Source organism: Marinovum sedimenti, assembly GCF_054052205.1.
Window position 1 is genome coordinate 3,309,736 of sequence record NZ_CM133223.1, and the last position, 227,673, is coordinate 3,537,408.

205 protein-coding genes and 1 riboswitch (2 of these 206 cut by a window edge) are annotated in these 227,673 nt (G+C 62.1%); of the genes, 129 read left to right on the plus strand and 76 right to left on the minus strand.

Annotated elements, in window-relative coordinates; translation table 11 throughout:
- The 6 genes from recJ to ACW9UO_RS15895 all read right to left on the minus strand — a co-directional run.
- Nucleotides 1–639, minus strand: the 5' end (the start) of a protein-coding gene (gene recJ / locus ACW9UO_RS15870; protein ID WP_457086739.1) for a single-stranded-DNA-specific exonuclease RecJ. 1,110 nt of this gene lie to the left of the window's left edge; 639 of the gene's 1,749 nt are visible here — the first part of the coding sequence; its start codon is at nt 637–639; its stop codon lies beyond the left edge, outside the window.
- A complete protein-coding gene (locus tag ACW9UO_RS15875) occupies nt 636–1,202 on the minus strand; it encodes an isochorismatase family protein (RefSeq protein ID WP_457086740.1) in 567 nt (188 codons plus the stop codon). The genes recJ and ACW9UO_RS15875 overlap by 4 nt, the downstream gene beginning before the upstream one ends.
- Nucleotides 1,199–2,164 carry a class II fructose-bisphosphatase gene (gene glpX, locus ACW9UO_RS15880; RefSeq protein ID WP_457086741.1) on the minus strand — a complete coding sequence of 322 codons (966 nt, stop codon included), beginning with the start codon at nt 2,162–2,164 and terminating at the stop codon, nt 1,199–1,201. Before glpX ends, ACW9UO_RS15875 begins: the two co-directional genes overlap by 4 nt.
- 150 nt (nt 2,165–2,314) lie before the next feature.
- Nucleotides 2,315–2,797: a GNAT family N-acetyltransferase gene (locus ACW9UO_RS15885; RefSeq protein WP_457086742.1), complete on the minus strand. Its 483-nt coding sequence runs from the start codon at nt 2,795–2,797 to the stop codon at nt 2,315–2,317.
- A gap of 73 nt (nt 2,798–2,870) precedes the next feature.
- Nucleotides 2,871–4,157 (minus strand): homoserine dehydrogenase, encoded by a 1,287-nt coding sequence (locus ACW9UO_RS15890; protein ID WP_457086743.1) that lies wholly within the window; start codon nt 4,155–4,157, stop codon nt 2,871–2,873.
- A gap of 98 nt (nt 4,158–4,255) precedes the next feature.
- Nucleotides 4,256–4,555: a hypothetical protein gene (locus ACW9UO_RS15895; protein ID WP_457086744.1), complete on the minus strand. Its 300-nt coding sequence runs from the start codon at nt 4,553–4,555 to the stop codon at nt 4,256–4,258.
- 101 nt (nt 4,556–4,656) lie between these two features.
- On the opposite strand from ACW9UO_RS15895, the gene ACW9UO_RS15900 reads away from it, so the two are divergent.
- Nucleotides 4,657–5,298, plus strand: a complete 642-nt coding sequence (locus tag ACW9UO_RS15900) for a TetR/AcrR family transcriptional regulator (protein ID WP_457086745.1) — start codon at nt 4,657–4,659, stop codon at nt 5,296–5,298.
- A gap of 91 nt (nt 5,299–5,389) precedes the next feature.
- Here the strand turns inward: ACW9UO_RS15900 and ACW9UO_RS15905 are convergent, their stop codons facing one another.
- Complete coding sequence (locus tag ACW9UO_RS15905) at nt 5,390–5,971, minus strand: GFA family protein (RefSeq protein ID WP_457086746.1); 582 nt, start codon at nt 5,969–5,971, stop codon at nt 5,390–5,392.
- 568 nt (nt 5,972–6,539) lie between these two features.
- Here ACW9UO_RS15905 and ACW9UO_RS15910 point away from each other — a divergent pair.
- Entirely contained in the window at nt 6,540–10,790 is a 4,251-nt protein-coding gene (locus ACW9UO_RS15910) for a GEVED domain-containing protein (RefSeq protein ID WP_457086747.1), read from the plus strand.
- 93 nt (nt 10,791–10,883) lie between these two features.
- Here the strand turns inward: ACW9UO_RS15910 and hrpB are convergent, their stop codons facing one another.
- A complete protein-coding gene (gene hrpB, locus ACW9UO_RS15915; RefSeq protein WP_457086748.1) occupies nt 10,884–13,394 on the minus strand; it encodes an ATP-dependent helicase HrpB in 2,511 nt (836 codons plus the stop codon).
- Entirely contained in the window at nt 13,351–14,082 is a 732-nt protein-coding gene (locus ACW9UO_RS15920) for a DUF3108 domain-containing protein (RefSeq protein ID WP_457086749.1), read from the minus strand. Before ACW9UO_RS15920 ends, hrpB begins: the two co-directional genes overlap by 44 nt.
- A gap of 229 nt (nt 14,083–14,311) precedes the next feature.
- Here ACW9UO_RS15920 and meaB point away from each other — a divergent pair, with 229 nt between their 5' ends.
- The 3 genes from meaB to rpmB all read left to right on the plus strand — a co-directional run bounded on the left by meaB (nt 14,312) and on the right by rpmB (nt 16,521).
- Nucleotides 14,312–15,289: a methylmalonyl Co-A mutase-associated GTPase MeaB gene (gene meaB, locus ACW9UO_RS15925; protein WP_457086750.1), complete on the plus strand. Its 978-nt coding sequence runs from the start codon at nt 14,312–14,314 to the stop codon at nt 15,287–15,289.
- On the plus strand, nt 15,286–16,077 hold the full coding sequence (locus tag ACW9UO_RS15930; protein ID WP_457086751.1) for an alpha/beta fold hydrolase: 792 nt from the start codon (nt 15,286–15,288) through the stop codon (nt 16,075–16,077). The genes meaB and ACW9UO_RS15930 overlap by 4 nt, the downstream gene beginning before the upstream one ends.
- A gap of 153 nt (nt 16,078–16,230) precedes the next feature.
- The gene (rpmB, locus tag ACW9UO_RS15935) at nt 16,231–16,521 is read left to right on the plus strand and encodes a 50S ribosomal protein L28 (protein WP_457086752.1); all 291 of its coding nucleotides are present in this window, start codon (nt 16,231–16,233) and stop codon (nt 16,519–16,521) included.
- Nucleotides 16,522–16,612: 91 nt separating this feature from the next.
- Here rpmB and ACW9UO_RS15940 read toward each other — a convergent pair whose 3' ends face one another.
- The 11 genes from ACW9UO_RS15940 to ACW9UO_RS15990 form a co-directional block, all read right to left on the minus strand.
- Entirely contained in the window at nt 16,613–17,320 is a 708-nt protein-coding gene (locus ACW9UO_RS15940; RefSeq protein WP_457086753.1) for a DUF1194 domain-containing protein, read from the minus strand.
- A 336-nt stretch (nt 17,321–17,656) separates the two neighbouring features.
- A complete protein-coding gene (locus tag ACW9UO_RS15945) occupies nt 17,657–17,785 on the minus strand; it encodes a hypothetical protein (protein WP_457086754.1) in 129 nt (42 codons plus the stop codon).
- Between the two features lie 599 nt (nt 17,786–18,384).
- A complete protein-coding gene (locus ACW9UO_RS15950) occupies nt 18,385–18,681 on the minus strand; it encodes a hypothetical protein (protein ID WP_457085819.1) in 297 nt (98 codons plus the stop codon).
- Nucleotides 18,681–20,294, minus strand: coding sequence for an IS66 family transposase (gene tnpC, locus ACW9UO_RS15955; RefSeq protein ID WP_457085818.1), 1,614 nt, complete (start codon nt 20,292–20,294; stop codon nt 18,681–18,683). The genes ACW9UO_RS15950 and tnpC overlap by 1 nt, the downstream gene beginning before the upstream one ends.
- 62 nt (nt 20,295–20,356) lie before the next feature.
- Nucleotides 20,357–20,704: an IS66 family insertion sequence element accessory protein TnpB gene (gene tnpB / locus ACW9UO_RS15960; protein WP_457085817.1), complete on the minus strand. Its 348-nt coding sequence runs from the start codon at nt 20,702–20,704 to the stop codon at nt 20,357–20,359.
- The gene (gene tnpA / locus ACW9UO_RS15965) at nt 20,701–21,078 is read right to left on the minus strand and encodes an IS66-like element accessory protein TnpA (protein ID WP_457085816.1); all 378 of its coding nucleotides are present in this window, start codon (nt 21,076–21,078) and stop codon (nt 20,701–20,703) included. Before tnpA ends, tnpB begins: the two co-directional genes overlap by 4 nt.
- A gap of 413 nt (nt 21,079–21,491) precedes the next feature.
- A protein-coding gene (locus ACW9UO_RS15970) for an IS5 family transposase (protein WP_457088577.1) occupies nt 21,492–22,261 on the minus strand; the annotation gives its coding sequence in 2 pieces (ribosomal slippage) (nt 21,492–21,925 and nt 21,925–22,261; 771 coding nt in all).
- Nucleotides 22,262–22,318: 57 nt separating this feature from the next.
- Nucleotides 22,319–23,065, minus strand: coding sequence for a hypothetical protein (locus ACW9UO_RS15975; protein ID WP_457086755.1), 747 nt, complete (start codon nt 23,063–23,065; stop codon nt 22,319–22,321).
- The gene (parE, locus tag ACW9UO_RS15980) at nt 23,058–25,016 is read right to left on the minus strand and encodes a DNA topoisomerase IV subunit B (protein ID WP_457086756.1); all 1,959 of its coding nucleotides are present in this window, start codon (nt 25,014–25,016) and stop codon (nt 23,058–23,060) included. The genes ACW9UO_RS15975 and parE overlap by 8 nt, the downstream gene beginning before the upstream one ends.
- Before the next feature lie 556 nt (nt 25,017–25,572).
- Nucleotides 25,573–27,807 carry a caspase family protein gene (locus ACW9UO_RS15985; RefSeq protein ID WP_457086757.1) on the minus strand — a complete coding sequence of 745 codons (2,235 nt, stop codon included), beginning with the start codon at nt 27,805–27,807 and terminating at the stop codon, nt 25,573–25,575.
- Nucleotides 27,808–27,817: 10 nt separating this feature from the next.
- Nucleotides 27,818–28,456, minus strand: a complete 639-nt coding sequence (locus ACW9UO_RS15990; RefSeq protein WP_457086758.1) for a hypothetical protein — start codon at nt 28,454–28,456, stop codon at nt 27,818–27,820.
- A 248-nt stretch (nt 28,457–28,704) separates the two neighbouring features.
- Here ACW9UO_RS15990 and ACW9UO_RS15995 point away from each other — a divergent pair, with 248 nt between their 5' ends.
- The 7 genes from ACW9UO_RS15995 (at nt 28,705) to ACW9UO_RS16025 (ending at nt 39,695) form a co-directional block, all read left to right on the plus strand.
- Complete coding sequence (locus ACW9UO_RS15995) at nt 28,705–30,027, plus strand: S1C family serine protease (protein ID WP_457086759.1); 1,323 nt, start codon at nt 28,705–28,707, stop codon at nt 30,025–30,027.
- A 13-nt stretch (nt 30,028–30,040) separates the two neighbouring features.
- Complete coding sequence (locus ACW9UO_RS16000; protein WP_457086760.1) at nt 30,041–30,787, plus strand: response regulator transcription factor; 747 nt, start codon at nt 30,041–30,043, stop codon at nt 30,785–30,787.
- Nucleotides 30,784–32,142 (plus strand): sensor histidine kinase, encoded by a 1,359-nt coding sequence (locus tag ACW9UO_RS16005; protein WP_457086761.1) that lies wholly within the window; start codon nt 30,784–30,786, stop codon nt 32,140–32,142. The genes ACW9UO_RS16000 and ACW9UO_RS16005 overlap by 4 nt, the downstream gene beginning before the upstream one ends.
- A gap of 87 nt (nt 32,143–32,229) precedes the next feature.
- Complete coding sequence (locus ACW9UO_RS16010) at nt 32,230–33,633, plus strand: patatin-like phospholipase family protein (protein ID WP_457086762.1); 1,404 nt, start codon at nt 32,230–32,232, stop codon at nt 33,631–33,633.
- Nucleotides 33,634–33,696: 63 nt separating this feature from the next.
- Nucleotides 33,697–35,715: a caspase family protein gene (locus ACW9UO_RS16015; protein ID WP_457086763.1), complete on the plus strand. Its 2,019-nt coding sequence runs from the start codon at nt 33,697–33,699 to the stop codon at nt 35,713–35,715.
- A 69-nt stretch (nt 35,716–35,784) separates the two neighbouring features.
- Nucleotides 35,785–36,858 carry a serine protease gene (locus ACW9UO_RS16020; protein ID WP_457086764.1) on the plus strand — a complete coding sequence of 358 codons (1,074 nt, stop codon included), beginning with the start codon at nt 35,785–35,787 and terminating at the stop codon, nt 36,856–36,858.
- Between the two features lie 41 nt (nt 36,859–36,899).
- A complete protein-coding gene (locus tag ACW9UO_RS16025) occupies nt 36,900–39,695 on the plus strand; it encodes a hypothetical protein (protein ID WP_457086765.1) in 2,796 nt (931 codons plus the stop codon).
- A gap of 18 nt (nt 39,696–39,713) precedes the next feature.
- Here the strand turns inward: ACW9UO_RS16025 and ACW9UO_RS16030 are convergent, their stop codons facing one another.
- Nucleotides 39,714–41,342, minus strand: coding sequence for a CHAT domain-containing protein (locus ACW9UO_RS16030; protein WP_457086766.1), 1,629 nt, complete (start codon nt 41,340–41,342; stop codon nt 39,714–39,716).
- A 436-nt stretch (nt 41,343–41,778) separates the two neighbouring features.
- Between ACW9UO_RS16030 and aceE the strand changes: the two genes are divergently transcribed.
- Genes aceE through lpdA form a run of 3 tightly spaced genes read left to right on the plus strand, consistent with a single transcriptional unit; the run spans nt 41,779 to nt 47,475 of the window.
- Nucleotides 41,779–44,433 (plus strand): pyruvate dehydrogenase (acetyl-transferring), homodimeric type, encoded by a 2,655-nt coding sequence (gene aceE / locus ACW9UO_RS16035; protein ID WP_457086767.1) that lies wholly within the window; start codon nt 41,779–41,781, stop codon nt 44,431–44,433.
- Nucleotides 44,434–44,454: 21 nt separating this feature from the next.
- On the plus strand, nt 44,455–45,717 hold the full coding sequence (aceF, locus tag ACW9UO_RS16040) for a dihydrolipoyllysine-residue acetyltransferase (protein WP_457086768.1): 1,263 nt from the start codon (nt 44,455–44,457) through the stop codon (nt 45,715–45,717).
- A 12-nt stretch (nt 45,718–45,729) separates the two neighbouring features.
- Nucleotides 45,730–47,475, plus strand: a complete 1,746-nt coding sequence (gene lpdA / locus ACW9UO_RS16045; protein ID WP_457086769.1) for a dihydrolipoyl dehydrogenase — start codon at nt 45,730–45,732, stop codon at nt 47,473–47,475.
- A 104-nt stretch (nt 47,476–47,579) separates the two neighbouring features.
- Here the strand turns inward: lpdA and ACW9UO_RS16050 are convergent, their stop codons facing one another.
- Both ACW9UO_RS16050 and metF read right to left on the minus strand, forming a co-directional pair.
- Entirely contained in the window at nt 47,580–48,332 is a 753-nt protein-coding gene (locus tag ACW9UO_RS16050; RefSeq protein ID WP_457086770.1) for an SDR family NAD(P)-dependent oxidoreductase, read from the minus strand.
- 57 nt (nt 48,333–48,389) lie between these two features.
- Nucleotides 48,390–49,256, minus strand: a complete 867-nt coding sequence (metF, locus tag ACW9UO_RS16055; protein ID WP_457086771.1) for a methylenetetrahydrofolate reductase [NAD(P)H] — start codon at nt 49,254–49,256, stop codon at nt 48,390–48,392.
- A gap of 91 nt (nt 49,257–49,347) precedes the next feature.
- Here metF and ACW9UO_RS16060 point away from each other — a divergent pair, with 91 nt between their 5' ends.
- Entirely contained in the window at nt 49,348–50,253 is a 906-nt protein-coding gene (locus tag ACW9UO_RS16060) for a LysR family transcriptional regulator (RefSeq protein WP_457086772.1), read from the plus strand.
- A 45-nt stretch (nt 50,254–50,298) separates the two neighbouring features.
- On the opposite strand, the gene ACW9UO_RS16065 is transcribed toward ACW9UO_RS16060, so the two are convergent.
- The gene (locus ACW9UO_RS16065) at nt 50,299–50,505 is read right to left on the minus strand and encodes a cold-shock protein (RefSeq protein ID WP_457086773.1); all 207 of its coding nucleotides are present in this window, start codon (nt 50,503–50,505) and stop codon (nt 50,299–50,301) included.
- Between the two features lie 223 nt (nt 50,506–50,728).
- Here ACW9UO_RS16065 and ACW9UO_RS16070 point away from each other — a divergent pair, with 223 nt between their 5' ends.
- From ACW9UO_RS16070 to ACW9UO_RS16100, 7 genes are all read left to right on the plus strand, one after another.
- A complete protein-coding gene (locus ACW9UO_RS16070; RefSeq protein ID WP_457086774.1) occupies nt 50,729–51,046 on the plus strand; it encodes an arsenate reductase family protein in 318 nt (105 codons plus the stop codon).
- A 98-nt stretch (nt 51,047–51,144) separates the two neighbouring features.
- A complete protein-coding gene (locus tag ACW9UO_RS16075; RefSeq protein WP_457086775.1) occupies nt 51,145–51,513 on the plus strand; it encodes a hypothetical protein in 369 nt (122 codons plus the stop codon).
- A 4-nt stretch (nt 51,514–51,517) separates the two neighbouring features.
- Nucleotides 51,518–51,958, plus strand: coding sequence for an NUDIX hydrolase (locus ACW9UO_RS16080; RefSeq protein WP_457086776.1), 441 nt, complete (start codon nt 51,518–51,520; stop codon nt 51,956–51,958).
- Nucleotides 51,959–52,029: 71 nt separating this feature from the next.
- Nucleotides 52,030–52,317, plus strand: a complete 288-nt coding sequence (locus tag ACW9UO_RS16085) for a hypothetical protein (protein WP_457086777.1) — start codon at nt 52,030–52,032, stop codon at nt 52,315–52,317.
- A 51-nt stretch (nt 52,318–52,368) separates the two neighbouring features.
- Nucleotides 52,369–54,345 carry a DNA primase gene (dnaG, locus tag ACW9UO_RS16090; protein ID WP_457086778.1) on the plus strand — a complete coding sequence of 659 codons (1,977 nt, stop codon included), beginning with the start codon at nt 52,369–52,371 and terminating at the stop codon, nt 54,343–54,345.
- A 113-nt stretch (nt 54,346–54,458) separates the two neighbouring features.
- Complete coding sequence (gene rpoD / locus ACW9UO_RS16095) at nt 54,459–56,438, plus strand: RNA polymerase sigma factor RpoD (RefSeq protein ID WP_457086779.1); 1,980 nt, start codon at nt 54,459–54,461, stop codon at nt 56,436–56,438.
- A 223-nt stretch (nt 56,439–56,661) separates the two neighbouring features.
- Nucleotides 56,662–56,910 (plus strand): hypothetical protein, encoded by a 249-nt coding sequence (locus ACW9UO_RS16100; protein WP_457086780.1) that lies wholly within the window; start codon nt 56,662–56,664, stop codon nt 56,908–56,910.
- Nucleotides 56,911–56,945: 35 nt separating this feature from the next.
- On the opposite strand, the gene ACW9UO_RS16105 is transcribed toward ACW9UO_RS16100, so the two are convergent.
- Nucleotides 56,946–57,715, minus strand: a protein-coding gene (locus tag ACW9UO_RS16105) for an IS5 family transposase (protein WP_457088577.1) whose coding sequence is annotated in 2 segments (ribosomal slippage) — nt 56,946–57,379 and nt 57,379–57,715 — 771 coding nt in all. Because the reading frame shifts where the segments join, the coding sequence is not laid out codon by codon here.
- Nucleotides 57,716–58,000: 285 nt separating this feature from the next.
- Between ACW9UO_RS16105 and ACW9UO_RS16110 the strand changes: the two genes are divergently transcribed.
- Nucleotides 58,001–58,285, plus strand: a complete 285-nt coding sequence (locus ACW9UO_RS16110) for an HlyU family transcriptional regulator (RefSeq protein ID WP_457086781.1) — start codon at nt 58,001–58,003, stop codon at nt 58,283–58,285.
- A 12-nt stretch (nt 58,286–58,297) separates the two neighbouring features.
- Here the strand turns inward: ACW9UO_RS16110 and ACW9UO_RS16115 are convergent, their stop codons facing one another.
- The 5 genes from ACW9UO_RS16115 to thrS all read right to left on the minus strand — a co-directional run bounded on the left by ACW9UO_RS16115 (nt 58,298) and on the right by thrS (nt 63,097).
- Nucleotides 58,298–58,858, minus strand: a complete 561-nt coding sequence (locus ACW9UO_RS16115; RefSeq protein ID WP_457088676.1) for a DoxX family protein — start codon at nt 58,856–58,858, stop codon at nt 58,298–58,300.
- 3 nt (nt 58,859–58,861) lie between these two features.
- Nucleotides 58,862–59,608, minus strand: a complete 747-nt coding sequence (locus tag ACW9UO_RS16120; protein ID WP_457086782.1) for an HvfC/BufC family peptide modification chaperone — start codon at nt 59,606–59,608, stop codon at nt 58,862–58,864.
- Entirely contained in the window at nt 59,605–60,474 is an 870-nt protein-coding gene (bufB, locus tag ACW9UO_RS16125) for an MNIO family bufferin maturase (RefSeq protein WP_457086783.1), read from the minus strand. The genes ACW9UO_RS16120 and bufB overlap by 4 nt, the downstream gene beginning before the upstream one ends.
- A gap of 87 nt (nt 60,475–60,561) precedes the next feature.
- On the minus strand, nt 60,562–60,873 hold the full coding sequence (locus ACW9UO_RS16130) for a BufA1 family periplasmic bufferin-type metallophore (protein WP_457086784.1): 312 nt from the start codon (nt 60,871–60,873) through the stop codon (nt 60,562–60,564).
- A gap of 244 nt (nt 60,874–61,117) precedes the next feature.
- Complete coding sequence (thrS, locus tag ACW9UO_RS16135) at nt 61,118–63,097, minus strand: threonine--tRNA ligase (protein ID WP_457086785.1); 1,980 nt, start codon at nt 63,095–63,097, stop codon at nt 61,118–61,120.
- A gap of 268 nt (nt 63,098–63,365) precedes the next feature.
- On the opposite strand from thrS, the gene ACW9UO_RS16140 reads away from it, so the two are divergent.
- Both ACW9UO_RS16140 and ACW9UO_RS16145 read left to right on the plus strand, forming a co-directional pair.
- Entirely contained in the window at nt 63,366–64,604 is a 1,239-nt protein-coding gene (locus ACW9UO_RS16140) for an MFS transporter (protein WP_457086786.1), read from the plus strand.
- Between the two features lie 98 nt (nt 64,605–64,702).
- The gene (locus tag ACW9UO_RS16145; protein ID WP_457086787.1) at nt 64,703–65,440 is read left to right on the plus strand and encodes an alpha/beta hydrolase; all 738 of its coding nucleotides are present in this window, start codon (nt 64,703–64,705) and stop codon (nt 65,438–65,440) included.
- Between the two features lie 156 nt (nt 65,441–65,596).
- Here ACW9UO_RS16145 and ACW9UO_RS16150 read toward each other — a convergent pair whose 3' ends face one another.
- Both ACW9UO_RS16150 and ACW9UO_RS16155 read right to left on the minus strand, forming a co-directional pair.
- Nucleotides 65,597–66,001: a hypothetical protein gene (locus ACW9UO_RS16150; protein ID WP_457086788.1), complete on the minus strand. Its 405-nt coding sequence runs from the start codon at nt 65,999–66,001 to the stop codon at nt 65,597–65,599.
- A 37-nt stretch (nt 66,002–66,038) separates the two neighbouring features.
- The gene (locus ACW9UO_RS16155) at nt 66,039–67,079 is read right to left on the minus strand and encodes an alkane 1-monooxygenase (protein ID WP_457086789.1); all 1,041 of its coding nucleotides are present in this window, start codon (nt 67,077–67,079) and stop codon (nt 66,039–66,041) included.
- A 173-nt stretch (nt 67,080–67,252) separates the two neighbouring features.
- Between ACW9UO_RS16155 and ACW9UO_RS16160 the strand changes: the two genes are divergently transcribed.
- Complete coding sequence (locus ACW9UO_RS16160) at nt 67,253–68,938, plus strand: NAD(P)H-dependent oxidoreductase subunit E (RefSeq protein ID WP_457086790.1); 1,686 nt, start codon at nt 67,253–67,255, stop codon at nt 68,936–68,938.
- A gap of 103 nt (nt 68,939–69,041) precedes the next feature.
- Here the strand turns inward: ACW9UO_RS16160 and ACW9UO_RS16165 are convergent, their stop codons facing one another.
- Nucleotides 69,042–69,857, minus strand: coding sequence for a hypothetical protein (locus ACW9UO_RS16165; protein WP_457086791.1), 816 nt, complete (start codon nt 69,855–69,857; stop codon nt 69,042–69,044).
- A 92-nt stretch (nt 69,858–69,949) separates the two neighbouring features.
- Between ACW9UO_RS16165 and ftsY the strand changes: the two genes are divergently transcribed.
- The gene (gene ftsY / locus ACW9UO_RS16170; protein ID WP_457086792.1) at nt 69,950–71,293 is read left to right on the plus strand and encodes a signal recognition particle-docking protein FtsY; all 1,344 of its coding nucleotides are present in this window, start codon (nt 69,950–69,952) and stop codon (nt 71,291–71,293) included.
- Between the two features lie 23 nt (nt 71,294–71,316).
- Here the strand turns inward: ftsY and ACW9UO_RS16175 are convergent, their stop codons facing one another.
- Nucleotides 71,317–71,799, minus strand: a complete 483-nt coding sequence (locus ACW9UO_RS16175) for an MgtC/SapB family protein (RefSeq protein WP_457086793.1) — start codon at nt 71,797–71,799, stop codon at nt 71,317–71,319.
- An 89-nt stretch (nt 71,800–71,888) separates the two neighbouring features.
- On the opposite strand from ACW9UO_RS16175, the gene ACW9UO_RS16180 reads away from it, so the two are divergent.
- Nucleotides 71,889–72,791, plus strand: coding sequence for an EamA family transporter (locus tag ACW9UO_RS16180; protein WP_457086794.1), 903 nt, complete (start codon nt 71,889–71,891; stop codon nt 72,789–72,791).
- Nucleotides 72,792–72,802: 11 nt separating this feature from the next.
- Nucleotides 72,803–73,411, plus strand: coding sequence for an inner membrane-spanning protein YciB (locus ACW9UO_RS16185; RefSeq protein WP_457086795.1), 609 nt, complete (start codon nt 72,803–72,805; stop codon nt 73,409–73,411).
- A 2-nt stretch (nt 73,412–73,413) separates the two neighbouring features.
- On the opposite strand, the gene ACW9UO_RS16190 is transcribed toward ACW9UO_RS16185, so the two are convergent.
- The gene (locus tag ACW9UO_RS16190) at nt 73,414–74,355 is read right to left on the minus strand and encodes an alpha/beta fold hydrolase (protein WP_457086796.1); all 942 of its coding nucleotides are present in this window, start codon (nt 74,353–74,355) and stop codon (nt 73,414–73,416) included.
- A 111-nt stretch (nt 74,356–74,466) separates the two neighbouring features.
- Nucleotides 74,467–74,544: riboswitch (SAM riboswitch) on the plus strand.
- Nucleotides 74,545–74,594: 50 nt separating this feature from the next.
- On the opposite strand from ACW9UO_RS16190, the gene metZ reads away from it, so the two are divergent.
- The 6 genes from metZ to ACW9UO_RS16220 all read left to right on the plus strand — a co-directional run bounded on the left by metZ (nt 74,595) and on the right by ACW9UO_RS16220 (nt 81,715).
- Nucleotides 74,595–75,806, plus strand: coding sequence for an O-succinylhomoserine sulfhydrylase (gene metZ, locus ACW9UO_RS16195; protein WP_457086797.1), 1,212 nt, complete (start codon nt 74,595–74,597; stop codon nt 75,804–75,806).
- 39 nt (nt 75,807–75,845) lie between these two features.
- On the plus strand, nt 75,846–76,112 hold the full coding sequence (locus tag ACW9UO_RS16200) for a hypothetical protein (protein WP_457086798.1): 267 nt from the start codon (nt 75,846–75,848) through the stop codon (nt 76,110–76,112).
- Nucleotides 76,113–76,252: 140 nt separating this feature from the next.
- Entirely contained in the window at nt 76,253–77,305 is a 1,053-nt protein-coding gene (folE2, locus tag ACW9UO_RS16205; protein WP_457086799.1) for a GTP cyclohydrolase FolE2, read from the plus strand.
- Between the two features lie 237 nt (nt 77,306–77,542).
- On the plus strand, nt 77,543–77,773 hold the full coding sequence (locus ACW9UO_RS16210; protein ID WP_457086800.1) for a hypothetical protein: 231 nt from the start codon (nt 77,543–77,545) through the stop codon (nt 77,771–77,773).
- Between the two features lie 44 nt (nt 77,774–77,817).
- Nucleotides 77,818–79,266, plus strand: coding sequence for a TrkH family potassium uptake protein (locus ACW9UO_RS16215; protein ID WP_457088677.1), 1,449 nt, complete (start codon nt 77,818–77,820; stop codon nt 79,264–79,266).
- A gap of 97 nt (nt 79,267–79,363) precedes the next feature.
- Nucleotides 79,364–81,715, plus strand: a complete 2,352-nt coding sequence (locus ACW9UO_RS16220; protein ID WP_457086801.1) for an ATP-dependent helicase — start codon at nt 79,364–79,366, stop codon at nt 81,713–81,715.
- 921 nt (nt 81,716–82,636) lie between these two features.
- On the opposite strand, the gene ACW9UO_RS16225 is transcribed toward ACW9UO_RS16220, so the two are convergent.
- Nucleotides 82,637–82,849, minus strand: a complete 213-nt coding sequence (locus ACW9UO_RS16225) for a DUF1127 domain-containing protein (RefSeq protein ID WP_457086802.1) — start codon at nt 82,847–82,849, stop codon at nt 82,637–82,639.
- Between the two features lie 239 nt (nt 82,850–83,088).
- On the opposite strand from ACW9UO_RS16225, the gene ACW9UO_RS16230 reads away from it, so the two are divergent.
- The 11 genes from ACW9UO_RS16230 (at nt 83,089) to murD (ending at nt 96,514) form a co-directional block, all read left to right on the plus strand.
- A complete protein-coding gene (locus ACW9UO_RS16230) occupies nt 83,089–84,156 on the plus strand; it encodes an Mrp/NBP35 family ATP-binding protein (protein ID WP_457086803.1) in 1,068 nt (355 codons plus the stop codon).
- A 1,085-nt stretch (nt 84,157–85,241) separates the two neighbouring features.
- Nucleotides 85,242–85,772, plus strand: a complete 531-nt coding sequence (gene mraZ / locus ACW9UO_RS16235; RefSeq protein WP_457086804.1) for a division/cell wall cluster transcriptional repressor MraZ — start codon at nt 85,242–85,244, stop codon at nt 85,770–85,772.
- A 3-nt stretch (nt 85,773–85,775) separates the two neighbouring features.
- Nucleotides 85,776–86,762 carry a 16S rRNA (cytosine(1402)-N(4))-methyltransferase RsmH gene (rsmH, locus tag ACW9UO_RS16240; protein WP_457086805.1) on the plus strand — a complete coding sequence of 329 codons (987 nt, stop codon included), beginning with the start codon at nt 85,776–85,778 and terminating at the stop codon, nt 86,760–86,762.
- Nucleotides 86,762–87,127, plus strand: a complete 366-nt coding sequence (gene ftsL, locus ACW9UO_RS16245) for a cell division protein FtsL (RefSeq protein WP_457086806.1) — start codon at nt 86,762–86,764, stop codon at nt 87,125–87,127. The genes rsmH and ftsL overlap by 1 nt, the downstream gene beginning before the upstream one ends.
- Nucleotides 87,124–88,911, plus strand: a complete 1,788-nt coding sequence (locus ACW9UO_RS16250) for a peptidoglycan D,D-transpeptidase FtsI family protein (protein ID WP_457086807.1) — start codon at nt 87,124–87,126, stop codon at nt 88,909–88,911. Before ftsL ends, ACW9UO_RS16250 begins: the two co-directional genes overlap by 4 nt.
- A gap of 10 nt (nt 88,912–88,921) precedes the next feature.
- Complete coding sequence (locus ACW9UO_RS16255; protein ID WP_457086808.1) at nt 88,922–90,406, plus strand: UDP-N-acetylmuramoyl-L-alanyl-D-glutamate--2,6-diaminopimelate ligase; 1,485 nt, start codon at nt 88,922–88,924, stop codon at nt 90,404–90,406.
- Nucleotides 90,403–91,827 (plus strand): UDP-N-acetylmuramoyl-tripeptide--D-alanyl-D-alanine ligase, encoded by a 1,425-nt coding sequence (locus ACW9UO_RS16260; RefSeq protein WP_457086809.1) that lies wholly within the window; start codon nt 90,403–90,405, stop codon nt 91,825–91,827. Before ACW9UO_RS16255 ends, ACW9UO_RS16260 begins: the two co-directional genes overlap by 4 nt.
- A 21-nt stretch (nt 91,828–91,848) precedes the next feature.
- On the plus strand, nt 91,849–92,931 hold the full coding sequence (mraY, locus tag ACW9UO_RS16265; RefSeq protein ID WP_457086810.1) for a phospho-N-acetylmuramoyl-pentapeptide-transferase: 1,083 nt from the start codon (nt 91,849–91,851) through the stop codon (nt 92,929–92,931).
- A gap of 418 nt (nt 92,932–93,349) precedes the next feature.
- Nucleotides 93,350–94,162 carry a hypothetical protein gene (locus ACW9UO_RS16270; RefSeq protein WP_457086811.1) on the plus strand — a complete coding sequence of 271 codons (813 nt, stop codon included), beginning with the start codon at nt 93,350–93,352 and terminating at the stop codon, nt 94,160–94,162.
- Nucleotides 94,163–94,227: 65 nt separating this feature from the next.
- Complete coding sequence (locus tag ACW9UO_RS16275) at nt 94,228–94,980, plus strand: tetratricopeptide repeat protein (RefSeq protein WP_457086812.1); 753 nt, start codon at nt 94,228–94,230, stop codon at nt 94,978–94,980.
- A gap of 127 nt (nt 94,981–95,107) precedes the next feature.
- On the plus strand, nt 95,108–96,514 hold the full coding sequence (gene murD / locus ACW9UO_RS16280) for a UDP-N-acetylmuramoyl-L-alanine--D-glutamate ligase (RefSeq protein WP_457086813.1): 1,407 nt from the start codon (nt 95,108–95,110) through the stop codon (nt 96,512–96,514).
- A gap of 181 nt (nt 96,515–96,695) precedes the next feature.
- Here murD and ACW9UO_RS16285 read toward each other — a convergent pair whose 3' ends face one another.
- Both ACW9UO_RS16285 and ACW9UO_RS16290 read right to left on the minus strand, forming a co-directional pair.
- Complete coding sequence (locus tag ACW9UO_RS16285; protein ID WP_457086814.1) at nt 96,696–97,772, minus strand: helix-turn-helix domain-containing protein; 1,077 nt, start codon at nt 97,770–97,772, stop codon at nt 96,696–96,698.
- A 67-nt stretch (nt 97,773–97,839) separates the two neighbouring features.
- Entirely contained in the window at nt 97,840–98,034 is a 195-nt protein-coding gene (locus ACW9UO_RS16290; protein ID WP_457086815.1) for a hypothetical protein, read from the minus strand.
- A 25-nt stretch (nt 98,035–98,059) separates the two neighbouring features.
- On the opposite strand from ACW9UO_RS16290, the gene ACW9UO_RS16295 reads away from it, so the two are divergent.
- On the plus strand, nt 98,060–102,070 hold the full coding sequence (locus tag ACW9UO_RS16295) for a hypothetical protein (protein WP_457086816.1): 4,011 nt from the start codon (nt 98,060–98,062) through the stop codon (nt 102,068–102,070).
- A 14-nt stretch (nt 102,071–102,084) separates the two neighbouring features.
- Nucleotides 102,085–103,263 carry a TIGR03032 family protein gene (locus tag ACW9UO_RS16300; RefSeq protein WP_457086817.1) on the plus strand — a complete coding sequence of 393 codons (1,179 nt, stop codon included), beginning with the start codon at nt 102,085–102,087 and terminating at the stop codon, nt 103,261–103,263.
- Nucleotides 103,264–103,379: 116 nt separating this feature from the next.
- Here the strand turns inward: ACW9UO_RS16300 and ACW9UO_RS16305 are convergent, their stop codons facing one another.
- Nucleotides 103,380–104,075: a hypothetical protein gene (locus ACW9UO_RS16305; RefSeq protein WP_457086818.1), complete on the minus strand. Its 696-nt coding sequence runs from the start codon at nt 104,073–104,075 to the stop codon at nt 103,380–103,382.
- Nucleotides 104,076–104,145: 70 nt separating this feature from the next.
- Nucleotides 104,146–105,330: a BaiN/RdsA family NAD(P)/FAD-dependent oxidoreductase gene (locus tag ACW9UO_RS16310; RefSeq protein WP_457086819.1), complete on the minus strand. Its 1,185-nt coding sequence runs from the start codon at nt 105,328–105,330 to the stop codon at nt 104,146–104,148.
- 302 nt (nt 105,331–105,632) lie between these two features.
- Between ACW9UO_RS16310 and ACW9UO_RS16315 the strand changes: the two genes are divergently transcribed.
- From ACW9UO_RS16315 to recN, 12 genes are all read left to right on the plus strand, one after another.
- Nucleotides 105,633–106,799 (plus strand): peptidoglycan glycosyltransferase FtsW, encoded by a 1,167-nt coding sequence (locus ACW9UO_RS16315; protein ID WP_457086820.1) that lies wholly within the window; start codon nt 105,633–105,635, stop codon nt 106,797–106,799.
- 40 nt (nt 106,800–106,839) lie between these two features.
- Complete coding sequence (locus tag ACW9UO_RS16320; RefSeq protein WP_457086821.1) at nt 106,840–107,964, plus strand: UDP-N-acetylglucosamine--N-acetylmuramyl-(pentapeptide) pyrophosphoryl-undecaprenol N-acetylglucosamine transferase; 1,125 nt, start codon at nt 106,840–106,842, stop codon at nt 107,962–107,964.
- Nucleotides 107,961–109,367, plus strand: a complete 1,407-nt coding sequence (gene murC, locus ACW9UO_RS16325) for a UDP-N-acetylmuramate--L-alanine ligase (RefSeq protein ID WP_457086822.1) — start codon at nt 107,961–107,963, stop codon at nt 109,365–109,367. The genes ACW9UO_RS16320 and murC overlap by 4 nt, the downstream gene beginning before the upstream one ends.
- Nucleotides 109,364–109,621 carry a DUF2484 family protein gene (locus ACW9UO_RS16330; protein WP_457086823.1) on the plus strand — a complete coding sequence of 86 codons (258 nt, stop codon included), beginning with the start codon at nt 109,364–109,366 and terminating at the stop codon, nt 109,619–109,621. The genes murC and ACW9UO_RS16330 overlap by 4 nt, the downstream gene beginning before the upstream one ends.
- Nucleotides 109,622–109,729: 108 nt before the next feature.
- A complete protein-coding gene (gene murB / locus ACW9UO_RS16335) occupies nt 109,730–110,659 on the plus strand; it encodes a UDP-N-acetylmuramate dehydrogenase (RefSeq protein WP_457086824.1) in 930 nt (309 codons plus the stop codon).
- Nucleotides 110,660–110,789: 130 nt separating this feature from the next.
- Nucleotides 110,790–111,704, plus strand: a complete 915-nt coding sequence (locus ACW9UO_RS16340) for a D-alanine--D-alanine ligase (protein ID WP_457086825.1) — start codon at nt 110,790–110,792, stop codon at nt 111,702–111,704.
- Complete coding sequence (locus tag ACW9UO_RS16345; protein ID WP_457086826.1) at nt 111,692–112,663, plus strand: cell division protein FtsQ/DivIB; 972 nt, start codon at nt 111,692–111,694, stop codon at nt 112,661–112,663. Before ACW9UO_RS16340 ends, ACW9UO_RS16345 begins: the two co-directional genes overlap by 13 nt.
- Entirely contained in the window at nt 112,660–113,991 is a 1,332-nt protein-coding gene (ftsA, locus tag ACW9UO_RS16350) for a cell division protein FtsA (RefSeq protein ID WP_457086827.1), read from the plus strand. Before ACW9UO_RS16345 ends, ftsA begins: the two co-directional genes overlap by 4 nt.
- Before the next feature lie 262 nt (nt 113,992–114,253).
- Nucleotides 114,254–115,840, plus strand: a complete 1,587-nt coding sequence (gene ftsZ / locus ACW9UO_RS16355; protein WP_457086828.1) for a cell division protein FtsZ — start codon at nt 114,254–114,256, stop codon at nt 115,838–115,840.
- A 452-nt stretch (nt 115,841–116,292) separates the two neighbouring features.
- A complete protein-coding gene (gene lpxC, locus ACW9UO_RS16360; protein WP_457086829.1) occupies nt 116,293–117,213 on the plus strand; it encodes a UDP-3-O-acyl-N-acetylglucosamine deacetylase in 921 nt (306 codons plus the stop codon).
- Nucleotides 117,214–117,426: 213 nt separating this feature from the next.
- Entirely contained in the window at nt 117,427–118,266 is an 840-nt protein-coding gene (locus ACW9UO_RS16365; protein ID WP_457086830.1) for an outer membrane protein assembly factor BamD, read from the plus strand.
- 39 nt (nt 118,267–118,305) lie between these two features.
- Nucleotides 118,306–119,955 (plus strand): DNA repair protein RecN, encoded by a 1,650-nt coding sequence (gene recN / locus ACW9UO_RS16370; protein WP_457086831.1) that lies wholly within the window; start codon nt 118,306–118,308, stop codon nt 119,953–119,955.
- Between the two features lie 154 nt (nt 119,956–120,109).
- Here recN and ACW9UO_RS16375 read toward each other — a convergent pair whose 3' ends face one another.
- Complete coding sequence (locus tag ACW9UO_RS16375) at nt 120,110–121,501, minus strand: FAD-binding oxidoreductase (RefSeq protein WP_457086832.1); 1,392 nt, start codon at nt 121,499–121,501, stop codon at nt 120,110–120,112.
- A gap of 122 nt (nt 121,502–121,623) precedes the next feature.
- Between ACW9UO_RS16375 and ACW9UO_RS16380 the strand changes: the two genes are divergently transcribed.
- Entirely contained in the window at nt 121,624–123,267 is a 1,644-nt protein-coding gene (locus tag ACW9UO_RS16380; protein ID WP_457086833.1) for a chloride channel protein, read from the plus strand.
- Nucleotides 123,268–123,285: 18 nt separating this feature from the next.
- Nucleotides 123,286–124,620 (plus strand): MBL fold metallo-hydrolase, encoded by a 1,335-nt coding sequence (locus tag ACW9UO_RS16385; RefSeq protein ID WP_457086834.1) that lies wholly within the window; start codon nt 123,286–123,288, stop codon nt 124,618–124,620.
- Nucleotides 124,621–124,638: 18 nt separating this feature from the next.
- Here the strand turns inward: ACW9UO_RS16385 and ACW9UO_RS16390 are convergent, their stop codons facing one another.
- The 6 genes from ACW9UO_RS16390 to cobS form a co-directional block, all read right to left on the minus strand.
- A complete protein-coding gene (locus tag ACW9UO_RS16390) occupies nt 124,639–124,977 on the minus strand; it encodes a DUF427 domain-containing protein (RefSeq protein ID WP_457086835.1) in 339 nt (112 codons plus the stop codon).
- A gap of 57 nt (nt 124,978–125,034) precedes the next feature.
- Nucleotides 125,035–126,813, minus strand: coding sequence for an aminopeptidase P family protein (locus tag ACW9UO_RS16395; protein WP_457086836.1), 1,779 nt, complete (start codon nt 126,811–126,813; stop codon nt 125,035–125,037).
- A gap of 122 nt (nt 126,814–126,935) precedes the next feature.
- Nucleotides 126,936–128,810, minus strand: a complete 1,875-nt coding sequence (gene cobT / locus ACW9UO_RS16400) for a cobaltochelatase subunit CobT (protein WP_457086837.1) — start codon at nt 128,808–128,810, stop codon at nt 126,936–126,938.
- Between the two features lie 105 nt (nt 128,811–128,915).
- Complete coding sequence (locus tag ACW9UO_RS16405) at nt 128,916–129,317, minus strand: hypothetical protein (RefSeq protein WP_457086838.1); 402 nt, start codon at nt 129,315–129,317, stop codon at nt 128,916–128,918.
- Between the two features lie 87 nt (nt 129,318–129,404).
- Nucleotides 129,405–129,791 (minus strand): hypothetical protein, encoded by a 387-nt coding sequence (locus tag ACW9UO_RS16410; protein ID WP_457086839.1) that lies wholly within the window; start codon nt 129,789–129,791, stop codon nt 129,405–129,407.
- Nucleotides 129,792–129,953: 162 nt separating this feature from the next.
- Complete coding sequence (gene cobS, locus ACW9UO_RS16415; RefSeq protein ID WP_457086840.1) at nt 129,954–130,940, minus strand: cobaltochelatase subunit CobS; 987 nt, start codon at nt 130,938–130,940, stop codon at nt 129,954–129,956.
- Nucleotides 130,941–131,143: 203 nt separating this feature from the next.
- Here cobS and ACW9UO_RS16420 point away from each other — a divergent pair, with 203 nt between their 5' ends.
- The 3 genes from ACW9UO_RS16420 to msrB all read left to right on the plus strand — a co-directional run bounded on the left by ACW9UO_RS16420 (nt 131,144) and on the right by msrB (nt 133,160).
- Nucleotides 131,144–131,653: a sigma-70 family RNA polymerase sigma factor gene (locus tag ACW9UO_RS16420; protein WP_457086841.1), complete on the plus strand. Its 510-nt coding sequence runs from the start codon at nt 131,144–131,146 to the stop codon at nt 131,651–131,653.
- Nucleotides 131,653–132,333: an anti-sigma factor gene (locus ACW9UO_RS16425; RefSeq protein ID WP_457086842.1), complete on the plus strand. Its 681-nt coding sequence runs from the start codon at nt 131,653–131,655 to the stop codon at nt 132,331–132,333. Before ACW9UO_RS16420 ends, ACW9UO_RS16425 begins: the two co-directional genes overlap by 1 nt.
- A 356-nt stretch (nt 132,334–132,689) precedes the next feature.
- Complete coding sequence (msrB, locus tag ACW9UO_RS16430; RefSeq protein ID WP_457088678.1) at nt 132,690–133,160, plus strand: peptide-methionine (R)-S-oxide reductase MsrB; 471 nt, start codon at nt 132,690–132,692, stop codon at nt 133,158–133,160.
- Nucleotides 133,161–133,355: 195 nt separating this feature from the next.
- Here msrB and ACW9UO_RS16435 read toward each other — a convergent pair whose 3' ends face one another.
- Complete coding sequence (locus ACW9UO_RS16435; RefSeq protein ID WP_457086843.1) at nt 133,356–133,988, minus strand: DnaJ domain-containing protein; 633 nt, start codon at nt 133,986–133,988, stop codon at nt 133,356–133,358.
- 75 nt (nt 133,989–134,063) lie between these two features.
- Between ACW9UO_RS16435 and ACW9UO_RS16440 the strand changes: the two genes are divergently transcribed.
- The gene (locus ACW9UO_RS16440) at nt 134,064–134,324 is read left to right on the plus strand and encodes a BolA family protein (protein ID WP_457086844.1); all 261 of its coding nucleotides are present in this window, start codon (nt 134,064–134,066) and stop codon (nt 134,322–134,324) included.
- 64 nt (nt 134,325–134,388) lie between these two features.
- Here ACW9UO_RS16440 and ACW9UO_RS16445 read toward each other — a convergent pair whose 3' ends face one another.
- From ACW9UO_RS16445 to ACW9UO_RS16460, 4 genes are all read right to left on the minus strand, one after another.
- On the minus strand, nt 134,389–134,820 hold the full coding sequence (locus ACW9UO_RS16445; RefSeq protein ID WP_457086845.1) for a DUF4177 domain-containing protein: 432 nt from the start codon (nt 134,818–134,820) through the stop codon (nt 134,389–134,391).
- A gap of 42 nt (nt 134,821–134,862) precedes the next feature.
- On the minus strand, nt 134,863–135,129 hold the full coding sequence (locus tag ACW9UO_RS16450) for a CBU_0592 family membrane protein (RefSeq protein ID WP_457086846.1): 267 nt from the start codon (nt 135,127–135,129) through the stop codon (nt 134,863–134,865).
- Nucleotides 135,130–135,540: 411 nt separating this feature from the next.
- On the minus strand, nt 135,541–137,052 hold the full coding sequence (gene gatB, locus ACW9UO_RS16455; protein ID WP_457086847.1) for an Asp-tRNA(Asn)/Glu-tRNA(Gln) amidotransferase subunit GatB: 1,512 nt from the start codon (nt 137,050–137,052) through the stop codon (nt 135,541–135,543).
- 104 nt (nt 137,053–137,156) lie between these two features.
- Entirely contained in the window at nt 137,157–138,386 is a 1,230-nt protein-coding gene (locus tag ACW9UO_RS16460; RefSeq protein WP_457086848.1) for a hypothetical protein, read from the minus strand.
- Nucleotides 138,387–138,823: 437 nt separating this feature from the next.
- On the opposite strand from ACW9UO_RS16460, the gene ACW9UO_RS16465 reads away from it, so the two are divergent.
- On the plus strand, nt 138,824–139,465 hold the full coding sequence (locus ACW9UO_RS16465; RefSeq protein ID WP_457086849.1) for a transglycosylase SLT domain-containing protein: 642 nt from the start codon (nt 138,824–138,826) through the stop codon (nt 139,463–139,465).
- A 113-nt stretch (nt 139,466–139,578) separates the two neighbouring features.
- Here ACW9UO_RS16465 and ACW9UO_RS16470 read toward each other — a convergent pair whose 3' ends face one another.
- Together ACW9UO_RS16470 and ACW9UO_RS16475 are read right to left on the minus strand one after the other, a co-directional pair.
- Complete coding sequence (locus tag ACW9UO_RS16470; protein ID WP_457086850.1) at nt 139,579–140,340, minus strand: aldolase/citrate lyase family protein; 762 nt, start codon at nt 140,338–140,340, stop codon at nt 139,579–139,581.
- A gap of 85 nt (nt 140,341–140,425) precedes the next feature.
- Nucleotides 140,426–141,199, minus strand: a complete 774-nt coding sequence (locus ACW9UO_RS16475) for a gamma-glutamyl-gamma-aminobutyrate hydrolase family protein (protein WP_457086851.1) — start codon at nt 141,197–141,199, stop codon at nt 140,426–140,428.
- Nucleotides 141,200–141,408: 209 nt separating this feature from the next.
- Between ACW9UO_RS16475 and ACW9UO_RS16480 the strand changes: the two genes are divergently transcribed.
- Nucleotides 141,409–141,882, plus strand: a complete 474-nt coding sequence (locus ACW9UO_RS16480) for a YciE/YciF ferroxidase family protein (RefSeq protein WP_457086852.1) — start codon at nt 141,409–141,411, stop codon at nt 141,880–141,882.
- 165 nt (nt 141,883–142,047) lie between these two features.
- Here ACW9UO_RS16480 and ACW9UO_RS16485 read toward each other — a convergent pair whose 3' ends face one another.
- Nucleotides 142,048–144,192, minus strand: a complete 2,145-nt coding sequence (locus tag ACW9UO_RS16485) for a malate synthase G (RefSeq protein WP_457086853.1) — start codon at nt 144,190–144,192, stop codon at nt 142,048–142,050.
- 150 nt (nt 144,193–144,342) lie between these two features.
- On the minus strand, nt 144,343–144,540 hold the full coding sequence (locus ACW9UO_RS16490; RefSeq protein ID WP_457086854.1) for a hypothetical protein: 198 nt from the start codon (nt 144,538–144,540) through the stop codon (nt 144,343–144,345).
- A gap of 184 nt (nt 144,541–144,724) precedes the next feature.
- Between ACW9UO_RS16490 and ACW9UO_RS16495 the strand changes: the two genes are divergently transcribed.
- The 6 genes from ACW9UO_RS16495 (at nt 144,725) to ACW9UO_RS16520 (ending at nt 153,496) form a co-directional block, all read left to right on the plus strand.
- A complete protein-coding gene (locus tag ACW9UO_RS16495) occupies nt 144,725–145,072 on the plus strand; it encodes an ArsR/SmtB family transcription factor (RefSeq protein WP_457086855.1) in 348 nt (115 codons plus the stop codon).
- Entirely contained in the window at nt 145,062–145,535 is a 474-nt protein-coding gene (locus tag ACW9UO_RS16500; RefSeq protein WP_457086856.1) for an SRPBCC family protein, read from the plus strand. Before ACW9UO_RS16495 ends, ACW9UO_RS16500 begins: the two co-directional genes overlap by 11 nt.
- Nucleotides 145,536–145,883: 348 nt before the next feature.
- The gene (pepN, locus tag ACW9UO_RS16505; RefSeq protein WP_457086857.1) at nt 145,884–148,451 is read left to right on the plus strand and encodes an aminopeptidase N; all 2,568 of its coding nucleotides are present in this window, start codon (nt 145,884–145,886) and stop codon (nt 148,449–148,451) included.
- Between the two features lie 464 nt (nt 148,452–148,915).
- A complete protein-coding gene (locus ACW9UO_RS16510) occupies nt 148,916–150,487 on the plus strand; it encodes a Re/Si-specific NAD(P)(+) transhydrogenase subunit alpha (RefSeq protein ID WP_457086858.1) in 1,572 nt (523 codons plus the stop codon).
- A 15-nt stretch (nt 150,488–150,502) separates the two neighbouring features.
- Nucleotides 150,503–151,936: an NAD(P)(+) transhydrogenase (Re/Si-specific) subunit beta gene (locus ACW9UO_RS16515; RefSeq protein ID WP_457086859.1), complete on the plus strand. Its 1,434-nt coding sequence runs from the start codon at nt 150,503–150,505 to the stop codon at nt 151,934–151,936.
- A 270-nt stretch (nt 151,937–152,206) separates the two neighbouring features.
- Nucleotides 152,207–153,496 (plus strand): DUF3422 family protein, encoded by a 1,290-nt coding sequence (locus ACW9UO_RS16520; protein WP_457086860.1) that lies wholly within the window; start codon nt 152,207–152,209, stop codon nt 153,494–153,496.
- Here the strand turns inward: ACW9UO_RS16520 and ACW9UO_RS16525 are convergent.
- The 4 genes from ACW9UO_RS16525 to ACW9UO_RS16540 all read right to left on the minus strand — a co-directional run bounded on the left by ACW9UO_RS16525 (nt 153,423) and on the right by ACW9UO_RS16540 (nt 158,503).
- Complete coding sequence (locus tag ACW9UO_RS16525) at nt 153,423–154,505, minus strand: YeeE/YedE family protein (protein ID WP_457086861.1); 1,083 nt, start codon at nt 154,503–154,505, stop codon at nt 153,423–153,425. The two genes, ACW9UO_RS16520 and ACW9UO_RS16525, sit on opposite strands and share 74 nt — an antisense overlap.
- A 215-nt stretch (nt 154,506–154,720) precedes the next feature.
- Nucleotides 154,721–155,671, minus strand: a complete 951-nt coding sequence (locus ACW9UO_RS16530) for an ABC transporter permease (RefSeq protein ID WP_457086862.1) — start codon at nt 155,669–155,671, stop codon at nt 154,721–154,723.
- Nucleotides 155,664–156,701 carry an ABC transporter permease gene (locus ACW9UO_RS16535; RefSeq protein WP_457086863.1) on the minus strand — a complete coding sequence of 346 codons (1,038 nt, stop codon included), beginning with the start codon at nt 156,699–156,701 and terminating at the stop codon, nt 155,664–155,666. The genes ACW9UO_RS16530 and ACW9UO_RS16535 overlap by 8 nt, the downstream gene beginning before the upstream one ends.
- Before the next feature lie 104 nt (nt 156,702–156,805).
- The gene (locus ACW9UO_RS16540; RefSeq protein ID WP_457086864.1) at nt 156,806–158,503 is read right to left on the minus strand and encodes a peptide ABC transporter substrate-binding protein; all 1,698 of its coding nucleotides are present in this window, start codon (nt 158,501–158,503) and stop codon (nt 156,806–156,808) included.
- A gap of 352 nt (nt 158,504–158,855) precedes the next feature.
- Here ACW9UO_RS16540 and ACW9UO_RS16545 point away from each other — a divergent pair, with 352 nt between their 5' ends.
- Nucleotides 158,856–160,676: an ABC transporter ATP-binding protein gene (locus ACW9UO_RS16545; protein WP_457086865.1), complete on the plus strand. Its 1,821-nt coding sequence runs from the start codon at nt 158,856–158,858 to the stop codon at nt 160,674–160,676.
- Nucleotides 160,677–160,759: 83 nt separating this feature from the next.
- Nucleotides 160,760–161,923: a M20 aminoacylase family protein gene (locus tag ACW9UO_RS16550; RefSeq protein ID WP_457086866.1), complete on the plus strand. Its 1,164-nt coding sequence runs from the start codon at nt 160,760–160,762 to the stop codon at nt 161,921–161,923.
- A 184-nt stretch (nt 161,924–162,107) separates the two neighbouring features.
- Here the strand turns inward: ACW9UO_RS16550 and rsgA are convergent, their stop codons facing one another.
- Both rsgA and ACW9UO_RS16560 read right to left on the minus strand, forming a co-directional pair.
- Nucleotides 162,108–163,136 carry a ribosome small subunit-dependent GTPase A gene (rsgA, locus tag ACW9UO_RS16555; RefSeq protein WP_457086867.1) on the minus strand — a complete coding sequence of 343 codons (1,029 nt, stop codon included), beginning with the start codon at nt 163,134–163,136 and terminating at the stop codon, nt 162,108–162,110.
- 215 nt (nt 163,137–163,351) lie between these two features.
- Complete coding sequence (locus ACW9UO_RS16560; protein ID WP_457086868.1) at nt 163,352–163,846, minus strand: DUF2934 domain-containing protein; 495 nt, start codon at nt 163,844–163,846, stop codon at nt 163,352–163,354.
- Between the two features lie 93 nt (nt 163,847–163,939).
- Between ACW9UO_RS16560 and ACW9UO_RS16565 the strand changes: the two genes are divergently transcribed.
- Complete coding sequence (locus ACW9UO_RS16565) at nt 163,940–164,719, plus strand: glycosyl transferase (protein WP_457088679.1); 780 nt, start codon at nt 163,940–163,942, stop codon at nt 164,717–164,719.
- 163 nt (nt 164,720–164,882) lie between these two features.
- Here ACW9UO_RS16565 and moaA read toward each other — a convergent pair whose 3' ends face one another.
- A complete protein-coding gene (gene moaA / locus ACW9UO_RS16570; protein ID WP_457086869.1) occupies nt 164,883–165,890 on the minus strand; it encodes a GTP 3',8-cyclase MoaA in 1,008 nt (335 codons plus the stop codon).
- Between the two features lie 83 nt (nt 165,891–165,973).
- Between moaA and ACW9UO_RS16575 the strand changes: the two genes are divergently transcribed.
- On the plus strand, nt 165,974–166,489 hold the full coding sequence (locus ACW9UO_RS16575; RefSeq protein WP_457086870.1) for a hypothetical protein: 516 nt from the start codon (nt 165,974–165,976) through the stop codon (nt 166,487–166,489).
- On the opposite strand, the gene ACW9UO_RS16580 is transcribed toward ACW9UO_RS16575, so the two are convergent.
- The 4 genes from ACW9UO_RS16580 to glmU are packed head-to-tail and all read right to left on the minus strand — an operon-like array spanning nt 166,473 to nt 170,892.
- On the minus strand, nt 166,473–167,162 hold the full coding sequence (locus tag ACW9UO_RS16580) for a DNA alkylation repair protein (RefSeq protein ID WP_457086871.1): 690 nt from the start codon (nt 167,160–167,162) through the stop codon (nt 166,473–166,475). The two genes, ACW9UO_RS16575 and ACW9UO_RS16580, sit on opposite strands and share 17 nt — an antisense overlap.
- Nucleotides 167,159–167,710 carry a pyridoxamine 5'-phosphate oxidase family protein gene (locus ACW9UO_RS16585; RefSeq protein ID WP_457086872.1) on the minus strand — a complete coding sequence of 184 codons (552 nt, stop codon included), beginning with the start codon at nt 167,708–167,710 and terminating at the stop codon, nt 167,159–167,161. Before ACW9UO_RS16585 ends, ACW9UO_RS16580 begins: the two co-directional genes overlap by 4 nt.
- Before the next feature lie 3 nt (nt 167,711–167,713).
- Nucleotides 167,714–169,537, minus strand: a complete 1,824-nt coding sequence (glmS, locus tag ACW9UO_RS16590; protein WP_457086873.1) for a glutamine--fructose-6-phosphate transaminase (isomerizing) — start codon at nt 169,535–169,537, stop codon at nt 167,714–167,716.
- Entirely contained in the window at nt 169,537–170,892 is a 1,356-nt protein-coding gene (gene glmU, locus ACW9UO_RS16595) for a bifunctional UDP-N-acetylglucosamine diphosphorylase/glucosamine-1-phosphate N-acetyltransferase GlmU (protein ID WP_457086874.1), read from the minus strand. The genes glmS and glmU overlap by 1 nt, the downstream gene beginning before the upstream one ends.
- Before the next feature lie 108 nt (nt 170,893–171,000).
- On the opposite strand from glmU, the gene ACW9UO_RS16600 reads away from it, so the two are divergent.
- The gene (locus tag ACW9UO_RS16600; RefSeq protein WP_457086875.1) at nt 171,001–171,669 is read left to right on the plus strand and encodes an HAD-IA family hydrolase; all 669 of its coding nucleotides are present in this window, start codon (nt 171,001–171,003) and stop codon (nt 171,667–171,669) included.
- Between the two features lie 31 nt (nt 171,670–171,700).
- Nucleotides 171,701–172,891 (plus strand): DegT/DnrJ/EryC1/StrS family aminotransferase, encoded by a 1,191-nt coding sequence (locus ACW9UO_RS16605; RefSeq protein WP_457086876.1) that lies wholly within the window; start codon nt 171,701–171,703, stop codon nt 172,889–172,891.
- Here the strand turns inward: ACW9UO_RS16605 and ACW9UO_RS16610 are convergent.
- A complete protein-coding gene (locus ACW9UO_RS16610; RefSeq protein WP_457086877.1) occupies nt 172,882–173,355 on the minus strand; it encodes a CreA family protein in 474 nt (157 codons plus the stop codon). The two genes, ACW9UO_RS16605 and ACW9UO_RS16610, sit on opposite strands and share 10 nt — an antisense overlap.
- 333 nt (nt 173,356–173,688) lie before the next feature.
- On the opposite strand from ACW9UO_RS16610, the gene ACW9UO_RS16615 reads away from it, so the two are divergent.
- The 38 genes from ACW9UO_RS16615 (at nt 173,689) to ACW9UO_RS16800 (ending at nt 208,123) form a co-directional block, all read left to right on the plus strand.
- The gene (locus ACW9UO_RS16615; protein WP_457086878.1) at nt 173,689–174,342 is read left to right on the plus strand and encodes a DUF1236 domain-containing protein; all 654 of its coding nucleotides are present in this window, start codon (nt 173,689–173,691) and stop codon (nt 174,340–174,342) included.
- A 223-nt stretch (nt 174,343–174,565) separates the two neighbouring features.
- On the plus strand, nt 174,566–175,729 hold the full coding sequence (locus tag ACW9UO_RS16620) for an isovaleryl-CoA dehydrogenase (RefSeq protein WP_457086879.1): 1,164 nt from the start codon (nt 174,566–174,568) through the stop codon (nt 175,727–175,729).
- A gap of 23 nt (nt 175,730–175,752) precedes the next feature.
- Entirely contained in the window at nt 175,753–176,151 is a 399-nt protein-coding gene (locus ACW9UO_RS16625; protein WP_457086880.1) for a DUF1622 domain-containing protein, read from the plus strand.
- A 42-nt stretch (nt 176,152–176,193) separates the two neighbouring features.
- Nucleotides 176,194–176,928: a flavodoxin family protein gene (locus tag ACW9UO_RS16630; RefSeq protein WP_457086881.1), complete on the plus strand. Its 735-nt coding sequence runs from the start codon at nt 176,194–176,196 to the stop codon at nt 176,926–176,928.
- Between the two features lies 1 nt (nt 176,929).
- The gene (locus ACW9UO_RS16635; RefSeq protein WP_457086882.1) at nt 176,930–178,384 is read left to right on the plus strand and encodes an AMP-binding protein; all 1,455 of its coding nucleotides are present in this window, start codon (nt 176,930–176,932) and stop codon (nt 178,382–178,384) included.
- Complete coding sequence (locus ACW9UO_RS16640) at nt 178,381–178,971, plus strand: hypothetical protein (RefSeq protein WP_457086883.1); 591 nt, start codon at nt 178,381–178,383, stop codon at nt 178,969–178,971. The genes ACW9UO_RS16635 and ACW9UO_RS16640 overlap by 4 nt, the downstream gene beginning before the upstream one ends.
- A 54-nt stretch (nt 178,972–179,025) precedes the next feature.
- The gene (locus ACW9UO_RS16645; protein ID WP_457086884.1) at nt 179,026–180,633 is read left to right on the plus strand and encodes a carboxyl transferase domain-containing protein; all 1,608 of its coding nucleotides are present in this window, start codon (nt 179,026–179,028) and stop codon (nt 180,631–180,633) included.
- Nucleotides 180,634–180,755: 122 nt separating this feature from the next.
- On the plus strand, nt 180,756–182,699 hold the full coding sequence (locus ACW9UO_RS16650; RefSeq protein WP_457086885.1) for an acetyl/propionyl/methylcrotonyl-CoA carboxylase subunit alpha: 1,944 nt from the start codon (nt 180,756–180,758) through the stop codon (nt 182,697–182,699).
- Nucleotides 182,696–183,352: a glutathione S-transferase family protein gene (locus ACW9UO_RS16655; protein WP_457086886.1), complete on the plus strand. Its 657-nt coding sequence runs from the start codon at nt 182,696–182,698 to the stop codon at nt 183,350–183,352. Before ACW9UO_RS16650 ends, ACW9UO_RS16655 begins: the two co-directional genes overlap by 4 nt.
- 2 nt (nt 183,353–183,354) lie before the next feature.
- Nucleotides 183,355–184,221: a hydroxymethylglutaryl-CoA lyase gene (locus ACW9UO_RS16660; RefSeq protein ID WP_457086887.1), complete on the plus strand. Its 867-nt coding sequence runs from the start codon at nt 183,355–183,357 to the stop codon at nt 184,219–184,221.
- A 55-nt stretch (nt 184,222–184,276) separates the two neighbouring features.
- Nucleotides 184,277–185,056, plus strand: coding sequence for a crotonase/enoyl-CoA hydratase family protein (locus tag ACW9UO_RS16665; protein ID WP_457086888.1), 780 nt, complete (start codon nt 184,277–184,279; stop codon nt 185,054–185,056).
- 371 nt (nt 185,057–185,427) lie between these two features.
- Nucleotides 185,428–185,793, plus strand: a complete 366-nt coding sequence (locus ACW9UO_RS16670; RefSeq protein ID WP_457086889.1) for an NADH-quinone oxidoreductase subunit A — start codon at nt 185,428–185,430, stop codon at nt 185,791–185,793.
- Nucleotides 185,784–186,317, plus strand: coding sequence for a NuoB/complex I 20 kDa subunit family protein (locus ACW9UO_RS16675; protein WP_457086890.1), 534 nt, complete (start codon nt 185,784–185,786; stop codon nt 186,315–186,317). The genes ACW9UO_RS16670 and ACW9UO_RS16675 overlap by 10 nt, the downstream gene beginning before the upstream one ends.
- Before the next feature lie 11 nt (nt 186,318–186,328).
- A complete protein-coding gene (locus ACW9UO_RS16680) occupies nt 186,329–186,958 on the plus strand; it encodes an NADH-quinone oxidoreductase subunit C (RefSeq protein WP_457086891.1) in 630 nt (209 codons plus the stop codon).
- Nucleotides 186,958–187,131 (plus strand): hypothetical protein, encoded by a 174-nt coding sequence (locus ACW9UO_RS16685; RefSeq protein ID WP_457086892.1) that lies wholly within the window; start codon nt 186,958–186,960, stop codon nt 187,129–187,131. Before ACW9UO_RS16680 ends, ACW9UO_RS16685 begins: the two co-directional genes overlap by 1 nt.
- A gap of 4 nt (nt 187,132–187,135) precedes the next feature.
- Nucleotides 187,136–188,365, plus strand: a complete 1,230-nt coding sequence (locus ACW9UO_RS16690) for an NADH-quinone oxidoreductase subunit D (protein WP_457088680.1) — start codon at nt 187,136–187,138, stop codon at nt 188,363–188,365.
- On the plus strand, nt 188,362–188,667 hold the full coding sequence (locus ACW9UO_RS16695) for a hypothetical protein (RefSeq protein WP_457086893.1): 306 nt from the start codon (nt 188,362–188,364) through the stop codon (nt 188,665–188,667). The genes ACW9UO_RS16690 and ACW9UO_RS16695 overlap by 4 nt, the downstream gene beginning before the upstream one ends.
- 90 nt (nt 188,668–188,757) lie before the next feature.
- Entirely contained in the window at nt 188,758–190,014 is a 1,257-nt protein-coding gene (locus ACW9UO_RS16700; protein ID WP_457086894.1) for an NADH-quinone oxidoreductase subunit E, read from the plus strand.
- Between the two features lie 29 nt (nt 190,015–190,043).
- Entirely contained in the window at nt 190,044–190,925 is an 882-nt protein-coding gene (locus tag ACW9UO_RS16705; protein ID WP_457086895.1) for an endonuclease, read from the plus strand.
- Nucleotides 190,926–190,942: 17 nt separating this feature from the next.
- Entirely contained in the window at nt 190,943–191,161 is a 219-nt protein-coding gene (locus ACW9UO_RS16710; RefSeq protein ID WP_457086896.1) for a DUF5337 domain-containing protein, read from the plus strand.
- Nucleotides 191,162–191,176: 15 nt separating this feature from the next.
- On the plus strand, nt 191,177–192,475 hold the full coding sequence (nuoF, locus tag ACW9UO_RS16715; RefSeq protein WP_457086897.1) for an NADH-quinone oxidoreductase subunit NuoF: 1,299 nt from the start codon (nt 191,177–191,179) through the stop codon (nt 192,473–192,475).
- 6 nt (nt 192,476–192,481) lie between these two features.
- Nucleotides 192,482–192,811 (plus strand): hypothetical protein, encoded by a 330-nt coding sequence (locus ACW9UO_RS16720; RefSeq protein ID WP_457086898.1) that lies wholly within the window; start codon nt 192,482–192,484, stop codon nt 192,809–192,811.
- Entirely contained in the window at nt 192,808–193,203 is a 396-nt protein-coding gene (locus tag ACW9UO_RS16725) for a DUF5333 domain-containing protein (RefSeq protein WP_457086899.1), read from the plus strand. The genes ACW9UO_RS16720 and ACW9UO_RS16725 overlap by 4 nt, the downstream gene beginning before the upstream one ends.
- Nucleotides 193,204–193,208: 5 nt before the next feature.
- Nucleotides 193,209–195,230, plus strand: a complete 2,022-nt coding sequence (nuoG, locus tag ACW9UO_RS16730; protein WP_457086900.1) for an NADH-quinone oxidoreductase subunit NuoG — start codon at nt 193,209–193,211, stop codon at nt 195,228–195,230.
- A 44-nt stretch (nt 195,231–195,274) separates the two neighbouring features.
- Nucleotides 195,275–195,634 carry a hypothetical protein gene (locus ACW9UO_RS16735; RefSeq protein WP_457088681.1) on the plus strand — a complete coding sequence of 120 codons (360 nt, stop codon included), beginning with the start codon at nt 195,275–195,277 and terminating at the stop codon, nt 195,632–195,634.
- Nucleotides 195,635–195,640: 6 nt separating this feature from the next.
- Entirely contained in the window at nt 195,641–196,678 is a 1,038-nt protein-coding gene (nuoH, locus tag ACW9UO_RS16740; protein ID WP_457086901.1) for an NADH-quinone oxidoreductase subunit NuoH, read from the plus strand.
- A gap of 1 nt (nt 196,679) precedes the next feature.
- The gene (locus ACW9UO_RS16745) at nt 196,680–196,967 is read left to right on the plus strand and encodes a hypothetical protein (RefSeq protein ID WP_457086902.1); all 288 of its coding nucleotides are present in this window, start codon (nt 196,680–196,682) and stop codon (nt 196,965–196,967) included.
- Nucleotides 196,967–197,461: an NADH-quinone oxidoreductase subunit NuoI gene (nuoI, locus tag ACW9UO_RS16750; protein ID WP_457086903.1), complete on the plus strand. Its 495-nt coding sequence runs from the start codon at nt 196,967–196,969 to the stop codon at nt 197,459–197,461. Before ACW9UO_RS16745 ends, nuoI begins: the two co-directional genes overlap by 1 nt.
- Nucleotides 197,458–197,865, plus strand: a complete 408-nt coding sequence (locus ACW9UO_RS16755; RefSeq protein ID WP_457086904.1) for a carboxymuconolactone decarboxylase family protein — start codon at nt 197,458–197,460, stop codon at nt 197,863–197,865. The genes nuoI and ACW9UO_RS16755 overlap by 4 nt, the downstream gene beginning before the upstream one ends.
- Nucleotides 197,862–198,464: an NADH-quinone oxidoreductase subunit J gene (locus ACW9UO_RS16760; RefSeq protein WP_457086905.1), complete on the plus strand. Its 603-nt coding sequence runs from the start codon at nt 197,862–197,864 to the stop codon at nt 198,462–198,464. Before ACW9UO_RS16755 ends, ACW9UO_RS16760 begins: the two co-directional genes overlap by 4 nt.
- Before the next feature lie 207 nt (nt 198,465–198,671).
- Complete coding sequence (gene nuoK, locus ACW9UO_RS16765) at nt 198,672–198,977, plus strand: NADH-quinone oxidoreductase subunit NuoK (RefSeq protein ID WP_007814905.1); 306 nt, start codon at nt 198,672–198,674, stop codon at nt 198,975–198,977.
- A gap of 4 nt (nt 198,978–198,981) precedes the next feature.
- Nucleotides 198,982–201,156: an NADH-quinone oxidoreductase subunit L gene (gene nuoL / locus ACW9UO_RS16770; RefSeq protein ID WP_457086906.1), complete on the plus strand. Its 2,175-nt coding sequence runs from the start codon at nt 198,982–198,984 to the stop codon at nt 201,154–201,156.
- Complete coding sequence (locus ACW9UO_RS16775; RefSeq protein ID WP_457086907.1) at nt 201,156–202,697, plus strand: NADH-quinone oxidoreductase subunit M; 1,542 nt, start codon at nt 201,156–201,158, stop codon at nt 202,695–202,697. Before nuoL ends, ACW9UO_RS16775 begins: the two co-directional genes overlap by 1 nt.
- Nucleotides 202,698–202,709: 12 nt before the next feature.
- Complete coding sequence (gene nuoN, locus ACW9UO_RS16780; protein WP_457086908.1) at nt 202,710–204,149, plus strand: NADH-quinone oxidoreductase subunit NuoN; 1,440 nt, start codon at nt 202,710–202,712, stop codon at nt 204,147–204,149.
- 131 nt (nt 204,150–204,280) lie between these two features.
- Nucleotides 204,281–205,015: a biotin--[acetyl-CoA-carboxylase] ligase gene (locus ACW9UO_RS16785; protein WP_457086909.1), complete on the plus strand. Its 735-nt coding sequence runs from the start codon at nt 204,281–204,283 to the stop codon at nt 205,013–205,015.
- Nucleotides 205,016–205,027: 12 nt separating this feature from the next.
- Entirely contained in the window at nt 205,028–205,816 is a 789-nt protein-coding gene (locus ACW9UO_RS16790) for a type III pantothenate kinase (protein ID WP_457086910.1), read from the plus strand.
- A complete protein-coding gene (locus ACW9UO_RS16795) occupies nt 205,806–207,473 on the plus strand; it encodes a ribonuclease J (protein ID WP_457086911.1) in 1,668 nt (555 codons plus the stop codon). Before ACW9UO_RS16790 ends, ACW9UO_RS16795 begins: the two co-directional genes overlap by 11 nt.
- A 224-nt stretch (nt 207,474–207,697) precedes the next feature.
- A complete protein-coding gene (locus ACW9UO_RS16800; RefSeq protein ID WP_457086912.1) occupies nt 207,698–208,123 on the plus strand; it encodes an OsmC family protein in 426 nt (141 codons plus the stop codon).
- A gap of 45 nt (nt 208,124–208,168) precedes the next feature.
- On the opposite strand, the gene ACW9UO_RS16805 is transcribed toward ACW9UO_RS16800, so the two are convergent.
- The 4 genes from ACW9UO_RS16805 to ACW9UO_RS16820 form a co-directional block, all read right to left on the minus strand.
- Nucleotides 208,169–209,695 carry a DEAD/DEAH box helicase gene (locus ACW9UO_RS16805; RefSeq protein WP_457086913.1) on the minus strand — a complete coding sequence of 509 codons (1,527 nt, stop codon included), beginning with the start codon at nt 209,693–209,695 and terminating at the stop codon, nt 208,169–208,171.
- 214 nt (nt 209,696–209,909) lie between these two features.
- Nucleotides 209,910–210,854 (minus strand): glycosyltransferase family 2 protein, encoded by a 945-nt coding sequence (locus ACW9UO_RS16810; RefSeq protein WP_457086914.1) that lies wholly within the window; start codon nt 210,852–210,854, stop codon nt 209,910–209,912.
- Nucleotides 210,851–212,623 (minus strand): glycosyltransferase family 2 protein, encoded by a 1,773-nt coding sequence (locus ACW9UO_RS16815; protein WP_457086915.1) that lies wholly within the window; start codon nt 212,621–212,623, stop codon nt 210,851–210,853. Before ACW9UO_RS16815 ends, ACW9UO_RS16810 begins: the two co-directional genes overlap by 4 nt.
- A gap of 113 nt (nt 212,624–212,736) precedes the next feature.
- On the minus strand, nt 212,737–214,344 hold the full coding sequence (locus tag ACW9UO_RS16820) for a peptide chain release factor 3 (RefSeq protein ID WP_457088682.1): 1,608 nt from the start codon (nt 214,342–214,344) through the stop codon (nt 212,737–212,739).
- Nucleotides 214,345–214,425: 81 nt separating this feature from the next.
- On the opposite strand from ACW9UO_RS16820, the gene ACW9UO_RS16825 reads away from it, so the two are divergent.
- The gene (locus ACW9UO_RS16825) at nt 214,426–214,677 is read left to right on the plus strand and encodes a DUF7218 family protein (protein WP_457086916.1); all 252 of its coding nucleotides are present in this window, start codon (nt 214,426–214,428) and stop codon (nt 214,675–214,677) included.
- A 102-nt stretch (nt 214,678–214,779) separates the two neighbouring features.
- Here the strand turns inward: ACW9UO_RS16825 and ACW9UO_RS16830 are convergent, their stop codons facing one another.
- A complete protein-coding gene (locus ACW9UO_RS16830; RefSeq protein WP_457086917.1) occupies nt 214,780–215,772 on the minus strand; it encodes a Hint domain-containing protein in 993 nt (330 codons plus the stop codon).
- A 183-nt stretch (nt 215,773–215,955) separates the two neighbouring features.
- Between ACW9UO_RS16830 and ACW9UO_RS16835 the strand changes: the two genes are divergently transcribed.
- The 5 genes from ACW9UO_RS16835 (at nt 215,956) to ACW9UO_RS16855 (ending at nt 222,855) form a co-directional block, all read left to right on the plus strand.
- Entirely contained in the window at nt 215,956–216,735 is a 780-nt protein-coding gene (locus ACW9UO_RS16835; RefSeq protein ID WP_457086918.1) for an SDR family oxidoreductase, read from the plus strand.
- Nucleotides 216,732–217,853: a hypothetical protein gene (locus ACW9UO_RS16840; protein WP_457086919.1), complete on the plus strand. Its 1,122-nt coding sequence runs from the start codon at nt 216,732–216,734 to the stop codon at nt 217,851–217,853. The genes ACW9UO_RS16835 and ACW9UO_RS16840 overlap by 4 nt, the downstream gene beginning before the upstream one ends.
- Before the next feature lie 104 nt (nt 217,854–217,957).
- Nucleotides 217,958–219,331: a sodium:proline symporter gene (locus ACW9UO_RS16845; RefSeq protein ID WP_457086920.1), complete on the plus strand. Its 1,374-nt coding sequence runs from the start codon at nt 217,958–217,960 to the stop codon at nt 219,329–219,331.
- 78 nt (nt 219,332–219,409) lie between these two features.
- The gene (locus tag ACW9UO_RS16850; RefSeq protein ID WP_457086921.1) at nt 219,410–220,501 is read left to right on the plus strand and encodes an ABC transporter ATP-binding protein; all 1,092 of its coding nucleotides are present in this window, start codon (nt 219,410–219,412) and stop codon (nt 220,499–220,501) included.
- A 179-nt stretch (nt 220,502–220,680) separates the two neighbouring features.
- Complete coding sequence (locus tag ACW9UO_RS16855) at nt 220,681–222,855, plus strand: DEAD/DEAH box helicase (RefSeq protein ID WP_457086922.1); 2,175 nt, start codon at nt 220,681–220,683, stop codon at nt 222,853–222,855.
- 21 nt (nt 222,856–222,876) lie between these two features.
- Here ACW9UO_RS16855 and ACW9UO_RS16860 read toward each other — a convergent pair whose 3' ends face one another.
- Nucleotides 222,877–223,527 carry a helix-turn-helix transcriptional regulator gene (locus tag ACW9UO_RS16860; protein ID WP_457086923.1) on the minus strand — a complete coding sequence of 217 codons (651 nt, stop codon included), beginning with the start codon at nt 223,525–223,527 and terminating at the stop codon, nt 222,877–222,879.
- Nucleotides 223,528–223,726: 199 nt separating this feature from the next.
- Between ACW9UO_RS16860 and ACW9UO_RS16865 the strand changes: the two genes are divergently transcribed.
- From ACW9UO_RS16865 to ACW9UO_RS16880, 4 genes are read left to right on the plus strand one after another with little or no spacing between them, the layout of a single operon-like run.
- Nucleotides 223,727–223,969, plus strand: coding sequence for a twin-arginine translocase TatA/TatE family subunit (locus tag ACW9UO_RS16865; RefSeq protein ID WP_457086924.1), 243 nt, complete (start codon nt 223,727–223,729; stop codon nt 223,967–223,969).
- A gap of 6 nt (nt 223,970–223,975) precedes the next feature.
- Nucleotides 223,976–224,455: a Sec-independent protein translocase protein TatB gene (gene tatB, locus ACW9UO_RS16870; RefSeq protein WP_457086925.1), complete on the plus strand. Its 480-nt coding sequence runs from the start codon at nt 223,976–223,978 to the stop codon at nt 224,453–224,455.
- Nucleotides 224,455–225,393, plus strand: coding sequence for a twin-arginine translocase subunit TatC (tatC, locus tag ACW9UO_RS16875; protein ID WP_457086926.1), 939 nt, complete (start codon nt 224,455–224,457; stop codon nt 225,391–225,393). Before tatB ends, tatC begins: the two co-directional genes overlap by 1 nt.
- Nucleotides 225,393–226,232: an ATP-binding protein gene (locus tag ACW9UO_RS16880; RefSeq protein WP_457086927.1), complete on the plus strand. Its 840-nt coding sequence runs from the start codon at nt 225,393–225,395 to the stop codon at nt 226,230–226,232. The genes tatC and ACW9UO_RS16880 overlap by 1 nt, the downstream gene beginning before the upstream one ends.
- A gap of 20 nt (nt 226,233–226,252) precedes the next feature.
- On the opposite strand, the gene ACW9UO_RS16885 is transcribed toward ACW9UO_RS16880, so the two are convergent.
- Complete coding sequence (locus tag ACW9UO_RS16885) at nt 226,253–226,753, minus strand: redoxin domain-containing protein (RefSeq protein WP_457086928.1); 501 nt, start codon at nt 226,751–226,753, stop codon at nt 226,253–226,255.
- Nucleotides 226,754–226,798: 45 nt separating this feature from the next.
- Nucleotides 226,799–227,673: the 3' portion of a LysM peptidoglycan-binding domain-containing protein gene (locus ACW9UO_RS16890; protein ID WP_457086929.1), read on the minus strand. The gene runs 295 nt beyond the window's last position; the window shows 875 of its 1,170 coding nt (coding positions 296–1,170); its start codon lies beyond the right edge, outside the window — the gene reads right to left on this strand; its stop codon occupies nt 226,799–226,801.

Sequence of the window (227,673 nt, forward strand, 5' to 3'; positions counted from 1 at the left end):
CAGCGCCAGAAACACCACCCCGGCGGCGCAGAGATGGCCAAGCGCGCCGTCTTCGTCCTGTCGGTTGGGGTTCACCACCGCCACTGCCTCGGGCAGGGTTTCGCCGCCAAGGTGGTGATCAAGCACCACCACATCCGCGCCTTTGGCGGCGGCAATCGGGCCGTGGGACAGCGTGCCGCAATCGACACAGATGATCAGGTCATGATCGCGTGCCAGCGCTTCCATCGCCGGCTCGTTGGGGCCATAGCCTTCGTCGATCCGGTCGGGCACATACAGCGTTGCCTTGCGATTGAAATGCCGCAGCCAGTCGATCAGCAGCGCCGCCGAGGTGCCGCCGTCCACATCGTAATCCGCAAAGATCGCGATCTTTTCGTTGCGCTGCAACCCTTGCAGCAGGCGCGCGGCGGCGGTTTCCATATCGCGCAAGGATCGGGGATCGGGCAACAAATCGCGCAGCTTGGGGTCAAGAAAACCGGTGGCTTCTTCGGGGGCCACACCGCGCCGCGCCAAAATCTGGGCCAAGGCGCGGGGCAGGCCGGTGGCCTGCTCCATCAGGTCCGCCTGGCGTTCAACCTCAAGCCCGGGGCCAACCCAGCGCCGGCCGGTGAGCGAGTGTTCAACCCCGAGAAAGGCGGTCATGCGGCGTCTCCGATAATGTCCGCCACCCGGCGCGCGCGGGCAAATTCACCGTGCAGATGCGCCACGGCATGGCGGTGGATGGTGTCGGGATCGGGCTGTACCGCACCGGCATCCCAGCTCATATCGGCATTGGCGCCAAAGGCCGCGCAAGCGTCCTGCGCCAGCGTCACGCCAAAGCCAAGGTTGGCCGCCATCCGCACCGTGGTCGAGACGCAATGCGGCGTGGTCAGCCCGCAGATCACCACATGGCGTATGCCCTGCTGGCGAAGATCGGCCTCAAGCGTGGTGCCGATAAAGGCGGAATTTACCGACTTTTCGTGCAGCGTATCGCCCGCGCCCGGTGCTAGCCCCGGCAGGAACGCGGTGCCGCTGCGAGAGGGATGCAGCGGGCTGCCCGCCTCGGTGCTCAGATGGCGCACGCAATGCACAGGCCAGCCCTGCGCCGCCGCAAAAGCGGCCAGAGCGCGGGCGTTGTCTTCGGCTTGCGGGTTGTTGCGCGCGCCCCAGACCGGATCGTTAAATCCGGTCTGAAAGTCGATCATCACCAAGGCGGTTTTGGTCATGCCTCGTCCGGGTGACGATAGATCATCCGCCGCACCGATCCGGTCTTGGACCGCATCAGCAGCGTTTCGGCCGTGGTCCAGCCCGGTGTGCGCTTCAGCCCCGGCAAAAGCGAGCCGCTGGTGACGCCCGTGGCGGCAAAGATCACGTTGTCGGTCACCATGTCATCGCGGGTGTACACCCGGTCGAAATTGGTGATCCCGGCCTTGCGCGCGCGGGCCTTTTCATCGTCATTGCGGAACATCAGCTTGCCGAAAATCTGCCCGCCCATGCATTTCAACGCCGCAGCCGCCAACACGCCCTCGGGCGCGCCGCCAGAGCCCATATACATGTCGATGCCGGTCAGTTCCGGCTCGGCGCAATGCATCACACCGGCCACATCGCCGTCGGTGATCAGCCGGATGGCACAGCCCGTGGCGCGCAATTCGGCAATCATTTCTTCGTGGCGCGGACGTTCCAGCACGCAAACGGTGATTTCGTTGGTCGAACAGCCCTTGGCCGCCGCCAGCGCCGACACACGTTCCGAGGGCGACATGCTCAGCGTGACAGCCCCGGTCTTGAACCCCGGCCCAATCGCCAGCTTGTCCATATACACATCCGGCGCGTGCAGCATCGAGCCGCGCGGCCCCATCGCAATCACCGTCAGCGCGTTGGGCATGTCTTTGGCGGTCAGCGTCGTGCCTTCAAGCGGGTCAAGCGCGATGTCCACGCCGGGGCCTTTGCCGGTGCCGACCTCTTCGCCGATAAACAGCATTGGGGCCTCATCACGCTCGCCCTCACCGATCACCACCACACCAGCAATATCAAGCTGGTTAAGCTGTTCACGCATGGCGTTCACCGCGGCCTGATCCGCCGCTTTTTCGTCACCGCGACCAATCAGTTTGGCGCTGGCAATCGCCGCTTGTTCGGCCACCCGGGCAAGGCCCAGTGAAAGCATGCGGTCATTGAAATCCTTGGGAGCCATCGGCGAAATCCTTTGTAAAAGCAGCGTCGCCTTCGTGACTACCTTGTGCAAGGACGGGGCCGCAAGTGGCTTGGTCGCTGGTAGCGATAGCATACGAGAGCTTAGGGGCAAGCCGGGCGCAGGATGCTGTTTCCTTGGCCAAAGCGGCGGCTAACCGTGGGTTGAGAAGTGATAAAGTTCGGCGTCATCGACCTCGGTCCGCTCAAGACTGGCAAGGGTGAGCTTGCTCAGCGTCTGCCGCCAGAACGCCCTTGCCGGGGCGTTGCGCCGCATGATGCCCAGCTCCCAAACGCCGGGATGGGTGGCAAGCAGCGCGCGCACGGCACGTTGGCCAACCCCTGCACCGCGAAACGCCGGGCAGACATAGAATTCGGCGAGGGCGAAATCGAGCGGTCTGTCGGACAGCGCATGGGTGTTGACCAAGGCAAACCCCGCCGGCCCGTCGTTTGTGTCCAACATGTCGTCTGTGTCCAACATATAGGGCCAGCGGTCCGGCGCGACCCAATAGGCGTCGAGATAAGGGTAATCGAGGTCAACGTTGCCGTATTGGCCGAGTTCCAAGAGATAGGGGCGCAGCATGTCGCGCAGTTGCGCTTTGTGTGCCGCGTCGACCTTCCACAATGTGACGTGCATATGCGTTCTCCACGGCTGTCGACGGGCGAGAGCGGCCCAGCACCTGTACCGCTATCGCCTAATCACACCCGCCTCAGACCGCCTCGATCCGCAGCGCCACAGGCTCGCCGAGCACGACGCCGGTTTGGCCAATCGCCTCCAACGCTTCGTTCAACAAAGAGCGCTGAGTCTTGTGCGTCACGATCAACACTGGTGCTGCTTCGTCGGCATGGTCGTACTGCCGCATCCGGTCGATGGAAATGCCCGACGCGCCCAAAACAGTGGCCACTTTCGCCAGCGCGCCGGGTTTGTCCTGCAAGGTCATGCGCAGGTAAAACGGCGCCGGAGCACCGCTTTGGGCCGGTTGCGCTTTGGTCAGCGTCGCGGCGGGTTGGCCAAAGGTCGACACCCGCAAGCCGCGCGCAATATCCATCACATCGCCCATCACCGCGCTGGCGGTCGGGCCTTCACCCGCACCGGGGCCGCGCAGCACAACCTGTTCCACCGCATCGCCTTCGATCACCACCATATTGGTGCCGCCCTCAAGCTGACCCAAAGGCGAGGACGCGGGCACAAGGCACGGCGACATCCGCTGTTCCAGCCCACGGCCGGTCATCTGCGCCACGCCCAAAAGCTTGATCCGATAGCCCATGTCGGCGGCGGCGCGAATGTCTTCGATCACCACGCGGCCAATGCCTTCAAGCTCGACACCGCCAAAATTGACCTGCGTGCCAAAGGCAATCGCCGACAAAAGCGACAGCTTGTGCCCGGCGTCAATGCCACCCACATCCAGCTCGGGATCGGCCTCAAGATAACCCAGCTGATTGGCCTCTTCGAACACCGCGTCATACGGCAGGCCCGAGCTCTCCATCCGGGTCAGGATGTAGTTGCAGGTGCCGTTCATCACGCCCAAAACGCGGGTAATCTCATTGCCCGCCAAGCCTTCGGTCAGCGATTTGACCACCGGAATGCCACCGGCAACCGCCGCCTCAAACCGCAGCACCGCGCCGTTGTCTTCGGCCAGTTTGGCCAGCTCTTGCCCATGGATCGCCAGCATCGCCTTATTGGCGGTCACCACGTCTTTACCGGCCCGCAGCGCGGCCTCGGTCGCGGCCTTGGCGGGGCCATCGGCACCCCCCATCAGCTCGACAAAAACATCAACATCGTCGCGGGTCGCCAGCGACACCGGGTTGTCCTCCCAGTCGTATGACGACAAAGGCACACCACGATCCTTGTCGCGGGTGCGGGCGGAGACAGCGCTGATCTGGATCGGGCGACCAGCGCGCACCGCCAAAAGATGCGCTTTCTGGCGGATGATCTTGACCGTACCGGCCCCGACCGTGCCAAGCCCGGCAATTCCGAGGCGCAAAGGTGTGGTCATGGGGGTATCCTCCAGCAGGGTCACGGGTTTGAGCCGCGATGTATCCCCAAGCGGGGCGGGGTGCAACGGCAAGCCGATCGCTGGCGTGAAATATGAGGCTACTGGACGCCGCGCGCCATCCGGGCGCGGGTGGCACGGTCAATCACCGGCCCCTCCAACCGCGCTGCGCGCGCCCGCAGCGACTGTACCCGCGCCAAAAGCGAGGTCTGCAGGGCAACGGTGGTGGTGCTGGTTGGGGTCACGCGCAATTCGTCAACACTCAGAAGCCGGGGGTAAGCGGCGGCCTCAACCTCGGGCCCTTCGCTGCTCGCCAGATCGGGGAACTGGGTGCAGGCCACAAGGCCCGCGCCAAGCAGGGGGCCAAGACAGAGGCAAAGGCTAATCCGGGTCAGGCGCATGACGGCTCCGTTAACGTCGTGGCACGTTCATGCCGCATGCCGGCGCGAAGGGCAAGGATTGGTGATTGATCTGAACGTGCGTTCAGTTTTATGGTGCTCGCATGGCACGCACCCAAGGTTCACACTCCGACATCACCGGCCCCCGGGTCCGCACCGCAGCGCTCAAGCTCTTTGCACGGCACGGTTTTGCCGCTGTATCGATGCGTCAGATCGCGGGCGAGGTGGGCGTTCAGGCGGGCGCGCTCTACAATTACACCCCCGACAAACAGAGCCTGCTGTTCTCGCTGCTCAAGGGGCACATGGACGATCTCCTCGCGGCTTGGGCCCAGGAACAGCCGTCCCAAGAACACCAAACCCTAGAACACACGGCTCATGAACATCCGGTCCAAGACCCACTCGACCGGCTGGCACAATTCGCCCGCTTCCACATAAGGTTCAACGTCGAACGCCCCGAGGCGATCTTCATCTCCTACATGGAGCTGCGCAACCTCGACCCCGACAATTTCGCAATCATCGAAACCCTGCGCGGCACCTATGAGGACGAGCTCGAAGCCATCCTGCGCGCCGGCGTGGCCAGCGGCGCCTTCGACCTGCCCGACACCAAGATCGCCACGCTTGCGGTCATCGCCATGCTGACCGGCGTCAACACCTGGTACCGCGCCGGCGGCCGCCTCTCACTTGAAGAGGTGCAACAAATCTACTGGGACATGGTGCGCGGCGCGGTTGGGGCAAAAACCCCTTAACCCTTCTTCTGTTTAAAAATACCTCGGGGGTGAGGCCATAGGCCGAGGGGGCAGCGCCCCCTATCCAGCCGTGGAGTGCACATTTCCGGCTTTACGCGCCGACCGTGAAGGGATGCGCATATACGATGGGGTCAACGGGTGTGCCATCGTTCTCGGTGGCGTGCCTTGCGTAGGTCTTGAAGCCGGGCGGGAGGAGTGTTCCCGGGCGGGCTTCGGAGACGAAGATGTGCTTGCAGTTTTCGGGGCAGGGCATCACCGCGACGGGCGCGTCGAGCGTGCCGATATAAATCCCGATCCTGTCGGGCCAACGCTCAAAAGTCAGCGCGAGCTTCGTGCCGCAGGCAGCGCAGAAATGGACGTGGATCTCCTTGCCGCTTCCGTCCGAGGACAGGGTATAGACCGCTGGAGACGTGTCACCAAAGGTAAAACCGGCCCGGTCAAAGATCGGTTCGATCATCCTGTCCGACCCGGTGGCCCGCTGGCAAAACCGGCAATAGCAGACCGTGATCCAAAGCGGTGGCGCGCCGGTTTCGTAGTGTACTGCGCCGCAAAGGCAGCGCCCCGCGTGTCCCCCGGACATGGCCATCAGGTCAAATTTAGGAACGCGCGTCGGTGCTGCAAAGCAAGACCCAGAAGACCGTGCGCTTTGAAATCTCTTAAGGCATCCGTGCATCGCTGGCAGGATGGATGCAGGAACCGCTTGTGATCGGAACTCAGCACCTTTGGCCTAGGCGGTTTCACGAACGGCCCAAAAACCTCAAGAATATGGGAGCGAGGGTCGGCTATGAGCCCAAGGAAGGCGGCCGCCAGCGCCGTTATCCCGGCTCCACGGGCAATAGCCTCTAGGTGACAAACGCACAGCAGTTTCGGGTTTTCACTTGCTCAAGCACGGTGAGGAAGGGCTGCTGGCTCTTTGGGTCTCAATCTCTCCCCTGCCAAGATCCGGTCAGACAACGGCGGGTCGGATGAAGCAGCTGTGTTGGGAGATAGCTAGGCCTGTTTGACGCCCACAGACCGCAGGACAGAAACGCTCTTCACCTCGCCCGGACCACCGTACCGGCGTATGGGCCTCTGACGCCAGACGTCCGCTGCGGAATGTGCGGATGACGCGCCGGGAGCCTATCAAACGATACAAAATATCACCAATCTATACGGACGCACACTGCGTTAACCGATTGGGAATAGGCCATAGGTTGTGAGTGTTTTGTGTGAGTGGCGTAGGTATGATCAGGACGATACAGTTGGCTGTCATTTGGGTGATGGCGGTCTTCATGTTGGCGATGTCGGCCATAGGGGCAGCTGCGCTGACGCCGGGCGATATTTCGTTTCAGTTCACCACTGGGAATGTGGCCACTGCGAACCAGAAAATGATCGTCGACAGCAATGGCTGCGACACCGGTGAGGGCCCGCGTGCCGCTTATATCGGCGGGATCGTGACCAATACCTCGCTCAACACGATTTCAGGATTGCAGGCGACTGTGACTGGGCTGGACACGCTGGCGGGGTTTGATTTCACGGGCGGGCAGGCTCCGGTTCAGACCATCGGCAGCCTTCAGCCCGGCGCGTCACAGGCGGTCTATTGGTATGTGACCTATCCCTGTACGGTCGATCTGACAGACGCGATCAGCTTTGATTTCAACGACGCCGATGTCGGAACGGTCAGCAGCGCCGCCAGCCTGACTACGCTGTCCTCGATTGCGGCCAGCGCCGGCGGGCTGGTCAATATCACGACGATTTCGGCAGGCAACGTCATCGGCAGCTCGGTGTTCTTTGACGTGCAGTACCAGTTCGGCAATGCCGCGCCGGATGACGAATACTTCCTGCAACTGGCGGGCAATATCAGTTTTGACGCCGAGTGCTTTCGTCTCAAGTCAGTCGAAATCTTATCCTCCGATGTGAATGCCATCCCCGTCGGAACGATAGATCAGTTCTATTTCCAGGCATCGGCGCGTCAGGGCGGCAGTGGTCACATTCTGGATGTCAGGTACGAGCTGGTTTATATGTGCGCCGGCGCATCGACCACGGCTTTGCCTTATTCGGCCCAGACCAGTGGCAACAACCTCAAATACACCGGCAATTTCGACAGCCAGCCGCCGGTGACCTTCCTGCCGGGGATCAACCCGCTCTCTGTCGAGAAGACCTCGTCTGTACCGGTCCTGCCATCCGAGGGTGGGGCGACCACATTTACCGTGACGTTTAGCAACTCCTCGACCACCGATACCCTGCTGTCGCGGATCGAGGATACGCTGCCCGCCGGCATGGTGTTTGCCACGACCGATTTGACCAGCGAAGTCACTGAAAGCAATTCGTCTGCGGTGCCTGCCACGGGCGCGACCGGCACGGTGGTCTGGGAATCCCAGCCCGATATCACTTGGGTTGTTCCGGCGAACGGCGCGCTTGTGCTGCGCTACAACGTGACGCTTGATGCAGGCGACAAGGTTTACAGCAACAGCGTTGTCGGGATCATCGGCAATGAAACCGTTGGCCCGGCCACTGCCTCGGTTGTTGTCGGCGCGCCGATCTTTGCACAGATTGCCGCCGAAAACGATGATTTCGCAGCGAGCCCGCTGGACGGTGTCACTGGCGGATTGTCTGGCGATGCATTCGCCAATGACTCAATCGCGCTGGTCCCTGTGGATGCGGCCAATGTGACCGCAACCGTTTTGACAGAGGCAACGCCGAACAATCCCGGCGACGCTGTTCCATTCCTTGAGACCGGCGGCCCAGATGAGGGGCGTGTCACCGTGCCTGCGTCCACACCCGCTGGCATTTACCGCATAACCTATGAACTTTGCGAAGACGCCAACCCCGGCAATTGCGATCAGGCGCAGATTATCATCGGTGTCCTGAACGGGATTGGGGTGGATTATGGCGATGCGCCCATCAGCTATGGCGCGCCTATTCACAACGTCCCGACTGTGCCTTTGGTTTACATGGGCGCGGTTGCACCAGATACCGAGCCCACACCGGCCTTTGGTACAGGTGCGCTCGGCGATGACACTACCAATCAGGACGATGAGGATGGTGTTGCTCTGCCGCTCCTGACCCAAGGTGTGGACACGACGCTTTCCGTCGAAGTCGTTGGTGATGGTTTTCTGCAGGCGTGGCTAGACTACAACGGCAATGGGCTCTTCGACGATGCCCTCGGTGAACGCATTGCAACCGATTTGCGCGATGACGGCACCGGCGATGACACTCTTGCGGGCGATGGTGTTATTCAATTCACGGTTCTGGTTCCGGTGGATGCGACCACCGCATTGACCTATGCGCGTTTCCGGTACGCCAGCCAGTCGGGTTTGCTGTTTTCAGACTTCGCAGCCGATGGTGAGGTCGAAGATTATTCCTTGCTGATCGCTGCGGCAGATCTTGTTGACCGCGGCGATGCGCCAGCCAGCTACGGCGACCCGCGGCACGCAGTCGTGCCCTCGATTTATCTTGGTGCCGGGCTGCCAGACTCGGATATTATCACAATCCACAGCGCCAATGCGGATGGCGATGACCTTAGCGCATCAGACGACGAAGATGCTGTCGCGTCGTTCCCAACGTTCACCGCAGGCAGCACATCGTCGCTGACCGTGGTGACGCACGAGACCTTGAGTATCTCGAACGCCCTGGTGATACCGGCCTTGCGGCTACCCGGCATTACCAATCTACAGGTCTGGATCGATTTCGACGGTGACGGTGTTTTCTCGACCGAGGATCACGTCGCCATCAACTATCGTGACGGTGGCACCGGCGATACCGATGGCGTTTTCAACGACTCGATCACACTTGATATTCCCGTGCCCCCGACTGCCATCAATGGCGACACATTCGCCCGACTGCGTTGGTCGACAAGCAGCGCGCTCGTCTCTGATCCTTTCGATGGGTTCAACGCCGATGGCGAAGTCGAGGATTACAAGGTGACAATCATCAACCCCAACCCGCCTGTCGCGCCTGTCGCCGATCTGTCCATCACCAAGGCCGCGCTAAGCGCCGCAACCGGCCTGCCACTCGCAACGGCGCAGCCCGGGGATGCCATCGACTTTGTGATCAGCGTGTCCAATGCGGGCCCCAGTGCACCCACGGGTGTTAAGGTCAGCGAATTGATCCCTGACGGATACGCGTTTGTGTCTCATGATGCCGCGGCCAATGGCGATACCTTTGATGTTGGAACCGGCATATGGGATTTGGGTCAGGTGCTGGCTGGCGAGACTGAAACGTTGACCCTTCGTGTCACGATGCGCGACACCGGAAACACCACGAACATTGCTGAAATCATCGCAAGCTCGTTGCCTGATCCAGACAGTGACCCCGACGTCGGGCCGCTGACCGATGACTTGTCCGACGGCATTGCCGACGATGACGAGGCCAGCGCGACTGTGACCCGCGATACCAGCGGCACGATCACTCTGCAGGGCCAGGTGATCAACGACAACGGCGCGGGCGGTGGCACGGCCCACGACGGGATTTATAACGGCACCGAGCAGCGCCTCGGCGGGCGGACGGTTGAATTGCGCGCCGCCGACACGACGCTGATCGCCACCACCAGCACAGCTTTGGACGGGGCGTTTTCCGTTGCCGTGGACAACAGCTTTGCCGGAACCGCCTTGACCCTTTCGCTGGCCGAGATCACTCCGACGGAGCGCCACATCTCCTCCAACCCCGGCCCGTTCCCAGACGCGGATCGGCTGGACGGCAGCCTCACGTTCACCCCGGCGGCCAACACCAGTTATGCCCTGCTGAATTTCGGGGTTGTCGACGACCCAAACCTGAGTGCCGACCGGCAAGTCGCGGTTCAAAGCGGCGGCCGCATCGACATCTCTCACCGCTTTATCGCAACGTCTGACATGAGCATTGATTTTGCCGTGACGAACATCGCCGAAAGCACGCCAGCGATCACCAGCATCTCTCTGTGGCGCGACGTCGGATGTGATGCAGACATTTCACCGGGCGACACCGCCATCGACGCGCCCATTGCCGCCATCGCGGGTGAAGAGATCTGCATCATTGCCACGGTCCAGACGTCCAGCGCCAGCCCGGCGGGGTCTGCCGTCAGTTTCGACGTGACGGCCAATGCGACCTTCACCGGCACTTCGGAGCGTGCCGTGGTCTCAAATATCGATCGCGTGACAATCGACGGTGGCAATGCAGTCGAGCTTGGGAAACAAGTGTGTAATGCCACGCAGGGGGTTTGCGATCTCACCACAGGCGCCGGTTTTTCAACCCGGAACTCTGGCAGAGCGGGGGATGTTCTGATTTACCGGATCATCTTTCGCAACTCAGGCAATGCGCCGATATCTGCGGTCTCGATTGGTGATGCGACGCCCATCTACACAAGCCTCACCGCGACCGCGCCGGGTGTCGTGGACGCCCCGGCCAATTTCCCCTGTAGCCTCACGACCGCCCCGACGCCAAGTGGCTATCGCGGCGGTTTACAATGGCAGTGCAGTGGATCCTTGCTACCTCAGGAGCGCGTTGCGGTTTATTTCGAGGTCAGAATACAGAGTTAACTCGATCAGTTTGCGCCCGGGCGAGCGGCTTCTGTAAGGGAGCTTGCGATCTTCCATTACGGCGATACCGCCTGCATCCTCACAACGCACCGCTCACGTCCCGCGCCGCTTCACCCGCAATGTCGGGTCGGCCTCGCGCGGGTCTTCGGGCCAGGGGTGGCGCGGATAGCGGCCCCGCATGTCGCGGCGCACATCGGCGTAAGAGCTATCCCAGAACCCCGGAATGTCCATCGTGGTCTGCACCGGGCGCTGGGCCGGTGACAGGAGCGTCACCCGCAGCGGCTGACCGGCCACCGTGGGATGCGCGGTCTGGCCAAACATCTCTTGGATGCGCAGGGTGATTTCGGGATGCTCTCCGGAATAATCAATCGGAATGCGGCGGCCCAGCGGCGTGGTAAAGGCGGCAGGCACCGCCCGGTCAAGCGCCTGTGTCTGATCCCAACTCAGCCGCGCCACCAGTGCATCATGCGGGTCAAACGCCTTCCATTGCTCGGCGCTGCGAATGCCGGTGAGGTACGGCAGCAGCCAGTCTTCAAGCGTATCCATCAGCGCCGCCTCCGATACTTCGGGCAGATCAACACCGCCTGCGCGTGCCACCTCGATCCGCGCCAAAAGCCGCGCGGCGCCCTTGGTCATCTTCAGCCCAAGGTCGCGCACCCCGTCGAGCATCGCCCGTGCCATCGCCTCGGCTGGGGCGTCTTTCCACAGCCTGTCCTGTAGCACCACCTCGCCAAATCGCTCTTGCTGCCGCGCAATCACCCGGCGTTCGCGGCGCGACCATTCACAGCGGTCGACCCAAGCGATCCGGTCGCCAAACAGCGCCCGGATTTCGCCCTCCGACATCGCCGTTGCCTGCCGGATACGCGCCTCGCGCGGGTTGCCATCGGTGTCTGTCACCACGACCAGCCGTTGCCCGGCCAGCGGGTCGGCCTCGTCCATCACCGCGCCTTTGCCGCCCGACAGCACATAGCGCGGCGCATCGCCCTTGCGGCGCAGCCCGATGCGGTCGGGATAGGCCAGCGCGGCCATCTGCGCGGCGCTCAGCCCGGCCGTGCGGGCCGTCCTGGTCGCACGTCCCAGCCGCTTGGCCTCTTGCCCGATCCGGTCGAGCGCGGCGCGGTTGACCTCATAAGGCCGCCGGTCGCGAAACCCGCGCAGATTGCGCAGCGCTTCAAGCCGCAGCGATAGGTCCACCGGCGCGCCGCGCAACGGGTCTCGGTCGGCCAGAAGCGCCGCCAAAGGCGCGGCCTCAGGCCCGGCCACCGCCAGCATATGCGCCAGACGCGGATGCAGCGGCAGCGCGGCAAGTGCGCGGCCATGCGCGGTGATCAGGTTGTCGCCGTCCAGCGCGCCAAGCATCCGCAACAGCCCTTGCGCCTCGGCCCAACTGCCCGGATTGGGCGCGCTCAGCAGCGGCATCTCTTCCACCGTGCCACCCCAAAGCGCCAGCTCCAGCGCCAGACCGGCCAGATCAGCGACCTCAATCTCAGCCGGGGCAAAGGCGGGCAGGGCGCCCTCTTCGCCACGGGTCCACATCCGATAGCAAAACCCCTCGGCCACCCGCCCGGCGCGGCCCGCGCGCTGGGTGGCCTCGGCGCGGCTGACCCGCTCGGTCACCAGCCGCGACATGCCCGATCCGGGGTCAAACCGCGCCCGCCGCGCGCGACCGGCATCCACCACCACGCGGATGTCTTCGATGGTCAGCGAGGTCTCGGCAATCGAGGTGGCCAGCACCACCTTGCGCCCCTCACTCTCGGGGCGGATCGCCGCGCGTTGGGCGGCAAAGGGCAGGGCGCCGTACAAAGGCCGCAGATGGCACCCGGCGGGCAGGCGGCTTTTCAACAACCCCTCGCAGCGTCGGATTTCCCCCTCGCCGGGCAGGAACACCAGCACCCCGCCTGTGGTCTCGGCCACCGCCTTGACCACCAGATCGGCGCAGGCCTCGGCCAGCCGCACCCGTGGCCCCAGCGGCTTGTCGATCCAGCGGGTCTCAACCGGAAAGGCGCGGCCCTCTGAGGTCACCACCGGCGCATCGTCCATCAGCGCCGCCACTGGCCCAGCCTCAAGCGTGGCGGACATCACGATCAGGCGCAGGTCATCACGCAGCGCGCCGGCAATCTCAAGACAGAGCGCCAACCCGAGATCCGCGTTCAAAGAGCGTTCGTGGAATTCGTCAAAGATCACCGCGCCAACGCCCGAAAGCTCGGGGTCAGACTGGATCATCCGGGTCAGGATGCCCTCGGTGACCACCTCAATCCGGGTCGCCTTGCCCACCTTGCTTTCGCCCCGGATGCGATAGCCAACCGTTTCGCCCGCGACTTCGCCCAGCGTCTCGGCCATCCGCTCGGCCGCGGCCCGTGCCGCCAGCCTGCGCGGCTCAAGCACCACGATCCGACCTTGGATCAACCCGGCCTCAAGCAGCGCCAAAGGCACCCGCGTCGTCTTGCCCGCGCCCGGCGGGGCCTGAAGCACCGCGCGCCCACGCGCCGCAACCGCCGCCAGAAGATCGGGCAGCGCATCATCAATGGGAAGGGGTTGGCGGGTCCGTGTCACCCCGGCCTTATCGCCGAATGAGAAGCGCCCGTCCACGCCGCGTTTTGGCATCGACGCGATTGACCTGCCACATCCCGTCGCCGCCCTCTTTGTAGGTCAGCGAAAACGGATATTTGTCACCCTCGCGCATCGCCTTTTTGGAGAAGCCACCCTCGCGGATGTACTGGCCTTGGCAGGTGACAGTATCGCCCTCGACGCGCGCATCGCTGAGGGTAAAACGCACCCGGCGGCCGCCATCAAAATAGCGGATGCTCTGGCTGCACAGCGCTGCACGCGGACGGTCGCGCAGCACCTGCCAAAAGGCGGTGAGCGGATCAATCAGCCCGCGCTGGCTCGCCGGATCAAGCCAGTGATCGCGCAGCTTGTCGACCTTTTCGATCTTGGGCACGCCGTCGCGATAAACCAGCACCGTATCGGTCTTGCGCTCGCCATTGTCCGAGTTTTCTTCATACCGGGTGGGGGAAAAGTCCTCGCCGCGCACGGTGCCTTGGGTCTTGGCCCGAAAGCGAAAGCCGGAAATCGCGGCGATCAGCCCGCCTGAGTCCGCCTTGCCCGACACCGCATACTGTGCGCCGTCACTCTTCATCCCGAGCTGCATCTCGCCTGCTTTCAGGCCAAGGAAATACACGTCAAACCGCGCGGTTTCGCTGGCCGGTTGCGCCGCCGAGGTGCTGGAGGTGCCCAGAATGACGCCCATCGCGATGGCACCCAACCGGTGCCGCACTGTCTGCCTGAACATGTCTGCCTGATCCCGTCCTCCCCGTGGGGGAGCCTATGTCTCCCTGAAGGAGAGTTTGTGCATCTGGGATGTTTCCACCCTTGGCGACTATCGGTAAGAAAGCGGCAGAGAATTTGCCAGCACGGCACCGCCGGGCCTGCGCCACGCGCGAAACTCCGCGCAATCGCGGGCGCGGCCTGTGCGGAAATGTGCCAGTCTGGCGACCACTGTCGAAAACGTGAGGATACAAATGGATATTGCGAGCCTTGCGGAGCGGGTTTTGTCGGGCGAACGCCGGGCCTTGGCGCGCGCCATCACGCTGATCGAAAGCGGGCGGGCGGATCACCGGGGGCAGGCGACCGAGCTGATCGAAGCGCTGCGCCCCGCCGGGCGCCAAGCGCTGCGCATCGGGCTGTCGGGCACGCCGGGGGTTGGCAAATCCACCTTCATCGAGAGTTTCGGCCTGATGCTGACAGGGCAGGGCTTGCGCGTCGCGGTTTTGGCGGTTGATCCGTCCTCCGCGCGCTCGGGTGGCTCGATCCTGGGCGACAAGACCCGGATGGAGCATCTGTCGCGCGATCCTAACGCCTTTATCCGGCCATCCCCCAGCCAGACCCACCTCGGCGGCGTCGCCCGCCGCACCCGCGAGGCGGTGCGCCTGTGCGAAGCGGCGGGCTTTGACGTGGTGCTGATCGAAACCGTGGGGGTGGGGCAATCGGAAACCGTGGTGGCCGAAATGTCCGACCTGTTTATCCTGTTACTGGCCCCGGCGGGGGGCGACGAATTGCAGGGCGTCAAACGCGGCATCATGGAGATGGCCGACCTCATACTGGTCAACAAAGCCGACGGCGACCTGAAACCCAGTGCCATGCGCACCTGCGCCGATTATGCCGGCGCGTTGCGGCTGTTGCGCAAGCGCCCGCATGACCCCGAAGGCTATCCCAAGGCGCTGACGGTCTCGGCGCTTGAGGAACACGGGCTTGAAAAGGCCTGGGACGAGATGCAGGCCCTGAGCGATTGGCGGCGTGAGCATGGCCATTTCGAGGGGCGGCGCGCGGAACAGGCGCGCTATTGGTTTGGCGAAGAGGTCCGGCAGGCGCTGTTGGCGCGGCTTGAGACCGCCGAGGCCCGCGCGGCCATGGCGCAACTCTCTGAAGCGGTCGCTTCGGGCGCAACCACCCCGGCGCGTGCGGCACAAACCATGCTGACCCGGCATCTTGCGGGATGAAGGCGCACAGGCTGTTTGACGGCAATCTGATCCGCGCCACGCTGTTCAACCCCGGCCAATCGGCGCTGTTCGTCAGCTTTCGCCAGCGCATCCCCGATCCCGGTGCTTTCATGGCTCCAACCCCGGTGCGCAGCTTCACCGCCAACGGCATGAGCCATCTGCACCTGCAATCGCGCTGGAACGATTGGTACATCAACTCCGAAACCGAGGCGCTGGAGGCGGCGCTGGCCGATCTCGCGCAGGGGTTTGACGATGCCTGTGCGATGGGCTTTTCGATGGGCGGCTACGCGGCGTTTCGCTTTGCGGCTGTGCTGCGGCTGCGCCGGGTCATTGCGGTGTCGCCGCAATATTCAATCTCGCCAGACCATGTGCCGTTTGACCGCCGCTACCGCGACTGTGCGACAGGCTTTGACGCCGCGCTGGGCGATCTGGCGACGCGCGGCACCGGGGTGCAGGGCGTGATCCTTGCCGACCCGTTCCGCCCGATGGACATCCGCAACGCCGCCCTGATCACCGCGGCCTTTCCCGCGATCACGCTGGCGCGGCTGGCGGGCGGGGGGCACCCGGCGACCGGGGCCCTGCGCGATGCCGGGCGGTTTGGCAAATTGCAGGCGCAGCTGACCAAGCCAAAGGTGCCACACCGTCGCATCGTGATGTTGCACCGCAACGCCCGCCGCCAAAGCCCGAAATACTGGACTCATCTGGCGGCACAGGCGCAAAAATCCGGCCGAAATGCCCTTGCAAATGCGGCAACAGCACGGGCCAAGGCACTATCTTCTGACGGCTGAGGAAGAATCGCCCCGCCGCGCCATCAGACACTTGACGATCCCCACCACCCCGCGTAATAGCGACGAAACCAAATTCCGGGCGCGGCCTAAGCGGCGCCCTTTGATATTTGCGGGGCGCGGAAAGTCCTGCACCAGAACGATGAGGATAACGACATGGCGCGCCGTTGCGAACTTACCGGAAAAGGCCCGATGACTGGCAACAATGTCAGCCACGCGAAAAACAGAACACGTCGTCGGTTTCTGCCGAACCTGAACGACGTGACGCTGCAATCCGAGACCCTGAGCCGTGGCATCAAGCTGCGTATCTCGGCGTCGGCGCTGCGCTCTGTTGACCACCGTGGTGGGCTCGACAAATTCCTTGCCAAAGCCAAGGACATTGAACTTTCCGGCAATGCGCTGAAAGTCAAAAAAGAGATCATGAAAGCCCAAGCCGTCGAGGCGTAAGCGTTCAATCTGATGACGCGGTCTGCGGACCGTTGAACCCTCGCCGGCCCACCCGGCGGGGGTTTTCTTTTGTTTTGCAGGGGGTTGCGGGCTATTTCGCCGCGATCTGCGCTGCGCCCGGCATCTGCCCCGAAATCTCAAGCACCAGCTTGCGCTTGACCGCCTGGGCAAACGACGCCCGGTCCGAAGCCGTCACCACAAACGCTCCGGTGCCGCCAATGATCCGCTCTTGATACAGCGCCTCAAGCCCGCCATGCGCGCGCCCCGGATCGTCGGGCCGCAGGATCGGCAGGGCATTGATCGTGACGCCCGCAGCCAGCACCTGCGCCCGCGCGGCGGCGATACTTGGGCCGGAATAGGTGTTCACACTGTCGCCGGAAAAATCGATCACCCGCCGCCAGCCGTGGATGTCATTGTCCTCGATCTGCCGCAGCCCCTCGAGCAGCGCGCTGCCAATCGCATTGCGGCCATAGGCCAGCCGTGGCTTGGCCAAAAGCGTGGCGGCAAAGGTTTCCGCCGCCTCCAACCCGTCGATTCGCGTCCAATCGGCGACGACAGCGGTGTTGGCGGCCCACTCGATGTAGGTGACTGCAATCGTGCCATAGGCGGTGCCCTTGATCGCCGCCAGCACCTCGGGATCGGTCAGCGCCGCCGCATAGCCCTGACGCTGAAACGCAATCTCGCGCGCGTCGATCGAGCCAGAGGCATCCGCGAGCAGCACAAGCTCCAGATCGGTGTCCTGCGCCAAGGTGGCACAGGGCAGGGCGAGGGCCAGCAATGTCAGGATCAAACCACGCATGCGGTAACCATAATCCAGCGATAATCCGGCAGGAAACACGTTTCTGTCAGGCCGCGCCAAACAGTTCTATGCGGAAGGATAGTTTGCATCTCCCAATGCGCTTTTGCTCCGATGCAACGCACGGGTTACATGATGCAAGCGATGAGTGACCCGCCGCGCAGCGCATACCCCTGAAGTGGTTTGGGTCCGCACGATCCCGACCGCTACACTGTAAAGCGGGTCATTCATGGCATTTCCCCAAAGACTTATGCACGCATGGAAGGTGAGCCGTTTCGCTCACCTTCCGGCGCGTGTTCGTCTGGGGATGGTGTTGAGAACGGGCGCGGTAAACGCGGGTTATTTGGCCTTCTGGCCGCCGATGGATAGGGCCTTTCCGGCACCCGAGTTCGCGGTGGCGAGAACCTTGGGTTTTTCCTGCTTCGGCTTCTTGATCTCGCGATTGCCTTTGTTTTTGCTCTTGGACATGGGGGTGATCTCCGATGACTATCCAGTGGCGGACATCGCCACGGGCCGTCGCATCGTCAGGCGATCAGGGTTGCCCGGTCTAGCGGGGCGATGATCCTTGGGAGGCGGCAGGGGCGGGAGATTCGCTCTCCCGGAGCCTGCGATCTGGAATCTACGCCTGCGCTGAAGTGCTTGCAAGGGGGATGAATGCACCGTTCGCCATCGCCCCCAGCCCGGACTCAAGGCCCCAGGCCGCCGGGCCAGCGCCTGCCCGCCCCGTCGCCCCAAAGGGGCGCCGACTATAAGTGACACGCCTCTGGCGTGGCGGGCTGGCGCTTTGGCTAATCTTGGTGATTTACTGAAACAGAGCGCGGACTTGGCAGCTATAACGCGTTACGAGAACACCGTCGCATTTCCCCCAGCCCGGAATCAAGGCCGCAGGCCGCCGGGCCAGCGCCTGCCCGCCCCGTCGCACCAAAGGTGCGCCGACTATAACTGACACGCCTTTGGCGTGGCGGGCTGGCGCTTTGGCTAATCTTGGTGGTTCACTGAAACAGAGTGCGGACTTGGCAACCATCAAAGCGTTGCGGAAACACCGTCGTATTGTAACCGCTCCGTTGCTACCGCGGTGATTTTGCCTTGATCCGGGCGACAAGGTCGGTGTCATCGACAAAGTCGTCGAGGAAGTCGTGCCAGGTCTGGGTTGTCAGGCGTGCTTCTCTGATCATGTCAGCCAGCTCTTCGATGCCGTAATCGGTGAGGCCAGTCATGCCCTCCTCTTGCCCTGTATAGATGCGGATGATGCTGCCGTAGGTCAGATTATCATCGTTGCGGATGATTGCCTCGAGGAGGTCTTGGTCTTCGCCAAGCATTTTCGCGACGTGGGCGATTGTGCAAACATGCGTCACTGCTGCCATCAGGCTGCCTTCGATTGCGCGGTTCCAACGGGCACCCAATTCCAAGGTAGCAATTCGTCGAGACGGTTGATCTTGTGATCATGGATGCGGTCGAGAATGTTGGCCAGATAGGCCTGCGGATTGAGGCCGTTGAGCTTGGCGGTCTCAACGATCGTCATGGCCCGGACAAGGGTTTCCGCACCGGTATCGGCCCCGGCAAAAAGCCAATTTTTGCGGCCTATGCCAATCGGTCTCAGGGCGCGTTCGGCCGGGTTGTTGTCGATTGCCACGCGGCCATCCTCAAGGAACAAGCAGAACGGCGTCTGACGGCTCAGACCATAGCGGAATGCCTTGGCGAGATCGCCTTTGCCGGGGATGCGCAGGAGCTGTTGTTCCGACCAAGCGAGGAAGGCTTCGACCTTCGGTTTGCTCAGCTTTTGGCGCGCGGCAAGGCGCAGATCGGCAGGCTGGCCTGCGATGTCGCGCTCGATATCGTAGAACGCCCCAATCCGGTCGAGCGCTTCACGGGCGATCTCGGATTTGGTGGATGCCCAGACGTCATGGAAGTCGCGTCGCAGGTGCGCCCAACAGGCGGCCTCGCGGAAGCGCGTGGTTCCGTCCGGTTCTGGGTCATAAAGCTTGGCATACCCCTTATAACCGTCAGCCTGCAGGATGCCGCAGCCTTCCGAGAGGTGCCGCAAAACATGCTCTTCTTTCCAGTCCGGGGCGAAGTAATAGATCGCCCCCGGTGGCGCTGAACCCGCCCATGGGCGCTGATCACGAACATAGGCCCATATCCGGCCCCTTTTTACGCCCTTGCCGAGGCCCTTGTCGCGCAAGGACCGGTCCAGCACACGGATTGGCGTGTCGTCCGCATGCAGCAGATCACTGCCCATAATATCAGCCTCGATCCGCTCGATAAGCGGCTGGAGGGTTTTCATGGCACGTCCACACCAGCTGACAAGCGTGCTTTCGGGAATATCTGCGCCCATGCGGGCAAAGATCTCGTGCTGGCGATACAAAGGAAGATGATCGTCAAACTTTGAGACCAGAATATGGGCCAGCAGGTTCGGACCCGCCATGCTGCCGGGGATCGGGCGGCTTGGAGCGGGCTCCTGCACCATCTTCTCGCAGCGACGACAGGACTTTTTGATGCGGGCAATCTGGATCACCTTCATCTGGGCTGCGATCATATCAAGCAGTTCGCTGACATCCTCGCCCACTACACGTAAATCACCACCGCAATCAGGGCAGCAAGTGCCAGGATCGAGTTCACGACGCTCGCGCGGCGTTGCGTCAGAGACGCGCGGACGACGGCGGAGCTTCGGAACTGCCGTCTCATCGGGTGCTGGCTCATTCTGACCTTCATCGATGAGGTCATCATCCCCTTCGGCGACAGCGACCAACAGGTCTTCCAGCGCCAGTTCCAATTGTTCGATCTCGCGCTCGATCTTTTCCGACGTTTTGCCAAAGGCCAGTTTCTGCAGCTTGGCGATCCGCAAACGCAGTGCCTGAACAAGTTGGTCATGGACACGCAACGTGGCCGATATCTTGGCATTCTCTGCCTGCAAAGCAGCGATCATTGCCTTCAGAACAGCGGGATCATCAGGAAGATTTACAACATGGTTTGACATGCGTCCAACTACCATGGCGCAAGTGGAAGCGCCATAAAAACAAGGCTAATCAGGCGGATAATTCACCCAACTCGAGCCGGTGGTGCGCCCCAGTTCGGGCGACGCCAATCTATCCCTTCCCACAACATTGCCAACTGCGCCGAGGTCAGCCGCGCCGCGCCCTCTGTCGCTGCGGGCCAGGGAAATCGACCGCGTTCGAGCACTTTGTAATAGAGGCAGAACCCCTGACCGTCCCAATAGAGAAGCTTCAGCCGGTCGCCCCTGCGCCCCCGGAAGGCAAAAACCGCACCGCCTGTCGGCTTCTGGCGCAAGACATCTTGGACCAGAGCTGCCAGACCGGCGATGCCCTTCCTCATGTCCGTGACGCCGCAGGCCAGATACACCCGAACGCCGGTCCCCGGGCCGATCATGCCGCCTCCACCGCTCGGATCAGCAGCGTCAGCAACGCCGCGTCCATGTTGCTGTCAAAGCGCAGGCAGCGCCCGCTGCGTAGACGCAATTCGACCGGCTTGGGCTCTGCTCCGGGGGACGCTTCGGAGATGGCGGGAACGCGGTGCGCGGGTGGAATATCGACAGCAAGGAACAGCACGCCGCTCTCCGGCGGCAAAAGCCCTTTCTTCTTCAGATCATGGCGCCAGGCATAAATTTGTTGCCGTGTCACATCATGGCGCTGCGCAACTTGCGTCACTGTCGCATTATCGATCCCGACCGACATGACGATCCCGAGCTTCTCTTCATCGCTCCACCGCCGCCGCCGCTCAAGTCCAAGAATTTCACCCCGCATCAACACCCCCGCATAAGACACGTCGCAAACGACGTCGTTATGCACGTGTCTTAGCCCATCACGCCAAAATCAGGCAGGCGGTAGCAACGGAGCGGTTACGTCGTATTCCCCCCAGCCCGGAATCAAGGCCGCAGGCCGCCGGGCCAGCGCCTGCCCGCCCCACCGGGCTGGCGCTTTGGCTGGTCTTGCTGGTTCATCGAAACAGAGTGCGGGTTTGGCCACCATAAAGCGTTACGGAAAAACCGTAGCAGCGCCACCCCGCGGGCAGGCGCTGGCCCGCTCTGTCGAGGCAGGGGCGAGTATAGAGCAGTCGGGTTGAGCTTAGGACGTAGCAGAAGTCTTATCGATCTCAGGTTTCTTTGGTTGAATTTGCCGCAGTTTGCATGAATTTAGGGTCAGGACTCGTTCTCGTTTCATAGCCAGAACATGACGGTTGCGGCGAGGGCGATGGCGGAGAGGAAGACTTTCGGGCATCGGTCGTAGCGTGTGGCAATCCTGCGCCAGTCCTTCAGGCGCCCGAACATGATCTCGATCCTGTTGCGGCGTTTGTAGCGGCGCTTGTCGTATTTGACGGGCTTGGCGCGGGACTTCCGGCCAGGGATGCAGGGCTTTATCTCCTTGTCTTTCAACGCTTCCCTGAACCAGTCGGCGTCATAGCCCCGGTCGGCCAGAAGCCATTGTGCCGATGGCAGGCTGCCAAGAAGGGCCGCAGCGCCGGTGTAGTCGCTGACCTGGCCCGCGGTCATGAAAAACCGGATCGGTCGTCCCTCGGCATCGGTGACGGCATGCAGCTTGGTGTTCATGCCGCCTTTGGTTCGGCCGATCGCGCGCCCCCGCTGGTCGTCGGGCCCCCCTTTTTCGACCGCAGACTGCTCGCCGTGCGGTGCGCCTTCAGATAGGTCGCGTCGATCATCACCGTCTTTGGAACCGCTGCCTCCGACGCAAGGCCGTGCATCATCCTCGCGAAAATGCCCTTGTCGCTCCATCGTTTCCAGCGGTTATAGAGCGTTTTGGCCGGGCCGTATTCCGCGGGCGCGTCGCACCAGCGCAAGCCATTGCGATTGATGAATATTATCCCACTCAGAACACGCCGGTCATCCACCCGCGGCTTGCCATGGCTCTTGGGAAAAAACGGCCGAAGCCGGTCCATCTGCGCGTCCGTTAGCCAGAAAAGGTTGCTCATCATCACCCCCGTCAGTTTGGGAGCTTGAATCACGCTGCCGACGTAGCCTCAAGCAGATCAATGGGTCCTGAGCCTAGCAATGGTTGAGACAGGTATAAAGTTGAAAACTCGTGTAGATGCATTCGCGAGTAAGCCAGCGAGAAAAATTTTTGGCTGACCCGATGCCAGAGAAATACCAAAAACGCCGCCTCCGCTCATTCCAGAAGGTTCGAAGTCTATTTCCGGATTTGGAACCATGCTTAAGCGATCTTTCATAGAAGGTTCACTCGGATCGGCCCATACTGCCATGGGCTGCGCGCGATATCTGCTTTGGAGATAGTCTATTGAATTTCTATCACCAGGAAACCCGATCGCTAGTGCCTTCTCGGCCCGAATGGTCGCGCCGAGATCTTGAGATACATTGTACCAACCCGTGGCCGATAGCGAACCACTGCGCACACCGTCAGTAAACTCATAAATTGTACAATCCCATGCCTCAGATTTCCCATAGAAAACGAAATGAGACGTCGTTAAGGTCTGCGTTGTCAAATTTAAAAGGCCGAGTTGTTCGTAAGAATATTGCCTCTGCAAATCGCCTCGTTGGTGCTCAGTTGCCAGTCCGAAGAAGCGATTGTTCATTTTAACTTTGGTGAATGAGCCGGAGATTGACAAATCGTATGGAGAAAATTCCGGAGAAATAAACGTTGCGGGTTCGACAAAGCGACCAAGTACGGAAGCGATGCTGTTTGCCGGAATCCAAAGCCCATTTATCTCGATGGATGTGGCAACTTTGGTGCCGATTATTGTAGATAAATCCTCAAACATCCAACTCCTCAACAAACTTCGCATTCTCCTGAATGTACTCGAACCGTTTCTCCGGCTTTTTCCCCATCAGCCGTTCCACCAGATCACTGGTTTCGCCCGGTTCGTCTTCGTCAATCGACACCCGGATCAATTTCCGGGTCGCGGGGTTCATCGTGGTGTCCTTCAGGTCTTTCGCGTCCATTTCGCCCAGACCCTTGAACCGCGACACCGAGATATTGCCCTTGCCGCCCAGACCCTTGGCCATCCACGCCTCGCGCTCGGCCTCGTCCAGGCAATAGACCCGCTTGGCCCCCTGTGTCAGCCGGAACAGCGGCGGGCAGGCCAGATAAAGGTGCCCGGCGTCGATCATCGGCCGCATCTGGGTAAAGAAGAACGTCATCAACAGCGCCGCGATATGGGCACCGTCAACGTCGGCGTCGGTCATGATGATGATCTTTTCATAGCGCAGATCATCGATGTTGAATTTCGTGCCCATCCCAACGCCAAGCGCTTGGGACAGATCGGAAATCTCGGCGTTCGAGCCCAGTTTCGACGAGGCTGCACCCAGTACGTTGAGGATTTTACCACGCAGCGGCAACAGCGCTTGGGTCTTGCGATCCCGCGCCATCTTGGCCGATCCGCCCGCCGAGTCACCCTCGACGATGAACAATTCGGTGCCTTCGCGGTTGGAATTCGAGCAATCCACCAGCTTGCCGGGCAGGCGCAGCTTTTTCGTCGCGGTTTTCCGCGCCGTTTCCTTTTCCTGCCGCCGTTTCAGTCGCTCTTCGGCGCGCAACACCAGGAAATCGAGGATCGCACCGGCGGATTTCGTGTCCGAGGTCAGCCAATGGTCAAAGTGGTCGCGCACCGCCCCTTCGACCAGTTTCGCGGCCTCGGTGGTGGCCAGCCGGTCCTTGGTCTGCCCCACAAATTCCGGCTCGCGGATGAAGCAGGACACCAAGGCGCAGCCGCCGGTGATCAGGTCATCGCGGGTGATTTGCGCCGCTTTGCGGTTGTTGGACAGCTCGCCATAAGCGCGGATGCCCTTGAGAATCGCCGCCCAGAACCCGGCCTCATGGGTGCCGCCTTCGGGCGTGGGCACGGTGTTACAGTAAGACTGGATGAAACCATCGCGCGACGGCGTCCAGTTGATCGCCCATTCCACCTTGCCCGGCGCATTGAATTTCTCGCGGAAATCCACGGTGCCGGCAAAGGGTTTCTCGGCATAGGTTGAGGCGGTGCCCAGCGTTTCGGTCAGATAGTCGGACAGCCCGCCGGGGAAGTGAAAGGTGGCCTCGGTCGGGGTTTCGCCGTCATCAATCGCGGATTTCCAGCGGATTTCAACGCCCGAAAACAGATAGGCCTTGGAGCGCACCATCTTGAGCAGGCGGGCGGGCTTGAAGCGGTGTTTGCCAAAGATCTCTTCGTCGGCGTGGAAGGTGACGGTGGTGCCGCGCCGATTGGGGGCTGCGCCGATCTTGGCGACCGGACCGAGCGGGATGCCACGCGAAAAGCGCTGTTCGAACAGCTCCTTGTTGCGCGCGACCTGCACCACCATGGAATCGCTGAGCGCGTTGACCACCGAGGCGCCCACGCCGTGCAGACCGCCCGAGGTTTCATAGGCGTCGCCAGAGAATTTGCCGCCCGCGTGCAGGGTACATAGGATCACCTCAAGCGCGCTTTTTCCGGGGAACTTGGGGTGGGGGTCGATCGGGATGCCACGGCCGTTGTCGCGCACAGTGAGGGCGTAATCTTCGTGCAATTCCACCTCGATACGGTTGGCGTGGCCGGCGACGGCCTCGTCCATCGAGTTGTCGAGCACTTCGGCCACCAAGTGATGCAGCGCGCGTTCGTCGGTGCCGCCGATGTACATGCCGGGGCGTTTTCGAACCGGTTCCAGCCCTTCGAGCACTTCGATGTGCGAGGCGTCATAATCGGAAGTGTTCACCGGGCTGAGAAGGTCGTCGGCCATGTACGCTGCTCTTTGTTGCTTTTGTTTGACCGGCATTATGGCAGAGCGCGCGATGCGGGGGAAGGGCGAGCTTCCTCATGGGCGGGGTCCGATCCATTGATGGATCGGTGCCGATCTGTTGACAGATCGGGCGCACCGTATACAGCAGAGCGCGCGAAGCGAGGGAAGGGCGGGCTTCCTCATGGGCGGGGTCCGATCCATTGATGGATCGGTGCCGATCTGTTGACAGATCGGGGGCACCGCATACGGCAGAGCGCGCGATGCGAGGGGAAGGGCGGGCTTCCTCGTGGGCGGAGCCCGATCCATTGATGGATCGGTGCCGATCTGTTGACAGATCGGGGCACCGCATACGGCAGAGCGCGCGATGCGGGGGAAGGGCGAGCTTCCTCTTGGACGGGGTCCGATCCATTGATGGATCGGTGCCGATCTGTTGACAGATCGGGGGCACCGCATACGGCAGAGCGCGCGATGCGAGGAGAGGGTGGGCTTCCTCGTGGGCGGGGCCCGATCCATTGATGGATCGGAACCGATCTGTTGACAGATCGGGTGGCGCAATTCAGGGCCGGATCGTCTCGACCTCGAATTGCACGAACAGCGGCACCGGATCAGGCCGCGTCTTTTTGCGCGAAAGCGAGATTGCCGCCCGCGTCGTTTCGCCAAACCCCGCAGTGTCTAGCAGAGCGGCCAAGCCGGGCTGGCCCCCGCCCGCCGGGGTGCCGCGCGTCCGGTCCACAGCCGATTGCTCCAGAAACGATAGGTCTTCGACGGCCGATTGCTCCACAGCAGGCGAAAACACCACGATCACCCGTTCCCGGCCAAAACTTTCGCCGGTGATCAGGATGTAATCCTCGTCAAGCGTGTCGCCGGGCTGCATCCGCCCATTGTCCATAAAGCTGATCGCGTAATCCGACCCGACGTAGAGGATGTTGAAATCCACCGCCGCATCCGTGATGTTGGTCAGCCGCAATCCGATGGTGTCATCGGGCAGGAACTTTGGCACCGACGCGCCCGTCAGAGCCACCCGCGTTTCGGGTGCCACCCGTTCCTCGGTCGTATCAAAGCGCCCGCGCACCATTTCAGCCTCGACCGCGACGGCCGTGGCCCCTGCCGTCGCTGCCCCAACCTTCATCAGGTTCAGCGCGCGCGACATCTTGATCAAGGTCTCGGCCATCACATCGGCCAGTTCCGCCGCGCTTTTGTCGGCGGTCGAGACGGACGGCACATCGGCCAGCGCGCTGACATCCACTATCCCCGCCGCCGTCATCAGCCACAGCGCATCGGGGCGCGGGCTGTCCTCAAACACCGCCAGCCGCAGGTCCGCTTCGGGATCGCCCGCCGCAACAAAACGGATGCGCGGCCCGGTCAGCCCGTCGCGGCGCATCACCGCAAGGGCCGCGTCGAGGGCCGCCGCCGGGGCCGAGCCGGGCGCAGGCAGCGCCAGCGTCAGCGACAGATCGAGCGCCGTACCCACCTTGCGCAGCACCGCGCCGGGCGGCAGGTCGTCAAGGTTGAATGCACCCACGGCATTGGTGGCATTTGTGCCCTCGGCACTGGCGGCATTTGCACGCTCAGCACTGGCTGAAATTGTGCCCTCAGCAAGGGCCGAAAACGTACCCACCTCGCGGACCGTAAAGCTGGCCAGCGCTGCATCATCATTGTCTGCCGGCGACGCGAGCAGCATCAGTTCGGCCCCCACCGACAGCCCATGCAATTGCCCGGCATTCAGCGTCAACGCCGCGCCTTTCCGCGTCACCGGCCATTGCAGAATGCGGTCGGCTTGGGTGCGTCCAAACACCGGCAGATCAAGATCGCCCTCAAACAGCGGCGTGGTGCGGGCCAGGTTCTGTGTGCCATATTTGCGCAGCACCTCCTGCGCCAATTGCCGATAGGTGATGCCCGGACGCTCGGCCAACGTTTCGAACACCGTATAGGTGAACACCCCCTGAAGCCTGCGCCCCTCCACCCCCTTGGGCATATTCTTTTCCGGCGTCGTCTCATTGGTCTGCGCGGCAAAAAACGCCACCAACTGGCCGACTTCGCCGCCCTCGGGTGCAGCCAAATCCACCGAGGACACCACTGACGACACCACCGACGAAACCACTGGCGCTTCCGCCTGCGCTCGCGGATCAGGCAGGGCGCGGCTCTGGCGCGCGGCATCGGCCATCGCCGCCGCCGGAATGCCCAACGCCCCGGCCGAAAGCTGGCGCATCCGCACATCGTCAGCGCCCGGCGCGGCGCGGGTGGCGGTGCCGGAATGGCAACTGTCAAACACCACCCAGACATCCGCGCCCTTCGCGCGGATCCGGTCAATCATCACCCCGATCTCATCATCGACAAGCGCGTTTTCGACCGTGCCGACAGTGTCATTCCACGGCCCCACATCCACCGGCAGGAAAATCTCGTCCAGACCGTCCAACTCGCTGGCGGGATCGGCGGCAGGGGTCTGTGAACCGTGCCCGGAGAAATGCAAATAGACGAAATCCCCGGCCACAACCTCCTGTGCCAGCGCAGCAAAGGCGGCCCGGATCGCCGCCAAAGTCGGGTCCGTCGCCCCCTCCAACCCATCGGCCAACAGCGTGATATTGTCGGGCGCAAACGGCAACGCCGGGTTGGTCATGAGGTATTTCGCCACCAGATCAACGTCATTTGCCGGGCCTTTCAACCAGTAGCGTTCGTCGAGCGACGGATAGGTCGACGCGCCGATCAACAGCGCGTGCGCCTCGCGGGACAATGCCGCGCCGGGGCTGAGAAACGCCAGCACGGCCAGCGCGCGAACGGTGCGTCGGATCATCGCGCCGCCCTCAATTGGTGATCAGGGAATAGCCGGAATGGCCGCGCCCCTTGTTGCGCACCACCACCGTGAAAGCGGCGTCTTGCGCCGGGGTCCAGCCGCAATGGGCAATCGCGGAAATATCGGTATCGGAACATACCAGCCGCGCCTGCGCGTCATAGACAAAAAGGTTAAGATCGGCCCCGCCGTTGCCCTCGATATAGACATCTGCGTATTCGCCGCCCCGGTAGACCATCGCGGGATACGTGTCGGTGCCGCCATTGCGGATCGCGGTGATGGAATACAGCTGGCCGCTTTGCACCCCGCGCGCGCCCTCGGCCCGAAGGTCCTGCGCCAAGGCCGCAATCACCGCATCCTCGGGGGCCATGTCCAGCGCGGCATCAAGCATACCATCCCACCCCAGCGGCGCCTCTGCCATCACGTCATCGGGCAGGGGCATGTCCTTGTCCGGGGTGCGCGTGATCGCCTCAAAAGCCACCGATTTGCGCAGCTTCGCCGCCGCCAGCATCAACAGCGGGTCTTGCGCCTCGGCCCCGGCCAGAAAGACCTCGGCAGAGAGCGCGGCGGTCTGCGCACCACTGCGGTCGGCAAAGGCGGGCGGTGCGGCGAGGGCCAGCACCAAGGCGGCGGATGCACGAAAACGGATCATCTGAAACACTCCTGAGGCAATATCTTGCAGGTCAAATCGAACGGGCCAAATCTAGTCGCCAAATTGTGCGGGCCAGAGCCCTGCTGGCGAAACATGACTGCGAAACCTTAGAGGTGATATTGAGCGGTCTGGCCGTTATTTCAAAGGGTTTGTTGTGGCTTTCGCGCACTTAACAGCTCTTTTCATGTGTATTGGGGCAGGGGGGCACATAGCTTTGGGGGCAACAGGATTTGCCGCAGGAGCCCGCGATGCGACCCCAAACCATGACCCGCCGGATGAGCCTTGCCTTGCCTGCGATGGCGCTTTTGGCCGCGGCTCTGCCGGGGGCGGGCGATGCCCATGACGCGCCCGTTCAAGACGGGTTAAACCGCGCGATGGCGGCCACGCTTGTGGTGGCGGCGGCGGATCGCGACGGCCGGTTCCTTGGCTCTGCCGTGCTTTGGGGCGACGGGCGTTTTGCGGTGACGGCGGCGCATGTGGTGGGCAACCGAGAGCGCGTGCTTTTGCGCAATGTCGCGGGCATTTCGGTGCTGGCCCATGTGGTCCGGCGCGACGCCGCCCGCGACGTGGCCTTTCTTGAACTGGCCGATAAATCGATGGGCACAGGTCTGGCACCGCGCCCCGGCCCGGTGCAACTGGCCGAGACGGTCTATGCCATCGGCGCGCCATTCGCGGTGGACCAGACCTTGACCCGTGGCATTGTCTCGTCGGGCGGGCGCCAGGTTGATCCGGCAATCCCCGTGGTCCTCATCCAGCACGACGCCGCAATCAACGCCGGGTCTTCTGGTGGGCCATTGGTCGACAGCGCGGGCCAGCTTCTTGGGATCAACGCCGAACTGGCCAGCAGCAGCCGGTTCTATGTCGGCCTGTCTTATGCCCTGCCGGCACAGCTATTGGCCGATGTCTTCAGCCAAAGCCTGAAGCCCGTGCCAGAGTTGGGCCTGCGCCTGCGTCCGGTGGACGGGATGATCGCCGAGGCGCTGGCACTAGACGCGCAAACCGGCCTGCTGGTCGACTACGTTTCGCCCGGGGGCACCGCCGAGACGGCGGGGATGGCACCGGGTGACATTGTCGTCGCACTCGACGGCCAGGCCATTGTCCGCCCCGGCGACCTTGCCCTTTCGATTGAGGCCCGCACCGCGCCGCACGCGCGCCTTGGCCTGACGCGCGGCGGCACACCCCACGACGTAACGCTTAGATTTGCCACCCCCAACAGCGGGCTGATTTCCTCCGGCAGTCAGGCGATTGCCTTTGTCCCCCCCGCCCAATCGCGCACCACGATCAAGGCGCTGGGGATCACCCTCGCATCCCGCCGTGTCACCGCCATCGCCGCCACCAGCCCCGCCTATTTCGCCGGTCTGTCGGTGGGCGATGACATCCTTGCCTTCAACGGCATCCCGGTGCGCGAACGTGGTTTCCTCTGGCCTGACATCACCGGCCCGGTGCTGTTTTTGCTGCGTGGGGTTGGCCGCCAAACCCGCCATGTGGCGTTTGACCCGTTTACAAATGAACAGGCGATGCGCCCGATTAACGGTGCGGTTGTGCTTGACCCCGCTGTGATTTCCCTTTGATCTGGAGAAAGATATGTCCCTGCAAGAGATGACCTTGGAAAACCCCGAGACCGCTGCCCTCGAAAAACCCCGCCGCATCCTGATTGTCGAGGATGACGCCGCCGCCGCCCGCGCGGTGGCGCAGGCCGTTGGCGATCTGGGCTGTGACCCGGTGGTGATGCGCAACTTTGACGATGGTGTCAAAGCGGCGGGACTGGCCGATTTCGCGGTGATCGTCTTTGACCGGATGCTGCCCGGCGGCGACGGTGTGGATGCCATTGCCAAGATCCGCGCGGGCGGCTCAACCGCGCTTATCCTCGTGGTCTCGGCCTTGGGCCGGGCCGCGAACAAGATTGAAGGGTTGGAGAAAGGGGCCGACGATTACCTTGCCAAACCGTTCGATCCCGAAGAGTTGCGCGCCCGGTTGCGCGCGCTTTTGCGCCGGCAAGAAATGACGGTTCTGGACAACGATCTGATCGCCTTTGGCGCGCTGGAAATCCGTATGAAAGCGCGCACCGTGCATGTGAAGAATGAACATGTCGCCGTCAGCCCCAAGGAGTTCGAACTCATCACCTATTTCGCCCGCAACGCCGGGCAGGTGGTGACGCGGATGCAGCTGCTGGAACACGTCTGGAACCTGCATTTCGATCCACAAACCAATGTGGTCGATGTGCATGTCGGCCGGTTGCGTCGCAAGCTTGATACCGCCGCGGGCCGCCCGGTGATCCACACGGCGCGCGGCGAAGGCTATATCTTTGATCCCAGCCGGACCTCTGCATGAGGCCGGTGCGTCTGGCGCGCTCTGCGAGCCTGCGCCTGACGCTGGCGATTGCCGGTCTGATCCTGTTCATGGCGCTCTTGGCGATGGCGGTGCAATACCGCACCGCTGCCGGGGCGCTGGAACGCCAGCAACGTGATCTTTTGCACGCCGACATCGACAGTTTCGCCGAGCTTTACGACCAGCGCCGCATTCCCGCCCTGCGCCAAGCCATCGAAGACCGCGCCGCGCAGACCCCGCAAGGGCAGGCGCTTTATCTGCTGCAGGACCGCAATGGCCAGACCTTGGCGGGCAATCTCAATGACTGGCCCGAAGACCTGCCCGCGATGGCGGGCGGGGTGACAGAGGCGGCGCCGCGGCTGTTTTCCCTGCCGGGCGGACCCGCAGAATATAACGGTGTCGCCCGCGTTCTGCCCGGCGGTTTTCCCCTGCTGGTGGCCCGCGCCACCACCGTTACCGCCGACACATTGCAAGACATGCGCGGCACGATCTTGTGGATGGCGCTGGCGCTTGTGGCGATGGCGGCGGTGACGGGTGGCTTTGTCAGCCGGTTGGTGCTGCGCCGGATCGACCGGGTCAATGCGCTGGCCGACAGGGTGGCAGAGGGCGATCTGGCGGCGCGTCTTCCGGGCCAGCGCACGCCCGATGAATTCGGCGCGCTCGAGGCGCATGTGCACGCCATGCTCGACCGGATCGAAAACCTTAACGCTGCCACCAACCGGCTGTCCGACGCCATCGCGCACGAGTTGCGCACCCCGCTCAACCGCATCCAGCAAAAGCTGGACCAGCTCGACGGCCAGCCCGAACTGGTGGGGGGCATCCGCGCCGAACTGCGCGGCACGATCCGCATTTTCGACGCGCTGCTCGACATCTCTGGCGCCTTGGCCGAGCAGGGCCAGCGCCCCGGCCTCGTGCCGCTCAACCTGTCGGACATCGCGCAGGATGTCTTTGACCTCTACGATCCCGTGGCCGAGGATACCGGCCTGACCTGCCGCCTTAACGCCGCCCCCGATCTCAGTATTCTGGGCGACCGGTCCTTGCTGGCGCAGCTGATCTCCAACCTGCTCGACAACGCGATCAAGTTCTGCGCCCCCGGCGACACCATCACCCTAAGCGTGCGGCCCGACGGCGCGCGCCACATCCTCGAAGTCTCCGACACCGGCCCCGGCGTGCCCGACGACCTTAAGGCGGACCTGTTCGAGAGGTTCACCCGCGCCGAGCGCGACCGCGACAAGGCGGGCCACGGCCTTGGCCTTGCGCTGGTGCAGGCGATTGCCGCCCGCCACGGCGCTAAAATGGACATGCCACCGCGCGCGAAAGGTTTTGCGATTGCCATAGCTTTCCCTAAGCTCGACTGACAATTAATTGATTCGTGAGCTTTATTTATGCACCTTCGGGGGGTGGCGGTACTCGCTCTGGTTGCTACGCTTGCCAGCTGCGCCGCTTTGAACAAACCATTGAACCTGGCGCTGGCCGAACACCGGAATGCGCCGTTTTCCGGCGTCGATCCGGCCACGGCGGGCGAAGCTTATGTCGGGCTGGCGTTTTCGGGCGGCGGCATGCGGGCCTCGGCGTTTGCGCATGGCGTGCTTGAGGAATTGCAGGCGCTCAGCCGGTCGGACAACGCGCCGTTTGGCCTGTTGTCGGATGTGCGGCTTGTCACCGGGGTGTCGGGCGGGTCTGTCACCGCGGCGCATTTCGGCCTTTACGGCCCGCGTTCTCTGGCGGGCTACCGCGAGAAATACCTGATCACCAACGCCGAGAAATACATGGCCAATTCGCCGCTGAACCCGCTGGCCATCGTGCGCGGGATTTCGGGCGGGGCCAACGGGCGGCGCACCTTCGGCCGCTATATCGATGAGGTGCTGTTCAAGGGCGCGACCTTTGGCGATCTCGCGGCGCGCTCTACCATCAAGACCTGGATCAACGCCACCGATGTTGCCAACAAGGTGACGTTCCTGTTCAGCCCCGAAACCTTTGATGCGCTCTGCTCTGACCTGTCGGATTTCCCGATTTCCGATGCGGTCGCCGCCTCCGCCGCTTTTCCGCTGGTGTTCTCGCCCATCGTGCTCGAGGCGCATTCCGGCAAGTGTGATTATACCGAGCCTGACTGGCTCACCGCCGCGCGCCACAATCCAGAGGCGACAGCTGCGATGGTGGCCCATGCCGAGGCGCTAGAGAGCTATGCCGAAGGCGCGGACGTGAAATACGTCAAGCTGCTCGACGGCGGCATCACCGACAATTTCGGCACCACCGGTCTCGCGGTTGAACGCGCGCGGGCGGAAAATGCCTTTGCGCCGCTCACGCCGGCTGAGGCGGTGCGGCTCAAGCGGGCGCTGTTTCTGGTGGCCGATGCCGGGGTGCGCCGCGATCTGGGCTGGACCGAGCGGTTGCGCGGCCCCGGCGGCGCGCAGCTTGCGCTGTCGATTGCGAATTCCTCAATGGGGGCGGCGTCGCGCACCGGCTATGATGCGATGCGCCTGCAACTCTCGGGATGGGAGAGGGATCTGGTGGAGTATCGCTGCGGCTTGAGCACCACCGAGGTGCGCCGTTTGCGCGGCACGACGTCGGGCTGGAATTGCGAAGACATCAAGTTTTTCGTCGGCCAAGTGTCGTTTCGCGGGTTGCCGGACGCCATGCGCCAGACCCTTGATGACATTCCCACCCGGCTCCGGCTCAAGACCGAACAGGTCGACCTTGCCATCGCGGCGGGGCGGCAATCGACCCGCGCCAATGCGCAGGTGCAGGGCTTTCTGCGCGCCGCCGGATATGTCGAGACCGATCCGCTTTTGGCCCGGCGTGGCACCGGCCCCGCCCCGCGCCGCATCGCGCCCCTGCGCAAAGAATGACAAATGCGGTCAGAGGAGGGGGCAAGAGTTGAAGCAGACGCGCGCAACGGCAAGATTGGCACCATGACACGCACATTCGCCCCTCTTTCCCTGCTGGCCCTTGCCAGCGTTCTGGCCACTCCGGCAAGCGCCGAAATCCGCGCTTTGCTGGTGGGGGTGTCGGATTACCAATACCTTGACGCCGACCTGCGCGGCCCGGCCAATGATGTTGGCCTGATGGCGCGGGCGTTGATTGCGCGCGGGGCCAAACCGCAAGACATCACCGTTCTGGCCGACCCCTCCGCGCAGTTGCCCGCAGGCGTCGCCAATGCAGGCGTGCCGACCCGCGCCGCCATTCTTGGCGGGCTAGACAGGCTGGCAGCGACCTCGGGCAAGGCCAGCCATACGGTGTTCTATTTCTCGGGCCATGGCACCCAGATGCCAGACCTCAACGGCGATGAGCAGGGCGGCCAGGACGAGATTTTCCTGCCCGCCGATGCCAAAGGATGGTCTGGCGCGGCGGGAACCGTGGAAAACGCCATCATCGACGATGAACTGGCGCCCAAGATGCAGGCCATCCTCGACACCGGTGCAAGCCTCGTGGCGATGATCGATGCCTGCCATTCCGAAACCGGCTTTCGCGCTGTGCCCCAAGGTGCCAACGCCCCCGTAGCGCGCTATATCGCGCCGCATCTGCTGAACATGCCCGACGACCTGCCCGAGGCCGTGGGCGATGCCCCGGCCACACCGCCGCTGACCGGCGATTTCGTCTTTCTCTACGCCGCGCAACAGAACCAGCGGGCGTTTGAATACCCCATCGGAGAGGCCTCGGATCCGGCCAATTGGTACGGCGATTTCACCCGCACCATCAGTGCCGCACTCGAAAGCGGCGCGGCGCTGACATGGGGCGACCTGTTGCAAACGGCGATGGCGGATATGAACGCCAATTCCCCCGCCACCCAAACGCCCGACGCCGAAGGCACGCTGCTCTCGGCTCCTGTCCTCGGCCAAACCGAACCGGTGGCCCCCATGATCCGCGTCGAGGGGGGCAAGCTGCAATCGGGCGCGCTGCACGGCGTGCAACCCGGTGCGGTATATGAGATTTCTGCCACCCCCGGCGGCGAAGCCTTGGCCGAGGCCAGCGTCACGTCGGTCAAACCGACCTCTGCCAGCCTGCAATCGAGCACCGGCCTGCCGGGCACAGGCTTTGCCCGTCTGAAAACCCCCGGTCGCCCCGATCCGGTGCGCCTTGCCGGGCCGATCGTGGCGGATGAGGGCGACTATACCGATTTCCTGACCGAGATCACCCGACTGCACGCGGCCCAAGCCCCCGATGGCGTGATCTGGGAGGATGGCGCTGCCGATTTCACCCTGATCCTGACCGGCGGCGCATTGGCGCTGGCAGGGCGCGACGGCGTGATCGATGGCGCGGGCCCAGGCAGCGCGCCGCGCGCCAAAGACCCCGCCGACGTGCTGGAATTCCTCGACCGGGCCGCCCGGACCCAACGGCTGCGCGGCGCGGTGGCGCAGGTCTCCTCGGGGCGCACCGGCTTTTCCCTGCCGGGGATCGGCCCGAAATACAGCCTTGGCCATGTGCCAGTGACCGGCGGCGATGCCAGTTGTGACACCGGCACGGCGCAAGCCGAACAGCCGGTCAGCAAATCGGTCAGCGTTACCCACTGCGATCAACTCTGGCTCACGGTCCACAATGCCACCGGCACGCCGCGCGATGTGACCGTGCTGTATATCGATGCCGACAACACCATTGCCGCGATCTGGCCACCCGCCGGGCAGTCCAATCGCGTCGGCTTTGACGAAAGCATCGAGGCGGGCCTGTTGATCCACAACCCCACACCCCAGCGCCACGGGCTCGAAGAGATCCTCGTGCTGGCCGTTCCCGCCAAGGACAACACGCCGCGCACCGTACTAAGCGCGCTGGCCGATCCCGCGCCAACGCGGGCCATTCCCGACGGGGCCTCCGGCGCCGTGTCATGGCTGTTGCAAGCCTCGCTGCCAGATGCCGCAACCCGAAACCTCACGCTGCCCGGGGCGATGTCCGCCTTGGAAGTCACACGGTTTTCCATCAAACTGGAGCCTGATTGACGCGCAACCAAACGCGAAACCCGATTTTTTATACCCACCCAATAACGATCAGCCTTAGGAAATATTGATATGAAAATAACGTTCCCCCTTCTGTCTGCCACCTTTGCCGGGCTGCTTGCCCTTGGTGGCGCGGCCACGGCCCAGACCATGCCGTCGGGCGAAATGATGGCCAATCCTGACAAGGCCAGCCCTTTTGCCTTTGCCAATTCAACCGCCAAGGCCGAGATGCTCAAAGAGCAAATGGCCGCTTCGGCGGAGGCCGGCGACCGGGTGGTTGGCGGCGAAGTGGCCGACACGGGGGCCTGGCCCTGGCAAGTCGCGCTGATGATCTCGGGCCAGCCCACCACCCCGGACGCGCAGTTCTGTGGCGGCTCGATGGTGCTTGATACCTGGGTGCTGACCGCCGCGCATTGCATCTATATGGACGATGGCAACGGCGGCCACTTCCAACTTGCGCCCAACCAATTTGACATCCTCGTGGGCACCAACACCATCGGCGATGGCCAAGGCGAGCGGGTGCAGGTGGAAGGCGTCTTCCGCCATCCCGAATATGACACCCGGCTGTTCAACAACGACATCGCGCTGATCAAACTCGCCAAGGCGCCCAGCGTGGCCTACGAAACCATCACCGTGCCCGACGCCGATTTCGGCGAAATCATCGACCAGCAAGGCGTGCCCACCATCGTCACCGGCTGGGGCCTTGTGAACGGCGCGCAGCGCACCGACGTAATGATGCAGGCCGAAATCCAGATCATCAGCCGCGACGCCTGTAACAACGCGATGATGGAGGCCCGCGCCGGCTATGCCGCGCCGCGTGTTCTCGAAGCGGCGGGCGCGCTCCAGCTTGATCAAGGCCAGACCGAGGAAGTCTGGACCGAACTGCTGTCGCGTGCGCCGATGCCGCTGTCGGACAACATGATCTGTTCGGGCACGTTCGAGGGGGGCAAGACCTCGTGCCAGGGTGACAGCGGTGGCCCGCTTGTCGTGCCGCTCGACGACGGCAGCTATATTCAGGCCGGTGTCGTGAGCTGGGGCCTTGTTGGCAATGGCGCGACCACCTGCGCCGAGGATGCCATGTTCTCGGTCTATACCAAGGCGTCGAAATTCGTGCCTTGGCTGAACCAGACCGTCGGCGCGAACTAAGCACCGTGGGGCGCCACACGCATACTCCGGGCCGGGCCAGCATGTTTCTGGCCCGGCTTTTTTGCGCCACGCTCGCCGCGATCTGGCTGGCAACCGGTGCCATAGCCCAGAGCGCGGAAGATACCCCGCCCGCGCCCGGCCTGCCAACCCCGAGCGCGGAGGACACCCCGCCCGCGCCGGACCTGCCAACCCCGAGCGCGGAGTACACCCCGCCCGCACCGGGCCTGCCTACCCCGAGCGCGGAGGACAGTCCGCCCGCGCCGGGCCTGCCAACCCCGAGCGAGATCATCGAAGCCGTCGACACCGCGCTGCGCCTGTTGCGCGCGGGCGACACGGCGGGCGCCAATGACGCGCTGACCCAAGCCAACGACACCACGTTTGACGCCGAATACCCCCCCTTGGCCAAACATTACCCCAACCTTGGCCAAGCGATTTATGCCTATGAGACCGGAGATTGGCGCGAGGTCTTGCGTTATGCCGCCTCGGTCGCCACCGCCCTGTCGGCGGATGGCTTTGCCGATCATCCCTACCGCGTTCATGCCAGCGTGTTGCACGGCGCGGCACTGGCCAATCTTGAGCGTGACTCCGAGGCCGAAGTCCTGCTGCGCCGCGCCGTCAACGAAGCCCGCGCCATTCCGGCGATGAAACACGCCTATGGCCTCGGGCTCTATCACCTCACCTTGCTGGCCTCCAATCTCAACCGTGCCGATTACCCCGCCTTGTCGGATGAGTTCCTGACGCAGTGGAGCAGCGATTGGCCGGTCGGGCGCGCCGCCGCGCTTATCCTTTTGTACCGCGATATTGATAGCGATCATAAGACCGACAAGAACCTTGGCCGTGCCATCCGCCGCGCCCGCAATCTTGTGCTGGCGGTCGAAAGCGACGCCAGCCTGCCACCGCGCCGGTTGGCCGGATTTCGCGGCTATCTCGGGCTGTTGTTGGCCCAGAACGGCGATTACGACACCGCCCGCGATTACCTGGAACAGGAGTACGCCTTCTATCGCGCCAATGGCGTTGTCGATGCTGATCTGCACACCAACATTATCTACCTCGCGCAGGTCATCCGCTACGGCGATACCGTGGCCGAGGCCTACCAGTTTCTGGACGATGAGGTGCAACTGGCCCGCCAAAACGGCACCCCCCCGTATTACATCGCGCGCTTCCTGTCGGATCAGGCCGATATGGCCGAGGTCATCGCGGACACCGACGAAGCGCAGCGCTTGCTGCGCGACGCCTATGCCACGGTGCGGTCGGTCGAGCGGGCCAACCACTGGCTGGCCGAACGGCTTCGCGCGCGCATTGCGCTGGATCATCCCGGCATGGCTGGCTTTGCCTTCGCGCCCGAACTGGGGGCCTTTGATGCCGTCGATTTCGCGCTGACACCGGGGGGCGAGGACACGCTGCGCCTGTTCCTTGAGGGCAATTATCAAGCGCTCGATGCGGTGCTGACCAATCTTGAGCAGGCAGGGGGCAGTGACGCCGTGACCCTGATGATCAATCGCGCGCTCTATCATGCGCTGGTCGGCGCACATGACGAAAGCATTGCCACGCTGCATCAGGCGCGGCGCACGGCCCGGACAACGCTGGGCGGGGCGATTGCGCCCAATGCGGCGATCTTTGATCTGATCGAGGCCACCGCCAAGATCTGGGGCACCGGCCACAACCCCGACAGCGCGCAAGGCGCGTTTGACAGGCTGCGGCCCCGTAGCGCGAGCCTTGGCCGCGAAGAGCGCAGCCTCTACCACGCCCTGCTGGCGTTTTATCATTTCCGCAAAGACAGTTACCCGCCGATGCGCCGTGAGCTTAACACCTGGTACGCCGACTATGACCCGCGCGACGCCACCGGCATCTGGGATATCTTCGCCGCGACCGTGGTGATGGAGATGTTCTTTGGCCAGATGGACGAAGCGGTGAACCTCGCGCTGTTCAACGACACGTTTCAGGCGATGGCGCGGTTTGAAAACCTGTCACTGGCGCGCGATTATCTGCGGCTGGTCAAGGTGATCAACGCGCGCAACGGGCTGATGAACGACGAAGCGCTGGTGGAGCTTGGCACTCTGACGGCCAGCATCGGGGCGGCGGTGCCACGCGGCCACTCCTTGGCCTTTTCCACCCAATTTGGCCTCGCATCGGCGTATCAAACCCGCGAAAACTATGAGGAATCTCTCAAATGGCTGCGTCTGTGTGTGGTCTCGATGCGGGCTACGCCGTATCACCGGCTTGATGAAATCGCCTTTATGCTCTCGCGCCAGGCCGCGATGCAAAGCTGGCTGGGGCGCAACGAAGAGGCGCTGTCGCTGGCGCAAGAGGCGTATGGTCTGATCGACCCGGCAAAAGACCGCCCCGACATGATCGGTGAGGTGCATCAAACCTTGGCCAACGCGCTGTGGCGGCGCACCGGACGACCCGAACTGGCGGTCGACTTCATCGACGGGGTGCTGGCCAATCCACAGGTGTTTTCGCGGTTCAAACCCGATGATCGGATGTCGCTGTTGAACCTCAAGGCGCAGGCGCAGGCGAATTTCGCCGCGCTGCCCGATGTGCTTGCCACGCTCGACAGGGCCGAGGCCGAATTGCAGACCGTGACCGAGGACCGCCGCAACGAGGTGTCGAGCATCTGGTGGAACCGCGCCAACGCCTATTACTGGAATGACGCCCCCGCCGAGGGCTATGCGGCGATGATCAAAAGCAACGATCTGTACCTCGAATGGATCGGCGCGATCCGGGCCGAGGGCGGCGGGCAGGGCGTGCTGCAAACCGCCTACCGCGCGCGGGCGGAGTGGGAGGCGGCGATTGGCTGGGACTATGCCCAACGCTTGCCCGCCGATCTGCCGTGACCCTCTATAACCCCGTGATCAGCCGTCTAACCCGCCTTCGCCCACCACCACAAACGGCGCCCAGATCCGGGGATGGGCAAAGCGGTCTTCGCTGGTGTCATCAAGAATATCGAGCGTCGATTGCCGCAGCGCCTCGGCGCGGCTCTGTGCATCCTCGCCGTACATCCGGTCCAACATGCCCGTGGTCAGCACCGACGCGGCATAGTCATCCACCGGCCAATGCGACACAAGGATCGCCCGCGCGCCGGCATAGATAAAGGCGCGCGCCAACCCCGACAGACCCTCGGCCCCCGGCGTGCCGTCACTGCCCGCCGTGTCACAGGCCGACAGGATCACCAGATCAGCCGAAAGCTTAAGCTGCGCCGCCTCGGTCGCGGTCAACAGCGCGTCATCTTCGGCCGAGGGCGCATCGGGCGGGGTGAACACCAGCGCCGGTTCGCTCAGCCCCGGCAAACCGTCGGCCAACAGCCCGTGGGTGGCAAACGCCACCACATCGGCGCGGCTCATGTCGAGCGCTTTCACCGCAGTTTCAGTGGCGGCACTGGCCAGATGCACGCTGTCCTCGGACACGCCCATCGTCGCGGCCAACCGGCGCAATTCGCGCGCGGTGTTGGGCAGGGGGGCCAGATCGGCCACCCGGCTCACATCTTCATACACCCCGCGCGTGACAACATCGCCCGCCTCGGCCACACCCTGCGCCGAGGCCAGCCGATAGCCCAACAGCGGATCGCCAAAACCCACAAAGCTTGGCGGGCGCGCCTCTCGGGTGTGACGCGGGGCCACCTGCCGCAACGCCCGCAACGCCGAGACGCTCGGCAGGGTGGTCAGCGCGTGACGGCGCAACAGCCACTCGGTGTCGCGCAGCGCTTGCGGCGCGGTGTCGGCCCCTTGCGGCGGGCGCGCCACCAGAATCGCAGGCGGCAGCGAGGTCAGCGGCCCGTCAAACACCACCATCAGATGGCTGGCCTCTGCAATCACCGCCTCAAGCGGGCCAAGCGTATGGCGGTACAAATCATGTGCCACCGTCCGGTCAAATCCCGCGATCTGCGGCTTGCGCTGGTTCAGCGACAGGCCCGCGCGGTTGTCGGCCTCGACCCGAAGCTGCGCCCGCAGCGTCTGGACCATCCCGGCAATCTCGGCGCGCGGTACCTCGGCGCGGGTCCAGTCGCTGGCGGTCGGCGACACCGCCCAAGTATAAATGTAAGCGTCATCGGTGAGGGTCATCACCAGCGCCTCATCCGCACGCAAAATCGCCTGCAATTCCGGGATCGACAGCGGCGCGGGGTTGGTAAGCTCGCGAAACTCGGGAAAGTCTGCGGTCAGCCGGGTATCAAGGGTCATCAGCCGGGCGCGGCCCTGTGCGATCTGGCCCTGCAGCCGGGTGATTGCGGCCTCGGCCGTGGCACCGGGCTGGGCGGCATGGTCCGCCAGACTTTCGCGCTGGGCGACGATGGCCTCGGAAATGTCCTGCTGTTCGCGCAACAACCCTTCAAGCCCCGCGGTCCCCGCCGCGATCCGGCCCGCGGCCTGCGCAAGCGCCTGACCCGCCGATGAGGCCTGTGCCCGCTGCGCCGAGACAAACACCCGTTCGCGGATTTCGGCGCGAGTCGCGGCCTCTGCCGGGGGTGCCAGAAGGGTGAAAACCACAAGAGTTGCCGCCAATATTCGCAAGTTATCCCCCATCGGACGCCGAGCAGATCGAAATCTGTGCTGGATCAGTTTCTCACGAAACACCTTAATTACAAAGGCCATCGCGATGACAAATCCAGTCGCCTCCGCAGGTCGTGCCGGTTTGGACCAAATGATTAGCAATCCCTGTCTGCTATGTTAGTCTACCTTCAGCGAGAGGGAGGTGCGGACGCGAATCGGATGTAGTTTAGTGTTAAACTATTCTGGTATGCGTTTAGCGCATGAAGGATATGCGCGTGGTTGCCTACGCGACGTAACCCTCTTGTGTTAGATCCTCCCCAAGAAAAGAACGGCCCATGACGGCCCACGACACAGCACTGTTTCCTTTGTCGTGGAAATGTAGTTTAGGGCTAAACAATCGCGCGGTGGTTCGCGCAACAAGGGAAGAGGATATATGACAGACCAAACATCCGATATCGATCCGATTGAATCTCAGGAATGGCAGGACGCTGTTCAGGATGTAATCGAACGCGACGGAGCCAACCGAGCGCATTTTCTGCTCGACAAGGCCGTTCAACAGGCGCGCGCCGCTGGCGCAACGCTGCCGTTTTCCGCAACAACACCTTATCAGAATACCATTCCGGTCGATGACCAGTACGAAATTCCTGGCGACATGGAGATGGAATGGCGCATCCGCACCATCAACCGCTGGAACGCCATGGCCACCGTCGTGCGCCGCAACAAAGTCAGCAGTGAATACGGCGGCCACATCGCCTCTTTCGCTTCGTCGGCGGCGATGTATGACATCGGCCTCAACCACTTCTGGCGCGCGAAATCCGCAATCCACGGCGGCGACCTGGTGTTCTTCCAGGGCCACGTGATCCCCGGCATCTACGCCCGCTCCTTCATGGAAGGCCGCCTCACCGAAGAGCAGCTGGAAAACTTCCGCTCCGAAGTTGGCGGCAAAGGCCTGTCGTCGTATCCGCACCCTTGGCTGATGCCCGACTATTGGCAGTTCCCGACCGTTTCGATGGGTCTCGGGCCGCTGATGGCGATCTATCAGGCGCGGTTCATGAAATACATGCACAACCGTGGCCACATCGACATGGCCGACCGCAAGGTCTGGTGCTTCCTCGGCGATGGCGAGATGGACGAGCCCGAAAGCCGTGGCGCAATCGACCTCGCGGCGCGCGAAAAGCTCGACAACCTGATCTTTGTCGTCAACTGCAACCTGCAGCGCCTTGATGGCCCTGTGCGGGGCAACGGCAAGATCGTGCAAGAGCTTGAAGGCGGCTTCCGTGGCGCGGGCTGGAATGTGATCAAATTGCTCTGGGGCAAGGGCTGGGATCAGCTGCTCGAGAACGACACCTCCGGCAAGCTGCGTCAGTTGATGGAAGAGACCGTCGACGGCGATTACCAGACGTTCAAATCCAAGGACGGCGCCTATATCCGCGAGCATTTCTTCGGCAAATATCCCGAAACGGCGGCCCTGGTCGAAGACTGGACCGACGATCAGATCTGGGCACTGCGCCGGGGCGGTCATGACCCGCAAAAGGTCTATACCGCGTTCAAGAAAGCCAGCGACACCAAGGACCAGCCGACCTGTCTTTTGATCAAAACCGTCAAAGGCCACGGCATGGGCACGGCTGGCGAAGGCCAGAACACCACCCACCAGCAAAAGAAGATGAACGAGGAACAGCTGCGTGCCTTCCGCGATCGCTTCAAGATTCCGGTGTCGGACGAAGACGTGGCCAAGGCGCCGTTTGTCTCGCTCAACAACTCGCAAAAGGCGTATCTGGCGGACAAGCGCAAGGCGCTTGGCGGCGAGTTCCCCAAGCGGTTCACCGGCGCACCTTCGCTGGAAATCCCCGGTCTCGAGGCCTTCAAAGGCCAACTCGAAAGCACGGGCGAGCGCGAAATTTCCACCACGATGGCCTTTGTCCGGATTCTGACCACGCTGTTGCGTGACAAGAAAATCGGCAAGAACGTTGTGCCGATTGTGCCGGACGAAAGCCGCACATTCGGGATGGAGGGTCTGTTCCGTTCGGTGGGCATCTACAACCCGCTGGGTCAGAAATACACGCCGCAAGACCGCGATCAGATGTCCTATTACAAGGAATCCGAAAGCGGCCAGGTGCTTCAGGAAGGCATCAACGAGGCGGGCGCGATGGCGGATTGGATTGCGGCGGCAACGTCTTACTCCAACCACGGCGTGCCGATGATCCCGTTCTTCATCTACTACTCGATGTTCGGTTTCCAACGGATCGGCGATCTGGCCTGGGCCGCAGGCGACAGCCGTGCACGCGGCTTTATGCTGGGCGGCACCGCAGGGCGCACCACGCTCAACGGCGAAGGTCTGCAACACGAGGACGGCCACAGCCACATCCTCGCGAGCACGATCCCGAACTGTATTTCCTATGATCCGACGTTCCAGCACGAGGTGGCGGTGATCGTCCATCACGGGTTGAAACGGATGTATCAAGATCAGGAAGACGTCTATTTCTACATCACCTTGATGAACGAAAACTACAGCCACCCCGACATGCCGATGGGCGTCGAGGAGGACATCATCAAGGGCCTCTACCGCTTCTCCAAGACCGAGAAACCCGGCAAGAAGCACGTCAACCTGATGGGCTCTGGCACGATCCTCGTGCAGGCAATGAAGGCGGCGGAACTGCTGAAGGAAGACTTCGGCGTGACCTCCGATATCTGGTCCGCCCCCAGCTTTAACGAGCTGGCCCGCGACATGCAGGACTGCATGCGCTGGAACCGGCTCAACCCGCTAAGCGAGGAACGCGTGCCGTTCGTCACAACGCAGCTTGAGCAGGCGCAAGGCCCGATCATTGTCGCCACCGACTACATGAAGAACATCGCAGAACAGGTGCGTGGCGCTGTCAAAAACCGCTACACCGTGCTTGGCACCGACGGTTTTGGTCGCTCTGACAGCCGTGTAAACCTGCGTCGTTTCTTTGAGGTGGATGCCAATCACATCGCCGCCGCGGCCATGGTCGACCTGCACCGCGAAGGCGTGGTGAGCAAGGACGAGCTGGAGAAGGCATTGAAAAAATACGAAATCGACGGCGAAAAGCCGAACCCGCGTCTGGTGTAAGCGGGAAGGAGGAACAGTAATATGGCAATTGAAGTAACCGTCCCCGACATCGGTGATTTTAACGATGTCCCCGTGGTTTCGATCCTGGTCGCCGTTGGCGATACCGTGGCCGAAGAAGACCCGCTGCTGGAACTTGAATCCGACAAGGCAACGATGGAAGTGCCGTCGCCCGCCGCTGGCGTGGTGAAAGAGATCAAAGTGGCCGAAGGCGACAATGTCTCGGAAGGCACGCTGATCATGGTGCTCGAAGGTGAAAGCGCGGGCGATGCCCCCGCCGAAGCCCCGAAATCCGAAGCACCGGCCGCGGCCCCTGCGGCGGCGGCACCTGCGGCGGCTCCGGCCCCGGCGGCAGTCACCGATGCGGGCTTTGGCAAGGCGCATGCCTCGCCATCCGTCCGTGCCTTTGCTCGTCAGCTCGAGATTGATCTCGCCAAGGTCAACGGCTCTGGCCGCAAGGGTCGTATCCTGCGCGAAGACGTGGCGAAGTTCCTGAAATCCACCACTGCGGCGGCCCCTGCGGCTGCGGGTGGCGGCACCTCGGGCGGCATGGGCATCCCGCCGATCCCGGTTGTCGACTTCTCGAAGTTCGGCCCCGTCGAAGACGTCGAAATGCCCCGGATCAAAAAGATCTCGGGCCCGGCGCTGCACCGGTCGTGGCTCAACATTCCGCATGTCACCCACAACGACGAAGCGGACATCACCGACCTCGACAAGTACCGCAAGGAGATGGACAACCACGCCAAGGAAAACGGCTACCGTGTCACGCTTCTGTCCTTTGTGATCAAGGCCTCGGTCTCTGCGCTCAAGCAGCACTGGGAGTTCAACTCGTCGATCCATCCCGATGGCGACAAGCTGATCAAGAAGGATTTCTACAACATCGGCTTTGCGGCGGACACGCCCAACGGTCTGATGGTGCCGGTGATCAAAGACGCGGATCGCAAAGGTCTGGTCGACATCTCGAAAGAGCTGATGGACCTGTCCAAGGCCGCCCGCGAAGGCAACCTAAAGTCGAAAGACATGCAGGGCGCAACCTTCACGATCTCGTCGCTCGGCGGCATCGGTGGCACCTCTTTCACCCCCATCGTCAACGCGCCGGAAGTGGCCATTCTGGGCCTGACACGGTCGAAAATGGCACCGGTCTGGAACGGCGAAGAGTTCAAGCCGCGCCTGATGCAGCCGCTTTCGCTGTCGTATGACCACCGTGCCGTCGATGGCGCGCTTGCCGCACGGTTCACCGTGACGCTCAAGACGCTGCTCGGCGATATGCGCAAGTTGATGTGGTAAGGAGAGAAAACGATGGAAGTCAAAGTACCCGATATCGGTGATTTCTCCGAAGTGCCGGTGGTGTCCATTCTGGTGGCCGTGGGAGACACGGTCGCCGAAGAAGACCCGCTGCTGGAACTTGAAAGCGACAAGGCCACGATGGAAGTGCCATCGCCGGCCGCTGGCGTGATCAAAGAGATCAAAGTTGCCGAAGGCGACAAGGTCTCTGAAGGCTCGGTCATCATGGTGATCGAAGGGGCCGACGCTGGTGCCTCTGACGATGCGCCGAAAAAGGCCGAAGCCCCTGCGGCCGAAGCGCCGAAATCCGTCGCGGCCACCGGCAGCGCCACGGGCAAGGGCGACATCCACGCCGAAGTCGTCGTTCTCGGCTCCGGCCCCGGCGGCTATACGGCGGCGTTCCGCGCGGCGGACCTTGGCAAAAAGACCGTGCTGATCGAGAAATACCCCTCGCTCGGCGGTGTCTGTCTCAACGTCGGCTGTATCCCCTCGAAGGCGTTGTTGCACGTCGCCAAGGTGATCACCGAGGCCGAGGAAATGTCGGCCCACGGAGTCAGCTTCTCCAAGCCCAAGATCGACTTGGACGAGTTGCGCGGCTTTAAAAACCAAGTGGTCAACCAGTTGACCGGCGGTCTTAAAGGCCTGTCCAAAGGCCGCAAGGTCGAGGTGGTGCAGGGCTATGGTAAGTTCACCGGGCCCAACATGATCGAAGTGCAGGGCGACGACGGCGTCAAAACCGTGTCCTTCGACCAATGCATCATCGCTGCGGGTTCCGAGCCGGTGAGCCTGCCGTTCATTCCTGAGGACGACCGGATCATCGACTCGACCGGCGCGCTGGAACTGGCCGACATCCCGAAACGGATGCTGGTTCTGGGCGGTGGCATCATCGGTCTCGAAATGGCCTGTGTGTACGATGCTTTGGGATCGAAAATCACCGTGGTCGAGTTCATGGATCAGATCATCCCCGGCGCTGACAAGGATATCGTCAAGCCGCTGATGACCCGGATCAAGGGTCGCTATGAGAACATCCTGCTCAAGACCAAAGTGACGGCGGTCGAGGCCGAGAAGAAGGGGCTGAAAGTCACCTTCGAGGACGACAAGGGCGAGATTTCGACCGACACGTTCGACAAGATCCTCGTCGCTGTGGGCCGCAAACCCAACGGCAAGATCATCGATGCCGACAAGGCCGGTGTGGCGGTGGATGACCGTGGCTTTATCGCCGTGGACAGCCAGCAAAAGACCGGCGTGCCGCATATCTTTGCCATTGGCGATGTGGTCGGCCAGCCGATGCTGGCGCACAAAGCGGTGCACGAGGGCAAGGTGGCGGCCGAAGTTTGCGCGGGCCACAACCGTCACTTCGACGCGCGCCTGATCCCCTCGGTGGCTTATACCGACCCCGAAGTGGCATGGGCCGGCGTGACCGAGACCGAGGCGAAAGCCAAAGGCATCAACTACGAAAAGGGCGTGTTCCCCTGGGCGGCATCCGGCAAAGCATTGTCGAACGGGCGGTCCGAGGGCATGACCAAACTGCTGTTTGATCCCGAAGACGACCGGATCATTGGCGGGCTGATCGTGGGCACCAACGCGGGCGATCTGATCGCCGAAGTGGCGCTGGCGATTGAGATGGGCGCGGATGCGGTTGACCTGGGTCACACCATCCACCCGCACCCGACGCTGTCAGAAACCGTGAACTTTGCCGCCGAAATGTTCGAAGGCACGATCACCGACCTGATGCCGCCGAAGAAAAAGAAAAAGCACTAGTCCAGTGCGCGGGGGCCTGTCACCGGGCCCCCGCAGCAAAATCCATTGATGGATTTTGTCCCGATCCTTTGAAGGATCGGCACCGATTTATCGATAAATCGGGCTCACCCCCGCAGCGCCGGCAAACCAATCCCGATACCTTCGAACCCGCCATCGACAGCGATGCACTGCGCATTGACGTAAGACGCCTTGTCGGAACACAAAAAGCAGATCACTTCGGCCAATTCCCGCTCGCTGCCATAGCGATTGAGCGGGATCGCATCATGATACGCCGCGATGATTTCCTCGGAATGCACCGCCATCGACAGCTTGGTTTTGACCGGCCCCGGCGCCACCACATTGGCCCGAATGCCGTATTCCCCAAGCTCCGCCGCCTGTTGCAAGGTCAGCTGGATCACCGCCGCTTTTGACGTGCCATAGGCCACCCGCAAGGTGGACGCACGCAAACCGCTGATCGAGGCGATGTTGACGATGGCCCCGCGGGTTTTTTTCAACGCGGGAACAGCGGCTTGCGTCATCAGGAACGGCCCATCAAGGTTCACCGCCATGACGTGTTTCCACCGGTCATAGGTGGTCTCTTCAATCGGTCCGAAATCCGCCACACCGGCGTTGTTCACCAGCGCATCAAGCTGGCCGAAATGCGCCGTGGTCTCGGCAATGGCGCGCTTGGTGTCGCCCGGCTGTGACACATCGGCATGCACCGCCAGCGCACCGTCCAAATCGGCGCATGCCGCTGTCAGCGCATCCTCGTCCCAATCCAGCAGCGCCACGCGCCAGCCGTTTTCCACAAACAGCTTGGCCGTGGCCAGCCCGATGCCGCGCGCCGCGCCGGTGATTAATGCAACTTTGGTCGTCATGAAATTCCTCCGATTATGCAGCAAACTTGCCGCAAGATCGGAGGAGAGGGAAGGGGATCAGGCGACGTTTTCGAGCGTCACTTTCGGCGTCACACCCAGCGCAAAACACACATCCCGCGTCAGCTCGGGCTTGTTCAGCGTATAAAAATGCAGGTTGTCGACGCCCTCACACACCAGCGCATCGCACATCTCGGTGCACAGCGCCGTGGCCAGCAGGTCTTCGCGTCCGTCGCGGATCGCCTTGTCAAAGGCATCGTCAAGCCAGGCCGGGATCGGCGTGCCGCAGCGTTTGGCGAAATTGCGGATGCCTTTCCAGTTCTCAATCGGCAGGATGCCCGGCACGATCGGCGCCTCGATCCCGGCGGCAACACAGCGATCGCGGAACCGCAGAAAGGTGTCGGCCTCAAAGAAAAACTGCGTCAGCGCCTCGGTGGCACCGGCATCGATCTTGCGTTTCAGCCAGGCCACATCGGCCTGATCGTCCGCCGCTTCGGGGTGTTTGTCAGGATAAGCCCCGACGCGAATGTTGAATTCACCGCTCTCGGCGAGCGCTGTGATCAGCTCGCAGCTGTCGCCAAACCCTTGCGGATGCGCAACAAAACCGTTCGCACCCTTGGGCGGATCGCCGCGCAGCGCCACGATGTCGGTCACACCGGCCTTGGCAAATTCCGCCGCGATCCCAAGCGTTTCCTCGCGGCTGGCATCCACGCACGTCAAATGCGCCGCCGTGCGCAACCCGCTGGATTTGTGCAGGGTCGCCACCGCATCGCGGGTCAATTCGCGCGTGGTGCCACCGGCACCATAAGTCACCGACACAAAGCGCGGATCAAGCGGCGCGAGAACCTGAACCGTGTCCCAAAGCCGGAACGAGGCTTCCAGATCACGGGGCGGGAAGAATTCGAAGGATACGGCGGGGGCGGTCATGAGTGTGATTCCTGTCTCAGGGTTTCGCCCTTGTCGCAAATGTTTCGATGTGAGACAAACTCATAAATCTCATCAACATTATGAGCTCAGCATGCATATCGAGTTTCGCCATCTGCGCACCATCCGCGCCATTCACGAAGCCGGCGGCCTTGCCCGCGCCGCCGATCAGCTCAACATCACCCAATCCGCGCTCAGCCATCAGATCAAGGGACTTGAGGATCAGGCCGGGGTCGAGCTGTTTGTGCGCCGCTCAAAGCCGATGAAGCTGTCGGCGGCGGGCATGCGGTTGCTGCGCACGGCGGAAAAGATCCTGCCCGAGATCGAGAAACTGCAAGATGAGTTCTCCGGCCTGCGCGACGGCAAATCCGGGCGGCTTCACATCGCCATCGAATGCCACGCCTGTTTTGAGTGGTTGTTCCCGGTGCTCGAAGCCTTTCGCAAAACCTGGCCTGACGTCGATGTCGACATCCGCCCAGGCCTCGCCTTTGATGCGCTGCCCGCGTTGCAAAAGGAAGAGGTCGATCTGGTGGTCTCCTCCGATCCCGAAAGCCTCGCCCATGTGGAATTCACCGAACTGTTTGATTACGCACCGGTTTTCGTGGCCTCCAAAGATCACCCCCTTGCGGCGAAACCCTATATCGACGCCGAGGACTTCCGCGGCCAGACGCTGATTTCCTATCCGGTCGAGCGCACGCGGCTGGACGTGTTCAGCCAATTGCTAATCCCTGCCAAGATCGAACCGGCCGTGGTGCGACAGGCCGAGCTGACGGCGGTGATCCTGCTTCTGGTCGCGTCCAATCGCGGCATTTCGGTACTGCCGGACTGGGTGGTGCGCGAGGTCAAATACAACTCCGACTACATCACCCGGCCGCTGACAAAGCAGGGGCTCAAACGCACCTTATACGCCGCCACCCGCACCGAAGATGTCGAGAAGCCCTATATGCGCGACCTGATCGCACTTGCCAAAAACGAGGCCGCCCGCCTGCAAGCCGCCTGATATCAGGCGGCCCCCAAGGGCCGTCCTCACACTACCCTCGCGTGCTCAGATCAGTTTCAGATCAGAGGCCAACTGCCGCCCATCGCGCCCCTCCTGTAGTTCAAACTCCACTTGCTGATTGTCACTCAGCCCGGTCAGCCCCGACCGCTGTACTGCCGAAATATGCACGAACACGTCTTTGCCGCCCTCGCTGGGTTCAATAAATCCATAGCCTTTGGTGGTGTTAAACCACTTCACGGTGCCCCTAGACATATCCGCGTCTCCTTAATCTTGTCTTACCGGAGAGCTTCCCACCCCGGTTAAAATGCCGAAACCTGTTCCAGTCGTGCCCCAAACACCGGGCGGGCCAAGATGCGGCGTGATCGTAAAACGTTACGTAGGGGCAGAATTGCACGGCATTGTAAAAAATCAAGGACAAGGCACTGGCTCTCGTGAAAATGGGTGGTAATTTGCCGGGACACTTTCAGGGGGCAGCATGCACATTTACGGACTGAAAACCTGTGACACCTGTCGCAAAGCCTTGAAATCATTAAGCGGGGCAAGCTTTGTCGATGTCCGCACCGAGGGCGTTCCCGACGAGGTGATGCGGCGCGCGATTGAGCAGTTTGGCGAAAAAGTGATCAATACGCGCTCGACCACATGGCGCACGCTCGACGCCGACGCACGCGCGGGCGCCCCCCTCGATTTGCTCAAACAGCACCCTACACTGATGAAACGCCCGCTGATCCAAGACGGCGACACGCTGTACCTTGGCTGGGGCAAGGACGTGCAGACCGCCCTTGGCGTTGGATAAGGCGAAAGGGTTAAAGGGGGAATAACGCGCGCCATTTCCCGCCTTGGAACCGCGGCCATCCTCGCATACCTCCTAACCGACAGAGCAAAGGAACGAAGATGCGCAATGCAGCACTGACCCTGGGCGTGATTGGTGGCGTGATCGCGATGATCGTTGGTTTTTTCAGCTATGGCTACACCGAGGCCGTCACCCGCTTTGGCGAAATCGAGGGGCTGGCCCGTCAGGTGAGCAACGTCGAATTGATCCGCGCCGCCGCCGTGATTGCGCCGCTTCTGGCGATTGCCGGGGGCGCGATGGCCAAGTCGCGCGCGCTGTGGGGCGGGATCGCGATGCTGCTGGGCTGCGCGCTGATGTATGTCGCCTGGGGCTTTAACGTTGGCACCATGTTCCCCATCGCCTTTACCGGATTGGGCGGGATTCTGGCGTTGGCGGCAGGCAAACCCGACGAACCCAAAGCGCATTTCTAGCCCGGTGGAGCGCCCATTCCCCCGCCTCGGCGCGCTGGCGGTTGTGGTGCAGGACAGCCGCGTTCTGCTGGTGCGCCGCGTCGCGGGCAAGCCCGACGCCGGCCTCTGGGGCTTTCCCGGCGGCCATGTCGAGCCGGGCGAGACGGTGTTTCAGGCCGCCGCGCGCGAACTGCTTGAAGAAACCTGCCTGACCGCCGCGCCGCTCGAAACCCTCACCCACCTCGATCTGATCCGCCACGATGCCGACGGCACGCTCCTTATGCACTACCTGCTTGTCGCCGTGCGCTTTTCCCCGCCGAGCGGCACGCTGATGGCCTGTGATGACGCCGCCGAAGCCGCCTGGCACCCGATCACCGATGTGCTTGGCGCAATTTTGCCACTCAGCCGCGATGTCGATACCGTGTTGCAAATGGCGGTTGGCGGCACCGTGCAAAAGGCTACATAACGGATGTCCGCGACCTGCGTTGCCGGGGCAGTGCCCGGCCTGTTTGCGGACTGAAACTGAGGAGAATTTACATGCGTTTCGTTGTTGTGACCTGTCTGGCGCTTGTGCCGAACCTGTCGTTTGCGGCCAATCCCGACTGCTTTGAGATGGGCGAAATCGTCAACAAGATCGTCGGCCAGCGCACCGAAGGCACCGAAATGATGGCGGCGATGGAGCTGGTGGCGGCGGATTATTCCGGCGAATCCGCGCGTTTCGTGCCGACAATTCCGCCGCTGACCGACTGGGTGTATTCGCTGCCTGATGACCAGCTGACCGCCGAGGCCGGGGCCGCATTCGAGACCCAGTGCAACGCGCAATAGCGCCGCGGGTGTGACTCGACTCTTGTCGCCGCAAGCCCGATATAATGTCACATGAGCTTGCCCCCCGGATTCCTCGAAGAACTGCGCACCCGCCTGTCGCTGACCGATGTGGTGGGCCGCAAAGTCATGTGGGACGCCCGCAAAAGCAATCAGGGCAAGGGCGATATGTGGGCCCCGTGCCCCTTTCACCAAGAAAAAAGCGCGTCTTTCCATGTAGATGACCGCAAGGGCTTCTATTACTGCTTCGGCTGTCAAGCCAAAGGCGACGCGATTTCCTTTGTGCGCGAAACCGAAAACGTCGGCTTTATGGAGGCCGTCGAGATCCTTGCGGGCGAGGCCGGAATGCCGATGCCCGCGCGCGATCCCAAAGCGCAGGAAAAGGCCGACCACCGCACGCTTCTGGTCGAGGTGATGGAGCAGGCGGTGCAATACTTCCGCCTGCAATTGCGCACCGGCGGCGCGGCGGCGGCGCGTGAGTACCTTGAGCGGCGCGGGCTGGCCCCGGCCACGTTGGAGCGGTTTGAAATCGGCTTTGCCCCCGATGCCTGGCAGGGCCTCTGGGATCACCTGCGCGCCAAGAACGTGCCTGAGGATCTGATTTTTGGCGCCGGTCTGTCCCGACCAAGCCAAAAGGGCGGACGCCCCTATGATACCTTTCGCGGCCGCATCATGTACCCGATCCGCGATGCCCGTGGCCGCTGTATTGCCTTTGGCGGCCGCGCGATGGACCCCAACGACAACGCCAAATACCTCAATTCCCCCGAGACCGATCTCTTCGACAAAAGCCGCAACCTCTACAATCTTGGCCCCGCCCGCGAGGCCTGTGGCAAGGGCCAACCGCTGATCGTTGCCGAAGGCTATATGGACGTGATTGCGCTGGTCGAAGGCGGCTTTGGCGGCGCCGTCGCCCCGCTGGGAACCGCCGTCACCGAGGAACAACTGCGCCTGATGTGGCGCGTCTCGGACGAGCCGGTGATCGCGCTCGATGGCGACAGCGCTGGCCTGCGCGCGGCGCACCGGGTCATCGACCTTGCGCTGCCGCTGCTTGAGGCGGGCAAATCCCTGCGCTTTGCGCTGATGCCCGAGGGCCAAGACCCCGACGACCTGCTGCGCGCCAAGGGTGCCAAGGCGGTGCAGGCGCTGATCGAACAGGCGCTGCCGATGGTGCAACTGCTGTGGCGGCGCGAAACCGAGGGCCGCGTGCTCGACAGCCCCGAACGCAAAGCCGCGCTCGACAAGGCCCTGCGCGCCAAGATCACCCTGATCAAAGACCCCTCGATCCGCAGCCATTATGGCCAGGAAATCAAAGACCTGCGCTGGCAGCTGTTCAACGCCAACCGCCGCAAACCGGCGCAACGCAACTCCACATGGGGCAAAACCCCGTGGAAACCCGGCCAAAAACGCGTGGCCCCGCCCGAACCGCCGCGCGCCGAGACCAAAGCCTCGCTGCTCGCACTTGGCGATGACACCACGTTCATCTTTATCCGCGAGGCGGTGATCCTGGCCGCCGCGATCAGCACCCCCGCCGTGGCCGAGGAATTCGAGGACGCGCTTGAGCACCTTGCCTGCGTCGATCCTGATCACGCCCGCCTGCGCGACCTGATCCTGCGCCACGCCGGGGCAGGGGCCGATGCGCTTTACGACGCTGTTGCGTATTCAATGGGCCCCGATGCCCTTGAAAACCTGTTGGCGATGCGCCATGTGGCAATAATCCCATGTGTCCGCAAACCGGGCGATATCGAACTGGCCCGTATGACGTTGGCCGAAGAATTCGCAAAACTCACCGCGCACTTGGGATTGCAGGCCGAGATCGAAGAGGCCGCCGAAGACATGACCCATGTGGCCGATGAAGCGGTGACATGGCGGCTTGGACAGGCGGCCGAAGCGCGCAATCGCGCCGCATCAGGCTCGCAGGAGGACAACACGGAATATGACACAGGACCCAACGGCGCGCGAATCAATCGGGATGAACGAAACAAGCTGGATGCGCTACTAGATCAAATCGGTCACACTAAAACGCGAAAATAACGCGGTTTGGTGAGGAAATAGTAGTTAATTCCGCGTAGAACGCTGCACGAATCGCTAAGATTCGGTAATGATTCGTATAACCGAATCACCCGCGCCTCAGACAGGAGCCCCGCATGGCTGCAAAAGATAACGACGATCAGAAGACTGACGCCTCTGAAGACGGGTCACTCGACATGAGCCAGGCGGCGGTCAAAAAGATGATCGCTGAAGCGCGCGAGCGTGGATACATTACCTACGACCAGCTGAACAACGTCCTCCCGCCCGATCAGGTCAGCTCCGACCAGATCGAGGATGTGATGTCGATGCTCTCCGAGATGGGCATCCAGGTCACCGAAGACGATGAAGACGCGGACGAGGACGAAAACAAGGGCGCGACCGATCTGGTCGAGACCAAGAAACCGGGCGAGTTGGCTTTGGCCTCTGGCACCGGCGAAAAGCTGGACCGGACCGATGACCCGGTGCGGATGTACCTGCGCGAAATGGGCTCGGTCGAGCTTTTGTCGCGTGAGGGCGAGATCGCGATTGCCAAGCGTATCGAGGCTGGCCGCAACACGATGATCGCCGGGCTGTGCGAAAGCCCGCTGACCTTTCAGGCGATCACCATCTGGCGCGACGAACTTCTGAGCGAAGACATTCTGCTGCGCGACGTGATCGACCTTGAAACCACCTTCTCGGGGCAACTCGATGAAGAGGGCGAGGTCGCCCCCGTGGTCGAGGCCGCCAACGTTGGCACCGCACCCAAGAAAGAGGCCGGCCCCGAGCTTGACGCCGACGGCAACCCGATTGCCAAGGAAGACGACGAGGACGAAGACGAGCAGGCCAACATGTCGCTGGCCGCGATGGAAACCGCGCTCAAGCCGCAGGTTCTGGAAACGCTCGACCGGATCGCTGATGATTACGTCAAATTGTCTGAAATGCAGGACAGCCGGATTTCGGCAACCCTGAACGAAGACGGCACCTTTTCCGCAGCGGAAGAAGCGACGTATCAGCAGTTGCGCTCTGAAATCGTTCTGTTGGTCAACGAGTTGCACCTGCACAACAACCGGATCGAAGCCCTGATCGACCAGCTCTACGGCATCAACCGCCGCATCATGGTCATCGACAGCTCGATCGTGAAACTGGCCGACCAGGCGCGCATCAACCGTCGTGAATTTGTCGATGCCTATCGCGGTTACGAGCTTGACCCATCCTGGCTTGATCGCATGGGCGAAAAGGCCGGTCGCGGCTGGCAGATGTTCATCGAACGCTCGGCGGACAAGGTCGAAGAGCTGCGCACCGAAATGGCGCAGGTTGGTCAATACGTTGGCCTCGACATCCCCGAATTCCGCCGCATCGTCGGTCAGGTTCAAAAGGGTGAAAAAGAGGCGCGTCAGGCGAAAAAGGAAATGGTCGAGGCCAACCTGCGCCTTGTGATCTCCATCGCCAAAAAGTACACCAACCGCGGCTTGCAGTTCCTTGATCTCATTCAGGAAGGCAACATTGGCCTGATGAAGGCCGTCGACAAATTCGAATACCGTCGCGGTTACAAGTTCTCGACCTATGCGACCTGGTGGATCCGTCAGGCGATCACCCGCTCGATTGCCGATCAGGCGCGTACCATCCGTATCCCGGTTCACATGATCGAAACGATCAACAAACTGGTCCGGACCGGTCGCCAGATGCTGCACGAAATCGGCCGCGAGCCGACGCCCGAGGAACTGGCCGAGAAGCTGCAAATGCCGCTCGAAAAGGTCCGCAAGGTGATGAAAATCGCCAAAGAGCCGATCTCACTCGAAACGCCGATCGGCGACGAAGAAGACAGCCAGCTTGGCGACTTCATCGAAGACAAGAACGCGGTTCTGCCGCTGGATTCCGCCATTCAGGAGAACCTGAAGGAAACCACAACCCGCGTGCTCTCGTCGCTCACCCCGCGTGAGGAACGTGTGCTGCGGATGCGGTTTGGCATCGGCATGAACACCGACCACACGCTCGAAGAGGTTGGCCAACAGTTCAGCGTGACGCGCGAACGGATCCGCCAGATCGAAGCCAAGGCGCTGCGAAAGCTCAAGCACCCGAGCCGCAGCCGCAAGCTGCGCTCGTTTCTAGATCAGTAAAGAACGGGGCGGTCCACGGGCCGCCCTTTTCGTTTACCGCCGGGCGCCGGACGCCCTTGTCGGCGGTCCACCCCCCTTGAACCCATCCCCCACACACCAGATACAGTGGCTCACAGCCACGCGATGGGCAGATAGGTGATAACCTTCAAATAAATTCGACCCTCGCCGGGAACCAATATGCCCCCACGGTGTTAACCCTTCGAACACAGAAGGAGACACTGCCATGATCCGCCTGATCCCGACCGCCATTCTCGCCAGCGTCGCCGCTGCCGGAGTATTCGCCGCAACAGACGGCGAATGGGACCAGTCCGCCCCGACCGTTATGGAAATCGAAGTCGCAGCCGCGGACCTGGCAGATTGCCAGCGGACCCTGCGCGAGGTCGGTGCCCAACCGGTTGTGACTGACGGCGGCTTCTCGTCGTTCTTCGCCAATACCTCTGACCTGCCGACCGTTGTGTGCGTCACATCCTAACCGGCACTGTCCTAGGGTCAGGACTCGTTCTCGTTTCATAGCCAGAACATGACGGTTGCGGCGAGGGCGATGGCGGAGAGGAAGACTTTCGGGCATCGGTCGTAGCGTGTGGCAATCCTGCGCCAGTCCTTCAGGCGCCCGAACATGATCTCGATCCTGTTGCGGCGTTTGTAGCGGCGCTTGTCGTATTTGACGGGCTTGGCGCGGGACTTCCGGCCAGGGATGCAGGGCTTTATCTCCTTGTCTTTCAACGCTTCCCTGAACCAGTCGGCGTCATAGCCCCGGTCGGCCAGAAGCCATTGTGCCGATGGCAGGCTGCCAAGAAGGGCCGCAGCGCCGGTGTAGTCGCTGACCTGGCCCGCGGTCATGAAAAACCGGATCGGTCGTCCCTCGGCATCGGTGACGGCATGCAGCTTGGTGTTCATGCCGCCTTTGGTTCGGCCGATCGCGCGCCCCCGCTGGTCGTCGGGCCCCCCTTTTTCGACCGCAGACTGCTCGCCGTGCGGTGCGCCTTCAGATAGGTCGCGTCGATCATCACCGTCTTTGGAACCGCTGCCTCCGACGCAAGGCCGTGCATCATCCTCGCGAAAATGCCCTTGTCGCTCCATCGTTTCCAGCGGTTATAGAGCGTTTTGGCCGGGCCGTATTCCGCGGGCGCGTCGCACCAGCGCAAGCCATTGCGATTGATGAATATTATCCCACTCAGAACACGCCGGTCATCCACCCGCGGCTTGCCATGGCTCTTGGGAAAAAACGGCCGAAGCCGGTCCATCTGCGCGTCCGTTAGCCAGAAAAGGTTGCTCATCATCACCCCCGTCAGTTTGGGAGCTTGAATCACGCTGCCGACGTAGCCTCAAGCAGATCAATGGGTCCTGAGCCTAACACTGTCCTAATTTTTGATTACTGAGTGAGTAAGATTTTACCAGTTAAAAGGCCGCTCTCACCGGGGCGGCCTTTCGTCGTTGCACATCAACGATTTACCAGCCGCGCAACCCGCTACGGCACGACCGGTCAACGCAATTTGCGCTGGTGATTAAGGCCGATTAATCTCAATATCATCGCAACGGCACGGCACAGAAAGGCGAACCAGATGTCACTTCTCAAACGACTCTTCGGCGGCGGCGACAAAGGCGGTTCTACGCCCACCGGTCCCGAACCTGTCGAGCACAATGGTTTTCTGATCTATGCCGATCCTGCCAAGGCGTCTGGCGGCTATCGCATCGGCGCGCGGATTGAAAAAGACATCGACGGCACGCTAAAATCCCACACCATGATCCGCGCTGACGTGATCAGCTCGGCCGACGAAGCCCTGGACGCGTCGATCAACAAGGCCAAACAGATGATCAACGAGCAGGGCGACCGTATCTTCGGCTGATCCGCCCGCTGGTCACGCCCCCATAACGGCCCGCCGCAAAACCCGGTCAAGCGACAGCGCGCCCGCGCCTTTGATCACCAAGACCACCAGCACAAATACCCAAAACAGCCGCTGGTCCAATATCACCGCATCGGGCACCCGGTCGAACCACGCGCCAAGCGTTTCGGGATGCGCGATACCGCCGTGCCCGTATAGATCGGTCAGGCTCTGCACCGCGATGAACCCGATCATGCCCAAAGCGGCCAGCCGCGTCGCCAGCCCGATCACGATCAGCAGCGGCAGGATGAACTCCGCCCAAGTGCCCGCCACCACCACCAGCCAATGAAACACGCTCAATTGGCTCACGTTGTAGGTCACCGCTTCGAATTGCTTTGGGAAAATCTGCGCATAGGCCCCCGTCGACGGGTTCAGAAAACCAAACAGCCCGTCGCCCAGCTTGGTCAGCCCGGAATTCCAGAAATACACCAAAAGCACCGCCGCAAAGATGAACCGCGCAAGCAGCGGCAACAGCCCGCTCAATCCGCGTTCCACGGCATCGAAAATCATGTCGTGCAGGTTTACCAGAGCAGTCATCATTCAGTCTTTCATTAGGTTTATCAAAGCGTTGCCCGACAACAGCAGGGCCAGAACGGCAGACAGGTCAAAGCCGGGGGCCCGCGCAAGAGCCGCCTCATAAGCCTCCCCCAGCGACATACCCTGCATCACACCCGCCACGAAAACGGCCCCGCCGGGGGGCAGGGCATGGGGCACAGGGTCAAACTCCGCCCGCAGCACAATGGCATCCTCAGCGACACCCAAAGGTTTCGGGCTGCCGCTCACCATATTGTAGGCCCAAATCGACACCATAGGATAGCGCGAGCGCAGCAGCCGCACCGACGGGGCCAGCCGCAACCGCGCGGCCAACAGCGCCTCGGGGTCAATCGCCAGCGCCTGCGGGTCCAGCGCCACCGCATCCGCCGCGTGATAGCTTTCGCGCAGGCCATATTCCAACCGCGCCACATCCCCAAGATAGGGGTATTTCGCAAGCGGCGCGAACCCGTCAAGAAACGCAGCAAAGCGCGCGCCGTAAAGCGTCATCCGCGCCGTCTCGGGCGGCTCTGCGCGCAGGAATACCCCAGCAACGCCGCGAAAATTTTCCTCTCCAAGCAGTTTCGCCACAGCCGGAAATCCGGTTGCCAAAGCGTCGCCCAAAGAGGTTGCGATATTGTTACGATAAACGTCAAAACGCCGCCCCGCAGGCCGCCCCATCCCATCGACAAGCCCCCCGGGCCGCGCGGCAGAGCCATCCAACAGCGCACTGCGAAACTCGGCCTGACCGGTCATGCCACCGCTCCGACAGTCGCCCGCGCCAAAGCTTCGGCGGCGCGCAGGCTCTCGGCACGCAACTCTGGCCAGTCGGGCACGTCATTGTCCCATTCAATCAGCAGCGGCCGCGCCCCGGACCGTTCCAGCGTGTACCCAAGCAGCGCCCAGACCGGGTCGGCCACCTCGCGCCCGTGACTGTCGATCAACAGCGGTGCGCCATGGTCGTCTTCATCCTCATCATGGCCGCCAAGATGGATCTCGCCGACACGTGCCAAGGCAAAGGCATCGATATAAGCCTGTGGCGAAAATCCCAGATTGGTGGCGGACACAAAAACGTTGTTCACATCAAGCAGCAGCCCACAGCCGGTCCGCCGCGCCACCTCTTCGAGGAATGCCGGCTCGTCCCAAGTGCTTGCTTCAAAAGCCAAATAGGACGACGGGTTTTCCAACAGCATCTGGCGGCCAAGCGCGTCTTGCACCTGCCCGACATGCTCGCACACCCGTTCTAGCGTGGCGTCGGTATAGGGCAGGGGCAGCAAGTCGTTAAGAAAATGACTGTCGTGCGTCGACCACGCCAGGTGTTCCGAAAAGCTCGCCGGTTGCAGCCAGTCGCACAGGTGCCTCAGCCGGTCGAGGTGCTCTGGATCAAGCGGTGTTTCCCCGCCGATCGACAGGCCCACACCGTGCACCGAAATCGCAAATCTCTCTGACAGGGCGCGCAGTTGCGCCAGCGGGCGACCACCGTCACCCATGTAATTTTCGGCGTGAATTTCCAGCCATTCCACCGGCGCGGCATTGGCGAGGATCTCGGCATAATGCTGCGGTTTGTAGCCCACACCGGGGGCCGCGGGCAGAGCATTGAAACGTCGGCTGGCATCCGGCATCGGCGGTTCCCCTTGCGGCATAGGGTGGGCAAAGCTGCCCACCCCGAACATAGATTAGCGGGCGATTTGCCCATCCGATGGCTGCGTTCAGCCCATGGGAACGTCGCGCTCAAGCGCTTCCAGCGAGCCCATGCGCGCGGTGCCATCCGCCATCTCCGGCAGCTCGATTTCGGCGCAGGTGCCGGCATCAACCAGCGACCAGGCGTTGCCCTGGTAGTCTACTTTCGAGGTGCCCGCGCAGGTGGTGCCGGGGCCGGCGGCGCAATCATTCGCGCCTGCCATCGAGACACCAAAGCATTTTTCCTTTTCCGCGTCTTGTGCGGTGGCGGTCGATGTGTGGGCTGCGAGAGCGGCTGCAACGGCGCCTGCGACGGCGACTGTTTTCATGATTTTCGACATTGGTTCATCCCTTTTGGTCATTGGTTCCAAGCATTTGGTTCCAGTGCCACCCCTGCGGCGGCTGTCCCAAGGTTAAACCTCTGACAGGGTTCGGATCACTTCACAGGGCCGTGGGTCACGGATGCGTAATCACGGGTCAGACGCGCGTGATGCTGCACCTGCAAAAAAAAAGAGAAAATCGTTTGGAATCAAAAGGGGGTGCCACAGCGAATGTGACACCCCCCAAGGTTCCTACGCTGGAATGTTACAATTGATCGGGCGGCGTGGCCGAATTGGCCAACTCGCTCACGATCTCTTCCAGCGATGTTACAGAGGTCTGCTTCTGGCCCAGCCGCCGCACGGTGACGGTCCGTTCCTCAACCTCGCGAGCGCCGACAGCCAAGATCACCGGCACCTTGCCCAAGGAATGTTCGCGCACTTTGTAGTTGATTTTTTCGTTGCGAATATCGGCCTCGGCGCGCACACCTTTGGCCTGCAACGCAGCCACAACTTCGGTCACATAGTCATCCGCATCCGAAATGATCGACGCCACAACAACCTGACGCGGCGCGATCCAGAACGGCAGCTTGCCTTCCCAGTTCTCGATCAAAATCCCGATGAACCGCTCGAACGATCCAAGGCAGGCGCGGTGCAGCATATACGGCTTATGCTTGTCGCCATCCGCCGCAATATAGCTCGCCCCCAGCCGTTCGGGCAGGTTGGGATCAACCTGGAACGTGCCGCATTGCCAGACGCGGCCAATCGCGTCGGTCAGATAGAAATCAAGCTTGGGTCCATAAAACGCGCCATCGCCGGGCTCGAGCGTATAGTCGCGGCCCACCGCCTTGATCGCGCTTTCCAGCGCGCCCTCGACGTAATCCCAGCTTTCATCGGTGCCAACCCGCTTTTCGGGACGGGTGGCAAAGCGGATTTCAAACTCGGGAAAGCCCAGCTCGGAATAGACATTGGCGAGGAAGTCGATGAATTTTGCACATTCCTGCTGGATCTGATCCTCGGTGCAGAAAATATGCGCATCGTCTTGGGTAAACCCACGCACCCGCATGATGCCGTGCAGCGCGCCCGAGGGTTCAAACCGCGCACAAGATCCGAACTCAGCCAGCCGCAGCGGCAGATCGCGGTAGGATTTGAGACCCTGATTGAACACCTGCACATGGCAGGGGCAGTTCATCGGTTTAAGCGCATTGATCCGGGTCTGCGCCTTGTTTTTCACCGCCGCATCGTCGTTCTCGCCGTCGCGGCTTTCGTCGACTTCGACCACAAACATGTGATGCTGGTATTTGTCCCAGTGGCCAGAAGCTTCCCACAATTTGCGGTCGACAACTTGCGGCGTGTTGATCTCTTTATACCCGCCCGCGCGCTGTTTGCGGCGCATATAATCCTGAAGCTGGGTGTAGATGGTCCAGCCGTCCGGGTGCCAAAAAACCTGACCCGGCGCTTCTTCCTGCATGTGAAACAGGTTCATTTCGCGGCCCAGTTTGCGATGATCGCGCTTCTCGGCCTCTTCGAGGAAGTTGAGATATTTGCGCAGACCTTCCTTGTTCTGGAAGCCAACGCCATAGATTCGCTGCAACATCTGCCGCTTGCTGTCGCCGCGCCAATAGGCCCCGGCCACGCTCATCAGTTTAAAGCCGTCGGCGGGCACTTGCCCGGTGTGCTGCAAATGCGGGCCGCGGCACAGATCTTGCCACTCGCCGTGCCAATACATCCGCAGCGGCTCATCGCCCGGAATGGAATCGATCAGCTCGACCTTATAAGGCTCGCCGTTGTCCTCATAATGCTTGATCGCGCGCGGACGGTCCCACACTTCGGTGCGGACCGGATCACGCTTGTTGATGATCTCGCGCATCTTCTTTTCGATCTCGCCAAGGTCTTCCGGCGTGAAAGGCTCGGCGCGGTCGAAATCATAGTACCATCCGTTATCGATCACCGGGCCGATGGTCACTTTCACGTCCGGCCAAAGCGCCTGAACCGCGCGTGCCATGATATGCGCCAGGTCATGCCGGATCAGTTCCAGCGCCGGGGCGTCGTCCTTCATCGTGTTGATCGCGATCTGCGCGTCGCTTGGAATGGGCCACTGCATATCCCAGTGCTGGCCATCAATGGTGGCCGAGATCGCCTTTTTGGCGAGGGATTTAGAAATGTCAGCAGCCACATCCGCAGGGGTCACGCCAGCCTCAAAGCTGCGTGCATTGCCGTCGGGAAAAGTAAGGGAGATTTGAGCCATTTTGGCCTCCTCGTCGGTTTGGCGCCTACAAAACGCCCGGTTGCGGGTATGTGGTGCGCCCGATTTGGCCTGCCCCTCCCGTCATGTCAAGCCCGCAGCCTGATCCATCAATGGATCAGTCCCGATCTGTCGACAGATCGGCCTGCGCCCCCGATCCGCAAATGGAGTAATCCCGATCCGCCAACAGTCCAGCCTCTGCCGCGATTTGATCCACTCCATCTTCGCCCTAAAACCTTACTATAAAGTAAAGCCGCCAAGGAAACCGACCGTGACAGAGCATATATTTCATCGGATTGCAGGCGGTCGAACGGACGTAACCGAGGCGCGCAATGGTCTCCGCCACATCCTCGCGCTTACAGCCAGCAAGCTCGCCGACGGGTTGATCGATCCCAAGCTCATCCTGTCATGGCTGGCCACTTCGCTTGGCGCGCCCGCGGTGTTGGTGGGGCTGTTGGTTCCGATCCGCGAGGCCGGTGCACTCCTGCCGCAACTGCTGCTCTCCGGGTGGCTGCGCCGCCTCCGCCACCGGAAGCATTTTTGGGTTGCCGGGGCGCTGGGCCAGGGCGCTTTCGCCACGTTGATCGTGCTTGCCGCTCTTACACTTACCGGATGGGCGGCCGGTCTGGCCATCTGCGGCGCGCTGGCTGGTTTGGCGGTCTCGCGCGCGGCCTGTTCGGTCAGCTTCAAGGACATCCTCGGCAAAACGGTCGCCAAATCCCGGCGCGGCAGCGTCACGGGGGCCGCCGGCAGCCTGTCTTCCGCCGGTGTTATCCTGCTTGGCCTCCTGCTTCTTGCCGGCATCCTGCGCGACCAAACGGCCGTGGTTGCCGCCATAGCACTCGCGGCCATGCTCTGGGTCAGCGCCGGCGCGATGATGATGCAGCTCAACGAAAGCCCAAGCGAAACGGCAGAGCAAATCCGCCCCGATTTTTCGCCGCTTTGGCATGACAGCCAGCTCAGGCGCTTTATCCTCGTGCGTGGCTTGTTGGTGCCCACTGCGCTGGCCCCGCCTTACCTCGTTCTCCTGGCTGGTCAATCTGGCGGTCTCGCGCTCGACCGTCTCGGTATCTTGGTTCTTGTCTCTGCTGCCGCGTCCTTTCTCAGTTCGTATATCTGGGGCCGTATGGCGGATCGATCCAGCCGGCGGGTTCTGATCCTGACCGGTGCAATCGGGGCTGCTGCCATTCTGGCCGCCGTGGCTGCTGCGCTGTTTGGGCTGGCGCAAACCACATGGGCCATCCCGCTGTGTTTGTTCGTCCTGATGCTGGCATATCACGGCGTGCGCCAAGGCCGGTCCACCTATCTCGTCGACATGTCACCCGCAGACAAACGCGCCACCTATGCTGCCTTGGCCAATACCGCGATCGGCACATTGCTCTTGCTGACCGGCGTTCTCGGCGGATTGGCGGCAATGATCGCGCCCACCGCCGCACTCGCCGGTTTTGCTGTTCTGTGCATCGCGGCCAGTATCGCGGCGTGCGGCTTGAACGAGGTTGAAGCCGACTGATCCCGCCCCTTCGCGTCATTCACCCCGCAAATATCCGCGCATGCCATTGCGCGGCGCGCCCTCGCTTTGCATAGTCCCGCAAAACGTTAGGGAACGTCATGACCGGGCACAGCTTTCACGACACCGCATCAGGCCGCCGCATCGCCTATCACAAAGCCGAAGGCCGCGGATCCACCGTGATTTTCCTCGGCGGGTTCAAGTCCGATATGGCTGGCACCAAAGCTGTATGGCTCGAAAATTGGTGCGCCAGCCAAGGTCGCGCCTTTCTGCGGTTTGATTACTCCGGCCACGGCAAAAGCTCTGGTGAATTCGAAGACGGCGCAATCGGAGACTGGGCCGAAGACGCCGAGGCCGTGATCCGCGCCACCTGTGAAGGTCCGCTGGTGCTGGTCGGTTCGTCCATGGGCGGTTGGATTTCGCTCCTTCTCTCTAAACGGCTCGACACGATTGCCGGCCTCGTTACCATTGCTGCAGCCCCGGATTTCACCGAAGATGGCTATTGGGCCGCGTTCTCCGAGGCGCAGCGCGCACAAGTGATGGAGCAGGGCTACTTCGATGCCCCGTCCGAGTATGGCGCGCCTTATCGCATCACCCGCCGACTGATCGAAGACGGCCGCAACCAACTTGTCCTGCGCAGTCCTCTGACGCTGCCGTTTCCCGTGCGCTGCCTGCAAGGCACCAACGACACCGCCGTCAGTCGCGAAACCGCGCTGCGTTTGCTCGACCATGCCGAGAGCCCCGATATCACGCTGACCCTGCGCAAAGGGGCTGATCACAGTTTTTCCTCCCCCGATTGCCTGCCACTAATCGCGCGCGCCATCGATGAGGTGTCTTGATTCTCAAATCCTCCAAGAAAAGATGTGTACCTTATCGAAGTATGGCAAGCTGCGGTTAATACAGCGTTAATTCCGCCAAAGCCGCATGCCCAAAGGCAATGCTCTCTCGGTCAGCCCTAACTCACGGTTATCGTTGGAATTTTCGACGCGCCGACGTCAAACGCCGACTTCCGGCCCCAAGCACATCATCGGCTGCTCATCCTGATTGGCTTCGTAAAGCTCCGTGCCCTCGGGATCATTTTCAAACCGAGCCACCAGCCCGCCGCGCGAACTGCGCTGAAAGGTCCAGCATTGCGGATCAGGGGTGTCTTCGTACACAAAGCAGATCATCCCGCGCGTGTCTTCGTACCACTCCCCATCGCGGCAGCGGCCATCCAGAAAAGACCAACGCACCCGCCGGTTTTCCATATATTCCTCAACCCCATACTCCCGCCCGTTCGAGCCGAAATAGAGTGTCTTGCCCGTGGTATAGGCCTCGAATTCCGAGGCGGACATCTGCGCAAATGCAGCCGGAGCCGTCAGGGTCAGGGTGACCATTGCAAACAGGGATTTTTTCAACATGGCCCGACTTTGACAGAAGCGCCGGCACCGGGGCAAGTCACAATTCCGCAACTTCGCGGCTTTGCCAGCGGTCGGCCAACGGGTCCATGATCCGCCGCCACTGCGCTGGCCACAAAGCGATCAACGCCATAACAGGAAGCGAATGGGGCAGGGTGGGCATGGCATCGTCCAGCACCAGCCCGGGATAGGTCACGCCTGGCCGAACGTGATGGTCGGAATGGCGCGGCGCATTCAGCATCAGAGCCGAGGAATACCAATGCGGCGCATTCCAGCTGTGCTGCGGGCCGCAGGGTTCGGGTCTGTCGTTGGCGTCAAGCCGGCGCGGCAGGCCATAATGCTGAACGTAATCCGACACCATCAGCTGCGATTGGGTATAAACCGCGATGGCCACAAGCGCACCAGCCCCGGCAAGCCCGCCGATCCATAATGCCGCAAGCAGCACGACAAAACTGATCAACGCATAAAGCGTATAGGGATGCAGCCCGCGTTTGCCGGATCGGGCACCAACGCGGGCACGACGATCGGTTTCCGCCGCCTTTCCAGCCCGATATTCGCCGCGAAACACCCGCCAGAGATAACGGTACAGACTCTCGCGCCCGCGCGGCGAATTGGGGTCTTTCACCGTGCCGACATGCACATGATGCACCAACGGATGCGCCGAGGCGTGGTGGCCATACAGCACCGAGGCATAGACCGTGACGCCCAACCGCCGCAGCCGCCTGTCGCCCCGATGGATCAGCTCGTGGGCGTTGGAATTGCTGACCTGGCCAAAGAACAGCGAAAACCCGAAAAAACCCGCCAACCGTTCAGGCCATGTCGCATCCCCCGCGCCCGAAACCAGCCAGACCGCCAGCGCCAGCAGCGGGAAATGCATCAGCGCCAGCGCAACCGAAAGCCCTGTCCCCGCAGGAAACTCCGCCCCCGGATCACCCGGCGCGGCCAGCGCACGCAGATGGTCGAGCGCAAAGACCAACAGCGTGACATAGCCCAGCGCCAGCCAGACCCAAACGCCGCCCAAAAGCCCCGCTAAAATCAGCAGGCCAACCGGGGTCAGGGTGGCGATAGCAAAGCGGGTCACGCGCGGCTCCTTGATGTGGCTAATGCCATTACATGAAGATTTGGTTTCCGATAGGACAAATAATGGAAAGTTTGAGGCGATGGCGAACGCGAACAGCGCGCCACACGTCGCATTTGGCCTCGCACGAAGGCCCCGGCCTTTCTAATGTCGCGCCAGATGGGAAGGAAACTGACATGGCACTCGACGAACGCAAAGGTGTTTGGAAATCCGGCAAAGGCAAGGGCCGACGCACTCCGAAAGGCCGGCAATATGACGACGCCGCGCTGGTCGATGTGCAGGCACTGTTGGGCGACAGGCCGCGCCGCCGCGATCTTCTGATCGAATTCCTTCACCTGGTTCAGGACAGATACGGCCACCTGTCGTCGGCGCATTTGCGCGCATTGGCCGAAGAAATGCGCCTGCCGATGGCGGAAATCTGGGAGGTGGCGACATTTTACGCCCACTTCGATCCGATCCGAGAAGACGAGACCCCGCCGCCGGCACTGACCATCCGGGTCTGCGATTCCTTGTCCTGCGAATTGGCCGGAGCCGAGCAATTGCTGGCCGCCTTGCAGGACGGGATGAACCCCGATGAGGTCCGCGTTTTGCGCGCGCCCTGCATGGGCCGCTGCGACACCGCGCCGGTGCTGGAACTGGGCCACAAACATATCGATCACGCGGATATCGCCAAGGTCGACGCCGCGATCACCGCGGGTGATACACACGCCGAAATCCCCAAATATCAAGGCTTTGACGCCTATAGAGCAGGTGGTGGATACAGATTCCTTAACGAGGTACGCACCTCCGGAAACTGGGAGACGGTGCACGAGAAAGTCTTGTCCGCCGGTTTGCGCGGGCTTGGCGGGGCTGGCTTTCCTTCGGGCAAAAAATGGGGCTTTGTGCGGGCCAATCCGGGGCCCCGATACCTTGCCGTGAACGGCGATGAGGGCGAGCCGGGTACATTCAAAGACCGGTTTTACCTCGAACGCGAACCGCATGTTTTCCTTGAAGGAATGCTGATCGCGGCCTGGGCCGTGGAGGCCGAGACCTGTTTTATCTACATGCGCGACGAATATCCGGCGGTGATTTCAATTTTACGTCGGGAAATCAAGGCGCTGGAAGACGCAGGCATTGTGGATAAAGGCTATATCGATCTGCGGCGCGGGGCCGGGGCCTATATCTGCGGCGAAGAAAGCGCGATGATCGAAAGCATTGAAGGCAAGCGCGGCATTCCGCGCCACCGCCCGCCGTTTGTGGCGCAGGTTGGCGTGTTTGGCCGGCCAACGCTGGTGCACAATGTCGAGACGCTGCACTGGATCACGCGGATTTGCCGCGAAGGGCCCGAGATCCTGTCGTCAGTGGAAAAGAACGGCCGCAGGGGGCTGCGCTCTTTCTCCGTGTCCGGACGGGTGACTGCCCCGGGCGTGCATGTGCTCCCGGCCGGGTCAACGATCCGCGATGTGATCGACGCGGCGGGTGGCATGATCGACGGCCACACCTTCAAAGCCTATCAGCCCGGCGGCCCATCTTCGGGGCTTCTTCCTGCCACGATGGACGATATCCCGCTCGATTTTGACACGCTGCAACCGCATGGCAGCTTTATTGGATCGGCGGCGGTTGTCGTGTTGTCGGATCAGGATAGCGCGCGCGGGGCTGCGTTGAATATGCTGCGGTTTTTCGAGGATGAAAGCTGTGGCCAATGCACGCCCTGCCGGGTGGGTTGCGAGAAGGCGGTCAAGCTGATGCAGGCGGACCGTTGGGATCAGGGGCTGTTGGAGGAGGTCTGTCAAGCGATGGGCGATGCCTCGATTTGCGGTCTGGGGCAGGCGGCACCAAACCCAATTCGCATGGTGATCAAGCATTTTCCGGAGGAAGTGTAAGGGCTTATCGGGTCAAAGGGAGGGGCGCTGCCCCTCTTGGCCTGCGGCCAATTCACCCTGAGGTATTTTTAAACAGAAGAACTTGGACCGGCGCTTCGCAGCGTCAGTAGTTCTTGTAAACCGCGCAGGAGCAGCCCCTTGCGCGAGCCTTGGTGCAAATGTCATCGGCGTCGTCACGGTCCATTCGGCTGACGCGGGCCATCCAGTAGCCGTCGCGCCCGCGCACGCGGTTTTCGACAAATATGATGTCGGGCGTGTCCCCGACAGAGGCACGGCAGGCGCTGGTGGCGCGGGTGAAATTGGCGCGAGCCCGGTCTTGGCTGTCGCCAAACGCCAATTGCGCGCCCCATTTCGCCAGTGTCGGCTTGGGCCTGATCTTGGGTCTCAGGCTGCGGTTTGCGGGGTCAAATAGGGCCAGGTCAATGATTTCGGGTTCGGGCAAGGGGGCCAGCTCGGGCAAGGGTTCGCCCCAGCGGCCTTTGATCAGCTCGACGCAGGCGCTTGCGAAATCGCCGTCGGGCGACAGGCGGAACTCGGGGCTTGCGGGCGGAGTATCGCGCCAGACTTCGGGCATCTGTCCTGTGGTGAGGATCACGAAATCGACGGTGGCAGGCGGCACGCCTTTGCCGCGCAGAAAGGTCTCGGCCTGCGCCGCGCCGCCTTTGAACGCCAAGGCTGCAAGTCCGGGGTTGCCGTGGCGCTGGATCAGGGTCGCGAGCGTTGTGGCGGTGGCGCGGATGGTGTCGGCGGGTGTTTCGGGGCCCGCGTCCCAAAGCACGCGAGCGAGGAACGCGGGCGCAAGGGCAGTGTCTTGAGCCGCGGCGGCGATCTCGGTGCAGGCCGCGCTGGCGGGCTCTGCCGCGCGTGCGGGCAGAGGCAGAAACAAGAGTGCGAGGGCAATCATAAGTGCAGGCCGCATGGGGTTAATTTGGTCGGGTGATGATTCAAGTCAACCAGACCTTTTCCTGCTGACGACAAAGTTATAGGTCAGGGACAAAGGAGACCGCGCCCATGTCGTTTTTCGGGAAGCTCAAGGACAAGCTGTTCAAGTCCTCGTCGAAACTGGACGAGGGGCTGGAGGCGATTGTCGAGGATGGTGGCGAACTTTCGGCCGCTGATCCGGACGTTACGCCAGAGATCACACCGGATCCCGCACCCGCGCCGGAGGTGCCATCGCAACCGGATGTAACGCCCGAGCGTGTGCCGGACAATGTGCCCGCGCCGGAGCCTGAGGTCGTTCCGGAGCCTGCGCCGGACACCGTGCCGACGCCAGATCCCACGCCCGTTCCCACTCCGGCCCCCACGCCAACGCCGACACCCGCGCCAACTCCGGCGCCCACCGAAGTGCCGCCCTCGGATGCGCCCGTAGAGGTGCCAGGCCCGGCGCAAAGCCCGGTCGAAATGCCGTTGCCTGTGGTGCCGGTCGAGGTGCCCGCACCGCAAGCCCCCGCCGAGGTGCCGCAGCGCAAACCCGGTCTGATGGGGCGTCTGCTCGGGCGCGGCGCACAGCAAGAGGTGCTGCGCCGCACGCTCGATGACGACATGCTCGAACAGCTCGAAGATCTGCTGATCGCCTCGGATATGGGCGTCGATACCGCCCTGCGCGTCACCGCCAACATGGCCGAAGGGCGCTATGGCCGCAAACTTTCTGTGAATGAAATCAAGACACTCCTGGCGCAGGAAATCACTCGCGTGATGGAACCAGTGGCCAAGCCGCTGCCGCTCTATGCCAAGAAACCGCAAGTGGTGCTGGTGGTGGGCGTCAATGGTTCGGGCAAGACCACGACCATCGGCAAACTCGCCAGCCAGTTCCGCGCTGCGGGCAAATCGGTGGTGATTGCCGCCGGCGATACCTTTCGCGCCGCTGCGGTCGAACAATTGCAAGTCTGGGGCGACCGCGCCGGCGTGCCGGTGCTGACCGCGCCCGAAGGGTCCGACCCCGCCAGCCTTGCCTATGATGCGATGGAAAAGGCCGCCCGCGACGGTGCCGACCTGCTGTTGATCGACACGGCGGGCCGCTTGCAAAACCGCAAGGATCTGATGGAGGAACTGTCTAAGATCGTCCGCGTGATCCGCAAAAAAGACCCCGATGCGCCGCACAACACCCTCTTGGTGCTCGACGCCACCACCGGGCAAAACGCGCTGTCTCAGGTCAAGACGTTCCAAGAGCTGGCCGATGTCACCGGGCTGGTGATGACCAAGCTTGACGGCACCGCCAAGGGCGGCGTGCTGGTGGCGCTGGCCGACAAGTTTGGCCTGCCGATCCATGCCATCGGTGTGGGCGAAACGATCGACGATCTCTCGCCGTTTGACCCCGAAGATTTCGCCGCCGCGCTGACCGGGCTCGACAGATGATCCCATACCACAGGCCCGCGCGCCTAATGCGTGCCGGCCCAGCGCTCGACCTGGCGCAACAGGAAAATCACCGTGACAACCAGCACCGTGGCCAAGGCCGACAGAACCATCTGCCCCGCGCCACAGCCAAGCCCAACCGCCCCGGCCAGCCAGAGCGAGGCCCCGGTGGTGACGTTCTTGACCTCGCCTTTCGCGGTGAAAATCAAGCCAGCCGCGAGAAAGGCCACCCCCGCCGTGACCGCTTCGATCATCCGCAGCGGGTCATGGCGTTGTTGATCGGATTGGCCAAAATCCAGCTGGCTGATCTCGAGCCCGAGGATTACAAACAGGCAGGCGGCGACGCTGACAAGGATATGCGTGCGCAGCCCGGCCGGTTTGCGCCGCCATTCCCGCTCGGCCCCGATCACCGCGCCAAGCGCGAGGGCCGCCACCAACCGCGCAAAGGCCGCGCCCAAGGGCACAACAGCGAAATTATTCTGAAATTCGACGATAAAATCCTGCCACATGCCGGGTCTGCGTCCTCTCTGCCAATGTCAGCTACGCTGGGATCAACGCCGCGCCTCGGCGATGGTTCCTTGCCTGAAAGGAGCCTGTGATGAGCGCTTGGCTGATCTCACTTGAGGGCACCGAGGCCGGACAACAGCTCGCCCTGATCCTCGCGATCTCGGCGGCGATTCTGCACGCCATCTTTGGCGCGATGCAAAAAGGCCGGCACGATCCTTGGCTCAGTCGCGGGGCGATCGACGCCTCTTACGGGCTGATGGCCGCGCCCTTCGCGCTGTTTGTCGTGCCTTGGCCCGAGCCGCATATGTGGCTGATCTTTGTCGGCGCTTTCGTGATTCACACCGCCTATAAGCTATTGCAGGCAATGGCTTACACCAAGGGCGCCTATACCGTGGTCTACCCCGTGGTGCGCGGCACCGGGCCGCTTTTTGCGGTGATCGGGGCCTACCTGATCTTTGGCGAGACCTTCACCGCCACCCAATGGATGGGCGTCGGCGTGCTGCTGGCCGGGATTTTCGGCCTCGCGATCTATAACCTGATCTTCCTGACCGCCGAGCGTGACACGCTGAATGCGGCCCTCGCCCTCGCGGTCTTCACCGGGTTTTTCGTCGCGCTCTACACCACCTATGATGCTTACGGCATCCGCGCCACCGCCGATCCCTTCACCTTTCTCGCGTGGTTTTTCATGATCGACGGGCTGGTGATGCCGGTCCTGGCGGCGCGGCGTTGGCGCAAGATGGCCGAGACTCCGCCCATCGGCCCGCTGATCACCCGCGGCTGGATCGGCGGATTGATCGCCTTCGCCAGCTTCGGCTCAATCATGCTGGCCACGCGGCTCGGCAAGGTTGGCGAAGCAGCGGTTTTGCGCGAAACATCGACGGTGTTCGCGGCATTGATCGGCTGGCTGGTGTTGAAAGAAACAGTCGGACCACGAAGAATTGCGCTGATGACATTGATTGCAGCGGGTGCGGTAATAGTTGAGTTGGGTGGATGACAGGAATGAATATGGCTGAAAAACGAGAGATCAACCCGGTGCTGAAACAGGCGCTGGAACTGGGGCCGCCGCTGGCGTTCTTCGGCCTTTACCTCTGGCTCAAGGACGACGTGTTCACCATCGCCGGCACCGAATATTCCGGGTTCATCGTCGCCACCATTGCCTTTGTGCCGATCATGCTGGTGTCGATGGCGATCCTCTGGGCGCTGACCCGCGAATTGAGCCGGATGCAGGTGTTCACCGCCGTCATGGTGATCTTTTTCGGCGCGCTCACCGCGTGGTTCAATGACGAACGCTTCTTCAAGATGAAGACAACGCTGGTCTACGGCTTCTTCGCTTTCCTCCTTGCCATCGGGCTGTTGCGCGGCAAATCCTACCTCGCCTATGTGCTCTCCGACGCGGTCCCGATGCAGCACGAAGGCTGGATGATCCTGACGCGCAGGCTCTGCCTTGGCTTCGTCGCCCTGGCGGTGCTGAACGAGGTGATCTGGCGCACCATGAGCACCGATCTCTGGGTCAAGATCGAGACGTTCGGCTTTCCGATCCTGCTGTTCGTGTTCATCTGGGTGCAGTTCGCAGCCCTCCAGAAATACATGATCGAGGAACCCGAGGCCGAATAACCTCAGCCCGCCGCCTTTGCCGGTCCCTTGCCCGCCAATGCGAAGCCGGGGATCGAAATGCGCCCCGGTACAAGTCGGCTCCACCGCCCCGGTTCCCGGCAAGGTAGCGCGAGATCAAGCCGGGCAGGCGACAGCGCCCCCGACAACAGCGCGCGGTAAAACCCGAAAATGCCGGGGCGCATATAGGTCGACCAGTGGCAAATCCTGAACTGCGGCGGCGCGACAGTGTGGCCCAGACGGGCCAAGGCCGCCAGCGTATCGCTGTCATCAAGCAGCAGACTGCGCAGGTTCGCCGGGGCTGAATGCGCCCCAAGCGCCCGGTCGCCGGGGCAGGGCGCGAGCCATTCGAGCAGACTGTCATACAGATCATTCTCGCCGCTGGTGACATGCACTACCTCGGTTTCCCGACCGGCAGGCGTGGCCAGTGCTGCCACCGCACATGACCGGTACTCCGCCCCGGCCATCAGGATCAGACAGGATATATCGCCGGGCTCCAGATGCGCCAAAGCCGCCAGCGCCACCCGCGCCCCCAGCGAATGCGCCAGCACATGCACCGGGCGCGCCGGGTCCAACTGGCGCAACTTGCGGATCACATCCCCCAAGGCCCGCCCGGCGCGCGCGCCCTCATCATACGCGGCCCGCAGACTGCCGCGCGCATTCCAGCCAAACGCCACGCCCACACCGGGGGGCGGCGCATCATGGCCAAAGCCCAGATGATGCGGCCAGGAAATCACCCGCGATGACAGGGTCGGGCGCATGGCAAACAGCCGCTTATGCGGGCAGTGGCGCTTATGCCCCGGCGCGTATCGGAACCCATGCACCATAATGGTGACCGGCCCGGGCAGGGCCAACGCAGCCGCGAGACTGGCATCAAGATCCGTCTCCGTCACACCGGGGTGCAGCACGGGCCGGCCGTCTTCGGCATTGATCCTCAAAAGCGCCATCAAAATCTCCACTACAGTATGTAGCCAGTCGATAAAGACACCCTATGACGTGCAGATGAAGCGCCGGTTAAAGCACCGTGACGGACTTGACCGTTCGGGCGCAACGCCCTATCAGAACCGCGTGGCGATTTGATACCGGATTGCGGGCCACGTTAAACATTTCCGCTAAAAGGTCAGGAACGAAAGCCCCCCGTTCGCATGACCGCGCCCGGGGGGCTTTTGGTTTGGAAGGACAGAATATGACCCAAGACGACACCAGCAAAAATTGGCAAAACCGCACCAAACTGGTGCACGGCGGCACCCGCCGGTCGCAGTATAATGAGGTCAGCGAAGCGCTGTTTCTGACCCAGGGCTTTGTCTATGACACCGCCGAACAGGCCGAGGCCCGCTTCCTCGAGGCTGGCCCCGACGAGTTCATCTATGCCCGCTATGGCAACCCGACCGTGGCGATGTTCGAAGACCGAATCGCGATGCTCGAAGGGGCCGAGGATGCCTTCGCCTGTGCGAGCGGAATGGCGGCGGTGCAGGGCGCTTTGATGGCGCTGCTAAAGGCGGGCGATCACGTCGTCGCCGCGCGCGCACTGTTTGGCTCCTGCCTGTTCATCCTTGAAAACATCCTGCCCAAATTCGGGGTCGAAGTGACCCTTGTTGACGGCACCGATCTAGAGGCCTGGCGCGCCGCCGTGCGCCCCGACACCAAGCTGTGTTTCTTTGAATCCATGAGCAACCCAACGCTGGAAATCGTTGATATCGAAGGCGTCGCAGCCATCGCCCATGCGGTCGGCGCGCTGGTGGTCTCGGACAACGTGTTCTCCACCCCGATCTACTCAAAGGCCATCGCGCAGGGCGCTGATATCGTGACCTATTCCGCGACCAAGCATATGGACGGACAGGGCCGCGTTCTGGGCGGTGTGATCCTTGGCAACCGCGATCTGATCCGTGGCCCGATCGAGGCCTTCATGAAGCACACCGGCGGCGCGCTCAGCCCGTTCAACGCATGGGTGCTGCTGAAAGGTCTTGAAACGATGGACCTGCGGGTGCGCGCCCAGACCGCGACGGCGCAGGCCTTGGCCGAGGCGCTCGAGGGGCATCCCAAGCTGGACCGGGTGATCTATCCCGGCCTGCCATCCCACCCCCAGCACGCGCTTGCCCAAAGCCAGCTTGGCGCCGGCGGCACTGTGCTCAGCATTGATATCAAAGGCGGCCGCGAGGCGTCATTCGCCTTCCTCAACGCGCTCAAGGTCGCGATCATCTCGAACAACCTCGGGGATGCCAAAACCATCGCCACCCCGCCGGCCTTCACCACCCACCAACGCCTGCCAGACGCGCAAAAGCAGATCCTGGCAATCACCCCGGGCCTGATCCGGCTCAGCTGCGGGCTCGAAGATCCGAACGATCTCTTGCACGATGTGGTAGAAGCGCTTAAACACGTGCCGGTGTGCTCAAATTAAAGGCGTCGCCTTGGGTGCAATGTGCAGTTGCAGCATTTAATGCTGGTAATTAAGAGTTGGCCTTGGCATGAAGGTCTGGAACAATCCATAGGTGTAAATATGAAAAAATTTATCGTTTCCGCAGCATTTGTCACATCCATGGCTCTGCCAGCAGTGTCGCAGCAAGCCGACACCTCAATCGACCCCTTTGTTTCGACTCAAGGTGAAACCACCACGCTGGTGATCCTCGGCGGTGCGGTTGGTGTTGTTGGTATTGTTGCTCTGACAGGCGGCGGTGGCTCTTCGAGCTCGACCGGCACAAACTGAGCCAACCCAACAGTTTCGAAATTTAAACGCCGGGTCCAAGTGATCCGGCGTTGCCTCTTTTGCGTAAATACCTCCAGACGATGGAAATTTGCGCGACAAGCGCTTAGATTAAAGTCTGCCAGCGCTGAGAGAGGCCCTCGATGAACGTCCCCAAACCCAAGATCAAAAGCACCGCGCCCAGCCTGCAAGAGGCCGAGGCCGCGCGTGATCTGTTGCGGCGCTATGTGGCCTCCACAGGCGAAACGGCCCTGTCGTACCCGGATATGGTGGCGCAGTACCCGGCGGATTTTGTCGTCGATTCGGCCTACAAAGCCGGCCTTCCCGACCTGCAAAATGGCCCGGCCTCGCTGATCCGAGGCGCGAATCAGCCCATCCAACACGTCGGAATTTCCAATTTCCGCCTGCCGATCCGCTATCACACCCGCGATGGCGGCGACCTTACGCTCGAAACTTCGGTGACCGGCTCGGTGAGCCTTGATGCCGGCAAGAAGGGCATCAACATGAGTCGCATCATGCGCTCCTTCTATCGCCATTCCGAGAAAACCTTCAGCCTCGAGGTGATGGAAGCCGCGCTCGACGACTACAAAAGCGATCTTGAAAGCTTTGATGCCCGCCTTCAGATGCGGTTCTCCTTTCCGGCGCGGGTGAACAGCCTGCGGTCGGGGCTCAGCGGCTTCCAATACTACGACATCGCCCTCGAGCTGATCGAACAAGAGGGCGCGCGCCGCCGGATCCTGCACCTCGACTACGTCTACTCCTCAACCTGCCCCTGTTCGCTTGAGCTCAGCGAACATGCCCGCCGCGAGCGGGGTCAACTCGCCACGCCGCACTCCCAGCGCTCTGTTGCGCGGATTTCGGTCGAGGTGGTGGGCGCGGATTGCCTGTGGTTCGAGGATCTGATCGATCATTGCCGCACCGCCGTGCCGACCGAGACGCAAGTGATGGTGAAACGCGAGGATGAACAGGCCTTTGCCGAGTTGAACGCCGCCAATCCGATCTTTGTCGAAGACGCGGCCCGGCTGTTTTGCGAGCGCTTGGCCAACGATCCCCGGATCAAGGATTTTCGCGTTGCCGCCAGCCATCAGGAAAGCCTGCATTCCCACGATGCGATTTCGGTGCTGACCTCGGGCCCGACATTCAACACGGCAAGCATCGACCCGCGGTTTTTCAGCAGCTTGTTTCACGTAGGTTAAGCGACGCCAGCTCTTGAATGTTGCATTTCTGCGCCGGGCTGCCGTGGGATAAACCTGTGGACATCCTGAAATTCCGCGTAACTTCAATCCGTTGCGCCACATCCCTCGCGCGGCCTGAAATGCCAATATCCGCTGGGCACAGGTGGGGTTCAAATCTTTACCAGATCTTTGCAAATGGGCTGATAAGCTCTGCGGAAGGGGGGAAACCGAACGATCACTGTGATACGAGGTTTCCAGATGCAACTCTCTACCGTGGAATTCCGCTTCCCGCACCCGGGCTGGCGGCAACGACTTGATACTTATTTCGCCGGGCTGGGGCAGGGTGTGAATGCCGATGCCCATATCCGCGCCCGCCTGGGCGAGGTGGCGGGGCTTGAAACCCTGTCGGACGCTGAATTGGCGCTTTTGGGCATGGAGCGCAGTGACATTCCCGCCCGGGTTTTTCACGACCTGTTTGGACAGGGATGAACCTGACTTGACACTATATGCGGCGCGGGCCAACGCTGCGGCGCATGTTTGATATTCGCCCTGTGGGCTACGTAATCGGATTGTTGGTGGCCATGCTCGGCGCCCTGATGTTCCTGCCCTTCCTCGTCGATGTGGCCGAGGGGCGCGGGCATTGGCCGGTGTTTGTCGAAAGCGGCGTGATCACCATGCTGTCGGGCGGCTTGATTGCGCTGGCCTGCTCCAATGGCGTCAAAGAGGGTCTCTCGATCCAGCAGACCTTCCTTCTCACCACCGGCGTCTGGCTGGCGCTGCCGGTGTTCGGGGCGCTGCCCTTCGTGTTCGGCGCCACCGAGGCCCGCTTTGTCGATGCCTTTTTCGAGGCGATGTCGGGGCTGACCACCACCGGCTCCACGGTGTTTTCGGGCCTTGATACCCTGCCCAAGGGGCTGTTGCTCTGGCGCGGCTTGCTGCAATGGGTCGGCGGCATCGGTATCATTGTTGTGGCCATGGTCTTCCTGCCCGAACTGCGCGTCGGCGGGATGCAGATTTTCCGCGCCGAATCCTTTGATACCATGGGGAAAATCCTGCCCCGCGCCACCCAGATCGCCAGCCAGATTTCGGTGATCTACATCAGCCTGACGCTGATCTGCGCCTTGCTCTACATCGCCTTTGGCATGAACCCGTTTGATGGCTCTGTCCATGCGCTGACCACAATCGCGACGGGCGGATTTTCCAACTACGACGCCTCCTTCGGCGCCCTCTCCGGGCCGCTCGAATACGTCGCTTCGGTCTTCATGATTCTCGCGGCGCTGCCCTTCGTGCGCTACGTTCAGCTGCTCAACGGTGCCTCCCGCCCGCTGTTTCGCGACAGCCAGGTGCAGGTGTTTCTCATCACCGCCTTCGTGCTCGTCACCTTTGCCGCCGCCGTCCTGATGGCCACCAAACCCCTCCCGCCCGAGCAGGCCTTCCGCGAGGCCCTGTTCAACATCACCTCGATCCTGACCGGCACCGGCTATGCCTCGGTCGATTACATGGGCTGGGGCCCGATGATGATTTCGCTGTTCTTCTTCATTGGTCTGATCGGCGGCTGTGCGGGCTCAACCGCCTGTTCCGTCAAGATTTTCCGCTACCAACTGCTGTTTTCCTCAATCCGCGTTCAGCTCAAACGCATCCGCTCGCCCAACGGCGTCTTCACCACAAGGTTCGAAGGCCGCCCCGTTGGCGATGATGTCCTCAGCTCGGTAATGTCGTTCTTCATGTTTTTCGTGGTGTCGATGGGCGTTCTGTCGGTGCTGCTCTCGGCCACCGGCCTCGATTTTGTCACCTCGGTTTCGGGCGCGGCGACGGCGCTGGCCAACATCGGGCCGGGGCTTGGCCCGGTCATCGGCCCCTCGGGAAACTTCGCCTCGCTCAATGACGCGGCCAAGTGGCTTTTGTCGGCGGCGATGCTGATCGGACGGCTCGAATTGCTCGCGGTCTATGCGATCCTCACGGTAAACTTCTGGCGGGCCTGACCAATGCGCCTTTTCGGTGCAAATTGATGGCATCTGGGGGCGAACAGATAGCGAACAAGGCTTTTCAGACCGGGCCAGAGGGTCTAGTGTTGCGCGCATGAGCAGTTTTGATGAAATGGACGCCTTCGACGCGGCCTCTTCCCTGTCCCAGCGCGCCATGGCGGCGCGCCCCACGCCCTATCTCGACGGGTTGAACCCGGCCCAGCGCGAAGCGGTTGAGGCGTTGGATGGCCCCGTGTTGATGCTAGCGGGGGCGGGCACCGGCAAGACCAAGGCGCTGACCACACGGATCGCGCATCTGCTGAACACCGGCCGCGCCCGCCCGAATGAGATTTTGGCAGTGACCTTCACCAACAAGGCCGCGCGCGAAATGAAAGTGCGCGTCGGCAAATTGCTGGGCCAGACGGTCGAGGGCATGCCGTGGATGGGCACGTTTCACGCCGTCGGCGTCAAACTCCTGCGCCGTCATGCCGAGCTTGTCGGGCTGAAATCAAACTTCACTATTCTCGACACCGACGACCAGTTGCGTCTGCTCAAACAACTGCTGCGCGCCGCGGATATCGATGACAAACGCTGGCCGGCGCGCCAACTCGCGCACATCATCGACGGCTGGAAAAACCGCGCCTGGACGCCCGACAAGGTGCCCGCCGCAGACGCGGGGGCCTACAACAACCGCGGCGTCGAACTCTATGCGCAATACCAGACCCGCCTGCGCGAGCTGAACGCTTGCGATTTCGGCGATCTGCTGCTGCATTGCGTGACGATTTTCCAGTCCCACGAAGACATTCTTGCGCAATACCAACGCTGGTTCCGCTACATCCTTGTCGACGAATACCAAGATACCAACGTCGCCCAATACCTCTGGCTGCGGCTGCTCGCGGGCGGGCATAAAAACGTCTGCTGCGTCGGTGACGATGACCAATCGATCTATGGCTGGCGTGGGGCCGAGGTGGGCAATATCCTGCGGTTCGAAAAGGATTTTCCTGGTGCCAAGGTTGTCCGGCTCGAGCAGAATTACCGCTCGACCCCGCATATTCTGGCCGCCGCTGGTGCGGTGATCGCGGGCAACAAGGGCCGGCTTGGCAAAGAGCTCTGGACCGAGGCGGAAAGCGGTGAAAAAGTCCGCCTGATCGGCCATTGGGACGGCGAGGAAGAGGCCCGCTGGATCGGCGAAGAGATCGAGGCGATGCAGGGCGGCACCCGCGGCATGCGGGGCTTTTCGCTGGATGACATGGCAATTCTGGTGCGCGCCTCGCACCAAATGCGCGCCTTCGAGGACCGGTTTTTGACCATCGGCCTGCCATACCGCGTGATCGGCGGCCCGCGCTTTTACGAGCGGATGGAAATCCGCGATGCCATGGCCTATTTTCGCGTCGTCATCAGCCCCGAAGACGATCTGGCGTTCGAGCGCATCGTCAACACCCCCAAGCGCGGCCTCGGCGACAAGGCCCAGCAAACCATCCAGCGCATGGCGCGCGAAAACGGCGTGCCGCTGGTCCAGGGCGCGCGGCTGGCGGTGCAAAGTGGCGCGATCAAGGGCAAGGGCGGCAACGAACTGGCCAAACTGCTCGACGGGCTGGCGCGCTGGGGCCGGATGACGGGCGAAAAGGATGTCACCCACGTCGAACTGGCTCAGATCATCCTCGACGAATCCGGCTACACCGCGCATTGGCAGAACGACAAAACGCCCGAGGCGCCGGGCCGGCTTGAAAACCTCAAGGAACTGGTCAAGGCGTTGGAAAACTTCGAAAACCTGCAAGGGTTCCTCGAACACGTCAGCCTAATCATGGACAACGAAAGCGAAGAGTCCGGGGCCAAGGTTTCGATCATGACGTTGCACGGCGCCAAGGGGCTCGAATTCCCCGCCGTCTTCCTGCCCGGTTGGGAAGACGGGTTGTTTCCGTCCCAGCGCAGCATGGATGAAAGCGGCGTCAAAGGTCTCGAGGAAGAGCGCCGGCTGGCCTATGTCGGCATCACCCGCGCCGAAGAGGTCTGTACGATTTCCTTTGCCGCCAATCGGCGGGTGTTTGGCCAATGGCAATCGCAATTGCCGTCGCGGTTTGTCGATGAGCTGCCCGAGGATCATGTGGAGGTTCTTACCCCGCCCGGTATCTATGGCGGCGGGGGCGGCATGGCGGCCCAAAGCTTTGGCACCGGCATTCAGGACCGCGCGGCGGACGCCAATGTCTATAATTCTCCCGGTTGGCGCCGCTTGCAAGACCGGCAAAGCCAGCGCCCGATGGCGCAACCCAGCGAAAGCCGCAACACGGTGATCGACGCCACCGCGCTGTCCAGCTTCACTGTCGGAGAGCGCGTGTTCCACCAAAAGTTCGGCTATGGCGAGGTCATCGGGATCGAGGGCGACAAGCTCGAGATTGCCTTTGAAAAGGCCGGCACCAAGAAAGTTGTGGCGCGCTATATCTCCAGCTCGGATGACGTGCCGTTCTAGCGCAAACAGCGCGCCTCGCCATCCCGTGCCCCTAACTTGACCGCTCAAGAAAACTGTGACGCCGGTGCAAAACCGGCGCTGCCCCACAACGGCAAATGCCCAGATCCGCGCCCCAATAGGCCGGGGCAGGAGGCCGGCCGGGCAATCCCTCTGGTTGATCACGGTCTGGTGTATTTCCGTGAAGCGATGCAAGCGGCGCATAGCTCGGCACCGCCCATCTGGCACACACAATCCGGCAATCGCATCAGACCCCCAAAAACAAAAACGACGACATGAGGGAGGTCATGTCGCCGTCTTAATGTACCTGCGCCTCAGAATGGGAGGAGACGAAGCGCTGGTTATGTCGGACCTCAGGCAATCGGGAGGAACGCCTTTGGCCCTGGTATTCCCGGCCGCAATGGGAGGAGAACGGCAAGGAAATCGTTGTGAGCCAACAGGTTGGCCCGGAATTTGAGAGCGGCGACACGAGGGAGGTCGTGTCGCCGACTTTTACAACCGCGCCTCAGAATGGGAGGAGACGAAGCGCTGGTCGTGTCGGACCTCAGGCAATCGGGAGGAACGCCTTTGGTCCTGGTATTCCCGGCCGCAATGGGAGGAGAACGGCAAGGAAATCGTTGTGAGCCAACAGGTTGGCCCGGAATTTGAGAGCGGCGACACGAGGGAGGTCGTGTCGCCGACTTTTACAACCGCGCCTCAGAATGGGAGGAGACGAAGCGCTGGTCGTGTCGGACCTCAGGCAATCGGGAGGAACGCCTTTGGTCCTGGTATTCCCGGCCGCAATGGGAGGAGAACGGCAAGGAAATCGTTGCGAGCCAATAGGTTGGCCCGGAATAAAGGGGCGGCGACATCAGGGAGGAGGAGAGATGCCGCCGCTTAGACACAGAAGGCTCAGGGAGGAGGAGAGAGCCGTCTGATCTGTTGTTAGTTGTAGGCCGCGTGATAGGCGACGCGACGAATTTCGCTGTGGTTCAGGCCAAGATCGGCCAGCTCACGTGCTGTCAGGCTCTGAAGCTCACGCAGTGTGGTGCGGTAAACGCGGTACTGGGCGTAACGCGTGGAGATGGCCTGAAGCGCCGCTTGCAAACGCTGAACCGGTCCTGCATGGACGGGAGTGTTTGTGATGATGTTAGCCATGTGCGTCTTACCTTCGTATTGCCGTAGTGCCTGTGTTCGTCTGTTGAGACTAATTTAGCGAAATGCTGCGCCTGCACAATCCCCGGCAAGGTCAATGCTGCTATGCAGCATTTGCATGTGTAAGCGCTTTGAGGCGAGTGGGTTCTACGACCTAGGTCGCGAATATACCCCTTTGGGTTGCACGGCGATGCCAGTCGCATCGGAAAACGGCGAAACGCCAAGAAAACGGGCAGGAAGAAATGGAAAAGAAAATACGCGATGAACTGGCGAAACTTGAGATTCCCGGCGGTGGCAACCTTGTTTCGCGTGATTTGATTCGGGCGCTGCGGATCGAAGACGGTGTGGTGCGCTTTGTCATAGAGGCCGCGTCGCCCGCCGACGCCCGCCAGATGGAGCCTTTGCGCGCCGCCGCCGAACGCGCGGTCGCCTCTATAGAGGGTGTGCGCGCGGCGCATGTGGCCCTGACCGCGCATGACACGCAGGGCAGTGGGGGCAAACCGCCACCCAGTCTCAAGATCGGCGGCCACCCCAAGCCGCAATCCGGGCCGATCAAGCCCGCCGGCGTCAAACGCATCATTGCGATTGCCTCGGGCAAGGGCGGCGTCGGCAAATCCACGGTCTCGTCCAACCTCGCGGTGGCGCTGTCGCGCGCGGGCAAAAAGGTCGGGCTTCTGGACGCCGATATATACGGTCCGTCGCAGCCGCGCATGATGGGCGTCAGCGCGCGCCCGGCCAGCGCCGATGGCAAGGTGCTCGAACCCCTGCACGCGCATGGCGTCACGATGATGTCGATCGGGCTGATGGTCGATCCGAACAAGGCCATTGTCTGGCGCGGCCCGATGTTGATGGGCGCCTTGCAACAGATGCTGGGGCAGGTGAACTGGGGCGAACTGGACGTGCTGCTAGTCGATCTTCCGCCCGGAACCGGCGACGTACAGCTCACTCTGTGCCAAAAATCTGATCTCTCCGGCGCCATCGTGGTCTCAACCCCGCAAGACGTGGCGCTTCTGGATGCCCGCAAAGCGGTGGACATGTTCGCCACGCTGAAAACCCCGATCCTTGGCCTGATCGAGAATATGTCGCTGTTTCACTGTCCCAATTGCGGACATGAGGCGCATATCTTTGGGCATGGCGGCGTGGTGGCCGAGGCAGAAAAGATGGCGGTGCCGCTCTTGGCGCAACTGCCAATCGATCTCGACACCCGCCTGGCTGGCGACGGTGGCACACCAATTGCCGCGGGCTCCGGTCCAATGGCAGAGGCTTACGCCCAATTGGCGCAAGGTTTGATCCGCAGCGGCATCATCTAACGCCGCCCCCCGCGGCCAGCGAAAATTTATCGATAAATTTTCCTAAATTCCGTCAACGGAATTCGGCCCCTGTGGCACCGCATGCACCCGGGTTTAAACTCGGGTGCACTTTGCAGTGGAGCAGCGCAGGCATTCCGCCGACGGAAAAATAGGCCTGACAGCGCCAAACCCTGGCGCACACAGGTCAACTCTGTCCCAACCACCTTTCATTTTCCACATGCGTCTCAGCACCCTCCGGCCCCGCGCACCTGCGGGCCGTCATAAGGATGTGCCTCGTTCCCCTCTGGATATCCCCGCAAACCCCATCCCACTGCGCGCCGCCTCCATCACAAGAGAAGAGGGCGCACCGCATTTAGCCTACGCCGAACCCAAAAGTGCCAATCGTGGCCCAAACGCTCCGCCAATTGGGATCGAAGTGGGAAATCATGGGCCGCACGGGAAAACATGGGACGGATGGGAAATCATGGCACGCCCTGCATCGCGATTCTACGAATTGCCTCTCGATTCCGTGATTCGCGTGTGATTCAATCACCCCGGTACACCCAAATGCCCGGTGCAAACCGGCTGGCACATCGGAAATCAGACCCCGAATGACCAGCGCCTGTCATTCTCTTGGGAAAACGTGGGAAAAAAATCACATGAGAGCGGATACTACATCTAGTATAGGCAAGAAGCCGCTTCCGCTAAGAATTCCAAAATTAGCCTCAATTTGACCCCAATATGTTGTTTTCCACAGGGGCTGTGGACAATATGATGTGGGGCTTTCCCATTTTTGACTGTTGATTTCCATAAATTCCCATGGCATCCCTAGTATCACGATGAGGGACGGAACAAGGGGCACCAAACGACCCCGCAACCAACTCCGAATAAAAATAAGAACAAGGTTTCATACAGGCACCGTTCTTCATCGAAACAAGAGATCCGGCGCGCGGGCGAGCAGACATCCCCCCAGGTGGCGCGCGCAGCTGGACATCCCGCACAGCGGGACATGCGGCGGGTTGATCAGTGGCAGCAGATCAACCCGCCGTTTCTACATCCAAATTTAGGCAAATGCGCGGGGGCGCAAGGCAAAGGACGGCAGGACAGTGGGCCGCAGGTTCAGAGGCGAAAGCCAGCACAAGGTTGATACGAAGGGCAGGGTGTCTATCCCGGCCTCGTTTCGCCGTGTGATTGAGGCTGCCGACGCGAACTGGAAGTCCGGCGAAAGCCCCGAGCTGGTGATCGTTTATGGGGATCACCGCCGCAATTACCTCGAATGTTACACGATGGAAGCGATCGAAGAAGTCGACGCCAAGATTGATGCGCTGCCGCGTGGCTCGATGCAGCGTAAGATGCTGCAACGCATGTTCCACGGCCAATCTTATCCGACAAATGTTGACGAAACCGGGCGGCTGGTGCTGCCCGCGAAGCTGCGCGAGAAGATCGGCCTGTCGAAAGAGGCCTTCTTTATTGCCGCCGGTGACACCTTCCAAATTTGGAACCCTGCCACCTATGAAGAGGAAGAACTGGCCAAGACCGAGGAATGGCTCGACGATCTGCCAGAGGATTTCGATCCGCTCTCCTTCCTTGATGGTCCCCTTGACGCCCCCCAAACTCCGCCGGCCGAGGAGGCCTGACCCATGGCCGGTGCTGCCACACCTTCCGCCCCCCATATTCCCGTCCTGATCCGCCCGCTGATCACGGCTGTTTCGCCGGTGTCCGGCACTTGGATCGATGGCACATTCGGCGCCGGGGGCTATACCCGCGCGCTGCTTGACGCCGGTGCCGACGAAGTGGTCGCGATTGACCGCGACCCCCTGGCGTTTGAGCTGGCCGAAGCTTGGCTCAGTGACTACGACGGCCGGGTGCGCTGCGAAAAAACCGTGTTTTCCGCGATGGATGAGGTGGCGCAGGGCGTCGACGGCGTGGTGCTTGATCTCGGCGTTTCCTCCATGCAGCTTGACCGCGCCGAACGCGGCTTTTCCTTTATGCGGGACGGACCGCTCGACATGCGGATGAGCCAGGATGGCCCAAGCGCCGCCGATCTGGTCAACACCCTCTCCGAACAGGATCTGGCCGAAATCCTCTATGTCTTTGGCGAAGAACGCGCCTCGCGCCGGATTGCCAAGAACATCCTGCGGTTCCGCGAAGACACGCCGTTTGAAACCACCCTGCAACTCGCCGGTGTGATCGAACGCTCGCTGCCGCGCTCCAAACCCGGTCAAAGCCACCCGGCGACACGCTCTTTTCAAGCGCTGCGCATTGCGGTGAACGACGAATATACCGAGCTTTTCGAAGGCCTTATGGCCGCCGAACGCGCGCTAAAACCCGGTGGCCTACTCGCGGTCGTCACCTTCCATTCGATCGAAGACCGGATGGTCAAACGCTTCTTCCAGGCCCGCGCCGGGCACTCGGGCAACTTCAATCGCTACGCACCGCAGGTCGACGCGGTGCCGGCACAGTTTGATATCGTGACGCGCAAGGCGGTCGGCCCCGACAAACAGGAACTGGCAGAAAACCCGAGGTCCCGCTCGTCCCGTCTGCGCGTGGCGCGGCGCACAGAGCTCGCGGCCGGTTCGGTCGACGCCAAATCCATTGCGATGCCGCAACTGAAGGGGAAAAGGTAATGCGGTCCTTTCTGTATGTGATGACTGCCTTTGCCGTGATCGGGCTTGCCTTCTGGGCCTATCATGAGAACTACAAAACCCAGGAAGCCATTGAAAGAACAGCCCAATTGCAGCGCGAAATCGGCGCAGACCGCGCCCGACTTTCCGTATTGCGCGCCGAATGGGCCTATCTCAATCGCCCCGACCGGCTGCGCGATCTGGCCGAGCTGAATTTTGACCGCCTCGGCCTTTTGCCGCTGCGCCCCGGTCATTTTGGCAACGTCGATCAGGTCGAATTCCCGGTGCAGGATTTCGACAATCTCGAAGACATCACCAATTCCGTTCCCGTGTCCTCGCAGGGCGCAGATGGAGAGCAAGAGCCATGATCCGCACGCCGCTGCGCCCGCTGGCCCGTATTCTGGACGCCCGCCAAAAGGGTGAAAACCCCGACGCCATCGAACGCGAAAACATTCGCCTGCGTCACGAAGAGATGCGCGACAAGCTGCGCCTGCGGGCCGAACAGCGCCTTATGCTGCTGGGCATTATGTTTTTCTGTGCCTTTCTTGTTATCGGCGGTCGCATGGGTGGTCTGGCCGCGTCGGAGCCCTCAGAGCCGCGCGGTGCCTCGAATGGCGCGTCGATCATCGCACAACGCGCTGATATCGTTGATCGCAAGGGCCGCATCCTTGCCACCAACATGGAAACCTATTCGCTTTACGCCCACCCGCACCAGATGATCGACCCGAAACGGGCCGCGACGGAACTGGGGCGTATCTTCCCCGATGTTGACGTCGCAGACCTTACCAAACGGTTTACGTCTGACCGAAAATTCATGTGGATTCGCAAAAAACTGTCGCCCGAGCAAAAGCAAGCGGTGCATGACATTGGCGAACCCGGCCTGCTGTTTGGCCCCCGCGAAATGCGCCTTTATCCCAATGGCGCGGTCGCGGCGCATGTGCTTGGCGGCTATGGGTTTGGCCGCGAAGGCGTGCATTCCGCCGAAGTCATCGGCACCGCTGGCATCGAAAAGTTCGCCGATGACACCCTGCGTGACCCCGCCCGCGAAGGCGCCCCGCTCGAGCTTTCCCTCGATCTCACCATTCAGGCCGCCGCGGAAAAAGTGCTTTATGGCGGCATGAAAATCATGGGGGCCAAAGGGGCTGCCGCGATTTTGATGGACGTCACCAACGGCGAAATTCTCGCCCTCGCCAGCCTCCCGGATTTCGACCCAAACGACCGGCCTTTGCCGGCTTTGGGCGATGATCCCTCGATCAGCCCGCTGTTCAATCGCGCGGTGCAGGGCGTCTACGAACTCGGCTCTACCTTCAAGATTTTCGCCGCCGCGCAGGCGATGGACCTCGGCCTCGTCAACCCCGGCACCATGGTCGATATCCGTGGCCCGCTGCGCTGGGGCAAACACCGGATCCGGGATTTTCACAACTATGGCCGTGAGTTATCGGTCACAAAGGTGATCGTGAAATCCTCCAACATTGGCACCGCGCGCCTGGCCCAGATGATCGGCACCCCGCGTCAAAAGACCTTCCTCGAAGACCTCGGCTTCTTCGACATCACCCCGGTCGAGCTGCAAGAGGCCAAGGCCGCCCGCCCGCTGTTGCCGCCAAATTGGTCCGAGCTCAGCACCATGACCATCTCGTACGGCCACGGCCTCTCGGCCTCGCCTTTGCACCTCGCTTCGGCTTATGCCGCGGTTGCCAATGGCGGGTTTGCCGTCGCGCCGACCCTGCTGCGCCAAAAGACCCCGCGTCAGGGCGAGCGTGTGATGTCGGCCAGCGCCGCTGCCGCCTCGCGCGCCATGCTGCGGCTGGTGGTCAGCCACAAGGAAGGCACCGCCAGCTTTGGCGAGGTCGACGGCTATGCGGTTGGCGGCAAGACCGGCACCGCCGACAAACCCAAGCCCAAAGGCGGCTATTACACCGACAAGGTCATCGCCACCTTTGCCTCGATCTTCCCGATCCACGATCCGAAATATGTCCTCATCGTCACCCTCGATGAGCCCGAAATCCATGCCGCAGGCGAATTGCGCCGCACCGCCGGTTGGACGGCCGTGCCCGTCGCCGCCGAGATGATCGAACGCCTCGCGCCGCTGCTTGGCCTAAGACCCACGATTGAACCCGCCGAACTCGCTGGTATAACGCTCACCAGTCAGTGACGGGGGCGTTATGCGCACAACCAAATCGCTCGCAGACCTCGGGCTCAGTGCCCGCGGCGGAGCAGAGGCCGGGATCACCGGAATAACAGTGGACAGCCGCGAGGTGAAAGAGGGGTTCCTCTTTGCCGCGCTGCCCGGCGCACGGGTGCATGGGGCAGAGTTCATTCAATACGCTTTGCGGATGGGCGCAGGCGCGGTGCTCACCGATGCCAAGGGCGCGCGCATTGCCGCCGAGGTGCTTGATGCCTCGCACGCCGCCCTGATCATCGCCGAAGACCCGCGACAGGTGCTCGCCTACACCGCCGCGCTGTGGTTTGGCGCCCAGCCCGAGGTGATGGTGGCCGTCACCGGCACCAATGGCAAAACCTCGGTCTCCACCTTTTGCCGCCAGCTCTGGATGGCGCTCGACCTTGATGCCGTCAACCTTGGCACCACCGGGGTCGAGGGCGCATGGGAGGCCCCGCTCGCCCACACCACGCCCGAGCCGGTCACCCTTCACCGCAGCCTCGCAGCCGCGGTTGCCAACGGCATCACCCACGCCGCGATGGAGGCGTCAAGCCACGGTCTCGAACAGCGCCGCCTTGATGGTGTCCAACTGCGCGCCGCCGGATTCACCAACTTCACCCAAGACCACCTCGATTATCACCACACCTTCGAGGCCTATTTCGAGGCCAAGGCCGGTCTCTTCACCCGCGTCCTCCCCGAAGACGGCACCGCCGTGCTCAATATGGACGACCCAAAGGTGGCCAATCTCGAGCCGATCTGCACCGCGCGCGGCCAAAAGGTGCTGACAGTGGGGCAGGCGGCAGGCTGTGACCTGCGCCTCGCCGCGCAACGCTTTGACGCCACCGGGCAGGATCTGCGGTTTGAATGGCAAGGCCAGCCCCACCAGGTCCGCCTCAAACTCATCGGCGGGTTCCAGGCCGCCAACGCCCTGATGGCCACCGGTCTGGTGATCGCCGCCGGAGAAGACCCGGCCCGCGTGTTCGATGCCCTCTCTGATCTCGGCACCGTCCGGGGCCGCATGCAGCTCGCCGCGACCCGCGCCAACGGCGCCGCCGCCTTCGTCGATTACGCCCACACCCCCGATGCCGTCAAAACCGCGCTCTCGGCGCTGCGCCCGCACGTCATGGGCCGCCTGATCGCCATCATCGGCGCGGGCGGCGACCGCGACACCGCCAAACGCCCGCTGATGGGCGAGGCCGCGCGCGACAACGCCGACATCGTGATCGTCACCGACGATAACCCCCGCTCCGAAGACCCCGCCACCATCCGCGCCGCCGTCATGGCGGGCGCCGGTCCCGACGCCACCGAAGTCGCCGACCGCGCCGAAGCCATCCTGCGCGGCGTTGACATGCTGATGCCCGGCGATGCGCTTCTGATCTGCGGCAAGGGCCACGAAAGCGGCCAGGTGGTGGGCGACATCACCTATCCGTTCGACGATTGCGAACAGGCCAGCGTTGCGGTCTCGGCGCTCGACGGGGTCAACCCATGACGCTCTGGACGGCGCAAGACGCCGCCACCGCCACCGAGGGCCGCGCCACCACCGGTTGGCAGGCCACCGGCGTCTCGATCGACACCCGCACCCTGCAACCCGGCGATCTTTTCGTCGCGCTAAAGGCCGCGCGCGACGGCCATGAGTTCGTCGCCCAGGCGCTGGCCAAGGGCGCGGCGGCGGCCCTCGTCACCCATATTCCCGACGGCGTGCCCACAGACGCGCCCCTCCTGATCGTCAAAGACGTGCTCGAAGCGCTCGAAGCCCTTGGCCGCGCCGGACGCGCCCGCACAAATGCCAAAGTCATCGCCGTCACCGGCTCCGTCGGCAAAACCTCGACCAAGGAAATGCTGCGCGAGATGCTGTCGGACTTTGGCGCCACCCACGCCTCTGTCGCGAGCTATAACAACCATTGGGGCGTGCCGCTCACCTTGGCCCGCATGCCCGCCGACACCGACTTTGCGGTGATCGAAATCGGCATGAACCACCCCGGCGAAATCGCCCCGCTGTCGCGCCTCGCGCGCCCTCATGTGGCGATGATCACCACGGTCGCCCCGGCCCACCTCGAAGCCTTTGGCAACATCGACGGCATCGCCCGCGAAAAAGCCGCCATCCTCGCCGGTCTCGAACCGGGCGGCACCGCCGTCTTCAACGCCGAAGTCGCCACCGCCCCGATTCTCAAATCCGCCGCCACCGATGCAGGCGCGCGCTACGTTGGCTTTGGCGAGGTCGCAGGCGCCGCCTTCACCCTGACGCAAGTTGAGATGAGCCAAGGCGTGACCGTCGCGCAAGCGCATGCGTTCACCAGCAAACTGTTCTACAAAATCGCCGCCACCGGCCGCCATTTCGCAATGAACGGCCTCGGCGTGCTGGCTGTGGCCGACGTCCTAAACCTCGACCCGGCCCAAGCTATCGCCGCCCTGGGCCGCTGGGCCCCGGTCAAAGGCCGTGGCGAGCGTCAGAAAATCACCCTCGACCCCGCGCGCACCGACCAAATCCTCGAGCTGATCGACGACAGCTACAATGCCAATCCCGCCTCGATGGCGGCCTCGCTCGCCGTTCTCGCCGCAACCCCGTTGCGCGCGCAAGACAACCGCCCCACCGGTCGGCGCATCGCCTATCTCGGCGACATGGCCGAGCTGGGTGTCACCGCCCCGCAACTCCACGCTGAAATCGCCAGCCTCGCGGCGGTCCAGGACATCGACACCGTGCACTGTATCGGCCCCCTCACGCGCCACCTCTGGCAAGCACTGCCAGCCGATAAGCGCGGGCTCTGGCACGAAAAAACCGCCGACATGCTCCCCGAGATGCGCCGAGACCTGCGCGCGGGCGACATCGTGCTGATCAAAGGATCGAACTCGATTGGCCTCTCGGCGCTGGTTGACGTGATCCTGAAAATGGGCCAAGGCAGCGCTCAATAAGTGGTAGGGAAGGGGCAATAGATGCTCTACTGGTTGACAGCACTGTCCGACGGCGGGGATTTCTTCAATCTTTTCCGATACATCACGTTCCGCGCGGGCGGAGCCTTCATGACGGCGCTGATCTTCGGCTTCCTGTTCGGCCCGCCGCTGATCGGTGTCTTGCGCCGGCGTCAGGGCAAAGGCCAGCCGATCCGCGAAGACGGCCCCGAGGGCCATATGTCCAAGGCCGGCACCCCCACGATGGGCGGCCTGCTGATCCTGAGCGCGCTTGTCACCTCGACCCTGCTCTGGGCCCGCCTCGACAACCCCTACGTGCTGATGGTGCTGTTTGTCACCTTGGCCTTTGGTCTGATCGGCTTTGCCGACGATTACGCCAAGGTCTCCAAGCAAAACACCAAGGGCGTGCCCGGTCGCATCCGCCTGCTGCTCGGCTTTGCCATCGCCGGGGTCGCCGCCTATTGGGCCGCGATCTACCACCCCGATGACCTGCAATTCCGCCTCGCGCTGCCGGTGTTCAAAGACACGCTGCTCAACTTTGGCTGGCTGTTCCTGCCGTTTGCGATGTTCGTTATCGTCGGTGCCGCCAACGCGGTAAACCTGACCGACGGCCTCGACGGCCTCGCCATCATGCCGGTGATGATCGCCGCTGGCACCCTCGGCGTGATCGCCTATGCCGTGGGCCGCGTCGACTTTACCGAATACCTCGATGTTCACTACGTGCCGGGCACCGGCGAGATCCTGATCTTCACCGCCGGTCTGTTCGGCGGCGGCCTCGGCTTCCTGTGGTACAACGCCCCCCCGGCGGCGGTCTTCATGGGCGACACCGGTTCCCTCGCGCTCGGAGGTGCCCTCGGCGCCATCGCAGTCGCCACCAAACACGAGATCGTCCTCGGCATCGTCGGCGGCCTGTTCGTGGTTGAGGCGATGTCGGTGATCATCCAGGTGCTCTACTTCAAACGCACCGGCAAGCGCGTCTTCCTGATGGCCCCGATCCACCACCACTACGAGAAAAAGGGCTGGGCCGAACCCACCATCGTGATCCGCTTCTGGATCATCTCCCTGATCCTCGCCATCATCGGCCTCGCCACCCTCAAGGTCCGCTAACAGCGCCAGCCAGCCACCAACCCGCGCCTCGCCAGCCCGCGGGATGGCGACCCATCGGCCACGCAGCACAGAGCCGCGCCTCGCAGGGCCGCGGTACGGCGATCCACCGGCCACGCAGCACAGAGACGCGCAGCGTCGGGCCGTGGTACGGCGACCCGACGGTCATTCCGCACACTTTATGGTGCCCCCAACTCTACGATTGAACGGACGCGCCAACGGCACCCATATCGCCGTGCCGCCGGACGGCCCGTCATGTCAGAGGCATGCCTTCGGCATGATGCGCGGCGGCTTCGCCGCTGTTAACGCGCTTGGCGCTTAGCCCGTAGGGGTCCAATCCACCGTCGCTTGGCATTCCCCGCAATTCCGGTAAACTAGGGAAATAGTGCGAAACACGCGCTGAATTGGAGTGTAGCTTTTTTTGACGAATTCCTCGCGCATCATTTCTGAATTGGTAAGCCTCGAAGCATGGTATGCCCCACTCAAATTTGACTTCACGTCACCCTTCCACGTGGCCTTGGCCTTTAATGAGGCGCGATACACTGGGGCGAGCGATACGCCGGTTGAGTTCAAGGTCAGGCTCAAGCGTGCAACCTTGGTAGTAGTCTGTGATGAACGGCTCCGTGTACCCAAATCGACGAAGGTGAGGCAATATCCAAAGCGGCAACGCACAATGAAGATTGTGGAACAGGCCGAGTCGTCAGCCAGCAGCAGTGACGAAAAGAATGTGAAAGGCAAGGCAGCCGCGAGCGGAACTAAGCCGCCTTCGATTGAGCTTGAAGCAGGCTCAAAAACCAATGCGACGACGACCGAGAAAACGGGAGGTCAGCGTGAGATGCAAGAATGCCTTGAGCAACTTGTACACCTGACGTACCGCGAAGTCGCGGGTGAACACCATTGGGACTGCAAGCCAACTCACCAAAACCATCTGGATGGTATCGGCCATGACGGACTTGAATCGATTATGGAGATCAGTCCTTTGGTAGAAAAGCGTTTGGAAGACATGAGCGTTAGGGTCTTCCTGAAATGCGTTGCAGACGATTTCGAAATTGTCGAAATTTCGGCTAAGCCTTCCGTGAAAGAGCGGATATTTGGGGATGACTTGATTCGCAGGCTGGCCCTTGCCCGAGAGGTAACTAAATACAAGTTAAAGGAGGCCCAACTTGAAGTGGTTGAATTGGAACCGAGGTTTCAAGAGGTCGTTCTCGCTGACATTCTGGCTTTGCCGGAATGACTGATGAACTGAACTCGATGCTAGAGGATTTATTTGCAAGCAACTCTCCCCGAGTAAGTACGTTTGTGAATAGGTGGTTCAAAGGAAGCGAAAGCGACAAGGCCAAGCTTTCCGTCAAGGTCACGAGATCCGCATTCTGTGAGAACTATGCCGAGCTGGAGGCGGTTGCGGATGACCTCTTCTCGAAGGAGTTTTGGCCAGAAGCAGAGGAGCTCTATCGCCATGCGCTCGAGATCCGCATGCGGACCATCGGCACCGCGCATCCCGACTATGCCATCCACCTCAACAACCTCGCGCACGTGGTGCAGGCGCAGGGCCGCTCCGCCGAGGCCGAGGAGCTGTATCGCGAGGCGCTGGAGATCGGCGCCAAGACCATCGGCACCGCGCATCCCTCGTATGCCACCCACCTCAACAACCTCGCGGGTGTGGTGAAGGCGCAGGGCCGCTACGCCGAGGCCGAAGGGCTCTATCGCGAGGCGCTGGAGATCGACGCCGCGACCATCGGCACCGCGCATCCCAACTATGCCATCCGCCTCAACAACCTCGCGGGCGTGGTGCAGGCGCAGGGCCGCTACGCCGAGGCCGAGGGGCTGTATCGCGAGGCGCTGGAGATCGACGCCAAGACCATCGGCACTGCCCATCCCGAGTACGCCGCCCGCCTCAACAACCTCGCGGACACTTTGGTAAAACTCGACCGGCCCGGCGAGGCGCGCCCGCTGTTTGAACAGGCGCTGGACATCTTCCGCGCCACCCTGCCACCCGAGCATCCGTATATCGCCGGGGTCGAAGGACACATCGCCAAACTCCCCGCGCCGTAGGGTGAGCGCCAACCCGCGCCGCCAACCCCACAGGCATCTGTACACATACGCCGGACCCATCGCCCCATTTGTACAAAACTCACGCCTCTGATAGCCCTATCCCGACACCGCTTTATGAGGCAGGCCCATGATCCCCGTCCCCGGATACCACTCCCACCGCGTCGCCATTCTCGGCCTTGGCCGCTCCGGCCTTTCCGCCGCGCGGGCGCTGCGCCAAGGCGGCGCAATCCCCGTGTGCTGGGATGACAATCCCGATGCCCGCGACCGCGCCCAAGACGACGGCTTTGAAGTCACCAACCTCCTGAAATCAGGCGCTTTTGACGATATCGCCACGCTCATCGTCTCCCCCGGAATCCCGCATCTCTACCCCGCGCCAAACCCGGTGGTGGCCGCCGCCCAAGCCGCAGGCGTGCCCGTCGACAACGACATCGGCTTGTTCTTCCGCTCCGTCGCAGATGACGAATGGCACAGCTACGACACCCCGCCGCGCGTGGTCGCCGTGACAGGTTCCAATGGAAAATCAACGACTTCCGCGCTGATCCACCACATCCTTTTGTCCTCGGGCCGCGAAGCACAGCTCGCCGGCAACATCGGTCGCGGCGTTTTGGACATCGATCCCCCCACCAACGGCGGCGTCGTGGTGCTTGAACTCTCAAGCTACCAAACCGAACTTGCCCGCGCACTGACACCAGATGTTGCGGTCTTCACCAACCTCACCCCCGACCACTTGGATCGTCACGGTGGCAAAGGCGGCTATTTCGCCGCCAAACGCCGCCTGTTTGCCGAGGGCGGCCCCGACCGCGCCGTCATTGGCGTCGACGAACCCGAAGGCCATTTCCTCGCCGGTCAACTCAGCGAAGGCCCCGGCGACGACCGCGTGATCCGCGTCTCTGTCGACACCAAACTCACCGGCCCCGGCTGGAACGTTTTCGCCCGCAAAGGCTTCCTCTCCGAGTACCGCAAAGGCCGCCAAGCCGGGTCGATAGACTTGCGTGAAATCAAAGGCTTACCGGGTGCGCACAACCACCAGAACGCCTGCGCGGCCTATGCCGCCTGTCGCACTTTGGGGCTGGCCCCGCGTGTGATCGAAGAGGCGTTCCGCTCCTTCAAGGGCCTGCCACACCGCAGCCAGTTGATCGCCGAGGCGGACGGGGTGAGCTATGTCAACGACAGCAAGGCCACCAACGTCGACAGCGCCGCCAAGGCTTTGGCAGCCTTCAAGAATATCCGCTGGATCTGTGGCGGTCTGCAAAAAGAAGGCGGTCTCGACGGCCTCGGCGCGGGCTTGGAAAACGTCGTCAAAGCCTACGTCATCGGCCGCGAAGCTGCCGGTTTCGCCCTCGGCCTGACCGCGGTCGAAGCCGAAGTCTGCACCGACATGTCCACCGCTGTCGAGCGCGCCATGGCCGAGGCGGCCCCGGGCGACACTGTGCTCCTCGCACCGGCGGCGGCAAGCTTTGATCAATACGATAACTTCGAGCAACGCGGCGTGGATTTCACTCAAAACGTGCTGGCGCGGATCGAGCACGATTGACCGGGCAGGGGCGGTGTTTGGCGGTCTCCCCTTAGGGGGCGATCCCATCGCCGCCGCTTGCTGTCTTGGTGACCCTAAAGGCCGTCGTAGTTCGCCACGGCAGGGAAAAATTCATGCAACTTCAAGGGGGTAGCGTCAGGCGCGCCTCTCCTATCGTCCGCTTATCCTACCCAAAATTCGCTTAAATCGCCCCCAGCCAAGCGCGGAAATCCGTAACCTCCGCGTTGAAAACACCATCGGCCAGCAGGTGCTCGGCGCGCGCTTGTTTCGGTGTCATCCCGAAGCGTTCCTTGAACAGACGGCTGAAGTGGGACTCACTCTTGAAGCCGCAGTCAAACGCAATACTGCCAATCGAAGCCACCCCCCCGGAGAGATCCGTCAGACGCATCAAGCTGCGTTTAAGACGGCGCGATTGCACATAGCGCCCCACGCCCCCCATCGCCGCAAACACCCGGTAAAGCTGCGCCCGCGACATGCGAAATTGCGCGGCCAGTACCTCGGGCCGCAGATCACCCGCCAGATTGGCCTCGATGTAGCGGCGGATCGCGGTGCCCAGCGCCTCAGAGGCGGATCGGTCGACCTCCTCCAAAATCTGCCCGTCGGCGGCAAGATAGGTCTGCAGCAAGGCGACCGACCCGCGAATGGCCTGCCCCGCCGCAGCTTTCTCAAGCGCGTCGATGTGGCTCCAGAGGCTTTGCATGTGGTCCCCGAACAGGCGCACAAAGGGGCTGTTGCGCGACAGCCGCATGTCGTGTGCCCGTTCCAAGAGCGCGGTGAGATTGGCGTCAAAGTCGCGCGGGATCACAAGGCTCAGGTTGTCGTAATCGGTGCTGATCCGGCTATGCGGCTTGCCGAGGTCGATCACCAGCATGTCACCCGTTTCGACAAGGCTGCCGTCGGGCAACACTCCGCCGCCGGCCGCGAAAGTCTGTACCATGAAGTGATCGAGCCCGTCCGAGGCCACCCGCTTGCGACTGCGGTGAAAGGTCTGCGCCTTTGCCTTTGATCTGCCGAACACGACCTCGCCGCTGTTGACCACGTTGATCGAACCCTCAAAGGAACATGGCCGGTGGCTGTTGTCGGGGAGATCAACGTCAAACAGCGCGCCGATTTGGGTGCGCCAGTATTCGATCTTGTCTTTGCGTTCTACCTGGGCGGTGGCGAGTTCAAGCATCGGCAAAGGAGCCCCCTTGCGAGTGTCTTTCACGTCGCCAGTCTTAGCGTTGTCAATCAGACCGGCCACAGTCAGATCCGTCATTGCTTTACCTCGGCAGTTATTCTCGTCGCATCGGACGATCAGTGCGCCTCTCAAAGATGTCTCTACGTTAATCTTTAACGCGGATGGCGAGAATGTCCACGTTTTCAGCACAGTGCCGCCCTCGTATTTGGGCCTTTCCCCTTAATGGCATGGTGATTTGAGACGGGCAGACAATGTTTCTGAGACGCAGCGGCAAGCGGCCAAGCGCCGGCTTGGCTATGGTTTCATTAATAACTGTCGGATTTCCGGCCAAATCGAGCACCCTTTTTCAATTCAGGACCTTTGCTATGAAATTACGCCCTGCCGCTTTTGCGTCCTCGACCTCTTTTCTGGCCCTGTCATTGTCGATGATGGGTTATGGACGGGGGGCCTATGCCGGTGACTGCATCGGTGGGCCAAACGATTTCTACTGCACCGGTCCGGCGGATCCGGCGACCGACATGACCCAAGCGATCACCGTCACCAGCGGCGATCTGACGATCACTGGCGATCCGTATTTTGGCCATTACACCGCTGCGGGCGACGGGATCTCGGTGACCACCACCGACACTGCCGGCGGGGTGATCCTCGATCTCACATCAGGATATTCCTACGTTCGCGGTGAGGGCAACGGCATCACCGTCGAGGCAGGCGGCAGCGGGCCGGTTCTTGTCGGGACTGGCACAGTGATCGGCCACACCGAGGACGGCGTGGATGTGACCAACTCGGCCAACGGCACCGATCTGACGGTCGTCGCGACCGGGCACGTCGTGGGCGCGCTCAACGGGATGTCGGTGGTCAATCGCGGGTCGGGGGAAACTTCTGTGACCACCACCGGCATCGACTCTGTGTCAGCCGATGATCAGGGGCTGATCGTTGCGGGCTCTGGCACCGATCTTTCGATTGTGAGCACCGGCCATGTCAATTCCGGCGGGCGCGGGATTGCCGCAATTAACAACGGTTCTGGCGCGTTAACCATCCAGTCTGAGGATGTGACCGGCGCCGGGTCCGATGGGATATTGGCCGCCAATCTGGGGGGCACCGACCTTACCGTTCACAGCACCGGTTACATCGCGGCAGAGTCGCACGGGGTGCTCGCTAGCAATCAGGGCACGGGCACGACAGAGATCACCACCCACACTGTGACCTCAGAAGAAGGCTATGGCGTCGCGGCGATCAACATGGCGCAAGCCGGCCAATTGTCCATCACCACCACCGGGCTGACAGAGGGGCATCTTGCCGGGGTCCGGGCTTTGAACCATGGCACAGGGGGCGTCACGCTGACTCTCGCGGATGTGAGCGGCGGCGATTTTTCCGCGCCCCCAACCCCATACGAACGCGGCTACGGCGTGTCCGCCTATCAAGGCGAGAACACCGATTCAGGGGTCTCTATCGTCGCAAACGGATCAGTCCGCGGCACCTATATCGGCCTCTCCGCCACATCTTGGGGGACAATTTCGGTGGTCTCGCAGGGCGAGGTCTATGGCCGGGACCGCGCGGGGATCGACACGCTCAGCTTTTACGGCACGACAATTGACAGCGCCGGCCCGATCACGGGCGCAACCGGCATCAATGCCAATAACTGGGTGTCGGGCGAGCTGTCGATTTCAGTGACCGACGTCACGGGCACCGACGGCAACGGCATTCGGGTGGCCCAGAGGAACCTGTTTTCTTACTATGATCCCGCCCCCGATGGCGACATCACAATCACCGCTACGGGCGCGGTTCAGGCATCTGGCGCGTATTCCAATGGCATCTATGCCTATCACGGCGGCAACGGCGCAATCCGCATCACCGCGAACGACGTCTCTGGCGATGGCACAGGGGCGGGCATCGTCGCGGTCACGGTTGGGGATGGCGACACAGAGATCGTCAGCACCGGCAGCGTCTCGGGCGGCGCACAAGGGATTTCGAGCCTGTCCTACGGTGCCGGCGATGTCAGCATTGACGCCGTCGACGTCTCAACCAGCTTGGACCACAACTCGAATTACACCTCTGCCGCCGTCGATGCGCGGAACATAGGTGCGACCGGAGAGGTCAACGTCACGACCACCGGCACCGTCTATGGCCGCAACATCGGGATCAGAACCCGGAATGAAAGCGGCGATGACACGACGATCACCGCGACGGATGTGGTGGGGCAAAACGTCTATGGCATCTTTGCCTCCCAAACCGGCGATGGCATGCTGAACATCACCAGCACTGGAACTGTGACCGGCGGCCTTGCCGGGGTGCGCGTTGGGGATATCGGCGGCGGTGCCAACATCACCGTGAACAACGTCACCACCACCGGCTACTCCGACGTAGAATTTCCATCGACCTACGTTTATGACCCCAGCACAGGCTATTATGAGCCCCAAAGCCTTGGCCGCTTCTACGGGTTGCCCGCCCATACCCCCGGCCATGGCATTCTTGTCGATGACCTAACATATGACCCGTACTACGGCACCCCTACCTTTGGCGCGCCGGGCACGAGCGGGCCGCTGAACATCACGGTCACCGGGTTGGTTGACGCCGCCGCAGATGGCATCCGCATCGACTCCGACGCGCAGGCTTTTGAAATGATTGACATTGCGGACACTGCCACCGTCGTCAGCCAAAATGGCGATGCCATCGACGCCAGCCATGCCGACACTTTTCTGCGCGTTGCGGGCACGCTTGTCGGCGGTGACGTTCTGCTCAACGACGGCAACGATCAGATGCTGGTCACGGGAAGGGGGGCAGACTTGTCCAATCTGGACCGGGTCGACGGCGGCGACGACGACGATCTGCTGATCTTCGACGACACCCGCCAACAGCTGGACTTGTTTGAGAATTTCGAGGAAACGCGCATCACCAACTTCTCGGACGTGATACTTTCGAACGCCGCGTTCACCACCGATGTGCTGCGCATTGAAGCGGGCAGCCTTCTCGGCGTTTTCGGCCAGTCGACAATCAACGCCGATATGAGCGGGCTGATGGGTGGGTTGCTGACCTCGGCCGATTTTAACCCCTATGACCAGCTGACGGTCAACGGTGACTTTGCCGGTGCAACCCTCTTTCTGGATGTTGCGCTTGATGACGACAACGCCGCCGACCGGCTTGTGGTGAATGGGGCCACCAACACCGGCAGCACGACGTTTGTCTATTTGCTCGACGTCGGCAGCGGCACAATCGACCTGTCCGCGTCGCCCGACGAAGGCATCCAGCTTATCGAGGTGAATGGCGCGTCGTCGGACGGTGATTTCGTCCTCGCAGACGGCCCCTACACCTTTGGTCCCTCGGTCTATGACCTTGGGCGCGGGGCCAGTGGCGACTTCTTCTTTGATGCGGTCGGGATGAGCGGGGCAGGGATGGTTTATCCGGCGATCTCGGGTCTGTTCGAGGATTATTGGAGCCACGCCGGGGGCCGCTTCGGACCCCCTCAGGCCGCCGGTGTGGGCAACCAACTGTCGCTGTCAAGCCAAGGCACGGGCACCGGCACCGGGACGGGCATGGGCCTCGACACGCTCTGGTTCAAACTGCAAACCACGCAGTCAGAGAAAACCCAAGCGGTCTCGGCCAGTGGCGTGACCCAGGACGCCGAAACCAGCCTGCGGTTCGGTGGGTTTGAGGTCGGCGCCGGCGTGCCGCTTGAGACCGCTTCTGCCGGGGACTGGTCGGCCACCGCCTCGCTTGGCTATGTCATCGGGGCGCTCGATGTGGACAACGCCAGCACCGGACGCTCGGCTGGCAGCGCCGAAACCACCGGCGTTTCGGCCACCGTCGGGCTGCGCTATGTCGATCAAACCGGCCTGTTCGCCCATGCCGAATTGGGCGCGCTGTTCGGTGACATCAACGTCAACACCGCAGCGGGCGACAGAGGCGATACCCAGGGCCGCAGTTTCTCCGCCAAGGTCGGCGTCGGGCGGAGCTTTACCCTCGGCAGCGGTCTGGTGGTGGCCCCCAGCGGTCAGGTCTCGGTGATCCACACCAGCATCGACTCCTTTACCGACAGTTCCGGCCTGAAAACCTCCATCGACGACCGGATGGTGTATCGGGGACGGCTGGGCGCGGATGCCTTCAAGACCATCAATTTCGCGGACTCCTCTCTGACGCTGCAAGGCGGGCTGTTTGTCGAGCACGAGACCGCCGACAACGACCGCACCGCCACGCTTGCCGGAGCCTCGGTGAGTGGCGAAGGCAGCGATATCACCTCGGGCGAGGTGAGCTTTGGGCTGGGATGGTCGGACGAGGCCGGAACTCGCACCGCCTACACCCAGCTCAGCTATAAAGAGGCACTGGGTGGCCAAGAGGCGCAAAGCCTGTCGGCGGCGGTCGGTCTTGAGATCCGGTTTTAAGGAGGATACCCCAGATGGACGCACACACACAGTACCGCCGGACTGACGTTATGCAAGCCGATGAAACCCCAAACGAACAACCGGCCACCGACGCCGGTGCGGCTGTGGCTCAGGTCAAGGCGGGAGCCGCTCCGGCCACCCCGGCCGCCCCGGCCGCTCCGGCCAAACCCGCCGTCAGCTATTCGATGTCGCCCGGCTTTGTCGGGCTGCTCAACCGCCTCAATCTGTCGGTCGCCATCAGTTCCTATCAATCGGGGCGCGTCTACCTTTTGGGGCGAAATCCGCGCGGCGGGCTGATGGTGAACGAGCAGTATTTCCAAAAGGCGATGGGGATCAGCGGTGGCGACGACGGGTTTCTTCTGGCGACGCAGTTCCAGATCCTCGAATTCCGCAATGTGCTGCGCGAAAAGGAACGCGCCGAGGAGGTGTTTGAGAAGGTCTATGTGCCGCGCCAGTCGCATGTCACCGGTGTACTTGATGCACATGATGTCGGGCGGCTGACCGACGGTCGCCCGGTGTTCGTCAATACCCGGTTCAACTGCCTTGCCACGCCGCATCCGGTGCATTCCTTCGAAGAGTATTGGCGGCCCTCCTTCGTCTCGGCCCTTGTTTCGGAGGACCGGTGCCACCTGAACGGGATGGCGATGGCCGACGGCGCGCCCGCTTATGTGACCGCGGTCAGCAAATCCGATACGATAGATGGCTGGCGCGATCGCCGGTCGGATGGCGGCGTGCTGATCGACGTGGCACGAAACGAGATCGTCTGCGAGGGTCTTTCGATGCCGCATTCGCCGCGGGTGCACAATGGCAAGGTCTGGCTGTTGAATTCCGGCGAGGGGGAGCTGGGGTATTTCGACCCCTCCGCGCCGGAGCTTGGATTCCAGCCGCAGATCTTCTGCCCCGGATTTCTACGCGGTCTGGCTCTTAGGGACGGCCATGCGTTTGTTGGCCTGTCCAAGCCGCGCTATAAAAGGTTCGAGGGGCTTGGACTTGATGCCAGATTAGCGAAGTCCGACAGCGCGCCTTGGTGTGGCGTGCAGGTCATTAATCTGGCCAAAAAGAGCGTGGCCGAGTGGTTCCGCATCGATGGCGCGGTGAGTGAGCTGTATGACGTGGCTGTTCTGCCCGGTGCGGTCTGTCCGATGCTGCTAGGGTTTGCCTCACCGGAGTTGCGAAATCTGGTGACGTACTGACCGCGCGCGTTAGGTGGGGCCGGGAAAAAGCAGGGGGCGCTGCCCCCTCGGCCTGCGGCCTCACCCCTGAGGTATTTTTAAACAGAAGAAGGGCTTAGAGACGGGGCGGCGTGTTGTTAGCTGTCATGCATCGACTTGCGCAGCCGTTCAAGGTGACCGGCAAGCACGGCGTCGACGTGGATCACGCCGGGCTGGACCGGGATTTCGGGCAACTCGAGGATACGCGCGATAGAGAAGCGGTGTTCGCCGCCGCCCCGTCGCAGGGCGCGGCCATCGCGATCGATGTGAACAAAAATGCCGCCGTGTTCGCGCCGAAAGTAGCCGGGCAAATCGCTGCGCGGGCGCAGTCTGCGGGTGCGGCTGACCTCTTCGTAGAGCGCATCCACCCCGGCGTACCGGCGCTTTAGATCGTCGAGCGTGCGGCAGCCATCGGACTGGCCTTTCTTGGCGATGGTCTCGAAGTGACGCTCGAACAGACCGGTGTCCTCCCACGGCACGCCGTTCACGAAATGGGCGTGGCAGGCGAGGTACTTGGGCGAGTCCGTGATGGGTCCGAAAGATTGATCCCAGTCGCCGCCCCGCACCAACCCACTGTGGCGGCGGCGAAATTCCGGTGCGCCGCGCTTGGGGTCGGGGGCATAGGCGGCGTGCACATCCTTGAGCGGCACAAACAGCACCTCATCGCTCAGCGGCGCGTTGTCGCGAAAGCGAAAGCGGTTGAGCAGATCGCGCGCAAACTTCTGCGGCACCTTGGCTTCGAGCGTCCGAAACAGGTTGGACGGCCGGAACGGGGGATATTCGATAGGGGCCATCCGGCTCTCCGTTAAAGGTGACGGATATGTAAGGGCTTTGCGGCGGTTTTGTAAATGTGTTGGGGCGGCGTCACCCGCGAGAGTGTGCCGCGATGGCCGTGCCCGCCGCATGGCCCGAGGCCCAGGCCCACTGGAAATTGAAGCCGCCAAGCCAGCCCGTCACATCGACCGCCTCACCGATGGCATAGAGGCCAGGCAGGGATTTGGCCTGCATGTCGCGCGAATTGAGCCCGCCGGTGTCGATGCCGCCCAGGGTGACTTCGGCGGTGCGATAGCCTTCGGTGCCGCTGGGTTTTTGGCGCCAATCGGCGAGCCCATCGCAGAGCGCGCGCAGGCGGGTGTCGGATTGGTCGGCCAGATTGCCAGACAGGTCGAGGGTGGCGGCCAAGTGATCAACCAGCCGCGACGGCAGGTGACGCGCCAGCGCGGTGGTGAGGTTGACCCGGCCGGCGGACTGGCGCGCCGCGCGCAGGTCTTCGTAAAGCGAAGCGGGGGCGAGGCGCAGCGAAATCTCCTCGCCCTCGCGCCAGTACGAGGAGATTTGCAGGATCGCCGGGCCAGACAGGCCGCGATGGGTGAACAGCAGCGCCTCGTCAAAAGCGGTGCCGTTGGCGCGCGCGGTCGAGGGCAGGGAGACGCCGGAGAGGGGCGCAAACCGCTGGTCGTTGAAGGTGAGCGGCACAAGCGCCGGGCGGGTTTCGGTCAGTTCAAGGCCGAACTGGCGGGCGATGTCATAGGCGAGGCCGGTCGCGCCCATCTTGGGGATCGATTTCCCGCCGGTGGCGAGAACGACATTGCGCGCCGAAACTGCGTGGCGGGTGCCGTCGCGCTCGAGCGTGGCGTGGAAACGGCTGCCGTCATGGCGCAGGTCAGTCAGGCTGGTTTGCAGCCAGAGATCGGCCCCGGCGGCGCGCATTTCAGCCACCAGCATGGCGACGATCTGGGTGGATTTGCCGTCGCAGAACAATTGGCCGAGGGTCTTTTCGTGCCAGGCAATGCCGTACCGGTCGACCTGAGCGATGAAATCCCACTGGGTGTAGCGTTTCAGCGCCGATTTGCAGAAATGCGGGTTGTCGGAAAGGAAGTTGCCCGGGCCTGCGTGCAGATTAGTGAAGTTGCAACGGCCGCCACCGGAGATGCGGATCTTTTCGCCGGGGTTTTTGGCGTGGTCGATGACCAGAGTGCCGGGGCCCGCGTGCGCGGCGCACATCATGCCAGCCGCGCCGGCCCCCAGTATAAGAGTGGTGATATCCATGCGCCCCGCGTTGCCCGCAATTGCGGCGAAAGGCAAGACTTGCGTTGGGGCGGGGGCTGATCTGTTGACAGATCAGTGCCGATCCATTGATGGATCGGGGTTCTGCGAGGTGTGGGAGGAAAGCCGATCTGTCAACAGATCGGGACCGATCCATCAATGGATCGGGTGCGCGTCGATCGAGGGGGCCATAACCCGTCGCTGCAAACGCCGGTTTTTCCTAGCCTTATTGCGCCACTTGCGATAAACTTTTCACCAGATCCCGATAAACGGGACGTTTGAGGCAGATTGAGTGGCAGGTTCCCATGACTGAAATGGTCTATGGCACGACTCCCGTGAGGGACGTCGAGCCGGTACTTCCGAAATGGTGGCGCACCATCGACAAGATGTCGATGTCGTTCATCCTCACGCTCTTCGCGATTGGCATCCTGCTGGGGCTTGCCGCATCACCGCCCCTCGCGGCGAAGAACGGTTTCGAACCCTTTCATTATGTTTCGCGGCAAGCAATTTTCGGCGGCGCGGCGCTTGTTGCGATGATGCTGACCTCGATGCTGTCGCCCGTTGTGGTGCGCCGCCTTGCGGTGATCGGCTTTGGCCTGTCCTTTGTGGCGCTGGCGTTCCTGCCGGTTTTTGGCACCGACTTTGGCAAAGGCGCGGTGCGCTGGTATTCGCTGGGCTTTGCCAGCGTGCAACCTTCGGAATTCCTCAAGCCCGGATTTGTCGTGGTCGCGGCCTGGATGATGGCCGCCAATCAGGAAATCAATGGCCCTCCGGGGCGCGCCTGGTCCTTTGGCCTGTGCGTTTCGATCGTGTTGATGCTGGCGCTGCAGCCTGACTTTGGCCAAGCCTGTCTAGTGCTGTTTGGCTGGGGCGTGATGTATTTCGTCGCCGGCGCGCCGATGCTACTGTTGGCCTGCGTCGCGGGCGGCGTGGTTCTTGCGGGCACCATCGCCTATAGCAATTCCGAGCATTTCGCCCGCCGCATCGATGGCTTTCTGACGGCGGATGTCGATCCCACCACCCAGCTGGGCTATGCCACCAACGCGATCCGCGAAGGCGGCTTTCTGGGCGTCGGCGTCGGCGAGGGGCAGGTGAAATGGTCACTGCCTGATGCGCACACCGATTTCATCATTGCGGTCGCGGCCGAGGAATACGGCCTGATCCTGGTCCTCGCGATCATCGCGCTTTATGCGGGTGTGGTGATTTCGTCGCTGGTGCGGCTGATGCGGGAACGCGATCCATTTATCCGGCTTGCCGGCACCGGCCTGGCCTGCATGTTTGCCGTTCAGGCGATGATCAATATGGGCGTTGCGGTGCGGCTTTTGCCCGCCAAGGGCATGACCTTGCCCTTCGTGAGCTATGGCGGCTCATCCTTGATTGCCACCGGCATTGCCGTTGGCATGTTGCTGTCCTTCACCCGCACCCGACCTCAAGGCGAGATCGGTGACATCCTGCGGGGACGCGTGCGGTGATTTTGCCAACCGGGCATAACGCCGGAGCGGAGGCCCGCACATGACCGCCTCGCAAAAGCTCCTGATCATCGCGGCGGGCGGCACCGGCGGGCATATGTTCCCGGCGCAGTCGCTGGCCGAAGAGATGTTGGCGCGCGGTTGGCGGGTCAAGCTGTCCACCGACGCCCGCGGCGCGCGCTATACCCAAGGCTTTCCCCACACGGTCGAGATCGACCAGATCCCCTCGGCCACCTTTGCCCGTGGCGGCGTGTTGGCCAAGGCGCTGGTGCCGCTGCGGATCACAAGCGGCATTCTTAAGGCCGCATTGGGCATGATGCGTGACAAACCCGATGTCGTGGTGGGCTTTGGCGGGTATCCCTCGATCCCGGCACTGTCGGCGGCGTTTTTGTTGCGCAGGCCGCGGATGATCCACGAACAGAACGGCGTGCTCGGCAAGGTCAACAAAGTCTTTGCCAAACGCGTTGATGCGATGGCCTGTGGCACATGGCCCACCGATCTGCCCGAAGGCGTCACAGGCGTTCATACCGGCAATCCGGTGCGCGCCGCGATCCTGGAACGTGCGGGGGCGAGCTATATTCCGCCCGGCGATTACCCGATGTCGATCCTCGTGATGGGCGGCAGCCAAGGCGCGCGCATCCTGTCGGATGTGGTGCCGCCGGCGATTGCCGCCTTGCCGATGAACGTGCTGGAAAACATCCGCGTCAGCCATCAGGCGCGCGGCGAAGACCACGACCGCGTGGCCGCCTTCTATCAGACCCATAATATTGACGCCGACGTACAACCGTTTTTCCACGACGTGCCCCGCCGGATGACCGAAGCGCAGTTGGTGATCAGCCGCGCCGGGGCCAGTTCGATTGCCGACCTTACGGTGATTGGCCGCCCTGCGATCCTCGTGCCATATGCGGCGGCGACCGGCGACCACCAGACCGCCAATGCCCGTGGTCTGGCCGAGACCGGCGCGGCCTGTGTTATCCCTGAATCCGATCTTCACGTCGAGCCGCTGACCACTGCCATCCTCGAGGCGCTGAGCCAACCCGACGATGCGCTGCATATGTCACAGGCGGCGCTGAAACTGGGCAAACCCCAAGCCGCTACGGAACTGGCCACGCTGGTCGAGGCTTTGGCCGACGGCGACCTCCCTCATACCGAAAAGGACCCTGCATGAACGCCTCTGCCACCAAATTGCCCACCGATGTCGGGCCGATCCATTTCGTCGGTATCGGCGGCATTGGTATGTCGGGCATCGCTGAGGTGCTGCTGAATCTTGGCTATCAGGTGCAGGGCAGCGATCTGAAAGGCTCGAAGATCACCGAACGGCTCGAAGGATTGGGCGCGCGGGTGTTTGTCGGCCAAAGCGCTGATAACCTTGAGAATGCCGAGGTTGTCGTGATCTCTTCCGCGATCAAACCGGGCAATGCCGAGCTTGACGAGGCGCGTGCGCGCGGCCTTCCCGTGGTGCGCCGCGCCGAGATGCTCGCCGAGCTGATGCGGCTCAAATCCAACATCGCGATTGCCGGCACCCACGGCAAGACCACGACCACCACGATGATGGCCGAGCTGATGGTCGCCGGGGGCTTTGACCCGACGGTGGTGAACGGCGGCATCATCCATGCCTATGGCTCGAACGCCCGGATGGGGCAGGGCGAGTGGATGGTGGTCGAGGCTGACGAGAGCGACGGCACCTTCAACCGCCTGCCGGCCACCATCGGCGTGGTCACCAATATCGACCCCGAGCATATGGAGCATTGGGGCGATTTTGATCGGCTGCGGCAGGGGTTTCTGGATTTCGTCTCGAACATTCCGTTTTACGGCCTCGCGGTGTGCTGCACTGATCATGAAGAGGTGCAGCGGCTGGTGGGCAAGGTCACTGACCGGCGGATCGTGACCTATGGGTTCAACTCGCAAGCCGATGTGCGGGCGATCAACCTGCATTACGTGGGCGGCGTGGCGAAGTTTGACATCGCGCTTCAGTCCGAAGGTCTTATGATCGAAGATTGCGCCCTGCCGATGCCCGGAGATCACAACGTTTCTAATGCCTTAAGTGCTGTGGCGGTGTGCCGTCATCTTGGCATGAAGACCGAAGAAATCCGCGAGGCGCTGGGAAATTTTGGTGGCGTTAACCGGCGGTTTACGAAAGTCGGCGAAGTTGACGGTGTGACCATCATTGATGATTACGGCCATCACCCGGTTGAGATTGCTGCCGTCTTGCGCGCGGCACGTCAGGCCAGCGAGGGGCGGGTGATTGCCGTGCACCAACCGCACCGCTATTCGCGGCTGTCGGACCTGTTCGAAGATTTCTGCGCCTGCTTCAAAGAGGCGGACGTGGTGGCGATTGCCGATGTCTTTTCCGCCGGAGAAGAGCCGATTGCCGGAGCCTCGCGCGATGATCTTGTCGCGGGCTTGCGCCGTCATGGCCACCGCCATGCCTTTGCGCTGGTGGGGGAAGAGGATTTGCCCGAGTTCGTGCGCGAAAACGCAGGTCCGGGCGATATTGTTGTATGTCTTGGCGCAGGCACGATCAGTGCGTGGGCCAACAGCTTGCCAGACCGGCTGAAAGGTGACGCATGACACTTTCCCTCACTCTCGCCTGTCTTTGGGCCCTTGCGGCGAATGTGCTGGCCGCCATGCCGTCGAACGACAATCACTGGCGGCGGGCCTATGTGCTGATCGCGCTGGGGGTGCCGTTGCTGGGCTATGTGACGTTTGAAAATGGCCCTTGGGTCGGCCTTTTTGTGCTGGCCGCAGGCATGAGCGTGCTGCGCTGGCCGGTGATCTACCTCAGCCGCTGGATGCGACGGCAAGTAGGGCAAGAGGCGCAGTAAACTGACCTTAGGTCGCTGTTTGGGAACGGCGTGCGCCTTGGGCGGATCAGCCCTTTTCGCCGCCACAATTCCGCCGTATGACGGAGCAAATTCCAAGCGGGGCAGGCGATGAGCGATCAGACAGAGATGCCACAGGTGCGTGGGCGGTTGACGCAAGGCCGGGCGCTGGCCGATCTGACATGGCTGCGCGTTGGCGGGCCTGCCGATTGGCTGTTTCAGCCCGCCGATACCGAAGATCTTGCGGATTTTCTGCGGGCTTTGCCACAGGATGTGGCGGTCTTTCCGATGGGCGTCGGCTCTAACCTGATTGTGCGCGATGGCGGGCTGCGTGCGGTGGTGATCCGCATGGGGCGCGGCTTTAACGGCATCACGGTTGAGGGCAATCGGGTCACGGCAGGGGCCGCCGCGCTTGACGCGCATGTGGCGCGCAAAGCCGGCGAGGCGGGTGTTGACCTTACGTTTCTGCGCACCATTCCCGGCGCAATCGGCGGCGCGGTACGGATGAACGCGGGCTGCTATGGCTCTTATGTCGCGGATCATTTCATAAAAGCGCAGGCGGTCACGCGCGCGGGCGAGGTGGTGACACTCACCGCCGCCGACCTGAATTTCCGCTACCGCCAAACCGATTTGCCCGACGGCTGGGTGATCACCCAGGCGATTTTCGAGGGTGAAACGGCCAACGCAGAGGCACTTGCGCAAAAAATGGCCGATCAACTGGCCAAACGCGACGCCACCCAACCCACCAAAGATCGCACCGCGGGCAGCACCTTTCGCAACCCGGCGGGCTTTTCGAGCACCGGGCGCGCCGACGATAGCCATGATTTGAAGGCCTGGAAGGTGATCGACGACGCAGGAATGCGCGGCGCGACCATCGGCGGCGCACAAATGAGCGAGAAACATTCCAACTTTCTGATCAACACCGGAGCCGCCACAGCAGAGGATCTTGAATCTCTCGGCGAGGAAGTGCGAAAAAGGGTTTATCAAAACAGCGGAATAGAGCTACACTGGGAAATTATGCGGGTCGGCGAAAAAGCCTGATCCGCCAAGGCCGAAAAACGGCCATAAAAAGTGCGCGGCCCAAAAGGGCAGGCACGACAATAACGAACCGGCAGGTTCGATAACAAACGAGGGACCGGGCAGGTCCAGACAAGTTGAGGCACGAGTGAGCATGTCGAGCAGGGCAGGCTTCCGAGTTGCGGTGTTGATGGGTGGCCCTTCGGCTGAACGCGAAGTGTCACTGTCTTCGGGGCGCGAATGCGCCGCGGCGCTCAGGGGCGAAGGCTTTGAAGTGATTGAAATCGACGCGGGGGCAGATCTGCCTGCGCAGCTGGAAAAAGCTGCGCCCAACGTCGTGTTCAACGCCTTGCATGGCCGCTGGGGCGAAGATGGCTGCGTGCAGGGCCTGCTGGAATGGATGGGGTTGCCCTATACCCATTCGGGCGTGCTTTCTTCGGCGCTTGCGATGGACAAACAGAAATCAAAAGACGTGTACCGCGCCGCCGGTTTGCCGGTTGTCGACAGCGTGATTGCCGCCGCCGATGACGTGCGCGCGCGCCATGTGTTGACGCCGCCGTATGTGGTAAAGCCCAACAACGAAGGGTCGTCAGTTGGCGTTTACCTTGTTGAGGCCGAGAACAACGGCCCGCCGCAGCTTGCCGAGGATATGCCCGATCTGGTGATGGTCGAGGCGTTTGCGCCGGGGCGCGAGTTGACCACCACGGTGATGGGCGACCGCGCGCTGACGGTGACGGATATCCTCACCACCGGCTGGTATGATTACGACGCGAAGTACAAAGAGGGCGGCTCGCGCCATGTGGTGCCCGCCGATGTGCCGCAAGAGATTTTCGACGCCTGCCTCAATTATGCGCTGCGGGCGCATGTGGCGCTGGGGTGCCGGGGCCTGAGCCGCACAGATTTTCGCTGGGATGAGGCGCGTGGCCTTGACGGGTTGATCCTGCTGGAAACCAACACCCAGCCCGGCATGACCCCCACGTCGCTTGCGCCGGAGCAGGCGATTCACACCGGTATGGATTTCGGTAAACTCTGCGCCTGGATGGTGGAGGATGCCTCATGTCACCGCTGAGCGCGCCCCCACGCGGCCGGGTTCACCGCGCCTATCATCCGGCCCATGGCGGCCCGGAACCCGAGCAATCCGCGCCCAAGGCGCCGCCACGCCCCCGGGCCGATCCGGCCCCGTCGCGCTGGGCCTACCGGATGCAACGGCTGATGCTGACGCCGCTGTTTCGGCAGGGGCTTCGGATTGGTTTGCCGCTGCTTGCGGCGTTTTTGATTGCCACGGCGTATTTCTCGGATGAGGGCCGGCGCGAGGCGTTTAACCAGACCCTGACCGATATGCGCGACGCCATTGAACAGCGCGAAGAGTTCATGGTTCGGGTGATGAAAGTCGATGGCGCGGGCGAAGAAGTCGCGGAAGACATTCGCGAAATCCTGCCTGTCGAGTTCCCGGTCTCATCCTTCCACCTTGATCTTGATCACATGCGCCAGACCATTGGCGGGCTTGATGCGGTAGAGGCGGTCAACCTGCGCATTCGTCCGGGCGGTGTGCTTGAGGTCAATGTGACCGAGCGGATGCCGGCGGTGGTTTGGCGGTCTGATCTCGGGTTGGAATTGCTCGACGCCAAAGGTTTTCGCGTCGGGCCGCTGGAAAGCCGCGACCGCCGGGGCGATCTTCCTGTCATTGCAGGCATGGGCGCTGACACATCGGTGGGCGAGGCTTTGCGGCTGATCAACGCGGCGGGGCCGCTGCTTGGCCGGGTGCGCGGGCTGGAACGGATTGGCAATCGGCGCTGGGACGTGGTGCTTGATCGCGGACTGCGCATTCAACTGCCGACGACCAAACCGGTCCCGGCGCTTGAGCGGGTGCTGGCGCTGGATTCGATCACGCCAAACGGCATGCTGGACCGCGATATTGCGGTGGTCGACATGCGGATGCCGGGACGGCCAACAATAAGACTGAACGAAAACGCAGTCGAAGAACTGCGACGGATAAAAGCCAATGAGCTTGGAGTTGAGGCACGATGATTGAGCTGTATGAATCGCAACGTGCCATGCGCAATATGCGCAAGGCGGCAATGCAAAGAGGCGTGGTGGCTATTTTGGATGTGGGCAGTGCAAAGATTGCCTGCCTCGTCCTGCGTTTTGATGGCACCGATAAAGTCACGGACGCCGGGGTCGGATCGCTGGCCGGGCAATCCGGCTTTCGGGTGATCGGCGCGGCAACGACGCGGTCACGCGGCGTGCGCTTTGGCGAAATCGCGGCGATGGGCGAAACCGAACGCGCCATCCGCACCGCGCTGCAATCGGCGCAGAAAATGGCCGGCATCCGGGTGGATCACGTGATTGCGTGTTTCTCGGGGGCCTCGCCGCGCTCTTATGGCTTGGCGGGCGAAGTTGACGTGCAGGGCCAGACGGTTGATGAACAAGATGTGGCGCGGGTGCTCTCGGCCTGTGATGTGCCGGACTTCGGGGCAGGGCGCGAAGTGCTGCATGCCCAGCCGGTGAACTTTGCGCTCGATCATCGCTCGGGGCTGAATGATCCGCGCGGCCAGATCGGCAACACGCTGTCCACCGATATGCACATGCTGACGGTCGATGCCCAGGCGATCCAGAACCTCGCGCATTGTGTCAAACGCTGCGATCTCGAACTGGCCGGTTTGGCAAGCTCGGCCTATGTCGGCGGCATCGCGGCGCTGGTCGAAGACGAACAACAGCTCGGTGCGGCCTGCATCGATATGGGGGGCGGCGCGACCGGAATCTCCATTTTTATGAAAAAGCACATGATTTATTCCGATGCGGTGCGCATGGGCGGCGATCACGTGACCTCGGACATTTCGATGGGCCTGCAAGTGCCAATGTCGATGGCCGAGCGGATCAAAACCGTGCATGGCGGCCTTGTGGCCACCGGCATGGATGACCGCGAAATGATTGGCATCGGTGGCGAGACCGGCGATTGGGAACATGACCGTCGCACTGCGTCACGCGCGGAACTGATCGGGATCATGCGGCCGCGGGTCGAAGAAATCCTCGAAGAGGTGCGGGTGCGTCTGGATGCGGCGGGCTTTGAACATCTGCCGAGCCAGCAAATCGTGCTGACCGGCGGTGCCAGCCAGATCCCTGGCCTTGATGCTTTGGCGAGCCGTATCCTGGGCCATCAGGTGCGGTTGGGCCGGCCTTTGCGGGTCCATGGATTGCCGCAAGCGGTCACTGGCCCCGGCTTTTCTGCGGCGGTTGGGCTGTGCCTGTTTGCCGCCCATCCCCAGGACGAATGGTGGGACTTCGACTTGCCGGTCGATCGCTATCCCGCCCGGTCGCTGAAACGTGCGGTGAAATGGTTCCGGGACAACTGGTAGCGCTTTGAAACCCTAATTTTGTGGATGATTCTGGGGATAAGTCGGCCGTTTTTCGCGCCGTCTTGTGTCCTATTCATTCGCGTTCCGCCATATCTGGCCAATTCCCCGACATCCGGAGGAATTAGGCGTTTTTTTGCCTAGATTTTGCGGTTAATTCGAGTTTTTTACGTGACGCCTTGGAATCACTCCTTCATAATGGGGGGTAATAGGCAGCAAAATGCCCGGGCAGGGCATAACAAGCAGGCGAACAAGGCGGACAGTTATGACATTGAACCTCTCAGTACCCGGACATGATGATCTTCGGCCCCGCATTACGGTGTTTGGCGTCGGTGGTGCAGGCGGCAATGCCGTCAACAACATGATCGAGAAGGCGCTTCAGGGCGTTGAATTCGTGGTGGCCAACACCGATGCGCAGGCGCTGGCGCAATCCAATGCGCCCAGCCGGGTTCAGCTGGGTGTGAAGGTGACCGAGGGACTGGGCGCTGGCGCCAAGGCCTCGATCGGCGCAGCAGCCGCTGAGGAAAGCATCGAAGAGATCGTTGACCACCTCGCGGGCGCACACATGTGCTTTATCACCGCGGGTATGGGCGGCGGCACCGGCACCGGTGCGGCCCCGATCATCGCGCAAGCCGCGCGGGAACTTGGCGTTCTGACTGTTGGCGTCGTGACCAAGCCGTTCCAGTTTGAGGGCGGCAAGCGGATGAAACAGGCCGAAGACGGCGTGGAAGCGCTGCAAAAGGTCGTTGATACGCTGATCATCATCCCCAACCAGAACCTGTTCCGGCTGGCGAACGAAAAGACCACCTTTACCGATGCCTTCTCGATGGCCGATGACGTGCTGTATCAAGGTGTTAAAGGCGTGACCGACTTGATGGTGCGTCCCGGCCTGATCAACCTCGACTTTGCCGATGTTCGCGCCGTGATGGACGAAATGGGCAAGGCGATGATGGGCACCGGCGAGGCCGATGGCGAAGATCGCGCGATCCAGGCGGCAGAGAAGGCGATTGCCAACCCGCTGCTCGACGAAATCTCGCTGCGTGGCGCGAAGGGTGTTCTGATCAACATCACCGGCGGCACCGATCTTACGCTGTTCGAACTCGACGAAGCCGCCAACCGCATCCGCGAAGAAGTCGACGCAGACGCCAACATCATCGTCGGTTCGACGCTGGATGAGGCGATGGGTGGCCAGATGCGCGTCAGCGTTGTTGCCACCGGCATCGATGCTTCGGGCGTTCAGCACGACATCCCGGTTCCGCGTCGTTCGCTGGCCGAGCCGCTCAAGCAAGTGCCTGCACCTGTTGCAGAAGTTGCCGAAGAGCAGCAAGTTGTTGCGCGCCACGAAGAGCCGGTTGAAGCCTATCAGGATGACTATGCCGAGGCCGAAGAGCCTTCGCTGTTCGAAGGGTTTGAGCAACGGGTGGAAGAGGTTGTCGAAGACGATCTGCCGCCGCCCGCCTACCGCCCGGAAGTGCCGCAATTCGAGCCGCGCGCTGCGCAGTACGAAGACGATGAGGCCCATGGCTTTGTCGCGCCCAAAGCGCCTGCACCCGGCACCCCGTCGCCCGAGGCTTTGGCCCGGCTTCAAGCCGCAGCCCAGCGTGCCGGTGGGGGTATCCCGCAAGAGCCCGCCGCGCGTGCCGAGCCAGCCGAAGTCGAGCGTCCCCGCTTTGGCATCAACTCGCTGATCGGTCGTATGACCGGCCACGGCAACGAAAGCGCCCAAGGCCAGCCGTCGCGGCGTCAGCCTCCGGTGCAATCGCCCGCAGCCAGCCACGCGCCGGAGCCGCAGGCAGACCCCGAGCAAGAGCGGATCGAAATCCCCGCCTTCCTGCGTCGCCAAGCGAACTAAGCCAGTATAATCAACACGTTTTGCGAAGGGCCCTTTCGGGGGCCCTTTTGCATGTCTGGTTTGGGCCTTCGGCGCGGGTCGAAAGAGTGCAAAAGGGCAAGGTTCCCCAAGGGGAGCGCGCCTAAGATTGCTGAAACCTGCTGACATAATCGCGTGAGATGGCGAAAAATCGGGGTGTTACCGGTCACATCTGGGCCTGTGACCATTCGCCAGGGGTGGTGCATATTGCATTGAAATCAGGTGCTTACGGAGTTAACGCGGGTTATCGCCTATGGATTTCGGCGTATGTTTCATAGCGTTGCAATACGTTATTTGAGCCCGCTGCCTGCACGCCCTAAATCTGGGATGTTGCCGGAGAGCAGTGGCTTTGTTCGGCAATAGAGAACCCGCCCAAACCACTGCGCTGCCGAAGACCCGAGACGGGCAATAGACGAAGCCGAGAGGATAGAACCATGCAAGCAACGATCAAATCGAAAGTCCGTTTCGACGGTGTCGGCCTTCACTCTGGCCGCCCTGTGCGCATGTTCATTTCCCCGGCCTCCGCGGGCTACGGCATCTGGTTCAAACGCACCGACCTGCATTTTGGCGATCGGATGGTCCCGGCCCGCTGGGACGCTGTCGAGCGCTCGCCGCTCTGCACCCGGATCGTAAATGGCGCCGGTGTTGAGGTCAGCACCATCGAACATGTGATGGCGGCGCTTGCGGGCTGTGGCATTCACAACGCCCTGATTGAAATCAACGGCCCCGAAGTGCCGATCCTCGATGGCTCGGCTGCGCCGTTTGTCGATGCGATCCTGGCGCGCGGCATTCGCCGTCTTGATACGCCGGTCGCGGCCTTTAAAGTCGAACAGACCGTCACGGTTGAAACCGACAGCGGTTGGGCCAGCCTGTCGCCGGCCGAGACCATGACCATGTCGTTCCACATCGATTTCGAAGATGCCGCCATCGGCTCGCAGGACAAGCGCCTTGTGCTGTCCAACGGCACCTTTGTGCGCGAACTGTCCGACAGCCGCACCTTCTGCCGCAAGGCGGACGTGGATCACATGCGCGCCAACGGCCTGGCGCTGGGTGGCACGCTCGACAACGCAGTTGTGGTTGACGGCGCGCAGGTGCTCAGCCCCGGCGGAATGCGTCACTCGGACGAGCCGGTGCGCCACAAGATGCTGGATGCGTTGGGAGATCTGGCGCTGGCAGGGGCCCCGATCCTTGGCCACTACACCGGCTTTCGCGCAGGTCACTCGATGACCAACATGCTGCTGCACGCGCTGTTCAACACGCCGGGTGCCGTGCGCATCGTCGAATGCGATGACATCGAAGCCGCGCGCCTTCCGGGCGTTGGCGTGATGCCGCACGACGTTCCCGCCGTGGCCTGAAATCCGCGCTTTCCCGCTTTTTGAGGGCGTTACGCCATGGCGGCGTTTCCATCGCGCGAGATGTGTCGTATGCCCTTTAAGAGGTTGGTAGCTTTGTGTTAAGGCGTGGCGCAACCGGAACCGCACACTGGCGGAAAACAAACCGGGACTTTGGGTGAGGACGAAACAGGCATGACGGGCGACAGACCGCTGAGAGGCAGGACATCGCGGGCCATGATGTTGGCAGTGGCCGCCAGTGTGGCTTTGTCCGCATGCAACGGAGGCACGTTCCTCAATTCCCGTGGCAATATCGGATTCGGCAACACCCCGATTGAATCCTATACGGCAGAACAGATTTTCGAACGCGGCGAATACGAGCTTGAGCGCAAGCAATATGGCGAAGCGGCGCAGTTCTTTTCCGAGATCGAGCGGCTTTATCCCTATTCCGAATGGGCCAAACGCGCGCTGATCATGCAGGCCTTTGCCCACCACAGAGACAAGGAATACGAAGAGGCGCGCGCCGTGGCGCAGCGGTTTGTCGATTTCTATCCGGCGGATGACGATGCGGCCTATGCGCAGTATCTCTTGGCGCTGAGCTACTATGATCAGATCGACGAAGTTGGCCGCGATCAAGGGCTTACCTTTCAGGCGTTGCAGGCCTTGCGCACGGTGATCGAGCGCTATCCTGACAGCGAATATGCCCGCTCGGCCATTCTGAAATTTGACCTCGCCTTCGATCATCTTGCGGGCAAGGAAATGGAAATCGGGCGCTATTATCTCAAGCGCAAACACTACACATCAGCGATCAATCGGTTCCGCGTGGTGGTGGAAGATTTCCAAACCACGACCCACACCGCCGAGGCGCTGCACCGTTTGGTGGAAAGCTACCTGTTGCTTGGTCTCGCCGAAGAGGCCCAGACCGCCGGGGCGATCCTTGGTTATAACTATCAGTCCACGGAATGGTATGAAGACACCTATCGTCTGCTTACCGGCCAAGGGCTGGAGCCGAAATACTTTGAAAACAACTGGCTCGGTGCTGTTTACCGTCAGATGATCAAGGGTGAATGGCTGTAAGGGGGCGATGGGCATCCTGCCCGCCCTACGGAGCGTCTGATGCTGCGCGCGCTTGATATTCGCGATATGTTGATCATTGATCATCTCGAGCTGGTGTTCCAGCCCGGGCTGAACGTGTTGACCGGGGAAACCGGGGCGGGCAAGTCCATCCTGTTGGATTCGCTGGGCTTTGTGCTGGGGTGGCGGGGGCGTGCCGAATTGGTGCGCGCCGGGGCCAAACAGGGCGAGGTGGTTGCTGCGTTCGATCTGCCTGCGGGTCATGCCGCCTTTGCGGTGTTGGAAGAGGCCGGATTGCCGGCCTCGGATGAGCTGATCCTGCGCCGGGTGAATTCCGCCGATGGGCGCAAAACGGCTTGGGTCAACGACCGGCGCTGTTCGGGCGAGGTGCTGCGGCAACTGTCCGATACGCTGGTGGAGCTTCACGGCCAACATGATGATCGCGGCTTGCTTAATCCGCGCGGTCACCGCCGTATCCTTGATGCCTTTGCGGGGGTCGAGCCCGAGGCGCTGGCCACGCGCGGTGCCTGGAAGGCGCTGGCGAAGGCCAAGAAAGATCTGTCAGACGCGGAAGCCGCGCTGGCTGGCATGCGCGAGGAAGAGGAATTCCTGCGCCATGCGGTGGCCGAGCTCGACGGGCTGTCCCCGCAGCCGGGCGAGGATGCGGCGCTGGATATACAGCGGCGTCTGATGCAACAGGCCGAACGCATCCGCGAGGATATTTCCAAGGCGGGGCAGGCGCTTGGCAACCAAGGGGCCGAAGGCTCGATGAGCGATGCCATGCGTTGGCTTGATGGTGTGGCCGACCGCGCCGAGGGCCAGCTGGATGCCCCGCTTGCCGCACTGGCGCGCGCAATGGAAGAGTTGGACACCGCCGCGCGCGGTGTTGAGGAAACTCTCGAAGCGCTGGCCTTCAACCCGCATGAGTTGGAAGATACCGAGGAGCGACTGTTCGCGCTGCGCGCCTTGGCGCGCAAGCACAATGTAACACCCGAAGAGTTGCCCGGGCTGGCCGAAACCCTGTCCGATAAGCTCGCCCGGCTTGACGCTGGTGACGCCGGGATTGCCGATCTGCGCGCCGCTGCGGGCATGGCACAGGACGCCTATGACACTGCCGCCAGCGCCCTGAGCACCGCGCGCCAGGCGGCGGCAGGCAAGCTCGACACTGCCGTGACCGCTGAATTGGCCCCGCTCAAGATGGAGCGGGCAGTGTTCTCGACTCGCATCACCGAAGAACCGGCTGGTCCCGAGGGCCGCGACGGTGTTGCCTTTACGGTTGCCACCAACCCCGGCGCACCGGCTGGCCCAATCGGCAAGATCGCCTCCGGTGGCGAACTCAGCCGCTTCTTGCTGGCGCTCAAGGTTTGCCTCGCCGAGGGCAATTCCGGCGTCACCATGATCTTTGATGAGATTGACCGCGGGGTCGGCGGTGCCACAGCCGATGCCGTGGGCCGCAGGTTGGCGGCGCTGGCCGCCGAAGGTCAAGTTCTGGTTGTTACACACTCTCCTCAGGTTGCCGCCCTTGGTGCGCACCATTGGCGGGTGGAAAAACGGGTTACGGGCGAGCAAACCCTGTCAAACGTTGTGGCCCTCGACGCCGGGGACCGGATCGATGAAATTGCGCGCATGGTGGCCGGCGACACCGTCACCGAAGAAGCCCGCGCCGCCGCCCGTGCCCTGCTAGCAGGCTAACCAGCATCGGTTAACAGCGGCTTAACGTGAGGCAAAAACCGTGCAAGTCAGCACCTCCTAGTCCTTCTTCTGTTCAAAAATACCTTGGGGGGTCCGGGGGGCAAAGCCCCCCGGCCTGTCGACGCGCGCAGGCGCGGCGAAATCCCTGTACATTTCAGTTTCGCGGCGGCACCAATTTGCCGGGATTGAGAATATTCCCCGGGTCCAGTGCCCGCTTGATATCGCCCATCACCCCCCAAGCATCGCCGTGTTCGCGCGCCATGAAATCCAGCTTGCCAAACCCAACGCCGTGCTCGCCGGTTGAGGTGCCGCCAAGCGCCAAAGCCCGCTCCACCATCCGGTCTGACAACCGCTTGGCCTCTGCGATCTCTTCAGGATTATCCTCGTCAATCAACAGGATAGCGTGAAAGTTTCCGTCACCGACATGGCCCAGAATCGGCCCGGGGATCGACGCCTCGGCGATATCCGCCTGTGTCGCCTCCACCGCTTCGGCCAGGCGTGAAATCGGCACGCAGATGTCCGTCACCACCCCGCGCGCGCCCTTGCGCGACGCCAAAATCGCGTAATAAGCGTTGTGGCGCATGGTCCAGAGCGCGGTGCGGTCTTCGGGCTGCACCGACCATTTGAACCCGCGCGCGCCATGATCCGCGACCACTTCGCCAAACAATTCTGACTGCTCTTTCACAGCCGCGTCAGAGCCGTGGAACTCGACCAAAAGATGCGGCATCAAGGGAAAATCCATCCCGGCATAAGCGTTAACCGCCGCCGCGCTCGCAGCATCGACAAACTCGATCCGCGCCATCGGGATGCCGATCTGAATGGTGTCGGTCACCGCCGCGACGGCACTGGCCATGTCGGGAAAGGCGCAGACACCGGCCGAGATCGCCTCGGGCTGGCCGTGCAGCCGCAGGGTCAGCTCGGTGATCAGCCCCAAAGTGCCCTCGCTGCCCACCATCAGCGCTGTCAGATCGAATCCGGCCGAAGATTTGCGCGCCCGCGTGCCGGTGCGGATCACGCGGCCATCCGCCAAAACCACTTCCAGCCCCAAAACATTGTCGCGCATGGTGCCATAGCGCACCGTCGTCGTGCCGCTCGCCCGAGTGGCCGCCATGCCGCCCAGGGCCGCATTCGCGCCGGGATCCACCGGAAAGAACAGCCCGGTCGCCCGCAACTCTTCGTTCAGCGCTTGCCGGGTCACGCCGGGTTGCACGCTCACGTCCATATCCTCGGGTCGGACCTCTAACACCTTGTTCATGCGTGAGAAGTCTACCACCACCCCGCCCTTGATCGCCAAAGAGTGCCCCTCAAGCGAGGTGCCCGTGCCCCAGGCCACCACCGGCACGGCGTAATCGGCGCAGATTCGCACCAGCGCCGAAACCTCGTCGGTGGTTTCCGGATAGGCCACCGCATCGGGCGGTGTGGTGGGGAAATAGCTCTCGGATCGGCCGTGCAAGTCCAGATCGGACTTGGACAGGGTCAATCTCTGGCCTAACAAGGACTTGAGCGCCGCAATGGCCTCTTCCAAACGCGCCCCGCTTCTGGTCATGGCTTCCCCCGGCTGAACACTCGAACCGGACTTTATTAACGTGATGGCCCATGCGCGCAAAGATGTGATCGAGCGATATGGAAAATAACAACCAAAATACCGCAAAACGCCAACTGCGCGAGATGAGTGCCGTCTGTTCACGCGGTTGGCAATTGGTGCGGCATCGGGGGCCGAGCCAGATTCAGTTCTGGTTCATCGCGCTGGTGATCGGCATTGCCGCCGGGTTCGCCGCCTTGCTGTTTCGCCGCGCCATCGAATGGTTGCAGGCCACGCTGTACGGCACCGATGACATCTCGCTAATCCACTCCTTCGCCACCACGCTCGATTGGTTTTGGGTGCTGATCATCCCGATGGGCGGCGGCGTGGCGGTGGGGATCGTGCTGTACCTCTTTACCTCCGATGGCCGGGTGCGTTCGGTCGCGGATGTGATCGAAGGCGCCGCGCTTAACGATGGGCGGGTGGAGCGCAAGGCGGGCCTGGCCTCGGCGGCCTCATCGCTGATCACGTTGTCGACGGGCGGTTCGACGGGCCGCGAGGGGCCGGTGGTGCATATCGCGGCGATGATCTCGACCTGGGTGTCGAACCTGCTGCACGCCGACGGCATCACTGGGCGCGATCTTTTGGGCTGTGCCGTCGCCGCCGCTGTGTCCGCCAGCTTCAACGCCCCCATCGCCGGCGCATTGTTCGCGCTTGAGGTGGTGTTGCGCCACTTCGCATTGCACAGTTTTGCGCCTATTGTCGTGGCCAGCGCCGCCGGCACGGTGATCAACCGGCTGGCCTTTGGCGATGTCACCGAGTTTGCGCTGCCCGGCACCTCGGCGTTAGAGTTCTACCTCGAATTGCCCGCCTTCCTGATCCTCGGGCTGGTCTGCGGGCTGGTGGCGGTGGTGATGATGCGGGCGGTGTTCTGGGCCGATGACGTCGAAAGCCAGATCCAAAGCCGCATCGGCATGCCCTATTGGATTCGCCCCGTCCTGGCCGGGGCAATCCTTGGTGTGCTGGCAATCTTTTTCCCCCACATCATCGGTGTTGGATACGAGACGACATCGCTGGCGCTGACCGGGCAATTGGTGCTGTGGCAGGCGGTGATTTACGCGATGATCAAGGTGATTGCCGTCGCCGTCACCATGGCGGGGCGAATGGGCGGCGGCATGTTCTCGCCCTCGCTGATGGTGGGCGCGCTGACCGGGCTGGCCTTTGGCCTGATCGCCACATCGCTGTTCCCCGAGCAATCGGGCACCTTCACGCTCTATGCGCTCGCGGGCATGGGCGCGGTGGCGGCGGCGGTGCTGGGCGCGCCGATCTCGACCACTTTGATCGTGTTCGAGCTTACCGGCGACTGGCAAACCGGGCTGGCGGTGATGGTGTCGGTCTCGATGTCCACCGCCTTGGCCTCGCGGTTGGTCGACCGGTCGTTCTTCCTCACCCAGCTCGAGCGGCGCGGGGTCCATTTGGCCGCCGGACCACAGGCGTATTTGCTGGCGATGTTCCGGGTGGCACAGGTGATGCGGCCCTGGGATGCGCCCAATGCGCCCAAGGAGGAGGCCTGCTGGGAGATGGTCGAAGAGGGTGTTTACCTTGACGCCAATGCCACGCTAGAGGCGGCGATGCCGATGTTTGAAAAATCGGGCGTGGTGTTCCTGCCGGTCGTTGCCCTGCGCGGTGAGGGCAAGCCGCCGGAACTGCGCGGCGCGCTCTATCATGTCGATGCGCTCAAGGCCTACAACCGTGCGCTGGCGGCCACCGCCGAAGAAGAACACAGCTAACTTACCGGAAGACCGCTTATGCAAATCGAGTTCATCAATCATGCCTCTGTCCTGATCACCGAAGGCGATGTCGCGCTGTTGACCGACCCGTGGTACTCTGGCCCGGCCTTCCATAAAGGCTGGAAATTGCTGGTGGAAACGCCTGATGCAGAGGTCGATGCCCTGCTGGATCGGGTCACGCACATCTGGCTGAGCCACGAACACCCCGACCATTTTTCCATCGGTTTTTTCAAGACCCACGGCGCCAAACTGCGCGCCCGCAACATCCCCATCTTGTTCCAGAACATCAACGACCAGCGGGTGGCGCAATTCATCCGCGCGCAGGGGATCGAGCTGCGCGAAATGACCTTTGGCAAACCCTATGACATTGGCGGCATGGCGCTGATGTGCCTCAAGGATGATTGGTACGACAGCCTCGTGTCGATCAAAACCGCGACGCATCACATCCTCAACCTCAATGATTGCCACGTTGATGATGAAAAGCGCGCCCGCCAGATCCTTGATCAAGCCGGGCCCTGCGATGTGCTGCTGACGCAGTTTTCTTATGCGGGCTGGAAAGGCGGGCCGGAGAACCAGTCATGGCGCGAAGAGGCGGCGGCAGGCAAGCTCGACAATATCGAGGTGCAGGCCCGGCTGCTGAAACCCCGCGTGGTGATCCCCTTCGCCAGCTTCGTCAGCTTTGCCAATGTGCGCAACGTGTACCTCAACGACGCCGCCAATGGCCCGCAAGACGTGCTCGACCGCTTTGCCGATGCCGATTTCGCCATCCAGGTGATGCAGCCCGGCGATACCTTCGCAGGCGAGGTCAATGAAGCGCACTCCAAGGCCGCGGTGGCGTTCTGGGAGGATGCCGCCGCGCGCGCCCAAAACGGCCCGCTTATGGAATTCACCAGCCGCACCCCCGAAGATTTGCAGGCGGTGTTCCAGACCTTCATCACCCGCGTCCAGGCCAACAACAACGTCACCGCCATGCGGCTGGCGCAGAAATTCAGCCCGATCCGGGTGTTTCAGCCGGTGGTCGTGGAATGCGATGATCTGGGGCTGTCTTACGAAATCGACGTGGCCCAAGGCCAGTTCACAGAAACCACCAAACCGTCGCATCTCGCGATGCATTCGGAATCGTTGTGGTTTCTGTTTCAGAACACCTTTGGCTTTGACACGCTGACGGTAAATGGCTGTCTGACCGAGATGCAGGAGGGCGGGTTTTCCCGCGCGGCCAAGTCGATCTCGATCGAGACGCTCAACAACCTGTCGATCCGCTTCGGCCCCGGACTGATGTTTGAACCCCGGCTGATTGCCGTCACCCTTAGCCGCATCGTTGCGGCCAGCCGAAATTTGCGGGGCGGGGCCTGACCCCGCGCCGCCGCTGTCTTAGATTTCTTCGACTTGCAGATACGGACCGGGCTGGAACGCCAGATAACCCTTTATCGCTTCGGCGCCGTCAATCGGCGCCTCATACGACCAAACCGCGTTTTCAATCGTCCGGTTCTTGGCGTCGATGGAATAATAGCTGGCCTCGCCCTTGTGCGGACAGGTGGTCTTTTTCTCAGTCACATCCAGAAACGCCATCGCGATATCGCCACGCGGGAAATAGATCACCGGAGACTGGCCATCTTCGATCAGCTCAAGCGCATTTGCGCTTTCCCCCAGCACGGCGCCGCCCGCGCGCACAACCCATTTGCCTTCGGCTTTCACTATTTTGATCGTCATGTGTATTTCCCCACGTCCATTGCCATCACATGCACGAAGCCATGTAACGGTGTGATGTCAGATTGCTGCGGTTGCGACATCCAACCACATCGCCGCTGCCTTGCCCAGTCTTGGGCGCAGTACGGTACGACATGTCGCATGATAGGCGTTCAGCCAGTCGCACTCGGCTTGGGATAGCATGTCGGCCACTATCAGCCGGGTGTCAATGGGCACCAATGTCAGGGTCTCCCAATCGAGCATGCCATCAACCGTGCCAGACGGCAGGGCAGGGGCGTCTTGCACCACCATCAGGTTCTCGATCCGGATGCCAAAGGCGCCCTCTTTATAGAACCCCGGCTCATTCGACAGGATCATGCCGGGCAGCAAAGGTTCAACCCCGGTGCGCGCCAGCCGCTGTGGGCCTTCGTGCACACACAGATAGGCCCCCACGCCGTGGCCGGTGCCGTGGCCGTAATCCTGCCCCGCCATCCAAAGCGGCATCCGCGCCAAGGCATCAAGATCGCGCCCGGCCAAGCCCTTGGGCCAACGCGCGCGGCTCATCGCAATCATGCCCTGCAACACGCGGGTAAAGGCGGCTTTGGCCTCCTGCGGCGCGGCGCCAATCGCCATGGTGCGGGTGATGTCGGTGGTGCCATCCACATATTGCCCGCCACTATCCACCAGCAAAAGCTCGCCCTCGGCCAGCTTGCGGTTGGTGTCGCGCGACACGCGGTAATGCACGATGGCCCCGTTTGGCCCCGATCCGCTGATGGTTTCGAACGATATATCAAGCAGGTGGTCGCTCTCGCGCCGGAACCCTTCCAAGGCCTCGGCCACGTCAATTTCCGTCAGATTGCCGGGGGCCTCGGCATCAAGCCAAGACAGGAATTCGCACATCGCCACCGCGTCCCGCAGATGCGCGGCCCGCATCCCGTCAAGCTCTTGCGGCGTCTTGCAGGCCTTGGGCAGCACGCAAGGATCCCGCCCTTCGATGATCTCAGCCACAATCGCATCCGCCACCGCCAGCGGCACGCTTTCCGGGTCGATCAGCACCGGACCGTCCAATGCCGCCAGGGCAGTTGCAAAGCCTTCGGGCGCATGCACCCGAATGTCATCGCCGAAATCTACAGCGCCCAGCTTTTCGGGGGCCATAAACAGATCAACACTGCCATCGTCACACAGCAGCGCAAAGCCATGCGCCACCGGGTTGCGCGGAATGTCAGAGCCGCGAATATTCAGCAGCCAGCACAGCGAATCCGGCAGTGTGATCACCGCCACCGCCGCGCCTTGCGCGCGCAGCGCCGCAGCCAGCTCTGCCCGCTTCTCCGCCGATGTCTTTCCCGCAATATCATCGGGATGCACCTTCACCGGGGACAACGGCGGCGCGGGCTGATCGGCCCAGATCGCATCCACCGGATTGTCCACCCGCCGCAAATCCACGCCGCTGCCTTTCAAGCCCAGCTCCAACGCCCGAAACTGGCTCAACGTGTGCAACCAGGGATCAACCCCAAGCGCGCCCGCCGTCAGCCGGTCGCGCACCCAACCCGCCAGTTGCACCTCAGGCCAATCCACCGGCGTGAACACATCCGCCACCTGCGCGCGCACCTGCACCCGGTAGCGCCCGTCGACAAACACCCCGGCCTCATCCGCCAGAACAACGGCAAAACCCGCCGACCCGGTGAACCCGGTCAGCCAGGCCAACCGATCATCATGCGGCGCGACATACTCGCCCTGATGCACATCCGCTTTCGGCACGACAAACCCTGCCAGCCCCGCGGCCTCCATTGCTGCGCGCAGTGCCGCCAACCGGGGCGGCCCTTGCTCCGGCCGCGTTGTCACCTCAAACGACTGAAACATCCCGCACCCTCATCTTCTTCTGTTTAAAAATACCTCGGGGGAGGCCGAAGGCCCGGGGGCGGAGCCCCCAAATCTACCCAGCGGCAGAGCCCCCATCATCCTCACAGCGGCAGAGCCCCAGCTCACCCCGCCCGGCGGTTCCCCATCACCCGCGCCCGCGCGCGGGGATCATTGTCAAACAACGCCGCCAACTGTTCAGTCATCGCGCCCGCCAATTGCTCGACATCGGTGATCGTCACCGCACGATTGTAATAGCGCGTCACGTCATGCCCGATGCCAATCGCCAAAAGCTCAACAATCCGCCGCCGCTCCACCATCGAAATCACATCCCGCAGGTGTTTTTCGAGGAAATTCGCGGGGTTAACCGACAGTGTGCTGTCATCCACCGGCGCGCCATCCGAGATCACCATCAGGATCTTGCGCGCCTCGGGCCGCCCCATCATCCGCTTGTGCGCCCACTCCAGCGCCTCGCCGTCGATGTTTTCCTTAAGCAGACCCTCTTTCATCATCAGCCCTAGATTGGGCCGCGCGCGGCGCCACGGCGCATCGGCGCTCTTGTAAACGATATGGCGCAGATCGTTGAGCCGCCCGGGCTGTTGCGCCCGGCCTTCAGCCAGCCATTTCTCGCGGCTCAGCCCGCCTTTCCACGCACGGGTGGTAAACCCGAGGATCTCCACCTTGACCGAACACCGCTCCAACGTGCGCGCCAGGACATCGGCGCAGATCGCCGCGATCGAGATCGGACGCCCCCGCATCGAACCCGAATTATCGAGCAGCAAAGTCACCACCGTGTCGCGGAACTCGGTGTCTTTCTCGACCTTGAAGCTCAGCGGCGTTGTCGGGTTGGCCACCACGCGCGCCAGTCGCCCGGCATCCAGAATGCCCTCTTCAAGGTCAAATTCCCACGACCGGTTCTGCTGCGCTTGCAACCGTCGTTGCAGCTTGTTCGCCAGCCGTGACACCGCGCCTTTGAGCGGCTCGAGCTGTTGATCCAGATAGGCCCGCAGCCGCTCCAGCTCGGCCGGATCCGCAAGATCTTCGGCCGAGATTTCCTCATCATTGTCGGTGTTGAACACGGTGTAATCCGGGTCCGCCTCCGACACCGGTGCCGGGGCAGGCGGCTCTAGTGGCGCTTCGCCCTCGGGAAGCTCGGTCTCCTCGCCGGATTCGGTGTCGGACATATCGTCCATCGTCACCTGTGCCTGGCTTGGATCTTGTTGTTCTTCTTGGCTGTTTTCGGGATTGGCCTCGGACTGATCCTCCTGATCATCGTCCTGACCGGTCGAATCCGGGTCCTGCTGATCCTCTTCGGAGTCCTCGGCCTGATCCTCGGACTCGTCGTCCAGATCGTCGGGGTCTTCGCCCAGTTGATCGCCGTAGCCCAAGTCCTGAATGACCCGGCGCGCCAGTTTGGCGAATTGGCTTTGATCGTCGAGCAGCGCCTGAATATCCTCAAGCTGCCCGCCAGCCTGATCCTCGATATAGCCGCGCCACAGGTCCATGACGTTGGCGGCGGGGCTGGGCATGTCGCGCCCGGTGGCAAGGTGGCGGACCAGGTACCCGGCGGCCATCGCCAAAGGCGCGTCGGCGGGTTTGGTCACCTGATCATAGCCGCGTTTAAGCGCATCCGCGTTGATCTTGGCGTCGATATTGCCAGCGGTGCCGGGCATGTCGCGCGCGCCCATCGCCTCGCAGCGGGCGGTTTCCATCGCCTCGTAAAGATCGCGCGCCATGTCGCCCGGCGGGGCATAGCGGTTGTGCGTCGCGAGGTCGTGGTACTTGTGCTTGAGCGCCAGCGCATCGGCGGTGCCGCGTGCCAAGAGAACCTCGTCTCGGGTCAACCGTCGGCTGACTTGCGGCAGGCGCATTGCATCGCCGGAAATGCCCGACGGGTCAACGGTATAGCTCACCGTCAACTCGGGATCATTGGCCATGACCTTGGTCGCCTCGGCCAGCGCTTTTTTGAAGGGATCTGCGGGGTTGTCGGTCTGCGCCATAAGACTGCCTGCGGCTAGGGTCGGAACGGCGCTACCCTAATCCCTGATCCGGGCAATGGCCAGAGAGCCCACAGCGATTCCGCTGCGTTGGGTGGGCAAACTGGCCTAGCGGTCAAGGATCATCCCGCGACAGCTGTCTATTCGCGACGCCATGCGCGCCGCGGCGATACTTCGTCGCCGGCTGCTCTTGCCGTATTGGTGCCGTGCGAGCAAATGCGCGATCTGCACCCAGCCATCGCTGCGCCATAATCGCGCCTCGCGGTCGGTCATCGTGGCGGGGCGCACCGCCTCTAGCAGCATATCGAAATCGTTCCGCAGTGCACCGGTGTTGCGCCAGTCCGGGTTGCCCACGGCCGCTTGCCGCACCGAAAGCGCCCAGAGGCGCCCGGCGCAGACCGCAAAAGCCTCGGCCCGTTCGCCGGGGGGCGGAGGGGCAGCAGCAGCGGTGGTGAGCATCAAAACCGTCCAGAGTGCCGCCACCGCAAAGAGGCGAAGCAACTGTTTCATAGGTCGAAATTATGACAAACGCATCCTTTGCGTCAATACAAGGTATATACAAAATTGTAAGTGTTTCGCTAACCTGTCGTTAACCGATCAACTCAGCAACAGCCCGGTACACTCGGCCATCCGCAGATCCACCATCCTCTGCGCGCGGCGGGCATCGTCGGCACTGTCATTAAAGGTCGCGCGCGTCAGCAAAGCCGCCAGCGCCATCTTGGCCTCAATCCGCATATGCAGCACCTCACGGCCCTTGCCCTCAGGCTGGACCGCTTCCAAAAGCTCAATCATCCCCGCGCGTTGCGCCTTGGTCGCCTCAGATCCCGGCCCATCGAACATCCATTGATATTCCATCAGCGCTGAAAGCCGCCCGGCGCAGGTGGCAAAGGTGGTGGCAGGATGATCCGGAGTGAATGGCAAAGCTTGCGCCGACGGAAGGGAGGAGAAAACCGCCAGCGCAAGTGGAGAAAGTAGAGTTCTCATAGTGCTCATATTTGCATCATACCATTAACAAATGGTGTCACAAATTGAGCATTTTGAAAACTTTTCAGGCTGTGGTGGCCAAAACACGGCTGCAAACGCAGAAACGGCCCCCAAAAGGGAGCCGATTCAATCGCCCATACGGGCCGTCATGTCATAAATAGGTCAGCCGACCGACAGGCTCGCCGCGCTTTCGGGCAGTTCTTCGTCAAAGCAGCGCTGATAGAATTCCGCCACGGTCTGACGCTCCAACTCATCGCATTTGTTAAGGAAAGACACCCGGAAGGCATAGCCCACATTGCGGAAAATCTCGGCGTTCTGCGCCCAGGCAATCACCGTCCGGGGCGACATCACTGTCGACAGATCGCCATTCATGAATGCGGTCCGGGTCAGATCGGCCACAGTCACCATCTGCTTGACCTGCTTGCGGCCCTTCTCGGTGTTGTAATGCGGGCATTTCGCCAGAACGATGGCACATTCCGCATCAATCGAGAGATAGTTCAACGTCGCCACCAGCGACCAACGGTCCATCTGGCCTTGGTTGATCTGTTGCGTGCCGTGATACAGCCCGGTGGTGTCGCCCAGACCAACCGTGTTGGACGTGGCGAAAATGCGGAAATAGGGGTGCGGGTTGATCACTTTGTTCTGGTCAAGCAGCGTCAGCTTGCCGTCAACCTCGAGCACCCGCTGGATCACAAACATCACATCGGCGCGGCCGGCATCATATTCGTCAAACACAATCGCCGTCGGATTGCGCAGCGCCCAAGGCAGAATTCCTTCTTGGAATTCAGTCACCTGCACGCCGTCCTTGAGCTTAATCGCATCCTTGCCGATCAGGTCGATCCGGCTGATGTGACTGTCAAGGTTGACCCGCACGCAAGGCCAGTTCAGCTGCGCAGCAACCTGTTCGATATGTGTCGATTTGCCCGTACCGTGATAGCCCTGCACCATGACCCGGCGATTGTGGGAAAACCCGGCCAGGATCGCCATTGTGGTGTCGGCGTCAAATTTATAGGTGCTGTCGATGTCCGGCACACGCTCGGTGCGATCGGCAAACCCTTTGACCACCATATCCGTGTCGATACCGAAAACATCGCGGACCGAGAGTTCCTCAGTCGGTCTGGTGTTGGGATCCATTGTACCGTCCGCCATTGCCTGGGTCCTTTATTCGTGCCGATCACTTGAATTACGCCATGCTAGGTGCACCATATTCAGCGCAGTGGCAAGGGGAGGGCGTGCGGATTTCAGTCCTGCCCTTGCGTGCCATTGGCAGGCCGCTATCGTGGCCGCACAAAGGGAGTGGGATCAACCTAGTGGCGACGCAAGACCTCGAAAATCTTCTGGCACGCGTTTCAATGGCGGATCGCAAAGCGTTTTCCGAACTTTATTCGGCGACCTCGGCGAAACTCTTTGGGGTTTGCCTCCGTATACTGAAAGACAGGGCCCAATCAGAGGACGCGCTTCAAGAGATCTATGTCAAGATCTGGGAACGTGCCGATGCTTATCAGCCCGGTCGGGTTCAGCCAATGACGTGGCTGATTACGATTGCACGAAACCACGGCATCGACCAGTTGCGCAAATCGCGCAGCGGGGCGAGCGGACGAACCGACGGCGATGACACGGTCATCGACCGGCTGGAAACACCCGAGCCGGGCCCGGCCGAGCAGCTCCTTCGCAAGGATGAGCGTGCGAGGATTTCGGCCTGTCTTGACCAACTGGCCGACGAAAAGGCAGATGCGGTGCGCCGCGCCTACCTCGAAGGGGCCACCTACGCCGAATTGGCGCTGCATTTCGCGGTGCCGCTGAACACAATGCGAACCTGGCTGCGCCGCAGCCTGCAATCCTTGAGGGCCTGTCTAAGCTGATGAGTGACGTGACCGACATACCTGATGACGACTCTGTGCTGGCCGCCGAGTACGTGCTTGGTCTGTTGACCGACGAGCAGGAAGAGGCCTTTGCCCTTCGCCTGTTCCAGGAGGTCGATCTGCGCCACCTTTGCGACACTTGGAGCGATCATTTCGCCGCCCTTGCCGCCGAAAGCGCCGAGGTGCGCCCCCCCGAGGCGATCTGGAAAGCCATCCAGACCCGGCTTTATGGCGCGAAAGAGCCGTTCTGGAAACGTCTCAACATCGGACAAGCCGTGCTTGGCGGCGCGCTGGCGGCGGGCCTTGCCTTTGCTGCGCTTCGCTTTGGCTGGGTCGAACCCGAGCCGCTGCCCCTGACCGCCCAACTGACCAACGAAGCGGCGGGCGATGTGGCGCGGATCGCGCTCGATCCCGACACCGGCGAAATCCAGGCCGAACTGGTCGGGCTGTTCCCCGATGCCGGCCGCGCCCGCGAGCTTTGGCTGATCCAGGGGGCCAATCCGCCGGTTTCGCTGGGCCTCTTGTCACCGGGAGTGGTGGTGGCCTTGGCAGTGCCCACAGACCTGCGCGCCACACTTGAAGGCGCCGTTCTGGCAATTTCCGACGAACCCACCGGCGGCTCGCCCACCGGCCTGCCCACCGGCGCAGTTCTCGCAACAGGCGCGGTCACCTCTTTATAACAAAGGTGTGACCGCTTCTTTGAAACTTTTCAGCGGTCTGAAACGTCTCTTCTCCTGAGCTTGGTCCCTTGCCAGCTTGGCCAGAGACGGTCACTCGCACAGCCCTGGCATCAGCCCCCTGATTTCAGCCAGGCTCCAAAAGTGACTTTCCCTTGCGCACTCAGACGACACCACCGGACCCAAACGTTTGCATCGGGTCAACACGGTGATTGTCCCTGTCCCGCAATCGGACAGGGCGGACGGTGAAGCAGCCCCCTTCGCTTCACCGTCCAGCCGTCTGACCTAGAAAACTGGGGGCACCAGACACCTCAAGCCAGACCCGTCACGCCAAACACATTAAGGAGATCACGATGCACCTGCACCGACGCCAAATTCTCACAGCCGGGGCCGCGTTCGCCCTGCTGCCCGCCATCCCCGCCCTGCACGCCGAAGAAGGCGCGTTTGAAATCACCCGCACTGAGGCCGAATGGCGCGCCATGCTGACCGAGACGCAGTACCTCGTGATGCGCAAAGAAGAGACCGAGCGCGCCTTCTCCTCGCCGCTGCACGATCAGAAAACCGCCGGCACCTATATTTGCCGCGGCTGCGACCTGCCGCTTTATGCCGCCGAGCACAAATACGACAGCGGCACCGGCTGGCCCAGCTTCTGGCAATCGCTGCCCGACGCCATTGGCACCCGCAACGATCGCAAACTGTTCTTCAGCCGCACCGAATGCCACTGCCGCCGCTGCGGATCACACTTGGGTCACATTTTCGACGACGGCCCCGACCCAACCGGCAACCGCCACTGCCTCAACGGCGTCTCGCTAAAATTCGCCGCCGCCTAAATGAAAAAGGACCGGCGCCCCCAAAACGGCCGCCAGTCCTTCTTCTGTTCAAAAATACCTCGGGGGAGGCCGCAGGCCGGGGGCGGAGCCCCCATCTTCAACCCAGCGGCGGAGCCCCCATCTTAGCACCACCCGCGGAGGCCCTCATCTTAGAGTCAACGGCAGACCCCCTAAAAGCCAGCCTCTAAACCAACCCTATTTGTCCGGAAAGCTCCGGCTTTCCTTGATCTGCTCCCAGGCCCACATGACCTCACCCAGCTGGTCTTCCTGACTGCGGTCGCCACCATTCATATCCGGGTGCAGCACCTTGATCAGCGCCTTGTAAGACTTGCGGATCTGGATCTTGGTCCAGCTCTCCTTGGCCTCCAAAATCTCGATCGCGCGGCGTTCAGTCGGCGGCAGGCGACGCCCCGATGTGGTGCCCCCACGGCCAGGATTGCGGGTGGCGTTCTGCCCCAGCACCTGATGCGGGTCCTCAATGCCCAAGCGCGCCCAGGCCTTGGCCTCGGGATCGCGGAAATCCTTGGTCTTGCGTTCCCACACCTTGTCCGAAGTTTCCTGCGCGTTCATCTCTGCCTCGGTCTTGCCTTCGAAAAAGCTCCACCGGGCGTTGTATTCGCGCACATGGTCTTTGCAGAACCAAAAGAAATCATCCAACACATCCGGGGCTTTGGGCGCACGATACAGGCCCTTTTCCTCGCAGCCATCCAGATCGCAGACCCGTGTCGAGGTCTCGGATGCCCCGGACATACCACGCCTGCCACGCGGATTTTTCTTCTTCGCGGAAGAGACGGACATATCAAATCCGAAGGGGTCTGACTTACTCATTTTTCGCACCTTTTCGACTCGGACGTGGCAGTTTAGACCATTGGCAACCAGAGGGAAGGGGCCCGGTAAAATTTCATGCAACGTTCAGAGGAAATCCGCCAGCGGCTCGACGCCGCCTTCGCACCAACCGAGCTGGTTGTCGAGGATGAAAGTGAGGCCCACCGCGGCCACGCCGGCTATCAGGATGGCGGCCAAAGCCACTTCAAGGTGCGCCTGCGCTCAGAGGCCTTCGCCGGCCAATCCCGCATCGCCCGCCACCGGGCTGTTCACAACGCGCTTGGGGGCGAGCTGATGACAGCCATCCACGCCCTCGCGCTCGATCTCGACACGCCCTAAGGCGGGCCTGAGCAGGTCCAGTGCACGTCCAGCGCCCGCCAAAAAACATGCCCGGCGACGCCGCTCAGCTCTTCGATCTGTCGGCGTCGTCACTCTCTGGCTCTGCGTCCCCCTCGGGGCGCATCTCAGCCTCTTCAAACCGTGCATCGGTGTCGTCCGACGCCCCCTCGGAGGAGTCGTCCTTCATCGCACGGGCGGCATCCAGAACCGGGATCACCTTCGGCGGGTCAAGCAAGCGCGGCTCAAAGGCCTCGATCTCCTCCTCGCGCACCCGACGAAATACCAAAACATTGCGATAAACCGTGGTTTTGCCCGACAGCCCTTGGCGCTCTTCGCTGGGCAAAGTCTCGGCGCGCTGGTACTCCCAGCCGTCCGCAGAATACTCGTTGATGACGGTCTCAAGCGCGAGGGCAAACCGCCCCTCAGCCCCCTTCACACCCCGTGCCTTACGCCCCTGCGCGGGGGCCGGCACCACTTTATAATCATATCTGGTCATGTTCGCCCAAGAGCATAAATCCCCGTTAAACGCAATGTTGCATCATCCGCCCGGGCGCAGGAATCGAAGCCCAAGCCCGGCCAACCCGATAATCACCCAAGACGTCTGGATCAACGCCGAGGCAAGGTTGAAATCATAGATCAGTGAGATCAGAACCAGCAATGCAGCGGCGATATTGCACAGCGTATAGGCCGCACTGTTGCCGTCCATCAGGCGCAGCTGAAGCGCGGCAAAAGACCCGACATAAAGCAGAAATCCAGTGACCCCCAGCGCTTGGAAAAAACCGCGGACATCCAGCGAAAGCGACAATGACTCCACCGCAAAACCTCACGTAATTCATCTCGCCAATCCTGCTGCGCAGGGCAGGCCCGGACAAGACCCGAAGGGCGGCGGACGAAGTTTCACTTTGAACATCAACACTGGACCGAGAAAACCGCCCCGGCAAAAAGGGGCGGCGTCTAAATTTTCCAGCCGTCACCAGCCAGCCCGATTTATCAATAAATCGGAACCGATCCATCAATGGATCGGCCGTCCACCCGGAGCAAAGCGCGGCAAGGCCCAACCACCCACAAGGCTGGGTTCAATTTGCACCCCAGCCTGACACTGACAAACCCGCTCCAGCTCAACAACCGCCCAAAGAGTCTCGCACAACCAGTGCACCGCAGTCCGATCTGTTGACAGATCGGAACCGATCCATTGATGGATCGGCACGCTTCGCAGCTATTGCGCCAGTTTGGCAGCAACCAGATCGTTCACCGCCTTGGGGTTGGCCTTGCCGCCGGTGGCTTTCATCACCTGACCGACAAACCAGCCTGCCAGCTTGGGGTTGGCCTTGGCCTTCTCCACCTGCGCCGGATTGGCGGCAATCACCTCGTCCACAGCCGCCTCAATCGCGCCGGTGTCGGTGACCTGCTTCATCCCGCGTGCTTCGACGATCTCGGACGGATCACCGCCCTCGGTATAGACGATCTCGAACAGGTCCTTGGCGATCTTGCCGGAAATATCACCCTTCTGGATCAGCGTGATGATACCGCCCAGTTGCTCGGGCGACACGGGGCTGTCCGCCAGCGAATGGTCTTCTTTCTTCAACCGTCCGAACAGCTCGTTGATCACCCAGTTGGCGGCCATCTTGCCATCGCGACCCTCGGCCACCAGCTCAAAGTAATTGGCGCTCGCGGTTTCCGCCGTCAGCACCGAGGCGTCATAGTCCGACAGGCCAAAGTCCTTGATAAACCGCGCCTTCTTGGCATCTGGCAGCTCGGGCAGGGTGGCGGCAATGTCATCCACCCACCCCTGTTCGATCTCCAGCGGCAGCAGATCGGGGTCGGGGAAGTAGCGGTAATCATGCGCCTCTTCCTTCGACCGCATCGACCGGGTCTCGTTCTTGTCGGGATCATAGAGCCGGGTTTCTTGCGTCACCTCGCCTCCGGCCTCCAGCAGCGCGATCTGCCGTTTGGCCTCATAGTCAATCGCCGCCTGAATGAACCGCATCGAGTTCATGTTCTTGATCTCGCAGCGCGTGCCCAGATGCGCAAAGTCCTGCGTCGCCTGATATTTCTCATACTGCCCCGGCAGACACACCGACACGTTCACATCGGCCCGCATGCTGCCGTTCTGCATATTGCCATCACAGGTGCCGAGATATTGCAGGATCTGGCGCAGCTTGACCACATAAGCCGCCGCTTCCTCAGGCCCGCGAATGTCGGGGCGGCTGACAATCTCCATCAGCGCCACACCGGTCCGGTTCAGATCGACAAACGACATGTTCGGATCCATGTCATGGATCGATTTGCCCGCATCCTGCTCAACGTGAATACGCTCGATCCGCACATTGCGCGCGGTGCCGTCGCCCAGCTCCACCAGAACCTCGCCTTCGCCCACAAGTGGCTCATACAGCTGCGAAATCTGATAGCCCTGCGGCAGATCGGGGTAAAAATAGTTCTTGCGGTCAAACGCCGATTTCAGGTTGATCGCGGCCTTAAGGCCCAGCCCGGTGCGCACCGCCTGCTCAATGCAATATTCGTTGATCACCGGCAACATGCCCGGCATCGCGCTGTCAACAAAGGCAACGTTAGAGTTGGGCTCTGCGCCAAACCGGGTCGAGGCACCGGAAAACAGCTTGGCCTCCGAAGACACCTGCGCATGGACTTCGAGGCCGATCACCAGCTCCCAGTCATGTTTGGCCCCGGCAATCACCTTGGGCTTCGGGGTCTCGTAAGTCAGGTCCAGCATGGCCGTCTCCTCGTGTTCGGAACGACCCGGGTTCTAGGACAGGGGCGGGAAGGGGGCAAGAGGCAGATCGCGCATCATTGCCCCCCATACCGCCCTGCAGTGCGTCACCGCGCGGCGCCGGGCTGGCCATGCAAGCGTTGCGGATCGCGTGACAACACGGCGCTGATCACCTGCCAGGCGCGCTGACCACCGGTTTCGGTACACTCGCGGTCGCCGTTGGGGGCATACCCGGGCGTCGCATAGCCGGTGTCGGTGATCGACCAGACCCAGGCATGGGTCTCTCGCATTTCGGTGCGGATCAAACGGGTGCGCAGCTGATCAAGCGCCTTGCGCTGGGCTCGGTCAGGGCCCGTTTTGCCAGCCGCACCAGCCTTGCCAGCCACGCCCGTCGGGCCAGAGCGCCCGGTATCAAGCAACTGGCTGAGACTGGCAGCAAACAGATTGGTCATGTGCTGGCTCTGGCTGCGCGTGAGGATGTCCTCCACCGCTTCGATGAAAAACCCGGTGTCGAGCCGGGCAAACGCACCGGGATCCTGTTGCAGCGCATCAAGATACACCCAAGCATAGCCACCAGCCCCCCAGTCATCGCCAGTCCGGGCGGCAATGCGCCGCGCCGCAAGGTCAAGCGCGTCATGGCTGCCAAACCAGCAGGGCAACATATGCAGACCATAGGCCCGCATATGCCCCGGCATGCGCGGCGCAAGGCCAATCAGCGTCTCATAATCATCCACGACAGTGTGGTCGGCGGTCTGCGTGCCCGCCAACAGCGCACAGCGCGCCGAGGCCAGCAAGGGCGAAGTCTCGGCCTCCGACGCAAACGGCGCAAGCATCGCGCGCGCCCGCTCAAAGGCGTCGCGAAAGGCACCCAGATGCTGCTCGGGCCGACCGCGCTGCCAGCCTTGGCGATACCAGGCCCAGCCCGCATCCATATGGCACAGCGCCACGACGGTGGCACAGGCCGCGCTGTCGGGGTGGTCCTGAACCGTGGCGCTCATCTCTTCAAGCCCGGCCAGCATCGGATGGCTCAGCGACAGCGCCCCAACATCAGAGGCACTGTACAGCGCCCGGCTGAGGTCAGAGCGCGCCCCGGCGGCCAAAAGCTCGGCGGTCGGCGTGCCTGCGGCGGTGGCGCTGCGGTTGGCGTCTGCCGCGCTGATCTTGGCGCACAGCTTGCCCCAATGGTCTTGCCGAACGAGGGTGCGCCCCTCGTCAAACAGCGCGCGACAGGCCTCCAACTCGGGCGTGACGCTGCACAAGGGGCGGCCCAGCTGGTCCATCGATTTCGGGGAAAAGCGTGGTGCGCGCATGGCGTTGCCAGACATATTACCCGACATATTTCCTGTCAGCGCGCCTGTAAGCGCGGCATCGCGGGGGGCCATACGGCGGCGCGAAGGCGCGTTTCCGCCGATGCCGCTTAGCGAAGAAACTGCTTTTCGTGTAAAAAGGGATAGGGTTTTGAACATTGTAAAATACCCGAGTTGTGAGAGGTTACGCCGCCAATCTGACGGCGCATTGGGGCACCTGAATGGCAATACGAGGAAACAGAATGGCAAAATTGAAAAGGTCGGGGGCGCATTGCGGCATTGGTTTGCCAATGTTGACGCATTGCGGCCGATTGCTCCGTTTTGTGACCATTGTGTTAACAGCCGCGCTTTGCGTGGCCCCAATCCCGGCCCTCGCCCAGGCGCTGCCTCTGCCATCAACCGAATCTGTCGCAACCACCCCGCAGACTTCGATCCCACTGGCCCCTAAGGCGCAGTCTTCCACCGCATTGTCTTCCACCCTACTGGCCCCCAAAACCAGCCTGCACCCTGCGGCCCGTCGGCAAGCGCTGCCTGCCACGCGCTGGCCCAACCGCCTCGACTCAGCGCTCTGGACCCGCGTGATGATGAGCGCCCTGCAACACGGCCATGCCCGCCCGCTGGTTGATGTCGTGCCGCGCGATGTGGCTGAGTGGTGCCCGGCCTATCCCGAAAATTCCGCCGCACAAAGGGCGGCGTTCTGGGCTGGCTTCGCCTCGGCGCTGGCCAAACACGAAAGCACCTATCGCCCGGCGGCGGTGGGCGGGGGCGGCCGCTGGTACGGGTTGTTGCAGATCCTCCCCGCCACGGCCCGGTTCCACGGCTGCAATGTCGGCACCGGCCCGGCGCTCACCAATGGCGCGGCCAACCTGTCCTGCGCGCTGCGGATCATGGCCCGCACCGTCCCGCGCGACCGTGCCATTGCCCTGCGCGACACCCGCTGGCGCGGCGTGGCGGCAGATTGGGGCCCGATGCGCTCACCGGAAAAACGCCGCGACATGGCCGCCTGGCTGCGCGCGCAACCCTATTGCCAAACGCTCAAATCCCAACGCCCCCGCACGCGCCCGGCACCTTGGCCGCCCACACTGCAAACCCGCGCCCCCGCCGGCTGACACGCGACACCCAAGCTCTTCTTCTGTTCAAAAATACCTCGGGGGTGAGGCCAAAGGCCGAGGGGGCTGGCCCCCTAACACCCTATAAAATCACTAAAACCCGGCCAGAACTCTCACCGCCAGCTGTCACACAGCTCAACCGCCGACCGGCGCATCAGCGCAGCATCCACCCCAACCGCAAGGAAACTGGCCCCAGCCTCCGCCACCTCTTCCACGTAACTGCGATCGGGCGACAAAAAGCCAGCGGGTTTGCCCGCCGCCACAATCCGCCGCACCGCATCGGCCACAGCGGCACGCACCTCGGGGTGCCCGGTTTCGCCGGTAAACCCCATCGACGCCGCGAAATCCGCTGGCCCGACAAAGATACCGTCCACGCCCTCCACCGCCGCAATCGCTTCGATTTGTTCAGCCGCCTCGACCGTTTCAACCTGCACCAGCAGACAGATCTCTTCGCTGGCGCGTTGCACATAGTCCGTCACCGCGCCGTAGCGGCTCGCGCGCGACGACCCCGAAACCCCGCGTATGCCGTGGGGCGGATAGGTCACCGCCGCCACCGCCGCCCGCGCCTCATCGGCGTTCTGCACATATGGCACCAACAGCGATTGCGCGCCCATGTCGAGCAACCGCTTGATCTCGACCGGATCGTTCCAGCCCGGACGCACCACCACCGAGGTCGGATAGGGCGCCGCCGCCTGCAACAAGGGCAGCACCGCACGCGGATCAAGCGGCGAATGCTCGCTGTCGACCAACAGCCAGTCATAGCCGCAGCCCGCCAGCATCTCGACCAGCCCACCATCGGGAAAGGTGTTCCAAAATCCGATCTGGCGCTGGCCAGCTTTCAGCGCGGCTTTAAAGGTATTGCGGGGCAGGTCCATCAGCGGGGCTCCTTGAGGTCTGATCTCCGCGACCTTGCGCAAACCCGCGCCGAAGGTCGACCAAAATCAGCGCCCCAGCCCTAGATCACGCGCTGGCCTTCCAAGGCAAGCGCGCCGCAGCCCAGGCCCGCACCGCATCGCCAAACGCGCAAAACAGCGGCCGCGACACCGGGTCATTGGCCGCGTCCCACTCCGGGTGCCACTGCACCGACAGCGTAAACCCAGGCGCGCCCGCGATATAGGCCGCCTCCGGCGTGTCATCCGGCGCCCAGCCATCAATCACAAACCGCTTGCCCGCCTCCATCACACCCTGCCCATGCAGCGTATTGGTCATCACCTCGGGCGCGCCCATCAGCCGATGAAACACGCCGCCCTCGGCAAAGCGCACCATATGGCGCAGCGCAAATTTCTCTTCGATGGTGCCGTCCGGCGGCATCCGGTGGTTCAACCGCCCCGGCAAATCGCGGATCTCGGGGTGCAGCGTCGATCCCATCGCCACCGCAACTTCCTGATACCCCCGGCAAATGCCCAGAAACGGCTGACCGCTCTCAACGCAGGCCCGCACCAGCGGCAGCGTGATCGCATCGCGCCCCAGATCAAACGCCCCATGCGCCTCGGTCGCGTCATGGCCGTATTCCGACGGATGCACGTTGGGCCGCCCACCGGTCAGCAGAAAACCGTCGCAGGTCTCCATCAACTCGGCCACCGAAACAAAGCGCGGATCGGCCGGGATCAGCAGCGGCATACAGCCAGACACACAGGCAATCGCCTCAGAGTTCATCGTGCCGCCCGCATGGGCCGGATATTGATCGTTGATCAGGTATTGATTGCCGATAATGCCAACAATGGGGCGGGCCATGTATGTCCTCGTGTGTGCAAGTCGGCCCAATATAAGGCGCGTTTCGCCGCAAAGACAACGGCCCCCTTCGCCTCAGGTGCCCTGCAACTGACCTCCGTGCCCATAATTTGAGCAGCCCCGCCTGCGGCCCCTCTCGCCCGCTGTAACCCGCGTGGAACTTTCCCGGCAATCGGACGTTTGACAACAGTTTCATAGTGAGAGGTTACCCCATGAAAACGCTGTCCGACGCATTCGAACACACCCTGCAAGATATCTACTACGCCGAAAACGCGCTGGTCAAAGCGCTGCCCAAGGTGGAAGACGCCGCCAACGGCAAGAAACTCAAGCAAGCGGTCGCAGACCACCTTGAGGAAACCAAAGGCCAGGTGAAGACGCTCGAGAAGGTCTTCAAATCCATCGGCAAAGAAGCCAAAGGCGAGAAATGTGACGCCATCGAAGGTCTGATCAAGGAAACCGAAAGCATCATCGAAGAAGCCACCGGCGAAGCCAAAAACGCGGCCCTTCTGGCCGCCTGTCAGGCCGTCGAGCATTACGAGATCGCCCGCTACGGCACGCTGCGCGAATGGGCCAAAGTGCTCGGCCATTCCGAGGCACATGACCTGCTGACCGAAATCCTCGATCAGGAAAAAGCGGCCAACAGCAAGCTGACCAACCTTGCCGTGTCCGACATCAACAAGTCCTGATTCGGGTAAATTTTCAGTAAACAGCCGGTAAAGAAACGGTAAGCAGACCGACCGCAGATCCCTAATTTTTCGTTAAATGGTAAGGGTTTATGCCCTTATCCGCGGGTAAGGTCGCAGCTGTAAAGTGGGGTGGGCACATCGCCCGCCCCACGTCGTTACAACAGGTCAGCCCCGCGCAGCTTTCAACTCAAGACGCCGCGCATGCAGCACCGGCTCAGTATAGCCCGACGGTTGCTCGCGCCCTTTGAACACCAGATCACAGGCCGCCTGATAGGCGATGCTGTCGAAACCGGGGGCCATCGGCGTATACTCAGGATCACCCGCGTTCTGGCCATCGACCACCGCCGCCATCTTCTCCATCGCCGCGCGCACCTGCGCCGGGCTCACCACACCGTGGTGCAGCCAGTTGGCGATATGCTGCGCCGAGATCCGACAGGTCGCCCGGTCCTCCATCAGCGCCACATCATTGATGTCCGGCACCTTGGAACACCCCACGCCCTGATCGATCCAGCGCACCACATACCCAAGGATCCCTTGGGCATTGTTCTCAACTTCGCGGGCAATCTGGTCTTCGCCCCACATCCGATAGCTGGCCAGCGGAATGTCGAGAATGGTCTCAACAAAGGCCCGCCGTCCGCCTTTCTTCAGCTTGTCTTGCACCGCAAAAACATCAACCTTGTGGTAATGCAGCGCGTGCAGCGTGGCCGCCGTGGGCGAGGGCACCCAAGCGCAATTCGCGCCCGATTTCGGGTGTTCGATCTTGGTCTCCAGCATCGCGGCCATCGCATCGGGCATCGCCCACATGCCTTTGCCGATCTGCGCCTTGCCCTGCAGCCCGCATTCCAGCCCGATATCAACGTTCTGGTTCTCATACCCGCCAATCCACGCCTTGCGCTTGATGAAGTCCTTGCGGCTGAACGGCCCGGCCTCCATCGAGGTGTGGATCTCATCACCGGTGCGGTCCAGAAAGCCGGTGTTGATAAAGGCCACGCGGCTTTTGGCGGCGCGAATACACTCCTTGAGGTTCACCGTGGTGCGGCGCTCCTCGTCCATGATGCCAATCTTGATGGTGTTGGCGGGCAGGCCGAGCGCCTGTTCGACCTGACCGAAAATCTCATTGGCAAAGGCCACTTCTTCCGGCCCGTGCATCTTGGGCTTTACGATATAGACCGAGCCATGCACCGAATTGCCGCTGTCGCGCTTGAGGTCGTGCATCGCGATCAGCACGGTGATCATCGCGTCCATAAGACCCTCAAAGATCTCATTGCCGTCGCGGGTCAGGATCGCGGGGTTGGTCATCAGGTGGCCCACGTTGCGCACCCAAAGCAGCGCGCGGCCTTTGATCACCAACTCCGAGCCGTCGGGCGCGGTATAGCTACGGTCTTCGTTCAGGCGGCGGGTGTGGGTCTTGCCACCTTTCTGGAAGCTCGCCTCCAGATCGCCTTTCATCAGGCCAAGCCAGTTCTCATAGGCCCCAACCTTATCCTCGGCGTCGACACACGCGACCGAGTCTTCGCAATCCATGATCGCCGACATCGCGCTTTCAACCACCACATCGGCCAGCCCGGCCTGATCGCGGGCACCAATCATATGGGTGCGGTCAAAGACAAGCTCGACGTGCAGCCCGTGATTGCGCAGCAGGATCGCGTCGGGCGCTTTGGGATGGCCGCGATAACCGGCGAACTTGTGGCTTTCGGCCAGCGGCATGTCATCCACCGACAGCGCGCCGTCGTGGATGTGATAGCGCCGCGCGTCGGCGTGGCTAAGGCCCTTGATCGGGAACGCTTCGTCCAGAAACACCCGCGCCCGTGCCACAACCCGCGCGCCGTGGCCTTTGTCATAGCCACCCTTGGGCGGCAGCGTGCCCATCGCATCGGTGCCGTAGAGCGCATCATACAGCGAACCCCAGCGCGCGTTCGCGGCGTTCAGCGCAAATCGGGCATTGGTGATCGGCACCACCAGCTGCGGTCCGGGGACCAGCGCGATTTCGGGGTCAACATTGGTGGTGTCGATCGTAAAGTCGCCGCCCTCGGGCAGCAGATAGCCGATCTGTTCCAGAAACGCCTTATACGCCTTGGCGTCATGCGGCTGGTTGGCGCGGCCCTTGTGCCAAGCGTCAATCTGGCCCTGAAGATCGGCCCGTTTGTCCAGCAGGGCGCGGTTTTTCGGCCCCAGTTCATGCGCCAGTTTCGACAGCCCGTCCCAAAAGGTTTCGGGGCTGATGTCGGTGCCGGGCAGGGCGCGGCTCTCAATGAACTCCGCCAGAACCTTGTCAACGGCCAGCCCGGCCCGGTCGATGCGTGTGCTCATGATCTCTCTCCGACGTTGTGCGCAATGGTATACCACGGTTCTTAATCCGAGGCCGACCGGTGAGCAAGGACTCACACGGCCAGCAGAACGAAGAGACCTTCCGCATTTTCCGAAGAATGACCGTATGTGCCAGAGAAAAAGTTCCGGTGGCTACTCGGTGGCGGTAATTTCACCGGTGCGGCCATCAACTTGCGCGTCGGCGCCTTCGGGGTCATCCCCTTGGGCGAAGGTCCAGATCAGGAACCCCACGAACAAAAGAGTCGCAAAGAGCAGCGCAAGGCGGATGCCGCCCAACGGCCCTTTGTGGCGACGTTTCTGCTTGTCGAGATTGGTGTCAGGTGCGGACATAAGCGGGCCTCCTCGGCTGTTGCTGCGGTGATGTGCGGCCCGCCAGAGCGAGCGTTGTGATGAAAAGGGTAGGGCGCAGGCCAGGGATTTCCACCGAGGTTTTCGCGGGGAAACCGGTATGTGTTACTTAGGTGTTTGGCTAAGTTTTTGTTGCCTTTGATCGGGCATCGTGATACTTAGGGGTATGGCTAAGTATGACCCCGGTCTTGATGCGCTGTTCACCGCTTTGGGTGATCCGTCTCGCCGCGAAATCCTTGCGCGGTTGGCGCGGGGCCCGGCGAGCGTGTCCGAGCTGCACGCGGGCCGCGACATGGCGCTGCCGTCGTTCCTGAGCCACATTCGCAAGCTCGAGGCGGCCGGTCTGATCGCCACCCGCAAAGAGGGGCGCACGCGGATCTGCGAGATGCAGGGCACGTCTCTGACCCCGGCGCTGCATTGGCTCGACGAACAGCGCAGCGCGTGGACCGGGCGGCTTGACCGATTTGACGATTATGTTCTCAACCTGATGAAGGAGCGTGACAATGATGCTTGATCCTGAAACCGACCTGACCTTCACCCGCACCCTGCCGGTGCCGCGCGCATTGGTTTGGGAGTGCTGGACCTCGCCGGTGCATATCCCGCATTTCTTTGTGCCACGGCCGCATAAGGTCATCGCTTGCGAGCTTGATCTGCGGGTAGGCGGGCGGTTCAACACCACCTTTTTTGTTGAGGGCAATGAGATGGAGAACAACGGCGTTTATCTTGAGGTTGCTCCCGAGCGGCGGCTGGTGTTCACCGACACGTATACCGAGGGGTGGAAGCCCGCGCCCGATCCCTTCATGACAGCGATCCTTGATCTTGACGACGCGCCGGATGGCGGCACGGTTTATACCGCCACGGCCCGGCACCGCAGCGCCGAGAAGGCGCGGGCGCATGAGGACATGGGGTTCTATGGCGGCTGGGGCACGGTGGTGGACCAGCTTGTCGATTATGCGCAGGGTCTGAAGCGAGGGTGAGCCCTGCGGCGTGGAATAGAGGCCGCAGGCCGCCGCGCATCCATTGCCCGGCAGGAGATTTGGCCGTGCCAAATCTGCCGAGAGGGGTCGGGCCGCCCCTTGGCCCGGCGATTTGGCTGAGGCCAGCGGACTGTTGAGAGTTAGTGCGGGCTTTGCCGACATTAAGCGCTTCAAAGGTAACGTGGGATCGCCGTACCACGGCCCGACGATGCGCTGCTTGCGCCGGATTGCGGACGTGGTGCCATTGCCAACGACAGGGAACCGATCACCAATCCACGCGGGCCAGTTGTGGATGCCGGACCGAAAGCCTACCTTCCGCCTGACACCATAAAAAGAGCAGGCCCGGCCATGAAAGACGCATCTCCCCAGACCATCTACCTCACCGATTTCACCCCGTTCGGCTATCGCGTCGACAGCGTCGATCTTACGTTCCGGCTGGCCCCCCATGCCACCCGCGTGCTGTCCAAGGTGCGTTTTGCGCCCAACCCCGAGGCGACGGACAAGACGTTTTTCCTGCATGGTGAAGAGCTTAAACTGATCTCGGCCCGCATTGATGGCCAAGAGGTCACCCCCAAGATCACCGACAAGGGCCTGACCTGCGATGTGCCGGATTCGCCCTTCACCTGGGAGGCCGAGGTCGAGATTGACCCGGGTCACAACACCGCGCTTGAGGGGCTTTATATGTCGTCGGGCATGTATTGCACGCAGTGCGAGGCCGAAGGCTTTCGCAAGATCACCTTTTACCCCGACCGCCCCGATGTGATGTCGGTCTTTACTGTGCGGATCGAGGGCGATCTGCCGGTGCTGCTGTCGAATGGCAACAAGGCGGCGCAGGGCGCGGGCTTTGCGGAATGGCACGACCCCTGGCCGAAACCGGCCTATCTGTTTGCGCTGGTGGCGGGCGATCTCGTCAACCATCCGGACCGGTTTACCACGATGAATGGCCGCGATGTTGAACTGAACATCTGGGTGCGTCCGGGCGATCTTGGCAAATGCGCTTTTGGTATGGAAGCGCTGAAGAAATCGATGAAATGGGACGAGGATGTTTACGGTCGGGAATACGATCTGGACATCTTCAACATCGTCGCAGTGGATGATTTCAACATGGGCGCGATGGAGAACAAGGGGTTGAATATCTTCAACTCTTCCGCTGTTCTGGCCAGCCCGGAAACCGCGACCGATATGAATTTCGAGCGCATCGAAGCGATCATTGCGCATGAGTATTTCCACAATTGGACCGGCAACCGGATCACCTGTCGCGACTGGTTTCAGCTTTGCCTGAAAGAGGGGCTGACGGTGTTTCGCGATGCCCAGTTCACCGCCGATATGCGCAGCGCGCCGGTCAAGCGGATTGACGATGCGCGCGATCTTCGGGCGCGGCAGTTCCCCGAGGACAATGGGCCGCTGTCACACCCGGTGCGGCCGGAAAGTTTTCAGGAGATTAACAACTTCTACACCGCCACCGTGTACGAAAAAGGCGCCGAGGTGATCGGCATGTTGAAACGGCTGGTGGGGGATGACGATTACGCCAAGGCGCTGGCGCTTTATTTTGAGCGCCACGATGGCGAGGCTTGCACCATCGAGGACTGGCTCAAGGTGTTCGAGGATGTGACTGGCCGCGAACTGGCGCAGTTCAAGCGGTGGTATTCGCAATCGGGCACTCCCCGGTTGACGGTTGAGGAGGCGTGGGAGTCGGGCGCAGACGGCGGGCGGTACACGCTGACCTTTGCGCAGGACACACGGCCCACGCCCGGCCAGCCCGAGAAGCTGCCGCAGGTGATCCCGATTGCTGTGGGGTTGCTGGGCGCGAATGGCGACGAAGTGCGCCCGACGCAGGTGCTTGAAATGACGCAGGTGCGGCAGAGCTTTGCCTTTGAGGGGCTGGCCGCGCGTCCGGTGCCCTCGATCCTGCGGGATTTCTCGGCCCCGGTGATCCTTGATCGGGAGTTGAGCAGCACCGAGAACGCCTTTCTGCTGGCGCATGACACCGACCCGTTCAATCGGTGGGAGGCCGGGCGCAACCTGGCCCGCGCCACGCTGATTGATATGGCCGGTGGCGATGCGCTGCCGGATGCGGAGTACTTTGATGGGCTGAAGACCGTGCTGCGGGATCGGAGCCTTGACCCGGCGCTGCGGTCGCAGATGCTGTCGCTGCCGACGCAATCCGAGATCGCCCAAGCGCTGCACGACCAAGGCACCACGCCCGATCCGGACGCGATTTACCACGCGCATGAGGCGCTCAAGCTGCGGTTGGCCGAGCATTTGCAGGATCTTCTGCCGGTGCTGTATGCCGAAAATCAGGTGGATGCGCCGTTTAGCCCCGACTTCGATCAGGTCAGCAAACGTGACCTGGCGGGGGCGGTGCTGGGGTTGCTGAGCCGGATCGACGGCGGCGCGCAGGCCGCAGCGCAATATGCCCGCGCGGACAATATGACGTTGCAGCTCTCGGCGCTCTCGAGCCTGTTGACGGCGGGCAAGGGCGAGGCCGAGTTGCAGGCGTTTTATGACCAGTGGAAGGATGACCGGCTGGTGATGGACAAATGGTTCGGGCTGCAGGTCGCCCATGCCGCGCCGGACCGGGCCGCTGAGGTGACGCGGGCGCTGACCGAACACGCCGATTTCAGCATGACCAATCCCAACCGGTTCCGCGCGGTGATGGCGACCTTCGGCATGCACCACGCCGGATTTCACCACGCCTCGGGCAAAGGGTATGAGCTGATGGCCGACAAGCTGGTCGCGCTCGACAAGATCAACCCGCAAACCACGGCGCGGATGTGCGCCCTTTTCCAGACATGGCGGCGTTATGCCCCCGAGCGGCAGGCCCATGCGCGCGCCGCATTGGAACGGATCGCCGCCACGCCGAACCTGTCGCGTGACACCGATGAAATGGTCACGCGAATGCTGGCGGGCGCGTAATCAGACAGGGCGGGGCGGCCGGGTTGGCCGTTACGCCTGTGCAGCCTGACGTTGAGCACCCTGCGTTCGAGGTGGCGCATGCAGGGGTTTGGCGGCATGTAAAAACTGCGACATAGCTATTGCCCTTCATGATGCCGGATGCGCGCTGGGCGCGCCTACGTGGCACCTGCGGCAGTACGCCTGCGCGCGGCGGCCTTGACTTGTATACTAGAATGCCGGTTTATACCTCCGAACGGTTTATTTTGGGGCGCAGTCTGCGCGTTTCACCCTCCTGTCGTGCGCCATCAACTGGCGGCAACCCATTGGTTACGTTGCGGCATGGACATGCTTCAGCGCGGCAAATATTAAGTGATATGGGGGAATCACTAAGAAATTTTTAACGCGCTGCCAAAGTCGCGTTGAAATTATATTGCGCAAACGGTAGTGCGCTGTGGAATGACGTAACCGACGAAGGGATCGCGAACGTGAAAATCGGGACGCCGAAGGAAATTTTATCTGGCGAGAACCGCGTTGGCATGACGCCGGACAGCGCGCGCCAATTGCAGAAACTCGGATACGACTGTTTGGTCGAGACCGGAGCGGGGGAGGCGGCAGGCTTTGCCGACACGCTCTATCAAGACGCCGGTGTGACGGTGGTCGGCAGTGCCGCAGAGCTGTGGGAGCAGGCCGACATCATCGCCAAGGTGCGCCAGCCCGAAGCCTCGGAGCTGGAGTACCTGACGTCTGACAAGACACTGATTTCATTCTTCAATCCCGCCGGGAACGAAGACGGCATGGCAGCCGCCAAAGCCAAGGGTGCCAATGTCATCGCGATGGAAATGGTCCCTCGGATCAGCCGCGCGCAAAAGATGGACGCGCTGTCGTCGATGGCCAATATCGCGGGCTACCGCGCCGTGATCGAAGCCGGCAACAACTTTGGCCGCTTCTTCACCGGGCAGGTGACAGCCGCCGGCAAAGTGCCCCCCGCCAAGGTCTTGGTCGTCGGTGCTGGCGTGGCTGGTTTGGCCGCGATCGGGACATCCACCAGCCTTGGCGCGATCACCTACGCCTTTGACGTGCGGCCCGAAGTGGCCGAGCAGGTCGAGTCGATGGGCGCGCAATTTGTTTACCTCGACTTTGAAGAAGAGCAGGCCGACGGCGCCGCGACCGGTGGCTATGCCGCCGTATCCAGCCCGGAGTTCCGCGAAGCGCAGCTGGCCAAGTTCCGCGAACTGGCCCCCGAGATCGACATCGTGATCACCACGGCGCTGATCCCCAACCGCGAAGCGCCCGAGCTTTGGACCGAGGACATGGTGAAAGCCATGAAACCGGGCAGCGTGATCGTCGATCTCGCGGCGGAAAAGGGCGGCAACTGCAAGCTGACCGTGGCCGACCAGAAAATCGTGACCGACAATGGCGTGACCATTGTGGGCTATACCGATTTCCCGAGCCGGATGGCGGCGCAGGCTTCGACGCTGTATGCCACCAACATCCGCCACATGATGACGGATCTGACGCCCGAGAAGGACGGTCAGGTCAATCACAACATGGAAGACGATGTGATCCGCGGCGCGACCGTGACGCATCAGGGCGAGATCACTTTCCCGCCGCCGCCGCCCAAGGTCAAAGCGATTGCCGCCCAGACCAAGGAAAAGCCGAAGGTCCTGACCGCCGAAGAAAAGCGCGCCAACGAAGTGGCCGCCTTCAAGGCGCAGACCAAGAACCAGGTCACTCTGCTGGCGGTTGGCGCGGTGCTTTTGCTGGGCGTGGGGCTGGTGGCTCCGGCGTCGTTCATGCAGCACTTTATCGTTTTCGTTTTGGCCGTTTTCGTTGGCTTCCAGGTGATCTGGGGCGTGGCGCATTCGCTGCACACCCCGCTGATGGCTGTGACCAACGCGATTTCGTCGATCATCATCCTTGGGGCCTTGATGCAGATCGGATCGGGGTCGTTCCTCGTGATTTTGCTGGCGTCGCTGTCGGTCTTTATGGCCGGGATCAACATCTTCGGCGGCTTCCTCGTCACCCGGCGCATGCTTGCCATGTTCCAGAAATCTTAAGGAGGGGTTGAAACAATGGAATTCGGTTTCACCACTGCCGCATATGTCGTTGCGGCTGTTCTCTTCATCCTCTCGTTGGGTGGTTTGTCGAACCAGGAAAGCGCCAAGCGCGCGGTGTGGTACGGCATTGTTGGCATGGCGCTGGCGGTTGTTGCCACGCTGATCGGGCCGGGCGCGGGGCTTTGGCTCTTGTCGATCGTGCTGATCGCGGCGGGCGGGGCCATCGGCTTTGTCGTCGCCAAACGCGTGCAAATGACCGAGATGCCGCAGCTGGTTGCCGCGATGCACTCGCTGGTGGGTCTGGCGGCTGTGTTCGTGGGTCTGAACGCCCATATCGAGCTTGGCAATGTGCTGGCGATGGACGAAGCGGCGCGCAAAACCCTTGATGGGTTCGCAGCACTTTTGGCCAAGAAAGACAGCGTCGAGATCAATATCCTGCGGGTCGAAGTCTTCCTCGGGATCTTTATCGGTGCGGTCACCTTTACCGGGTCGGTTGTCGCCTATGGCAAGCTGGCGGGCAAAGTCAGCTCTGTCGCGACCAAGCTGCCCGGCGGTCATATCCTCAACGCTTCGGCGGCGGGTCTCTCGCTGATCTGTCTGATCTGGTACGTCAGCACCGGCGGTTTCTTTCCGCTGTTCCTGATGACTTTGGCGGCGCTGTTCATCGGTTACCACCTGATCATGGGCATCGGCGGGGCCGACATGCCGGTGGTTGTGTCGATGCTCAACAGCTACTCGGGCTGGGCTGCGGCGGCGATTGGCTTTAGCCTCGGCAACGATCTGTTGATCGTGGTTGGCGCGCTGGTTGGTTCGTCGGGTGCGATCCTGAGCTACATCATGTGCAAGGCGATGAACCGGTCGTTCATCTCGGTGATCCTTGGCGGCTTTGGCGGACCTGCGGGCGAGCAGATGGCTGTGGAAGGCGAGCAGATTGCGATTGATGCCGATGGTGTGGCGACGGCGTTGAACGAGGCCGATAGCGTGATCATCATCCCCGGCTACGGCATGGCGGTGGCACAGGCGCAGGGCGCTGTCAGTGAGCTGGTCAGCAAGCTGCGGGCCAAGGGCAAGAACGTGCGTTTCGCCATTCACCCGGTTGCGGGTCGTCTGCCGGGGCACATGAACGTACTGCTGGCTGAGGCGCGCGTGCCCTATGACATCGTGATGGAGATGGACGAGATCAACGAGGACTTTCCGGAGACGGATGTGGCCATCGTGATTGGGTCGAACGACATCGTGAACCCGGCGGCACAGGAAGACCCGAACTCGCCCATCGCCGGGATGCCGGTGCTGGAGTGCTGGAAGGCGAAACAGGTGTTTGTGTCGAAACGCGGCCAGGGGACGGGCTATTCCGGTATCGAGAACCCGCTGTTCTTTAAGGACAATACGCGGATGTTCTATGGTGACGCGAAAGAGAGCCTGAACAAGCTGCTGCCGCTGATCGACTGATCAAGGTGGTGGGTTGCGGGCCAACCCTACGGATGAATTTGAGCCTTCCCGGTGTACATCGGGGAGGCTTTTTCTTTGTGAGCGGGTTGGGGGCGCTGCCCCCTCGGCCTTCGGCCTCTCCCCCGAGGTATTTTTGAACAGAAGAAGAGGGGGGTGGTGCGGGACGGGCGGTATGCGATTGTATTCACGTAACATACTGAAAGAAATGTACTTTTGTCTTTACCTCGCGGGCGTGGCGGGGTAACTGCGCTTAAGTTGCAAGGCCGCGCCATGACCCAGATTACTGACCATCCGCTTCGTTATCAGCTCTCGAATGAGCTGCACGCCCGTCCGTTCCCCTCTGCGAAAGCGCCGGGTCGAGCGGTGTATCTTGTTGTGAGGAAAGAAAATCATCCGGCGTCGCGCGACAAATCGGAAGACTTGCAGCATCTGATCGACCTGCTTGATCGCTATGGCGCGCCGCATCCACAGCCCGGTGCGACTCATCACTCGGCGCAGATTGGCAAACACAATCTGAAGTGGGAGAGCCACACCGAGGTGGTGACCTATTCGGTGTTTATGGAGGGGCTGGGCGAGCGACCGTTTGACCCGGCGGATTTCGGCGTTTTCCCCGACGATTGGCTGGAGCGGGCCCCCGGACAGCGGGTGACCTCGGCGATGATCCGGGTGCAAGAGCAGCACGACCACGAGGTGCTGAGCGCAGAGTTGCAGGAGTGGTTCGTGCCCGAGAGCCTTGCGGTGAGCAATGTGCTTGAAGAGGCGGCGGTGGTGGCGGGGGATTTCCGCATCGATCCCGCGGGCCATGTGCGCTTTGCCGTCTATCCTGCCAAGGGCACCGGAGCGAGCCGGATTGGCCGCATCCTGCAACGGACCTGCGAGATCGAGCTGTATAAATCGCTGTCGATGCTGGGCTTTTCGCGGTCGCGCGAGCTTGGGCCGGTGTTGGGCGAGCTGGATGATCGGCTGTCGGATCTGATGAGCCGGATGACCGATGACAGCGCGCCTGCGGATCAGACGCTGCAAGCGCTGTTGTCGATTTCCGCAGAGTTGGAGGCGCAATCGGCGACCTCGTCGTTCCGTTTTGGGGCAACCGGGGCCTATGAGGCGATTGTGTTGCAGCGGATCGAGATGCTGCGCGAGAGCCATTTCAATGGCCGTCAAAGCTGGCACGAATTCATGATCCGGCGCTATGATCCGGCGATGCGCACGGTGAAATCAACCGAGCGGCGGCTTGATACCATGGCCGAGCGGGCGATGCGGGCCAGTGAGCTTTTGCGCACGCGGGTTGAGGTGGAGCGCTCGGCGCAGAGCCAATCGCAGCTCGAGGCGATGAACACCCGCGCCGAGCTGCAATTGCGCCTGCAAGAGACGGTTGAGGGGCTGTCTGTGGTGGCGATCAGCTATTACGCCGTGTCGCTGGCCGGGTATCTGTTTTACCCGTTGGGCAAGGGCCTTGGGCTGAGCAAAGAGATGGTGTTGGCCGGGCTTACTCTGCCGGTTGTTGGGCTGGTCGCGCTGTTCTTGCACCGGATGAAGAAGCGGTTGAGCGCCCACCACTGAGCAAAGCATTGGTGGCCAGCGCGCCCACTGCGATGGCCCCCAGCGCCAGCAGCGCCGCCAGTGACAGGGTCGGCACACCGGCGAGCCCTGCGCCCACGGTGCAACCGCCCGCAAGCACGCCGCCCACGCCCATCAGCGCCGCACCGGCCATATAACGCCCGGTTTCGCGCGGCGACACAAAGCTCTGCCAGCGGAAGCTGCGGAACGCCAGTGACGCCAGCAATGCACCCGCGAACACGCCGCCCAGAAGGCCAACGCCAAAGCCCGGCGCGATGGCGGTGCTGGCCACGGTCCAGAACAGGGTTTCGGTCGCGGGGGCGGTGAAGGACAGGCTCTCCATCGCGATCGGATCAAAATCGTCATACAGCACAAAGCCGGTGCCGATCCATGCGGCAGGCACCAGCAGTCCAAGCAGCGCGGCCATGATCAGTTTGCCCATACGGTTGCCCGAACGCAGGGCAATCGCCAGTGCCGCAAGCGCGATCACACCCGCCCAAAGCAGCGCGCCGCCGGGCAGGGCGGCCAGCGAGATGCTGTCGCCCAGTGGAACGGTGATGCCGGCCAGCGCGGTGCGCGCCGGGGCAAGCACGCCCTTGAGCGTGGCATGGGCCACAACGGCGAAGACCAGGATCACGGTCAGCGCGCGCAGGTTGCCGGTGCTGCCCAGAACCGTCAGCCGCGAAATACAGCCGCGTGTCAGCACCATGCCGGCGCCAAACAACAGCCCGCCAAGCGCAATCGCCAGCCAAGCGAGATCGGCGGTCATAAAGCGGTGATCGTCAAACGAGATCAAACCGGCGGCGACAGCGGCTTGGGTGCCGATCACGGCGGTGGCCAGCGCCATTAGCCAGATGCCTGCGGCCTGCTTGCGGTCTTCGCCCACAAGCGCGCGGCGGAAACAGAATTTCGTCCGCTCGGCAAGGATGCCAAACAGCGCGCCAAGCACGAGGGCCAGCACGACGCTGGCCTGTTTTACGGTGGTGTCTTCGAACCCGAATTGCTCGAACATGGGGCAGTCTCCGTCATCAGATCGGGGCTCACTTGACGCCAATTGGGCGCGCGATCAAGGGGAATGCACGGTATTGCCGCCGCGCGCGGGCGAACAGATGGCGTGGACTTGGACAATTGTTGGAAAATTGTTCTGATACCGGGGTGCGGCGCTAAACGGGCATTCAGATCGGCGGTTCCTGCGTCAAACACATGGTCTTATTTCGATCTGTATTCTCAACGCCCCCGGATGCGCGGATCCAGCGCGTCACGCAGCCCATCCCCGAGGTAATTCACCGACAGAACCGTCAGCGAGATCATGATGCCGGGCCAGATCGAGCGTTCCGGGTAGGTCGACAGCCGGTCGACCCCATCGTTCAAAAGCCGCCCCCATGTCGGGAAATCCGGCGGGAAACCAAAGCCGAGAAAGGACAGCGCGCTTTCGGTGATGATCGCGGTGGCGATGCCAAGGGTGGCCGAGACGAGGATCGGCGACAGGATGTTGGGGAGCATGTGGCGGGTGATCAGCTTGGTGTTGCTGGTGCCGATCGAACGCGCCGCCAGCACGAATTCGCGCTCCTTAAGCGCCAGCACATCGCCGCGCACGATCCGGGCGGTCTGCATCCACGAGGTCACGCCGATCAGGGCGACGATCATGATAAAGACACCGCCTTCGGGGCCAAAGCTGGCGGCCAGCGCTTCGCGAAACAACAGCGAGGCGACGAGGATCAGCGGCAGAAGGGGCAGGGCGAGGAACAGGTCGGTCAACCGCATCAGCGCCCCATCCAGCCGGCGAAAGAACCCCGCCAGCACCCCGATCAGCGAACCGAGCACCAGCGACAAGATCATCGCCGTCAGCCCCACCGCAATCGACACCTGCCCGCCAAACATCAGCCGGGCAAGCATGTCGCGGCCAAGGTTGTCGGTGCCCAGAGGGTGCGCCCAGTTGACCTTGGCGCTGCCGTCCCAGAGGGCCACGTAGATCGGCCTTGTGTCGCGCAGTTCAAGAAAGGCGCGGCCTTTGGGCAGGGCTTGCGGATCGACACCCCAAAGCAGCGGGCCGATGTAAACCGCCGCAACGATGAAGAAAAACACCGCCGCACCGAACATCGCGCCGCGGTGGCGTTTGAACTGGTGCCAGACGTCGGACCATTGGCTGCGCGGGGCTGTGGTGGCGAGGTCAGTCATAGCGGATCCTCGGGTCGAGAATGCCATAGAGCAGATCGGCAATCAGGTTGAACAGCACGATCAGCACGGCAAAGACAAAGGTCAGCGTTTGCACCATCGGCAGGTCATTCGCCTCAATCGCGCCGATCAGAAGCTGGCCGATGCCGTTCACCTTGAACACCTGTTCGGTGATGATCGCACCGCCAAAGATGTTCGGCACGCCAAGCGCAATCACCGTGACCACCGGGATCATCGAGTTCCGCAGCACATGCACCAGCACCACATTCGGCTCGCCCAAGCCTTTAGCGCGGGCGGTGCGGACGTAATCCTGCCCGAGATTGTCGAGCATCGAGGCGCGCATGAAGCGGGAAAGTTGCGCAGTGATTTGCAGCGTCAGCACCATCACCGGCAGGAACATCTGATTGATCTGGAAGGCAAAGCTTTGCCAATCCGTCACCTGATGGGTGGTGTCATAGATCGACGGGAACCAGCCAAGCTGGACCGAGAAGATCACGATCACCAGCACGCCGGAAAAGAACGGCGGGATCGAAAAGCCGATCATCGACACAAAGGTGCCGGCCTGATCGAACCATGAATATTGGCGATAAGCAGAGTAAATGCCGATGGGCACAGCGATCACGATGGCCAGCACATAGGCGGTGCCCACCACCCAGAGCGTCTGGGGCAGGCGTTGCACCACGATGTCCATCACCGGCGAGCGGGTCTGCCACGAAATCACCCGCAGCTCGCCCTTGTACAGCGCGGTGTCAGGCAACCAGCCAAACAGGAAAGTGTCGCGGGTGAGCCAGTCGATAAACACCTTGGGCTCGGTCCAGAACAGCTGGATCAGCCATTTGTAGAACTGGATGTGGACCGCTTCGCCCACCCCCAGCGCATCGCGCATCTTTTGTTTGACCTCGGGCGAAACAGTCAGCGGCACCTGCGCCATCGGATCGTTGGGCGCGAGGTTGAGCAGGAGAAAGATCACCAAAGCGATAAAGAACAGCGTCGGCACGGACAGGACCAGCCGTCGGAGGGCAAAGGTGAGCATGGGGCGAAGGCCTGATCCTGCGGAGGCACCGCGTGGCGCGGCCCCCGTCGTGGCGTGGATCGGTCAGGCGCAAGGGGCGCGCCCGACCGTGTGTCAGGGTGGGTTTACTTGACGCGGTGCCAGTCTTCAATGTTCCAAAGCTCGGTGTCCCAAGCGTTCATCACCACACCGCCCAAGGTGTTGGACTTGGCCGAGATCCGGCCCCGGTGCACCAGCGGGATCATCGCGCCGCCTTCGATCACCATGTCATTGAGCCGCTTGCCGATTGCGCCGCGCGCCTCATCGCCCACGGTCGACTGCAGCTCTTTATACAGCGCGTCATATTCCTCGCTGCAATAGCGCGAGATATTCTCGCCTTGCCACTGCTTGTCGGGGTGGGGGGCCTTGTTACACAGCGAATTGCCCATATAGCCCTGCGGATCGGTGCCCGCGAAGGTGTTGCCGTACATTTCGGCGTCGGCATAGAACTTCTGAAAGGTGTCGGGGCTGCCCGCGTCGCCGCCAAAGAACACGCTGGCGTTGATGTTGCGCAGCTCGGTTTCGACGCCAATCTCGGACCACGCCTGTTTGATCAGCGCCTGGAAATCCTGACGCACCGCGTTGGTCGAGGTTTGGAACAGGATGCGCAGCGGCACGCCGTCTTTTTCGCGGATGCCATCGCCATCGGTGTCCACAATCCCGGCGTCATCAAGCAGCTTGTTGGCGGCGTCGACATCGGCCTCGGCGCAATCAAAGGTATTAGAGTTGAACCAGGCCGGTGCGGGCACCCAGTTGCACGTCACCTTGCCCGCCGGGCCATAGCCGACATCCACCAGCAGCGTGCGGTCAATCGCCAGAGACAGCGCTTTGTAGACCGCCGGGTCCTGCAAGAAGGGGTGCGGGCGGATGATGCCGCGCTCATCAGGGCCGAGCGCCGGGTCGGGGTTGGTGTGGTTGAGCATGATGCGTTCGACCATCGGGCCGAAATCCGAGATGAACTCGCCGTTGCCCTTGGCCGCCATATCCTCGATCAGATCGGGGGCAAGCTGTTGGTTCCAGGCGTAGTCGAACTCGCCGGTTTCCATCACCGCACGCGCCGCCGAAACAGCATCGCCGCCGCCTTTGAGCGTGACCTTGGAGAAATGCGGCTTGTCGGCTTTGCGATAGTGTTCGTTGATCGAATAGATCACCACGTCGTTGGTTTTGAACTCGTCCACCTTGTAGGGGCCGGTGCCGACGGGGGCAAAGTTCGCCTCGGTACAAGAGGAGGCCGCAGCCCCCAGACAGGCGCCGAATTGCGCGGCCTGAAGGATCGGGCTTTCCATGCCGACAAAGGGCACATGCGGGTTGGGCGTGGGCGCATCAAAGGTGATCACCACGGTCAGATCATCGGGCGTTTCGATCGACGTGATGCCTTCGAACTTGGTCTGCTGGGCGCAGCCGCCTTCGGGATGGGTGCAATAATCATAGGTGAATTTCACGTCCGCCGAGGTAAAGGCGCTGCCGTCCGACCACAGGATGCCGGGCGTAATCTTCCAGGTGATCTGGGTCAGATCTTCGGAGACGCCGCCATTTTCCACCGTGGGAATGTCTTCGACCAGCCAAGGCGTGAGCACGCCTTTTTCGTCAAACCGCGCGAGGGGTTCGAGCATCAGCCCGGCGGCCTCGGTGTCTTTGCGACCCCCCGAAAGGAACGGATTAAGCGTCGAGGGGGCCTGCCAATACAACAGGCGCACTTCGCCGTCGCTGCCACGTTCGGCCAGTGCGCCCGAGACGAGTGCGATACTGGCAGCGGCCCCGAGTAGAAGGGTTTTCGCGAACATATTTTTCTCCGTATTGGATCCTGTGGTGTGTCCGGAGTGGCCGGAAGTCCACGGTTCATTCTTATCGTTCATATCGTGTTCAGAGGCGGTGCGCACGCGTCGCGTATGCAGTCCAATCCCCCAATTGGTACACGCTCTAATCGAAACAGAGTTTGAAAGAATTGCAAGGGTTGTTGTCGGAATACTTAACGACGTTCGAATTGAAACCATATCGGACAGGGCGTGTCGGCCCCAAGCGGCCCTGAGCAGCCCCCTAGGAGCCCCGGCCCGTTTCCAAGCGGCGTGAGTGGTTTGACACTGCGCCACCTCGCGCCTAGCGTCCGCGCATTCCAGAGCCGAAGGAGCGCGTCCGATGCTGGACCAGCCGATTGCCCGCATTGAGAACCTGCGGGTGGAGTTTCAGACCCGAGACGGCCCGGTTGTTGGGGTCGAGGATGTCTCGTTCGAGATCGCGCCCGGTGAGACGGTGTGCATCGTGGGCGAATCTGGCTCGGGCAAATCGGTCTCTTCGCTGTCGCTGATGCGGCTGGTGGAGTTTGGCGGCGGCGCGATTGCCGGCGGACGGCTGTTGTTTGACCGCCGCGCCGGTGGCGAGATTGATCTGGCACAGACCGGCCCCGACGAGATGCGCGACATTCGCGGCAATGAGATCGGGATGATCTTTCAAGAGCCGATGACCGCGCTCAACCCGGTGTTCACCGTTGGGCGGCAGTTGACCGAAGGCCTGCGGCTGCACCGGGGCATGAGCCGCAAACAGGCCGAGGCGCGCGCGCTGGAGCTGTTGGAACAGGTGCGGATGCCCGAGGCGGCGCGGCGGTTAAAGCAATATCCGCATGAGCTGTCGGGCGGGATGCGGCAACGGGTGGTGATCGCGATGGCGCTGGCCTGCGCGCCGCGCCTGTTGATCGCGGATGAGCCGACAACCGCGCTGGATGTGACGATTCAGGCCGAGATCCTCGCGCTGATTGACCGGCTGAAACGCGAGACCGGCACGGCGGTGATGTTCATCACCCATGACATGGCGGTGGTGGCGCAGATGGCCGACCGGGTGGTGGTGATGTACCGCGGCAAAAAGGTCGAAGAGGGGCCGGTCGCGCAGATCTTTGAAAATCCGCAGCACGCCTACACCAAGTCACTGCTCGCCGCGGTGCCACGGCTGGGCGAGATGCGGGGCAAAGCGGCCCCCGAACCGATGAAGCTCTTGGGCGTTGAAGGCCAGACCATCGCGCCGATCCCCGGCAGTGACGAGGTGCTGCTCAGGGTGAAAAACCTGACCACGCGCTTTGCGGTCAAGGGTGGGTTTCTGCGCCGTACGGTGGCCAATGTCCATGCGGTCGAAGACCTGTCGTTCACGCTCAACCGGGGCCGCACGCTGAGCCTTGTTGGCGAGTCTGGCTGTGGCAAATCCACCGCCGGGCGCTCGATCCTGCGGTTGATCGAGCCGCACGCGGGGCAGGTGATACTGGGCGAGACTGATGTGATGGCGCTCGATCCGCGTGGCCTTCGCGAGGCGCGGCGCGACATGCAGATGATCTTTCAGGATCCCTTCGCCTCGCTCAATCCGCAGATGCAGCTGATCGATCAGGTCAGCGAACCGATGCGCAACTATAATATCGCCTCGGGGTCAGAGATCGCCGACCGGGTGGCGATGCTGTTTGACCGGGTGCACCTGCCGCGCAGCTTCATGCGCCGCTATCCGCATGAGATGTCGGGCGGGCAACGCCAGCGGATCGCGATTGCGCGGGCCTTGGCGCTGAACCCCAAGCTGATCATCGCGGACGAGGCGGTGTCGGCGCTCGATGTCTCGGTGCAGGCGCAGGTTTTGAACCTGATGATGGAGTTGCAGGCCGATCTCGGGCTGTCGTTCCTGTTCATCAGCCACGACATGGCGGTGGTCGAACGTGTGAGCCACGATGTTGGCGTGATGTACCTTGGCCGGATTGTCGAGCTGGGGCCGCGCGCGGCAGTGTTCGAAGACCCGCGCCACCCCTATACGCAGGCCCTGATCAAGGCGGTGCCAATCGCCGATCCGCGCCTGCGCAAGTCGGAAAAAGACCTCAATTTCAAACCGATACCCTCGCCCATCCACCCGGTTGGCCACGCGCCGGAGCCCTCTGCCTATACCGAGGTTGGCCCCGGACATTTCGTGCTGACAACCGACAGCGGCTATTGACCCGCCCCCGCGCCGGGGCCATCTGACACAGTAAGCGGCCGGGCGCGATAGGCGCGGGCCCAGACGAAAAATGGAGAGATCTCATGCCCGTGAAGAACCGATTTGCCGAGTTGCAGGCCGAAATTACCCAATGGCGTCGCGATCTGCACGAGAACCCCGAGATCCTGTTCGAGACCCATCGCACCTCGGCTCTGGTGGCCGAGAAGCTGCGCGACTTTGGCTGTGACGAGGTGGTGACGGGCATCGGGCGCACCGGTGTTGTCGGGGTGATCAAGGGCAAGGCCAATGGCTCGGGCAAGGTGATCGGGCTGCGCGCCGATATGGACGCGCTGCCTATCCACGAGCAGACCGGGCTCGACTATGCGTCGAAGACACCGGGCGCGATGCATGCCTGCGGCCATGATGGCCACACCGCGATGCTGCTCGGCGCGGCGAAATACCTGAGCGAGACGCGCAATTTCGATGGCACGGTCGTGGTGATCTTTCAGCCCGCCGAAGAGGGCGGCGGCGGCGGCAAAGAGATGTGCGACGACGGCATGATGGCGCGCTGGGGCATCCAAGAGGTCTATGGCATGCACAATTGGCCGGGCATGCCGCTGGGGTCGTTTGCAATACGGCCGGGTGCGTTCTTTGCCGCAACCGATCAGTTTCATATCACGTTTGAGGGCCGGGGCGGGCATGCCGCCAAGCCGCATGAAACCGTCGATACCACGGTGATGGCGTCGCAGGCGGTGCTGGCCCTGCAAACCATCGCCAGCCGCAACGCCGATCCGGTGGATCAGGTGGTGGTGTCGGTGACCTCGTTCCAGACCTCGTCGAATGCGTTCAACGTGATCCCACAGAAGGTCGTGCTGAAAGGCACGGTGCGCACAGTGAGCGCCGAGATGCGCGATCTGGGCGAACAGCGGATCAAGGCGATCTGCGCCGGCATCGCGGCCACGTTTGGCGGCACGGTCGATGTGGAATATTTCCGCGGCTACCCCTGCATGGTCAACCACGAGGCACAGACCGACTTCGCCGCGCAAGTGGCGCGCAAGGTCGCGGGCAGCTGCGAAGAGGCACCGCTGGTGATGGGCGGCGAAGATTTCGCCTTCATGCTCGAGGAACGTCCGGGGGCCTATATTTTGGTTGGCAATGGCGACACGGCCAGCGTGCACCACCCGGAATACAACTTCAACGATGAGGCGATCCCGGCGGGCTGTTCGTGGTGGGCCGAGATCGTCGAAAGCCGCATGCCCGCCGCCTAACGACACAAGAGCGTTAAGTCACCCAAAGCCCTTGCCGAGTTTGCATCAAGATCTCGGCATCAAGCCGTCTTAAGCCCTTCTTCGGCTTTACAAATATCCCGGGGGGTCTGGGGGGCTGGCCCCCCAGCCTGTCGGCGGGCGCAGGCCCGTCGATCCCACCCCAAGCCAGTTCAAAACCGCCGCGCTAGCGATCGAAATCGCGCTTGCGGCGGCTCTCGGCTTTGGCTTCCTTGATGATCTTGCCAAAGCGCCGTTGACGGACATGCGCTTCTGCCAGGCTTTCGGAATTCACCCGGTCTTCGATGACAAGCTTTTGCCAGCGCGCCACCCGGTCGGCGTCGATCTGGCCGGCGTTAAGCGCCGCCTTAACGGCGCATCCCGGTTCGCTGGCATGACCGCAGTTGGTAAACCGGCACTGGGCCGCGAGGTCTTCGAGATCGTTGAACACCACGCCGATGCCCTCGGCGGCATCGGTCAGCTGCAATTCGCGCATCCCCGGCGTATCGATCAGCCAGCCGCCCGCCAATGTCGGACGCAGCGCCCGAAAGGTGGTGGTGTGCCTGCCGCGCGCATCGTCTTCGCGGATCTCGCCGGTGTCGGCGCTTTCGCCGGTCAGCGCATTGCGCAGCGTGGTTTTGCCCACCCCGGACGAGCCGATCAGCGCGAGGGTCTGCGCCTTGGAGCACCAGGGCTTGAGCCGCTCGGCATCCTCACGGTCCTTTGCGTTCAGCGCCAGCGCGGTGACAAGAGGCGACAGCCGCTCGGCCTTGCGCAGGTACTCTCGGGCGTTCTCGGTCTTGTCGGATTTGGTCATGATCACCAGCGGCAGACAGCCGGCCGAGGCCACAAGCGCCAGATAACGCTCCAGACGTGGCACGTTGAAATCATCGTTGCAGCTGGTGACAATGCCGATGGTGTTGATGTTGGCAGCGATGCGCTGCGCCCCGACCGCATGGCCCGCGGCGCGGCGCGACATATCGGTGATCGGAACCAGCCGGCGCAGGGCTGACACGGCATCGGTCAGTACCCAATCGCCAACGGCATAGGCACCGCTGGCCTCACGCGGGTGCAAATCAAAGCCGCCCTCGGGGGTGATGACCACAAGCCGGTCACGGTGAATTTCCGCCACGCGGGCAGGAGAGAGCTCTGCGTCAGCATCGGTCAGCTGGCGCGCAAAGTGTTCTGACCATCCGAGGTCAGCCAAGGTTTTCATCGTCAATGGATTTGTCCTGTTTCAGAAGGAACGAATGCTCGGGCTTCAAGCATGTTTTCGGTCCGGGCGCCGTTTACACGGGGGCCCGCAGGGTGGCGACAATTTTCATAAAGCCCTCCTGCGCTGAAACTCGGGTTGCGTGATCTTAATCCGCCGGTGGCAGAGGATCAAGCGATTTGGCGAATGGCGCAAATGAGCCATTCGCCCAGCGTGACTTAGGCCTTTGTGGTGGCTTTGGTCTTAGCGGCTGGCTTGGCGGCGGCTTTGGCTGGAGCCTTTGCTTTTGCCGCAGCTTTGGCGGGCGCTTTCGCTTTGGCAGGCGCTTTCGCCTTGGCCGGAGCTTTCGCCTTGGCTGGAGCTTTCGCTTGGGCCGGAGCTTTTGCCTTTGCCGGAGCCTTTGCAGGCGTTTCGGCTGTCAGCGTCGCAGCTGTTTTCGCGGCGGTGGCCGTCTTGGCCGGTGCCTTGCGTTTGGCCGGCTTGGCCGCAACAGCTGTCATCGCGGTTTCAGCGCGCAGCCAGAATTCCTGGTCGCGGCCATGCGGTTGGCCCTCTTCGAGCCAGATGTAAAACGCGGCTTCGGCTACGGCTGCTGTGTTGGTCATTTGAACCTCGGACATGGTATTCCCCCTCGCAAATAGATTGGTTAGCGCTAACGGGAATACCGCATTTTCTGCGCTCGCACAATAATTTTGCATGTGCAGAAATGTCACGCCCCATCTGGCGTGAGAAAACGATCCGCGATAAGCGGGGGGAATAGCAAAAAGGAGCCGCCGGTGACCCAGCCATCCGAGACCGCCAATATCATGTGCATCAAATGGGGCACGCTCTTTGGTCCGGAGTATGTCAACCGGCTGTATTCCGGGGTGCGCCGCAACATTGACCGGCCGGTGCGATTTTTCTGCATGACCGAAGAGACCGCTGGTTTGCACCCGGATATCGAGGTGCTTGACCTGCCGGTTGAGCCTTTCGCCGAGCCGATGGCGGCGGCACTTGCCGTGGCCAACCGACAGGGGGCGATGCGCAAGGTGTCGCTGTTTCGTCCGGGGTTGGTGCCGGATCTGGTGGGGCCGGTTCTGGGGTTTGACCTCGACGTGGTGATCACCGGCGATCTGACCCCAATCTGGGAGATGTCGCCCGGCAAGATCGCCATGCGGCACGACTGGACCGAGGCGCGCAAGGGGCGGCCCACCGGGCATGGATCGGTGTTTCGGTTTGATCCGGCGGCGCATGGGTTTCTGTATGAAGATCTTGCTGCAAACCCTTACGATGAGGTCGAAAAGGCGCGTGGGTCAGAGCAGCGCTTTACCTCGCATAAGGCGATGGACAACGGTGTGTTTGACTATATCCCCGGCGATTGGGTGGTGAGCTACAAATACGATTGCAACCCGTTTCCGCGCAATTACATCACGCCGCCCAAGTTGCCCGAAGCGGCCAAGGTTGTGTGCTTTCACGGGCGGCCAAAAATGCCGGATGCGGTGGATGGATACACCGGGTCGTTCATTCGCTACTCCAAGCCCTGCGGTTGGTTGCAGGAGCATTGGATCGATCGGTCGCGCGAGGATCTGGGGGCCGACTGGGCGTGATGCTTTGGGCGTGATGCAATAGACCTGACATTTGGCATGCCATTTGCCCCGTAGGCGCTTTTAAAAATTGAGCGCTTCCGCGCGCTTTTTCAAAAGCAAGTGGCGAGGCAACGCTATAATGCCAGCGGATCATGTGCGGTAGGTGCGGTGCAGCCCGCGAGGCTCAGCCGCCGGTGTGGCTCATGTGTCGCGAGACCTGGCCATCGGCGCGTTGCCGCGAATAGTCGAAATCATGGCCCTTGGGCTTTCGCGCAATCGCATCGCGAATCGCAGTTTCCAGCGGCCCGTTGTCCTCCGGGTGGTTGCGCAGCGCGCCGCGCAGGTCGGCGTTGTCTTCTTGCCCCAGACACATGAACAATTCGCCGGTACAGGTCAGCCGCACCCGATTGCAGCTTTCGCAGAAGTTGTGCGTCAGAGGGGTGATCAGGCCGATTTTCTGGCCGGTTTCGTCCAGCCGCATATAGCGCGCCGGGCCGCCGGTGCGTTCGGGCAGATCGGTCAGGCTATAGCGCTGGGCCAGTTGGTCGCGCAGGTCGTCGAGCGACCAATATTGCCCCACGCGGTCTTCATTGCCGAGGTCCCCCATCGGCATGACTTCGATAAAGGTCAGGTCCATGTCGCGGGCGGCGCACCATTCGGTGAGGGTGAAAAGTTCATCCTCGTTGAAATCCTTGAGCGCCACGGTGTTCAGCTTGACGCGCAGGCCTGCGGCCTGTGCCGCCTCGATCCCGCGCAACACCTGGGGCAGGCGGCCCCAGCGGGTGACGCGGGCGAATTTATCGTCATCGAGCGTATCCAGAGAGACGTTGATCCGGCGCACGCCAGCGGCGTACAAGTCCTTGGCAAAGCGTTCCAATTGGCTGCCGTTGGTGGTCAGTGTCAGCTCTTGCAACGCGCCGCTGTCGAGGTGCCGGGTCATCGACCGAAAGAAGGTCATGATATCGCGGCGCACCAAGGGTTCACCGCCGGTGATGCGGAGCTTTTCCACACCGAGACCGATGAATGTGGTGCACATTCGGTCCAACTCTTCCAGCGTCAGTAACTCTTTCTTAGGGAGAAAGGTCATATTCTCGGCCATGCAATAGACGCAGCGAAAATCGCAGCGGTCGGTGACCGAAACGCGGAGGTAGGAAATCGGGCGGTGAAACGGGTCGACGAGGTTTGGTGTCATTGCAGGAACCTAAGCAGCGGAGGCTTGCCGAACAAGGGGAATGTGACATTGACGAGGAAGACCAAAGGCGTAAGCATTATGAGATGATCTATCGCACTTCCCTTGGCGCTGTGGCGCTTTTGCTGCTGACGGGCTGTACCGACATGGGCAACCCGTTCAAACCCCGTGACCGTCAGGCCGCCGATCCGGTGGCCGGGGTCGACATTCCCGCCGAGGCAGAGACTGCTGAGGCAACGGTGGCTCCCGTCGCTCCGGTGGCTCCGCCTGCGAATGCGACGTCAGAGGAGGCGTTTGATACCACCAGCGCCGCAGACCGCGAACAGGCCGCAGAGGTGCCTGCTGCGGGGGGCGAGGCGCTGCTTGGCACAACCGTCGCGTCGCTGGGAGATCCGGCGCGCGCCGGGTTCTGGCTGGAAACGCCGCTGGTCGATGTGGCCGGGCCGGGGCGGGTGGAGTTTCCCGAAACCGGGAAGTCGGCGCAAGTTGATCTTATCCCGATCGAGGGGGCCGCAACGGCGGGATCGCGGATTTCGCTGTCTGCGATGCGCCTGATCGGAGCCCCCTTGACCGGTTTGCCGACAATCAAGGTGTTTCGTTAGTCAGGTACTTACCCGCTTCGCCCCGCGCAAAAGGCTTCATTCGGTCGCCGTAAGTATCCAGAAATGCGCGCGTTTTATCGGGCGCGTGTTTTGACAGATCGCGCAGCCACCAAGCGACGGCCTTTTGGATAAACCACTGGGGATCGTCGACATAGGTTGCCGCCCAGCCCAGGATGCGGTCGCGCTGTTCGTCTTGTTCGGCCTTGGGGGTGTGCAATTTGGCCCAGGGCAGGGTCATCACCAGCGCGGCACGCCGGGTCCACATCTGCTCGGACGTTGTCCAGGTTTCGACGTCATCAAGGCGGGCAGGGTCGGCGGTGAGCCGGCGCTGGCCCGCCGCACAGACGTGATCGGCGATGGCCCAGGCATCAAACTGCGGCACCCAAGAGGCGATCAGCGCCCAAACCGCATCATCGGGCCGGATGCGCGCCTGCGTCAGCAGCTTGGCGGCGGCAACGCGGGCCTCATGAATGTCGGTCTGCCACAGGCCGTCGGCCAGCGTGACACGCTCCTCCATCGAAAGATCACGCCGCCAGTATTTGGTCAGATCGTTGATCGCGGGGTTGGGCACGCCGAGATAGACGCGCGGCGCCTTGTGCGTGCGGGCCATGTCGGCGATCCGCCCATCCTCAGCAAAGGCGCGCAGTTCCATTAGAGCAGCTTCGGGCGTCATGTCAGATTCCTTTCGATGCCTGTGGGCAGGCCGTCGATGGTGTTGCGGTTTTTCTCGTCCCAAAAGGTGCGAATGCCGTCGTCGCCCTTGGCATCGTTCCATTGGGTCAGGGTGTCGCGCTCGCCGGCGAATTCCATGAAGGGGATCGAATAGCCGCAGGAGGTCTGCACCATGTCGACCCTCAGATCATACAGCTGCCGCGCCCCAAGGCGGTCGCCGAACGGGCCGATCATCTCGGCCCACTCCGGCGCGTCACGGTGGATGGTGCGGGCGGTTCCATAGGTCCGCAGGATCTGCGGCCGTTTGGCAAAAGAGCACCACATCAGGGTCATCCGGTTAACCTCGGCCAGATGGCCAGCGGTTTCGTTACCCGACCCGGTCATGTTGAGCCAGACAATGCGATTGGGACCAAGCACCCGCAGGCTGTCTATCCCCTTAGGCGAGACGTTGACCCGGCCCGTCTCGGCCGCCGTGCCGCAAAAGAACATAGGCTGCTCTTCGATAAAGCTGCGGTGGGCGTCGCTGAGGCGGTCGAACTGCTTGGCCACGGGTTATTCCACCGTGACCGATTTGGCGAGATTGCGCGGCTGGTCGACATCGGTGCCCTTGGCGATGGCGGTGTGATAGGCCAAGAGCTGCGCCGGGATCGCATAGAGGATCGGGCTCAGAAGTTCGGGCACTGTGGGTAGCGCGAGGCTGTGCCAGACGTCATCGGAGCCTTGGTCGCGGCCTTCCGCATCGGTGATGAGGACCACTCGGCCAGAGCGGGCAATCACCTCCTGCATGTTGGACACCGTCTTGTCAAAGAGCGAGTCGCAAGGTGCAAGAACCACCACCGGCACCGATGGATCGATCAGCGCAATAGGCCCGTGTTTGAGTTCGCCAGCCGCATAAGCTTCGGCGTGAATGTAGCTGATTTCCTTAAGTTTCAGCGCACCTTCGAGGGCCAGAGGATACATCAGGCCGCGGCCCAGAAACAGCACGTCTTTGGCCTTGGACAGGTCCTGCGCAATGCTTTGCAGCGCGTCGCTTAGGGTCAGGGCATCGTTGATCTGGCCGGGCAAAGCGCGCAGCGTGGCGAGGTGATCTTGCAATCCGTCGTCGGTGATTTCGCCCCGGTCATGCGCCGCCTTGAGTGCGAGCAGGAACAGCACGGTCAACTGGCAGGTGAAGGCCTTGGTGGAGGCCACGCCAACCTCGACCCCGGCGTGAATTTGCAGGGCCGTGTCGCTTTCGCGGGCGATCGAGCTTTCCGATACGTTGACCACCGACAGCACGTTCTGCGCCTTGTCTCGGACATAGCGCAAGGCGGCCAGCGTGTCGGCGGTCTCGCCCGACTGGCTGACAAACAGCGCGGCGGTGCCCGCAGTGATCGGCGGCTCGCGGTAGCGGAATTCCGAGGCGATATCGACTTCGACCGGCAGGCGGGCGATCCGCTCGAACCAGTATTTCGCCGTCAGACAGGCGTAAAATGCGGTGCCGCAGGCGACCATCGTCATCCGCTCGACCTTGGAGAAATCCGGCACACCTTCGGGCCACGACAGGCCAGTGCCGGCTTCGTTGAGGTATTTGGTGATGGCGCCCTGGATCACCGCAGGCTGCTCGGCGATTTCCTTGGCCATGTAGTGTTTGTAGCCGGCTTTATCGATCTTGGCCGCGTCGAGTTCCACGGTTTTGATCGGCCGGTTGGCCAGACGCCCCTTGGCGTCGTGGATTTCCAGGCTGGTGCGGGTAAGAACCGCGCGGTCGCCCTCTTCAAGATAGGTGATCCGGTCGGTCAGCGGCGCAAGCGCGATGGCGTCGGAGCCGACGTACATTTCGCCGTCGCCATGACCGATGGCCAGAGGCGAGCCTTTGCGCGCGGCGATCATCAGGTCTTCTTCGCCATCAAACAGAAAAGCGAGGGCAAAGGCCCCTTCGAGCCGGTCGAGCGTGGCATTTGCCGCATCAATCGGGCTTTTGCCTTGCTCCATATGGTGGCGGGTCAGCAGGGCAACGGTCTCGGTATCGGTTTCAGTTTGAAACTTGAGCCCGGCGGCCTGGAGCTCTTCGCGCAGGGCGCGGTAGTTCTCGATGATGCCGTTGTGGACGACAGCGACCTTGCCGGTGTGATGCGGGTGGGCGTTGATTTCAGAGGGCGCGCCGTGGGTGGCCCAGCGGGTGTGGCCGATGCCAGACTTGCCCGCCAGCGGCTCATGCACCAGCCTGTCGGAGAGGTTGACCAGCTTGCCAACGGCGCGGCGACGTTCGAGCACGCCGTTGTGAACCGTGGCAATCCCGGCGCTGTCATAACCGCGATATTCCAGCCGTTTCAACGCGTCCACAAGGATCGGCGCGGCTTCGTGCCCACCAAGATACCCGACAATTCCGCACATTATGTATTGCTCCCGGCCTGTTTGGCCTTCTTGGATTTTAACATTTCGAACAATTTACGTGCCAGGCCCGGCTTATTGTGTTGGTCCGCTCTTGAAATAGCCAGAGCGCCGTCCGGCACGTCTTTGGTGATCACGGCACCGCTTGCCGTCATCGCTTCGTCGCCCACTTTGACCGGCGCGACCAGCATGGTATTGGAGCCGATGAAGGCGCGTTTGCCGATCTCGGTCCGATGCTTGAACACCCCGTCATAATTACAGGTGATCGTGCCGGCACCGACGTTGGTTTTCTCACCGATGTGGGCATCGCCGATATAAGTCAGGTGACTGACCTTGGCCCCTTCGTCGAGCACGGCGTTCTTGATTTCGACGAAATTGCCGACGCGCACATCCTCGGCCAGTTCCGCGCCGGGGCGCAGGCGGGCGTATGGCCCGACCACCGCGCCGCGCGAGACATGACAGCCCTCAAGATGCGAGAATGACCGGATCAGAGCGCCGTTTTCGATGGTGACGCCGGGGCAAAAGACCACGTTGGGCTCAATCTCGGTGTCGGCCCCGATCCAGGTGTCATAGGCGAAATACACGGTGTCAGGCGCGGCCATTGTCACACCATTTTCAAGCGCTGCGGCGCGGGCGCGGGCCTGAAAGCCGGTCTCGGCGGCGGCCAGATCGGCGCGGGAATTCACGCCCATGGTTTCGGCTTCGTCACAGGCGACGGCGGTGGCCGAAAGGCCTGCCTCGCGGGCCAGTGCCACGATATCGGTCAGGTAGAATTCACCCGAGGCATTGTCGTTGCCAACCTTGTCGAGCAGCTTGAAGAGCGTCTCGGAACTCGCGGAAATCACGCCGGAATTGCAGAAGTCGATGGCGCGCTCGCGGATCGAGGCATCCTTGAATTCGACGATCTTGTGCAGGTCTTCGCCGTCCATCACCAACCGGCCATATTTGCCCGGATCAGCGGCGGTAAAGCCGAGCACAACCATGTCATGCGCACCGCGCGCCTCGGCCATCGCCTCAAGCGTTTCGGGGCGGATGAACGGCGTGTCGCCATAGAGTACGATCACATCGCCGGAAAAGCCCTCAAGTGCGGCGCGGGCCTGAAGCACGGCGTGGCCGGTGCCCAACTGTTCGCTCTGCATCACACAGATTGCGGCTTCGTCAATCTCATGCGCGGCGTCGCGCACCTGGTCGGCCCCGTGGCCAGTGACAATCACCGTGCGCTCGGGTTCGAGGCTGGCACCGGCGGCCATCGCATGGGCCAGAAGCGGCGCGCCTGCGACCTTGTGCAGAACCTTGGGCAGGTCGGAATTCATCCGGGTGCCCTTGCCCGCGGCAAGGATGACGAGTGCAATGCTCATGACGTTTCTCTTTGTAATTACTTCGCGCCCGTTTTATCCGCTGAGACGGTGGCCGCAAGGCCGCGCGGCTCACTTTGGATTGCTGAATGTGTCAGGAAAGGCAGGCCCATGCGTACAGTTATTTTCGATCTCGACGGCACTTTGGCCGATACCAGTGGCGATTTGATCGCTGCTGCCAATGCCTGTTTTCGGGCGATGGGCGAGGGCGATCTGCTTGATCCTGCGCGCGATGCCGGCACGGCGCTGCGCGGAGGGCGGGCGATGCTGACGCTAGGGATGACGCGGCTGAAGCGGGGCGAGGAGAGCGAGACCATCGACCTGTGGTATCCGCGCCTTTTGGAGGAATATGACGCCGGGCTCGACCGGACAAGTTTCATGTATCCCGGTGCGATAGAGGCGATTGCGGCGATGCGCGACGCGGGCATTCGCATCGGCATCTGCACCAACAAACCCGAGCGTTTGGCCGAAAAGCTGATGGTGTCGCTGGGCGTGCGCGACCTGTTTGGCTCGCTGGTCGGGGCCGATACTTTGCCGGTGCGCAAGCCGGATGCGGCGCCTTATGTGGCCTCGGTCGAGCGGGCCGGCGGCGATGTGGCGCGCTCGATCCTGATCGGTGACAGTGACACCGATCGCAACACCGCGCGGGCGGCTGGGGTGCCTTGCGTGCTGGTCACATTTGGCCCCTCGGGCGAGGATATGGCGGCGTTGCAGCCAGAGTACCTGCTCGATAATTACGCAGATTTGCCTGCAATCGTGACCCAAGCGCTCGGCGCTTGACGTTGAAGGGGCGCTGCCGCAAGTCTTGGCGATGAGCGAAAAATTTAACGGCAGCTTTACCCAGCAGGAACCGATCCCGGAAGAGGGCATCGCGGCCGCCGTGGCCATTATGCGCAGCGGGCGATTGCACCGCTATAACGTCGCGGGCGATGACCCCTGCGAGGCTGCGCTATTGGAGAGCGAATTCGCCGCGCTGACCGGCGCGCGCTATTGCCTGGCGGTGGCCTCGGGCGGCTATGCGATGGGGTGCGCCTTGCGGGCGGTCGGGGTGAAACCGGGCGACCGGGTGCTGACCAACGCCTTTACGCTGGCCCCGGTGCCGGGGGCGATTGCCTCGGTCGGGGCGGTGCCGGTGTTTGTCGGCGTGACCGAAGGGCTGGTGATCGATCTTGATGATCTGGCGGCGAAGGCGGATCAGGCCAGCGTTCTGATGCTCAGCCACATGCGCGGGCACATTTGCGATATGGACCGGCTGATGGCGATCTGTAACGCGGCCGGGATCACCGTGATCGAGGATTGCGCCCATACGATGGGTGCACAGTGGCGCGGCGTGCCGTCGGGGCGCCATGGCGTGGTGGGCTGCTATTCCTGCCAGACTTACAAACACGTCAATTCCGGTGAAGGCGGGCTTTTGGTGACGGATGACCCCGAGGTGGCGGCGCGGGCGGTGATGCTGTCGGGGTCTTACATGCTCTATGGTCGCCATCTTGCCGCGCCGGGGCCAGAGGTGTTTGAGCAGGTGAAATACGACACGCCCAATGTCTCGGGCCGGATGGACAACCTGCGCGCGGCGATCCTGCGGCCGCAATTGCGCGACCTGACCACGCAAATTGGCCGGTGGAACGCACGTTATGCCACGGTCGAGGCCGGATTGCAGAACACGCCCGGCCTGATGACGATCAAGCGACGCGAGGGTGAGGCGTTTGTTGGCTCGTCGATCCAGTTCCTGCTGCTCGATTGGCAAGAGGCGGCGATTGGCGAGGTGCTGCGCAGATGCGCGGCGCGCGGGGTCGAGCTGAAATGGTTTGGCGGGGCGGAGCCGGTGGCCTTTACCTCGCGCTATGACAGCTGGCGGTATGCCCCATCCGAGCGGATGCCCCAGAGCGACCGGGTGCTCAAGGGCATCGTTGATATGCGTCTGCCGCTGACCTTTTCGCGCGACGATTGCGCGCTGATTGCACGGATCATCCGCGCCGAAGTCAGCGCGGTTTATCAGTCCTGAAGCACCGCGTTGTAGAGCGGCACAGTCGACATAGATACCTTGGCCGAGCCATCGGTAAGCTCGCGCGCGTGGGCGACATAGATCAGCGTTTGATTGCCCTCGTCAAAGATCCGCTTCACCCGCAGGGATTTGAGCACAATCGAGCGCGAGGTGCGAAACACATCCTCGCCGTCTTCGTCGAGATCGATATCACCGACTGAAATCGGCCCGGTCTGGCGGCAGGCAATCGAGGCGTTGGACGGATCTTCGAACCAGTTGCCCTTGGACAGCCGATCAAACAGACCGCGTTCGAAATAGGCGATGTGGCAGGTCACGCCTTTCACGTCGGGGTCGGCCACCGCTTCGATGATGATATCGTTGCCAACCCAATCGACATCGATTTCCCCCACTTGTTCCGCGCTGAGCGCGCCAGCAAAGGCGAGGGACAGGGCAGAAGTGCAGAGATGGGTGAGAAATCGGGGCATGGGCAGTCTCCTGGGGTCGATGGCGCGCGGGCTTGGCACCGGCGGCGGGGGCGGCGTGGATTGTAACAATGCAACGCGCGCGGCGCGCGCGCGGTTCCACTGACAGTACAAATAAACCCGCTGGCGGATAGGTTCCAAAATTATCCCGGCTCGGCGCGATTTCGCCTGACTTTGGGTGGCGCCAAGCGGAATTTTGCCAAAAGTTTTAGGGGCTTGTGGCGGGATGCTAAGAAGTTCGAAAACCTCGGAACCTATCGCTCTGAGCTTCGTTGATGCTCCGAACGCCACGCAATCAGCGTCGCTTCGAGTAGAAAGAGAAGAAGGAGACCACTTATGTTTCGTAAAGCAATTCTCACCGCCACGACTGCCATTTTCGCTGCTGGTTCGGCTGCTGCCGCCACGCAAGCGACCGCTGTCACCGATCTGAACCTGCGCGCAGGCCCCGGGCCGCAACACGCCATCATCGGCGTTATTGCTGGCCAAGACCAAGCCGATGTGCAGGGCTGTCTTGAAGAAACCAACTGGTGCCAAGTGAGCTATGACGGCCAAGAGGGCTGGGCTTATGGCGAGTACCTGACAAGCACTTTCGAAGACGTGCAAGCGTCGGTGATCGCGCCTGAGGCCGAAGTTGTTGTTGGCACCGTCACATACGACGATTCCAAAGACGCCGAAGCCTTTGCCAGCGCTGGTGTTGTTGGTGCCGTTGCCGGTGCACTTGTTGCCGGTCCGGTTGGCGCAGCCGTGGGTGGCCTGTTGGCCGGTTCCGCCGGTGCAGCCGCACAGCCTGACGAACGCGTTGTGACCTATGTGCGCTCCAACACGCTCGATACCGTGTATCTTGAGGGCGAAGTTGTGACCGGTGCGGTCCTGCCCGACACCGTGACCCTGGCCGAGATCCCGGATTCTGAGCTGCGTTATGTTTATGTTAATGGTCAGCCGGTATTGGTGGACCCGAGCGAACGTTCGATCGTCTACATCGTTCGCTAAAGCCACGGTTTTGGTAACCAGTAAACGTTTTGACCAGTGTTTGTTTGTAGTGAGTTTACAGGGTACTTTAATCAGTAAGTGGGCGGCTCTTCGGGGCCGCCCTTTTTCATTTTCGCCGCCTGTCGCGCGGCTGAAAGGCCCACAAATATTCCAAGTTGACCGACTCGGATTGCCCTGCTATTGATTTATTGAACAGTCGTTCATTAAACGGGAGGAGGCCGGGATGTTCACCGCCACGATGCAGTTCGATCTGGGAGAAGACGTTAATGCGTTGCGCGATATGGTGCACCGCTGGGCACAGGATCGGGTGCGCCCGATGGCCGGTGAGATCGACGCCAAGAACGAATTTCCCCCCGAGTTGTGGCGCGAAATGGGCGATCTGGGCCTGTTGGGCGTGACCGTTCCCGAGGAGTACGGCGGAGCGGGCATGTCCTATCTCGCGCACGTGGTCGCGGTTGAGGAAATCGCGCGGGCCTCGGCTTCGGTGTCGCTGTCTTATGGTGCGCATTCCAACCTCTGCGTCAACCAGATCAAGCTGAATGGCAGCGCCGAACAGAAGGCGAAATACTTGCCGGGGCTGGTGTCGGGCGAACATGTCGGCGCGCTGGCAATGTCCGAGGCGGGGGCCGGATCGGATGTTGTGTCGATGACGCTCAAGGCGGAAAAGCGCAATGATCACTACCGGTTGAACGGCAATAAGTTCTGGATCACCAATGGCCCGGACGCGGAAACGCTGGTGGTCTATGCCAAGACCGACCTCGACGCAGGATCGCGCGGGATCACCGCCTTTATCGTTGAGAAGGGCATGAAAGGCTTCACCACTTCGGCGCATTTCGACAAGCTAGGGATGCGTGGGTCGAACACCGCCGAGCTGATCTTTGACGACGTCGAAGTGCCCTTTGAAAACGTGTTGGGCGAAGAGGGCCGGGGCGTGCGCGTACTGATGTCGGGCCTTGATTATGAGCGCGTGGTTCTGGCCGGGATCGGCACCGGGATCATGGCCTCCTGTCTGGACGAAATCATGCCTTACATGGCCGAGCGCAAGCAATTCGGCCAACCGATTGGCTCGTTCCAGTTGATGCAGGGCAAGCTGGCCGACATGTACACCAAGATGAATTCGGCGCGCGCCTATGTGTACGAGGTCGCCAAGGCCTGTGATCGCGGCGAAGTCACCCGTCAAGATGCGGCGGCTTGCTGTCTGTATGCCTCGGAAGAGGCGATGGTGGTGGCGCATCAGGCGGTTCAGGCGATGGGCGGCGCGGGTTTCATGAACGAAACCCCGGTGGCGCGGATTTTCCGCGATGCCAAGCTGATGGAGATTGGGGCCGGAACCAGTGAAATCCGCCGGATGTTGATTGGTCGAGAGATGATGGGCGCTATGTCCTGATCGACCACTAACCGGAGCGCCCGATGGAAAGTCTTGTGAACATGCAATCGGAGGGCGGCATTTTGCATGGCCGCTTTCACTGGCTGGTCGAGGGGCTGGAATGGGCCGCGGCGGGGATCGACATCGCCGCGATCCTGCTGATCCTGATCGGCGCGGTGCGGTTCATCCTTGGCGTTGGCATGGCCGAGCTGTTCCGGCGCGGGGCCGAGCGCGTCAGCAAGACCAATCGCGAACGGGTCGAGCTGGGCCGCTATATCCTGGCCTCGCTTGAATTGTTCATCGTGTCCGACATCATCCACACCGCGCTGAGCCTCGCCTTTGCGGATCTGATGTTCCTGGGTTTGCTGGTGATCATCCGGTCGGTGATTTCGTTCTTTCTGGATCGCGAGCTGGAGCAGTTGAAGAAGGAACTGGGCGACTGACCGCCCTGTGTTAGGCTTTGAGTAACCTAGGGAGGATACGCTATGACCGACACCGATCACCAACGCTTCGCCGGGTTGCGGGCGCTTTTCATCAATACGTCGTTGAAGAAACAGGCGGGCCAAAGCCACACCCGGCTGTTGATGCAGGCGTCGTCGGACATCATGGAAAAGAACGGCGTCCGCGTCGAACATATCCATATGCTCGATCACACTGTGCCGCCGGGGGTGTACCCGGATATGACCGATCACGGCTGGGACGCCGATGATTGGCCGATGCTGTGGGAGAACGTGAAGGCGGCGGATATCCTCGTGGTCGGCACGCCGCTGTGGCTGGGCGAGGAAAGCTCGGTGTGCCGTGTGCTGATCGAGCGGCTGTACGGTATGTCGGGTGAGCTGAACGACAAGGGGCAGTCGATTTATTATGGCCGCGTCGGTGGTTGCGTGATCACCGGCAACGAAGACGGCATCAAGCATACCGCGATGACCCTCGGCTATGCGCTGTCGCATCTGGGCTATACCATCCCGCCGCAGGCCGATTGCGGCTGGATCGGTGAGGCCGGGCCGGGGCCATCGTATGGCGATGACACCGACGATGGCGGCAAGGTCGGCTTTGACAATGATTTCACCCGCCGCAACACCACGATCATGACATGGAACCTGATGCATCTGGCCAAGATGCTGGCGGACGCCGGGGGCTATCCGAACGAGGGCAACGACCGGCGTGCGTTCGAGGCTGGGTGCAAGTTCGACTACGAAAACCCGGACTATCGGGCCTGAGATGCTGACCGGTGCCCCCACATATGACGATCTGCGCGCGGGCTTCCGCAGGGACATTCCCGCGCGTTTGAACATGGCGGCGCAGGCTTTGGCGCAGCCGGACGAGGCCGTGGCGATCATCGATCTGTCCGATGGGCGGCGCGAGGTGCGCTTTGGCGCATTGCGCGCGATGACCGACCGGGTGGCGGCGCATCTGGCAATCTGGAAAATCGGCGCGATTTCAGTGCCCTTGTTCAAGCTTTTCAAGCGCGACGCGCTGCACAGCCGGATCACCGATGCCGGTCTGACACTTGTTGTGACCGATGGCGAAGGCGCGGCGCTTTTGGGCGATCTGGCCGAGCCGATTCTTGCTGCTGACCTGCCCGATGCTGGCACTGTCGGGTTTGCCGACACCGGGGCCGATGATCCGGCGGTGCTGATTTATACCTCTGGCACCACCGGCAAACCCAAGGGCGCGCTGCATGGCCACCGGGTGCTGACCGGGCATTTGCCGGGGGTCGAGATGAGCCACGATTTCCTCGGGCAGGACGGCGATTGCCTGTGGACGCCGGCGGATTGGGCGTGGATTGGCGGGCTGTTTGACGTGCTGATGCCGGGGCTGGCGCTGGGCGTGCCGGTTGTGGCCGCGCGCATGGCCAAGTTCAGCCCCGACGACTGCGCCCGAATTTGCCGCGACGGCAAAGTGCGCAACGTGTTTTTCCCACCGACCGCTTTGCGGATGCTGAAGTCGGCGGACTGCGCCTTGCCGGGGCTGCGCAGCGTGGCGTCGGGGGGCGAGCCTTTGGGGGCGGAGATCCTAGATTGGGGGCGGCGGGCCTTTGGGCTGACGATCAACGAGTTTTACGGCCAGACCGAGTGCAACATGGTGGTGAGCGGCTGTAGCGGCCTGTTCCCGCCGAAGCCGGGGGTGATTGGCCGCGCGGTGCCGGGGTGCGAGGTTGCCGTGATCGACGAACATGGCACGCCCTGCGACGGCGAAGGTGACATTGCGGTGCGGCGCGGCGCGGCGTCGATGATGCTCGGCTATTGGCAGCGGCCCGAGGCGACGGCGGAGAAGTTTCGCGGCGACTGGCTGGTGACCGGCGACCGGGGGCGTCGTGATGGCGATTTCATCCGCTTTGTCGGGCGTGAGGATGATGTGATTTCCTCCGGCGGCTATCGCATTGGCCCAGCGGAGATCGAGGACTGTCTGCTGACCTTTCCGGGAGTGGCGACAGCTGGCGTTGTCGGCAAGCCCGATCCGATCCGGCATGAGATAGTGAAGGCCTATGTGGTGCCCAAGCCCGGTGTTAAGCTTGATCCGGCAGAGCTTCAGGCGTGGGTCAAGGAACGGCTGGCAAGCTATTCCTATCCAAGAGAGATTTCCCTTGTCCACAGCCTGCCTATGACGGTGACCGGCAAGGTGATCCGCAAGGAGTTGAAGGCGCGGGCCATCGCGGAGGCGGAGGCGCAATGAGACATCGGTGGACAGCAATGGTCTGTGCGGCTCTGCTCTGGGCCTTTGCCCCGCCAGCGGCGGCGCAGGATGCGGAGCTGCCGGATTTTGCCAGCTGTATCGACGTGGAAGTTGACCAGTATGAATGGCGGCTGCTGGTGCATCGGTCGCGCGATCTGAACGCCGAGGATTTCGACCTCTGGAACGTCACCGACATCGAATATTGCGGCAATATCGCTATCACGCTGTGTGATCGCACTGGGGCGCCGATCCCCTGTCAGCAGCGCTTGACCCGTTATCAACATGCGCTGCGCCGGGCGGTGATGGCCGAACTGCCAGAGCCTATGCGCGGGCAAGCGGGGTTTCCGCTGCGACTTTATGAAAAGGCCTATGATTTGGCGCTGGGCACCTCGGCCGGGCCGGATTGTGACGGCGCAGGCGCGCTGATCGCAACCTGGTGCGAGACGCGCGAGGCCAATGGCCGGTTGAAGAGTGCCATTCTGGCCTGGCAAGTGGCGCGGTACCTCGATCTTGCGGCCCCTGCGGTGGCCGCGGGCTGGGCCAATCCGCCAAAGCCGGTCCGGCCGCTGGCGCGACCTGAAAAATGAAGAATGTGGCGCGGGTTTGCCGCGTCGCCAATTGATATGCGGGAGACCTGTGGGATGAAAATTACGACCAAACTGGTGGCGGGTTCGGAAGCCGCCCGCACCAATCGCGCCGCCCATCTTGAGGCGCTGCGCGTGGTGCGAGAGGCGGCTGAGGCCGCGGCCGAGGGCGGCGGGGCAAAGTCGCGTGAACGGCATCTGTCGCGGGGCAAGATGCTGCCGCGCGACCGGGTGGCCAATCTGCTCGACCCCGGTTCGCCGTTCCTTGAGGTTGGCGCGACGGCGGCGCATGGCATGTACGGTGGCGTGGCCCCGGCGGCGGGGGCGATTGCCGGGATTGGCCGGGTGATGGGGCGCGAGGTCATGGTGGTGTGCAACGACGCCACGGTGAAGGGCGGCACCTATTACCCGATGACGGTCAAAAAGCACCTGCGCGCGCAGGAGATCGCCGAGGAGAATTGCCTGCCCTGCGTTTACCTTGTCGACAGTGGCGGTGCGAACCTGCCCAATCAGGATGAGGTGTTCCCCGACCGCGATCACTTTGGCCGGATTTTCTATAATCAGGCGCGGATGTCGGCCAAGGGCATTGCACAGATCGCTGTGGTGATGGGCTCTTGTACCGCCGGTGGGGCTTACGTTCCGGCGATGTCGGATGCGACGATTATCGTGAAGGAACAGGGGACGATTTTCCTTGCCGGGCCGCCGTTGGTCAAGGCGGCGACCGGCGAAGAGGTGAGCGCCGAGGATCTCGGCGGCGGTGATGTGCACACGCGCCTGTCGGGCGTGGCCGATTATCTTGCGGAGGATGACAGTCATGCGCTGGCGCTTGCACGCCGCGCGGTTGGATCACTGGGGGATGCCGGGCTGAAGCCGGGCCTGCTGGTGAGCGGGGGCGAAGAGCCTGCCTATGATCCGGATGAGCTGTTTGACGTGGTGCCGGGCGACCTGCGCACGCCGTATGACATTCGCGAAGTGATCGCGCGGTTGGTGGATGGCTCGTATTTCGATGAATTCAAGCCGCGCTTTGGCGAGACTTTGGTGACCGGTTTTGCCCAGGTGAAGGGCTGCCCTGTCGGCATCATTGCCAACAACGGCGTGCTGTTTTCCGAAGCGGCGCAGAAGGGGGCGCATTTCGTCGAGCTGTGTTCGCAGCGCAAGATCCCGCTGGTGTTTTTGCAGAACATCACCGGCTTTATGGTGGGCCGGAAGTACGAGAACGAGGGCATCGCGCGCCACGGGGCCAAGCTGGTGACGGCGGTGGCGACCACCTCGGTCCCCAAGGTCACGATGCTGGTTGGCGGATCGTTCGGGGCGGGCAATTACGGCATGGCGGGGCGGGCGTATCAGCCGCGGTTCCTTTGGAGTTGGCCCAACAGCCGGATTTCGGTGATGGGCGGGCCGCAGGCGGCTGGGGTTCTGGCGACGGTGAAACGTGACGCGATCGAGCGCGGGGGTGGCAGCTGGAGCGCCGATGAGGAGGCGGAGTTCAAGCGCCCCACCATCGAGATGTTCGAGGAGCAGAGCCATCCGCTGTATGCCAGTGCGCGGCTTTGGGATGACGGCATCATTGATCCGCGCAAATCGCGTGAGGTCTTGGCCTTGTCTTTGTCGGCGGCGTTGAATGCGCCGATTGAGGAGACGCGGTTTGGTGTCTTCCGGATGTGATTTAGGCTGGCTTGGTTATTGGGGGCGCTGCCCCCGTCCTTGCAGGACTCCCCCGAGGTATTTTTGAACAGAAGAAGATCTGGTCGAAATTGGGGGGCGCTGTGGTTGGAGAGGAATGACGAATGTTTGATACGATATTGATTGCGAACCGGGGCGAGATTGCCTGTCGGGTGATGCAGACGGCGCAGTCCTTGGGGGTGCGCTGTGTTGCGGTGTATTCAGAGGCGGATGCCGGGGCGGCGCATGTGGCGATGGCGGATGTGGCACGCTGTATTGGCGGGGCGGCGGTGGCCGACAGCTATTTGCGCGGCGACCGGATCATTGAGGTGGCCTTGGAGACGGGCGCGCAGGCGATCCATCCGGGCTATGGCTTTCTGAGCGAGAACCCGGAGTTTGTGGACAAGGTCGAGGCGGCGGGGCTGGTGTTTATCGGGCCGTCGGCGCGTGCGATCCGGGCGATGGGGCTTAAGGATGCGGCCAAGGCGCTGATGCAAGAGGCCGGGGTGCCGGTGGTGCCGGGCTATCACGGGGCGTCGCAAGAGGGGCTTGCGGCGCGGGCCGAAGAGGTTGGCTATCCGGTGCTGATCAAGGCGGTTGCTGGCGGTGGCGGCAAAGGCATGCGGCTGGTCGAGAAGGCTGCGGAGTTTAAGCGGGCGTTGGAGAGCGCGCAGGCCGAAGCGCGCACCGCCTTTGGCAATGACGCCGTGCTGATCGAGAAGTATGTCACCCAGCCTCGGCATATTGAGGTGCAAGTGTTTGGCGATGGCGACCGGGCGGTGCATCTGTTCGAGCGCGACTGTTCATTGCAGCGGCGCCATCAGAAGGTGATCGAGGAAGCGCCTGCGCCGGGGATGACCGAAGAGATGCGTTCGGCGATGGGGCAGGCGGCGGTGCGGGCCGCCGAGGCCATCGGGTACAAGGGCGCGGGGACGGTGGAGTTTATTGTTGACGGCTCGGACGGGCTGCGCGCCGATGGGTTTTGGTTCATGGAGATGAACACCCGGTTGCAGGTGGAGCATCCTGTGACCGAGATGATCACCGGGGTCGATCTGGTGGAATGGCAGCTGCGTGTGGCGGCGGGTGAGAGCCTGCCTGCGCGGCAAGAGGATCTCACGATCAATGGCCATGCCTTTGAGGCGCGGCTTTATGCCGAGGATGTGCCGGCCGGGTTCCTGCCTGCGACCGGGACGTTGACGCATCTGCGGTTTCCCGAAGGTGCGCGCGCCGACACCGGTGTGCGGGGCGGCGATGAGATCAGCCCGTGGTATGACCCGATGATTGCCAAGCTGATCACCCACGGCCCGACGCGTGAGATTGCGTTGAAGCGGTTGCGGCAGGCTTTGGCGCGGACCGAGGTGGCCGGGTCAGTGACGAACCTTGCGTTTCTGGGGGCTTTGGCGGCGCATGATGGCTTTGGCCGGGGCGAGGTCGACACCGGTTTGATTGGGCGCGAGATTGATGCGCTGACCGCGGTTCCGCGTGAAAATCGCCGGGCGCTGGCACAGGCGGCTTTGGTCGAGGCTGGCGTGTGGGAAGGCGGCGATTGGTCGGCGGGGTTTACGCTTTGGCAACCATTGGCGCGCACACTGGTGCTGGACGAGGGAGAGACTCGTCACACCCTGCGGCTGTTGTGTCAGGGGCCGGGGGCCTGTGCGGTTGAGATTGACGGCGAAGCGGTGCAGGCGTTGCGCGGCCCGGGCGGCTGGACGCTTGACGGTGTGGCGGCATGGCCCTTTGCGGTGGCGGGCGATGTTGTCACGATCTTTGCCGATTATGGCCGGGCCTACCGGGTGATCCGGGCGCTGGACCGGGCGGCCGAGGCTGGAAGTGACGCTTCGGTGATCGAGGCTCCGATGCCGGGGCTGGTGCAGAAGGTCGATGTGGTTGCGGGGCAGGAGGTGCAGGCGGGCGATCGGCTTGCCGTGCTGGAAGCGATGAAGATGGAGCATGCGCTGACTGCGCCGCGCGATGGCGTGGTGGCGGAGGTGCTGGTGACTCCGGGCAGCCAGGTCGAGGCAGGCGCGGCGCTGATCCGGCTGGCAGAAGACGAGGAGGCGGCGGCGTGATCCGGCTGCACCATGTGCCCTTGGGGCGGTCGTTTCGGGTGATGTGGCTGCTTGAGGAGCTGGGGCTCGACTACGACGTGGCCTATTACTCGATCCGCGATGGGTCGATGCGGACGCCGGAATTTCGGGCCATGTCGCCTGCGGGGCGGGTGCCTGCGATGGAGATTGACGGTGAGGTTCTGTTTGAGAGCGGCGCTATTCTGCAATGGCTGTGCGAAGGCCACCCAGACGCGCAGTTGCAGCCTGCACCGGGGACGGCAGAGCGGGCGCGGTACCTTGAGATGATGGCCTATTCCGAGACGGTGGGGTCTTTGGTCGAGAACCTTAACCTCAACCGGGTGTTCCTGCGGGATCCGGCGGATGCCTCGCCGGTGGTGATTAAGCTTCTGACTGCGCGGCTCCGGGCGGCTTTGGCGGCGATGGAGGCGCGCTGGGACGATGGCTATTGCCTGCCCTCTGGGTTTTCGGCGGCGGATGTGATGTTTGCCTATGGCTTTGAGCTGGCGCGCTATTACGTGCGGTTCGATGAATTCCCCCAGCTCAGCGCCTATTGGGATCGGCTCAAGGCGCGGCCCGGATACCAGCGGGCCAAGGCGCGCGACGGCGTGCAGGATCTGTATGACCGCGATTTCTATCCTGTGCCGGAGGCGTGAGCATGGCTGACTTTGTCGAACTCTTCGAAGTGGGGCCACGCGACGGGTTGCAGAACGAGAAGCGCCAGATCCCGACGGCAGAGAAAATCGCTTTTGTCGATTGTCTGAGCCGGGCAGGGTTTCGCCGGATCGAATGCGCCAGTTTTGTGAGCCCAAAGTGGGTGCCGCAGATGGCGGATTCCGCCGAAGTGCTGGCCGGGATCACGCGGGCAAACGGGGTGTCTTATGCGGCGCTGACGCCAAACTTGCGCGGGCTTGAGGGCGCGATGGCGGCGCGGGCGGATGAGGTGGCGATCTTTGGTTCGGCCTCTGAGGGGTTCTCCAAGGCCAATATCAACGCCACGATTGCCGAGAGCCTTGAGCGCTTTCGCCCAGTGGCAAATGCGGCTTTGGCGGCGGGAATTCCGGTGCGGGGCTACGTCTCTTGTGTGGTGGACTGTCCTTATGACGGGCCAACTCCGCCGGAACAGGTGGCGCGGGTGGCGCAGGCGCTGCTCGACATGGGGTGCTATGAGATTTCGCTGGGCGACACCATCGGGCAGGCCACGCCTGAGGGCATCGGAGCGATGCTCGACGTGGTGACAGCGGCGGTGCCTGTCGGACAACTGGCGGGGCATTATCACGATACTGCGGGCCGGGCGCTGGCCAATATCGAAGCGTCGCTGGCGCGGGGTGTGCGGGTGTTCGATGCCGCGGTCGGGGGTTTGGGCGGCTGCCCTTATGCGCCCGGAGCGGCGGGCAATGTGGCGACCGAGGCGGTGGCCACGCGGCTGGCGGAGCTGGGGTACGAGACAGGGCTTGACCTTGCGGTGATCACTGAGGCCGTCGCTATGGCGCACGACATGAGACGGGGCGGCAAAAATCATTGATGATTTTTGTCAAAATCCATCAATGGATTTTGGCGCGGGAAGAAAGCGGAGAGACATGTATCAAACCTTGAAAGTCGAGGCGGATGCGCGTGGGGTGGCAACGCTCTGGCTGGCGCGAAGCGAAAAGCACAACGCAATGTCAGCGCAGATGCTGGAGGAGCTGGTGGCCGCCGCCCAAGCGCTGGGCGCGGACGATACCGTGCGCGTTGTGGTGCTGGCGGCCGAGGGCAAGAGCTTTTGTGCCGGCGGCGATCTGGCATGGATGCGGGCGCAATTCGAGATGGACAGCGCCACGCGCCGGACTGAAAGCGCCAAGCTGTCGGCGATGTTGCACGCGCTCGACAGTCTGCCCAAGCCGCTGATCGGGCGGGTGCAGGGCAATGCCTTTGGCGGCGGCTTGGGGCTGATGTCGGTTTGCGATACGGTGATTGCGGTCGCGGACGCGCGATTTGGTTTTACCGAGACCCGGCTGGGGCTGATCCCGGCCAATATCGGGCCGTTTGTGTTGCGGCGCATGGGGCCCGCGATGGCGCGCCGGGTGTTCATGTCGGCGCGGCTGTTCGACACGGCCGAGGCGGTGACGCTGGGGCTGGTGGCGCGGTCGGTCGCGGCGGCGGATCTTGGCGCGGCCATCGAGGCCGAAGTCGTGCCCTATCTGACCTGCGCGCCGGGGGCTGTGGGCGAGGCCAAGCAGCTGATCGCCGCGCTGGGCGGCGGGGTGAGTGACGCCGAAATGGCGCTGGCGATTGATGCTTTGGCGCAGCGCTGGGACAGCGCCGAGGCGCAGGACGGCATCGCCGCCTTTTTTGACAAGCGCAAACCGGGCTGGGCCTGATCACCCCCGCGCCATGAGGGGCGGCGGATCACTAGGGCCGGGGGCGTCGATTATGTTGGCGCTACCACTTCTTGGCGCATCCCGGCCCGGCGATTTGTAAACAAACACCCGCCACGCGCCTTTTCCGGTTGCATCCTATCTTGCGGCCCCGCAGCATTGGAATCACCTTTCCACCCTGCCCAATTTTTGACAGCCCACATGCGACCCAACCGCAAACCCCTTTATTTCATAGACTTTCGTTTAGATATTCCGCCTCGTGAATGTGTCTCCGGTGCATTGACCCCCCTGCAGCGCAGAGATAAACCCGGAACAAGCCTAGCGAGCCAACTGAGCGCACGCCTTTACCTTCGTGCCGGAAAGGAGCCTGCCCCGTGGAAGAGATGCTCAGGGAATACCTTCCCATTCTTATCTTTCTCGCCGTCGCCATCGGTCTTGGCATCGTCCTTATTCTTGCTGCCGTCATTCTTGCGGTCCGTGCCCCGGACCCCGAGAAGGTTTCGGCCTACGAATGCGGTTTCAACGCCTTCGATGACGCGCGGATGAAGTTCGATGTCCGGTTTTATTTGGTGTCGATCCTGTTCATCATCTTCGATCTGGAAATCGCCTTCCTGTTTCCATGGGCCGTCGGGTTCCGGGATATTTCGATGGTCGGCTTCTGGTCGATGATCGTCTTCCTTGGCGTACTCACCATCGGCTTTGCCTATGAATGGAAGAAAGGGGCGCTGGAATGGCAGTAAGCACCGCAGCCAATACCGCAGGCTTCGATAAAGAAGTCGCGACCCAGGCATTGAACGCAGAGTTGCAGGACAAGGGCTTTTTGCTCACCTCGACCGAAGACATCATCAATTGGGCGCGCACCGGCTCGCTGCACTGGATGACATTCGGTCTGGCCTGTTGCGCCGTTGAAATGATGCACACGTCGATGCCGCGCTACGATGCGGAACGGTTCGGCATTGCGCCGCGCGCGTCCCCGCGCCAGTCGGACGTGATGATCGTGGCCGGCACGCTGACCAACAAGATGGCCCCGGCGTTGCGCAAGGTTTACGACCAGATGCCAGAGCCGCGCTACGTGATTTCGATGGGCTCCTGCGCCAATGGTGGTGGCTATTATCACTACAGCTATTCCGTGGTGCGCGGCTGTGACCGGATCGTTCCGGTCGACATCTATGTGCCCGGCTGCCCGCCGACGGCAGAGGCGCTGCTGTACGGTCTGATGCAACTGCAACGCAAAATCCGCCGCACCGGCACGATTGTAAGGTAAGGGGCAGAGGCATGACCGCAGCACTGAATGAACTTGGCGGACATATCGAGATCAAGCGCGCGGATTGCGTGCTGTCTTGGTCGATTGACCATGGCGAGCTTAATGTCGATGTCGCCCCCGCGAACCTGACCGGTCTGGTGGAGTTCCTCAAGAACGACCCGAACTGCCAGTTTTCGTCGCTGGTGGATATCACCGCCGTCGATTACCCGGCGCGGGCCAAGCGGTTCGACGTGGTGTATCACTTCCTGTCGATGTACCAAAATCACCGCATTCGCCTGCGGGTGTCGATCCGCGAACAGGATATGGTGCCGTCGATTTCGGGCGTCCATCCCGCGGCCAACTGGTTCGAGCGGGAGGTGTTCGACATGTTCGGCATCCTGTTCTCGGGCCACCCCGATCTGCGCCGTATCCTCACCGACTATGGCTTTCGCGGCTATCCGCTGCGCAAGGATTTCCCGACCACCGGTTATACCGAAGTCCGCTATGACGAGGCGCAAAAGCGCGTGGTTTATGAGCCGGTATCGCTGGTACAGGAATACCGTCAGTTCGATTTCATGTCACCGTGGGAAGGGGCCGAATACATCCTGCCCGGCGATGACAAGACCGCGCCGGACGGCCATGTCAGCAAGGATGCCAAGTGATGGGCTTTCTTTGGTGGCTCATACTTTCGGCCTTGGCGGCGATCCCGCTGCTCAAGCTGCTGCCGCATTTCGGCATTCACAAATATTGGGCCCTGGCTTGCCTTGTTCCCTTCGGCACGATTGCGATGCTGTGGTGGATGGGCATGAAGCTTCAGGAACTGGAGAAGCGCTAAGATGATGGATGGCTCGAAATTTGACGACGGCAGCACCGACGCGCTGAGCGGCGAACAGAAAATCCGCAATTTCAACATCAACTTCGGCCCGCAACACCCTGCGGCGCACGGGGTTCTTCGGCTTGTACTAGAGCTTGACGGCGAGATCGTGGAACGCTGCGATCCGCATATCGGCCTGCTGCACCGTGGCACCGAAAAGCTGATGGAAAGCCGGACCTACCTGCAAAACCTGCCGTATTTCGACCGGCTCGATTACGTCGCCCCGATGAACCAGGAACACGCTTGGTGTCTGGCGATTGAAAAGCTGTGCAAGGTTGAAGTGCCGCGCCGGGCCTCGCTGATCCGGGTGCTTTATTCCGAGATTGGCCGTATCCTGAACCACCTGCTTAACGTCACCACTCAGGCGATGGACGTTGGCGCGCTGACGCCGCCGCTCTGGGGCTTTGAGGAACGTGAAAAGCTCATGGTGTTCTATGAGCGGGCCAGCGGCGCGCGTTTGCACGCGGCCTATTTCCGTCCCGGTGGTGTGCATCAGGATCTGCCTGCGGATCTGCTCGATGATATCGAGGAATGGGCGCATGATTTCCCCCGCGTGATCGCGGATATTGACGGGCTGTTGACCGAAAACCGTATCTTCAAGCAGCGCAATGCCGACATCGGCATCATCAGCGAAGAAGACATTCAGGAATGGGGTTTCTCGGGCGTCATGGTGCGGGGCTCTGGCCTTGCGTGGGATTTGCGCCGTGCGCAACCCTATGAGCTTTATGACGAATTCGAATTCCAGATCCCTGTGGGCAAAAATGGCGATTGCTTTGACCGCTATCTTGTTCGCATGGAAGAGATGCGCCAATCGCTGCTGATCATCCACCAAGCGATCGAGAAACTGCGCGCGCCCGAAGGGCAGGGCGATATCCTTGCCCGTGGCAAGATCACCCCGCCGTCGCGTGGCGAGATGAAGACCTCGATGGAATCGCTGATCCACCACTTCAAGCTCTACACCGAAGGCTTTCACGTCCCCGCGGGCGAAGTTTATGCCGCGGTCGAGGCGCCCAAGGGCGAGTTTGGCGTATATCTTGTGGCCGATGGCACCAACAAACCCTACCGCGCCAAGATCCGCGCGCCCGGGTTCCTGCATCTTCAGGCGATGGACTACGTTGCAACCGGCCACCAACTGGCGGATGTGGCGGCGATCATCGGTACGATGGATGTCGTCTTTGGCGAGATTGACCGGTGAGGGGGCTGCGTATTATCGCTGCCGTCACGGCTTTGGCGGCGCTGGCGGGCTGTATGGACCTGCCGCCCGAGGGCACAACGGTCGACAGCCTTGCGGCCTATGACGAGGCTGTGGCCTCGCTGGGCTGCACCTTGGTCAGCGAGGCGGATTACGGTGCGGTGCAATTCCAGGCCGGGCTCACCCGCGAACAGGCCGTGGCGATTACCGAACAACGGCTTGCCCGCGAACAGGCCATTCGACTTGAAAAAGGCGGTGTGCGCCTGACCACGGGGGCCTGTGCGCCCAAGGCCGTTACGGCCTGATGCAATTGGCCCTGTGTCGGACGCGACTCGGGGCAACGAAAAGCAAGTGTCAGAGGTCTCGGGCTCTGGCGAGGAACGGAAAGAACGATCATGCTGCGCCGTCTGTATCACGACCAACCTGACAGTTTCGCCTTCACCACGGCCAACCGTGCCTGGGCCGAGGCGCAGGTCACCAAGTATCCCGAAGGCCGTCAGGCCAGCGCCGTGATTCCACTGTTGTGGCGCGCGCAAGAGCAGGAAGGCTGGCTTACCCGCCCGGCGATTGAAACCATCGCTGACATGCTCGGCATGGCCTATATCCGCGTGCTGGAAGTGGCGTCGTTCTACTTCATGTTCCAGTTGCAACCCGTTGGCAGCCTTGCGCATATCCAGATTTGCGGCACCACGTCCTGCATGATTTGTGGGGCCGAGGATCTGATGGCGGTCTGTCAGGAAAAGATTGCGCCAAAGGCGCATGAGCTTTCGGCGGATGGCAAGTTCAGCTGGGAAGAGGTCGAATGCCTCGGGGCCTGTGCCAACGCACCGATGGCCCAGATCGGCAAGGACTATTACGAAGACCTGACAACCGAGCGTCTGGCCGAAATCATCGACGAGATTGCCGCTGGCAAGGTGCCGGTGCCCGGTCCGCAGAACGGGCGCTATACCTCCGAGCCGAAATCGGGCCTCACCAGCCTGACCGAGCACGAAGAGGGCCGTCACAAGTATAACGCCTCGGCGCAGATTGCGACCGACATCGGCGACACCATCAAACGGATCGACGGCACCGAAGTGCCGCTCACGGCCCCGTGGCAGCAGGGCGCCAATCACGGCGACGCTGCAGCCCGAATGATGGGGGCCGCCGCCGAAGAACCGCAGCCGTCGAAGAACGCACCGATTGACGAAACCGGCATCGACAAGCGCGAGTCGCAGGCGGTTGAAACCGGGCGTCCGGTCTCGGCTGACAATCCGAAAACCGATGGATCTGAGGCGGTCGAAGACTCGGCTCAGGCAGAGGCTGGCACCAAAGAGGGCGCTTCTCAGGATACCGGTGCATCGGATACTGGCGCATCGGCGCCCGAGGGCTCGCGCCCGTCGGCGCTTGATGGCGCACGCGATGGCAAGGCCGATGATCTCAAGCAGATCAAAGGCATCGGGCCGAAGCTGGAAGACATGTGCCATTCCATGGGCTTCTATCACTTCGATCAGATCGCGAACTGGAGTGAAGACGAGATTGCCTGGGTCGATCAGCACCTCGAAGGTTTCAAAGGCCGGGTGACGCGCGATGCTTGGGTGTCTCAGGCGAAAGCACTGGCAGACGGCGGGGCGGCAGATGCCACGCCGCAGTCGACGAAAGGTGATGCCGACTGAGAGAGTGGTTCTAAACGGGAGAAACGCCGATGACTGACAGATCAACAGGACCATGCGCACGCAAGTGCTGGACAGCCGCCGCAATTGTGGGCGCGCTGGTGTTTCTTATGCTCGTGTTCAGCTATGGCCTTCTCGCGGCTCTTGTTGTCGGTCTGCTGGCGTTTGGCCTGCTGGGATCGCTGCTTGTGTGGTTGGGATGTTCGCCCACGCCGAAATCTGGCGTTGTCAGCACCACTGCCACGCCCTCCGCCCAGACTATTCTCGCCCAGACAGCCTCGACCCCGGCGAAACCCGCGCCCGCACCGGAGCCGAAACCTGAGCCAACGCCGGAGCCTGCCGCGGCACCGACCGAGGCATCACCAACGCCCGACGCTGGTGACGTTGAGGCACCGGTTGCAGACAAAGCTGCAATGACCCCCAGCGCCGCGCTTGCTGGCGAAGACGAACTGTCTGAACGCAAGGGCAGCTGGACATACGAGACTGAAGTTGAGGAAACGCCTGCGCCGGTTTCGCCGCTCAAACCCAGCGCGGCCCTGCCCGGGCAGGACGAACTCGCCAGCCGGAAGGGCAGCTGGACCTACAGCGGCACCGCGCCCGATGCTTCGGCAAAAGCAAGCGGCACAGGCGCCAAACCCGCAGCCCTTAGTGCCGCGCGCGCCAGCGGTGCGGATGATCTTAAACAGATCAAGGGTGTCGGGCCAAAGATGGAACAGATGCTGAATGGCATGGGCTTTTACCACTTCGACCAGATCGCCGCTTGGACCGACAGCGAAGTGTCTTGGGTCGATGACAATCTCGAAGGCTTCAAAGGCCGCGTGAGCCGCGACGCATGGGTTGCGCAGGCCAAAACGCTCGCGGCTGTTAGTGATACAGACCTCTCCGCACGCGCCAGCGATGGCAACGTGAACTGACGGGGGCAAGGACAGGGATGGATCGCGACGCAGAACTGGCACTCGCACGGCAAGGGCGCATCACGGCGCTGGTGATTGCCGGAACGATGCTGATCTGGCTCGGGGCCCAATTCATCGGGCCGAAAATCGGTCTGGCGGGGCGCTACGCGCTTCTTGTCGACCTACTGGCTCTGGCGGCGTTCATCTGGGCGTTCGTCAATATCTATCAGATCTGGCGCAAGCGTCAGAACAATTAAAGGGTGGCATCGCACATGCTCCAGGATCAGGACCGGATCTTTACCAACATCTACGGGATGCATGACCGTACGCTTGAGGGCGCCAAAAAGCGTGGCCATTGGGATGGAACGGCGGGCATCATCGAAAAGGGCCGCGACTGGATCGTGGACCAGATGAAGGCCAGCGGGCTGCGCGGACGGGGCGGGGCGGGCTTTCCGACCGGTCTGAAATGGTCGTTCATGCCCAAGGAAAGCGACGGACGTCCGGCGTATCTTGTGGTCAATGCCGACGAATCCGAGCCGGGCACCTGCAAAGACCGCGAAATCATGCGTCACGATCCGCATACGCTGATTGAGGGTTGCCTGATTGCCAGCTTCGCGATGCAGGCCCACGCGTGTTACATCTACATCCGTGGCGAATATATCCGCGAACGCGAAGCGCTTCAGATCGCGATTGATGAGGCTTATGACGCCGGTCTCGTGGGCAAGAATGCCTGCGGCTCGGGCTGGGACTTTGACATCTACGTGGCGCATGGGGCCGGGGCGTATATCTGCGGCGAAGAAACCGCGTTGCTCGAGAGCCTTGAGGGCCGCAAGGGCATGCCCCGGATGAAGCCGCCGTTCCCGGCCGGTGCTGGCCTCTATGGCTGCCCGACCACGGTGAACAACGTTGAATCCATCGCGGTTGTGCCGACGATTCTGCGCCGGGGGCCGGAATGGTTTGCGGGCTTTGGCCGCGCCAATAACGCGGGCACCAAGCTGTTTGCCATCTCGGGCCACGTCAACAACCCCTGTGTTGTCGAAGAGGCGATGTCGATCTCGTTCGAGGAACTGATCGAGAAGCATTGCGGTGGCATTCGCGGCGGTTGGGACAATCTTTTGGCGGTCATTCCGGGCGGCTCGTCTGTGCCCTGTGTGCGCGGCGAAAAGATGAAAGACGCGATCATGGATTTCGATTATCTGCGCAATGACCTTGGCTCTGGCCTTGGCACGGCGGCGGTGATCGTGATGGACAAAGAGACCGACATCATCAAGGCGATCTGGCGGCTGGCCAAGTTCTATAAACACGAAAGCTGTGGCCAGTGTACGCCGTGCCGTGAAGGCACCGGCTGGATGATGCGGGTGATGGAGCGTTTGGTGCGCGGCGAGGCCGAGATCGAAGAAATCGACATGCTTTGGGATGTGACCAAGCAGGTCGAGGGCCACACGATCTGTGCGCTTGGCGATGCGGCGGCTTGGCCGATCCAAGGCTTGATCCGCAACTTCCGCGAAGAGATCGAAGACCGTATCAAAGCGCAAAAAACGGGCCGTATGGGCGCGATGGCTGCGGAGTAACCGGATATGCGCGCTTTGATCCTCCTTTTGTCCACGACGCTGGTGCTGGCTGCCTGTGACGGCAGCGCCGATGGCAAGCGGATCACCTTTGATGGTGAGATTTTCCGTGGCTCGGCCAAGCCGGTGGACCGGGCGGATCGGCGTGATTTCATCGCCACGGCGGGGCCTGTGTCGCGCTCTGAGGTCGGGGTGCGCGAGGCGGTGCGCTATGAGGGCACGCAGTATTGCATTCGCTGGTTTGGCGTGTCGGACATCGACTGGCAGGTCGATCCGCAGGCAGAGACCCTGCCGCGTAATGGCAACAAAGTTGTGTTGCAGGGGCGGTGCGTGGAATGAAGCGACTGGCGTGCATAACCTTTCTGGCGATTGCCGGGCCTGCGGTGGCGCTGTCGCCGCTGTCGTCGGTCGGGTTCATCAACACCGGGCTGCGCGACGTTATGATTGCCGATCAGTTGCGGATTGCCTGCCCCGATCTTTCGGCGCGGTTGATCAAGGGCTGGGCCTTCGTGCGGTCGCTGGAAAAGCAGGCCCGCGACCTGGGTTATAGCAAGGACGAGATCAAGGATTTCGTCGAAAGCAAGAAAGAGCGCAAGCGCATCGAAGGCGCGGCGGCGACGTATATGAAAGCCAATGGCGTGGTATCGGGCAAACCCGAAACATACTGCGCGCTGGGGCGTGAAGAGATTTCGAAAGGCAGCCAGATCGGCTCCTTTCTGAGCGTGAAGTGAGAGCCATGACGGACCTGAAAAAGATCATCATCGACGACACCGAGATCGAAGTTGACGGGGCGCTGACCCTGATCCAGGCCTGCGAACAGGCCGGTATCGAAGTGCCGCGTTTCTGTTATCACGAGCGGCTGTCGATTGCGGGCAACTGCCGGATGTGTCTGGTTGAGGTTGTGGGCGGTCCGCCCAAGCCCGCCGCATCCTGCGCCATGCAGGTCAAGGATCTGCGGCCCGGCAAGGACGGCGAGCCGCCGGTGGTGAAAACCAACTCTCCGATGGTCAAGAAGGCCCGCGAGGGCGTGATGGAATTCCTGCTGATCAACCACCCGCTTGATTGCCCGATTTGCGATCAGGGGGGCGAATGCGATCTTCAGGATCAGGCGATGGCCTATGGCGTTGATTTCAGCCGCTTCCGCGAGCCGAAACGCGCGGTGGACGATCTTGATCTTGGGCCGTTGGTTGAAACCCACATGACCCGCTGCATTTCCTGCACCCGTTGTGTGCGCTTCACCACCGAGGTCGCGGGCATTCACCAGATGGGCCAGACTGGCCGGGGCGAAGATGCCGAGATCACCGCGTATCTTGGCGAAACGCTCGACAGCAACATGCAGGGCAACATCATTGATCTGTGCCCGGTGGGCGCGTTGGTGTCGAAACCCTATGCGTTTACCGCCCGCCCTTGGGAGCTGTCCAAGACCGAGTCGGTTGACGTGATGGATGCGCTTGGCTCGAACATTCGGGTCGATACCAAAGGCCGCGAAGTCATGCGGTTTTTGCCGCGCAACCATGACGGTGTGAATGAGGAATGGATTTCCGACAAGACGCGCTTTGTCTGGGACGGTCTGCGCCGTCAACGCCTTGATAAACCGTATATCCGTGACAACGGCAAACTGCGTCCGGCAACTTGGAACGAAGCTCTGGGCAAAGCTGCTGAGGCCATCAAGGGTGCCACGAAAGTGGCGGGTCTTGTGGGCGATTTGGCCCCGGTTGAGGCCGCTTATGCGCTCAAGCAACTGATCGAAGGGCAGGGCGGCAACGTCGAGTGCCGCACCGATGGTGCGAAACTGCCGGCGGGCAACCGCTCGGGGTATGTGGGCACCGCCGCGATTGAGGATATCGATCACGCCGGGGCGATCATGCTGATCGGCTGCAACCCGCGTGAGGAATTGCCGGTGCTGAACGCGCGTTTGCGCAAGGCCTGGTCCAATGGTGCCAAGATTGGCGTTGTTGGCGAAGCCGTTGATCTGACGTTTGAATATTTCCACCTGGGCACCGACCGTGCCGCGCTGTCCAAGCTGAACGACGGCGGCCACGAGGATGCGCTGAGCCGCGAAACCATTGTGATTGTCGGGCAGGGTGCCATCCGCGAGGCGGACGGTGCTGCGGTTCTGGCCGAGGCGATGAAATTTGCCGGGGCGACCGAGAGCAAGTTCCTTGTGCTGCACACCGCCGCTGGCCGTGTTGGCGCGATGGACGTGGGTGCCGTGACCGAAGGCGGGCTTGCGGCGGCGATCGACGGCGCGGATGTGATTTACAATCTCGGTGCAGATGAGATCGAAATCGCGGACGGCGCGTTTGTGATCTATCAAGGCAGCCACGGCGACCGCGGTGCACACCGCGCCGATGTGATCCTGCCGGGCGCGGCTTATACCGAAGAAAACGGGCTGTTCGTCAACACCGAAGGCCGGCCACAACTGGCGCTGCGGGCGGGCTTTGCCCCCGGCGAGGCCAAGGAAAACTGGGCGATCCTGCGGGCACTTTCGGGTGAGTTGGGCGCGAAACTGCCGTATGACAGCCTTGCGCAACTGCGCACACAGCTGGTCAAGGACGTGCCGCATCTGGCCAAGATCGACGATGTGCCCGAGAACGATTGGCAGCCGACCGAGGCCGGAAGCCTTGGCGACGCGTCGTTCCGCAATGCGATCAAAGACTACTGGCTGACCAACCCGATTGCGCGTGCCAGCCAGTTGATGGCGGAACTGTCGGCCAATGCGAAGGCCCGCGGGGAGGCGAAGATTGCTGCGGAATGATCCGACATATGCGTATATGGCTCGGGGCGGCGCTGCTGCCCGTGATGGCGCTTGGCGGCTGCGACGTGGATAATGCCACGGCGGATATCCCGTTCGAGCCGGCCTATGGCGGCATCGAGACCCGGCTGCTTGAGGGCGATCTGGTGAATTTCCATGTGGAGATGACCGGCGCGCGCGACACGCAGGATGTGGCGGATTATGCGGAATGTGCTGCGGCGCAGTATGCATTGATACGAGGGTACGGATTTGCGCGGCATGTGCGCACGAATACCCGCGAAGAGGGTGGCGTTTGGCGCGGGGATGCGGTTTACACCATCTCGCCGTCACTGCCCGACGGATTGAAGACGATAGATGCCGAAGTCGTCGTGGCGAACTGCCGCGAAAACGGCATACCGACTGTGTGAGGGACCATGGCAGATTTCTTTTCGACCCCACTTGGAATTGGTGTTCTCATCCTCGCGCAGTGCCTTGCGGTGCTGGGCTTTGTGATGATTTCGCTGCTGTTCCTCGTCTACGGTGACCGCAAAATCTGGGCGGCTGTCCAGATGCGGCGCGGACCTAACGTTGTGGGGCCCTTCGGGCTGCTGCAATCAGTGGCAGATGCGCTTAAATACGTGGTCAAGGAAGTGGTGGTGCCCGCTGGCGCCGATAAACCGGTCTTTTTCCTCGCTCCGATGGCGTCTTTCGTCCTTGCGGTGATTGCTTGGGCGGTGATCCCCTTTGCCGATGGCTGGGTGCTGTCGGATATCAACGTCGCCATCCTCTATGTGTTCGCCATGTCCTCGCTTGAGGTCTACGGCGTGATCATGGGGGGCTGGGCGTCGAACTCGAAATACCCGTTCCTCGGGTCGCTTCGATCGGCCGCGCAGATGATCTCGTATGAGGTCTCGATCGGCCTGATCATCATCGGTGTGATCATCTCGACCGGCTCGCTGAACTTTGGCGATATCGTCCACGCGCAGGATGGCCGCTTCGGCTTCTTCTCGTGGTACTGGCTGCCGCATTTCCCGATGGTGTTCCTGTTTTTCATCTCTTGCCTCGCTGAGACAAACCGCCCGCCCTTCGACCTTCCCGAAGCGGAATCGGAACTGGTGGCTGGCTATCAGGTGGAATATTCCTCGACCCCCTTCCTGCTGTTTATGGCGGGTGAGTATATCGCGATCTTCCTGATGTGCGCGCTGACCTCGCTGCTGTTCTTTGGCGGCTGGCTCTCGCCCATTCCGGGCCTGCCGGATGGTGTGCTGTGGATGATTGCCAAGATGGCGTTCTTCTTCTTCATCTTCGCGATGGTGAAGGCGATCACCCCCCGTTACCGCTATGACCAACTGATGCGCCTGGGCTGGAAAGTCTTCCTGCCGTTCTCGCTGGTTTGGGTGGTCTTCGTGGCCTTTGCCGCCAAGTTCGACTGGTTCTGGGGGGCGTATGCCCGCTGGGCCGTAGGAGGCTGACATGACCGATCTGAAAGACGCAATCATGGACGCGAAATACATCGACATGGTGTCGTTGGCGGATTTCGTGGTGCAGGACTGCGGGCTGCCGGATTACGACGACGATGGCAATCCGCTGCCGCAACAAAACGAAGTGGCCGCCGCGATCTTTCGCTGGGCGGCGTTGCAGGGCGGGTCTGACCAGACCGACACGAAACAAGACGCGGATGCCCAAAAGGCAACGGGTCCGCGCAACTGGCCCAACCTGGGAAAGTTGCCGGACACATCCGCCGCGCAAGGGGAAGACTGATGGCAGATATCGATTATGGCCGGGCCGCGAAATATTTCCTGTTGCAGGACTTTTTCGTCGGCTTCAAGCTGGGTCTGAAATACTTCTTCGCGCCCAAGGCGACGTTGAACTATCCACATGAAAAAGGCCCGCTAAGCCCGCGTTTTCGCGGGGAACACGCGTTGCGCCGCTATCCCAACGGCGAAGAACGCTGCATTGCCTGCAAGCTGTGCGAAGCGATCTGCCCGGCGCAGGCCATCACCATCGACGCCGAACCGCGCGACGACGGCAGCCGCCGCACCACGCGCTATGACATCGATATGACAAAGTGCATCTACTGCGGCTTCTGCCAAGAGGCCTGTCCGGTGGATGCCATTGTCGAAGGTCCGAATTTTGAATTCGCCACCGAGACCCGCGAAGAGCTGTTTTACGACAAGGACAAGCTTTTGGCGAACGGCGACCGTTGGGAGGCCGAAATTGCGGCCAACCTCGAAGTGGATGCACCCTACAGATGACCGATAATAAAACCCCATTCGAGCTGATGATGAGCCAGGCTCAGGAAATGGCGAAAGCCTTCAATCCGGCGCTTGAGACGTTCTCGCCCAAGGGGTTTGAGTCGCTCTGGCCGACCATGCCCAAAGAGATGATGGAAATGGCCTTTGGCCGTGGCGTCTCGTCCGAGGGGCTTGATGCCAAGACCCGGCTTTTGCTCACGCTGGCCGGGCTGACCATGCAGGGGGCTCAGGCCGAGACCCCGTTCCGTATGACCGTGCGCCACGCCATCGAGGCCGGCGCGACGAAAGATGAAATCGCCGAGACCATCGCGCAGATGTCGATGTTCGCTGGCCTTCCCGCCATGACGCGGGCCATGGAACTGGCTCGGGATGTTATGGACGGCAGTGAGGATAACGCAAAATGACAGTGTTCGCCTTTTATCTCTTTGCGCTCAGCACCATCGCCGGGGGGCTGTTCACTGTGATCAGCCGCAACCCGGTGCATTCGGTGCTGTGGCTGATCCTTGCGTTTCTGTCGTCGGCGGGGCTTTTCGTGCTGTTGGGCGCGGAGTTCGTGGCGATGCTGTTGATCATCGTCTACGTCGGCGCGGTCATGGTGCTGTTCCTGTTTGTGGTGATGATGCTCGACGTCGACTTTGCCGAATTAAAGGCCGAGATGGCGCGCTATATGCCGCTTGCCTTGTTGATCGGTGTGGTTCTGCTGATGCAATTCGCGATGGCGGTCGGCGCGTGGCAGACGGCAGAAGTGGCTGAGGGGCTGCGCACGCAGGTCACACCCACGGATGTGCACAACACTCATGCTTTGGGCGTGATCCTGTATGACGATTATTTCCTGCTGTTCCAACTCTCGGGTCTGATCCTGCTGGTGGCGATGATCGGCGCGATTGTTCTGACCCTGCGGCACCGCAAGGATGTCAAACGTCAGAACGTGCTGGCGCAGATGTACCGCGATCCGGCCAAGGCGATGGAACTGCGCGACGTCAAACCGGGGCAGGGCCTCTGATGGACGGCGCGTTTGCCCTGGCGCATGGCCTTTTTCTCAAGGTCGGGGTGCTGGGGTTTGCCGGACTTTGGGCGCTAAAGGCAATTATGGGCGTGGCGGCGCTACGCTGGATTAGGCAACGGCGCGGTCGCGCAGCGAACTGATAAAGACCTGCCGTTTAAGGCAGGAGATGAAAAGACGAAACGGGCAAAAGCCCAGAGGGACGACATGATCGGACTTGAACATTACCTGACGGTGGCGGCGGCGCTGTTTGTCATTGGCATCTTCGGCCTCTTCTTGAACCGCAAGAACGTGATCATTCTGCTCATGTCGATCGAGCTGATGCTTCTGGCGGTGAATATCAACCTCGTCGCCTTTTCCGCCCATCTTGGCGATCTGGTGGGGCAGGTGTTCACCCTGTTCGTCCTGACGGTGGCGGCGGCAGAGGCGGCCATTGGCCTTGCCATCCTCGTCTGTTTCTTCCGCAACCGCGGCACCATCGCCGTGGAAGACGTCAACGTGATGAAGGGCTAAGATCATGGAAAGCATCATTCTCTTTGCCCCCTTGGCTGGCGCGATCATTGGCGGTTTCGGCTGGAAGCTGATCGGCGAACGCGGCGCGATGTGGATCACCACGGGCCTGTTGTTCACGGCCTGCGCCTTTTCGTGGATCGTCTTCCTGACCCACGGACCCGAGACCCAGCACATCCAGATCATGCGCTGGATCGAAAGTGGCTCGCTGTCCACCGACTGGTCGATCCGGCTGGATCGGTTGACCTCGATCATGCTGGTGGTGGTGACGACGGTCTCGTCGCTCGTGCACCTTTATAGCTTTGGCTACATGGATCACGATCCGCAGTGGAAAGACGGCGAAAGCTATAAGCCGCGCTTCTTTGCCTATCTGTCGTTCTTCACCTTCGCCATGCTGATGCTGGTGACGTCGGACAACCTTGTGCAGATGTTCTTTGGCTGGGAAGGCGTGGGCGTCGCATCCTACCTTTTGATCGGCTTCTACTATCGCAAGCCGTCGGCTAATGCCGCCGCGATGAAAGCCTTTATCGTCAACCGTGTCGGTGACTTCGGCTTTGCGCTCGGTATCTTTGGTCTGTTCTTCCTGACCGACTCGATCCGGTTTGACGATATCTTTGCCGCCGCGCCTGAATTGGCGAACACGCAGCTTACCTTCTTGTGGAGCGAATGGAACGCAGCCAACCTGATTGCGTTCTTGCTGTTCATCGGCGCGATGGGCAAATCGGCGCAGCTGTTCCTGCACACATGGTTGCCAGACGCGATGGAAGGCCCGACCCCGGTGTCGGCGCTGATCCACGCCGCGACGATGGTGACGGCAGGGGTTTTCCTTGTCAGCCGCATGTCGCCGCTGATGGAATACGCACCCGAAGCGACCACCTTCATCACCTACCTCGGTGCCGCGACCGCCTTTGTCGCCGCCACCATCGGTCTGGTGCAGAACGATATCAAACGCGTCATCGCCTATTCGACTATGTCGCAGCTTGGCTATATGTTCGTGGCGGCGGGTGTTGGCGTGTATTCGGTGGCGATGTTCCACCTGTTCACCCACGCGTTCTTTAAAGCGATGCTGTTCCTCGGTGCCGGCTCGGTCATCCACGCGATGCACCACGAGCAGGACATGCGGAACTATGGCAACCTGCGCAAAAAGATCCCCTATACCTTCTGGGCGATGATGATCGGCACGCTGGCGATCACCGGCGTTGGCATTCCGCTGACCCACATCGGTTTCGCGGGCTTCTTGTCCAAGGATGCGGTGATCGAAAGCGCCTATGCGGGCACCCAAGGCGGCTTTGCCTTCTGGGCGCTGGTTGTGGCGGCGCTGTTCACCAGCTTCTACAGCTGGCGGCTGATGTTCCTCACCTTCTATGGCAAGCAACGCGGCGACAAACACACCCACGAACACGCACATGAAAGCCCGGTGGTTATGCTGGTGCCGCTTGGTGTGCTGGCGCTTGGGTCGGTGCTGGCCGGGATGATCTGGTACGGGTCGTTCTTTGGCAGCCATGAGCAGGTCAACAAGTTCTTCGGCATCCCCGATGCGCATGTCGCGGCTGACGCTGGTCATGACGCGGAGATGGCGACGGATGACCATGCCGTCGCGGATGCCGCGCCTGCCGAAGCGGATGCCGCGCCTGCCGAGGCAGTTGTGGCCGACGATCATGCGGTGCCTGAGAACAACTTCCCGATTGATGTGGATGGCACTCATCCCAACATCGCCAACGCCGAAGCCCCGCAAGGCGCGATCTTTATGGCAGCCGACAACCATGTCATGGACGACGCACACCATGCGCCGGTCTGGGTCAAGATCTCGCCCTTCATCGCCATGCTGATCGGTTTCGCCACGGCGTTCTGGTTCTATATCATCGACCCGACCATTCCGGTCCGGCTGGCCGAGCAACAGCGCCCGCTGTATCTCTTCCTGCTCAACAAGTGGTACTTTGACGAAATCTACGATTTCATCTTTGTGCAGCCCGCCAAAGCGATTGGCCGCTTCCTGTGGAAACGCGGTGACGAGAATACCATCGACGGCGCGCTGAATGGCGTGTCGATGGGGATCATTCCGTTCTTCACCCGTCTCGCTGGCCGTTTTCAGTCCGGTTACATCTTTAGCTACGCCTTCGCCATGGTGATCGGGATCGCAATCCTGATCACATGGATGTCGCTCAACGGAGGAGCGCACTAATGGACAACCTCCTTTCCATCGTCACCTTCATCCCGGCACTCGGGGCGCTGATCCTCGGGGTTTTCCTGCGCGGCGAAGACGAAGCGGCCAATCGCAATGCCAAATGGCTGGCGCTGATTGCGACCTCGGCGACCTTCCTGATCTCGCTGTTCATCCTCGCGCAGTTCGACAGCTCGAAAACCGGCTTCCAGTTTGTGGAAGAGGGCGCTTGGCTGTTGGGTCTGAAGTACAAAATGGGCGTTGACGGCATTTCGGTGCTGTTTGTCATGCTGACCACCTTCATGATGCCGCTGTGCATCGCGGCCAGCTGGAGCGTCGATAAGCGCGTCAAGGAATACATGATCGCCTTCCTCGTGCTGGAAACGCTGATGCTTGGCGTGTTCATGGCGCTGGACATCGTGCTGTTCTATCTGTTCTTCGAAGCCGGTCTGATCCCGATGTTCCTGATCATCGGCATCTGGGGCGGCAAGAACCGGATTTACGCGTCGTTCAAGTTCTTCCTCTACACCTTCATCGGCTCGGTGCTGATGCTGGTGGCGATGGTGGCGATGTTCACCGAAGCCGGCACCACGGATATCCCGACGCTTATGCGGCATGAATTCGGGTCCGAGACCTTCTCACTCTTGGGGATCCAGATTGTCGGCGGGGCTCAGACGCTCATGTTCCTCGCGTTCTTTGCCAGCTTTGCGGTCAAGATGCCGATGTGGCCGGTGCACACCTGGTTGCCCGACGCACACGTTCAGGCCCCGACGGCGGGTTCGGTTGTGCTGGCGGCGATCCTGTTGAAAATGGGCGGCTATGGCTTCCTGCGGTTCAGCTTGCCGATGTTCCCGGTTGGGACGGATGTGATGGCACCGCTGGTGCTGTGGCTGTCGGCGATTGCGATTGTCTATACCTCGCTGGTGGCGCTGGTGCAGGAAGACATGAAGAAGCTGATCGCCTATTCCTCGGTCGCGCACATGGGCTATGTGACGGCGGGCATCTTCTCGGCCAACCAACAGGGCATCGACGGCGCGATCTTTCAGATGCTGTCGCACGGCTTTATCTCGGGCGCGTTGTTTCTGTGTGTTGGCGTGATTTATGACCGGATGCACACCCGCGAGATTGACGCCTATGGCGGGTTGGTGAACCGGATGCCGGCCTATGCGCTGATCTTCATGCTGTTCACCATGGCCAACGTCGGGCTGCCGGGGACCTCTGGGTTTGTCGGTGAATTCCTGACGTTGATGGGCATGTTCCAGGCCAACACCTGGGTCGCGGCGATTGCCACCTCGGGTGTGATCCTGTCGGCGGCTTATGCGCTTTGGCTGTATCGCCGGGTTGTCATGGGCGACCTGATCAAGGAAAGCCTGCGCACCATCACTGACATGACCCGCCGCGAGCGCGCAATCTTTGCGCCGCTGGTGGTGATGACGATCCTTCTCGGTGTCTATCCGGCGCTGATCCTCGACATCATCGGCCCCTCGGTCGAGTCACTTGTTTCCAACTACCAGACGGCGCTGGCCGCATCTTCGGATGCGGTTCAGGTTGCCGGTCATTAAGGGAGCCGGAGTATGATCCAGGCTGATCTGAACATCATCCTCCCCGAGATTGTCATCGCGGTTTTCGCCATGTTGGCGCTGCTTGGGGCGGTCTATACCACCAAAGACGCGCTGGCCGCGCCGCTGACATGGGCCACGGCCGGGGTGTTCGTCGCCGTTGCCTTCTGGATTGGCACCAATGGCGGGCCAACGCAAATCGCGTTCAACGGCATGTTTGTCGATGACGGCTTTTCGCGCTTTGCCAAGGTGACGATCCTGCTGTCGGCCGCCGCCGTTCTGGTGATGAGTCAAGGCTACATGGCCGCGCGCGGCATCCTGAAGTTTGAATATCCGCTGCTGGTGGCTTTTGCCGCAGTGGGCATGATGATGATGGTCTCGGCGGGCGATCTGATGTCGCTTTACATGGGGCTCGAGCTGCAATCGCTGGCGCTTTACGTCGTGGCGTCGCTGCGCCGTGACAGCGTGAAATCGACCGAAGCCGGCCTGAAGTATTTCGTGCTGGGCGCGTTGTCGTCGGGTCTGCTGCTTTATGGTGCGTCGCTGACCTATGGTTTTGCCGGCACCACACAGTTCGCGGGCATCATCATCGCCGCACAGGGCGACGTGTCGATTGGGCTGCTGTTTGGTCTGGTGTTCCTGATCTCGGGCATGGCGTTCAAGGTCTCGGCGGTGCCGTTCCACATGTGGACGCCTGACGTCTATGAAGGCTCGCCCACACCTGTCACCGCGTTCTTTGCCACCGCGCCGAAAGTGGCGGCGATGGGGCTGTTTGCCCGCGTGCTGCACGATGCCTTTGGCGGCGTGACCAGCGACTGGCAACAGATCCTCGCGTTCCTGTCGGTGCTGTCGATGTTCCTTGGCGCGATCGCCGCGATTGGCCAGAAAAACATCAAGCGGCTGATGGCCTATTCGTCGATTGCCCACATGGGGTATGCGCTCATGGGTCTGGCCTCGGGCACGGTGTTCGGCGTGCAGGCGATGCTGATCTATATGGCGATCTATGTGACGATGAACGTCGGCACCTTTGCCTTCATCATGTCGATGGAGAAAGACGGCGCGCCGGTGACATCCATCGACAGCCTGCACATGTATTCGCGCCGCGAGCCGGGCAAGGCCTTGGCGATGCTGATCCTGCTGTTCTCGCTGGCCGGTGTGCCGCCGCTGGTGGGTTTCTTCGGCAAGCTTTACGTGTTGCGTGCCGCTGTCGAAAGCGGGCTGGTTTGGCTGGCGATTGCCGGTGTGATCGCTTCGGTGATCGGGGCGTTTTATTACTTGCGGATCGTGTACTACATGTACTTCGGCGAGGAAACGGACGAGGCGCTCGACAAGGGCGGATCGCCAATCCTCTACGGTTTCCTGATGGCCTCGGCAGCGGCGATGCTGTTTGGCGTGGTCAACCTGTTTGGCATCGAAGGCGTGGCCGAGGCTGCGGCAGCGACGCTTGTCAACTGAGCGGTTTCTCATGCCGCGGGGCGGGCCGCGAGGGGCATCGAACCCCTCGCGGCCCGGTGCCGTTCCGGCACGTCGCGGTGACGCCGGGGCTAGTGTCTGTGGCGATGTTGGTCTGAAAGCGGAGGCCTGCGATGCACTGGCCTGAGGGATATGGACGTCAGGTTTTGGCGGAGGTCGACAGCACCAACGCCGAGGCCGCGCGCCAAGCCGCCAGCCTGTCCGGGCCGGAGTGGATCCTTGGGTTGCGCCAAACTGCGGGGCGGGGGCGCCGTGGGCGACCTTGGGCCGACCCTTCGGGCAATTTCTCGGCCACCTTGGTGATGCGCCCCGAGGGCACACCGCACGCCGCGGCGCTGCGGTCTTTCGTGGCCTCACTGGCGCTGTTTGATGCCTTTGTGGCGGTCTCTGCCCGGCCTGAAAGTTTCGCGCTGAAGTGGCCCAACGACGTGCTTTTGAACGGTGGCAAGGTGGCGGGCATTCTGTTGGAAAGCCTGCCCGGCGGGGCCTTGGCGATTGGCATCGGCGTCAATCTGGCGGATGCCCCGCAACCCGCAGCGGTGGAGGCAGGGGCGTTTCGCCCGGTCTCGCTGCTGTCTGAGGTGGGGGTGGCTGTGACGCCCGAAGAGTTCCTTACCCCGCTGGCCGCCGCATTTGCCGCGCATGAAGCGAGCTTTGCCACCTATGGCTTTGCGCCGATCCGCGCGGCCTGGATGGCGCGGGCGGCGCGGCTGGGTGAAGTCATCACCGCGCGCACCGGCACCAGTGAGATCACCGGCACCTTCACCGATGTCGACGCGCACGGCAATCTGGTGCTGGAAACCGCAAAAAACCGTCTCGCCGTTCCGGCGGCGGATGTCTTTTTCTGAGGGAGGCGGGGCATGCTTCTGTGCATTGATTGCGGCAATACCAATACCGTGTTCTCGATCTGGGATGGCACCGAGTTCCTGTGCACCCTGCGCACCTCGACCCACCACGCCCGCACCTCGGACGCCTATTTCACCTGGTATTCGACGCTGGTAAAACATTACGGCATCGACGCCGATATCACCGAGGTGATCATTTCGTCGACGGTGCCGCGCGTGGTGTTCAACCTTCGGGTCTTTGCCGATCGGTTCTTTGGCTGCCGGCCATTGGTGGTGGGCAAGCCCGAGTGCCTGTTGCCGATCCCGCCGCGGGTGGATGCTGGAACGGCGGTCGGGCCAGACCGGTTGGTCAATTCCGCGGGCGGCTTTGACCGTCACGGCGGCGACCTTATCGTGGTGGATTTCGGCACCGCCACCACCTTTGACGTGGTGGCCGAGGATGGCGCTTATGTCGGCGGGGTGATTGCGCCGGGCGTGAACCTGAGCCTTGAGGCCTTGCACATGGGGGCGGCGGCGCTGCCGCATGTGGACATCCGCCAGCCTGACAAGGTGATCGGCACCAATACGGTGCAATGTATCCAGTCGGGGGTGTTTTGGGGCTATGTCGGCCTTGTGACGGGCATTTGCGAGCGCATTCGGGCAGAATATGCCCGACCGATGCGGATCATTGGCACCGGGGGGCTTGCGCCCTTGTTCGCACAGGGGCAGATGCTATTTGACTCCATCGAAGAAGATCTGACGATGCATGGGCTGACGGTTATCCATGCTTTTAACAAGGAAAACGGGATTACCCATGAGCAGTGAACGCATCATCTACCTGCCACTTGGCGGGGCGGGCGAAATCGGCATGAATGCCTATGTCTATGGCTACGGGCCGAAGGACAAAGAACGCCTGATCCTCGTTGATCTGGGGGTGACGTTCCCGGATATGGACGGCACGCCGGGGGTCGATCTGATTTTCCCCGACATGACATGGCTGATCGAACGCCGTGACCGGCTTGAGGCGATTTTCATCACCCACGCGCATGAAGACCACGTGGGTGCGGTGCACCAGTTCTGGGAACGCCTTGGCGCGCCGGTCTATGCCCGCGCCTTTACCGCCAATATCGCGCGGCGCAAGATGGACGAGAAAGGCCTGCCCGAAAGCACGGTCAAGACGGTTTCGGCCTGGCCCGAAACGGTGCAGGCGGGGCCGATGACGGTGGGCTTTCTGCCGATCTCGCACTCGATCCCCGAAAGCTCAGGCCTTGTGATCGACACGCCGCAGGGGCGGATTGTGCACACCGGCGATTTCAAACTCGACGAGACGCCGATTGTTGGCGAGGCGTTTGATCCGCAGCTTTGGGGCGATGTGGCCAAAGACGGGATCAAGGCGCTGGTCTGCGACAGTACCAACGTGTTTTCCCCCCATGCGGGGCGCTCGGAAGTGACGGTTGGGCCAGAGATCGAAGCCCTGGTGTCGAGCGCCAAGGGTTTGGTCTGTGCAACGACATTTGCCAGCAACGTGGCGCGGGTCAAGACTTTGGCCGAGGCGGGGCAGCGGGCAGGGCGGTCGATCGTTCTGTTGGGCCGGGCGATGCGGCGGATGATCGAAGCGTCGATCGAGACCGGCGTTTTGACCGATTTTCCCAAAGTGGTCTCGCCCGAGGATGCGGGCGGCATTCCGCGTGAAAACATTATGCTGCTGGTCACCGGGTCGCAGGGCGAACGCCGGGCGGCGAGCGCGCAACTGGCGCGGGGCAAGTACAACGGGCTGGAGCTGCGCGAAGGCGATCTGTTCCTGTTCTCGTCCAAGACCATTCCGGGCAACGAAAAGGGTGTGATCCGCATCATGAACCAGCTCTCGGAAAAGGGCGTGGATGTGGTGGACGATTCCAGCGGGCATTACCACGTTTCGGGCCACGCCAACCGGCCCGATCTTGAGCGGATGCAGGACCTGATGCAGCCGCAGATGGTGATCCCGATGCACGGTGAACACCGGCACCTGCGCGAACACGTCAAGCTGACCCAGCGCAAGGGGCGGGCGGCGGCGCTGGCGGTGAATGGCACGATGCTGAACCTGTCGGGCAATCGCCCCGAGGTGGCGGAGTTTGTCGAAACCGGCCGGGTGTACCTGGATGGCGCGATCCAGATCGGCGCGATGGACGGCATCATCCGTGATAGGATTCGCATGGCGCTGAACGGGCATGTGGTGGTGACGGTCATCCTTGACGAAGACGACGAGCCGCTGGGCACGCCGTGGTGCGAGGTGATGGGGCTGCCCGAGATTGGGCGCAGCCAAGTGCCGTTGGTTGATGTGCTCGAGCAGGACCTCTCGCAGTATCTGGGCCGCGCCGGGGCCAAGACGATGACCAATGACGACAAGCTTGACGAGGACATGCGGCGGATCACGCGCAATTCCTCGATGAACGAGATTGGCCGGAAACCGGAAGTGACGGTGATTGTCAGCCGGTTGAGCTGAGGCTCGATTATTTCGCCACGCCTGCGCGTGTCGACAGGCCGGGGGGCTCTGCCCCCCGGACCCCCTGCGGTATTTAGGAACAGAAGAAGGATGGGGGTGCCGGGGCGCGGTGGGCCCTGAAATTTCTTTTGTATTGAGGATGCATCTTGCGCGCGGTGCCCTATTGTTTGGTGGGAGCGGCCTTTTGGGGCCGTGCGTATCCAAGCAAAAGGAGATGCAGTGATATGATCAAAAAATCAGGTTCCGCCGTCTGGAAGGGCGGTCTTAAAGACGGCACAGGCACGGTTTCGAGCGAGTCCGGCGTGCTGTCGAATGAGAATTATGGCTTTAACAAGCGGTTCGAGGGCCAGCCGGGGACCAACCCCGAAGAGCTGATCGGTGCGGCACATGCGAGCTGTTACTCAATGGCGCTGTCGATGGTGTTGGCGGACTTCGATCTGGTGGCCGACAGTCTGGCCACTAAGGCGACTGTGTCGCTGGAGCAGGTCGATGGCGGGTTTGCCGTGACCAAGGTGCATCTGGAACTGGAAGCCAAGATCCCGGGCGCGAGCGAAGAGGATTTCCTCAAAGCTGCGAATGGTGCCAAAGAAGGCTGCCCGATTTCCAAACTTTTGAATGCAGAGATCACGCTCGACGCGAAACTGGTCTGATCTGAGCGGATGGGATGGGGGCCTTGGCTCCCATCCCTTAAGTCGTTAGCTGGCGCGGCGCTCGTCGAAGCTTAGCGCGATGAACTGGGGCATGTGATCGCCCATGCCCACAACCTTGTTGTCGCCACCTGAACGCGAACCGCGTCCACGGTTGTTGGAGTTGTTGCGCGACGACGAGGAGGAAGAAGCGCGTTCCTGCGGCTTGGCAGCCTGCGGAGCGGGTGCCTGCGGTGCAGCCGCTTGCGGTTCGGGTGCGGGTGCTGGGGCCTGCTGAGGTGCCGCGGCTTGCGACCGATCCTGAGCCTCGACCTGCGGCTTGCTTTGAGGCTTTTCGCGACGTTGCGATGTCCGCTGGCGGCGCTCAGGTTTGGGTGCGTCGGCGGGAGCCTCGGCAGCAACGTCCTGTTGCGGCTTGTCATCCGATTTGATCGGATTTTCCAAGCGCGGAATGGCTTTCTGGATCAGCTTTTCGATCGCATCGAAGTTCTTTTCGTCCTTCGGTACGCAGATCATCATCGCCTTGCCATCACGCCCGGCGCGGCCGGTGCGGCCAATCCGGTGTACGTAATCCTCGGCGTGGCTGGGCACGTCAAAGTTGAACACATGGCTTACCGATGGCACGTCAAGGCCGCGCGCGGCCACGTCAGAGGCCACAAGGATCTTGAGATCGCCATTGCGGAAGGCATCAAGCGTTTTGGTCCGCTGCGATTGATCGAGATCGCCGTGGATCGGGGCCGCATCCATGCCGTATTTCTTCAGCGATTTCGCGGTGATGTCGACGTCAGTCTTGCGGTTGCAGAAGACGATGGCGTTGGTGCATTTCGCGCCTTCGTTTTCGATCAACGCGCGCAGAACCTTGCGCTTTTCGCTGCCTTCACGGTCGCGGCGCGAGGCTTTGAACATCACGACGCCCTGTTCGATGGTCTCGGACGCGGTGGCCTGACGGGCCACTTCGATGCGCTCGGGGTTCGACAGGAAGGTGTTGGTGATACGCTCGATCTCGGGGGCCATTGTGGCCGAGAAGAACAGCGTCTGGCGGGTGAAAGGCGTGAGCGAGAAGATGCGTTCGATATCCGGGATAAAGCCCATGTCGAGCATCCGGTCGGCCTCATCCACCACCATGACCTGCACGCCGGTGAGCAGCAGTTTGCCACGTTCGAAATGGTCCAGCAGGCGGCCTGGCGTCGCAATCAGAACGTCAACGCCCTTGTCGATCAGCAGGTCTTGCTCTTTGAACGACACGCCGCCGATCAGCAGCGCCTTGGTGAGCTTCACATGCTTGGCGTAGGTGTCAAAGTTTTCGGCCACCTGAGCGGCGAGTTCGCGCGTCGGGCAAAGCACGAGGCTGCGCGGCATCCGGGCGCGAGCGCGGCCACGGGCCAGCATGGTGATCATCGGCAGCGTAAAGCTTGCCGTTTTGCCGGTGCCGGTCTGGGCGATACCGAGAACATCACGGCCCTGTAGGGCGGCGGGAATGGCACCCGCCTGAATCGGCGTGGGCGTCTCGTAGCCCGCTTCTTCAACGGCTTTGAGAACTTTGGGATTCAGATCGAGATCAGAAAATTTCGTCATGTGTGTCCGATGTTTACGGACACATTTGGCCCGTACATATGATGGGAGAGACCCCTATGGCCCTGCATTATCGCAGTCATGATCCCCGCGCGGGCTTCTACCGCGCAATGCGCTTGCGGTCAATCATGCGGCTTTGCGGCAAGCAAATATGAGGAAATTCGCCCCAAAGACCGTGGGATTGTTGCGAGAATCACTACAACACGGCGAGTGTACACTAGTTTTGCGGGAATTCCTCGGTGCGCGCTCGCTCAAGGTTAAGATCATGGCGGCGCAACAGCCCTTCGGCGGCGAGCCGGTCACAGACGGCCGGATGCGCGACACAGACTTCGTCGTGGAAGGCGCGCAGGCCAGCGGGGCCGTCGCTGTCTTCGATCATGGTAAACAACTGGTGCAGCGATAGTCCGCCGCTGTCGCGATTAACCTGAGATTTAAGCTCGGCGCGATACGATCCCTTGGTCATCCGATAGCGATAGGTGCGCTGCCAGTCCTCCCAGCTTTGGGCGTGCAGGTGGCAGAGTTCGGTCTCGGCCAACGCCGATTCGCCGGGGTTTTGCGCTCCGTCCACGGTGATGTTGTGGATCTTGGCCTGCAGCCCGTCGATGCCGGTGCGATAGAACAGTTTGCCCGCCACATGGCTTAGGAAACCGCCGCTGAGATAGCGACCATAGGTCGGAAACACCGCCTCGGATGCGCGGCGGCGGGCCTCGGCGGCAAGGTGGAACGCCTTGAACGTGGTCTCGGGGCGCGTGTCGCCGGGGGCGGGGGCGAGCGCCTCAACCGGTCGGACACGGGCGCAAAGGCAGGTGTCGGGCAGGGCGGCGAGCTGCTCGGCGATCGGGCGCGCGGGCCAAAGGAACTCGTCGACGTCGATATGGGCGAGCCACTCAACCTCGGGTTTGCGGTTATAGGCGTGGCGGGCGTTGATGAATTGGCGCGTCTGGTGCTTGTCGGGGCGGCCCTTGCGCTTGGCCCACCAGGCGTCATCACAGGCCACGACGCGGATCTTGGGGTGCGCTTTGAGCCGGTCGAACACCGCCTGTTTCGGGGCATCAAGGTAGATGTAGAGCCGGTGCGCGCCGCGCTGCAGATGGTAGGCGGCGAAGTTCAGGATGTCGTCCTCGGGTGCCTTGATCGTCGACACGATGCCCCAGCGCGTCATACTGCCCCTGCCGCATTCACCGGGCCGAAAACCGCCCTAACCTCTGCCTCAAGATCGAGCGCGTGCGTCATCAGCATCCCATATTCACCCAGCCGCGCGCACAGCTCGGGCGTGTCGGCGCAGACCTCGTCAAAGAAATGCCGCAACCCATCCTCACCCTCGGTTTCCAGAATGAAATCAAGCACATCGCCCAAACGCATCGCCTCGTCATCCTCGGGCTTGCGATACGACCCGCGGTCCAGGCGAAACATCACCCGGTCGCGGAAATGCGCAAAGCTGGCGGCGTGGAAATGCGCCAGTTTCAGCCGCGGCATCTCGGCCTCATTGCCCACCGACGCCCCGTTCAGCCGCAAGCCGTGAATGCCAAGCCGTGCACCCTCGATTCGGGTGCGGGCCAGCACCTTGCCGCTGGTGTGGCTGATGAAACCGCCGGTGAGATAGGCGCCGTAATGCGGATAGATCTGGCTCAGCACGCTGCGCTTATTGTCGGTCTGGCGATGGGTGTTCTTGAAGTGCCGGGGCAGGCCGGTTTGGGGCGGCAAAAGCTCGACCGGGCGCACCCGCGCCTGCGCGCAATCGTCGGGCACAAAGCGCAGGCTTTTGGCAACGTCACTCTCGGCCAACAGAAATTCGTCAGTGTCGAAATGTCCAAGGAAATCAAGCTCGGACGCGCGGTACGTCCGCGTGGCATTATGCGCTTGCCGCAACTGATGCGCCTCGGGGCGTGGCTTTTCCACGGCCTGCCAGTAGGCGTCATCACAGGGGGTCACCTGCACCTTGGGGTGACCGGCGAAAAAACCGCTCACATCCGGGGCGGGGGCATCAAGATAAAGCGCAATCGCCTCGGCCCCAAGCGCCAGATAATGCGCGGCAAACTTCTGGATCTCGGTCAGCGGCGCATTGCTGGTGCAAACCACGCCCCAGCGCGGCAGCGGCCCGCGGCGCGGCGGCACATGGGTGACTTTGGCGGTGATTTTCGGCTCACCCGGCGGATCTTGGTCTGCCTTGCGCGCAGCCTCCCGGCGCGCCTTGCGTTGGCGCATGGTGCGCAGGCGGCGAAACACGGTGCGCGGGTCGTGGATCAGCAGATCGATCAGATGCCGCGCAAGCGGGCGCAGCACCGCGTCCTCGCCCGCATCAATCCACAGCCGCCCGAGCATATTCACGTCAAGCCCGCCCGCCGGCAGGTGAAACGCGTCCATATCCAACGGCAGCGCCCCGCGATCCTTGCCTTTGAGCGCAAACGGCGTGTCGGCAGCAAGCCCGGAGTACAGCCGCTCGCTCTCGTACAGTTTCATCGTGCCAAACAGCACCGTCATCGCCTGTCCGATGCGGCGCTGCACTTCGGTCTGGCCATGATCGCCAAAGGTGGTCAGCGCCGAAACCAGCCAGCGGGGATCAAGCTGTTGCAACAGATGCGCGTGTTCCTCGGCCCAAAGCCGCTGAAACAGGGCGGCAGTGTGGGCGGGTTGACCTGACTTGCGCAGATGCGCGATCAGCAGCCCGTGCAGGGCGCAAAGCTCGCTGTTGCCGGCCAATTCCTCGCGGATTTCCAGCATCTTGCGCCGGTTGGAAGAGCGCACAGGCTCATCGCGCAGCGGATCAATGGCGGCTCCGGGCACCACCGCGTCGCGCAGCGGCGCAAGCGCCACATCCAAAGGCGGCAGGCTTTCGGTCTTGGAAAAGGTCAACGGCTCGCGCCGCGCCTCCATCTGGGCAAGAACGGCCTCGATGCCGCCGTCATACGTGGGTTTGCGCGGTGCTGTCATGGCCCGACTTTGCCGGTTTTCGCGGCCAGTGGCAATTGCCCCCGGCGCAGCTGTCGAAATGCGGTTTGTGCTGTGGATCGGTCGCGCCACCAAGGCGGGGCGCGACCGTCAGATCAGACCATCATTTCCTTGGTCGAAGACAGTTTCACATCCGGATAATCACGTTCAATCCGGTCGATATCCCACTGCAAACGCGTAAGATAAACCACATCGCCGTCATTGTCGTGCGCGATATGCTGCTTGTTGGCGTTGATGAACTTGTCCAACGCCAGCTTGTCGCCATGCACCCAGCGCGCCGATTTGAATTGCGACGCCTCAAACCGTACCGGCAGGCCATATTCAAGCTCGATCCGGCTGGCCAGCACCTCAAATTGCAGCGCCCCAACAACCCCAACAATAAAGCCCGAGCCGAAGGAAGGTTTGAACACCTTCGCCGCGCCTTCTTCGGCAAATTGCATCAGCGCCTTCTCAAGGTGCTTGGCTTTCATCGGATCGCCCGCGCGGCACGATTGCAAAAGCTCCGGCGCGAACGAGGGGATGCCGCTGACGCGCAGCGCTTCGCCCTCGGTCAGGGTGTCGCCGATGCGCAATTGACCGTGGTTGGGGATGCCGATGATGTCGCCGGCCCAAGCCTCTTCCGCCAGCTCGCGATCCGAGGCGAGAAACAGCACCGGGTTCGACACGGCCATCGGTTTCTTGGTGCGCACATGGGTCAATTTCATGCCGCGTTTGAAGTGCCCGCTGGCCATCCGAACAAAGGCAACCCGGTCTCGGTGCTTGGGGTCCATGTTCGCCTGAACCTTGAAGACAAAGCCGGAAACCTTTGTTTCTTCAGGAAGAATATACCTCGGCGTGGCGCGCTGTGGCTGGGGCTGCGGGCCGTATTGGCCGATGCCCTCCATCAGCTCTTTCACCCCGAACGAGTTGATCGCAGAGCCAAACCAGATCGGTGTCATATGGCCTTCAAGCACCGCCTGCGGGTCGAGTTTTGGCAGCAATTCGCGCGCCATCTCGACCTCCTCAAGGAAGGATTCGAGCAATTCTGCCGGCACATGCTGTTTCAAAAGCGGATCGTCGAGGCCCTTGATTTCGACCGACTTCGCCACTTTGTTGCGGTCGGCCCGGTCCATCAATTCAAGCCGGTCATTGATCAGATCGTAGCAGCCAATAAAATCGCGGCCAACGCCAATCGGCCAACTGGCCGGCGTGACGTCAATCGCCAGATTCTCCTGGATCTCGTCAATGATTTCAAAGGTCTCGCGGCTTTCCCGGTCCATCTTGTTACAAAACGTCAGGATCGGCAGGTCGCGCAACCGGCAGACCTCAAACAGCTTCTGCGTCTGGCTTTCCACACCCTTCGCACCATCAATCACCATCACAGCGGCATCCACCGCCGTCAGTGTGCGATAGGTGTCCTCGGAAAAATCCGAGTGGCCGGGGGTGTCGACAAGGTTGAACCTGAAGTTCTTGTAATCAAACGACATTGCCGAGGCGGACACGGAAATCCCGCGGTCCTTTTCCATCTGCATAAAGTCCGACCGCGTGCGCCGCGCCTCGCCTTTGGCGCGCACCTGTCCCGCCATCTGAATCGCGCCACCGTAAAGCAAAAACTTCTCGGTCAGCGTCGTTTTGCCCGCATCGGGGTGCGAGATGATGGCAAAGGTGCGCCGCCGGGCTATTTCCGGGGGCAGATCGGGGCGGTTGGGCGTGGCGTCAAGCATGGCGCGCGTATAGAGCGCGCCACCGCGCTGCGCAATATGGCGCGTATCGTCACCCGCAACGAGCATTTGAAAGGAGAGACCATGCCAAACCCAAGCATCAAGGACGAAGACACCTATCAGGCCCTACGCGACAAAGGCTATTCCAAGGAAAAATCCGCGCGGATCGCCAATGCCCAGGCCAACCCGGACCAAGAGCCGTCAAAAAAGGGCGGCAAGGCAAACCCCTATGAAGACTGGGCGAAAACCGAACTCTACGACCGCGCACAGGAACTCGACATCAAAGGCCGCAGCACAATGACCAAGAACGAGCTGATCAAAGCCCTGCGCAACTAAACGCCCCTCGTTCTTCTGTTCAAAAATACCTCGGGGGAGGCCGCAGGCCGGGGGCAGAGCCCCTTCCTTTTCCACCATCAAAACCCCGCACAGACTTCGCCCTTATCGCGTCGACGCCCGCCGCAACAGCTCCGCAGCATCCGGCCGGCGTGCCAAGCTTTCGCTCAACTCGAAATCGTGCCGCAACCGGCTGTCATGCGACGGCAAAGTCTGCGAAAGCTTCTCATCCAGCGCCTGCGGCAGCGCGGCGCGGGTGCGGGTGTCAACCAACAGCGTCTCGGCGGCGATGCCCTCGGCATAGATAATCTGGTGATCGTCGAACAACAATTGGAAGTAATCGACAAAGCCGCCCACCACGCGGCACACGCTGTCGCCATTGATCAGATGCCGCGCCTTGACGAGGATCTCAGAGCGCCCGGCACCCATATGGTCATGCCGCTGGTACACAAACAGCCGGTGATCGGGGCTGACAAGCAGGTCATCCGCATTGTTCAACGTGCCCGCAAGAATGCGGATCGGCGCGCCGTCGCCGGTGGCGCGCACCGTGGTTTGCCCAATCCAGCGCAGCGGTTGCGCCCCGTCATCGCGCGTCAGCACCATGTCGCCTTGCGCCAAATCCTCAACCGGCTTTTGCGCACCGCTTGCCATCGTGATCATCGTACCACGGGTAAACGACACACAGGCCACCTCTGCAAAGCGGCGCTCTGGGGCGTTGTAATCAATGCCAATGATCCGGTAATCGGTCTTGGGCCGCAATGTCCCGAGCGGCAGGGCAAAGACCCCGGCGACCATGCCGTCTTCGTCCACTTCGGCCATCACGATCAGATCAACCGTATCGCCATCGTTGCACATGAAGGTGATGCAGCAATCGATATGCACATCGCGCCCGGCGCGGCCCAGATGCGTGCCCTCCGACAGGTTCAACACCCGAGGCCCGGTCTGACGGATCGCCAATTCGGCATGACAGGCCTGCTCAGCAAGGTGATACACATCGTCGTGCTGAAGGTCTTCGCCGCAGCCCAGATCATCGCCAAGGTTCGCCCCGTCAACAACCCTGAGGGTGTTGGCCTGGTACACCGAAAGCGTCTGCGTCATGCCGCGCGCCATGCGTTCACTCCGAAAGCCCGCATTTCGCGGGGAAATTACATCGACTTGGGGCTTACTATTGGCGCGGAATGTGGCACCAGTGGGATCGGCATCAGGCAATATTCCGGCAGCGCCCAAGCATGGGCCTAAGGTAGGCCTGAACAGACATAAAGTAAAACGGGGAGATAGCTCATGGATCTGGGAATTTCGGGTAAGCGCGCGGTGGTCTGCGCGGCGTCCAAGGGGCTTGGCCGCGGGTGCGCGATGGCGCTGGCCGAGGCGGGCGTCAATCTGGTGATCAACGCACGCGGCGCCGAGGCGCTTGAGGCGACGGCAGAGGCCATTCGCAAAGCACACGGCGTTGAGGTCACGGCAGTCGCCGCCGACATCACCTCTGAGGAAGGCCGCGCAGCGGTGCTGGCTGCGGCGGGCGACGTGGATATCCTTGTCAACAACGCCGGTGGCCCGCCTCCGGGCCTGTGGAGCGACTGGTCGCGCGACGATTTCATCAAGGCGATCGACAGCAACATGCTGAGCCCGATCGCGATGATCCAGGCACTGGTGCCGGGGATGATGGACCGGGGCTGGGGCCGGGTGGTCAACATCACCTCGCAGTCGGTCAAGGCGCCGATCCCGGTATTGGGCCTGTCAAATTCCGCGCGCGCCGGCCTGACCGGGTTTGTCGCTGGCACCTCGCGGCAGGTCGCAGGCAGTGGCGTGACGATCAACAATCTGTTGCCCGGCATCCACGCCACCGACCGTGCCAAATCGCTGGATGAGGGCGTCTCGAAACAGCAGGGGATCAGCATCGACGAGGCCAGAACCCAGCGGTTTGCTTCGATCCCTGCGGGCCGCTATGGCACGGCAGACGAATTCGGTGCCACCTGCGCGTTTCTGTGTTCGCACCACGCCGGCTTTATTGTCGGGCAGAACATTCTGCTTGATGGCGGCGGCGTAAACGCGACCCTATGACCGAAGCGTTTTCGCTTCGCGATCATTTGTTCAACGCAGAGTCCCTCGGCCAGTTGGCCGGGGAATTTGCGGCGGGCGTCGATGGGTTCGACGCCGACCGCTTCTTGAACGCCGTCCTGCCGCAACTGCCCGATCTCGAACTGATGCAACGGCTCGAAGCGATTGCCGACGGGATCGAAGCGCAACTTGCCGCCGATTTCCCCACCATGGCCGCACAGCTTTACGCCGCCATGCCTCCGGCTTTGGACGCTGGCAAATCCGACGATGATTTCGGCCGTTTCATCCACGCGGTACCCGGTATTCTTGCGGTGCGGCATGGGCTAGAGGCGCACCGCGAGCGGGCGCTTGATCTCTTGCACGCCGCCACGCGACGCTTCTCGATGGAGTTCTACATCCGCCCGTTTCTGAACCGCTGGCCGGACGAAACGCTGACGCGGCTGGCGCTTTGGGCGCGGGACGAAAATTACCATGTGCGCAGGCTGGTGAGCGAAGGCACGCGAACGCGGCTGCCGTGGGCCCGTGCGATCACGCTGGACCCGCTAGTGCCGCTTGATCTGCTCGACCATTTGCACGCCGATCCGACGCGCTATGTCACCCGGTCTGTTGCCAACCATCTGAATGACATTGCAAAAATCGCGCCAGAGGTGGTGGTTTCGCGGTTGGAAGCATGGCGCGACGCGGGGCGGCAAGGCGCGAAAGAGCTGGACTGGATCACCCGCCACGCCCTGCGCACGCTGATCAAACAGGGCCATCCCGGCGCTTTGGCGTTGCTTGGCTTTCATGCCGATGCGCCTGTCACGGCGACACTGTCGCTGGCCTCTGATCAGATTGCCAAAGGCGATCCCCTGACCTTTGATGTCACCCTGAGCGCGCCTGAATCCTTGCCGGTGCTGGTCGATTACGTGATCTGGTTTCGCAAATCTGACGGGCGCTTGGCCCCCAAGGTGTTCAAACTGAAACAGGCGCAGATCGCGGCGGGCAAGCCGCTGACCCTGCGCAAAGCCCACAAGTTGAAATGGGACGCGACCACCTTTCGCCTCTTCCCCGGCGCGCAGAAAATCGGGGTGCAGGTCAACGGGCGCGTTGTGGCCGAGGCCGGGTTTACACTCTTGGATTGAGCCGCCGCTCGCGCCCGGTCACGTTCCTGTAAGGCGGGTGAAATGCGGCTAGGGCGGGGGCGCATCTGCTGCTATGGCCGAAAGGTCATACAGGAAATCCGCTCATGCAATCCCTTGCCCTCGCTGGCCTTTTCGGCCTGATCGTCCTTGCCAGCCTCGCCGTGGCCCCGCGCCGCGCCAGCATCGAGGGGTTTTTCGGGGGGCAGAGTGTAAACGGCACCGCGCCGGGCCTTTGGGTGCTGGTGCTGAGCCAGGTGACGACGTGGATTTTCGCCCGTTCGCTGATGAACGCCGCCATCTTGGGCTATTTCTACGGCATCTGGGGCACGCTGGCCTATACCGCCTATTACGGGTCGTTCCTCACCGGTGGGCTGATCGTCGGGCGGCTGCGTCGGGCGGGGGCGACCTCGGTTCAGGGCTGGCTGTCAGAGAATTTCGGGGCGACCGGTGCGGCGTGCTATAACCTTGTGATTGCGCTGCGGCTTTTGTCAGAGGTCTTTGCCAATTTGCTGGTGGTCGGGCTGATTTTTGCGGCGCTTTTGCCCGAAACCGGCTTTGCCCGCGAAGGCGCGATGATCGCGGTGGCGCTGATCGGGCTGGCCTATAGCGCATGGGGCGGGCTGAGCGCGGCGCTGCGCACCGATGTGTTGCAAATGGCGGTATTTCTGGTGGTTTTCGGGCTGGCTGTCGTGGCGCTTGTCACCGCGCCGGGCTTTGATCTGGGTGCAGTGCTGACGGCGCCGGGCACGGCCGGGGCGTATAACGGGCAGGTGCTGCTTTTGGTGGCCTTCCTACAGGTGTTTTCCTATCCCGCGCATGACCCTGTGATGATGGACCGCGGCTTTATCGCCGATCCGGCGACCACGCGGCGCGCCTTTCTGCATGCCTTCTGGATCTCGGCAATTTGCATCGTATTGTTCGGATTTTTCGGTATTCAGGCGGCGTTGATCGGGGCAGAATACGAGGGTGAATTGATCGGTACCTGGGCCACGATGCTGCCCGGCTGGGTGTTTGGGGCACTGATGATTTCGCTGCTGATCAGCGCGCTCAGCACGCTGGATTCGGCCTTGTCGAGCGCTGCGCGGTTGGCGGTCGAAGAACTGCGCCTCGCGCCGCGCACTATTGCCGGCGGGCGCGCGGCGATGGTGGCGTTTATGGCGATGGGCGGCGCGCTCACGTTTTGGGGCAACCAGAGCCTGTTTGACGCGGTCGCCGTCAGCGGAACGGCGAGCATGTTCCTGACGCCGGTGCTGGTGGTTGGGCTGTTGACCAAGCGTGAGATCGCGCTTTGGGCCTATCTCGTCAGTTTCGTGGCGGCGATGGCCGGGGCAGTTGTGTACTTCGCGCGCGACACCGGTTGGGCCGTGGCGCTGCTCCCCGAGGGTCACAAGTACGAACAACTGCTTGCGATTTGCATCGCGGTGCTGGCGGTTGGCTTTGTTGCGGTCCTGGCCGGGGCAAAACGGCGCGCAGGCTGAGCCTTGCACGCCGGGCAGGGGGTTGCTATCTGGCGCGAAAGCCGATTGTTTTGATCGGAAACACCGCAAGAGGCCGCATTGCCCCCCGTCACCGCCCCGCCACGTCTGGAAATTCGCAATCTCGTCCGTGACTTCGACGGGCGGCGGGTGGTTGATGATGTCAGCTTGCAGATCCAGCCGGGGCAGGTGACCTGTCTGCTTGGCCCCTCGGGCTGCGGCAAATCCACCACGCTGCGGATGATCGCCGGGGTCGATATGCAGGACGCGGGCGAGATCTATGTTGATGGTGAGCTGATCTGCGACACGGTGTTTCGGGTGCCGCCCGAACAGCGCTCGATTGGGCTGATGTTTCAGGATTTCGCGCTGTTTCCGCATCTGACGGTGGGGCGCAACGTGGCGTTCGGGCTTAAGGAAAAAGGCGCGGCGGCCCGCGCGCGCGCTTTGGAAATGCTGGCCAAGGTCGGGATGGAGCGCTTTGTCGACAGCTATCCGCATGAGCTTTCGGGCGGCGAGCAACAGCGGGTGGCCCTGGCCCGCGCCCTGGCCCCGCAGCCCAAGATCATGCTGATGGACGAGCCGTTTTCCGGGCTGGACAACCGCCTGCGCGATGGCATCCGCGACGAGACTTTGGCCGTGCTGAAAGAAGAGGACACCGCCGTTCTTTTGGTCACGCATGAGCCGGAAGAGGCGATGCGCATGGCCGATGAAATCGCGCTGATGCGCAACGGCAAGATCGTGCAGCAGGGCGCACCCTATAACATCTACCGCGCGCCCAAAGATAAGGCGGCTGTGGCTTTCTTCAGCGATACCAATGTGATCGAGGGCGACGTGCACGGCGCCTTGGTCGATTTACCCTTTGGCGATTTCCTGACGCCCGGCCTGCCAGATGGCGCGCAAGTAGACATCGTATTCCGGCCCCAGCACGTGGGCATCGACTTTGATCGCGCCGGGCAAGGCCCGCGCCCGACCGCCGAACGCGGTGTTGCGGCGCGCGGCGTGGTCGAACGCGCGCGCTTTATGGGCAAGGAAAGCCTTGTCGAGTTTCGCATGGATCACGACGGATCGATGCTTAAGGCGACGGTGCCGAACGTGTTTTTGCCCAAGCCCGGCACGCCGCTTTGGCTGTCCATCCGGCGCGACCGCTGCTTTGTCTTTCCGCGCATTGGATGACTGGCCTGCGCTAGCCGTGTCGAAGCGTTCAAAACGAACCTACCCCTGCGACACATTGCGCGTTGCGAAATTCGCCGTGTACATTCCGGACGCGATGCGTTAGGCGAACCTCTTTGCAACCTGTCCTCGCGGGCAGATGGGCTGGCATCCTGCCGCCCGACACTCAGAACGGTTTCCACATGATCCAGACACTGTCCGATGCGCTTGCCGAGCGTGGCTATGACACGTTGACCCCGGTGCAGACGGCAGTCACCGATCCAGACCTGCACACGGCCGACCTGTTGGTTTCGGCCCAGACCGGTTCGGGCAAGACGGTGGGCTTTGGCCTCGCCATCGGCCCCAGCATTCTCGAAGACGATGGCCGCTTTGGCCCCGCCGCAGCACCTTTGGCGCTGGTTGTTGCCCCGACGCGCGAGCTTGCCTTTCAGGTGACGCGCGAATTGGAGTGGCTCTACGGCAAGACCGGTGCGCGCGTCGCCTCCTGTGTGGGGGGCATGGATATGCGTGACGAACGCCGCACGCTTGATCGCGGCGCACATATTGTTGTCGGCACGCCGGGCCGCCTGCGCGACCATATCCAGCGCGGATCGCTCGACATGACATCGCTGCGCGCGGTGGTGTTGGACGAAGCTGACGAAATGCTTGATCTCGGCTTCCGCGAAGACCTTGAATTCATGCTGGGCGAGGCGCCTGCTGAGCGCCGCACGCTGATGTTCTCGGCCACGGTGCCGGCGATGATCGTCAAATTGGCGCAAAATTATCAACGCGATGCGGTGCGGGTGACGACGCTGGCCGAAAAGGGCCAGCACGCCGACATCAGCTATCAGGCGTTGCGCGTGGCGCAACAAGATGCCGAAAACGCCATCATTAACGTGCTGCGCTTTCACGATGCACAAAACGCCATCGTGTTCGCCAATACGCGCGCCACGGTAAACCGGCTGACCGCCCGTTTCGCCAACCGGGGTTTCTCGGTTGTGTGTCTCTCGGGTGAGCTGAGCCAGACCGAACGGACCCACGCGCTCCAAGCGATGCGCGACGGGCGTGCGCGGGTGTGTGTGGCGACGGATGTTGCCGCGCGCGGCATCGATCTGCCCAATCTCGAGCTGGTGATTCACGCCGAACTGCCATCGAACTTTGAAAACCTGCTGCACCGGTCGGGTCGTACTGGCCGCGCTGGTCGCAAGGGGATTTCGGCGCTGATCGTACCGCCGAAGGTGCGCAAAAAGGCCGAGCGCCTGTTGGGTATGGCCAAGGTCAAGGCCGAATGGATCGCTGCGCCAAGCGCCGATGACATCCTGCGCAAGGACGAAGAGCGGCTGTTGGCGGACGAGACTTGGGGCCAGGAAATCACCCCGGACGAGGCGGAATTCTCCGCGCGTCTGTTGGCCCTGCACGCGCCTGAGGCGATTGCAGCGGCCTATCTGCGGCTCTACCGCGCGCGCAATTCTGCGCCCGAAGAGTTGTCTGATCCCGATACGCGCCCCGAGCGCACAGAGCGCAAACCCTTTGGCCCGAGCACTTGGGTGGCCCTGTCGGTCGGCCGTGATGACCGTGCCGAGCCGCGCTGGATTTTGCCGCTGTTGTGCCGCGCAGGCGGGATGGACAAAGACTCGATCGGCGCGATCCGGGTGCAGCAAAACGAGACCTTCGTTGAAGTGACCGAAGCCGCCGCACCGGGCCTGATGGCCAAGCTGGATGCGGATAATGTGTTGGAAGAGGGCGTAAAAGTGCGCCCGGCTGAGGCCCCGACGCAACAACGCAGCGCGCCGTATAACGACGGTGGGCCGCGCAAATCCGCGCCGCGCCGCGATGGCGATGGCCCGCGTGGTCCGCGCCGTGACAATGACCGCCCGCGTCCGCCGCGCCGCGACGATGACGGCCCGCGCGCCCCGCGTCCGGTCGCCAAAGAACGCAAACCGGTCGATCCCGACACCCACGGCCCGGCCAAGAAACGCGGCGCTGAGAAGGCCTTTGATGCGCCCAAACCGCGCCGCGAGGCCGGCGACAAACCTGCGCCCAAGCGTGACGGTTATAAATCTGACGGCGCGCGGGGCTTTGACAAGAAGCCGCGTGATGGCGGCGGCAAACCGGGCAAATTCGGTGCAGGCAAACCGTCGGCGGGCAAACCCTCCGCTGGTAAACCCTATGCGGGCAAACCGGCCGAGGGCCGCACGCTCGCCGGCAAAGTGGGTGAGGGCAAGCCTGCCGCCCCACGCGGCAATGCCAGCGATCCGTCCAAGCGCTTTTCGCCTCCGGGGCGCCCCGGCAAACCTGGCGGGAAACCCGGCGGCAAACCATCCGGCAAGCCCGGCTTTAAAAAAGGTGGCAGCCAGCCGCCGCGCCGTAAGCCATAAACCGTTAGGCTAACGGCTGGATTAGGCTTGATAATCCTGTAACCTCTTGCCCGGCTCTTCGACAAAGAGACCGGGCACGGGGCTAAGCGTTTCGATCTGATCGATGCGGAAGGCGGCGAAATCACCCGTGGTTTCGCTCCAGCCGACGCAAGCCCAGATCCGCCCCCAATACCGCAGCTCCAACGGCCGCAGCACATGGCGCGCGCCATCCGCAAGGGTGATCCGCAGCTTCTGGCGGGCGCGCACGGCGGCGCGAAAGGCGGGCATGTGGCGAAAGCCGCGCGCGGCGTCCTCAAACGGGTAGGCGGCAAAGCTGAACTGCGCCGGGGCAGCATGGTCCTCGGGCAAAAGCGCATCAATCTTGGCGGCAAGGCTAAGCGCGGCCTCGGCCATCTCGGGCTCGCCAGATTGGCCGACCACGGCAAGGCCAAGGTGCAGCGCCTCCAGCTCCTCATCCGTGAGGTTGATCGGCGGCAAGGTTATCGCGGCCTGCGCCGAATAGCCCAACCCCCGCTCGCCCATCACCGGAACGCCGCTGTCGATCAGCGTGTCCATGTCCCGATAGATCGTGCGCACCGAGACGCCCAGGCCCCGCGCGAGATCCTCGGCCCGGTGCAGCGACCCGTCCTTTAGCAACTCCATCAATCGATACAGCCGGTCCGCCCGTTTCATCGCTGATTCGCTCCATAGTTTTGCACAATACTGACAGTATCCTGTCACCTGACAAGATACTGTCAAAATGCTTTTACAATCGCGCGCAAATTGGGGTGAAACCGGGTGCATTGGCGCTTTCAGGGGGGCGGGGAAGGCTTTATGACAGACATCAAGAAGCCGCGCCGCTGGGTGCGGATGCGATAGGTGGAGAGACCCCATGCTGAACAATATCGGCCTTCCCGGCCTTCTTCTGATTGCCGTTGTGGTGCTGGTGCTTTTCGGGCGCGGCAAAATTTCGTCGCTGATGGGCGAAGTGGGCAAAGGCATCACGGCGTTCAAACGCGGCGTCAAGGACGGCTCGGAAGAGGCGGACGAGACCGCCGACACCGGCGAGATCAACGACAAGACCGGCGACACCGCCAAAGACGTCACCCCGGTTGACGAAAAAGACAAGGTTTAAGCCGCGATGTTCGACCTTGGCTGGACCGAGCTTCTGGTCATCGGCATCGTTGCGCTGATTGTCGTGGGCCCCAAGGACCTGCCGGTTCTGTTCCGCAAAGCGGGGCAGTTCGTCGGCAAGGCCAAAGGCATGGCGCGGGAATTTAGCCGCGCGATGAACGACGCCGCCGATGAGGCCGGGGTCAGCGACATCAAAAAGACCATCCACACCGCGACCAGCCCGATGTCTTCGGCGATGGACGGGGTTAAGGATGCGGCGCGTCAGATGGCCAACCCTTTGGCCGATCTGGAAAACAGCAAGAAAAGCGATGACGCTTCGGCCGAGCGGATCAAGCAGGCCAAAAAGATCGAGGCCTCGACCGCGCGTGCCGCCGCCGAGCGCAAAAAGCGCGAAGCCGATGAGGCGATGAAGGCTGCTGAGGCGGCTGAAACGGCGGCGCAGGATGTGCCCGCCGACACCTCTGCCAAAGATACGAAAGACCTCTGATGAGCAAGACGGACGAGATCGACGACAGCTCGGCTCCGCTGATCGAACACCTTGCGGAACTGCGCACGCGGCTTATTCGCTGTGTGGTGTATTTCCTGATCGGCATGGTGATCTGTTTCACCGTGGCCACGCCGATTTTCAACTTCCTGACCAATCCGTTGTGTCAGGTGTTGGCCGAGCGCGGACAGGATTGCGACCTGATCTTTATCTCGCCGCAAGAGGGTTTCTTTGTTGCGATCAAGGTGTCGTTCCTTGGCGGCTTCATGCTTGGATTTCCGTTCATTGCCAACCAGTTGTGGCGCTTCCTTGCGCCGGGTCTGTACAAGTCCGAGAAGGGCGCGTTTCTGCCCTTCCTGATCGCCTCGCCGTTCATGTTCTTCCTCGGCGCGTCGTTTGCCTTCTACGTGGTCACGCCGCTGGCCTATGATTTCTTCCTTGGGTTCCAACAGTTTGGCGCTGAAGGCGAGGCTGTGGTGGGCGAAGAGGTCAACCAGGGTCTGTCGGTTGTCTTCCAAGGTTCGGCGCAGGAATATCTCAACCTGACGATCAAGTTCATCGTCGCCTTTGGCCTTTGCTTCCAGCTCCCGGTTCTGCTGACCTTGATGGGCAAGGCCGGGCTGGTGAACGCCGAAGGTCTGGGCGCGGTGCGCAAATATGCCGTGGTCGCCATTCTGGTGCTGGCAGCATTGGTGACGCCGCCGGATGTGATCACGCAGGCCATTCTGTTTGTCGTGGTTTACGGGCTGTATGAGGTGTCGATTTTCCTTGTCCGCCGGGTGGACCGCAAACGCGAGGCTGATCTGCGGGCACAGGGCCTGTGGTTCGAGGATGAGATGGATGAGGGCGAGGAAGCCGACGATCTGGCTGACGATCCCCTGATGTCCGAGTTCGACGAGGACGATGAAGAAGACGACCTTGGAAAACCGGATAAATCCTGATGGGTAAGACACTTAAGCGGATTGCCGCGGCGCTGGAGCGGATGGCTCCCGCGCCGCTCGATGCCCCCGATTTCGGCTCTGCTGATGCCTTTCTGTGGCATGTAGACCCGGACCGTCTGCAGCCGGTGCCCGATGTGAGCCGGGTTGGGATCGACCTGCTGATCGGGGTGGACCGGTCGCGCGATACGCTGTTGGCCAACACGGTACAGTTCGCGCGCGGGCTTCCTGCCAACAACGCGCTGCTTTGGGGCGCGCGGGGCATGGGCAAATCCTCGCTGGTTAAGGCGGTGCATGCCGAGGCGCTGCGGCAGGGCCATGCGCTCAAGGTGATTGAATTGCAGCGCGAAGACCTGCCCTCGGTGGGCCGGCTTTTGGGGCTGCTGCGCGGGCGCAAGGAACGCTTTGTGCTGTTTTGCGATGACCTGTCGTTCAGCCATGATGACCAACATTACAAATCGCTCAAGGCGGTGCTGGATGGCGGGATCGAGGGGCGGCCCGAGAATGTGGTGTTTTATGCCACGTCAAACCGCCGCCACCTGATGCCGCGCGACATGATCGAAAACGAACGCGCCAGCGCGATCAGCCCGTCTGAGGCGACCGAGGAAAAGGTCTCGCTGTCGGATCGGTTCGGGCTTTGGCTCGGCTTCCATCCCTGCACGCAAGACGAATACCTGTCGATGATCCGCGGCTATTGCGACAGCTACGGCGTGGCGATCGACGATGACACCCTGCACGCCGAGGCCGTTGAATGGCAGGCCACACGCGGCAGCCGCTCGGGCCGGGTGGCCTGGCAGTATTTCACCGATCTCGCCGGGCGCAAGGGCGTGCAACTGGGCTAAGGCCCAGCTGCGCAAGTGCGTTACAGCGTGCCGCGCGGGGGCCGGTCGGTTTTCTTGGTAAAGACCATGCCGTCAAGCAGTTCCGCGAGATCAGGACGGGCCGAAGGGCCATTGGAAATCGCAATCAACAGCAGACTCCCGTCCGGGCGGATGACATAGACGCCCGGCTCGGCAAAGGGCTGGTCGGTTTCCGCATCTGACAGCGGCTGGGTCACATACAGGCCCAGCGCGTCCATCTGCTCGCGGCTCAGCCCATAGCCTAGGTCAAACCCCCAGCCGAACTCGGCCAGATCCGCTTGCGCCTTGTCCTCAGGGTCAGCTGAGACCACGGCGACGTCAAAGCCTGCCTCGGCCCACTTGCCGCGCATTTCATTGAGGCCGTTGAGGTATTTCTTGCAGCGCGGGCAATGTTTGCCCCGGTAAACCACCAGAAGCGTCCAGTTCTCAGTCTCGCCGCCCACGGTGATGTCGCCACCGCCGACGCGGGCAAGGGACAGGGCGGGCAGTAGGCTGCCGGCCACGGGTTTGGGTGTTGGCATCGGATGGTCCCTTTCAGGTTGCGGAAATCATCGGACGTAGGGCATGGGATCGACGCTGTCGAACCCTTCGCGCACCTCGAAATGCAGATAGGCGGGATCGCCTGCGGCCACCTTGCCCAGGGTCTGGCCCCGGCTGACGCTGTCGCCTTTCTTGACGGTGATGTTGTCGACATTGGCATAGACGGTCAGCACGTTGTTGGCGTGTTTCACCACAACAATCGGCACCTGATCGGCATTGGCGGTGATCGCCGCGACGGTGCCAGCCTCGGCGGCCTTGACGGTCGTGCCGGCGCTTGCGGCGATGTCGATGCCGTCATTGCGGCCCTTGGCATATTCGCGAATGACAGACCCGCCCACCGGCATCAGCATCCGAGCGGCAGACGAGGCCGCCGGTTTGGTCTGTTGCTTGCCAAGATCGGGCGAAGGCGGGGTTGGAATCGGCGTCGCGGCGGCGACCGGCGTGACAGCAGGCAGCGGCGTTGAGGCGCTTGGCGGTGTGGGCGTGGGCGAACCCTGACCGGGCACCGTGGGCGTGGCGGCGGCAACCTGGCGCACACCTTCGCGCACGGTCGGGATCAGCAGGAACTGGCCTTCGCGCACGGTGAATTCGCTGTCGAGCCCGTTCCAATCGGCCAGCGCCCGCACGGTCACGCCATAAAGCCGCGCGACGGTAAAGGCGGTTTCGCCGCGCTCAACCTTGTGGCGCACGGGTTCGTTGCCGGTCTGTACCGGCGGAAGTTCGCTTGTCGCGACGGGCGTGGGGGCGGCATTGTCGATGGCGGCCCCGGCAATCTCGGAGATATTCACCTCACCCGCCGGGCGGATCGGGCCGGTGGCGGGCTCTTTCACGCGGTAGGGCAGGGCCACAACCTCGCCCGGGCGCAGCATGTCATCGGGGCGCA

What these genes read in the sequence shown, in the direction of transcription:
- ACW9UO_RS15920 (WP_457086749.1), bottom strand. Translation starts at nt 14,082, where the DNA reads ATGTTCAGGCAGACAGTGCGGCACCGGTTGGGTGCCATCGCGATGGGC.
- ACW9UO_RS16835 (WP_457086918.1), top strand. Translation starts at nt 215,956, where the DNA reads ATGGATCTGGGAATTTCGGGTAAGCGCGCGGTGGTCTGCGCGGCGTCC.
- ACW9UO_RS15900 (WP_457086745.1), top strand. Translation starts at nt 4,657, where the DNA reads ATGGCACGCACCCAAGGTTCACACTCCGACATCACCGGCCCCCGGGTC.
- metF (WP_457086771.1), bottom strand. Translation starts at nt 49,256, where the DNA reads ATGACCGCCCCCGCCGTATCCTTCGAATTCTTCCCGCCCCGTGATCTG.
- ACW9UO_RS16650 (WP_457086885.1), top strand. Translation starts at nt 180,756, where the DNA reads ATGTTTGATACGATATTGATTGCGAACCGGGGCGAGATTGCCTGTCGG.
- ACW9UO_RS15890 (WP_457086743.1), bottom strand. Translation starts at nt 4,157, where the DNA reads ATGACCACACCTTTGCGCCTCGGAATTGCCGGGCTTGGCACGGTCGGG.
- ACW9UO_RS16675 (WP_457086890.1), top strand. Translation starts at nt 185,784, where the DNA reads ATGGCAGTAAGCACCGCAGCCAATACCGCAGGCTTCGATAAAGAAGTC.
- ACW9UO_RS16015 (WP_457086763.1), top strand. Translation starts at nt 33,697, where the DNA reads ATGACACGCACATTCGCCCCTCTTTCCCTGCTGGCCCTTGCCAGCGTT.
- glpX (WP_457086741.1), bottom strand. Translation starts at nt 2,164, where the DNA reads ATGGCTCCCAAGGATTTCAATGACCGCATGCTTTCACTGGGCCTTGCC.
- ACW9UO_RS16565 (WP_457088679.1), top strand. Translation starts at nt 163,940, where the DNA reads ATGTGCATCAAATGGGGCACGCTCTTTGGTCCGGAGTATGTCAACCGG.
- metZ (WP_457086797.1), top strand. Translation starts at nt 74,595, where the DNA reads ATGACCCAAGACGACACCAGCAAAAATTGGCAAAACCGCACCAAACTG.
- ACW9UO_RS16075 (WP_457086775.1), top strand. Translation starts at nt 51,145, where the DNA reads ATGCGCAATGCAGCACTGACCCTGGGCGTGATTGGTGGCGTGATCGCG.
- ACW9UO_RS15930 (WP_457086751.1), top strand. Translation starts at nt 15,286, where the DNA reads ATGAAGGCGCACAGGCTGTTTGACGGCAATCTGATCCGCGCCACGCTG.
- ACW9UO_RS16310 (WP_457086819.1), bottom strand. Translation starts at nt 105,330, where the DNA reads ATGGATATCACCACTCTTATACTGGGGGCCGGCGCGGCTGGCATGATG.
- ACW9UO_RS15905 (WP_457086746.1), bottom strand. Translation starts at nt 5,971, where the DNA reads ATGCACGGATGCCTTAAGAGATTTCAAAGCGCACGGTCTTCTGGGTCT.
- ACW9UO_RS16180 (WP_457086794.1), top strand. Translation starts at nt 71,889, where the DNA reads ATGAGCGCTTGGCTGATCTCACTTGAGGGCACCGAGGCCGGACAACAG.
- lpxC (WP_457086829.1), top strand. Translation starts at nt 116,293, where the DNA reads ATGCAAGCAACGATCAAATCGAAAGTCCGTTTCGACGGTGTCGGCCTT.
- ftsL (WP_457086806.1), top strand. Translation starts at nt 86,762, where the DNA reads ATGCGGTCCTTTCTGTATGTGATGACTGCCTTTGCCGTGATCGGGCTT.
- ACW9UO_RS16610 (WP_457086877.1), bottom strand. Translation starts at nt 173,355, where the DNA reads ATGCCCCGATTTCTCACCCATCTCTGCACTTCTGCCCTGTCCCTCGCC.
- tnpB (WP_457085817.1), bottom strand. Translation starts at nt 20,704, where the DNA reads ATGATCGGCCCGGGGACCGGCGTTCGGGTGTATCTGGCCTGCGGCGTC.
- folE2 (WP_457086799.1), top strand. Translation starts at nt 76,253, where the DNA reads ATGAACGTCCCCAAACCCAAGATCAAAAGCACCGCGCCCAGCCTGCAA.
- ACW9UO_RS16005 (WP_457086761.1), top strand. Translation starts at nt 30,784, where the DNA reads ATGAGGCCGGTGCGTCTGGCGCGCTCTGCGAGCCTGCGCCTGACGCTG.
- ACW9UO_RS16150 (WP_457086788.1), bottom strand. Translation starts at nt 66,001, where the DNA reads ATGTTGAAAAAATCCCTGTTTGCAATGGTCACCCTGACCCTGACGGCT.
- ACW9UO_RS16545 (WP_457086865.1), top strand. Translation starts at nt 158,856, where the DNA reads ATGCTGGACCAGCCGATTGCCCGCATTGAGAACCTGCGGGTGGAGTTT.
- ACW9UO_RS16550 (WP_457086866.1), top strand. Translation starts at nt 160,760, where the DNA reads ATGCCCGTGAAGAACCGATTTGCCGAGTTGCAGGCCGAAATTACCCAA.
- ACW9UO_RS16720 (WP_457086898.1), top strand. Translation starts at nt 192,482, where the DNA reads ATGCGCGCTTTGATCCTCCTTTTGTCCACGACGCTGGTGCTGGCTGCC.
- murD (WP_457086813.1), top strand. Translation starts at nt 95,108, where the DNA reads ATGATCCCCGTCCCCGGATACCACTCCCACCGCGTCGCCATTCTCGGC.
- bufB (WP_457086783.1), bottom strand. Translation starts at nt 60,474, where the DNA reads ATGCCGGATGCCAGCCGACGTTTCAATGCTCTGCCCGCGGCCCCCGGT.
- ACW9UO_RS16660 (WP_457086887.1), top strand. Translation starts at nt 183,355, where the DNA reads ATGGCTGACTTTGTCGAACTCTTCGAAGTGGGGCCACGCGACGGGTTG.
- ACW9UO_RS16690 (WP_457088680.1), top strand. Translation starts at nt 187,136, where the DNA reads ATGGATGGCTCGAAATTTGACGACGGCAGCACCGACGCGCTGAGCGGC.
- ACW9UO_RS16460 (WP_457086848.1), bottom strand. Translation starts at nt 138,386, where the DNA reads ATGTCGGGTAATATGTCTGGCAACGCCATGCGCGCACCACGCTTTTCC.
- ACW9UO_RS16680 (WP_457086891.1), top strand. Translation starts at nt 186,329, where the DNA reads ATGACCGCAGCACTGAATGAACTTGGCGGACATATCGAGATCAAGCGC.
- ACW9UO_RS16830 (WP_457086917.1), bottom strand. Translation starts at nt 215,772, where the DNA reads ATGACGCAGACGCTTTCGGTGTACCAGGCCAACACCCTCAGGGTTGTT.
- ACW9UO_RS16395 (WP_457086836.1), bottom strand. Translation starts at nt 126,813, where the DNA reads ATGTTTCAGTCGTTTGAGGTGACAACGCGGCCGGAGCAAGGGCCGCCC.
- ACW9UO_RS16735 (WP_457088681.1), top strand. Translation starts at nt 195,275, where the DNA reads ATGGCGCTTGGCGGCTGCGACGTGGATAATGCCACGGCGGATATCCCG.
- rpoD (WP_457086779.1), top strand. Translation starts at nt 54,459, where the DNA reads ATGGCTGCAAAAGATAACGACGATCAGAAGACTGACGCCTCTGAAGAC.
- ACW9UO_RS16635 (WP_457086882.1), top strand. Translation starts at nt 176,930, where the DNA reads ATGCTGACCGGTGCCCCCACATATGACGATCTGCGCGCGGGCTTCCGC.
- ACW9UO_RS16025 (WP_457086765.1), top strand. Translation starts at nt 36,900, where the DNA reads ATGTTTCTGGCCCGGCTTTTTTGCGCCACGCTCGCCGCGATCTGGCTG.
- ACW9UO_RS16215 (WP_457088677.1), top strand. Translation starts at nt 77,818, where the DNA reads ATGTTTGATATTCGCCCTGTGGGCTACGTAATCGGATTGTTGGTGGCC.
- ACW9UO_RS16085 (WP_457086777.1), top strand. Translation starts at nt 52,030, where the DNA reads ATGCGTTTCGTTGTTGTGACCTGTCTGGCGCTTGTGCCGAACCTGTCG.
- murC (WP_457086822.1), top strand. Translation starts at nt 107,961, where the DNA reads ATGAACGCCTCTGCCACCAAATTGCCCACCGATGTCGGGCCGATCCAT.
- ACW9UO_RS16575 (WP_457086870.1), top strand. Translation starts at nt 165,974, where the DNA reads ATGATCTATCGCACTTCCCTTGGCGCTGTGGCGCTTTTGCTGCTGACG.
- ACW9UO_RS16865 (WP_457086924.1), top strand. Translation starts at nt 223,727, where the DNA reads ATGCTGAACAATATCGGCCTTCCCGGCCTTCTTCTGATTGCCGTTGTG.
- tnpC (WP_457085818.1), bottom strand. Translation starts at nt 20,294, where the DNA reads ATGTCAAACCATGTTGTAAATCTTCCTGATGATCCCGCTGTTCTGAAG.
- ACW9UO_RS16485 (WP_457086853.1), bottom strand. Translation starts at nt 144,192, where the DNA reads ATGAGCACACGCATCGACCGGGCCGGGCTGGCCGTTGACAAGGTTCTG.
- ACW9UO_RS16800 (WP_457086912.1), top strand. Translation starts at nt 207,698, where the DNA reads ATGATCAAAAAATCAGGTTCCGCCGTCTGGAAGGGCGGTCTTAAAGAC.
- mraY (WP_457086810.1), top strand. Translation starts at nt 91,849, where the DNA reads ATGCTCTACTGGTTGACAGCACTGTCCGACGGCGGGGATTTCTTCAAT.
- ACW9UO_RS16855 (WP_457086922.1), top strand. Translation starts at nt 220,681, where the DNA reads ATGATCCAGACACTGTCCGATGCGCTTGCCGAGCGTGGCTATGACACG.
- ACW9UO_RS16745 (WP_457086902.1), top strand. Translation starts at nt 196,680, where the DNA reads ATGACCGATCTGAAAGACGCAATCATGGACGCGAAATACATCGACATG.
- ACW9UO_RS16490 (WP_457086854.1), bottom strand. Translation starts at nt 144,540, where the DNA reads ATGTCCGCACCTGACACCAATCTCGACAAGCAGAAACGTCGCCACAAA.
- ftsY (WP_457086792.1), top strand. Translation starts at nt 69,950, where the DNA reads ATGTCGTTTTTCGGGAAGCTCAAGGACAAGCTGTTCAAGTCCTCGTCG.
- ACW9UO_RS16810 (WP_457086914.1), bottom strand. Translation starts at nt 210,854, where the DNA reads ATGACGCGCTGGGGCATCGTGTCGACGATCAAGGCACCCGAGGACGAC.
- ACW9UO_RS16775 (WP_457086907.1), top strand. Translation starts at nt 201,156, where the DNA reads ATGGACAACCTCCTTTCCATCGTCACCTTCATCCCGGCACTCGGGGCG.
- ACW9UO_RS16250 (WP_457086807.1), top strand. Translation starts at nt 87,124, where the DNA reads ATGATCCGCACGCCGCTGCGCCCGCTGGCCCGTATTCTGGACGCCCGC.
- ACW9UO_RS16285 (WP_457086814.1), bottom strand. Translation starts at nt 97,772, where the DNA reads ATGACGGATCTGACTGTGGCCGGTCTGATTGACAACGCTAAGACTGGC.
- ACW9UO_RS16255 (WP_457086808.1), top strand. Translation starts at nt 88,922, where the DNA reads ATGCGCACAACCAAATCGCTCGCAGACCTCGGGCTCAGTGCCCGCGGC.
- nuoG (WP_457086900.1), top strand. Translation starts at nt 193,209, where the DNA reads ATGACGGACCTGAAAAAGATCATCATCGACGACACCGAGATCGAAGTT.
- nuoN (WP_457086908.1), top strand. Translation starts at nt 202,710, where the DNA reads ATGATCCAGGCTGATCTGAACATCATCCTCCCCGAGATTGTCATCGCG.
- ACW9UO_RS16220 (WP_457086801.1), top strand. Translation starts at nt 79,364, where the DNA reads ATGAGCAGTTTTGATGAAATGGACGCCTTCGACGCGGCCTCTTCCCTG.
- thrS (WP_457086785.1), bottom strand. Translation starts at nt 63,097, where the DNA reads ATGGCTCAAATCTCCCTTACTTTTCCCGACGGCAATGCACGCAGCTTT.
- aceE (WP_457086767.1), top strand. Translation starts at nt 41,779, where the DNA reads ATGACAGACCAAACATCCGATATCGATCCGATTGAATCTCAGGAATGG.
- ACW9UO_RS16500 (WP_457086856.1), top strand. Translation starts at nt 145,062, where the DNA reads ATGATGCTTGATCCTGAAACCGACCTGACCTTCACCCGCACCCTGCCG.
- ACW9UO_RS16260 (WP_457086809.1), top strand. Translation starts at nt 90,403, where the DNA reads ATGACGCTCTGGACGGCGCAAGACGCCGCCACCGCCACCGAGGGCCGC.
- ACW9UO_RS16385 (WP_457086834.1), top strand. Translation starts at nt 123,286, where the DNA reads ATGCAAATCGAGTTCATCAATCATGCCTCTGTCCTGATCACCGAAGGC.
- ACW9UO_RS16825 (WP_457086916.1), top strand. Translation starts at nt 214,426, where the DNA reads ATGCCAAACCCAAGCATCAAGGACGAAGACACCTATCAGGCCCTACGC.
- ACW9UO_RS16790 (WP_457086910.1), top strand. Translation starts at nt 205,028, where the DNA reads ATGCTTCTGTGCATTGATTGCGGCAATACCAATACCGTGTTCTCGATC.
- ACW9UO_RS16860 (WP_457086923.1), bottom strand. Translation starts at nt 223,527, where the DNA reads ATGAAACGGGCGGACCGGCTGTATCGATTGATGGAGTTGCTAAAGGAC.
- ACW9UO_RS16230 (WP_457086803.1), top strand. Translation starts at nt 83,089, where the DNA reads ATGGAAAAGAAAATACGCGATGAACTGGCGAAACTTGAGATTCCCGGC.
- pepN (WP_457086857.1), top strand. Translation starts at nt 145,884, where the DNA reads ATGAAAGACGCATCTCCCCAGACCATCTACCTCACCGATTTCACCCCG.
- ACW9UO_RS16540 (WP_457086864.1), bottom strand. Translation starts at nt 158,503, where the DNA reads ATGTTCGCGAAAACCCTTCTACTCGGGGCCGCTGCCAGTATCGCACTC.
- recN (WP_457086831.1), top strand. Translation starts at nt 118,306, where the DNA reads ATGCTGCGCGCGCTTGATATTCGCGATATGTTGATCATTGATCATCTC.
- ACW9UO_RS16375 (WP_457086832.1), bottom strand. Translation starts at nt 121,501, where the DNA reads ATGACCAGAAGCGGGGCGCGTTTGGAAGAGGCCATTGCGGCGCTCAAG.
- ACW9UO_RS16625 (WP_457086880.1), top strand. Translation starts at nt 175,753, where the DNA reads ATGGAAAGTCTTGTGAACATGCAATCGGAGGGCGGCATTTTGCATGGC.
- ACW9UO_RS16710 (WP_457086896.1), top strand. Translation starts at nt 190,943, where the DNA reads ATGGATCGCGACGCAGAACTGGCACTCGCACGGCAAGGGCGCATCACG.
- ACW9UO_RS16760 (WP_457086905.1), top strand. Translation starts at nt 197,862, where the DNA reads ATGACAGTGTTCGCCTTTTATCTCTTTGCGCTCAGCACCATCGCCGGG.
- ACW9UO_RS16305 (WP_457086818.1), bottom strand. Translation starts at nt 104,075, where the DNA reads ATGGCCCCTATCGAATATCCCCCGTTCCGGCCGTCCAACCTGTTTCGG.
- ACW9UO_RS16435 (WP_457086843.1), bottom strand. Translation starts at nt 133,988, where the DNA reads ATGAGTAAGTCAGACCCCTTCGGATTTGATATGTCCGTCTCTTCCGCG.
- ACW9UO_RS16130 (WP_457086784.1), bottom strand. Translation starts at nt 60,873, where the DNA reads ATGTCGAAAATCATGAAAACAGTCGCCGTCGCAGGCGCCGTTGCAGCC.
- ACW9UO_RS16620 (WP_457086879.1), top strand. Translation starts at nt 174,566, where the DNA reads ATGTTCACCGCCACGATGCAGTTCGATCTGGGAGAAGACGTTAATGCG.
- nuoH (WP_457086901.1), top strand. Translation starts at nt 195,641, where the DNA reads ATGGCAGATTTCTTTTCGACCCCACTTGGAATTGGTGTTCTCATCCTC.
- ACW9UO_RS16120 (WP_457086782.1), bottom strand. Translation starts at nt 59,608, where the DNA reads ATGACCGGTCAGGCCGAGTTTCGCAGTGCGCTGTTGGATGGCTCTGCC.
- ACW9UO_RS16665 (WP_457086888.1), top strand. Translation starts at nt 184,277, where the DNA reads ATGTATCAAACCTTGAAAGTCGAGGCGGATGCGCGTGGGGTGGCAACG.
- ACW9UO_RS16380 (WP_457086833.1), top strand. Translation starts at nt 121,624, where the DNA reads ATGAGTGCCGTCTGTTCACGCGGTTGGCAATTGGTGCGGCATCGGGGG.
- rpmB (WP_457086752.1), top strand. Translation starts at nt 16,231, where the DNA reads ATGGCGCGCCGTTGCGAACTTACCGGAAAAGGCCCGATGACTGGCAAC.
- ACW9UO_RS16640 (WP_457086883.1), top strand. Translation starts at nt 178,381, where the DNA reads ATGAGACATCGGTGGACAGCAATGGTCTGTGCGGCTCTGCTCTGGGCC.
- cobS (WP_457086840.1), bottom strand. Translation starts at nt 130,940, where the DNA reads ATGGCGGACGGTACAATGGATCCCAACACCAGACCGACTGAGGAACTC.
- ACW9UO_RS16785 (WP_457086909.1), top strand. Translation starts at nt 204,281, where the DNA reads ATGCACTGGCCTGAGGGATATGGACGTCAGGTTTTGGCGGAGGTCGAC.
- ACW9UO_RS16845 (WP_457086920.1), top strand. Translation starts at nt 217,958, where the DNA reads ATGCAATCCCTTGCCCTCGCTGGCCTTTTCGGCCTGATCGTCCTTGCC.
- ACW9UO_RS16815 (WP_457086915.1), bottom strand. Translation starts at nt 212,623, where the DNA reads ATGACAGCACCGCGCAAACCCACGTATGACGGCGGCATCGAGGCCGTT.
- ACW9UO_RS16880 (WP_457086927.1), top strand. Translation starts at nt 225,393, where the DNA reads ATGGGTAAGACACTTAAGCGGATTGCCGCGGCGCTGGAGCGGATGGCT.
- ACW9UO_RS16445 (WP_457086845.1), bottom strand. Translation starts at nt 134,820, where the DNA reads ATGACCAGATATGATTATAAAGTGGTGCCGGCCCCCGCGCAGGGGCGT.
- ACW9UO_RS16405 (WP_457086838.1), bottom strand. Translation starts at nt 129,317, where the DNA reads ATGAAACAGTTGCTTCGCCTCTTTGCGGTGGCGGCACTCTGGACGGTT.
- ACW9UO_RS16300 (WP_457086817.1), top strand. Translation starts at nt 102,085, where the DNA reads ATGGACGCACACACACAGTACCGCCGGACTGACGTTATGCAAGCCGAT.
- ACW9UO_RS16175 (WP_457086793.1), bottom strand. Translation starts at nt 71,799, where the DNA reads ATGTGGCAGGATTTTATCGTCGAATTTCAGAATAATTTCGCTGTTGTG.
- ACW9UO_RS16480 (WP_457086852.1), top strand. Translation starts at nt 141,409, where the DNA reads ATGAAAACGCTGTCCGACGCATTCGAACACACCCTGCAAGATATCTAC.
- ACW9UO_RS16345 (WP_457086826.1), top strand. Translation starts at nt 111,692, where the DNA reads ATGTCACCGCTGAGCGCGCCCCCACGCGGCCGGGTTCACCGCGCCTAT.
- ACW9UO_RS16165 (WP_457086791.1), bottom strand. Translation starts at nt 69,857, where the DNA reads ATGCGGCCTGCACTTATGATTGCCCTCGCACTCTTGTTTCTGCCTCTG.
- ACW9UO_RS16520 (WP_457086860.1), top strand. Translation starts at nt 152,207, where the DNA reads ATGACCCAGATTACTGACCATCCGCTTCGTTATCAGCTCTCGAATGAG.
- ACW9UO_RS16700 (WP_457086894.1), top strand. Translation starts at nt 188,758, where the DNA reads ATGCTGCGCCGTCTGTATCACGACCAACCTGACAGTTTCGCCTTCACC.
- ACW9UO_RS16190 (WP_457086796.1), bottom strand. Translation starts at nt 74,355, where the DNA reads ATGGCGCTTTTGAGGATCAATGCCGAAGACGGCCGGCCCGTGCTGCAC.
- nuoF (WP_457086897.1), top strand. Translation starts at nt 191,177, where the DNA reads ATGCTCCAGGATCAGGACCGGATCTTTACCAACATCTACGGGATGCAT.
- nuoI (WP_457086903.1), top strand. Translation starts at nt 196,967, where the DNA reads ATGGCAGATATCGATTATGGCCGGGCCGCGAAATATTTCCTGTTGCAG.
- ACW9UO_RS16365 (WP_457086830.1), top strand. Translation starts at nt 117,427, where the DNA reads ATGATGTTGGCAGTGGCCGCCAGTGTGGCTTTGTCCGCATGCAACGGA.
- ACW9UO_RS16475 (WP_457086851.1), bottom strand. Translation starts at nt 141,199, where the DNA reads ATGGCCCGCCCCATTGTTGGCATTATCGGCAATCAATACCTGATCAAC.
- ACW9UO_RS15950 (WP_457085819.1), bottom strand. Translation starts at nt 18,681, where the DNA reads ATGGCAGCAGTGACGCATGTTTGCACAATCGCCCACGTCGCGAAAATG.
- ACW9UO_RS15975 (WP_457086755.1), bottom strand. Translation starts at nt 23,065, where the DNA reads ATGTTTGAGGATTTATCTACAATAATCGGCACCAAAGTTGCCACATCC.
- ACW9UO_RS16705 (WP_457086895.1), top strand. Translation starts at nt 190,044, where the DNA reads ATGACTGACAGATCAACAGGACCATGCGCACGCAAGTGCTGGACAGCC.
- ACW9UO_RS15985 (WP_457086757.1), bottom strand. Translation starts at nt 27,807, where the DNA reads ATGATCCGACGCACCGTTCGCGCGCTGGCCGTGCTGGCGTTTCTCAGC.
- ACW9UO_RS16795 (WP_457086911.1), top strand. Translation starts at nt 205,806, where the DNA reads ATGAGCAGTGAACGCATCATCTACCTGCCACTTGGCGGGGCGGGCGAA.
- ACW9UO_RS16425 (WP_457086842.1), top strand. Translation starts at nt 131,653, where the DNA reads ATGAGTGACGTGACCGACATACCTGATGACGACTCTGTGCTGGCCGCC.
- dnaG (WP_457086778.1), top strand. Translation starts at nt 52,369, where the DNA reads ATGAGCTTGCCCCCCGGATTCCTCGAAGAACTGCGCACCCGCCTGTCG.
- lpdA (WP_457086769.1), top strand. Translation starts at nt 45,730, where the DNA reads ATGGAAGTCAAAGTACCCGATATCGGTGATTTCTCCGAAGTGCCGGTG.
- tnpA (WP_457085816.1), bottom strand. Translation starts at nt 21,078, where the DNA reads ATGCGGGGTGAAATTCTTGGACTTGAGCGGCGGCGGCGGTGGAGCGAT.
- glmS (WP_457086873.1), bottom strand. Translation starts at nt 169,537, where the DNA reads ATGTGCGGAATTGTCGGGTATCTTGGTGGGCACGAAGCCGCGCCGATC.
- ACW9UO_RS16580 (WP_457086871.1), bottom strand. Translation starts at nt 167,162, where the DNA reads ATGACGCCCGAAGCTGCTCTAATGGAACTGCGCGCCTTTGCTGAGGAT.
- ACW9UO_RS16820 (WP_457088682.1), bottom strand. Translation starts at nt 214,344, where the DNA reads ATGCTTGACGCCACGCCCAACCGCCCCGATCTGCCCCCGGAAATAGCC.
- ACW9UO_RS16390 (WP_457086835.1), bottom strand. Translation starts at nt 124,977, where the DNA reads ATGACGATCAAAATAGTGAAAGCCGAAGGCAAATGGGTTGTGCGCGCG.
- meaB (WP_457086750.1), top strand. Translation starts at nt 14,312, where the DNA reads ATGGATATTGCGAGCCTTGCGGAGCGGGTTTTGTCGGGCGAACGCCGG.
- nuoL (WP_457086906.1), top strand. Translation starts at nt 198,982, where the DNA reads ATGGAAAGCATCATTCTCTTTGCCCCCTTGGCTGGCGCGATCATTGGC.
- ACW9UO_RS16115 (WP_457088676.1), bottom strand. Translation starts at nt 58,858, where the DNA reads ATGACTGCTCTGGTAAACCTGCACGACATGATTTTCGATGCCGTGGAA.
- ACW9UO_RS16330 (WP_457086823.1), top strand. Translation starts at nt 109,364, where the DNA reads ATGACACTTTCCCTCACTCTCGCCTGTCTTTGGGCCCTTGCGGCGAAT.
- ACW9UO_RS16530 (WP_457086862.1), bottom strand. Translation starts at nt 155,671, where the DNA reads ATGACTGACCTCGCCACCACAGCCCCGCGCAGCCAATGGTCCGACGTC.
- ACW9UO_RS16070 (WP_457086774.1), top strand. Translation starts at nt 50,729, where the DNA reads ATGCACATTTACGGACTGAAAACCTGTGACACCTGTCGCAAAGCCTTG.
- ACW9UO_RS16340 (WP_457086825.1), top strand. Translation starts at nt 110,790, where the DNA reads ATGTCGAGCAGGGCAGGCTTCCGAGTTGCGGTGTTGATGGGTGGCCCT.
- hrpB (WP_457086748.1), bottom strand. Translation starts at nt 13,394, where the DNA reads ATGCCAAAACGCGGCGTGGACGGGCGCTTCTCATTCGGCGATAAGGCC.
- ACW9UO_RS15990 (WP_457086758.1), bottom strand. Translation starts at nt 28,456, where the DNA reads ATGATCCGTTTTCGTGCATCCGCCGCCTTGGTGCTGGCCCTCGCCGCA.
- ACW9UO_RS16145 (WP_457086787.1), top strand. Translation starts at nt 64,703, where the DNA reads ATGACCGGGCACAGCTTTCACGACACCGCATCAGGCCGCCGCATCGCC.
- ACW9UO_RS16000 (WP_457086760.1), top strand. Translation starts at nt 30,041, where the DNA reads ATGTCCCTGCAAGAGATGACCTTGGAAAACCCCGAGACCGCTGCCCTC.
- ACW9UO_RS15875 (WP_457086740.1), bottom strand. Translation starts at nt 1,202, where the DNA reads ATGACCAAAACCGCCTTGGTGATGATCGACTTTCAGACCGGATTTAAC.
- ACW9UO_RS15895 (WP_457086744.1), bottom strand. Translation starts at nt 4,555, where the DNA reads ATGCGCCTGACCCGGATTAGCCTTTGCCTCTGTCTTGGCCCCCTGCTT.
- ACW9UO_RS15885 (WP_457086742.1), bottom strand. Translation starts at nt 2,797, where the DNA reads ATGCACGTCACATTGTGGAAGGTCGACGCGGCACACAAAGCGCAACTG.
- ACW9UO_RS16410 (WP_457086839.1), bottom strand. Translation starts at nt 129,791, where the DNA reads ATGAGAACTCTACTTTCTCCACTTGCGCTGGCGGTTTTCTCCTCCCTT.
- ACW9UO_RS16495 (WP_457086855.1), top strand. Translation starts at nt 144,725, where the DNA reads ATGGCTAAGTATGACCCCGGTCTTGATGCGCTGTTCACCGCTTTGGGT.
- ACW9UO_RS16110 (WP_457086781.1), top strand. Translation starts at nt 58,001, where the DNA reads ATGTCACTTCTCAAACGACTCTTCGGCGGCGGCGACAAAGGCGGTTCT.
- ACW9UO_RS16840 (WP_457086919.1), top strand. Translation starts at nt 216,732, where the DNA reads ATGACCGAAGCGTTTTCGCTTCGCGATCATTTGTTCAACGCAGAGTCC.
- ACW9UO_RS16320 (WP_457086821.1), top strand. Translation starts at nt 106,840, where the DNA reads ATGACCGCCTCGCAAAAGCTCCTGATCATCGCGGCGGGCGGCACCGGC.
- cobT (WP_457086837.1), bottom strand. Translation starts at nt 128,810, where the DNA reads ATGGCGCAGACCGACAACCCCGCAGATCCCTTCAAAAAAGCGCTGGCC.
- aceF (WP_457086768.1), top strand. Translation starts at nt 44,455, where the DNA reads ATGGCAATTGAAGTAACCGTCCCCGACATCGGTGATTTTAACGATGTC.
- ACW9UO_RS16685 (WP_457086892.1), top strand. Translation starts at nt 186,958, where the DNA reads ATGGGCTTTCTTTGGTGGCTCATACTTTCGGCCTTGGCGGCGATCCCG.
- moaA (WP_457086869.1), bottom strand. Translation starts at nt 165,890, where the DNA reads ATGACACCAAACCTCGTCGACCCGTTTCACCGCCCGATTTCCTACCTC.
- ACW9UO_RS16615 (WP_457086878.1), top strand. Translation starts at nt 173,689, where the DNA reads ATGTTTCGTAAAGCAATTCTCACCGCCACGACTGCCATTTTCGCTGCT.
- ACW9UO_RS16225 (WP_457086802.1), bottom strand. Translation starts at nt 82,849, where the DNA reads ATGGCTAACATCATCACAAACACTCCCGTCCATGCAGGACCGGTTCAG.
- ACW9UO_RS16535 (WP_457086863.1), bottom strand. Translation starts at nt 156,701, where the DNA reads ATGCTCACCTTTGCCCTCCGACGGCTGGTCCTGTCCGTGCCGACGCTG.
- ACW9UO_RS16160 (WP_457086790.1), top strand. Translation starts at nt 67,253, where the DNA reads ATGGCACTCGACGAACGCAAAGGTGTTTGGAAATCCGGCAAAGGCAAG.
- ACW9UO_RS16755 (WP_457086904.1), top strand. Translation starts at nt 197,458, where the DNA reads ATGACCGATAATAAAACCCCATTCGAGCTGATGATGAGCCAGGCTCAG.
- glmU (WP_457086874.1), bottom strand. Translation starts at nt 170,892, where the DNA reads ATGAGCATTGCACTCGTCATCCTTGCCGCGGGCAAGGGCACCCGGATG.
- ftsA (WP_457086827.1), top strand. Translation starts at nt 112,660, where the DNA reads ATGATTGAGCTGTATGAATCGCAACGTGCCATGCGCAATATGCGCAAG.
- ACW9UO_RS16295 (WP_457086816.1), top strand. Translation starts at nt 98,060, where the DNA reads ATGAAATTACGCCCTGCCGCTTTTGCGTCCTCGACCTCTTTTCTGGCC.
- tatB (WP_457086925.1), top strand. Translation starts at nt 223,976, where the DNA reads ATGTTCGACCTTGGCTGGACCGAGCTTCTGGTCATCGGCATCGTTGCG.
- ACW9UO_RS16630 (WP_457086881.1), top strand. Translation starts at nt 176,194, where the DNA reads ATGACCGACACCGATCACCAACGCTTCGCCGGGTTGCGGGCGCTTTTC.
- ACW9UO_RS15940 (WP_457086753.1), bottom strand. Translation starts at nt 17,320, where the DNA reads ATGCGTGGTTTGATCCTGACATTGCTGGCCCTCGCCCTGCCCTGTGCC.
- ACW9UO_RS16525 (WP_457086861.1), bottom strand. Translation starts at nt 154,505, where the DNA reads ATGTTCGAGCAATTCGGGTTCGAAGACACCACCGTAAAACAGGCCAGC.
- ACW9UO_RS16605 (WP_457086876.1), top strand. Translation starts at nt 171,701, where the DNA reads ATGAGCGAAAAATTTAACGGCAGCTTTACCCAGCAGGAACCGATCCCG.
- ACW9UO_RS16515 (WP_457086859.1), top strand. Translation starts at nt 150,503, where the DNA reads ATGGAATTCGGTTTCACCACTGCCGCATATGTCGTTGCGGCTGTTCTC.
- tatC (WP_457086926.1), top strand. Translation starts at nt 224,455, where the DNA reads ATGAGCAAGACGGACGAGATCGACGACAGCTCGGCTCCGCTGATCGAA.
- ACW9UO_RS16200 (WP_457086798.1), top strand. Translation starts at nt 75,846, where the DNA reads ATGCTGGTAATTAAGAGTTGGCCTTGGCATGAAGGTCTGGAACAATCC.
- ACW9UO_RS16050 (WP_457086770.1), bottom strand. Translation starts at nt 48,332, where the DNA reads ATGACGACCAAAGTTGCATTAATCACCGGCGCGGCGCGCGGCATCGGG.
- ACW9UO_RS16100 (WP_457086780.1), top strand. Translation starts at nt 56,662, where the DNA reads ATGATCCGCCTGATCCCGACCGCCATTCTCGCCAGCGTCGCCGCTGCC.
- ACW9UO_RS16470 (WP_457086850.1), bottom strand. Translation starts at nt 140,340, where the DNA reads ATGGACCTGCCCCGCAATACCTTTAAAGCCGCGCTGAAAGCTGGCCAG.
- ftsZ (WP_457086828.1), top strand. Translation starts at nt 114,254, where the DNA reads ATGACATTGAACCTCTCAGTACCCGGACATGATGATCTTCGGCCCCGC.
- ACW9UO_RS15995 (WP_457086759.1), top strand. Translation starts at nt 28,705, where the DNA reads ATGCGACCCCAAACCATGACCCGCCGGATGAGCCTTGCCTTGCCTGCG.
- ACW9UO_RS16805 (WP_457086913.1), bottom strand. Translation starts at nt 209,695, where the DNA reads ATGACGAAATTTTCTGATCTCGATCTGAATCCCAAAGTTCTCAAAGCC.
- gatB (WP_457086847.1), bottom strand. Translation starts at nt 137,052, where the DNA reads ATGCTGGACCTGACTTACGAGACCCCGAAGCCCAAGGTGATTGCCGGG.
- murB (WP_457086824.1), top strand. Translation starts at nt 109,730, where the DNA reads ATGAGCGATCAGACAGAGATGCCACAGGTGCGTGGGCGGTTGACGCAA.
- parE (WP_457086756.1), bottom strand. Translation starts at nt 25,016, where the DNA reads ATGGCCGACGACCTTCTCAGCCCGGTGAACACTTCCGATTATGACGCC.
- ACW9UO_RS16600 (WP_457086875.1), top strand. Translation starts at nt 171,001, where the DNA reads ATGCGTACAGTTATTTTCGATCTCGACGGCACTTTGGCCGATACCAGT.
- ACW9UO_RS16645 (WP_457086884.1), top strand. Translation starts at nt 179,026, where the DNA reads ATGAAAATTACGACCAAACTGGTGGCGGGTTCGGAAGCCGCCCGCACC.
- rsgA (WP_457086867.1), bottom strand. Translation starts at nt 163,136, where the DNA reads ATGAAAACCTTGGCTGACCTCGGATGGTCAGAACACTTTGCGCGCCAG.
- nuoK (WP_007814905.1), top strand. Translation starts at nt 198,672, where the DNA reads ATGATCGGACTTGAACATTACCTGACGGTGGCGGCGGCGCTGTTTGTC.
- ACW9UO_RS15945 (WP_457086754.1), bottom strand. Translation starts at nt 17,785, where the DNA reads ATGTCCAAGAGCAAAAACAAAGGCAATCGCGAGATCAAGAAGCCGAAG.
- ACW9UO_RS16210 (WP_457086800.1), top strand. Translation starts at nt 77,543, where the DNA reads ATGCAACTCTCTACCGTGGAATTCCGCTTCCCGCACCCGGGCTGGCGG.
- ACW9UO_RS16725 (WP_457086899.1), top strand. Translation starts at nt 192,808, where the DNA reads ATGAAGCGACTGGCGTGCATAACCTTTCTGGCGATTGCCGGGCCTGCG.
- ACW9UO_RS16440 (WP_457086844.1), top strand. Translation starts at nt 134,064, where the DNA reads ATGCAACGTTCAGAGGAAATCCGCCAGCGGCTCGACGCCGCCTTCGCA.
- ACW9UO_RS16185 (WP_457086795.1), top strand. Translation starts at nt 72,803, where the DNA reads ATGGCTGAAAAACGAGAGATCAACCCGGTGCTGAAACAGGCGCTGGAA.
- ACW9UO_RS16065 (WP_457086773.1), bottom strand. Translation starts at nt 50,505, where the DNA reads ATGTCTAGGGGCACCGTGAAGTGGTTTAACACCACCAAAGGCTATGGA.
- ACW9UO_RS16315 (WP_457086820.1), top strand. Translation starts at nt 105,633, where the DNA reads ATGACTGAAATGGTCTATGGCACGACTCCCGTGAGGGACGTCGAGCCG.
- ACW9UO_RS16060 (WP_457086772.1), top strand. Translation starts at nt 49,348, where the DNA reads ATGCATATCGAGTTTCGCCATCTGCGCACCATCCGCGCCATTCACGAA.
- ACW9UO_RS16020 (WP_457086764.1), top strand. Translation starts at nt 35,785, where the DNA reads ATGAAAATAACGTTCCCCCTTCTGTCTGCCACCTTTGCCGGGCTGCTT.
- ACW9UO_RS16420 (WP_457086841.1), top strand. Translation starts at nt 131,144, where the DNA reads ATGGCGGATCGCAAAGCGTTTTCCGAACTTTATTCGGCGACCTCGGCG.
- rsmH (WP_457086805.1), top strand. Translation starts at nt 85,776, where the DNA reads ATGGCCGGTGCTGCCACACCTTCCGCCCCCCATATTCCCGTCCTGATC.